This window comes from Nostoc sp. C117 (assembly GCF_043099735.1).
In the GTDB taxonomy this organism is placed as follows: domain Bacteria; phylum Cyanobacteriota; class Cyanobacteriia; order Cyanobacteriales; family Nostocaceae; genus Nostoc.
The window spans coordinates 5,020,930-5,251,615 of sequence record NZ_CP170991.1; the positions used below are offsets into that span (position 1 = coordinate 5,020,930).

The 230,686-nt window shown below is 41.6% G+C and carries 192 protein-coding genes, 4 tRNA genes and 3 pseudogenes (1 of these 199 cut by a window edge); 91 read left to right on the plus strand and 108 right to left on the minus strand.

Annotated elements, in window-relative coordinates; genetic code table 11:
• Nucleotides 1-669: the 3' portion of a M23 family metallopeptidase gene (locus tag ACFG4S_RS21600; protein ID WP_392531058.1), read on the plus strand. 30 nt of this gene lie to the left of the window's left edge; the window shows 669 of its 699 coding nt (coding positions 31-699); the start codon falls outside the window, past its left edge; the stop codon is at nucleotides 667-669.
• A gap of 13 nt (nucleotides 670-682) precedes the next feature.
• Here ACFG4S_RS21600 and ACFG4S_RS21605 read toward each other — a convergent pair whose 3' ends face one another.
• Nucleotides 683-1,453 (minus strand): peptidylprolyl isomerase, encoded by a 771-nt coding sequence (locus ACFG4S_RS21605; RefSeq protein WP_392531059.1) that lies wholly within the window; start codon nucleotides 1,451-1,453, stop codon nucleotides 683-685.
• A 385-nt stretch (nucleotides 1,454-1,838) separates the two neighbouring features.
• Nucleotides 1,839-2,213: a c-type cytochrome gene (locus ACFG4S_RS21610; protein WP_392536048.1), complete on the minus strand. Its 375-nt coding sequence runs from the start codon at nucleotides 2,211-2,213 to the stop codon at nucleotides 1,839-1,841.
• Between the two features lie 209 nt (nucleotides 2,214-2,422).
• Between ACFG4S_RS21610 and petG the strand changes: the two genes are divergently transcribed.
• A complete protein-coding gene (petG, locus tag ACFG4S_RS21615; protein WP_063721252.1) occupies nucleotides 2,423-2,536 on the plus strand; it encodes a cytochrome b6-f complex subunit V in 114 nt (37 codons plus the stop codon).
• 170 nt (nucleotides 2,537-2,706) lie between these two features.
• On the opposite strand, the gene rsmD is transcribed toward petG, so the two are convergent.
• Nucleotides 2,707-3,294 carry a 16S rRNA (guanine(966)-N(2))-methyltransferase RsmD gene (gene rsmD, locus ACFG4S_RS21620; protein WP_392531060.1) on the minus strand — a complete coding sequence of 196 codons (588 nt, stop codon included), beginning with the start codon at nucleotides 3,292-3,294 and terminating at the stop codon, nucleotides 2,707-2,709.
• Nucleotides 3,295-3,361: 67 nt separating this feature from the next.
• Nucleotides 3,362-3,997 carry an imidazole glycerol phosphate synthase subunit HisH gene (hisH, locus tag ACFG4S_RS21625; RefSeq protein ID WP_392531061.1) on the minus strand — a complete coding sequence of 212 codons (636 nt, stop codon included), beginning with the start codon at nucleotides 3,995-3,997 and terminating at the stop codon, nucleotides 3,362-3,364.
• A 76-nt stretch (nucleotides 3,998-4,073) separates the two neighbouring features.
• Between hisH and ACFG4S_RS21630 the strand changes: the two genes are divergently transcribed.
• From ACFG4S_RS21630 to ACFG4S_RS21640, 3 genes are all read left to right on the plus strand, one after another.
• Complete coding sequence (locus tag ACFG4S_RS21630; protein WP_392531062.1) at nucleotides 4,074-4,586, plus strand: peptidase C15; 513 nt, start codon at nucleotides 4,074-4,076, stop codon at nucleotides 4,584-4,586.
• Between the two features lie 40 nt (nucleotides 4,587-4,626).
• Nucleotides 4,627-5,994: a DUF3370 domain-containing protein gene (locus ACFG4S_RS21635; RefSeq protein WP_392536049.1), complete on the plus strand. Its 1,368-nt coding sequence runs from the start codon at nucleotides 4,627-4,629 to the stop codon at nucleotides 5,992-5,994.
• A gap of 240 nt (nucleotides 5,995-6,234) precedes the next feature.
• Nucleotides 6,235-6,585, plus strand: a complete 351-nt coding sequence (locus ACFG4S_RS21640) for a hypothetical protein (protein ID WP_392531063.1) — start codon at nucleotides 6,235-6,237, stop codon at nucleotides 6,583-6,585.
• A gap of 211 nt (nucleotides 6,586-6,796) precedes the next feature.
• Here the strand turns inward: ACFG4S_RS21640 and ACFG4S_RS21645 are convergent, their stop codons facing one another.
• The 8 genes from ACFG4S_RS21645 to ACFG4S_RS21680 all read right to left on the minus strand — a co-directional run bounded on the left by ACFG4S_RS21645 (nucleotide 6,797) and on the right by ACFG4S_RS21680 (nucleotide 17,981).
• Nucleotides 6,797-8,131, minus strand: a complete 1,335-nt coding sequence (locus tag ACFG4S_RS21645; RefSeq protein ID WP_392531064.1) for a hypothetical protein — start codon at nucleotides 8,129-8,131, stop codon at nucleotides 6,797-6,799.
• A 524-nt stretch (nucleotides 8,132-8,655) separates the two neighbouring features.
• On the minus strand, nucleotides 8,656-10,200 hold the full coding sequence (locus ACFG4S_RS21650) for a serine hydrolase (RefSeq protein WP_392531065.1): 1,545 nt from the start codon (nucleotides 10,198-10,200) through the stop codon (nucleotides 8,656-8,658).
• Nucleotides 10,201-10,374: 174 nt separating this feature from the next.
• Nucleotides 10,375-11,115 (minus strand): RNA methyltransferase, encoded by a 741-nt coding sequence (locus tag ACFG4S_RS21655; RefSeq protein ID WP_392531066.1) that lies wholly within the window; start codon nucleotides 11,113-11,115, stop codon nucleotides 10,375-10,377.
• 115 nt (nucleotides 11,116-11,230) lie between these two features.
• On the minus strand, nucleotides 11,231-11,548 hold the full coding sequence (locus tag ACFG4S_RS21660; protein WP_392531067.1) for a XisI protein: 318 nt from the start codon (nucleotides 11,546-11,548) through the stop codon (nucleotides 11,231-11,233).
• Entirely contained in the window at nucleotides 11,536-11,952 is a 417-nt protein-coding gene (locus ACFG4S_RS21665; RefSeq protein WP_392531068.1) for a XisH family protein, read from the minus strand. Before ACFG4S_RS21665 ends, ACFG4S_RS21660 begins: the two co-directional genes overlap by 13 nt.
• Nucleotides 11,953-12,053: 101 nt before the next feature.
• A complete protein-coding gene (locus tag ACFG4S_RS21670) occupies nucleotides 12,054-12,272 on the minus strand; it encodes a bluetail domain-containing putative surface protein (RefSeq protein ID WP_392536050.1) in 219 nt (72 codons plus the stop codon).
• A gap of 515 nt (nucleotides 12,273-12,787) precedes the next feature.
• Nucleotides 12,788-17,686, minus strand: coding sequence for a PAS domain-containing protein (locus ACFG4S_RS21675; RefSeq protein WP_392531069.1), 4,899 nt, complete (start codon nucleotides 17,684-17,686; stop codon nucleotides 12,788-12,790).
• A gap of 88 nt (nucleotides 17,687-17,774) precedes the next feature.
• Nucleotides 17,775-17,981 carry a hypothetical protein gene (locus ACFG4S_RS21680; protein ID WP_392531070.1) on the minus strand — a complete coding sequence of 69 codons (207 nt, stop codon included), beginning with the start codon at nucleotides 17,979-17,981 and terminating at the stop codon, nucleotides 17,775-17,777.
• 182 nt (nucleotides 17,982-18,163) lie between these two features.
• On the opposite strand from ACFG4S_RS21680, the gene ACFG4S_RS21685 reads away from it, so the two are divergent.
• The 3 genes from ACFG4S_RS21685 to ACFG4S_RS21695 all read left to right on the plus strand — a co-directional run bounded on the left by ACFG4S_RS21685 (nucleotide 18,164) and on the right by ACFG4S_RS21695 (nucleotide 21,294).
• Nucleotides 18,164-18,307 (plus strand): penicillin acylase family protein, encoded by a 144-nt coding sequence (locus ACFG4S_RS21685; protein ID WP_392531071.1) that lies wholly within the window; start codon nucleotides 18,164-18,166, stop codon nucleotides 18,305-18,307.
• Nucleotides 18,308-18,589: 282 nt separating this feature from the next.
• On the plus strand, nucleotides 18,590-19,033 hold the full coding sequence (locus tag ACFG4S_RS21690) for a hypothetical protein (RefSeq protein WP_392531072.1): 444 nt from the start codon (nucleotides 18,590-18,592) through the stop codon (nucleotides 19,031-19,033).
• Nucleotides 19,034-19,941: 908 nt separating this feature from the next.
• The gene (locus ACFG4S_RS21695) at nucleotides 19,942-21,294 is read left to right on the plus strand and encodes a cytochrome P450 (protein WP_392531073.1); all 1,353 of its coding nucleotides are present in this window, start codon (nucleotides 19,942-19,944) and stop codon (nucleotides 21,292-21,294) included.
• 346 nt (nucleotides 21,295-21,640) lie between these two features.
• On the opposite strand, the gene ACFG4S_RS21700 is transcribed toward ACFG4S_RS21695, so the two are convergent.
• From ACFG4S_RS21700 to ACFG4S_RS21710, 3 genes are all read right to left on the minus strand, one after another.
• A complete protein-coding gene (locus ACFG4S_RS21700; RefSeq protein WP_392531074.1) occupies nucleotides 21,641-22,150 on the minus strand; it encodes a hypothetical protein in 510 nt (169 codons plus the stop codon).
• 85 nt (nucleotides 22,151-22,235) lie between these two features.
• Entirely contained in the window at nucleotides 22,236-22,712 is a 477-nt protein-coding gene (locus ACFG4S_RS21705; RefSeq protein ID WP_392531075.1) for a hypothetical protein, read from the minus strand.
• 585 nt (nucleotides 22,713-23,297) lie between these two features.
• Nucleotides 23,298-23,765 carry a hypothetical protein gene (locus ACFG4S_RS21710; RefSeq protein ID WP_392531076.1) on the minus strand — a complete coding sequence of 156 codons (468 nt, stop codon included), beginning with the start codon at nucleotides 23,763-23,765 and terminating at the stop codon, nucleotides 23,298-23,300.
• A gap of 562 nt (nucleotides 23,766-24,327) precedes the next feature.
• On the opposite strand from ACFG4S_RS21710, the gene ACFG4S_RS21715 reads away from it, so the two are divergent.
• Together ACFG4S_RS21715 and ACFG4S_RS21720 are read left to right on the plus strand one after the other, a co-directional pair.
• The gene (locus ACFG4S_RS21715) at nucleotides 24,328-25,077 is read left to right on the plus strand and encodes an SDR family oxidoreductase (protein WP_392531077.1); all 750 of its coding nucleotides are present in this window, start codon (nucleotides 24,328-24,330) and stop codon (nucleotides 25,075-25,077) included.
• Nucleotides 25,078-25,199: 122 nt separating this feature from the next.
• Nucleotides 25,200-26,480, plus strand: coding sequence for a condensation domain-containing protein (locus ACFG4S_RS21720; RefSeq protein WP_392531078.1), 1,281 nt, complete (start codon nucleotides 25,200-25,202; stop codon nucleotides 26,478-26,480).
• Between the two features lie 207 nt (nucleotides 26,481-26,687).
• On the opposite strand, the gene ACFG4S_RS21725 is transcribed toward ACFG4S_RS21720, so the two are convergent.
• The 4 genes from ACFG4S_RS21725 to ACFG4S_RS21740 all read right to left on the minus strand — a co-directional run bounded on the left by ACFG4S_RS21725 (nucleotide 26,688) and on the right by ACFG4S_RS21740 (nucleotide 29,441).
• Complete coding sequence (locus tag ACFG4S_RS21725; RefSeq protein ID WP_392531079.1) at nucleotides 26,688-27,371, minus strand: class I SAM-dependent methyltransferase; 684 nt, start codon at nucleotides 27,369-27,371, stop codon at nucleotides 26,688-26,690.
• Complete coding sequence (locus tag ACFG4S_RS21730; RefSeq protein WP_392531080.1) at nucleotides 27,368-27,700, minus strand: low molecular weight protein tyrosine phosphatase family protein; 333 nt, start codon at nucleotides 27,698-27,700, stop codon at nucleotides 27,368-27,370. Before ACFG4S_RS21730 ends, ACFG4S_RS21725 begins: the two co-directional genes overlap by 4 nt.
• Nucleotides 27,701-27,869: 169 nt before the next feature.
• Nucleotides 27,870-28,562, minus strand: a complete 693-nt coding sequence (locus ACFG4S_RS21735) for a DUF3800 domain-containing protein (RefSeq protein ID WP_392531081.1) — start codon at nucleotides 28,560-28,562, stop codon at nucleotides 27,870-27,872.
• 417 nt (nucleotides 28,563-28,979) lie between these two features.
• A complete protein-coding gene (locus ACFG4S_RS21740; RefSeq protein ID WP_392531082.1) occupies nucleotides 28,980-29,441 on the minus strand; it encodes an aspartyl protease family protein in 462 nt (153 codons plus the stop codon).
• A 148-nt stretch (nucleotides 29,442-29,589) separates the two neighbouring features.
• Here ACFG4S_RS21740 and tpiA point away from each other — a divergent pair, with 148 nt between their 5' ends.
• Together tpiA and folP are read left to right on the plus strand one after the other, a co-directional pair.
• On the plus strand, nucleotides 29,590-30,321 hold the full coding sequence (gene tpiA / locus ACFG4S_RS21745; protein WP_392536051.1) for a triose-phosphate isomerase: 732 nt from the start codon (nucleotides 29,590-29,592) through the stop codon (nucleotides 30,319-30,321).
• Between the two features lie 52 nt (nucleotides 30,322-30,373).
• Nucleotides 30,374-31,234 carry a dihydropteroate synthase gene (gene folP / locus ACFG4S_RS21750; protein ID WP_392531083.1) on the plus strand — a complete coding sequence of 287 codons (861 nt, stop codon included), beginning with the start codon at nucleotides 30,374-30,376 and terminating at the stop codon, nucleotides 31,232-31,234.
• Here folP and ACFG4S_RS21755 read toward each other — a convergent pair.
• Entirely contained in the window at nucleotides 31,231-32,073 is an 843-nt protein-coding gene (locus ACFG4S_RS21755) for an SPFH domain-containing protein (RefSeq protein ID WP_392531084.1), read from the minus strand. The two genes, folP and ACFG4S_RS21755, sit on opposite strands and share 4 nt — an antisense overlap.
• Before the next feature lie 553 nt (nucleotides 32,074-32,626).
• Here ACFG4S_RS21755 and ACFG4S_RS21760 point away from each other — a divergent pair.
• On the plus strand, nucleotides 32,627-32,971 hold the full coding sequence (locus tag ACFG4S_RS21760) for a hypothetical protein (protein ID WP_392536052.1): 345 nt from the start codon (nucleotides 32,627-32,629) through the stop codon (nucleotides 32,969-32,971).
• A gap of 363 nt (nucleotides 32,972-33,334) precedes the next feature.
• Entirely contained in the window at nucleotides 33,335-33,514 is a 180-nt protein-coding gene (gene rpsU / locus ACFG4S_RS21765; RefSeq protein WP_017655011.1) for a 30S ribosomal protein S21, read from the plus strand.
• Nucleotides 33,515-33,783: 269 nt separating this feature from the next.
• Here rpsU and pth read toward each other — a convergent pair whose 3' ends face one another.
• The 3 genes from pth to psbH all read right to left on the minus strand — a co-directional run bounded on the left by pth (nucleotide 33,784) and on the right by psbH (nucleotide 35,146).
• Nucleotides 33,784-34,425 (minus strand): aminoacyl-tRNA hydrolase, encoded by a 642-nt coding sequence (pth, locus tag ACFG4S_RS21770; protein ID WP_392531085.1) that lies wholly within the window; start codon nucleotides 34,423-34,425, stop codon nucleotides 33,784-33,786.
• Between the two features lie 32 nt (nucleotides 34,426-34,457).
• Nucleotides 34,458-34,730 (minus strand): TatA/E family twin arginine-targeting protein translocase, encoded by a 273-nt coding sequence (locus tag ACFG4S_RS21775; protein WP_392531086.1) that lies wholly within the window; start codon nucleotides 34,728-34,730, stop codon nucleotides 34,458-34,460.
• Between the two features lie 212 nt (nucleotides 34,731-34,942).
• Nucleotides 34,943-35,146: a photosystem II reaction center phosphoprotein PsbH gene (gene psbH, locus ACFG4S_RS21780; protein ID WP_392531087.1), complete on the minus strand. Its 204-nt coding sequence runs from the start codon at nucleotides 35,144-35,146 to the stop codon at nucleotides 34,943-34,945.
• A gap of 85 nt (nucleotides 35,147-35,231) precedes the next feature.
• Between psbH and psbN the strand changes: the two genes are divergently transcribed.
• Nucleotides 35,232-35,363, plus strand: coding sequence for a photosystem II reaction center protein PsbN (gene psbN, locus ACFG4S_RS21785; RefSeq protein WP_392531088.1), 132 nt, complete (start codon nucleotides 35,232-35,234; stop codon nucleotides 35,361-35,363).
• A gap of 106 nt (nucleotides 35,364-35,469) precedes the next feature.
• Here psbN and ACFG4S_RS21790 read toward each other — a convergent pair whose 3' ends face one another.
• Entirely contained in the window at nucleotides 35,470-38,712 is a 3,243-nt protein-coding gene (locus ACFG4S_RS21790) for an alpha-mannosidase (RefSeq protein ID WP_392531089.1), read from the minus strand.
• Nucleotides 38,713-38,817: 105 nt separating this feature from the next.
• Between ACFG4S_RS21790 and ACFG4S_RS21795 the strand changes: the two genes are divergently transcribed.
• Nucleotides 38,818-40,491, plus strand: a complete 1,674-nt coding sequence (locus ACFG4S_RS21795; RefSeq protein WP_392531090.1) for a hypothetical protein — start codon at nucleotides 38,818-38,820, stop codon at nucleotides 40,489-40,491.
• A gap of 321 nt (nucleotides 40,492-40,812) precedes the next feature.
• The gene (locus ACFG4S_RS21800; protein WP_392531091.1) at nucleotides 40,813-41,109 is read left to right on the plus strand and encodes a hypothetical protein; all 297 of its coding nucleotides are present in this window, start codon (nucleotides 40,813-40,815) and stop codon (nucleotides 41,107-41,109) included.
• Between the two features lie 4 nt (nucleotides 41,110-41,113).
• On the opposite strand, the gene ACFG4S_RS21805 is transcribed toward ACFG4S_RS21800, so the two are convergent.
• A complete protein-coding gene (locus ACFG4S_RS21805) occupies nucleotides 41,114-42,076 on the minus strand; it encodes a lysophospholipid acyltransferase family protein (RefSeq protein WP_392531092.1) in 963 nt (320 codons plus the stop codon).
• 266 nt (nucleotides 42,077-42,342) lie between these two features.
• Here ACFG4S_RS21805 and ACFG4S_RS21810 point away from each other — a divergent pair, with 266 nt between their 5' ends.
• Nucleotides 42,343-43,242, plus strand: a complete 900-nt coding sequence (locus ACFG4S_RS21810) for an alpha/beta hydrolase (RefSeq protein WP_392531093.1) — start codon at nucleotides 42,343-42,345, stop codon at nucleotides 43,240-43,242.
• Nucleotides 43,243-43,250: 8 nt separating this feature from the next.
• On the opposite strand, the gene ACFG4S_RS21815 is transcribed toward ACFG4S_RS21810, so the two are convergent.
• Together ACFG4S_RS21815 and ACFG4S_RS21820 are read right to left on the minus strand one after the other, a co-directional pair.
• Entirely contained in the window at nucleotides 43,251-43,472 is a 222-nt protein-coding gene (locus tag ACFG4S_RS21815; RefSeq protein ID WP_392531094.1) for a hypothetical protein, read from the minus strand.
• A 225-nt stretch (nucleotides 43,473-43,697) separates the two neighbouring features.
• Nucleotides 43,698-43,916, minus strand: a complete 219-nt coding sequence (locus tag ACFG4S_RS21820) for a hypothetical protein (protein ID WP_392531095.1) — start codon at nucleotides 43,914-43,916, stop codon at nucleotides 43,698-43,700.
• Between the two features lie 59 nt (nucleotides 43,917-43,975).
• Here ACFG4S_RS21820 and ACFG4S_RS21825 point away from each other — a divergent pair, with 59 nt between their 5' ends.
• Nucleotides 43,976-45,304, plus strand: a complete 1,329-nt coding sequence (locus ACFG4S_RS21825; protein ID WP_392530294.1) for an IS701 family transposase — start codon at nucleotides 43,976-43,978, stop codon at nucleotides 45,302-45,304.
• A gap of 223 nt (nucleotides 45,305-45,527) precedes the next feature.
• On the opposite strand, the gene ACFG4S_RS21830 is transcribed toward ACFG4S_RS21825, so the two are convergent.
• The 6 genes from ACFG4S_RS21830 to mnmE all read right to left on the minus strand — a co-directional run bounded on the left by ACFG4S_RS21830 (nucleotide 45,528) and on the right by mnmE (nucleotide 49,184).
• Nucleotides 45,528-45,971: a type II toxin-antitoxin system VapC family toxin gene (locus ACFG4S_RS21830; RefSeq protein ID WP_392531096.1), complete on the minus strand. Its 444-nt coding sequence runs from the start codon at nucleotides 45,969-45,971 to the stop codon at nucleotides 45,528-45,530.
• Between the two features lie 2 nt (nucleotides 45,972-45,973).
• Complete coding sequence (locus ACFG4S_RS21835; protein ID WP_392531097.1) at nucleotides 45,974-46,288, minus strand: type II toxin-antitoxin system ParD family antitoxin; 315 nt, start codon at nucleotides 46,286-46,288, stop codon at nucleotides 45,974-45,976.
• A 98-nt stretch (nucleotides 46,289-46,386) separates the two neighbouring features.
• Nucleotides 46,387-46,716: a hypothetical protein gene (locus tag ACFG4S_RS21840; RefSeq protein ID WP_392531098.1), complete on the minus strand. Its 330-nt coding sequence runs from the start codon at nucleotides 46,714-46,716 to the stop codon at nucleotides 46,387-46,389.
• 152 nt (nucleotides 46,717-46,868) lie between these two features.
• Nucleotides 46,869-47,372, minus strand: a complete 504-nt coding sequence (locus ACFG4S_RS21845; RefSeq protein WP_392531099.1) for a GNAT family N-acetyltransferase — start codon at nucleotides 47,370-47,372, stop codon at nucleotides 46,869-46,871.
• 116 nt (nucleotides 47,373-47,488) lie between these two features.
• Entirely contained in the window at nucleotides 47,489-47,710 is a 222-nt protein-coding gene (locus ACFG4S_RS21850; RefSeq protein WP_392531100.1) for a hypothetical protein, read from the minus strand.
• 79 nt (nucleotides 47,711-47,789) lie between these two features.
• Nucleotides 47,790-49,184, minus strand: coding sequence for a tRNA uridine-5-carboxymethylaminomethyl(34) synthesis GTPase MnmE (gene mnmE / locus ACFG4S_RS21855; protein ID WP_392531101.1), 1,395 nt, complete (start codon nucleotides 49,182-49,184; stop codon nucleotides 47,790-47,792).
• 217 nt (nucleotides 49,185-49,401) lie between these two features.
• On the opposite strand from mnmE, the gene ACFG4S_RS21860 reads away from it, so the two are divergent.
• Nucleotides 49,402-49,602 carry a hypothetical protein gene (locus tag ACFG4S_RS21860; RefSeq protein ID WP_392531102.1) on the plus strand — a complete coding sequence of 67 codons (201 nt, stop codon included), beginning with the start codon at nucleotides 49,402-49,404 and terminating at the stop codon, nucleotides 49,600-49,602.
• A gap of 37 nt (nucleotides 49,603-49,639) precedes the next feature.
• On the opposite strand, the gene ACFG4S_RS21865 is transcribed toward ACFG4S_RS21860, so the two are convergent.
• The 10 genes from ACFG4S_RS21865 to ACFG4S_RS21910 all read right to left on the minus strand — a co-directional run bounded on the left by ACFG4S_RS21865 (nucleotide 49,640) and on the right by ACFG4S_RS21910 (nucleotide 59,017).
• Entirely contained in the window at nucleotides 49,640-50,317 is a 678-nt protein-coding gene (locus tag ACFG4S_RS21865; protein WP_392531103.1) for a Uma2 family endonuclease, read from the minus strand.
• 161 nt (nucleotides 50,318-50,478) lie between these two features.
• Nucleotides 50,479-50,808: a hypothetical protein gene (locus ACFG4S_RS21870; protein ID WP_392531104.1), complete on the minus strand. Its 330-nt coding sequence runs from the start codon at nucleotides 50,806-50,808 to the stop codon at nucleotides 50,479-50,481.
• Between the two features lie 401 nt (nucleotides 50,809-51,209).
• The gene (locus ACFG4S_RS21875; RefSeq protein ID WP_392531105.1) at nucleotides 51,210-52,838 is read right to left on the minus strand and encodes a mucoidy inhibitor MuiA family protein; all 1,629 of its coding nucleotides are present in this window, start codon (nucleotides 52,836-52,838) and stop codon (nucleotides 51,210-51,212) included.
• Nucleotides 52,839-53,186: 348 nt separating this feature from the next.
• Nucleotides 53,187-54,128, minus strand: a complete 942-nt coding sequence (locus ACFG4S_RS21880) for a LysR substrate-binding domain-containing protein (protein WP_392531106.1) — start codon at nucleotides 54,126-54,128, stop codon at nucleotides 53,187-53,189.
• 247 nt (nucleotides 54,129-54,375) lie between these two features.
• Nucleotides 54,376-55,170, minus strand: a complete 795-nt coding sequence (locus ACFG4S_RS21885; RefSeq protein ID WP_392531107.1) for a BMC domain-containing protein — start codon at nucleotides 55,168-55,170, stop codon at nucleotides 54,376-54,378.
• Between the two features lie 56 nt (nucleotides 55,171-55,226).
• Nucleotides 55,227-55,994: a transferase gene (locus ACFG4S_RS21890; RefSeq protein ID WP_392531108.1), complete on the minus strand. Its 768-nt coding sequence runs from the start codon at nucleotides 55,992-55,994 to the stop codon at nucleotides 55,227-55,229.
• A gap of 171 nt (nucleotides 55,995-56,165) precedes the next feature.
• A complete protein-coding gene (locus tag ACFG4S_RS21895) occupies nucleotides 56,166-57,833 on the minus strand; it encodes a ribulose bisphosphate carboxylase small subunit (RefSeq protein ID WP_392531109.1) in 1,668 nt (555 codons plus the stop codon).
• 127 nt (nucleotides 57,834-57,960) lie between these two features.
• Nucleotides 57,961-58,263 carry a EutN/CcmL family microcompartment protein gene (locus ACFG4S_RS21900; RefSeq protein WP_094327600.1) on the minus strand — a complete coding sequence of 101 codons (303 nt, stop codon included), beginning with the start codon at nucleotides 58,261-58,263 and terminating at the stop codon, nucleotides 57,961-57,963.
• A 6-nt stretch (nucleotides 58,264-58,269) separates the two neighbouring features.
• Nucleotides 58,270-58,614, minus strand: a complete 345-nt coding sequence (locus tag ACFG4S_RS21905) for a carbon dioxide-concentrating mechanism protein CcmK (RefSeq protein WP_010995041.1) — start codon at nucleotides 58,612-58,614, stop codon at nucleotides 58,270-58,272.
• Between the two features lie 94 nt (nucleotides 58,615-58,708).
• Nucleotides 58,709-59,017 carry a carbon dioxide-concentrating mechanism protein CcmK gene (locus ACFG4S_RS21910; protein WP_012410633.1) on the minus strand — a complete coding sequence of 103 codons (309 nt, stop codon included), beginning with the start codon at nucleotides 59,015-59,017 and terminating at the stop codon, nucleotides 58,709-58,711.
• Nucleotides 59,018-59,676: 659 nt separating this feature from the next.
• On the opposite strand from ACFG4S_RS21910, the gene ACFG4S_RS21915 reads away from it, so the two are divergent.
• The 3 genes from ACFG4S_RS21915 (at nucleotide 59,677) to ACFG4S_RS21925 (ending at nucleotide 64,599) form a co-directional block, all read left to right on the plus strand.
• A complete protein-coding gene (locus ACFG4S_RS21915; protein ID WP_392531110.1) occupies nucleotides 59,677-61,533 on the plus strand; it encodes an NAD(P)H-quinone oxidoreductase subunit F in 1,857 nt (618 codons plus the stop codon).
• A 197-nt stretch (nucleotides 61,534-61,730) separates the two neighbouring features.
• The gene (locus tag ACFG4S_RS21920; RefSeq protein WP_392531111.1) at nucleotides 61,731-63,236 is read left to right on the plus strand and encodes an NADH-quinone oxidoreductase subunit M; all 1,506 of its coding nucleotides are present in this window, start codon (nucleotides 61,731-61,733) and stop codon (nucleotides 63,234-63,236) included.
• 232 nt (nucleotides 63,237-63,468) lie between these two features.
• Entirely contained in the window at nucleotides 63,469-64,599 is a 1,131-nt protein-coding gene (locus tag ACFG4S_RS21925; RefSeq protein ID WP_392531112.1) for a CO2 hydration protein, read from the plus strand.
• 17 nt (nucleotides 64,600-64,616) lie between these two features.
• Here the strand turns inward: ACFG4S_RS21925 and ACFG4S_RS21930 are convergent, their stop codons facing one another.
• Both ACFG4S_RS21930 and ACFG4S_RS21935 read right to left on the minus strand, forming a co-directional pair.
• On the minus strand, nucleotides 64,617-65,318 hold the full coding sequence (locus ACFG4S_RS21930) for a Uma2 family endonuclease (protein WP_392531113.1): 702 nt from the start codon (nucleotides 65,316-65,318) through the stop codon (nucleotides 64,617-64,619).
• A 146-nt stretch (nucleotides 65,319-65,464) separates the two neighbouring features.
• Complete coding sequence (locus ACFG4S_RS21935) at nucleotides 65,465-66,379, minus strand: nucleotidyl transferase AbiEii/AbiGii toxin family protein (protein WP_392531114.1); 915 nt, start codon at nucleotides 66,377-66,379, stop codon at nucleotides 65,465-65,467.
• A gap of 189 nt (nucleotides 66,380-66,568) precedes the next feature.
• Between ACFG4S_RS21935 and ACFG4S_RS21940 the strand changes: the two genes are divergently transcribed.
• The gene (locus tag ACFG4S_RS21940; protein ID WP_392531115.1) at nucleotides 66,569-67,603 is read left to right on the plus strand and encodes a serine/threonine protein kinase; all 1,035 of its coding nucleotides are present in this window, start codon (nucleotides 66,569-66,571) and stop codon (nucleotides 67,601-67,603) included.
• A 420-nt stretch (nucleotides 67,604-68,023) separates the two neighbouring features.
• The gene (locus ACFG4S_RS21945) at nucleotides 68,024-69,733 is read left to right on the plus strand and encodes a serine/threonine protein kinase (protein WP_392531116.1); all 1,710 of its coding nucleotides are present in this window, start codon (nucleotides 68,024-68,026) and stop codon (nucleotides 69,731-69,733) included.
• Nucleotides 69,734-70,120: 387 nt separating this feature from the next.
• Here the strand turns inward: ACFG4S_RS21945 and ACFG4S_RS21950 are convergent, their stop codons facing one another.
• The 4 genes from ACFG4S_RS21950 to ACFG4S_RS21965 form a co-directional block, all read right to left on the minus strand.
• The gene (locus ACFG4S_RS21950) at nucleotides 70,121-70,753 is read right to left on the minus strand and encodes a Uma2 family endonuclease (protein ID WP_392531117.1); all 633 of its coding nucleotides are present in this window, start codon (nucleotides 70,751-70,753) and stop codon (nucleotides 70,121-70,123) included.
• Between the two features lie 338 nt (nucleotides 70,754-71,091).
• On the minus strand, nucleotides 71,092-71,487 hold the full coding sequence (locus tag ACFG4S_RS21955; protein ID WP_392531118.1) for a type II toxin-antitoxin system HigA family antitoxin: 396 nt from the start codon (nucleotides 71,485-71,487) through the stop codon (nucleotides 71,092-71,094).
• The gene (locus ACFG4S_RS21960) at nucleotides 71,471-71,770 is read right to left on the minus strand and encodes a type II toxin-antitoxin system HigB family toxin (RefSeq protein WP_392531119.1); all 300 of its coding nucleotides are present in this window, start codon (nucleotides 71,768-71,770) and stop codon (nucleotides 71,471-71,473) included. Before ACFG4S_RS21960 ends, ACFG4S_RS21955 begins: the two co-directional genes overlap by 17 nt.
• A 172-nt stretch (nucleotides 71,771-71,942) precedes the next feature.
• Nucleotides 71,943-72,305 carry a hypothetical protein gene (locus tag ACFG4S_RS21965; protein ID WP_392531120.1) on the minus strand — a complete coding sequence of 121 codons (363 nt, stop codon included), beginning with the start codon at nucleotides 72,303-72,305 and terminating at the stop codon, nucleotides 71,943-71,945.
• A gap of 163 nt (nucleotides 72,306-72,468) precedes the next feature.
• Between ACFG4S_RS21965 and ACFG4S_RS21970 the strand changes: the two genes are divergently transcribed.
• Nucleotides 72,469-72,708 carry a hypothetical protein gene (locus ACFG4S_RS21970; RefSeq protein ID WP_392531121.1) on the plus strand — a complete coding sequence of 80 codons (240 nt, stop codon included), beginning with the start codon at nucleotides 72,469-72,471 and terminating at the stop codon, nucleotides 72,706-72,708.
• A gap of 263 nt (nucleotides 72,709-72,971) precedes the next feature.
• Here the strand turns inward: ACFG4S_RS21970 and ACFG4S_RS21975 are convergent, their stop codons facing one another.
• From ACFG4S_RS21975 to petH, 7 genes and pseudogenes are all read right to left on the minus strand, one after another.
• The gene (locus tag ACFG4S_RS21975; RefSeq protein ID WP_392531122.1) at nucleotides 72,972-73,247 is read right to left on the minus strand and encodes a hypothetical protein; all 276 of its coding nucleotides are present in this window, start codon (nucleotides 73,245-73,247) and stop codon (nucleotides 72,972-72,974) included.
• A 318-nt stretch (nucleotides 73,248-73,565) separates the two neighbouring features.
• Entirely contained in the window at nucleotides 73,566-73,985 is a 420-nt protein-coding gene (locus ACFG4S_RS21980; RefSeq protein ID WP_392531123.1) for a type II toxin-antitoxin system VapC family toxin, read from the minus strand.
• A complete protein-coding gene (locus tag ACFG4S_RS21985) occupies nucleotides 73,982-74,236 on the minus strand; it encodes an Arc family DNA-binding protein (RefSeq protein WP_392531124.1) in 255 nt (84 codons plus the stop codon). The genes ACFG4S_RS21980 and ACFG4S_RS21985 overlap by 4 nt, the downstream gene beginning before the upstream one ends.
• 108 nt (nucleotides 74,237-74,344) lie before the next feature.
• Nucleotides 74,345-75,109, minus strand: a complete 765-nt coding sequence (locus ACFG4S_RS21990; protein ID WP_392531125.1) for a Uma2 family endonuclease — start codon at nucleotides 75,107-75,109, stop codon at nucleotides 74,345-74,347.
• 73 nt (nucleotides 75,110-75,182) lie between these two features.
• Nucleotides 75,183-75,939, minus strand: a pseudogene (locus ACFG4S_RS21995) (Uma2 family endonuclease).
• Nucleotides 75,940-76,073: 134 nt separating this feature from the next.
• Nucleotides 76,074-77,387 carry a homoserine dehydrogenase gene (locus ACFG4S_RS22000; protein ID WP_392536053.1) on the minus strand — a complete coding sequence of 438 codons (1,314 nt, stop codon included), beginning with the start codon at nucleotides 77,385-77,387 and terminating at the stop codon, nucleotides 76,074-76,076.
• 252 nt (nucleotides 77,388-77,639) lie between these two features.
• On the minus strand, nucleotides 77,640-78,953 hold the full coding sequence (petH, locus tag ACFG4S_RS22005; protein ID WP_392531126.1) for a ferredoxin--NADP reductase: 1,314 nt from the start codon (nucleotides 78,951-78,953) through the stop codon (nucleotides 77,640-77,642).
• Between the two features lie 1,290 nt (nucleotides 78,954-80,243).
• Between petH and ACFG4S_RS22010 the strand changes: the two genes are divergently transcribed.
• Together ACFG4S_RS22010 and metK are read left to right on the plus strand one after the other, a co-directional pair.
• Nucleotides 80,244-81,248 carry a phosphoribulokinase gene (locus ACFG4S_RS22010; protein ID WP_392531127.1) on the plus strand — a complete coding sequence of 335 codons (1,005 nt, stop codon included), beginning with the start codon at nucleotides 80,244-80,246 and terminating at the stop codon, nucleotides 81,246-81,248.
• A gap of 603 nt (nucleotides 81,249-81,851) precedes the next feature.
• Nucleotides 81,852-83,126 carry a methionine adenosyltransferase gene (gene metK / locus ACFG4S_RS22015; protein ID WP_392531128.1) on the plus strand — a complete coding sequence of 425 codons (1,275 nt, stop codon included), beginning with the start codon at nucleotides 81,852-81,854 and terminating at the stop codon, nucleotides 83,124-83,126.
• A gap of 93 nt (nucleotides 83,127-83,219) precedes the next feature.
• Here metK and ACFG4S_RS22020 read toward each other — a convergent pair whose 3' ends face one another.
• From ACFG4S_RS22020 to ACFG4S_RS22030, 3 genes are all read right to left on the minus strand, one after another.
• Nucleotides 83,220-84,623 (minus strand): family 2B encapsulin nanocompartment shell protein, encoded by a 1,404-nt coding sequence (locus ACFG4S_RS22020; protein ID WP_392536054.1) that lies wholly within the window; start codon nucleotides 84,621-84,623, stop codon nucleotides 83,220-83,222.
• Nucleotides 84,624-84,777: 154 nt separating this feature from the next.
• Entirely contained in the window at nucleotides 84,778-86,181 is a 1,404-nt protein-coding gene (locus ACFG4S_RS22025; RefSeq protein ID WP_392531129.1) for a family 2B encapsulin nanocompartment shell protein, read from the minus strand.
• A gap of 118 nt (nucleotides 86,182-86,299) precedes the next feature.
• Entirely contained in the window at nucleotides 86,300-88,531 is a 2,232-nt protein-coding gene (locus tag ACFG4S_RS22030; RefSeq protein WP_392531130.1) for a family 2 encapsulin nanocompartment cargo protein terpene cyclase, read from the minus strand.
• A 46-nt stretch (nucleotides 88,532-88,577) separates the two neighbouring features.
• Here ACFG4S_RS22030 and ACFG4S_RS22035 point away from each other — a divergent pair, with 46 nt between their 5' ends.
• Nucleotides 88,578-88,745 (plus strand): hypothetical protein, encoded by a 168-nt coding sequence (locus tag ACFG4S_RS22035; protein WP_392531131.1) that lies wholly within the window; start codon nucleotides 88,578-88,580, stop codon nucleotides 88,743-88,745.
• Between the two features lie 875 nt (nucleotides 88,746-89,620).
• Here ACFG4S_RS22035 and ACFG4S_RS22040 read toward each other — a convergent pair.
• Both ACFG4S_RS22040 and ACFG4S_RS22045 read right to left on the minus strand, forming a co-directional pair.
• Nucleotides 89,621-90,076, minus strand: coding sequence for a pentapeptide repeat-containing protein (locus ACFG4S_RS22040; RefSeq protein ID WP_392531132.1), 456 nt, complete (start codon nucleotides 90,074-90,076; stop codon nucleotides 89,621-89,623).
• Between the two features lie 313 nt (nucleotides 90,077-90,389).
• Nucleotides 90,390-91,253, minus strand: coding sequence for an alpha/beta fold hydrolase (locus ACFG4S_RS22045; protein WP_392531133.1), 864 nt, complete (start codon nucleotides 91,251-91,253; stop codon nucleotides 90,390-90,392).
• Between the two features lie 327 nt (nucleotides 91,254-91,580).
• Here ACFG4S_RS22045 and ACFG4S_RS22050 point away from each other — a divergent pair.
• Nucleotides 91,581-91,799, plus strand: a pseudogene (locus ACFG4S_RS22050) (family 10 glycosylhydrolase); the annotation flags it as partial.
• A gap of 50 nt (nucleotides 91,800-91,849) precedes the next feature.
• On the opposite strand, the gene ACFG4S_RS22055 reads toward ACFG4S_RS22050, so the two are convergent.
• Both ACFG4S_RS22055 and murG read right to left on the minus strand, forming a co-directional pair.
• A complete protein-coding gene (locus ACFG4S_RS22055; RefSeq protein ID WP_392531134.1) occupies nucleotides 91,850-93,166 on the minus strand; it encodes a hypothetical protein in 1,317 nt (438 codons plus the stop codon).
• Between the two features lie 254 nt (nucleotides 93,167-93,420).
• A complete protein-coding gene (murG, locus tag ACFG4S_RS22060) occupies nucleotides 93,421-94,494 on the minus strand; it encodes an undecaprenyldiphospho-muramoylpentapeptide beta-N-acetylglucosaminyltransferase (protein ID WP_392531135.1) in 1,074 nt (357 codons plus the stop codon).
• Between the two features lie 84 nt (nucleotides 94,495-94,578).
• Between murG and ACFG4S_RS22065 the strand changes: the two genes are divergently transcribed.
• The 5 genes from ACFG4S_RS22065 to ACFG4S_RS22085 all read left to right on the plus strand — a co-directional run bounded on the left by ACFG4S_RS22065 (nucleotide 94,579) and on the right by ACFG4S_RS22085 (nucleotide 102,419).
• The gene (locus ACFG4S_RS22065; RefSeq protein ID WP_392531136.1) at nucleotides 94,579-95,418 is read left to right on the plus strand and encodes a nuclear transport factor 2 family protein; all 840 of its coding nucleotides are present in this window, start codon (nucleotides 94,579-94,581) and stop codon (nucleotides 95,416-95,418) included.
• A gap of 208 nt (nucleotides 95,419-95,626) precedes the next feature.
• Entirely contained in the window at nucleotides 95,627-96,406 is a 780-nt protein-coding gene (locus ACFG4S_RS22070) for an SDR family oxidoreductase (protein WP_392531137.1), read from the plus strand.
• 495 nt (nucleotides 96,407-96,901) lie between these two features.
• Nucleotides 96,902-97,372, plus strand: a complete 471-nt coding sequence (locus tag ACFG4S_RS22075) for an NADAR family protein (protein WP_392531138.1) — start codon at nucleotides 96,902-96,904, stop codon at nucleotides 97,370-97,372.
• A gap of 844 nt (nucleotides 97,373-98,216) precedes the next feature.
• On the plus strand, nucleotides 98,217-101,012 hold the full coding sequence (locus tag ACFG4S_RS22080) for a GAF domain-containing protein (protein ID WP_392531139.1): 2,796 nt from the start codon (nucleotides 98,217-98,219) through the stop codon (nucleotides 101,010-101,012).
• Nucleotides 101,013-101,648: 636 nt separating this feature from the next.
• Nucleotides 101,649-102,419 (plus strand): hypothetical protein, encoded by a 771-nt coding sequence (locus ACFG4S_RS22085; RefSeq protein WP_392531140.1) that lies wholly within the window; start codon nucleotides 101,649-101,651, stop codon nucleotides 102,417-102,419.
• Between the two features lie 76 nt (nucleotides 102,420-102,495).
• Here ACFG4S_RS22085 and ACFG4S_RS22090 read toward each other — a convergent pair whose 3' ends face one another.
• Nucleotides 102,496-103,350, minus strand: coding sequence for a phosphate/phosphite/phosphonate ABC transporter substrate-binding protein (locus ACFG4S_RS22090; RefSeq protein ID WP_392531141.1), 855 nt, complete (start codon nucleotides 103,348-103,350; stop codon nucleotides 102,496-102,498).
• 182 nt (nucleotides 103,351-103,532) lie between these two features.
• Here ACFG4S_RS22090 and ACFG4S_RS22095 point away from each other — a divergent pair, with 182 nt between their 5' ends.
• From ACFG4S_RS22095 to atpC, 5 genes are all read left to right on the plus strand, one after another.
• Entirely contained in the window at nucleotides 103,533-104,441 is a 909-nt protein-coding gene (locus ACFG4S_RS22095) for a DUF3365 domain-containing protein (protein ID WP_392531142.1), read from the plus strand.
• Nucleotides 104,442-104,799: 358 nt separating this feature from the next.
• Nucleotides 104,800-105,186 (plus strand): CVNH domain-containing protein, encoded by a 387-nt coding sequence (locus tag ACFG4S_RS22100; RefSeq protein WP_392531143.1) that lies wholly within the window; start codon nucleotides 104,800-104,802, stop codon nucleotides 105,184-105,186.
• 190 nt (nucleotides 105,187-105,376) lie between these two features.
• Entirely contained in the window at nucleotides 105,377-105,643 is a 267-nt protein-coding gene (locus ACFG4S_RS22105) for a hypothetical protein (protein ID WP_392531144.1), read from the plus strand.
• Nucleotides 105,644-106,460: 817 nt separating this feature from the next.
• Nucleotides 106,461-107,909, plus strand: a complete 1,449-nt coding sequence (gene atpD / locus ACFG4S_RS22110) for a F0F1 ATP synthase subunit beta (RefSeq protein ID WP_392531145.1) — start codon at nucleotides 106,461-106,463, stop codon at nucleotides 107,907-107,909.
• A 139-nt stretch (nucleotides 107,910-108,048) separates the two neighbouring features.
• Nucleotides 108,049-108,462, plus strand: a complete 414-nt coding sequence (atpC, locus tag ACFG4S_RS22115) for an ATP synthase F1 subunit epsilon (RefSeq protein WP_392531146.1) — start codon at nucleotides 108,049-108,051, stop codon at nucleotides 108,460-108,462.
• 144 nt (nucleotides 108,463-108,606) lie between these two features.
• Here atpC and secA read toward each other — a convergent pair whose 3' ends face one another.
• The 8 genes from secA to surE all read right to left on the minus strand — a co-directional run bounded on the left by secA (nucleotide 108,607) and on the right by surE (nucleotide 119,146).
• Nucleotides 108,607-111,399, minus strand: a complete 2,793-nt coding sequence (secA, locus tag ACFG4S_RS22120; RefSeq protein WP_392531147.1) for a preprotein translocase subunit SecA — start codon at nucleotides 111,397-111,399, stop codon at nucleotides 108,607-108,609.
• Between the two features lie 359 nt (nucleotides 111,400-111,758).
• Nucleotides 111,759-112,367 (minus strand): cytochrome C, encoded by a 609-nt coding sequence (locus tag ACFG4S_RS22125; RefSeq protein WP_392531148.1) that lies wholly within the window; start codon nucleotides 112,365-112,367, stop codon nucleotides 111,759-111,761.
• Between the two features lie 315 nt (nucleotides 112,368-112,682).
• Nucleotides 112,683-113,675, minus strand: coding sequence for an NAD-dependent epimerase/dehydratase family protein (locus ACFG4S_RS22130; protein ID WP_392531149.1), 993 nt, complete (start codon nucleotides 113,673-113,675; stop codon nucleotides 112,683-112,685).
• Between the two features lie 92 nt (nucleotides 113,676-113,767).
• Nucleotides 113,768-114,523 carry a hypothetical protein gene (locus ACFG4S_RS22135; RefSeq protein ID WP_392531150.1) on the minus strand — a complete coding sequence of 252 codons (756 nt, stop codon included), beginning with the start codon at nucleotides 114,521-114,523 and terminating at the stop codon, nucleotides 113,768-113,770.
• A gap of 233 nt (nucleotides 114,524-114,756) precedes the next feature.
• Nucleotides 114,757-115,665 carry an AAA family ATPase gene (locus ACFG4S_RS22140; RefSeq protein ID WP_392531151.1) on the minus strand — a complete coding sequence of 303 codons (909 nt, stop codon included), beginning with the start codon at nucleotides 115,663-115,665 and terminating at the stop codon, nucleotides 114,757-114,759.
• 118 nt (nucleotides 115,666-115,783) lie between these two features.
• Nucleotides 115,784-116,854 carry a bifunctional riboflavin kinase/FAD synthetase gene (locus tag ACFG4S_RS22145; RefSeq protein ID WP_392531152.1) on the minus strand — a complete coding sequence of 357 codons (1,071 nt, stop codon included), beginning with the start codon at nucleotides 116,852-116,854 and terminating at the stop codon, nucleotides 115,784-115,786.
• 301 nt (nucleotides 116,855-117,155) lie between these two features.
• On the minus strand, nucleotides 117,156-118,052 hold the full coding sequence (locus tag ACFG4S_RS22150; RefSeq protein ID WP_392531153.1) for an MBL fold metallo-hydrolase: 897 nt from the start codon (nucleotides 118,050-118,052) through the stop codon (nucleotides 117,156-117,158).
• A 296-nt stretch (nucleotides 118,053-118,348) separates the two neighbouring features.
• A complete protein-coding gene (gene surE / locus ACFG4S_RS22155; protein ID WP_392536055.1) occupies nucleotides 118,349-119,146 on the minus strand; it encodes a 5'/3'-nucleotidase SurE in 798 nt (265 codons plus the stop codon).
• A gap of 271 nt (nucleotides 119,147-119,417) precedes the next feature.
• On the opposite strand from surE, the gene pheS reads away from it, so the two are divergent.
• From pheS to ACFG4S_RS22195, 8 genes are all read left to right on the plus strand, one after another.
• Complete coding sequence (pheS, locus tag ACFG4S_RS22160) at nucleotides 119,418-120,410, plus strand: phenylalanine--tRNA ligase subunit alpha (RefSeq protein WP_392531154.1); 993 nt, start codon at nucleotides 119,418-119,420, stop codon at nucleotides 120,408-120,410.
• Nucleotides 120,411-120,455: 45 nt separating this feature from the next.
• A complete protein-coding gene (locus tag ACFG4S_RS22165; protein WP_392531155.1) occupies nucleotides 120,456-120,671 on the plus strand; it encodes a hypothetical protein in 216 nt (71 codons plus the stop codon).
• Nucleotides 120,668-120,814 (plus strand): hypothetical protein, encoded by a 147-nt coding sequence (locus ACFG4S_RS22170; protein WP_392531156.1) that lies wholly within the window; start codon nucleotides 120,668-120,670, stop codon nucleotides 120,812-120,814. Before ACFG4S_RS22165 ends, ACFG4S_RS22170 begins: the two co-directional genes overlap by 4 nt.
• Before the next feature lie 88 nt (nucleotides 120,815-120,902).
• Nucleotides 120,903-121,217: a DUF433 domain-containing protein gene (locus ACFG4S_RS22175; protein ID WP_392531157.1), complete on the plus strand. Its 315-nt coding sequence runs from the start codon at nucleotides 120,903-120,905 to the stop codon at nucleotides 121,215-121,217.
• Nucleotides 121,210-121,545 carry a DUF5615 family PIN-like protein gene (locus ACFG4S_RS22180; protein WP_392531158.1) on the plus strand — a complete coding sequence of 112 codons (336 nt, stop codon included), beginning with the start codon at nucleotides 121,210-121,212 and terminating at the stop codon, nucleotides 121,543-121,545. Before ACFG4S_RS22175 ends, ACFG4S_RS22180 begins: the two co-directional genes overlap by 8 nt.
• 137 nt (nucleotides 121,546-121,682) lie before the next feature.
• Entirely contained in the window at nucleotides 121,683-122,258 is a 576-nt protein-coding gene (locus tag ACFG4S_RS22185) for a Uma2 family endonuclease (RefSeq protein ID WP_392531159.1), read from the plus strand.
• Nucleotides 122,259-122,295: 37 nt separating this feature from the next.
• Nucleotides 122,296-122,688, plus strand: coding sequence for a hypothetical protein (locus ACFG4S_RS22190; RefSeq protein WP_392531160.1), 393 nt, complete (start codon nucleotides 122,296-122,298; stop codon nucleotides 122,686-122,688).
• 122 nt (nucleotides 122,689-122,810) lie between these two features.
• On the plus strand, nucleotides 122,811-123,428 hold the full coding sequence (locus ACFG4S_RS22195) for a hypothetical protein (RefSeq protein ID WP_392531161.1): 618 nt from the start codon (nucleotides 122,811-122,813) through the stop codon (nucleotides 123,426-123,428).
• Nucleotides 123,429-123,567: 139 nt separating this feature from the next.
• Here ACFG4S_RS22195 and ACFG4S_RS22200 read toward each other — a convergent pair whose 3' ends face one another.
• The 5 genes from ACFG4S_RS22200 to ACFG4S_RS22220 all read right to left on the minus strand — a co-directional run bounded on the left by ACFG4S_RS22200 (nucleotide 123,568) and on the right by ACFG4S_RS22220 (nucleotide 127,748).
• Entirely contained in the window at nucleotides 123,568-125,010 is a 1,443-nt protein-coding gene (locus ACFG4S_RS22200; protein ID WP_392531162.1) for a RecQ family ATP-dependent DNA helicase, read from the minus strand.
• A gap of 140 nt (nucleotides 125,011-125,150) precedes the next feature.
• Nucleotides 125,151-125,681, minus strand: coding sequence for a hypothetical protein (locus ACFG4S_RS22205; RefSeq protein WP_392531163.1), 531 nt, complete (start codon nucleotides 125,679-125,681; stop codon nucleotides 125,151-125,153).
• Between the two features lie 84 nt (nucleotides 125,682-125,765).
• Complete coding sequence (locus ACFG4S_RS22210) at nucleotides 125,766-127,013, minus strand: ISL3 family transposase (RefSeq protein WP_392531164.1); 1,248 nt, start codon at nucleotides 127,011-127,013, stop codon at nucleotides 125,766-125,768.
• A gap of 109 nt (nucleotides 127,014-127,122) precedes the next feature.
• On the minus strand, nucleotides 127,123-127,338 hold the full coding sequence (locus ACFG4S_RS22215) for a hypothetical protein (RefSeq protein ID WP_392531165.1): 216 nt from the start codon (nucleotides 127,336-127,338) through the stop codon (nucleotides 127,123-127,125).
• Nucleotides 127,339-127,490: 152 nt separating this feature from the next.
• Nucleotides 127,491-127,748, minus strand: coding sequence for a type II toxin-antitoxin system ParD family antitoxin (locus ACFG4S_RS22220; RefSeq protein ID WP_392531166.1), 258 nt, complete (start codon nucleotides 127,746-127,748; stop codon nucleotides 127,491-127,493).
• Between the two features lie 217 nt (nucleotides 127,749-127,965).
• Between ACFG4S_RS22220 and ACFG4S_RS22225 the strand changes: the two genes are divergently transcribed.
• Nucleotides 127,966-130,422 carry a HEAT repeat domain-containing protein gene (locus ACFG4S_RS22225; protein WP_392531167.1) on the plus strand — a complete coding sequence of 819 codons (2,457 nt, stop codon included), beginning with the start codon at nucleotides 127,966-127,968 and terminating at the stop codon, nucleotides 130,420-130,422.
• Between the two features lie 139 nt (nucleotides 130,423-130,561).
• On the opposite strand, the gene ACFG4S_RS22230 is transcribed toward ACFG4S_RS22225, so the two are convergent.
• From ACFG4S_RS22230 to ACFG4S_RS22240, 3 genes are all read right to left on the minus strand, one after another.
• A complete protein-coding gene (locus ACFG4S_RS22230) occupies nucleotides 130,562-135,307 on the minus strand; it encodes an NB-ARC domain-containing protein (protein ID WP_392531168.1) in 4,746 nt (1,581 codons plus the stop codon).
• A 32-nt stretch (nucleotides 135,308-135,339) separates the two neighbouring features.
• Complete coding sequence (locus tag ACFG4S_RS22235; RefSeq protein ID WP_392531169.1) at nucleotides 135,340-135,789, minus strand: hypothetical protein; 450 nt, start codon at nucleotides 135,787-135,789, stop codon at nucleotides 135,340-135,342.
• Between the two features lie 286 nt (nucleotides 135,790-136,075).
• Nucleotides 136,076-136,471: a hypothetical protein gene (locus ACFG4S_RS22240; RefSeq protein WP_392531170.1), complete on the minus strand. Its 396-nt coding sequence runs from the start codon at nucleotides 136,469-136,471 to the stop codon at nucleotides 136,076-136,078.
• 976 nt (nucleotides 136,472-137,447) lie between these two features.
• Between ACFG4S_RS22240 and ACFG4S_RS22245 the strand changes: the two genes are divergently transcribed.
• Nucleotides 137,448-138,353, plus strand: a complete 906-nt coding sequence (locus tag ACFG4S_RS22245) for an amino acid ABC transporter substrate-binding protein (RefSeq protein ID WP_392531171.1) — start codon at nucleotides 137,448-137,450, stop codon at nucleotides 138,351-138,353.
• A gap of 53 nt (nucleotides 138,354-138,406) precedes the next feature.
• On the plus strand, nucleotides 138,407-139,042 hold the full coding sequence (locus ACFG4S_RS22250) for a type I restriction endonuclease (RefSeq protein ID WP_392531172.1): 636 nt from the start codon (nucleotides 138,407-138,409) through the stop codon (nucleotides 139,040-139,042).
• 297 nt (nucleotides 139,043-139,339) lie between these two features.
• On the opposite strand, the gene ACFG4S_RS22255 is transcribed toward ACFG4S_RS22250, so the two are convergent.
• The 3 genes from ACFG4S_RS22255 to ACFG4S_RS22265 form a co-directional block, all read right to left on the minus strand.
• Complete coding sequence (locus tag ACFG4S_RS22255; RefSeq protein WP_392531173.1) at nucleotides 139,340-140,944, minus strand: 2-isopropylmalate synthase; 1,605 nt, start codon at nucleotides 140,942-140,944, stop codon at nucleotides 139,340-139,342.
• A gap of 95 nt (nucleotides 140,945-141,039) precedes the next feature.
• On the minus strand, nucleotides 141,040-141,561 hold the full coding sequence (locus ACFG4S_RS22260; RefSeq protein WP_041565194.1) for an NYN domain-containing protein: 522 nt from the start codon (nucleotides 141,559-141,561) through the stop codon (nucleotides 141,040-141,042).
• Nucleotides 141,562-142,440: 879 nt separating this feature from the next.
• On the minus strand, nucleotides 142,441-142,590 hold the full coding sequence (locus ACFG4S_RS22265; protein WP_392531174.1) for a hypothetical protein: 150 nt from the start codon (nucleotides 142,588-142,590) through the stop codon (nucleotides 142,441-142,443).
• Nucleotides 142,591-142,674: 84 nt separating this feature from the next.
• Between ACFG4S_RS22265 and ACFG4S_RS22270 the strand changes: the two genes are divergently transcribed.
• Nucleotides 142,675-145,053 carry a CHASE2 domain-containing protein gene (locus ACFG4S_RS22270; RefSeq protein ID WP_392531175.1) on the plus strand — a complete coding sequence of 793 codons (2,379 nt, stop codon included), beginning with the start codon at nucleotides 142,675-142,677 and terminating at the stop codon, nucleotides 145,051-145,053.
• Between the two features lie 436 nt (nucleotides 145,054-145,489).
• Here ACFG4S_RS22270 and gorA read toward each other — a convergent pair whose 3' ends face one another.
• On the minus strand, nucleotides 145,490-146,836 hold the full coding sequence (gene gorA, locus ACFG4S_RS22275; protein ID WP_392531176.1) for a glutathione-disulfide reductase: 1,347 nt from the start codon (nucleotides 146,834-146,836) through the stop codon (nucleotides 145,490-145,492).
• A gap of 703 nt (nucleotides 146,837-147,539) precedes the next feature.
• Between gorA and ACFG4S_RS22280 the strand changes: the two genes are divergently transcribed.
• The 3 genes from ACFG4S_RS22280 (at nucleotide 147,540) to ACFG4S_RS22290 (ending at nucleotide 153,278) form a co-directional block, all read left to right on the plus strand.
• On the plus strand, nucleotides 147,540-149,525 hold the full coding sequence (locus ACFG4S_RS22280; RefSeq protein WP_392531177.1) for a sensor histidine kinase: 1,986 nt from the start codon (nucleotides 147,540-147,542) through the stop codon (nucleotides 149,523-149,525).
• A gap of 13 nt (nucleotides 149,526-149,538) precedes the next feature.
• Nucleotides 149,539-152,526, plus strand: coding sequence for a PAS domain S-box protein (locus ACFG4S_RS22285; RefSeq protein WP_392531178.1), 2,988 nt, complete (start codon nucleotides 149,539-149,541; stop codon nucleotides 152,524-152,526).
• 374 nt (nucleotides 152,527-152,900) lie between these two features.
• Nucleotides 152,901-153,278: a response regulator transcription factor gene (locus ACFG4S_RS22290; RefSeq protein WP_392531179.1), complete on the plus strand. Its 378-nt coding sequence runs from the start codon at nucleotides 152,901-152,903 to the stop codon at nucleotides 153,276-153,278.
• 124 nt (nucleotides 153,279-153,402) lie between these two features.
• Here ACFG4S_RS22290 and ACFG4S_RS22295 read toward each other — a convergent pair whose 3' ends face one another.
• Complete coding sequence (locus tag ACFG4S_RS22295; RefSeq protein WP_392531180.1) at nucleotides 153,403-156,333, minus strand: GAF domain-containing protein; 2,931 nt, start codon at nucleotides 156,331-156,333, stop codon at nucleotides 153,403-153,405.
• 322 nt (nucleotides 156,334-156,655) lie between these two features.
• Here ACFG4S_RS22295 and ACFG4S_RS22300 point away from each other — a divergent pair, with 322 nt between their 5' ends.
• Nucleotides 156,656-157,798, plus strand: a complete 1,143-nt coding sequence (locus tag ACFG4S_RS22300) for a quinone-dependent dihydroorotate dehydrogenase (protein WP_392531181.1) — start codon at nucleotides 156,656-156,658, stop codon at nucleotides 157,796-157,798.
• A gap of 25 nt (nucleotides 157,799-157,823) precedes the next feature.
• Here ACFG4S_RS22300 and ACFG4S_RS22305 read toward each other — a convergent pair whose 3' ends face one another.
• Nucleotides 157,824-158,567, minus strand: a complete 744-nt coding sequence (locus ACFG4S_RS22305) for a hypothetical protein (RefSeq protein ID WP_392531182.1) — start codon at nucleotides 158,565-158,567, stop codon at nucleotides 157,824-157,826.
• Nucleotides 158,568-159,307: 740 nt separating this feature from the next.
• Here ACFG4S_RS22305 and ACFG4S_RS22310 point away from each other — a divergent pair.
• The 6 genes from ACFG4S_RS22310 (at nucleotide 159,308) to ACFG4S_RS22335 (ending at nucleotide 163,560) form a co-directional block, all read left to right on the plus strand.
• A tRNA-OTHER gene (locus ACFG4S_RS22310) sits at nucleotides 159,308-159,437 on the plus strand.
• Nucleotides 159,438-159,473: 36 nt separating this feature from the next.
• A tRNA-OTHER gene (locus ACFG4S_RS22315) sits at nucleotides 159,474-159,598 on the plus strand.
• A 208-nt stretch (nucleotides 159,599-159,806) separates the two neighbouring features.
• A tRNA-OTHER gene (locus ACFG4S_RS22320) sits at nucleotides 159,807-159,933 on the plus strand.
• Between the two features lie 37 nt (nucleotides 159,934-159,970).
• Nucleotides 159,971-161,572, plus strand: a complete 1,602-nt coding sequence (locus ACFG4S_RS22325) for a TROVE domain-containing protein (RefSeq protein ID WP_392531183.1) — start codon at nucleotides 159,971-159,973, stop codon at nucleotides 161,570-161,572.
• Nucleotides 161,573-162,308: 736 nt separating this feature from the next.
• Nucleotides 162,309-162,464: a DUF2256 domain-containing protein gene (locus ACFG4S_RS22330; protein WP_392531184.1), complete on the plus strand. Its 156-nt coding sequence runs from the start codon at nucleotides 162,309-162,311 to the stop codon at nucleotides 162,462-162,464.
• Between the two features lie 142 nt (nucleotides 162,465-162,606).
• Nucleotides 162,607-163,560, plus strand: coding sequence for an isoaspartyl peptidase/L-asparaginase (locus ACFG4S_RS22335; protein ID WP_392531185.1), 954 nt, complete (start codon nucleotides 162,607-162,609; stop codon nucleotides 163,558-163,560).
• A 28-nt stretch (nucleotides 163,561-163,588) separates the two neighbouring features.
• Here ACFG4S_RS22335 and ACFG4S_RS22340 read toward each other — a convergent pair whose 3' ends face one another.
• From ACFG4S_RS22340 to ACFG4S_RS22355, 4 genes are all read right to left on the minus strand, one after another.
• Complete coding sequence (locus tag ACFG4S_RS22340; protein WP_392531186.1) at nucleotides 163,589-163,765, minus strand: hypothetical protein; 177 nt, start codon at nucleotides 163,763-163,765, stop codon at nucleotides 163,589-163,591.
• 101 nt (nucleotides 163,766-163,866) lie between these two features.
• A complete protein-coding gene (glmU, locus tag ACFG4S_RS22345) occupies nucleotides 163,867-165,228 on the minus strand; it encodes a bifunctional UDP-N-acetylglucosamine diphosphorylase/glucosamine-1-phosphate N-acetyltransferase GlmU (RefSeq protein ID WP_392531187.1) in 1,362 nt (453 codons plus the stop codon).
• A gap of 293 nt (nucleotides 165,229-165,521) precedes the next feature.
• Entirely contained in the window at nucleotides 165,522-166,748 is a 1,227-nt protein-coding gene (locus ACFG4S_RS22350) for an HD domain-containing phosphohydrolase (protein WP_392536056.1), read from the minus strand.
• 940 nt (nucleotides 166,749-167,688) lie between these two features.
• Nucleotides 167,689-168,654, minus strand: a complete 966-nt coding sequence (locus tag ACFG4S_RS22355; protein WP_392531188.1) for a tRNA (5-methylaminomethyl-2-thiouridine)(34)-methyltransferase MnmD — start codon at nucleotides 168,652-168,654, stop codon at nucleotides 167,689-167,691.
• A gap of 54 nt (nucleotides 168,655-168,708) precedes the next feature.
• On the opposite strand from ACFG4S_RS22355, the gene ACFG4S_RS22360 reads away from it, so the two are divergent.
• Nucleotides 168,709-169,527: a sulfurtransferase gene (locus ACFG4S_RS22360; protein ID WP_392531189.1), complete on the plus strand. Its 819-nt coding sequence runs from the start codon at nucleotides 168,709-168,711 to the stop codon at nucleotides 169,525-169,527.
• A 116-nt stretch (nucleotides 169,528-169,643) separates the two neighbouring features.
• On the opposite strand, the gene ACFG4S_RS22365 is transcribed toward ACFG4S_RS22360, so the two are convergent.
• The gene (locus ACFG4S_RS22365; RefSeq protein WP_392531190.1) at nucleotides 169,644-171,047 is read right to left on the minus strand and encodes a hypothetical protein; all 1,404 of its coding nucleotides are present in this window, start codon (nucleotides 171,045-171,047) and stop codon (nucleotides 169,644-169,646) included.
• 777 nt (nucleotides 171,048-171,824) lie between these two features.
• On the opposite strand from ACFG4S_RS22365, the gene ACFG4S_RS22370 reads away from it, so the two are divergent.
• The 4 genes from ACFG4S_RS22370 (at nucleotide 171,825) to ACFG4S_RS22385 (ending at nucleotide 176,804) form a co-directional block, all read left to right on the plus strand.
• On the plus strand, nucleotides 171,825-173,249 hold the full coding sequence (locus ACFG4S_RS22370; protein WP_392531191.1) for a FecR domain-containing protein: 1,425 nt from the start codon (nucleotides 171,825-171,827) through the stop codon (nucleotides 173,247-173,249).
• A 220-nt stretch (nucleotides 173,250-173,469) separates the two neighbouring features.
• Nucleotides 173,470-174,846 carry a glutathione-disulfide reductase gene (gene gor / locus ACFG4S_RS22375; RefSeq protein WP_392531192.1) on the plus strand — a complete coding sequence of 459 codons (1,377 nt, stop codon included), beginning with the start codon at nucleotides 173,470-173,472 and terminating at the stop codon, nucleotides 174,844-174,846.
• A gap of 76 nt (nucleotides 174,847-174,922) precedes the next feature.
• Nucleotides 174,923-175,564: a YqiA/YcfP family alpha/beta fold hydrolase gene (locus ACFG4S_RS22380; protein ID WP_392531193.1), complete on the plus strand. Its 642-nt coding sequence runs from the start codon at nucleotides 174,923-174,925 to the stop codon at nucleotides 175,562-175,564.
• Nucleotides 175,565-175,655: 91 nt separating this feature from the next.
• The gene (locus ACFG4S_RS22385) at nucleotides 175,656-176,804 is read left to right on the plus strand and encodes a histidinol-phosphate transaminase (RefSeq protein WP_392531194.1); all 1,149 of its coding nucleotides are present in this window, start codon (nucleotides 175,656-175,658) and stop codon (nucleotides 176,802-176,804) included.
• Nucleotides 176,805-176,812: 8 nt separating this feature from the next.
• Here ACFG4S_RS22385 and ACFG4S_RS22390 read toward each other — a convergent pair whose 3' ends face one another.
• Nucleotides 176,813-177,367 (minus strand): hypothetical protein, encoded by a 555-nt coding sequence (locus ACFG4S_RS22390; RefSeq protein ID WP_392531195.1) that lies wholly within the window; start codon nucleotides 177,365-177,367, stop codon nucleotides 176,813-176,815.
• A gap of 762 nt (nucleotides 177,368-178,129) precedes the next feature.
• Nucleotides 178,130-178,750, minus strand: coding sequence for a GNAT family N-acetyltransferase (locus ACFG4S_RS22395; protein WP_392531196.1), 621 nt, complete (start codon nucleotides 178,748-178,750; stop codon nucleotides 178,130-178,132).
• 1,070 nt (nucleotides 178,751-179,820) lie between these two features.
• Between ACFG4S_RS22395 and ACFG4S_RS22400 the strand changes: the two genes are divergently transcribed.
• The 3 genes from ACFG4S_RS22400 to ACFG4S_RS22410 all read left to right on the plus strand — a co-directional run bounded on the left by ACFG4S_RS22400 (nucleotide 179,821) and on the right by ACFG4S_RS22410 (nucleotide 184,882).
• Nucleotides 179,821-183,543 carry a response regulator gene (locus tag ACFG4S_RS22400; RefSeq protein WP_392531197.1) on the plus strand — a complete coding sequence of 1,241 codons (3,723 nt, stop codon included), beginning with the start codon at nucleotides 179,821-179,823 and terminating at the stop codon, nucleotides 183,541-183,543.
• A 114-nt stretch (nucleotides 183,544-183,657) separates the two neighbouring features.
• On the plus strand, nucleotides 183,658-184,761 hold the full coding sequence (locus ACFG4S_RS22405) for a hypothetical protein (RefSeq protein WP_392531198.1): 1,104 nt from the start codon (nucleotides 183,658-183,660) through the stop codon (nucleotides 184,759-184,761).
• 50 nt (nucleotides 184,762-184,811) lie between these two features.
• Nucleotides 184,812-184,882, plus strand: a tRNA-Gly gene (locus ACFG4S_RS22410).
• Nucleotides 184,883-185,027: 145 nt separating this feature from the next.
• On the opposite strand, the gene ACFG4S_RS22415 is transcribed toward ACFG4S_RS22410, so the two are convergent.
• On the minus strand, nucleotides 185,028-185,231 hold the full coding sequence (locus ACFG4S_RS22415; RefSeq protein WP_392531199.1) for a hypothetical protein: 204 nt from the start codon (nucleotides 185,229-185,231) through the stop codon (nucleotides 185,028-185,030).
• A gap of 168 nt (nucleotides 185,232-185,399) precedes the next feature.
• Between ACFG4S_RS22415 and ACFG4S_RS22420 the strand changes: the two genes are divergently transcribed.
• Entirely contained in the window at nucleotides 185,400-186,728 is a 1,329-nt protein-coding gene (locus ACFG4S_RS22420; RefSeq protein ID WP_392530294.1) for an IS701 family transposase, read from the plus strand.
• Nucleotides 186,729-186,912: 184 nt separating this feature from the next.
• On the opposite strand, the gene pstB is transcribed toward ACFG4S_RS22420, so the two are convergent.
• From pstB to pstS, 4 genes are all read right to left on the minus strand, one after another.
• Entirely contained in the window at nucleotides 186,913-187,719 is an 807-nt protein-coding gene (pstB, locus tag ACFG4S_RS22425) for a phosphate ABC transporter ATP-binding protein PstB (RefSeq protein WP_392531200.1), read from the minus strand.
• Between the two features lie 56 nt (nucleotides 187,720-187,775).
• The gene (pstA, locus tag ACFG4S_RS22430; protein ID WP_392531201.1) at nucleotides 187,776-188,657 is read right to left on the minus strand and encodes a phosphate ABC transporter permease PstA; all 882 of its coding nucleotides are present in this window, start codon (nucleotides 188,655-188,657) and stop codon (nucleotides 187,776-187,778) included.
• 19 nt (nucleotides 188,658-188,676) lie between these two features.
• Nucleotides 188,677-189,627, minus strand: coding sequence for a phosphate ABC transporter permease subunit PstC (pstC, locus tag ACFG4S_RS22435; protein WP_392531202.1), 951 nt, complete (start codon nucleotides 189,625-189,627; stop codon nucleotides 188,677-188,679).
• 165 nt (nucleotides 189,628-189,792) lie between these two features.
• Nucleotides 189,793-190,974: a phosphate ABC transporter substrate-binding protein PstS gene (pstS, locus tag ACFG4S_RS22440; RefSeq protein WP_392531203.1), complete on the minus strand. Its 1,182-nt coding sequence runs from the start codon at nucleotides 190,972-190,974 to the stop codon at nucleotides 189,793-189,795.
• Between the two features lie 1,055 nt (nucleotides 190,975-192,029).
• On the opposite strand from pstS, the gene ACFG4S_RS22445 reads away from it, so the two are divergent.
• Nucleotides 192,030-192,617, plus strand: a complete 588-nt coding sequence (locus ACFG4S_RS22445) for a biotin transporter BioY (RefSeq protein ID WP_392531204.1) — start codon at nucleotides 192,030-192,032, stop codon at nucleotides 192,615-192,617.
• Between the two features lie 92 nt (nucleotides 192,618-192,709).
• Nucleotides 192,710-193,186, plus strand: a complete 477-nt coding sequence (gene lspA, locus ACFG4S_RS22450) for a signal peptidase II (RefSeq protein WP_392531205.1) — start codon at nucleotides 192,710-192,712, stop codon at nucleotides 193,184-193,186.
• A gap of 435 nt (nucleotides 193,187-193,621) precedes the next feature.
• Here the strand turns inward: lspA and ACFG4S_RS22455 are convergent, their stop codons facing one another.
• Entirely contained in the window at nucleotides 193,622-194,302 is a 681-nt protein-coding gene (locus ACFG4S_RS22455; RefSeq protein WP_392531206.1) for a hypothetical protein, read from the minus strand.
• A gap of 428 nt (nucleotides 194,303-194,730) precedes the next feature.
• Here ACFG4S_RS22455 and ACFG4S_RS22460 point away from each other — a divergent pair, with 428 nt between their 5' ends.
• Nucleotides 194,731-196,998: a transglycosylase domain-containing protein gene (locus ACFG4S_RS22460; protein WP_392531207.1), complete on the plus strand. Its 2,268-nt coding sequence runs from the start codon at nucleotides 194,731-194,733 to the stop codon at nucleotides 196,996-196,998.
• A gap of 379 nt (nucleotides 196,999-197,377) precedes the next feature.
• On the opposite strand, the gene ACFG4S_RS22465 is transcribed toward ACFG4S_RS22460, so the two are convergent.
• Both ACFG4S_RS22465 and ACFG4S_RS22470 read right to left on the minus strand, forming a co-directional pair.
• Nucleotides 197,378-198,829 carry a DUF4335 domain-containing protein gene (locus ACFG4S_RS22465; RefSeq protein WP_392531208.1) on the minus strand — a complete coding sequence of 484 codons (1,452 nt, stop codon included), beginning with the start codon at nucleotides 198,827-198,829 and terminating at the stop codon, nucleotides 197,378-197,380.
• Entirely contained in the window at nucleotides 198,826-199,452 is a 627-nt protein-coding gene (locus ACFG4S_RS22470) for a DUF3038 domain-containing protein (RefSeq protein ID WP_392531209.1), read from the minus strand. Before ACFG4S_RS22470 ends, ACFG4S_RS22465 begins: the two co-directional genes overlap by 4 nt.
• A 422-nt stretch (nucleotides 199,453-199,874) precedes the next feature.
• Here ACFG4S_RS22470 and ACFG4S_RS22475 point away from each other — a divergent pair, with 422 nt between their 5' ends.
• From ACFG4S_RS22475 to ACFG4S_RS22485, 3 genes are all read left to right on the plus strand, one after another.
• Nucleotides 199,875-200,393 carry an adenine phosphoribosyltransferase gene (locus tag ACFG4S_RS22475; protein WP_392531210.1) on the plus strand — a complete coding sequence of 173 codons (519 nt, stop codon included), beginning with the start codon at nucleotides 199,875-199,877 and terminating at the stop codon, nucleotides 200,391-200,393.
• A 56-nt stretch (nucleotides 200,394-200,449) separates the two neighbouring features.
• Complete coding sequence (locus tag ACFG4S_RS22480; protein WP_392531211.1) at nucleotides 200,450-201,496, plus strand: ABC transporter permease; 1,047 nt, start codon at nucleotides 200,450-200,452, stop codon at nucleotides 201,494-201,496.
• Nucleotides 201,497-201,593: 97 nt separating this feature from the next.
• Nucleotides 201,594-201,875: a hypothetical protein gene (locus ACFG4S_RS22485; RefSeq protein ID WP_392531212.1), complete on the plus strand. Its 282-nt coding sequence runs from the start codon at nucleotides 201,594-201,596 to the stop codon at nucleotides 201,873-201,875.
• Between the two features lie 60 nt (nucleotides 201,876-201,935).
• Here ACFG4S_RS22485 and ACFG4S_RS22490 read toward each other — a convergent pair whose 3' ends face one another.
• From ACFG4S_RS22490 to purL, 3 genes are all read right to left on the minus strand, one after another.
• Nucleotides 201,936-202,502, minus strand: coding sequence for a Uma2 family endonuclease (locus tag ACFG4S_RS22490; protein WP_392531213.1), 567 nt, complete (start codon nucleotides 202,500-202,502; stop codon nucleotides 201,936-201,938).
• Between the two features lie 162 nt (nucleotides 202,503-202,664).
• Nucleotides 202,665-204,170, minus strand: a complete 1,506-nt coding sequence (gene purF / locus ACFG4S_RS22495) for an amidophosphoribosyltransferase (protein ID WP_392531214.1) — start codon at nucleotides 204,168-204,170, stop codon at nucleotides 202,665-202,667.
• Nucleotides 204,171-204,385: 215 nt separating this feature from the next.
• The gene (purL, locus tag ACFG4S_RS22500; protein ID WP_392531215.1) at nucleotides 204,386-206,824 is read right to left on the minus strand and encodes a phosphoribosylformylglycinamidine synthase subunit PurL; all 2,439 of its coding nucleotides are present in this window, start codon (nucleotides 206,822-206,824) and stop codon (nucleotides 204,386-204,388) included.
• 528 nt (nucleotides 206,825-207,352) lie between these two features.
• Here purL and ACFG4S_RS22505 point away from each other — a divergent pair.
• Nucleotides 207,353-209,755 (plus strand): beta strand repeat-containing protein, encoded by a 2,403-nt coding sequence (locus tag ACFG4S_RS22505; protein ID WP_392531216.1) that lies wholly within the window; start codon nucleotides 207,353-207,355, stop codon nucleotides 209,753-209,755.
• Between the two features lie 187 nt (nucleotides 209,756-209,942).
• On the opposite strand, the gene ACFG4S_RS22510 is transcribed toward ACFG4S_RS22505, so the two are convergent.
• Nucleotides 209,943-210,164, minus strand: coding sequence for a hypothetical protein (locus tag ACFG4S_RS22510; protein ID WP_392531217.1), 222 nt, complete (start codon nucleotides 210,162-210,164; stop codon nucleotides 209,943-209,945).
• Between the two features lie 123 nt (nucleotides 210,165-210,287).
• Nucleotides 210,288-210,773 carry an allophycocyanin gene (locus tag ACFG4S_RS22515; RefSeq protein WP_392531218.1) on the minus strand — a complete coding sequence of 162 codons (486 nt, stop codon included), beginning with the start codon at nucleotides 210,771-210,773 and terminating at the stop codon, nucleotides 210,288-210,290.
• A gap of 176 nt (nucleotides 210,774-210,949) precedes the next feature.
• Between ACFG4S_RS22515 and rlmD the strand changes: the two genes are divergently transcribed.
• Together rlmD and ACFG4S_RS22525 are read left to right on the plus strand one after the other, a co-directional pair.
• Nucleotides 210,950-212,365 carry a 23S rRNA (uracil(1939)-C(5))-methyltransferase RlmD gene (gene rlmD, locus ACFG4S_RS22520; protein ID WP_392531219.1) on the plus strand — a complete coding sequence of 472 codons (1,416 nt, stop codon included), beginning with the start codon at nucleotides 210,950-210,952 and terminating at the stop codon, nucleotides 212,363-212,365.
• A gap of 380 nt (nucleotides 212,366-212,745) precedes the next feature.
• Nucleotides 212,746-213,195: an ATP-binding protein gene (locus ACFG4S_RS22525; protein ID WP_392531220.1), complete on the plus strand. Its 450-nt coding sequence runs from the start codon at nucleotides 212,746-212,748 to the stop codon at nucleotides 213,193-213,195.
• 70 nt (nucleotides 213,196-213,265) lie between these two features.
• Here ACFG4S_RS22525 and ACFG4S_RS22530 read toward each other — a convergent pair whose 3' ends face one another.
• Nucleotides 213,266-213,547 carry a DUF6439 family protein gene (locus ACFG4S_RS22530; RefSeq protein WP_392531221.1) on the minus strand — a complete coding sequence of 94 codons (282 nt, stop codon included), beginning with the start codon at nucleotides 213,545-213,547 and terminating at the stop codon, nucleotides 213,266-213,268.
• A 117-nt stretch (nucleotides 213,548-213,664) separates the two neighbouring features.
• Between ACFG4S_RS22530 and ACFG4S_RS22535 the strand changes: the two genes are divergently transcribed.
• Nucleotides 213,665-214,027 carry a hypothetical protein gene (locus ACFG4S_RS22535; RefSeq protein WP_392531222.1) on the plus strand — a complete coding sequence of 121 codons (363 nt, stop codon included), beginning with the start codon at nucleotides 213,665-213,667 and terminating at the stop codon, nucleotides 214,025-214,027.
• Nucleotides 214,028-214,029: 2 nt separating this feature from the next.
• Nucleotides 214,030-215,421: an asparagine--tRNA ligase gene (gene asnS, locus ACFG4S_RS22540; protein WP_392531223.1), complete on the plus strand. Its 1,392-nt coding sequence runs from the start codon at nucleotides 214,030-214,032 to the stop codon at nucleotides 215,419-215,421.
• A 228-nt stretch (nucleotides 215,422-215,649) separates the two neighbouring features.
• On the opposite strand, the pseudogene ACFG4S_RS22545 reads toward asnS, so the two are convergent.
• Nucleotides 215,650-216,452: pseudogene (locus tag ACFG4S_RS22545) on the minus strand (Rpn family recombination-promoting nuclease/putative transposase).
• Between the two features lie 121 nt (nucleotides 216,453-216,573).
• Here ACFG4S_RS22545 and ACFG4S_RS22550 point away from each other — a divergent pair.
• From ACFG4S_RS22550 to ACFG4S_RS22590, 9 genes are all read left to right on the plus strand, one after another.
• On the plus strand, nucleotides 216,574-217,050 hold the full coding sequence (locus ACFG4S_RS22550) for a chemotaxis protein CheW (RefSeq protein WP_392531224.1): 477 nt from the start codon (nucleotides 216,574-216,576) through the stop codon (nucleotides 217,048-217,050).
• 20 nt (nucleotides 217,051-217,070) lie between these two features.
• Nucleotides 217,071-218,357, plus strand: coding sequence for a CheR family methyltransferase (locus ACFG4S_RS22555; RefSeq protein ID WP_392531225.1), 1,287 nt, complete (start codon nucleotides 217,071-217,073; stop codon nucleotides 218,355-218,357).
• A 629-nt stretch (nucleotides 218,358-218,986) separates the two neighbouring features.
• On the plus strand, nucleotides 218,987-220,636 hold the full coding sequence (locus ACFG4S_RS22560; RefSeq protein ID WP_392531226.1) for a methyl-accepting chemotaxis protein: 1,650 nt from the start codon (nucleotides 218,987-218,989) through the stop codon (nucleotides 220,634-220,636).
• Nucleotides 220,637-220,681: 45 nt separating this feature from the next.
• The gene (locus tag ACFG4S_RS22565) at nucleotides 220,682-222,349 is read left to right on the plus strand and encodes a methyl-accepting chemotaxis protein (protein ID WP_392531227.1); all 1,668 of its coding nucleotides are present in this window, start codon (nucleotides 220,682-220,684) and stop codon (nucleotides 222,347-222,349) included.
• A gap of 182 nt (nucleotides 222,350-222,531) precedes the next feature.
• Entirely contained in the window at nucleotides 222,532-224,304 is a 1,773-nt protein-coding gene (locus ACFG4S_RS22570) for a methyl-accepting chemotaxis protein (protein ID WP_392531228.1), read from the plus strand.
• Between the two features lie 9 nt (nucleotides 224,305-224,313).
• Nucleotides 224,314-225,072: a chemotaxis protein CheW gene (locus ACFG4S_RS22575; protein ID WP_392531229.1), complete on the plus strand. Its 759-nt coding sequence runs from the start codon at nucleotides 224,314-224,316 to the stop codon at nucleotides 225,070-225,072.
• A 328-nt stretch (nucleotides 225,073-225,400) separates the two neighbouring features.
• A complete protein-coding gene (locus tag ACFG4S_RS22580) occupies nucleotides 225,401-227,659 on the plus strand; it encodes a response regulator (RefSeq protein WP_392531230.1) in 2,259 nt (752 codons plus the stop codon).
• 158 nt (nucleotides 227,660-227,817) lie between these two features.
• Nucleotides 227,818-228,801 (plus strand): chemotaxis response regulator protein-glutamate methylesterase, encoded by a 984-nt coding sequence (locus ACFG4S_RS22585; protein WP_392531231.1) that lies wholly within the window; start codon nucleotides 227,818-227,820, stop codon nucleotides 228,799-228,801.
• A 320-nt stretch (nucleotides 228,802-229,121) separates the two neighbouring features.
• Nucleotides 229,122-230,522: an ATP-binding protein gene (locus tag ACFG4S_RS22590; RefSeq protein WP_392531232.1), complete on the plus strand. Its 1,401-nt coding sequence runs from the start codon at nucleotides 229,122-229,124 to the stop codon at nucleotides 230,520-230,522.
• Nucleotides 230,523-230,686: the final 164 nt, after the last annotated feature.

A 230,686-nucleotide genomic window follows, 5' to 3' on the forward strand; every position in this document is an offset into this window, starting at 1 on the left:
GGAGCCACATTATTGATATTAGGATTGGGTATTGTAAGTTTAATTACTCTATTACCTCAGGCAGAAATAGTTAAAGCTAGAGAAATTCAGCCAAAAAAAGTAGCGAGAGCTAATAGTTGGCTAGCAGCTTCTTTTCCTGTAGAAAACTTTCAAGCTTACACATCTGGTTTTGGTTATCGTGTTTCGGCTACTGGCGGTTCTAATTGGGAATTTCATGGAGGCTTAGACATGGCAGCCCCACAAGGTAGTTACATTCGTAATTGGTGGGTAGGTACAGTAGTTAAAGTTGGCGATCGCGACGCTTGCGGCTCCCATATAGTAATTAAATCAGGAGAATGGGAACACACCTATTGCCACATGGAAGGAAACGTAGAAACTGCATCTGGTCGTCGTTATTTCATTGACCGTGCAGGTGGAATTCAAATTTGGGAAGGTGAGCAAATACCAACTGGAGCGAGAATTGGTCGGGTAGGTATGACTGGACGTACCACTGGGCCACATCTCCACTGGGGACTGAAATATGACAATAACTATGTAGACCCTGCACTTGTTTTGCGAGAAATGTTTTCTGAGCAAAAAGTTGCTAGAAAAGCGAATTCAAGAGTACGTCCTCAACAATCAAAAGTTATAATTCAAGAGTCAAAAGTGATTCGTGATTCTGGTGATTAGTCACTTGAACTTCCTATGCCTCTTTTGCAGCTTGTTCTCTTCGTGCAGACATGATTTGTTTTTGCTGTTCTTGTAACCAAGTTTCAAATAATTCATTTAGTAAACGCACTTTCATAAATTCATCCAATTGTGCGGGGATAAATTTTTCTAGACGCAAAATCACAAACCATTCAGCAATGCGTGTAGGGGGCAATATTTGACCTGGCTGACTGCTAGAGAGCATTTGTACCATCACTGGATGTAGTGCATTCAGTTCAACTGGACCTACTAAACCACCAGTTTGGGCTTCTGGTCCAAGTGAATATTCCCGTGCTAAGTCAGCAAAAGAGTTTTCTTTTGCCTGAATCCGAAAGTAAAGTTCTTGGGCAATTCCTACATCCTGAGTTCGTAGTAGAGAATAAATTACTTTGTCAAGTTTCGTCTTGGACTGAAAAAAGTAAGATTCGAGTTTATTACCCCAAGTGGCTTGCTTGAATTTTTCAATTTTCAGTTTTCGAGTGGTGATAGCTTCTAGTTGTTCAGAAGTCAAACCTTGATGTGTCATCCAAGCTTGGATGTCTTCTTCATTTTTGAACTGTTTTTCAGCATAAAACTGCTGTTTAGCTTGGGCTACTTCTTCAGGTGTACACTCTATTGCTACGTTAGAGGAGTGTGAGTTTTGACCGATCGCTTCATCGATGATCAATTCTCGCTGCAATTGTGGCAGCATTTGGTAACTTGCCAGTAAAGAAATCAGTTCACTCGCTGTGATTGTACGATTACCGATTTGGATCGTTTCAGTCATTAGCTTTGGGGCATCTTAAGAATATCTGGTTTGTCAAAGAAGAGATAACGTAGCCGATTCAGTGGGGACTTTTGCCTGAGTTCCACTGAGTTAGGTACGTTAGGCTTACTTTTGGAATAATTAAATAGTAATTTGCTGACACACTTTAAAATATACAATTTATATGAGTTTTTATCAAAGATTCTACGTAAAAACCAGCAGAGATGAAAAACTCTATCCCCTTGTAGGTGGAGTTTTTGGGAATGGGGTATGGGGCAATACGGTTCAGTTAAGGATTTCTTCCTTCTCTTTGCGCCATTATGTGATGAAAGGTCAATAGGTTTAAAACCCTTACCAATGAACAATGACGGACTTTGCTAGTTAACTTTAAATTTCGCCGACTTACTTATAAGGACTCTAAATAGCTCAAAAGGTCTGCCATTTCTTGGGCACTAGGCTGGAACTTTGGCATTGGCGGCGTTTCCCCACTGATGACTTGATGAATCAGTCCATACTGAGACTTGTGCTTTGAGACAGCTTGTAAACTGGGTCCCACTCGCCCATCTGCTTCTAAGCCATGACAACCAGCACAATTAATTTGAAAAATAGCATGTCCTTGAATTGGGTTTCCTGTTAAGGATAAAACACTCTTAACATAGGGATCAGAGGCTTGAACCAAGTGAACACCAAAAAAGCCCAAAGGGACTGCTAGTAGGATGGTCAGCGTCAATAAAACGATGCGCTGAATCAAAATTTCAGTTTTGCTAATCTGGTTATCCAAAAGGTTTGCGATGAAGTCTAGGTGGGCTAAAAAGTTTTCATTTCCTACACATAGCTTAAAAGTTCTTGATTGTGTCTGCAAGCACAGAAGACTATTTTCTTGTAGGCAGTTGTCCTTCAATAATGCTGTAGGGCGCAGGATTCATACCGAATTTGGTAAAATCAAAAACAGGAAACCAATATTTAATAATTGCAAAGAGGAGATTTCCCGTGGTTGAACCCCTGCTGTCAGGTATTGTCCTTGGTCTAGTTTTCGTCACACTCGCGGGACTGTTTTACGCTGCCTACAAGCAATACAAGCGCCCCAACCAGCTTGGAGGGTGAGAGAGTGCTTGGTGAGTGCTGTTAGCGGATAGCTAAGGTTTAGCCCGTGCTGAGTTAGGAGTCAATACGGTTCGGATAAGCATTTTTCACAATCGAGTGTGGTCTGGGGAAAGGATGTATTCAAAATATGAGTCCCTTTAACCTTTCCCCTTTAACCGAACCGTATTGAGTTAGGAGTTAGAATTTTCCTCTGCTCCCTCATCTCCTGCTCTTTGACTCCCAATTCGACAAAAAGTAAGTGATGTATTGCCGTAAACTTTCTTGCGGCAAATTTCCCAATGGGGAACCTCTGGTAATGTCCAACCTTGTGAAGCGTGTTCAACTGCGATTTCGCCACTAGGATCTAAAAGTTGATAGTGAGCGATCGCTTCTACAACTGACTGATATAATCCACTCGCATAAGGTGGATCGAAGTAAATTCTGTCAAATTGGCTGCCTGATAAGGTCTTTAACTGCCCAATTATATCTCCCCGCAATACCCGAAATTCTTGCTCGGTATTACCTACCTGCTGCCAATTTTGCTCAATTGTGGCACAGGCTCGGCTTGATTTTTCAATTCCTACTACTAAGCTGGCTCCTCTACACAAAGCCTCTGCGCCCATTGAACCAGTACCAGCGCATAAATCTAGCCAGTGGCAACCTGCAATTTTTCCTTGCCAAATATTAAAGACTGCCTCCCTTACCCTAGCACTAGTAGGTCTAGTCTCTTTCCCTGGTAAAGTTTTTAGCTGTCGATTCCCGTAAATTCTCAGACTCATTGGTCATTAGTCATTAGTCATTAGTCATTGGTCACTTGTTTTGTTAATTAACAAAGGACAAAAATAATTATGCAGGAATTTTTTCCCGTACTTGGGCAACAAAATTAGACAGGATTTGCAAGCCAATATTAGAAGATTTTTCGGGGTGAAATTGCACTGCCATCAGGTTTTCGTGGGCGATCGCAGCTGTGACAGTTTGAGTACCATGAGTGATGGTTGCTGCACGAATTTCCTCTTCTATTGGGTCAACATAAAAAGAATGGACAAAATACACCCAAGGATTAGAGGGTAAATGCTCCCATAAAAGACTTTTTGGCTGGGTCACTTCCAGCTGATTCCAACCCATGTGAGGAATAGTAATGTCTGGTTCGGGACGAAATCGGCGTACTTTTCCTTTAATAATTCCCAGTCCTGGTTCGATGCCTTCTGCACTTGATTCAAAGAGAATTTGCAATCCCAAACAGATGCCTAAGAAAGGTTTGCCAGAGGCGATCGCTTCTTTAATCGGTTGTTCTAAACCACGCGATCGTAGTTGTTGTACTGCGGGATCAAATGCTCCCACTCCCGGCAAAACTATCGCATCTGCCCGCTCTAATTCCTTTGCGGAATAAGTAACATTCGGAGTTGCCCCAGCTTTTTCTAAGCCTTTGCAGACTGAGTGCAAATTTCCCATCTCGTAATCTACGACCGCAATCACTGGCATTTACCTGCTCCTTGTAAAATTATTATGGAGGGTTTTTCTATTCTAAATAATATTCCTATTCTAAATAATATTTGTTATGAATAAAAGAATTCTATTAACTTCTTTTGCCACTTGGCTGAGCGATCAACAGTCAAATTCTTCTGATGATTTATTAGTACAAGTTACAAAAGTTGAGTTGATACCCCATGATTTAACTTTTTTACGCCAGTTACCGGTAGATGTCCAACTGGCAAGTTCTCAGGTAATTGAAAAAATCAATGCTATCCAACCTGATTACATCATCTGTTGTGGCATGGCTGCAAGTCGCACGAGATTAAGTCTGGAGTTAGCTGCTAGCTCTGGAGAAAGTGTTTTGCAGACAGAAGTTGATTTGGAAAAATTAGTCGCGGGAGCAGCGGCAATTGACATTAGCCATGATTGCGGTAAATTTGTTTGCGAAGGACTTTACTATTCAGTATTGGACTACTTAAGTCAAAGCCAACTTGCGGCGCGTTGTATATTTGTCCACGTTCCCCTTCTGAATGCAGAAAATTTAAGCGGCATTCTGACCGATTTCGTATTAATTATTAACAAACTGGCACTTTCATAAACTTGTTAGTGTCTCTATGTTCAAAGTAATACCTAAGTATATGTTGCCATTTTTACTAAGTTTTCTGATAGCCCAATCTAGTCCCACTACAGCACCGTCTGAAGAAGTGTTGCAATCGCAAGAAGTGCGTCCTTTACCAGGTCAGTTGGATACAGTGCCAACATTTAATAGCAATAGTCCAGAATTAATTTTAAAGGAAGGAATTTTACTCTCGACTTTTCCACCAAATGGAAAAAAAGTACCAACAGCACATCTGAATTTTCCCTTTCGAGGACGATTTGATATTTTTGCTCACCATGTTGCCAAAGCTGAACCACCAGAAAATTTACGTTCTCTTTACTTGGGGATAATTTTGCATAACCCTGGTTCGGAATTGGTGAAAGTAGATATTTGGCAAGCGGCGAGTTATTTGAGTCAACCTGATGCACCATTTATTCAGTTACCATCCTTTAGCCAAAATCCTTTAGGGAAAATTTTTGCCGGGCCTGGCGATCGCGTGATGACTGATATATTAAGAGGACAACGACAAGGAATTTTCCCTGACCAAATTGAAATTCCACCAGGCGAAAGTCGGATGTTACTAAATTTACCAATTCCAGTGCAGGGATTGACACCACTTTTAAATGGTCGGTCTACTTTGATACGTCTGCAAAGTAGTGGCATTGTCTATGCAGCTAGCCTGGCGATGTTTGCGCGGGTGAATCCTGATGGTAGTGAGCGATCGCCTAATCTCCAAGAATGGGAAAATATACTAGATAATGGTGATTTAGCTAGCCCACGGGATAAAACCCCCACTCCCTTAGAAGAAACTGGTAAGCCAAGAATTTATGGACGTGTAGCCGGAGTAGTTCGTGGTTCTCGGTGGAGAGCTTTATTAGTAGATAATCCCAAATCCAGGTATCTAACTATTCCTCAGCCTGGCCAAATGTTTTCCTATGCTCTGAGTACCTTGCATGGTGGTACCTTAGGAACTGGTCAAATTCAAAGTGCTACTATGCTGGTGCGCTATCCTGACACTGCATATCGCGCTCATGGCAACTATGGAATTCAATATAGTTTGAAGTTACCACTATATAACAATACTCAAAGTCCTCAGACTGTTAGTGTATCGATGCAAACACCACTAAAAGAGGATCGGTTAGTTCAACCGGGGTTACGCTTTTTGAACATACCAGCCCGTGAGGTATTTTTTCGAGGGACAGTGCGGGTACGTTACAGAGATGAGCAAAATCAGCCAAAAACAGAGTTTATCCACTTGGTACAGAAGCGAGGTCAAGCAGGAGAACCTTTAGTTTCATTAAACATGAAAGCTGGCGATCGCTCTTTAGTAGAAATAGACTTTCTTTATCCCCCAGATGCGACACCACCGCAAGTATTAACAGTGTCAACTCAGGCGGAAAGTCGGTAATAAATAATAGGTTCTCTAGAGAATATTATGTCTACTCTAACTGAAGCTTTAGACCGGATATTCAATTGTCTACAACAAAACAGCTCTAAAGCTATTTCATATTTACAACCAGGGCTTACCTATACCGAAATCGAAGAACTTGCGAAAAAAAATTCAGTCTTGTTACCAAAATAAGTTTATGAATTATATCAATGGAGAAATGGTTCTAATTCAGATGTACTAACATGTATTTTTGATAACATGGAACTACTACCTCTACAAAAGGCATTAAATGTCTACAAGGTAACAAGACAGAGTGAGCCTTATTTCTTTCCTTTGTTCTTTTCTGAAGGAAACCTCAAATATGGTGAAATAGTTCTTAAAGACAATTTAGAAAGTTGTTCGATAATTTTTAGTGATGCTAAGGAATACGATCTAGTTGAACCAGGATATACTAGTCTCACTATTATGATGCTAACAATAGCAGAATGTTATGAAAATGCTGCTTATGAACTAATTTATGATGATAGTTCAAATGATTTTATTATTGACAAAAAAAAGATTAATCAAATTTATCGTAAATATAATAGCTTTAATACCAATTTTTTATGAAGCTGCATATAATTCGATCCCCCCTAGCCCCCCTTAAGAAGGGGGGAACCAGAAAAACATCTATTAAAGTCCCCCTTTTTAAGGGGGATTTAGGGGGATCAAGATATTGACACCAATAAGGACATGAGCGCCTTTGGCTATGGGCGCTCATCTTGCTCATCCCACAAGATGGAATAATTTATTTGTTGGAAATTCCTTATATATCTATCTGCTAACTTCTTTGAAAACCCTTTGCCGGCTTTTGTTGTCCCTTACTCTTAGGCTTAGATTTGTTCACTTCTCCTAAAGCTTCTTGAAATAAATTGTGCAGATGTATAGGTACACTAGCAATTTCTGGTAACTCTGGCTCAATAGGTTTGTGGAATTCTTGCAAAAGTGCATCTAAGTCACTTTCAACCCGAAATTCTGGACGTTGCAGATATGTTTGTAACACATTTTCTAATTGAGTTGGATACTGTTGGGCTAAGCGATGCCAAACAAAGGCATTAATACTTTTGTCTTCGAGGTAGTAGCGAATTAGTTTTTCAGCACCTTCAACACTTTGCCAATCTGATGCTGATAAAATTGTTTGTATCTTGCTATATGTTGGTAAAAACATTTGCCCCCAACGGGGATGAGAAAGAGCCGTTACCTGTTCTGCTTTTTTGAGTTCAGGAGGTAAATCAACCTTTGGCATCACCATTTTAGTATTGCCACTTTTGTTGTTAAATATCTGAGAAACAGCGTTAGAGTCGGCACCCAATTCTTCTGCTGCGGCTTTGATTTCCTCATCTTTAATTCCAGCTTCTTCTGCCACTTCCGCTAGAGATTTAGAAGGATCAATTCCGGCTGCTGCTAAGGTTTTTTCCGTAATTAATTCTTGGAATTCGCCGATTTTTTTATTTAGCTGGTAACCAGGTAAAGTAATTTCATCAGTACCAAAAAATTCTAGAAACTGTTGATGATATTGTCCTACTGATTGCCAAGCTTCCTCTAGCAATTCTGGAGCATCGCTATAAAGATTACTTTTATAGTTTTCTTTGAAATTCCCAATAGCAACAGCCAGTTTTGGTTTGCCCAAGTTACCCATAACTGTGTAAGGGCCAGAGAACATCCAATAGCTATCGGTAACAGGAGAAATGCGAGTTAGTAAAATTTCTCCAACTCTTAGCCGAGATATTGCCTGCAATGTTTGAGTATTGTTTGGTTTGACAATGTAGTGTTTATCTGTCAACCAGTTGATCAATTCAAAGCCATCAGGTAGGATGTTGCTAATGGCAAATAAGCCAATAAAACTACGATGCCAACTATTGATTAAGTTGCGATCGCCCTCGTCTAAATCTGGATGAGTTTCGATAAATAACTCTAATGGTGAGCGATCGCTAACTTTGCCTTCTGTGAGAAAGCGATCGATAATTAAGTCCTGCTGTGTACTATCCCCACTTCCACGCCGTAACTGTGCAGCTGCATAGGTTTCCAGTGCTTGTGCGAGTTCGCCTTCTGCATCCAGGACAAAATCAACTAAGGCTTGTTTTAATTGGTGCGATCGTTCTAATATGACATCCACAAGTTAATCTCTCGGTGCAACAGATGTAGATTATAGCTTTTAAAAGGATTAGAACATCTAGCAAGAGCTAGATTTTTGAAGATCAAACTTAGCAAATTTAGGCCTAAGAATTCTACAAAATTATTCATTGCCAAATGAATGTATTCAATTGTACAGCTGTATGGCAGAGAGGCATTAGGATTAAAACCGTTACTCTCGATAGGGTGAGGATTGCAGGCAATCAGTTCTAGTTCGCCGCTCATTTTTTATATACTTTTGATATATTCATTTAAAATTCACCATATTTCATACCGTTAGCCTCAATATAACGTCGCATAAATTGTTTCCAATAGTAATTGATAATTCCTAATTATATTTTCAATAAAAATTTAAAACCCACCTGAAACTTGACTATCATCATTAGGTAGAGGAATTTTTAATTACGAATTACGAACTTGTCCTGAGCGTCTTGCCCTGAGTTTCGACTACGCTAAACTACCGCGAAGCCTAAGGGAGCCGAAGTATTACGAATTAGGAATTACGAATTATCTTGGTGGGTAATACTGGGGATTCATAACTGGAGATGAATAACTATTTGTCGGCACAGGACTGATAATCGGAGGCTGATAACCAGTCATAGGTACAGTGCTGGTCGTACCGTTGGGTAAAACAGGACTGATAATCGGGGATTGATAACCGTTAGCAGGTATAGTGCTTGTAGTATTGTTGGGTGTAACCGCATTTTGGCTAAACTCTTGGTAAGCAGCACGAGAAATTGAGCTAATCAGTTTTTCGGCGCGAGGGTCATTATTGGGGCGTTGTACCATCACAGAAGCTATGTAACGCTTGCCAGTTGGAACAATAATTAAACCTGCATCTGCCAACATTGTGCCAATATCACCCGTTTTGTGATATACTCTCGCGCCTGTTCCCAAGCCCGATGGTAGCAGTGAGTCTCTCTGGGTACGGCGCAAAATATCCAGCATGAGATCCCGTGATGGCATACTGACTAAATTTCCCTGACTGACAATTGCCATCAAATTCCCTAGTTCTTTGGGACTAGTGGTGTTTGTCCCTTCCAAATCGGGTAATTTATTGCGAATAGTTGTAGTTGTCAATCCCCAACTACGGAAACGCTGGTTTAAAGCGTCTATCCCTCCCAGTCTGGCAATTAACATATTTGTGGCTGTGTTGTCGCTAATTGTAATCATTTGAGTGACAACTTCTAGAGCCGCGTACTGGGTTCCAGCTGCTTTGTATTGCAGATTTCCCGAACCACCTGCCATCATATCCTGCTGCATAGTCAGCATTTCATCTAAGCGAATTTTCCCAGCGTCTACATCCTGGAAAAAAGCAATCAGAATCGGCACTTTGATGGTGCTAGCCGCTGGAAAACTGGTAGAGGCATTGATATCTACATAATTACCAGTATCCAAATCTACTAAGAAAACTCCCGGCGTTAAATTTGGGTTAGTGGTCGCCAAATTTTGCACCGCATTTTTCAAAGGGAGAATTTCTTGGGATAGGTATAGGTTTGAAGATGTAACTGGGGGAGCTTGGGTAGGTTGCGGCTGCGATCGCCCTACATTAGTATTAGTAGGTTGAAGCGGTGTATTTGTGGTGATACGATTAGCCGGATCTAAGATTGATAGCAAAGTGCCCACAATTGCACCCATACCAACACCGACAATTAACAACCGCAAAACGTACAATATGGTTTTGGCCATTGGCTTTAACCGAGTCTTCCGCGATGAACGTCTGCCGATTTTTGGCTTTTCCATCCGCACTGTTTGAACTGTTCCAGTGCGGCGTTGCAAGGGAGGAATTTTTCCCTTGACAGTGGGTATTGGTTTTACTGCCACTGGCATAACTAACCCCGATTTTACCCTACGTGTACCACCAGGGATTGGGGCAGGACTGATTTGATTTTTTGAGCGTGTTAGCGCTCCTGCTGGTGCATTTGTAGCTTGTTGCTGGCTGTTAACTTTAACTTTCTTCTTGACCACTTTTTGAACTGGTTGTGCCCTCTGGCGGCGATTTAAGGGTTGACGCCGCGAGAAAGCTGTTAGTTCGTCACTTGACTCTGACACAATTACTCCTTGTGACCCACTGGACTGTTTTCTTGCAGACTCCTGACCCAAAACTTAATCTTTAAGCAATATTAATACTCAAATTCCACTTTGCCACTAAGTAGCATTTTTGTGTTTAGTTTAAGCGATATTAAATATTTTGGGGGGATGATTGCGTATATATTAAACGAATAATTACAAGTTTTCACCATCCCTCTGAGTTTTCAGCGCCCATTCTACCTGCTGCAAAATCCCTCGCAGCATGGCTACCTCACCAGTTTTCAGGTGAGCGCGATTATATAGTTGGCGAAATTTTCCCATGCGACTAGCTGCGGTATGCGGATAGATATAACCAATCTTCAGTAATACTGATTCTAATTGCTGGTAGTATCCTTCTACAACATCTAAGGATGCAAGTTCAGTTTGGGGTAATTTCTGAGTAGCAGCTAACTCTATACATTGTGACAATTCATAACAGCAGATTGCCACGGCAGTAGCCAAATTGAGGGCGACATAATCTGGATTTGTGGGAATACCAACAAACCGCTGAGCATAATTTAATTCCTCATTGCTTAATCCCCGGTCTTCTCTACCAAAAATCAATGCTGCGGGTTTTTCTGGTTCCTCCACTAACCAGGGTAGTGCCGTGCGGGGCGTTTCTAAAGGTGTTTCCCAACTGCGAACGCGACCGGTTGTAGCGATCGCTCTGACACATCCATGCAATGCTTCTGGTAAGGTTGGCACTATTACCGCAGATTCTAAAATTTCTTGACCATGAACAGCCATCATCAAAGCTTCCGTCGATAGCGGATCGCATTGGGGGTTGACTAATACTAAATTATCTAGCCCAAAATTTTTCATTACCCTGGCGATCGCCCCAATATTTATCGGCCCAGCTGGCTCTACCAACACAATTCTTAATCCAGCCAAGCTCATTTTTTGCCTCCCGCGATCGTACTTAATATTATTTTAGATTTTAGATTTTAGATTTTAGATTAGCAAAGGGTTACTGGCGATCGCTTTCAAGACTGTATCTGTGGCAATTATTATTTCAATTTTTGGCAGCTAGAAGTTTACGGACGCTCGGAGAACGAAAACCAAGAATAATATCTTTGCGATCAACCCCACGCTGAATTAGTTCTTGATCGATGAAAATTTCAGTGCTGTTGTGTTGAATCCAAATTTTCCCCTCGATAATATCTAGCTGCATCGCACATCCGTAAATGCGGTATTCATTTCGCCATTCGTTGTGCATGACTAAATAGCGATCGCGCACCGGATCAAAAACTAACTGTGCTTGCACATCGTTAGTAGCAAATTCTTCTAAAAAATCACATACAATTCGGCGGTATTCCTCTATTCGATCCATTGTTCTATGACCTCCCGAACAGGATGATAATTAATTAGTCTCACCTTGTATTTTTCAATGACTGTTTTTGCTGGTTCAAAGCGGAGAAAGGTTTGATAAGTATCTGTGGGTACAGCGAGATATAGAATGCGTTCTGGCTCATCGGAAACTTCTAGAGCAGCTTGATAGTTGAGGAACTGACCCAACGCTGTATGAAACTCCGAAATCGTCGATCCACCAGCAAAGCTTTTTACTTCTACTGCTATTTTACGTCCTTCTTTCTCGGCTGCCAACGCAGGTTCTGCGGCTAGATCAATATAGATATCGACAAGACCGTAGCGCAATTGGTAAGGGTCATGGGTGATCGTCCAACCGTCTTTTTGCAGCGCAGTTTTAACGGCGTTGTGAAAAATATCTTTGGCCATACTGAACTATCGCTGCTTGCTAATTGTTGTAGATGACTAAAATAGATGGAACTACCTTTTAGATTATCTCACTCACACCAACCTTCCAACTTCCGCCTCCCTCATAGGGCAAAGTAGTTGTTTGTAGTTAACGAACCAGTCGCTAGTGTGCCAGTCATACCTGTAACGTTAATCAAGAGGTCACTGGTAGCATTAAAGGCAGCAGTACTATTATTGACTGATAGGTAAATTCCTCCATTCCCACCAAAGAATACAGCTTGTTTAGCAGCTAATGGCTGTGTTCCAGCCAGATTAGGATTGACATGTGCATAAGCAGCGATCGCCTACTTGTGCTACTTGTTGAGATAATTCCTCTGATACTTCTACAGTAATTCTCGGCATGATATGCTTTCCCATTGAAAATTGACTATTACTAAATGATATAGCTCGAAACCCTAGCGTTCTCTCCCGCATTTATTGGACTAGCTGGTTCTACCAAAACAACTCTTAATCCAGCCAAGCTTATTTTTATCCTGTTCCCTAGATTAATTTTTGCAGGTCAATGCATCAAAGGTACAGGTCAATGCAACAAAAGTATAGGTCGATACAATAAAGGTGTCGGTCGATGCAACAAAGGTGCAGGTTGATGCAACAAAGGTGCAGGTTGATGCAACAAAGGTGTAGGTCAATGCAACAAAGGTGCAGGTCGATGCAACAAAGGTGCTGATTAAGAGAATTGTGCGTACACCATAGCTTTACTAACTAGAGATACAAAAATATCCCACTGTTCACGGTCAACAGTCAACAGTCAACAGTCAACAACTTCAAGCGCTTGTTTTTATTTCTTGAAGTTCCCTTAAACTGAATCATTTTGGGGTAGTTGAGTATGTGCGAGTTCCACCACAGTTTGAACTAACTCTTCTGGATCGAGGGGCTTGGTAACGTGCCGTTGATAGCCGCTGGTTATGGTTTGCTGGCGATCGCTAACTCTAGCATAGGCAGTTAAAGCGATCGCTGGAATCTCTCCGCCTTTTTCTGGGGGTAAAGCTCGGATCTGTTGAATGAGGGTATAGCCATCGACTTCCGGCATCCCAATATCACTGACTAAGACATCGGGTTGGAAGGACTCCAGGTTTGCCAATACTTCTGCCGCAGAGGTAACAGTTAAGACTTCAGCTCCGTATTCAGTAAGTAATACTGTTAATAGCTCACGGGCATCAGGGTCATCATCAACGGCGAGGACTCGAATTCCCGTCAGTTCGAGTGCTAGTTGTGGCAACTCATTTGTCTGCTCGATTTGGGGTGCAATATTCAGTAGTGGCAACTGGACTGTAAAGGTGGCTCCCAAGCCAACACCTGGACTGTCAGCAGTGATGGTGCCGCCGTGAGCCTCAACCAATTGCCGGACGATCGCTAACCCCAATCCTAATCCCCCATACTTGCGAGTAATTGAGACATCTTCCTGACGGAATGACTCAAAAATATACGGGAGAAACTCATGGTTAATCCCTTTGCCAGTGTCACTGACGATAATCTGGGCTTGATCGTTGACTCGCTCTAGTCGAATTTCTATCCGTCCGCCTTTAGGAGTAAACTTGATGGCGTTAGAAAGTAAGTTCCAAACGATTTGTTGCAGACGGTTAGAATCTCCAGAAACTTGCCCAATATTCGGCAGTAGCGGATGCAACAGAATTGATTTGGAAAGGGCTGCTGTACTTACCGTGTCGATGGCAGATTCAATCACAGATGCCAAATTCACAGGAGCAGCTTCGATGCTGAGTTTGCCGCGCAGAATCTTGGCTATATCGAGCAAGTCATCAATTAGTTGAGTTTGCAGTTTAGCGTTGCGTTCGATGGTGGCTAGGGCTTCAGCCGTTTTGGTTTCATTAAATTTGCGGGTTTGCAGTAGTTTTGTCCAGCCGAGAATGGGGTTCAGAGGCGATCGCAATTCATGGGAAAGAACGGCGAGAAACTCATCTTTGATCCGATTGGCGCGTTCGGCTTCGGCTCTGGCTGCTTGCTCTTGGGCAAGTAGGCGATTGCGTTCGACTTCCAGTTGCTTTTGATTGTGAATATCTGTGCAGGTGCCAAACCATTTCACTACCTGTCCATATTGGTCTTTTAGCGGCAGTCCCAGTACCAAATGCCAACGGTAGCTGCGATCGGAAGCTCTTTTAAAGCGGTATTCGTGGCGATAGCTACTGCGACGATCCACGGCATTATTCCACACAGATTGAGTGGCTTGCATATCGTCTGGGTGAACGGCTGATAACCAACCATGCCCTAAAGTCTCTTCAAAGGTCAATCCCGTATATTCACACAATCGTTGATTCGCGTAATCGCACGAACCACTGGCATCGCAAGTCCAAACAAGTTGCGGAATCGCCTCTGCTAGGTAGCGGTAGCGTTCTTCACTTTGCCGTAACTCCTCTTCTACCTGTTTGCGATCGGTGATATCTTGCACGTTGCCCAGCATCCGTACTGCATTGCCCGCAGCATCATAAAAAACCTTAGCTCTAGCTGCTAACCAGCGAATGCCATCAGGATGTAGAATGCGGTAATCAGTTTCATAGTACTCTTGCTTTTGCTGGATGGTACAACTCACTATTTCATTGGCATAGGTGCGATCGTCTGGGTGTAAGCGGCTTAACCACTCTTCATAGCTGACTTTCTGTGTGCTTGGGTCAAACCCGAATAGATTGCAGTATTCTTCAGAGACATGAGCTATGTTGTGGGTAATGTCCCAATCCCATACTCCCGATCGCGTAGCTTTGTACGCCAGTTTCAACCGGGCTTCGCTTTCTTGCAATAGGAGTTCTGTCTTTTTGCGCTCGGTGATGTCTCGTGAAATCAATAAGATTCGTTCCAGCTGCCCGGAAGCATCCAGAATAGGGCTAACAACTACTTCCCACCATTTGGGAGTGCCTTTTACAGTTGGGCAGTATCCGCGAAAAATTCTGATTTCACCTGTTTTAGCGGCAGCGAGTGCCTCTTGTGCCTGTTGCCGATAGCTGCCTTCCCAGAAGCAGAGCCATTCAGTATTGAGATGGGAATTTAAGTCGTCAATTTCCATTAAGCAAAGCCCGCCTGTATTCATATACAGCAGCCGCCCTTCGAGGCTTAATACTTTGATGCAGTCAGAACTACTATCTAAAATACGGTTCTTAAATTCTTCACTCTGGCGCAGGGCTTCTTCGGTTTGTTGGCGAACGGTGATATCTCGCCAAGTGGCAACAAATCCATCTCCAAATTTAGCTACGCGGATATCAAAGGCTCTAATTAAGCGTTGTTCCCCGTACTTATCTTCATAAACTAAACTGTCTTTAATCAACGGTTGTCCTGTTTCTACTACCTGGCAATATTCATCAAACAATCCACTTTCACGATGCCCTGGTAGTAATTCACACAATCCCCGCCCAATCTGCTGCTCATAAGTCATTTGATTGTTGAGACAAGCCGCATTATTGACATATTCAGTCACAAAATCGACAATCTGCCCCTGCTCATTCCGCACAGTGCGATATACGCCAAAGCAGTCCAGCATATTTTCAACTGAGGTGCGGAAGCGTTCTTCACTGTCTCGCAAAGCAAGCTCTGCCTGTTTGCGATCTGTGACATCATGATGGATGCCTGCCATTCGCAGGGGATTGCCCTGTTGATCGCGCGAAACTACTTTTCCGTGGTTGGCAATCCATTTCCATTCCCCAGACTTGGTTAACATCTGATATTCAAATGTGTAAGACACCGAATCGTCCTGAAGATGGGCATTCAACCGTTCCATCACCCAAACTTTATCGTCAGGATGAATTAGTCGCTCCCAACTGCTAAAATCATCCGGTAACTCTCCTTTTTCATATCCCAGCATTTCCAGCCATCTGGAACTTAAATAATCTTCATTAGTAATAATGTTCCAATCCCATAGACCGCCACCAGAACCTTCCAGTGCCATTTGCAGGCGTTCTTCACTGTCTCGCAGCGTTTGCTCTGCCTGTTTGCGATCGCTGATGTCTTCGGCAATCCCGGCAAACCGATAAATTTCTCCTGTTTCATCTCGCAGGGGAAAGCAGCGATCGTGAACCCAGCGAATACTACCATCGGGTAAAATAATCCGATATTCTTCATTAAATTGACCGGCGACAGCTTTTTCATGAAACGCTCTGTCTGTCGCTTCTCGATCCTCTGGGTGAATACGATCGACCCATGCTTGTTGTCCTTCATACAATTCTTGCGGGTTCAATCCCCACAGGCGTTGATATGCAGAACTGACATAGCTGACTCGATTTTCCAACACTTCTTTGATCCAGAACACCGCGTCAATATTTTCTGCGAGTTGGCGAAAACGTTCCTCACTCTCACGCAGAGTTTCAGCCGATCGTTTGCGTTCGGTGATATCTAGATCGATACCCGCCATCTGCATCGGTTGTCCGTGTTGATCGTAAAATACCTTGCCCTGGCTTAGTGCCCACCGAATCGTACCGTTGGGATATACTACCCGAAATTCAATGTCATAGTCTTCTCCAGTGGCGACAGCACGATCGACGGCTGCCAGCACCCGATCGCGATCGTCAGGGTGGACTCGCGCGGCAAACATCTGAAATGAACCGTCAAATTCTCCTGGTTGTAGTCCAAATAAGGCTTCCAGATTATCCGACCAGGAAATTTTTCCCGTCTGGATGTTCCAGTTCCACGTTCCCATCCGAGAGGCTGACAGTGCCAATCGCAGCCATTTTTCGCTCTCCCGTAATTCTGCTTCTACTCGTCTGCGATCGGTTAGTTCATTCTGTGCCAGCTGATAGAGTTCTGCCTGTCGAATTGCAATGCCAACTTGAATCGCCAGTTCTTTGAGCAAGTCAATTTCTAAGGGTTGCCACCTTCGAGGGGTTGCACAGTTATGAGCAATTAGCAATCCCCAAAATTGGTTATCGGAAATAATCGGCACCACCAGATTAGCTTTTACTTGAAACTGAGCTAACAATTCAACGTGGCAGGGATCAATACTGCTATTGTGAATATCAAATATTGCCGTTACGTAACCCTGACGATAGCGTTGGATATAATTCTCGACAAAGGCGGGATCGTAGTTTATTCCTGGTCGATTCCATGCAAGGTAGTTCTCTGCGAGGCAGGGATCGTACATAGTTTGGGAGAGCAGCGATCGCCAGTGTGCCCCAACTGATTCTGCTATTACTGTGCCATCCCCGTCAGGTTTTAACTGAAAAACCAGGACGCGATCGGTGTGAAGAAACTGCCGTACTTCCGCTACGGTTGTCTGAAGAATTTTATGTAGCTCCAGGGATTGGTAAATTTGTTGGGTAATGTGGGCGACTACGCGCTCTCGTTCAATACGCTGTTGCAGTTGGTTGCGTAACCGGACTGTTTCAATTGCCGTATTTACAGCTATTTGCAGCCCTTCTGGGGTAATTTGCCCTTTGACAAGATAATCTTGTGCGCCCGCTTTGATCGCCTGAACTGCGATCGCCTCATTGCCCTGCCCGGTAATAACAATCACAGGTAAGCACGGCTGAGAGGGTTGCAATTCAGCCAGAAATTCCAGTCCGTCCATATCGGGGAGTCGATAATCAATCAATACAACATCAGGCTGATGTTGCTGCCAAAGTTCTAGCCCTTCCTCTCCCAGACTTGCTTCCAGGATAGTATAGGAATATTCGCGATCGCGCTGCAAATATCGCCGATAGAGTTCTCGATCTTCTGGGGAATCATCGACAATTAGGAGGCTGCGCTGTTGGTGAGACATCGTGAATTAAGCGGATAGAGTTAAAGCCCACATTCCGCAGGTTATCATAGAGAAATAAGTGTTTTTTAAAAAGTGCTGAAATCCTCATCTACATAAAGATTTTACCATAGCCATATTTTATTCCTCTGAGAAATGCGTGAAATGCGATCGCTGTACCGAACACAACGACTATGAACAAAGCGATCTCTACTGTAATATCAACGTGGTAACATCGCGTTATTTCACTCAACAATGCCACGGCAAGCCCAAATAAAAAGCTCTCGGAAACCAGCGTTTCCGAAAATTGTCCAAACAACTTTGATTGCGCTGTTAGTCCTGGGGATATTATTAATGGGACTTGCCACTCACATTGTGCGCCAATCCTTTCCCCAAGAGAGTGGCACAATTCAACTACCTGGATTGAAAGCCGAAGTAACTATCTAGCGGGACAAATGGGGAATTCCCCACATTTGGGCTGCCAATTCCCACGATTTATTTATGGCACAAGGTTACATTCACGCCCAAGACCGTTTTTGGCAAATGGATTTTTGGCGACACATCGGTTCTGGGCAACTTTCAGAAATGTTTGGTTCCTCTCAGGTTGAGGCTGACAAATATCTGCGGACAATGGGTTCAAATTGAATACCACCCCATGCTTTGGGAACAAAAAAATGTTACTACAACATTGAAGTTAATTCCCAAATTGGCAGAGAAAGGGTAAAGCAACTATAACAATTGTATATTTATTTAAGTGAAATTACATACACATTTTCAGAAAAATAATGTATAAAGTAGCAGGGATATAAAAGTCAGAAGCAGAAATAGAGTTTCCTGAGATTGATTCTGAATTCTGACTCCTGAATTCTGTTCAATAAATTTCCTTAGCCCATACTTTGCAAAACATAGTCGGAGATCATAAAATCTATGCAAAGCTTATTGAAACAAAGTTTTATACTTGCAGCAACAACTGCGATCGCCTTATTATTTGCAGGTTGCGGAGAAAGTAAAGTTGCCCAATGTAACAAAATCATCAAGGTTGCCAATGAGGCAGCTACTTTAGGTCAGGAATTCGGTAAAAATCCTAACCCAGCAAAAGGTTCTAAAGCTTTAACAGAACTTGCTGCTAAGATAGATCCACTCGCCAAAGAAATGAAAGCACTAGAAATTAAGGATGAAAAATTGCAAGGTTTCCAGGGACGCTTTCTTACACTTTATGAGAACATCAGCAAGGAATTGAATAATGCAGCAGGAGCTATAGATAAAAAGAATCTACCAGCAGCAAAGAATTTTTTGGCATCTCTGCAAAAAAGTAGCGCCGAAGAAAGTTCAATAGTCAAGGATATTAATAGTTACTGCTCTGGAAAATAATCAACTCTGACCCAAATCATTATAACTAAAGATACCCGTTAAAATAATTCGTAATTTAATTAGTTGGGGTCTATACCCCAACTAATTGAAAATTTAGTTGTTTTTCAAAAAATAGCAACCTTTAAAGATTAGATAATCTTCTGTTAAAATCGATCAAATATCCTAGTACTTAGTTGAGACTAGGAGGTTAAAAAAACGCGTTAAGTGATGTAAAAATAATTGCCTTTAATTAAATGCCGAGATCTAAAGGAAAATAGTAGCTTTATTATGACATTTGACGGCATAAACATACTGAATTACAGTCTTAGCTATGGCGCTAATATTGTGATAATGCCGCGCTTCAACCTAGAGACATTTCTACAAATGGAAGGTTATTTGAATAATCCAGAAGCAACTGCTAACAACCAAGCCAGGACATTACATTTCAACTTTTGCTGTTTTTGAATCACCTAACTATGCAGGAAATTTAGTTACAGAATCGGATCAACTAGTTCAGAGTTAAGGAATAAAACTTGCTTACTCCCAGAGAATTTTGTAAAGTTTTGACTTGGTGATGCTATAGAGTTAATTGAGAATTTACCAGGAGCATGGGATTTTATCTTGCTTGATATATGGAAAAATTCTTGCATTCCTTGCTTTGAGCGTTTTTATGCAAAGTTCGCTCCTAGGGCGATTGTTGTTGCAGATAATATTACTTATCCTCCCTATTTTCGCCTAATTAATTAGGAAGCATTATCAATAATATGTCCGCAGCAAACCAGACTTAAATCAATTCAAATCGATATCGATCAAGGTCGGAAGTTAACGGAAAAAGCAATCTAATTACCTATACTTGCATTAGCTCTTTATGAGCTAATCACATAAAAGCTCTGATACTTCTGGAGAATGTTTAAAATTATATAAAGATTATGAATCAAGATGTATTTAAATTACCTGGTCCAAGAGGAGCATCTGTAGTTGATACCCTGGCTACTTTGAACGAAGAGAAATTAGCCTTTTTAACAAAATGCTCTCGTGAATATGGGGATATTGTGCCGCTACAAATCGGTACACATTCATCTTTATTACTCAATTGTCCCGCCTATATCGACCAAGTATCAAAGGATCGGGCTTTGTTTATTAGAGGCCCTCATGTGCGTACTGCCTTACAAGGTCTACTTGGTGAAGGGATATTTATCAAGGAAGGAGAATCCTGGTTTCATCAACGACGCATTACTCAACCAGTTCTCTATCATAAGCGTATTACCAACTTTGGCGACACTATAGTAACCTATACTCAAGGCTTACTTGATACTTGGCAAGATGTCGAAATTCGCAATCTTCAGCCAGACATGATACACCTCACTTTGAACATTATTTGGAAAGTAATCTTCAATCAGGAGCTAAGGGAGAAAGAGGCTCAAGACATCGCTTACATTTTAGGTGTATCTACAAGATTGTTCGAGAACCCACCCCAAGAAGGAATTACTGAGCTAGAGGAGCAGTCAACAACGAATAACTTACGTTACGACCGTATTCTTCAAGAGATGGATCGATATATTTATTCCCTAATTCAGCGGCGCAGGGAAAGTGGTGAAGATCGAGGCGATCTACTCTCGATGCTGATGCAAGTTCGTGATGAAGATGATAATAGTCAAATGAATGATAAGCAACTTCGAGATGAGGTTGTGTCTTTACTCTTTGCAGGACAAGAAGCGGTAGCTGTGGTTTTATCTTGGGCTTTTCTGCTGATATCGCTACATCCAGAAGTACAAAGCAAGTTACTGACGGAGTTAAACGAGGTATTGGGTGGCCGATATCCTTCAGTTGTAGATTTACCCCATTTATGTTACACCGATTCGATAATTAAGGAGGCAATGCGGCTTTATCCACCGATCGCAGTTATGCCTCGTATAGCTACTCAAGATTACGAAATTGACGGTTACAAAGTACCGACAGGATGCACAGTTTTAATGAGTCCTTGGATAATGCATCGACATCCACGTTACTTTGAAGAGCCAGATATGTTTAATCCCCATCGCTGGGCTAATGGTTTGGAAAAGCAGTTGCCAAAAGGAGCTTATTTTCCATTTGGCAATGGCCCACGTATTTGTATCGGTAAGAATTTAGCACAAATGGAAATGGTATTGATTGTTGCAACTATTATTCAAAAGTACCATTTGAAACTAGTGTCCGATTTTAATATTGTACCGTGGGCAACCCTTACACTGCGCTCAAAACAAGGCGTTCCAATTCAGTTACATTTACGTGAAAGTATTTAAAAGTAAAAAATGCCATAAGGAAATAAATTTATGGCATTTTATTAGCTCGAAAAGCTTTCTCAAATCAATCTTGACTAGGCGTTAATTTGAGTTATTAACGTTATTAACTATACATATAGAAATCCGATTTGATTGGTGAAAAAATCTAAGTACACATCTATTCCCTGTTACCTTTGTCAGTAGCAAAACGTTCTATATCCCCCTAAATCCCCCTTTTTAAAGGGAATTTAGGGGATATAGAACGCACAGAATTCATGAAATGAAATCCTTGCTATTAAAGGATTCTTAAAGTGCTTAAAATCACAGCTAATAACTTTCCTTCAAACGGAAGTTAGAAAACCATGAATCAAAATCTATAACTACCGCTAACTTTTTCCCAGGAACCAGCAAAACTCGCACCAGCGTCTGTTTCTAGATACAAAACTTTTTCACCATGATCGACAATTATACCGAACCATCTGTCGTCTCTTCCAGCACCTGTAAGGAATACATCAACAGTACAATCACTATTTACCTTGTAAGTGCCAGTAAATTCATTTGTATATCGTGTAATTTGTCCGTTAATAGCTAAAACAGATTTAACTGATGCTATGTTGCCATTTCCATCAAATCTGCTTAGACCGAGGAAACTATTAACACTACTTCCATTTGCAAAGTTCACACCAGTAAAATTAGATGCGTAATTGCCTTGTATTGTTCTATTTGTGCAAGAGAATTTTTGCGGTTCATTTTCTGCCTTGACGGAGGTTGCTAGACTTACAGAACTTAAGGCAAAAACCGTTGTAAAAATAGCTGCGGTTACTCTACTTTTCAAAAACATATTTTTTGTCTTCTCTTCTCTATTTTGATAATTCATGAAATCCTTTCTATTAAAGGATTCTTAAAGTGCTTAAAATCACAGCTAATAACTTTCCTTCAAACGGAAGTTAGAAAACCATGAATCAAAATCTATAACTACCGCTAACTTTTTCATAGGAACCAGGAAAACTCGTACCAGAGTTCGTTCCTAGATACAAAACTTTTTCACCATGATTAACAATTATACCGAACCATCTCGTCTCTGGTATTCCACCACCTATATAGAATAGATCAACACTGCAATCACTATTTACCTTGTAAGTGCCAGTAAATTCATTTGTATATCGTGTAATTTGTCCGTTAATATTGAAAACAGCTTTAACTCCTGCTATGTTGCCATTTCCATCAAATCTGTTTAGACCGAGTATACTAACAACAGGATTTCCATTTGCAAAGAGCACACCAGTATACTGAGATGCGTAATTGCCTTCTAGTGTTCTATTTGTGCAAGAGAATTTTTGCGGTTCATTTTCTGCCTTGACGGAGGTTGCTAGACTTACAGAACTTAAGGCAAAAACGGTTGAAAAAATAGCTGCGGTTACTCTACTTTTCAAAAACATATTTTTTGTCTTCTCTTCTCTATTTTGATAGTTTTCGGAAAAAATAACTTGCTGATTACATCTAGATAATTTATAGGACTTCGTTACTCAAATCAATTAATAATAGACTAAATATAGGTTAAATATAGCGGGAGCATGCACTTGGAAAAAAATATTATATAGAACTCTTGTATATACTCTAAACGGCTAAAAAATAGACTTTTTTAAATGTCTAAAAATTGAGATTAAATCAGCTATCTAGCTTTTCTTGCTTTTGAGTCTTTGCAGTGATAATAGTGATAATATAGTTGGAGATTGCTGCTTTAAAATCAGTCAAATTAGCATATTATTTAGAGTATAAACATTCATTTCTAAATAAACTGCCAAAACTAGACAAAAGTCTCAAAGACGACCCCGTACACCAGATGGTAAATTTTGAAACGGATTATGGAGATTCACCATCTCCCTAAATCCCCTTTTTGAAAGGGAATTTAGGGGGATATAGAACGCACAGAATTCATGAAATCCTTTCTATTAAAGGATTCTTAAAGTGCTTAAAATTACAGCTAATAACTTTCCTTCAAACGGAAGTTAGAAAACCATGAATCAAAATCTATAACTACCGCTAACTTTTTCAAAGGAACCAGGAAGACTCGCACCAGCGTCTGTTCCTAGATACAAAACTTTTTCACCATGATTGACAATTATACCGAACCATCTCGATTGTATTCCCGCACCTGTAAAGAATAGATCGACAGTGCAATCACTATTTACCTTGTAAGTGCCAGTAAATTCATTTGTATATCGTGTAATTTGTCCGTTAATAGCTAAAACAGCTTTAACTGATGCTATGTTGCCATGTCCATCAAATCTGTCTAGAGCAAGTAAATTAATAACAGGACTTCCATTTGCAAAGTTCGTACCAGTATAATGAGATGCATAATTGCCTTGTATTGTTCTATTTGTGCAAGACAGTTTTTGCGGTCCATCTTCTGCCTTGACGGAGGTTGCTAGACTTACAGAACTTAAGGCAAAAACGGTTGTAAAAATAGCTGCGGTTACTCTACTTTTCAAAAACATATTTTTTGTCTTCTCTTCTCTATTTTGATAGTTTTCGGCAAAAAGAATTTGCTGATTACATCTACATAATTTACAAGACTTCCTTACTCAAATCAATTAATGATAGACTAAATATAGGTTAAATATAGCGGCAGCATCCCACTTTAGCAAAAATATATATTATTATATATAAATCTTGCATATACTCTAAACGGCTAAAAAATCGACTTTTTTTAAATGCCTAAAAATTGAGATTAAATCAGCTATCTAGATTTTCTTGCTTTTGAGTCTTTACAGTGACAATATAATTAGAGATTGCTGCTTTAAAATCAGTCAAATTAGCATATTATTTAGAGTATAAATATTCATTTCTAATAAACTGCCAAAACCGCTCAATTAAATTTAACTGTGGTCAATAAGAAGATAAATAACATAACTGTATCTCTAACTGTTTTGCATCGTCTTGTAACAGGTGATAGTTCTGGCACTTAGCATTATGTAGTACCAGGACAATGAGAATATTTAGACCAATATTTGCTAATTTAAATAGCAGTTCAGTAATCAAATAGGAGTCTATATGACAGGAAAATTAGTTAATAAAGTAGCAATTATTACAGGTGCATCATCTGGGATCGGTGAAGCAACTGCCATTGCACTAAGCATAGAAGGTGCAAAGGTTGTGATTACAGCTCGACGGAGCGATCGCTTAGAAGCCCTTGCTCAAAGGATTCGAGAAAAAGGTGGACAAGTATTACCCATTGTTGCAGACATTAGTGATGAGGCACAAGTTCAGCAGGTAATTGAGCAAACTCAAGCCCAATGGGGAACTGTAGATATTCTGATTAACAATGCTGGTGTGATGCTTCTGGGGCCAATTGAAGGAGCAGATACAGAAGACTGGCGGCGGATGTTTAACTTGAATGTTTTGGGATTATTATATGGCATTCACCGCGTCTTACCGATTATGAAAGCTCAAGGTAGCGGACATATTATTAATGTGTCCTCTGTTGCAGGACGTGTAATAAAAGGCGGTTTTGCTGTCTACTGTGCTACAAAATGGTCAGTCAATGTCATTTCTGAGGCTTTGCGCCAGGAAGTCTATAAAAACAATATACGTATCACCAGCATTGAACCAGGATTAGTGGAGACTGAACTTACAAACCATATTACAAATGCACAAGTAAAAGAGAACGCAGAGAATTACTATCAATCCATGAAAAATCTTAGTAGTGAAGATATTGCCAATACGATTATCTACGCACTAACACAACCAGCTCACGTTAATGTCAATGAAATTCTAATACGTCCAACAGAGCAAGGAGATTAACGAGTGTGGTCGGGCTTTTAACTCAAGGGTTTTGCTGACTTTTTACGCTAAGTCCTCAAACGTAGAAAGAAACAACTCGATCTTTAGTTTAGTATGATTTTTTGCGACTTTGTAAGTTTGGTATGTATCGACATCTTGGTATTGAAGAATACAAACTTTGGTTATATGACCAAGTAGCACCCATCCATTTTACTTTGACTGCAAGCATCATTGGAGAACTCCATATTGATCAATTACAACAGGCACTCATTAGAGTACAACAACGACATCCGTTACTGAATGTGCGGATTGTTAGCGATCGCTCTGGAAAGCCTTGGTTAGTTAAAGACTCTTCCAGCATTCCCTTGCGCGTGGTAAAACGACAGAGCGAGCAACAGTGGCACCAAGAGGTAGAACGAGAGCTTTCACATCCATTTGACTCGAATCAAGCACCCTTGATTCGAATGGTATTGGTTCATAGTAGGGATATCTCAGAACTAATTATCACTTGCCAGCACTCTGTTGCAGATGGAATGTCAACTGTATACCTAATCAGGGATATTTTACAAATTATTGGTATATCTGATAGTCAGCAACAAGTTCTACCAGAACGTCCACCTTATGAATATTTGACTCCTAATTTCACTCCAAAATTTCAAGCAAGCTCAAAGGAGAATTTAGCCAAATCACAATTAGAATTTGTAAATAACCTGGCATATCAAAAACCTACCTTACCAAAAAATTCTCACCCACGTTTGCTTTCATGGTCACTCTCAGCAGAAGAAACTACGGCACTAATTCATCGTTGCCAGCAAGAGCAAACTACAGTCCATACAGCCATCTGTGCGGCTTTTCTGTTAGCAATATCTCAAGAAAATAAAACTGACAGAAACAATGACTTTAAACAGCACTCCAAACTTAAGTGTTTTTCACCTATTAATATTCGTAGATTTATTACATCTAATATTCAAGAAGACTTTGGCTTATATTTAGCTGCAATTACTACAGAACACGACCTAAAACCCGATTTATATGTTTGGGATTTTGCACGTTCAATTAAATATCAACTTCATCAAAGAATGTTACCTGACCAAATTTTTGCACATCTTCCGCAGATTGAAGATTTTATTTGCACTTTTCCTAGTCCTAGCTCAGTAAAAGATTTATTTTGGAAAGTAAATAGTTACGACATAGGTGTTAGCAATCTTGGGCGCTTAAATATTCCATACCAGTATGGTCAACTTGAGCTTGCAGCTATTTATGGGCCAGCATTAACCACCCACTATACCAATGATCGATTCGTAGGTGTTGCTACCTTAAACAATAAAATGTTTTTTACCCTTGTCTACTCCGTGGCAGAGTTCTTACCAGCACAGATTCAACTGCTACAAAAAAAAGCATTACAACTACTGATGCAAGGTTAAACGCCTTGGAGACCAGCCGGAATATAGCAATAGCCATGATGAGTTACAACGCCAAACCTAAGCTAAATAATGGCTTTTTAACGATCAAAGGTTGACTTTACTCACGTGAATTAACTTTTATCGCGACTCATTAATGCAATTCTTTCTCTACACCCCACACCCTATACCCAGCCTCTATCTGATAACTTTGCGATCTACTGAAATTACTTAAATAATCGGTCGATAACCACCAAAAACAGCAAAGCTAAAATTTTTATACCAGCAATCCACATTTTGAAATCCAGCCGCTTCTAGCCAGTGAAGTTGAATATCAAGGGTTGCCATGCGATCGTATTCCATACGTTTCTGTGCAGCTTTAAAATCCTCCTCTGAGATATTTTTAGCGCGGACAGAATCTACCCAACGTTGACGGTATAGTTGTTCTAAATCAGGGGTTTTACCGATAACTTGGTCAGCGTTGACAAATATTCCTCCAGGTTTTAGGACATCATAAATCCGTTGATAAAGAACTTCTTTGTCAAAATCAGACAGATGATGAATCGATAAGGCAGAGATAACAACATCATAGGAATCGCCTAAATCAGTCCCAATATAGTCGCCAATTAAGATTTTGGGAGATTTACCCATCTTGCTAAATCGAAACTTAGCTTTTTCTAACATCTCAGATGCTAAGTCCAGTAAGGTAAACTCTGCATTGGTAAAGACAGACTGAACCATACCTGAATAAAGTCCAGTACCAGCCCCCAAATCTAGAACCTTCAGCGGTGCAATGCTATCAAATGGTATGATTTCAACAGCTGTTTTGTAAAAGTCATCAAAACAGGGAATTAGGATACGACGTAAGTTATCGTAATCTACAGCGGCAGAATTAAAAGCTTCTTGAATATTCATGTTTTTATTTTTAATAAAGGTAGAACTTTCTGTTTTAATAACTCAATTAAAGCTGGTTCCATATACTCATATTCATCTGGAATATTTAAACATATAATTCTTTTATCTTTAAGGAAGGGTTGGAAGTTTTTTGATAGTTTAGCTTTATGGGATTTCTCCATCACAAAGATAATATCAGCCCAGGCGAGCGCTTCTGTTGAAACTGGTAATTGGGCGTAGCGGTCTAAACCTGCGGAGTCCGTTTCAAATCCTTCATATTCAGAAAACACAGCTTCGGCGGTGGGACTTAGCAATTTATTTTGACTACAAATAAATAAAAGCTTTTTCATTAATTAGTATAATAAGATAGCTGAGTTTTTCTGAGAGCGATCGCCCTGAGATCCGGAATTACAAAACCAAATATTTTCAAGCTAGCTGAGCAAATATTTAAGTAACTGCGATCGCATCTGTTCAGCTTTAGCAAGTTGCTTTGGAGTGTGGTGTTAGCTAAATATAGATTTATTGCTGTATATGTAATCCATGAATAATACCGCCTTCAGAATCAAATCTAGATTGAATGATAGAGAAAAACCTGCTATCTCCCTTTTCAACATGTCTGAAAATTGCGTAAGCGAGTATATCAGCAAGCTGAATTAGTCTAGATGCTTTTGAGTCTAGAAATAAAGGCACTTCAGAGAAGTTTCTAATTACACCCCAACTGTATCCAATAGTTCTAAAGTCAGTCGCTAAAGATTGAATTGTTGTCTCATAAGTAGATTTGTCAAAGATAATAATACCTCTCTGTGTATTATCATTTTTGTGCAGCCCGATCAAATACCTATCAAACCTACTAGCCAGTTGTTCAAATGCAACTTCAACGGGATCTTTTGGTGATACTACTGTCTTTTTGATAATACTTGCGAATAGTCTATTACTTGGGTGTGACTGTAGGAAAACCTGCAAAATATCTTCAATCGCTTTCTCTCTATCGCTCTTAGAATAGCTTCTCCACTTTCCTCGTCCACTCAACATTGGACTACCGTGCAATTCAACTGATATTGGATCAGCAGGGTCAAATCTAGCAGCAATTTGGTCAAGCTGATCGGAAATCCAATATCCTTGGCGCTCGAATACACAAAATCCAGCCAGTACAAAATATTGTTGGTTTGAGTCGTGGGTACTGCCAGATTCATCTGCATACAGCAAATACATGGCTGTTATTTATTCTTAGACAATAAAAATCAGTCAAGGGAAGACCTAGCTTCCGCGATCTGAAAAGGTCAGACCTCTTGACTGCTATTTATATTGTATCAGCTATTTTATGGGCTAGCTTGTCTTTGTCTAGTGATAAAAAAAGTAGGCTAAATTAGTTTACTCGGTTCGACCAACCGATATACCAAGTCCTTGCATCTGGTAGAAACTCTCAGCTGCGATGCTGAGTGCATTTATCAGCTCAATACCGTCAATGACTTCGCTCTGAGGACGTTCGAGGTAAATATTGCCGTTTTTGTCGATGATCTATCTATAATTTGACCATTTTGGTGTGTCACTACTTTCCAATCAACAATTGTGACTATACTTCCATTAGAGTCTGTGATTCTCGCAAACCTAAAATAATGCACCTAAGTCCTAAAAATAAATTTTTACATATCTTCGCTCAGTATTCATCGGCAAAATCCGCAACTTCCGATTTTTCAAGTCTGGTTCTAATCCTAAAACTTCCATTGGCGTTACACCCAAAAGAGCGTAGGGTACTTCTGTAAGTTCCAAACAATCAAAAGTTCCTTGCCTTTCTCCAATACTTAGTTCAACATCTTGAAAAATCCGCCCTTGCTGCACTCCAGCCGCAGTCTCTACCTGAGCTTTTCCACCTTGGACTAAACCTAGTTGACTAATAATGCTAGCAGGTAAGCACAGCAATGTTGCACCTGTATCAACTAAGACATTATCCAGTGCAAACGAATGAACTTCGTTTAGAGAAATGAAACCTCGTTGAGCCAGAACTAGATCGATTCGATTTGTAACAGTCAGGGTAACTATTACTTGCCCTATTTGCTTACCCTGAAGATTTGGCACTACCAGCTTACCCATTTGAGCCAACTCATGGTGAGGATTTTAATTTTATTGTAGTTGAGTAATAACTAGAGCCAGTTTCGAGCCTTAAGAGAAGAGGAGTGTACGAAAAAGTAGTAGAGTGAAAAATGCATCTAGTAGCGTTAGAATCTTGACTAAATTACCTGTGCGAAAAATAGTTATTGCCGGTAACTGGAAAATGTACAAAACCCAGGCAGAATCCGAAGAGTTTTTACAAGGATTTCTGCCCCACTTACAAGAAACGCCTGAAGAGCGTGAAGTACTATTGTGTCCTCCTTTCACTGACCTCAGCGCTTTGTCCAGGAATTTACATGGTAGTCGGATACAATTGGGGGCGCAAAATGTCCATTGGGAAGAATTTGGAGCCTACACAGGTGAAATTTCTGCCCCAATGTTGACAGAAGTTGGTGTGCGCTTTGTGATTGTCGGCCATAGCGAACGACGACAATATTTTGGTGAAACCGACGGTACGGTTAATCTGCGCCTCCGATCTGCTCAAAGGTTTGGTTTAACCCCAATTCTCTGTGTTGGCGAAACTAAACAACAACGAGACGCGGGAGAAGCTGAATCAGTGATTAGTCTCCAACTCGACAAAGGCTTGGTAGATATCGATCAGGAAAATTTGGTGATAGCGTATGAACCAATTTGGGCGATCGGCACCGGTGATACTTGTGAAGTAGCGGAAGCTAATCGAATAATTGGCTTAATTCGTAGCCGATTGAGTAATCCAAATGTATCAATTCAATATGGTGGATCAGTCAAGCCAAATAATATTGATGAAATTATGGCTCAACCAGAAATTGATGGCGTTTTAGTGGGAGGAGCAAGTTTGGAAGCTGAGAGTTTCGCTCGGATTGTGAATTATAAGTCAGTGTGATGTGCCTGTTTTTCGTTCCCATGCTCTGCATGGGAATGTCTCATGTAGATTTATGCCAAGTAACTTGATAATTCGGGGACGCTGTTTCGACTGGGGACAGCGGACTTATTTGATGGGCATTTTGAATGTGACGCCTGATAGCTTTAGTGATGGGGGTGAGTTTAACACCACCACTGGGGCTTTAGTCCAGGCGCAATTACTAGTGGCTGCTGGTGCTGACATTATCGATGTGGGTGGACAATCAACTCGACCTGGAGCAAAGCAAATAACTCTTGAAGAGGAACTTCACCGAGTGTTATCGGTATTAGAGGTACTCAGACCAGAAATTTCAGTACCGATTTCTGTAGATACTACCCGTGCTGCTGTCGCCAGGGCATCTGTAGAAGTTGGAGCAGATATGATTAATGATATTTCTGGCGGCACCTTTGATTCGGAAATGTTGCCAACTGTGGCAAGTTTAGGTGTGCCGATTATTTTAATGCACATTCGGGGAACGCCACAAACGATGCAACAACAGACTGATTATCAGGATTTGATGGCAGAAATTTCTGGTTTTCTACACCAGCAAATTGCAGCGGCAACTGCTGTGGGCATTGACCGAGATAAAGTAATTATTGATCCTGGTGTTGGTTTTGCTAAAAATTATGAGCAAAATTTAGAAATTTTTCAGGGATTGCGATCGCTCACACCACTCAACTGTCCTATTTTGGTAGGAGCATCTCGTAAAAGTTTTATTGGTCGCATTCTCAATCAACCAGATCCCAAAGCACGGGTTTGGGGAACCGCAGCAGCTTGTTGTGCTGCTATTTTTAATGGTGCTGATATCCTCCGAGTTCACGATGTTCAAGAAATGCGCGATGTTTCTCTGGTAGCTGATGCAATATTTAGACAAGCAGCACAGTCTCACTGTTAAGTATTGCCATTTTCAGATTTTTTGCCGTTACCTTCTGTAATTATGGACTCGGCAATTAGCTCCTGAAACATTTCAGTTGAGTTAGCAGGGTCTACAAAGACAATTTTGGCATTATTGCTCTCGCCGAGTTGTTGGCTAGCCTTGACGTAATCTTGAGCCACGAGATACCGCAGAATATCCTTACTTTCTGGATTGGAACGTAAGGCTTTAGAAATGATCTCAACTGAAGTCATAGTTCCTTCTGCTTTGCGAATAGCAGCTTCTTTCTGTCCTTCGGCTTCGGTAATCAGCGCCCGTTTTCTGATTTCAGCAGCTTGCTCATCTTCCCTAGATTTACGTACACTCTCAGGTAAAGTAATTCTCTGAAGGTCTAACCGGAGAATTCGCACTCCCCAATCTGCCGTTATTTCATTCAACTGGTCTAAGATGGCTTTGTCCATTTCTGCTCTCGAAACATTAGTCTGCTCAAGGGTGTTTTGGGCGATGATTTCCCGTAGCGTAGTTGTGGCTAACTGTGTTAATGCTCCTTGAAGATCTTCGATCGCATAAAAGCTTTTCTCAATATCTACGATCCGCCAATATAAAATCGCATCTACTTCTACGTAAATGTTATCTTTGGTGATCACATTCTGAGGTTTAATGTCTATATACTGCTCTCGTGTAGTATCTTCCATCACAATTTGATCGATCAAGGGAACAATAAAGTTCAGCCCTGGCTTAAGTTTCCGATGATACCGTCCCAGACGTTCCACTAAGGCTTCATTACCTTGATTAATCAGTTTTGCCGAACCTAAGGCATAACCTATAAGGGCTAAGACTATAGCAATAATTGGCTCCATATATGCTCCTATTTAGCTTTTTGGGAGAATTTAGTATCAAGGATATGCTACTAGCTTGTCATACCTTTGAGTTAAATGTTTTGAGTCTGTAATTTTATTAACACCAATAGCGATGTTTGATGTCGAGTGGCTGGGCGTCTTATAGGTAGGAAAGTATTGGAGAATGCCATCGCTATTAAAGCACCTCGATCCCACCCTGGCAAGGACTAATTTATGTAATCACCTTTGCTAACACTCGCATCTTTACACAGCATAGACTTTTATTACGTATATTTACTTAATGTAACTTTAAATAATTTAATGTAAAATTTAGTACTAATTTAAAAACTCCACTATAATTCATATTAAAATAATTTTGTATAGTTAGGGATTTATACCCAACCAATTTTATAAGCTGTTACCTATACAACTTTCATTATTAGGGCAGACAAGATGCCCACACTACAATCATATTTAAAAAATATTATTGTAAATTAAAGACGCAATAGGTTAGCACCAATTTAAAAATTTGGTGTTTTTTGAACAATTACGAATTACAACAAATAAAAATACTATGGGCAGATTGCTAATCAAACTTATAGGTTTAATCTTAGTTTTAACAGGTTTATACTTCTTTACTCAAAATATCATATTTGTTAGTAGTTACTATTCAATTTTTTCCCGCAGCTTGCCAGCTACTGTCTCAGTTTTAGCAATTATGGCAGGTGCGTTTACGCTAGTGTTTTTTTATAGAGAAGCTAGTAGTTTGGGATGGATTTTGTTAGGTATTGGCATAGTACTAGTTTTCTTGAGTGGTGGAGTAATTTTTAGATCGACCAGCTTATGGAATTTATTAGTTGCTTTTGCTGCATTAGGAGTTGGATATAAATTATTCAATCAGGGCAGAATCAACTTTTAAAACAATTCGCAATTACGTTTTTTGATGGAGATTTCAACCTCAAAGTTGATTAAAAATAAGATATCTCCATAAATTAAATATGCGTTATCCAGAACTTTTGTAGAGATGTAGCACTACTACATCTCTACAAAAGTTCTGGAAAATTTAATATGATAATTTTCCCATCTTCTTGACTGGCGCAGAGAGTGTATTATGGCACTTGGATTAACTTGTAACTAAGTGTTTATTTTAGATGCCATAAGTACACATAACTCATCTCAACCGAACGAATAGCCTTTGAATCATGGCTTCAGTTTAGGGGGTTTTACTAAGGTTGAGGCTGCTATTACAATGGAAACTATTGATTATGAGGAAAAGGCAAGAATGACCCAGGTGGTTCTAGGAGAGAATGAAGGAATAGACTCAGCTTTACGTCGGTTTAAACGCCAGGTTTCCAAAGCTGGTATATTAGCCGATGTAAAATATCATCGGCACTTTGAAACACCGATAGAAAAACGCAAACGTAAGGCAGTGGCAGCTAGACGGAAAAGACGTTTTAAATAAACCTATTTGCTTTGGTATCGACGTTACTTGAGGTGAGAACCTCAAACAGGTAACGATGCGATGCCATTATTCTTACAAAAATTAAGCCATATCGGCCGTACCCCTTATTAGGGTGTAGATGAGTCAGTTTACCTATGCACAGACTGCGCTAGGAGCTTTATCTTGGTTGGATGGAGCAAGCTAAAATCCCTGCCCATCAACCAAAATAAGCAGCTTCAAACCGGACTAAGCTTCCTTAAGAAAGCTTACAAGAGAGTATTCATCCACCCCTAAGACTCAGAACTATTAATAGTGCGGCTATTACAAAGATTCATCGCTTTTTCTACTCCCTGCTTTAGGCTTAGTTCTACACACTCAACTACAAATTTAAGTACAAGAGACATCAGCTGATTTTCGGTAGCGGAAAATCGCCCCAGCACATGGGAGATAGTATCTGAATCATCGTTATTGGCTGCATCTTTAGGTTTACCAATACCGATTCGCAAACGAGGAAAGTTTTGAGTATTTAGATGTGCGATCGCACTTTTCATCCCGTTATGTCCTCCAGCCGAACCAGACAAGCGCAGACGAGTTTTTCCCAAGGGCAAATCCATATCGTCATAAATTATCAACACTGACTCAGGCGGTAATTTATACCAATTTATTGCCGCTTGGATTGCTTGTCCGGAGCGATTCATGTAAGTCAACGGCTTCAGCAAACGAATTTTGCCTCCACCTGGTGCCATACCCTCGCCATACTCTCCCTGAAACTTGCGATTTTCCGCCAAGGGAATCCGCCAAGAATTAGAGAGAGTTTCCAAAGCCGCAAAGCCAATATTATGGCGTGTTTGATCGTACTTGCTTTCTGGATTCCCCAACCCGACAATTAGCTGGGGAATCACCAAAGCAGGTTGCGTAAGAGCTTCTGTCATTTTGCCTACAGTCAATTGATATCCAGCACCTCTTAGCTAACTTGGGTAGAACTAGCGGTATCCTGCTCTGATTTAGCAGACTCGATTTGCTTAGGTTCCAATTCAGCAGTAGTCTTCACAGCTTGTTCTAACTGTTCGGCTTCTTTTTGAAACTCGGTTTGAAACTCCTTAGAAGCTTCTTGAAAACTGCGAATTGTTTTACCCACACTGCGACCAATTTCTGGTAACTTCTTGGGACCAAAGATTAACAGTGCTACCACCATAATTACAGCCATTTCTGGCAAACCAATACCAAATATATTCATTTTTTGTCTCCGATGAACTCTAAAACCACTAGATAAACTGACATATTATGTAGTCTAGTCAATAGTTAGTGTCCAGTGTTAGGATTCAAAATCGAGAATTTTCATCTCAGAATTCTGAATTTTTGTCAAGTAGTAAATCATAAGTGACAAAAAAACCCGGACTAGCCGGGTATAAGTTCACTTGTTATTCAAACTTGATAGCTTTATATCCATTAGCGTCCTAAAATGCGCCAATCGACATTTACATCTTGAACCAACAGTGTTTTATTGTAAAGTTGCAGAATAATCAGCAAAAACACAAAAAATAACAACATAAAAACAGCCATCACAGGGGTAGTACCCCAACCTGGAGCCACCTTCCCATACTCAGAATTCAGTGGTCTCAGGATATCTCCCAACCTAGTCCTTTGTGCCATAGTTCACCTAAGATTACTTGCCAAAGCTTTTTTTAATCTTCTGTAATATTCTATAAGAATAGCACTCATAATCAATCTTAAAATTATGGAACCCGCAATAGTTCTTAGCATTTCTGTGGCCGCTGTCTTGGTTGCCATTACAACCTATGGAATTTATACTTCCTTTGGTCCTCCGAGCAAGCAATTGGACGATCCTTTTGAAGATCATGAAGATTAGGGGCATGGGGCATTGCGCGTTGCTCAGTGGTCATTTGTCCCTGGTTAGTGGTTATTGATTTGGTCAGTGGAAAAGCACAACTGACCACTGATAAAGATATAGTGGGTTACCCAAGCCTGGAATTAGTCGCTGGCATAACCTTGAAACTAGCGATTTTCCAAGGAGGTATCGTCAAGATTTGTTGCTCAGATGAGAATTCAAGAGAAGTCCTAGAAGAACGCTCTAACAAATCTACCGGATCTCCTAGAGTCAAGCCTAAATCACTTTGCAAAGATAACTCGCCTGTTTCTCCGTGACATTCATAACAGCGCAAAATTAATCGCTGTGGTTCATCTTCTGCTGGCTTCAAAGCCATCAAGATGAAATTTTCAGATGATAAATTCAAAAAACTCATAGTGTGGGGAGTGGGCAGTGGAGAGTAGGGAGTGGGCAGTGGGTTTAGTATGACTTGTAGGGGTCTATTCAATTGATAGCCATGCCGTACTGTATGGGCTGATTCCCAGCTATTAGCATGAGGATACAAAGCATACATAAATTCATGCAAACCTCTATCTGCCTCTGGGTCTGGCCAATTGGGACTTCGTAGCAGTGTTAGGCGTAGTTGATTGGGTTGGCTGTCGTAACCATATTTACAATCATTCAGCAAACTAATACCGTATAAACCCTCCTTTGTCTCTCCAGTTAAATCAGCCCAATGCAAAGCAGGGACTTCCCATTTTGCTTGTTCTGCCGGAGTTTGGGGTTTAGTTGGGCGGCGAATAGCACCGCAGGGAATTTCGTAGGTAGCAAAGTCTGCTTCGATGTTGAGAGGAAAAACAGCTTTCACCAATACTTGATTTTCTTGCCAGTTCACTCTAGAGGAAATTTTCAGGACACGCGAACCAGCTTGGAGAATATAATCTTGGCAGAATTCTGATTGACCCAACTGACGCACTACGCGCACACGACTTTCTACTGCACCTTGTTCTAACCACTCAATAGATTGAAGATTTGTTGGGGGTAAAGGATGCTGGGCATAATTGGGGTCTATATTCCAAGCATCCCAATATTGACCACTGTCTTTAAAAGCTTGTAATTGATTTCCTGCACCATTCAAAACTTCCCGTTGATACGTTTTATCAAAAACACTTGATAAATCTCCGGTGTCAGGGTTGATGAGAACTCGTAGGAATTCATTTTCTAGAACCCATTCAGGGGATGAGGGAGATGAGGGGGATGAGGGGGATGAGGGGGAAAGCCAAAAGAGGCGGTAGCCTACGGGTGGGATGTTGGGGGCGAGAAATAGTAGGGTTGATGGTTGAGAGAATTGGGAGATGAGGAGTTTGCCAGAAGCATCATAAATCTGCCATTGCTGGGTAGCTGTTGCTGGTGTGGGTAAGGAGACGGAAACTACCTCAGAACGCACCCAATTAAGAGAATTAAAGATGAATATCGGTTGGGCTTCAGGATGCGGTAGTTCTGGTAAGGTAATGTGAGAAGCGATCGCTAGCAATGATTCCTGTAATATATTCGTTCCCACTTTTTCGACTTGCTGCCATTCGGGCAACGCATCCACATAAACTTGGGTAATGGAAGAACCAGGTAAAATATCGTGAAACTGTTGAAATAATACCTGCTTCCAAGCTGCTTCTATTTCGGCTTTGGGATATGTCACACCACAGGTAATGTTTGCCAAAGTTGCAAATAGTTCAGCTTCATACAGCAAACCTTCACAACGACGATTCCAGCGTTTTTGATCTGCGTGGGTAGTGTAGCAGCCGCGATGGAATTCTAGGTATAGTTCATCGTTCCAAGTGGGGAACGAAGAGACAGCAGGGGAAGCAGGGGAAGCAGCGGGGGATGAAGGAGAATAACTCTTGCCTTCTGCCTTAATTTGCTGTAAATACTTTTCGGCGGTGGTAAATTCTAAGTCTGGGAAGAAAGGGGATTTTTGCCAGCGTTGGGCGGTTTCTAACATATCGCGGGTGGGACCGCCGCCGTGGTCGCCGACACCGGGAAGCCAGAGTGATTGAGGTAAATTAGTTTGGGTTTGCCACTCTAGAGCGGATGATGCCATTTTAATTGGGTCGATCGCTTCACCGATGGGTGCAGACATAAAACTAAAGACTTCGCTACCATCAGGCGATCGCCACCAAAAAGCCCCATAATCAAATTTAGTAGTATCATTCCAGCGCAACTTTTGAGTGACAAAATATTCAATTCCGGCATTGGTAAAAAACTGCGGTAAAGTTGCACAGAAACCAAATGAATCGGGAACCCACACTACAGTCGAAAGCTTACCAAATTTTTCTTGTGTGTATCGTTGACCGTACAATAGCTGACGCACAAGAGATTCACCAGCAATCAAATTAAGTTCCGGTTCCACCCACATTCCGCCGACAACTTCCCACCATCCAGCAGCTACCGCCTCTTGAATTGCTTGAAATAAATCCGGGCGATGTTCCTCAATCCAAGCATAAAGCGCCGGCGTTGAATGACAGAAAATCAACTCCGAAAAATCTGCTTGCAACTTCAAAACCGATTCAAAAGTGCTTTGCGCCGCATTCCAAGTTTCACTCACAGGCCATAGCCATGCTAAATCTAGATGAGCATGACCCAATAAATAGATTTTAGATTTTAGATCCCCCCAACCCCCGTGCAAAAGGGGGGCTAAGATGTCGGATTCAATTAGGTTTTGGCGGAGAGACAAAAATGACCTTACCAACTCTTCCTTGGCGTCCTTGGCGTCTTGGCGGTTCGTTACCTCTCTCACCACCTTTACCAAAACATCCAACCCCTCTGGTGCAAACTTTTGCAAATAAAGTTGCAAAACAGCCAATTCATCAGCCACAAAACCCGGATCGGGATTATTATCATCAATAGACTCATAGACAAGGAGCGATCGCACTAAAGCACCATCACAATGTCCCGGACTCCTTAACCGCAAAGTTACAATAAATTCTTCCCCTGGCGTCACCCCGCGACTAAGCAGGACTCTGGGCGAACAATCAAATAAATCACCCTCCAGCACTAATTCACCATTGAGATAAATCTCAGCAGAATCAGCCCACCAAACTAACGCTAGTCGCAAAGATAACCCAGCTAAAGGATAACCCTGCAAATCTTGGGGAATCACTAATTTTTGCACTAGCCATAACCCTTTTTTCCTGCCCGTCCAAGCAATGTGTTCTTTTGTATTTAACTCGACAGGTTGCCAATCAGACAAATCAGAAGGCGCAATATCGGTAATCATCTCGTCAGATTCTTGATATAACCAAGTAGACTGAAGATTGACTTGACAAAAAGAGCGAAGTTGCTCAATTGCTTCTGAGATTAAATTGGTCTGGGATTGAGAGACAATTGGAGTCATATTTTCGATAAAATGAGGACACTTACAATAATTAACAGTTTGTGGTTTTTATTGTTTGGCGGGAGTCTCAAAATTCAACAAGACTCGAACTAAAAAATTACTATTATGTCTTCTGGTTCTTCTGGTCGTTATCAAAGCAAACTATTTAATTTTGTCCACCAGCAATCTCGGCGGTTGACAGAACAGTTGGAACACACTTTTCGGCATTTGCAAGTCGCCACTAAATGGGGTGTCGAATTATTACTTTATCCAGTGTATCTACTGTTTCATTCATCTGAATCAGATGGGAAAACGCTACACACCAAAGAACCACAATCCAGGCTCAACTTACCATCAAATGATACCGATTTTCAGCCGACAACTCACTTAAGTGTTGATACTCCCATTGAAAATGTATTAGAGACAGTTTATTATCTGTCATCTGAGGAGGAAATTTCTCCGACGGGCTACGCCTACGCTACTCCTGAAAAAAACTCTCAGACTTCTAATACTAATAGCTTATTGGGAGTTGTTTGGCGCAACCCTGTCTATGATAAATCGAAGAATAACGCTGATATTATTCATTCCTCAAAGGTTACAGAAGACAATCCAGTAGTAAATATCAAACCCTCACAGCGAGAAAATACTCTCAAGCAGTATCTTAGAGTCGTGCGGGGAATTGCTACAAATTTACTAAATCGCAATTTGGTACTTGTCACTGATGATAATGAAATCCTAGATATTTTAACACCCGAACAGCAGACAAAATTAGAAAATCGGATTATTAGTGAAGTTGCTAATTACTGGCAGTCTTGGCGGTTGGCTGAAGCCAAAAAAGAAACAGAATTATTACCACAAATTGACCGCTTACTAGCAAAACTTACTGAAGACAATCCAATAAAGATTCCAGCTTTAGCCAAGGGAATATCACAAGATTTACTAGATTCAAATAGATTGTTAACATTTATAGATGTAGCTATTGCTAAATTAGAATCAAATGCTTTAATACCAGTTAAAGAAAGTAGTCAAGAAATTGTTGAAGTTGCTCAAACTCAGTTAAACATATTTATTTATGGGAAAGAGCAGTTAATTTCTCAGGGGAAAATTGCAGTTTCTAATGATGATTTACAGACTCGCACTCTGAATATTCAGGCTTTAATTGAGGCGGCGATAAATTACTTTTTTGGTGTTAGTGGTAAAAAAACACTTGAGTCAACAACCAGTGACGAATCATCAGGGAAAGTATTATCTCATCACTCTAGAAAAGCTTTATCTAAAAGCCATGAGTTCCAAAACCAGGATTTAACAGACGATCCTTGGTTAACATGGAGTGATTTGTTTGGTGATACTGATACGCTTGCTGACAAGCCAATTACACTTTCGGAAAACACAACTCCTGCACTAGCTTCAAATTTATCAGCAGGGCTTTCTTGGCCACAGAATTGGACTCTACAACAGCCAAAAGGTGAATCTAGCTTAGTACAAAGAAAAAAAACAACCCGTAATCTCACCTTAATTCCTAAAACATCGGCAAAAGTCGCCTCTTTCAAACAAACTGAAGCCAGTATTTCTCAATCTAAAAATGAGAATCGCAAAGGGGAAATTCTCCAACAGCAATTTCGTCAAAGCACTGAAGTTGAAGCACAGCCAAATTGGATAGAAACCAAAGCAACTGCAATAGGCTATGATAAGCACCTTTTAGAGCAACTTTTGGAATGGCTTGATTATGTTATGCTCTGGTTAGAAGAGATATGTGTTAAAGTTTTTCAGTCGTTCCAACGAGTCTGGCAAGGTAAATAATAGTAATTCGTAATTTAACTTTGGAATTTAGAATTTTTTAGTGTTATACCAATTTAACGTGAAGTTGCACATATCTTGATCCCCCTAAATCCCCCTTAAAAAGGGGGACTTTAATAGATGTTTTTCTGGTTCCCCCCTTCTTAAGGGGGGCTAGGGGGGATCGAATTATATGCAGCTTCATAAAAAATTGGTATTAGGTATTTCCAATAAGGAAATTATCCATATCCAATATTGTAATATGGGGATCTTTCTGTCCTTTGACTATGGGCGGGCGAGACACCCACCCCACAAGAAGTAGTGACTTATTAGTGGTTTAATAAAGTGAAAATTATTGTTTACTGTAAATATTTCAATTTCAAGAATCCACTAGATAAACCAAAGATTGAGACGTTTATAGTGGATATATCTCAAATTCCTCAAGTGGGTGAAACAATTGTTGTTGAGAGAATTTCAGCCCAAAAGCAATTCGTAATTATTTTTGAGTACATTGTCACAGCAGTTCAGTTTAATGCTTCTAAAGAATCGGCTGATTCAGCAGATGCTCAAGTAAGCGCATTTCTAAACCATTGTTGGGAGGGAACATCAAATTTCAAAATTACGAACTTTTTAGAGAAATAATTTTTTACCACAACATATGATTCAGGAAATAATGTAACAGTTTTAAGCCTGTAGGTTCCTGATAGTTAGTGGGTAATAGAGCAACGATCGCCTTTTCTAAGGTTACCAAAGCTAGGTCTACTTCTTGTCGCTTTGGTCTGCTTGTTGAGGGAAAGTGTAACGGTTCACCCACCCGTACAGTTAACCTTTTCCTCAAATAGAGGTCATGAGTTCCAATCAGTGCAATTGGAATAATCGGTACTCCTGCACGCAAGGCATAAATTATAGTGCCACGTTTCAAGGGAAGATGCAACTGAGTCTCAGTAGTTCCCAATCGTCCTTCGGGAAAGAGAATCATCCCATCGCCACGAGCTAAAATTGCTAAAACAATGCGATCTATTTGTCGCAATGTGTGTATATCTTCGCCTGTAGCTACTGTCTCTTCAATTGCTGCGGCTAGTTCAACTAAGTCTTCCCTTCCGGCTTTAGCTGCTTTCATCACAGCTACTTCTTCTTTCCACACTCGTTTTAAAGGAATTACACCTCCTGTAAAACCCAAGACGAACCGCTTCCACCACTTATTATAGAGAGTACGAGCATCGCCCAGGATGTAGTAATGCGGTTGGGTGGGGAGTTCGGCTAAAAGAAGTAATGGATCGATATGGTGGAGATGGTTGGCTGCTAAGATTGCTGGTTGCTGAGGTATCCTTTCGAGGTTTTCAACCCGCACTTGGAAAAGAGTATGAATGAGCGATCGCATTACAAACCGACGTACCCCAGGACTCACCCTAGGTTCAGAATGATCCTGATTAATCGTTTCCAGACGATTCAAGGTTTCGTCGATCGTTTGGCGAATAGCGCGATCGCCAGCCGCAGCTACGCCCTCTTTTACCCGCTTAATGGTGGTATCCGTCAGGGGTGGTAAAGTTTCTAATTCTGTACTATCTCCCTGTTGAAGACTGGATTTTGAGTTTTTGTCATTTTTCATTTGTCTTCCTTCTACCTTATGCCCGAATACAGTTCAGTTAAGGGCTAATGGCAAAAATTTTGGGTTTTGGAGACGTAATCAATCGCGGTTTCTACAAGACGCGATAAATCGCCCTCTCTACAAGTGTTTTGGTCCTATGTGAATTGTATTACCCCATATCCTATACCCGATTCCAGTAATTCTTCGCAAGGCTGGAACCGATTTTCTTTACAATGTACCTTGATAGGTTAATAGCTAACTGGGAAAACACGTAATAAATTAATCCGATGATCCACCATCAAGAAGGTACATTTAAAGGTGTTGACAAGCTGGAATTGTATTACCAAAGCTGGCATCCAGAGGGTAGGGTGAGGGGAATATTAGCGATCGTACATGGATTGGGAGCGCATAGCGATCGCTACGGTAATATAATTCAGCATTTAATTCCCAAGCAATATGCTGTCTACAGTTTTGATTTGCGCGGTCACGGACGTTCACCAGGTCAGCAAGGCTACATTAATGCTTGGAGTGAGTTTCGTGAAGACTTGCGAGCCTTTTTAGACCTAATCAAAATCCAACATCCAGTCAGCCCAATTTTTCTTTTAGGTCATAGCTTAGGCTCAGTAATTGTCTTAGATTACGTTCTGCGTTATCCTCAGGACGCATCTACATTAAAAGGTGTAATTACCTTAGGGCTAGCTTTAGGAAAAGTTGGGGTATCAAAAATCCGCTTACTCATTGGAAAGCTGCTCTCCCGCGTTTGGCCGCGTTTTACCTTGAATACTGGGCTTGATTTTTCTGCTGCTTCACGAGATGAGAAAATCTTAGCAGCCTATGCCCAAGATCCCTTACGACATATTAAAGCTAGCGCCCGTTTAGCTACAGAATTCCTGGCTAGTGTTGATTGGGTTAATGCCCACGCTGCTGATTGGCAATTACCATTGTTGATTCTCCACGGTGGAGCAGACCGAGTAACTCTACCTGAAGGAGGAAACATTTTTTTTCAGCGCGTGAGTTGCAAAGATAAACTGAGAATCGAGTATCCGGGTGCTTATCATGAGCTTCAGAACGATCTCAATTATCAAGAGGTGGTGGCTGACTTGGAGAATTGGTTGGAGCGACATTTACCAATTGAGACAGCGCAATTAGGAGGAGAAAACGCTAAGTTGGAGTTTCCTGGTTCTTAGCATCTAGACTACAATCTTCTTTCTATTAAACGTCGAGTCAAATCTTCGATTACATCTATACTCAGTTCAAATCCATTAAAAATTCCAAACAAAGGGCTAACAGCCTGATTAACGTACTGTGCTAATGCGGAGCGAGGTGTTTCAAGCGGTAGATTAACGAATGCCAATATGACACGTTCCCAGTCATTACAACGGGGTTCTGAACTGCTAACAGTATTATTTGAATTCAAACTTCGCACAGAAACAGTATGAGCTTTAATTAGATCCTTATGACCTTGCTCATCCTTTAAGCCAGCCTTTGCTGCTACAGGTATAGTAAATCCTGAAGGAATCTCTAATGCTGGATATTCTTGACCATCTTTTTCAAGATAGTCAATCTTTACTTCAAAAGCCTCACTGCAAAATTTACTAGCAATAGATTGAATAACATCAGGATGAAAACTTTTTTTTGGATGTTAATGCGCTCCTTGAATATCAGGAGAACCATCATTGTTGAAACCAACCAGAAATATACCTCCATCATTATTTCTGAGAGCAATGCAAGCCTTGGCTATCTTTGCTATACCTTCTTTAGATTGAGGATCTATCCATCTTTTAATCTCTACGGACAAACTTTCAGATGGGTTCAACACTAAATTTTTTAAGAAATCTTGATTATATCCCTCTTCTGTCACTTTCCGGTTATTCTAAATAAAAGAATAAAAAAAGAAAACCCTGAAAGGTAAGTAGGGCAATGGATGTAGAATTACAAATTTTGAAACATTTGGCAAGAGATGCTCACCCAACAGTTGCGACCATAGATGAATATTGTGCAGAGTATAAAGACCTGTTTAAAGAAGTAAGAAATTATGAATGCTTCAAATATTTACATCTGGGAATAATGTCACAAATTAAAAGAAAATCATTACCAGAGATAGCGAAAGTCGTAAGTATAAACTCCGCACAGTCATTACATCATTTTTTAGCCAATTCAGACTGGTCAGTAGATAAATTAAAACAACTAAGATTAAATAAACTTAAAAAAGCACTAAATGGAAATGCGATTACAGTAGTAATAGATGAAACCGGAGATAGAAAAAAAGGTAAAAAGACTGATTATGTAGCCAGGCAATATCTAGGAAGTGTAGGAAAAGTCGATAATGGAATAGTTTCAGTCAATGCCTATGGAGTTTATTCTAATATAACGTTTCCATTAACTGTAAAAGTATTCAAACCCAAAGGAACGTTAAAAGAGGAGGATAAATATAAAACTAAAATAGAGTTAGCGTCAGACATCATTACAGAATTAATTGAATCAGGTTTTAACATTAAACTGGTACTGGCAGATAGTTTATATGGTGAAAGTAGCCAATTTATTAGAAAAGTAGCTGAATATAAATTAGATTATGTCGTAGCAATAAGAAGTAATCATGGAGTCTGGTTGCCAGCAGGACAAAGCGTTAGGGCTAATAAGTGGTGTAAATTTGAAAGAACATTTAGCAATCAAAAATCAGAAACCCGATACATTAGGGAAATAATTTATGGTAAAAAAAGAGCCATAACTTACTGGGAAATAACTACTGACCCAGAAACCATGCCAGAAAATTCTACAACATTTGTGATGACAAATCTTCAAGGAAAACTCAAAAAAACTTTAGGCGATTTATATGGATTAAGAACCTGGGTAGAATATGGATTTCGACAGTGTAAACAGGAACTCGGCTGGACAGATTATCGGTTCACAAATTTTCAACATATAGAAAGGTGGTGGGAAATTATTTTTTGTGTGTACACAATGATTAGTTTAAATTCTCCAGCCTTCTTAAGCTTAAATAAATCTCGTCAAATTGAAGCTGAGGTTCAAAAAAATAGTGATGTTGATTTTTCTAATCATCAACAATGGAACCATGAATGCGGATGGAAAAATACTCTAAATAATCTGCGTCTCATTGCCCAACCACTCTTACTATTTTGGTTAATTTATCCCTGGATACATATTTTCCCAAATTCTAAATTATTGCTGGGATTCAATCAATTAATTAGTGCAATGAATCAATTTAAAACCTGTTATGCTTCTGGATAATTTCACTTTGTTACTACTTGCTTATCTCGGAGAGTGACAGAAGAGGGATAGATACTTACCATTTTCACATTTCAAACTACTACTAAGCAAAGCACATTAGCAACAGAGTAACGCACTTTCATTATGTTAAGTATATTTGTACTATAAGTTTTATTACAGAATGGCGTTCGTATTCACTTCTAAATTTCTATCAAAGAAGCGATCGCGCCTTGAAAAATAACAATTACAGTGTTGTTGGATCAACTGCTACAATTCCTTCAGATGCATAGCGAATGAAATCTTTAGTATTGAATGTCAAAATATGAGTCACGCTATTTGCCTTCATATTAGCAATGAGACGAGCATCATGCACCTGGACACCTGACACACGGAATGCAACAACAAGCTTACGCCACTCAGGGTAAATAGTAGGCATATCAGGTAACAATGGAAAGAGGCGCTCAATCAGTCGCAATAGCCGATCTGCATCTGTTGGTGTCAAGCCAAATCCGTTTTTTGTGGCTGGTCTTGTAGCAACATTCCAAAACTCAACACAGTTTTGCGTCGTGATTTGCAGTATATGTCTGTCGCGTCGCAATTTTCCGATCGCAGTTCGTGTTATTGGGTGTAGTGAGTGAGTGCGATCGACAAAACGCAGCAAAACATTAGTATCTATAAGGTACACCATTGCTAAGGATGATCCTCATAAATACTGTCACGAGTCACACCATAATCTGATAACATAGGTAAATTTGAGCCGACGTTTGCAACAAAATCGTCAGCTAATTTATCTGCAACTAATTCAAACTCCTCATCGTTGAGTTGAGTTTGTGTGTGAAGCTTTGCCATCAACTGAGCGTGTTTTCGTTCTTCACCTTTTTGCTGTTGGTCTTGAAGGATTAGTTTTTGAAGATATTCACTGGCTGAATTATAACCGCCTTTAACAACTTCTTCCTCGATAAAAGCTTTCATCGACTCAGGTAAAGAAATTTGAATGTTGGTCATACCTTGAGAGTTCGGGTGAACTAATTTTATCTACTATGTTACCAAGGCTATCGCCTTCACTTCTATAAAAATGGCGATCGCACATTAAAAATATCGAGTCAGTTATTTACATTCTCCGAAAAATATGTTGTTGAGGATTGAGATTTTTTTTCAACCAAGATAGGTTCTCCCTTTACTCCTCCACGGGTAAGAGTACAAATTTTATAAAGGTTTTCACACTCAAAGATTGCCAGAACTAGCTCTTTTCCTGTTTGGTAAGATGATGGTAACGGTTTTCCTATTTCGCACTCCATATCAATTTCGCGATCGCGCCACTGTAATTTCCAAATACGCTTTTCGCTGATTGGTGCTTGGACAGACTGAGCAAGAGCATTATACACCTGCTCCGCTTTCACATCATCCTTGGCTGCTGGGACAAAAAACTTCATAAGCTTATAAATATATTCTCTGACAGTTTTTGTTGGCAATAACTAAAAAAACGCTACTAAAATCAGCAGTTTGGTTTGGTACTTGTAGACTAAATATTGTAGCAGGATAACCTACTCTATCCCAGAGGAAAATTTTCCGCTGTCTATGTTTGTTAACTTCCTTGTGGAGATATTTCATATTCGTAGCGAGAGACAAAATAAGCATCAACTTGTCTATCGCTGTGATGACGAAAACCAAAGCTTTCATATACTGCTCTCAGACGCGGACGCGAAGCATCGCAATCTAAACGTAAGTAAAGTTTACCAAGTGTTTGTGCGCGTTCAACCGCCCAAGCTAGCAGTGCTGAAGAGACTTTCCCGCCAGAATAACGCCGTCGAACTGCAAAGCGATGTAAAAATGCTGAGTCTTCTTGAGAAATGTCCGGCCAGAAAAGTAAATCCTCTAGCTGAAACTTGATTGTACCAGCTGGTTCACCTGCCCATTCAGCAATAAAAAATAAGCCATTAGCAACATCTTCTGAAACACTTTCTGGGGAAACTTCACTATGACGCCATAGAGGTACACCACGGTGCTGGAGCCACAAAGCAGCTTCTAACAAAATATCCGAGACTATCAGGGTATCTTCTATAGTTGCTTGGCGAATTGAGATGTACATTTAGTTATTAATTGTAAGTTGAATTGAACAAAAATTATTATAAGTGTTGGGTTGCACTTTGCTTAACTTAAGCTAACAGATTATAAATTTCCAACCACATTTAATACTGTATGTTATTAGGATGAGTCCTTTAGCAATACCTGTGTAAACTCTCCATTTTGTCTGTTGCAAACTAGTATAAACTCGCTATTTGGCATTCGTAACTCTACCGGAATCATTTCAGTTGGTAACTCCATTGGTAACCCGCCATCTACCATTCCTACACCAGGAAAAGCGATTACTGTAATTATCCCTGGTCTGAGACAACCAAGAACTTGAACTGGAATTTTATCAAGCATTGTATTTCCAGATTAGATAGAATTAACAATTAGACATAAACAATACGCTTTTTACATATTTTTTCTAAAATTTTCGAGTTTATTTACCGATGCAAAACTTACTAAAAATCCTATCTAAAACTGATTCAGTAACTTCTTCTCCAGTAATTTCTCCTAGCGCTTGAATTGCACCTCGTAAGTCAATTGTCCAAAAATCCAGAGGTAACTGATCGACAATTGTTGCTTGTACTTGTTTCAAAGAAATTTGAGCTTGAGTTAAAGCTGCTGCTTGTCTTCGATTAATGGCTAAATCCATATCAGCCGCTTGCACATTTCCCGATTGAACTATCTCTAAAATTGCGGTTTCTAAAGCATAAATTCCTTGATTTTTGGCGGCTGATGTGAGAATTTTAGATTTAGCATTTGGGATTTTTGATTGAAGAGTTTCTCTTTGGTTTTCTTCTACTAAGTCGATTTTGTTAATCACTAAAATTAATGGGCGGTGTTGCACTTGTTGGTAAATTTCTTCATCGCCTTCCGTCCACCCGACTGAAGCATCGATGGTCAAAAGGACTAAATCAGCTGCATTTGCTGCACGGCGCGATCGCTCTACGCCAATTTTTTCTACTTGGTCTGTCGTTTCCCGAATCCCCGCAGTATCTAGCACCTGCACGGGAATTCCCCCCACAACTAACTGAGATTCCACCACATCGCGGGTTGTACCGGGTAACTCTGTGACGATGGCGCGATCGCTCTGGCTCCAAGCATTCAATAAACTCGACTTACCCACATTCGGACGCCCCACAATTGCCACTTTTAAACCACTGCGTAGCAACTCACCTTTATCTTTGGTTGCCAATAACCTAGTTATTTCTGCGGTAATTTTCTCAATTTCTGATATTATTACTTCATTATCCAGCGGAGGAAGGTCTTCCTCAAAATCGATTCGAGCTTCGATTTCTGCCAAAATATCCAAACAATTAGCGCGTAACTGCCGAATTGGCTGAGCTAATTTTCCCTGTAAACCAGCTAGAGCAGTTTGAGCCGCTTGGGGCGATCGCGCTCCGACTAAATCAGCAATGCCTTCAGCTTGAGTTAAATCCAATCGCCCATTCAAAAAGGCACGGAGAGTAAATTCTCCTGGTTGCGCTAACCTTGCACCGCTTTCTAAACACAGTTGCAATACCTGCTGCACTGCCATAATTCCTCCGTGGCAATGAAATTCCACCACATCTTCACAAGTGTAAGAACGGGGTGCTTTCATAATCAGCAACAGAGCTTCATCTACCAGTTGTTGCGTTTGGGGATGGCGGATGTAACCGTAGAGAATCCGATGAGTTTCCCAAAGTTGTCGCCCTGGTGTGTGAAACAGAGTTTGGGCGATCGCCATTGCTTGGTCACCAGACACCCGCACAATCCCAACACTACCCTGTTGGGGGACAACAGCAGTGGCGATCGCGGCTATAGTTCCAGTAGTGGCAAAAAGTTCCGACATGAGCGCCTTTTATGAGAGTTAGGAGTTGGAAGTTAGGAGTAAAAATCATAACTCATAACTCCTAACTCATAACTCCTAATTTTGTAAATGGTAAGTATTTAGACCGTTGGGATGGCAACTGGCAAGGTAAAATTTATCTGGAAGCTAATGTTTGAGAGCAAGAAGTTAGGAGTTGAAACTATAACTCATAACTAACTTTTAAAAAGAGGGATTAACTGTGGAGCAAAAAATTAACTGTGCTGTAGCCTGTGTTAACGGGTGCGTTTTAGGGGATAAATGCCCCAATATTGAGTTTAGAGAAGCAGCTGCCAAATTTGTTGAAGAGACTTCTTTAGACGAAATGTTACAAATGGCTGAAGAACGTCTGCGGAAAAGAATGACGGAACCGCCAAAATGGGTTTTTCCTGAAGATCCATAGTATTGCATTAATGGACACAAGCAAGACAACGCGGAAGTTAAATAGTATCTGGATCTATATTTAATTCTCGCAGTTTTGCTGCAAGGCGATCGCTACGTTGCTTTTCCAGTTCCGCCTGTCGTGCAACTTCTTCTGGTGCTGGAATTAGTTGTCCTTCAGGCGTAAAAAATCGTAATTTTTCTTTATCAATCCCCAAATATAACTCTAATTGCTGACTCCACAACCAACCTAGAGAATTAGGTTCCAACGGTTGATACTTACCAGCTAGCAAAACAAACCCAGCGAATTCTAAATTATTGGGATCAAACCAAAAATATTCGGGTGTCCGAAATATATCTTGGTAAATTTGTTTTTTCAACCCTTTATCAGTTGCTGCCGTGGAATCTGATAGCAGTTCTACAATGAGGTTGGGATACTTGCCATCTTCTTCCCAAACAACCCAGCTTTTACGAGGTTTGCGTTCAGTCCCTTGCACGACAAAAAAATCTGGGCCTCGGAAGTTTTCTGATTTGAGTTGGCGTGGACTGTAGTAGATGGTGAGATTACCCGATGCATAGAAATCGTTGCGATTTCGCCACAACCACTCCAAACATTGAATCAGCAGTGTCATTTGTAGCCGATGTAAGTCAGTTTCCAAAGGCGGTTCGTCACTATATAAATCCCCTGGGGGAAATATAACATCTTCTGGGGTTTCTAAATCTTGGGCAACAGACATAGTAGCAAGTGTCTCAGTGCTATAAGTTTAGCGTAGCAATTAGAAGGATAGACGTTTAGCAACTGATTATTAAATATCTCAGGTATTATAAGGTATTCCTGTAAGGATATAAACTCTACTTTAAAGACAACAATTTCCCCTGTAGATCCCAATTTATATGACTATTGTTCGGTAGACTTTATCAATTTATTTAGTTCCTCTGTTGCGACATAGAAATCTCTGGTGTTAAATCTGTAGCCTGTATCAAACCCATCTTCTTCTCCCACTTCATCAATCCCAAAACCATTTCTAGAAGAGTAATCCATTACAAACAGCTTGTTATGTAGGCGAATGTCAAGCATGACAGAACATGAGGAAAAAATTTCTAGGGTCGTTATTGCTCCGGGAAAAGACAATTCTATTTGTTTAGCAAGGGCAGAAATATTATCGAGCATTGTTGACTCAGTTGCTCGATCTCCTAAATCGTTAAAATATTCTTTTTTGTAAGTCATTGTCTGGCTCCAGGTTTACTGATTTCTGCTCGATTCCTATATAGCTTTTCCTAATCAAATTAGGTACATTATAGCCCCCTCCTCGCTTGTTGCTCTTAGGGGCTTGGGGATGGGGTTATTGTACGTCACTCAGCTGACAACCGCTATAGGTCTAAGAGGATGTTTGAAAAGTATTTCGCTGTGACTTTAGGCACTTTTAGATCCCCCCTAACCCCCCTTAAAAAGGGGGGAGCTAGAGTCAAAGTCCCCCAATTTATCGGGGTATTTAGGGGGATCTAGAACATTTTGCTACCGAGAAGAGGACTTTTCAAACATCCTCTAAGCTGAAATGGCAAATCAACTTTTCAATTAGTCCAGCTAATTTCAAGATTGATAAAGATTAGTTTTAATATGCTGAAAGGCTAAATATCTAATCCAACCACCATTAAATCAGGAGGATGTTCAACGTTAAATTGATAATATATTTCTTTTTTCTCCTGTGATGCAAGAGTTAACTGCCATTCCAAAATCCCCATTTCTCCAAGTTGAATTTGTGGGTTACTGCGAATCAAGCGCACTTTAATTTGCTCGTTACGGCTAACTGGTAATTGTTCAGTGACTTTCAAATTCACTTGTTTTTCGAGCAAGTTAGTAATTATCAACCGATAACTATAAGTAATCCGCCGCTGGTTGCTAATTAATCTTTTATCCACCAAACGTTCAACTAAATCACGCTCAATTTTTAAACCTTCATCAATCCCTAAATTCAGTTTAAATTCTTGCCCTGGTGCAATATTCTCTAACCCAGTAGTGCCGATAAAAACATTATCGCGGAAAATATTCGCTTTACCTGGTAACAAAGTTGCACTATTCGGACTATTTTTCACATTAGCTTGCAGATAAGCAAAACTTACCAAACGCGGCATTGCCACATAATCAAAGTTACAAGGATAATCATCATTAAAAATCGTCGTTTTATGCGGTGCGCCATCACTGGGAATGTTACCGCTACTATTCAATTTAAAGGTAACTACACTCCCTTCTTTAGATACTTCTGCTGTCACTGTTTCCGCTGGGATGAGACTATCTTCTGTGGCTTCGTCTTGTTCTTGCCAATTTTCTTCACCAGCCGGAGCTGCTATGCTAGGCAGCAGTGGCGGCTGTGCAGCAAATCGAGATAATCTTTGTCGGGTCATTTGTGGACGTACAGTATCAATATACCAAGGTTCAAGTTTGGGTGGGAGTGTACCTAACCCGGGTTTAGCGGTAGAAAGAGTGAGATTTGCACCAATCCAATCTTCATCGGTGCTTTGAGTAATTTCTGCCAGGTAGCTCAAATGCACGATATCGCTGCTAGTGCTAAAACGCAAGTCATATAACGGAGTCCAACTGGCGCGATTCACCAAGTATGATACCTCTAATTCAAACTCACCTTCACCTGAGACATCAACTCCGACAACTAAGCTAAAACTTTCTTGAGGATGTAGTGTTTGGATTTTTTGTAATGAGGTGCGGAGTGCTTGGAGTTGTTTGTCTAATTCCTGCTGTTGACTTTTGCATTCTCCAGAGGCGATCGCATATTCACTATACTGACTTCCCAAAAAGTTCAAAAAATCCAAAGTTTCGCTCAAACTGAGATTTTTCCGCGATAAACTCTGGGAAAAAGGTTCTTGTGTTTTTTCACGTAAGCCTTCGATAAAACTTGATTGCAAGGCTAGAGCATCCACCTGAGCTTGCAGATGGCGTTTTTCAGCTTCTAGTTGCTCAATTTGCCTTGTCAAAAGCGCTACTCGTTCTGCTACAGGTTCAGTGGTGTAAAGGCGATCGCTACTTACTCCCATCAACCGCACCCCTACCGTACCCGTACCGCTAACCCTAACAGACTCAGTTTCTAGAGTCATTGGTACTGGGGTAATTACTAATTCCTGTTCAATTCCTGTTAACGAAACTACGCCCCGTCGTGTAACCAGAGCTCTGTCAGCGTAGACTGTAACAGCTACAATCTCGCTTTGTACTGTTTTGCGCCAAGAAGCTATTTCCGGGTTAACCATTGCCAGTTTTCCCCCATTTTGAATGGTTCTGCTGGTTAATTGTTAATGTTTCTTGGTCTAAGAGTCAACCCCTTTAGGTAATTCGTAATTCGTAATACTTCGGCTTTGCGGTAGTTGAATCTCGACTCACTTCGACACCGCTCAGTGCAAGTCGCTCGATTTGAGCGTAGTCGAAACTCAGTACAAGTCCGCTCAGTACAAGTTCGTAATTCGTAATTATGAATTATTTTGACCAACTTTGCTTTGCGGGTTTAAGTCCCCTACTTCTATAAGAAGCGTCTTTTGTGTCGGCATTTAAATCCATGTCAGCAAAAGTGATTGCTTTAGCATAGACCATTGCAAATTATTTTAATCCTGAGTTGGTTCAAAAGTACTATAAACAGTATCAGCGTTTTGCTCTACAAAATTTTTTGCCGCAGCCAGTAGATACTCATAATAGGCACGAGCAACGATAGATAGCTGTTTACCAGATGGGTAAACCATATACCAATTTCGCTGGATGGGGAAGTGTTCTACATCTAAAATGCTGAATTCTGGCGCGTCTAATAGTAAGGTATGACGAGATAAAACAGAAATCCCTAAACCACCAACGATCGCTTGTTTAATCGCTTCATTACTTCCCAGTTCTAACTTCACTTTTACCTCTACGCCATGTTCATCAAATAAGCTTTGGACAGCGCGACGAGTTCCAGAACCTGGTTCCCGCATAATAAAAGGTTCTTCAGACAAGCGTTGTATAGGAATATTTTTTTCTTTCGATAATGGATGATTAATTGGTGCAAAAACTATCAAAGGATTTTCTAAGAATGCTTGGCAAGTTACATCCATATTTTCTGGAACTTGGCTCATAATATATAAATCATCGAGATTATGAGTCATCCGTTCCAAAATTTGTTCGTGATTCGTTACTTGTAACGAAATATCAATCCCTGGATAAAGTTCGCAAAATGGCCCTAATAAACGTGGGATAAAATATTTGGCTGTTGTAATCACTGCCAAACGCAATTGCCCTTGCTTTAGCCCTTTTAAATCTGCCACCTTCATTTCAAACTGGGCAATAGTATCAAAAATCTGCCGACAAGTGGCAAACAATTCTCGTCCTGCTTCCGTCAAGTATAACCGCTTCCCCACCTGCTCAAATAATGGCAACCCCACTGATTTTGTCAGTTGCTTAATCTGCATAGAAACCGTAGGCTGGGTGAGAAACAATTCCTCAGCTGCACGAGTAAAACTACTGTGCCGTGCCGCTGCCTCGAACACTTTTAACTGATGCAGCGTCGCTTGATTCAAGGGTGATTCTCCTGTAAATAGCCATTCATAAATATAAAAATAGTATCACTTAACAATGGTTATGGGAAATGACGAGTTTTATTTATTATAGATAAAACTCTATTATCGCTATTAGACAAAAGATATTTGACTTATGCCTTGAAGAAGCTATTATCAGAAAAATAAGAAAAGCGTAAGATGCCTTCTAGTTTACGATGAATGTTGAATACTCAATGTGAATCTATTACAATTCATAATTTATTATTCATCATTCATCATTCCATAATTCTTCGGTAATTTTTGTCGGTAGCTTAGTTAAATCTGGCAATCTTAATACTTCGATTTCGGCAACTTGAACTTGCTCTTTAATATTCACTGGTAAGTTTAACGGTTCCCGTTCTTCAATCCAGCAATTTGCCAATGGCAATGTTTGCTCCATTTCATCCAACGGTCGAGGAATCACCATCACTGCATTCAACTCCCCAATGCGTTCTGCCTCAAACATCCCTGCTTCCACTGCTACGGCCACATTTGCCACAGAACCACGAATAATCGCTGTACACAAACCCGCACCAATTTTTTCATAGGCTGCCAAATGCACATCAGCAGCTTTGAGCATAGCATCACACGCGCCTACCATCGCTGGAAATCCTCGCGTTTCCACTAACCCAATTGCTTGATTACTCAGGCGGCTGTAATTCCCCTCCTGCATCAATTTATTAAACCGAGCAGTAATGGGAAGCACTATATCTAAGTTGGGATAAGGTCGGGGAATTACCAAACTAGAAACCAACTGACCAAACTGTTCAGCAGTTTGCACCCCTGATTCTACAGCCAGGCGCACGTCAGCAATTCCACCCCTGACGATCGCAGTACAATGGCCGCTACCAGTTTTCTCATACCCAACTAGGTGAACTCCCGCTGACTTCAGCATCATATCCGCTGTGCCAACGATGGCGGGAAAGCTTTTGGTAGATACTAAGCCCAAGGCAGTATCCTTGAAGTTGTCGAAATGACTCGATGAATGGACGCTATTCATAGGACGTTGATTAAATGTTTCCATCTGAACTTTCCAAGATACGGAAAAAGCTGACAACTTACAACTAACACTTACTCGGACTAATCGTCAGAGTTTGGGTCATTTAATGATTGTCTGTGGGGAAACAATGTGGTCAATAGTCTTTGTATGCTGCCTTGTCCATAAATTTGAGTCCCGAAACCGTTAGGGGATTCTGTGGTTGGCTGAGTGTCTGAGTTTTGTGGTGTAGACTCTTGAGGCGCTGAGGGCAAACTAGAGTCAGCATCATTGGTAGTATTCTTCGGTGAAGGAGACTGAGTTTCTGGAGTCGCGGGAGATTTAAAGAAGGAAATCGATCGCCCTTTTAAATCCACAAAAGCCGAAGCGGAGAAGCTAGTTGAGGAAATTACCTTTTCTTCATCGACTTCTGAGCCATTTTTCTCCGGCTTCTGCTGTGCGGGACTTGTAGAAGTTGGGTTATTTGTAGATGGATTAAGTTCTTTTGTTTCCGTAATTTGGCGACTGGTATCCCCCAAAATCGAACCAGCTGGAATTACTTGTCCAGGTTCAACTGAATAATTGAAAACTGTTGTTGCTGAACCAATGCAAGCATTTGCGCCAATTTTGCCCTTCCCAACCATTAAAAAACCGGCTCCCAGATTTGCACCTGTTTCTACCTCTAGGGTTCCTTCATTGACTTGGAGAATTGATCCCATGCCAATACAGACCCCTGGCCCAATGATAATTTTACTGTTTGCAGCTGCTTGGAGTATTACCCCAGGTGCGAGTACCGCGCTTGGATCAACAGTCACCTCACCACTAATGTAAGAATCAAACTTATTGCTGAGGCGCAGTGGCGGCACAGACATGGAAATTTTAACCTCAGGGACTAGGGAGTCAGGAATGGGGATGGTGGGGTCCCCTCTGGGGATAAGGGGTAATGGGAATGGGGAGTGAGTGGGGAATGGTGGATACTAAAATTCTTTACTTCCTACTCCTCCCCTAGTCGCTAGTCGCTAGTGCCCAGTCCCTAATCCCTACTATGGACGTTGAATAATTGTTTCCAACACCCGCCGCTTGGCTTTGGTATCAATACCGATTAAGCGTACATATTCTCCTGGGAATTCGGCGAGGTTTGATTCCACGGCTGCGATCGCTTCTCTTTCTGAGGAGGCTTGAATTTGACCGGTACTAGTCCAAGAACCTGTACGGAAACGTCGTTGGTCTACGTGTTCGATGCTAATTTTATATCCTCCGGCCAATAATTGCCGTAGCTGGTCTACAACTTCAGTACTTAAGCGGGTACTGGTAGCTGTTGCTGTTGCTTTAGCAGAAGACCCACTGCTAGTAAATGATTTCTGAGCGCCAGAAGAGGCTACTTGACCATTGGGACGTTGAATTATGCTTTCTAATACCCGCCGTTTCGCTTTGGTGTCAATGCCAATTAAACGCACGTACTCGCCTTGATGGCTGGCGATACATTCTTCTAACGCGGAGATTACTTGATTTGTGGCAGTTGCGTCAACTGGCTTACAGCTAGTCCATGAACCAGTGCGGAAGCGGCGCTCATCTACGTGCTCCATACCAATTTTGTAACCACCTGCTAACAGTTGGCGGATTTGCTCTACAGTTTCACTGCTAATTCTGCCGCTACTGGAACTGTTACCGTTGTTACCGTTACTATTCCCGTTGCTGCTGCTATAACTATTGCCACGGCTAGCAGGAGCTTTAAAGCTGGTAGCTGGTTTCACATCACCATCTGGACGTTGAATGATGTTTTCCAGTACCCGGCGTCTACCTTTATCAATACCAAACAGCCGGACATACTCGCCGCTGTGGTCTCTGAGACAGCTTTCTAAAGCTGCGATCGCTTCACCGATAGATCTTGTTTCGATTGGCTGGCAACTAGTCCAAGAACCCGTCCGGAACCGTCTTTGGTCTACGTGTTCTGTGCCAATCTTATACCCTTGCTCTAATAAATAGCGCAACTGCTCTATTGTTTCTGCACCCAAACTATTACTCGCCACTTCACTACTCCTTTCTAGCTCTAAAACAGTCAAACCATTACCTGTATAAGATTTAGCGTTCTCATCCCGAATTGGTGCAATACATTTGCTATCCGCAGCACAAAGATAACCAGCCCGCAACGCCTGATTAATCCCAACCACATGATGAGCAAATTCCTTATCTTGGTCTTGCACATCTGGCAAGCGATCGGCTTGCTGCTGGCTGGTAATTATCGCTCCCGAAGGGACATATTTGCCTGGGGGAATTTCTACGTCTTGAATCAAAGCGTGCATCATGACGATGCAACCTGCACCCACTCTGGCATTAAAGACTGTGGAGCGAAAGCCAATGAAGGAATTGTCCCCAACATAAGCTGGTCCGTGAATTAGAGCCATGTGGGTAATGCAAGTGTTTTTACCAATCCATACCGAGTATTTATTTTGGTCATCGCCAATTACTCGGCCTTGCTCCAACCCATGAATGACAACACCATCTTGAATATTAGTGTTTTCACCAAGATAAAAAGGTGTGCCTTCATCCGCTCTAATCGTAGTCCCCGGAGCAACGATTACATTTGCACCTATGCGTACATCCCCAATCAGATTGGAGAATGAATGTACAAAGGCAGTTTGATGGATTTGGGGTTCAGCTAAATTCCTTGACCACGGGGTTGGGGGTGCCGCCGTGCTGCGGACTACCATCGCGAGATTCCTCCTATATTGTCATTTGCCATTGGCCTTTTGTCATTTGTCATTTGTTCTTTGTCATTTGTTCTTTGTCGAGAGCTAATGACCAATGACCAATGACTAATGACTAATGACTAATGACTTATCGATATTGATCTTTTTTGCTGTAAATTAGGCGATCTTCAACGTAAATAGTATCTATGATCGCCACCACTGCTGCATCTAATGGACGCTGTTCATTGCCAACAACTTGACGAGCGGCACTACCACGAGTGATGAGTACCCACTCATCTACTCCTGCTCCCACAATATCTGCTGCTACTTCATACTCTGGTAGGATATTGCCGTTTTCATCTACTAATTGTAACAACAGTAGTTTCACACCCCTGAGAGTTGGATCTTTTTGGGTGCTAACTACTGTGCCGCGAACTTTGGCAATTTGCATTACGAATTACGGTCTTCTACCAAAAGGACGAATTGCATTCACATTTTCCCGGAACTGTTCTACATCTTCGGTATAACGAATTGGTAGGACGTATTCCAAGTTTTCGTGAGGACGAGCAATGATGTGAGTAGACAGCACTTGTCCGCCATTGACTCGCTTAACGGATTCAACTCCTGCAGCCACGGAAGCTTGAACTTCCGACACATCTCCCCGAACAATTACTGTCACTCGACCGCTACCGATTTTTTCGTACCCTACCAGAGTTACGCGAGCTGCTTTTACCATTGCATCAGCAGCTTCCACTACTGCTGGAAAGCCCAGCGTTTCAACCATTCCCACTGCAATTGACATTAGTTTTAATCCCTAATTAAAGTTTTTAGCCTTGGACACAAGTGATGCTCAATAAGGCAAAGAGCGTTAATTACTTTTTTTGTTTAAACGGTTTTTAAGTCCGGAACTGTTCCACAGCTTCTGTGTAACGTATCGGCAATACGTATTCCAGGTTTTCGTGGGGACGAGCAATGATGTGAGTGGATAAAACTTCACCACCAAAGACTCTTTTCGCCGCTTCAACCCCTGCTGCTACGGAAGCTTGGACTTCCGATACATCTCCCCTAACTATGACGGTGACGCGAGCGCTACCAATTTTCTCATATCCTACCAAAGTGACACGCGCGGCTTTCACCATCGCATCAGCAGCTTCCACGACTGCTGGAAAGCCCTTCGTTTCAATCATTCCAACTGCAATTGGCATCGCAGAACTCCTACAAAATTAATCCGAACAGTATTGTTATTTGAAATCTTTGACGGGGAGAGGTTTATCTTAGAGCTAAGAAAACACTTCCAAATTTAAGCATAGGAAAGCTTGGCGTCCCTGGCAATATAAATCACTATAATAGTTTATGATAATAAAGTTTTAAAAAACTTAACAAAAATTCATCTGCGCTTCTGAGCAATTAAAGTTCACTGATTCCTAGAGGAGCCACTTATGCTTTATAATTTCTTTATCACATTTACAAAACGACATTCATAAACAGAGCTAATTCTCTCTAGTAAGGGATACTCAAAGGCTGTATCTTTTGCTATATCTATATTTCCTAGAGTTTTTCTACCTCTACAAAGACTAGGTAAAAAATACATAAGTTTTTCAAATATACTGTATAAACGTATCGACTGAAAGTAGAAAGATAAATGTAAAAACCTAAGTAATATATTAAAACAAGTAAATGCTTTTACATATGTAAAGTTATATTTAATTAAGCTGAATAGGGGAAGATAAGGTAAAAATATTTTCACTAAATTTAATGTAAATAATAGTAAGAAACACAGCTTTTAAGTAAATAATGTTTTTAGAAACATATAATTTTAAAACTTTTATTTTGAATCAAAGGTGAGTCGTCAAGGGAAATTTAAATGAGTGGATTTTTATTTTCAACAAGTTGGTTTGTGCCTTTTTATAGCTTATTGGGCGCAATTTTGACGTTGCCCTGGGGAATTGGAATAATTCAACGAACAGGACCAAGACCTGCGGCATACTTAAACTTGTTAACGACCATTCTGGCTTTTATCCATAGCCTGTTTGTATTTAAAAACATCTGGGATAGAGAACCAGAAACTTTATTGGTTCCCTGGTTCCAAGCTGCGGATTTAGACTTATCCTTTTCCTTGGAAGTCTCATCAGTCAGTATTGGGGCAACAGTTTTAATTACAGGGTTAAGCTTACTGGCACAAGTTTACGCCCTGGGTTACATGGAAAAGGACTGGTCGTTGGCGCGTTTTTTTGCGTTGCTGGGATTTTTTGAAGCAGCGCTGAGTGGTTTAGCAATCAGTGATTCTTTGTTTCTCAGCTATGCCCTTTTGGAAGTGCTGACGCTTTCGACTTACTTGCTAGTGGGGTTCTGGTATGCTCAGCCGTTGGTTGTAACAGCAGCGCGAGATGCGTTTTGGACGAAACGGGTGGGAGACTTGTTGCTGTTGATGGCTGTAGTCACACTTTCCACCTTAGCTGGAAGTTTGAACTTTTCGGATTTATATGAGTGGGCGCAAACAGCTGAATTAAGTCCAATGACATCATCATTGCTGGGGTTAGCGTTAATTGCTGGACCTGCTGGTAAATGTGCCCAATTTCCCCTGCACTTGTGGTTAGATGAGGCGATGGAGGGACCTAACCCCGCCTCGGTCATGCGAAATTCGCTGGTAGTAGCTGGTGGTGCTTATTTACTGTATAGATTTCAACCATTGTTAGCTTTGTCACCAGTTGCTTTGAACGCTTTGGTAGTTATGGGGACGGTAACGGCAATTGGGGCGACATTAGTATCCATAGCTCAAATTGACATTAAGCGATCGCTATCTCATTCTACTAGTGCATACATGGGGTTAGTGTTTTTGGCAGTGGGTTTGCAGCAGGGGGGTGTAGCCTTGATGTTGCTGTTAACTCATGCGATCGCTAAAGCATTATTATTTATGAGTTCCGGTTCGGTAATTTTGACGACCCAAAGCCAAGACTTGACAGAAATGGGTGGTTTGTGGTCACGGATGCCAGCTACCACCACTGCTTTTGTTGTCGGTTCCGCGGGGATGGTAACACTGCTACCCTTGGGAAGCTTCTGGGCAATGTTATCATGGGCTGACGGTTTTGTCAGTATTAGCCCTTGGGTGATTGGAGTTTTAATATTGGTCAATGGCTTGACAGCATTCAACTTGACCAGAGTATTTCGATTAGTCTTCTGGGGTAAACCGCAACAGAAAACCCGGCGTACCCCGGAAGTTGGTTGGCAAATGGCATTACCAATGGTAACTCTCACAGTATTGACTCTGCTTGTACCTCTGATGCTACAGCAATGGTACTTACTACCCGATTGGGAAAGTATTAATTGGTATGTGGCACTAGCATTGTTTAGTTCTACTGTACTGGGAGTAGTTGCAGGGTGTACAGTTTATCTGCACAAAGCCTGGTCAAGATCGAGAATCTTGGGGTGGAGATTTCTGCAAGACTTGTTAGGTTATGATTTTTATATTGACCGAGTTTATCGTGTAACCGTAGTCAGTACAGTTGCATTCCTATCTAAGATTTCTGCTTGGAGCGATCGGTATTTGGTTGACGGTATAGTGAACTTAGTTGGATTTGCCACAATTCTCGGCGGACAAACTTTAAAATACAGCATTTCTGGACAATCTCAGGGCTATATGTTGACCATCCTAGCAGTCGTCAGCGTCCTGGGTTTTTTCATCAGCTGGTCATTGGGTTTATTGGATAAATTGCCTTTTTAAGAGTGCTGAGTTATGAGTGCTGTACATGGATAGCGGGGCGTTTAGCCCGTGCTGAGTTAAGAGTTTTGTTTATCTCCTTGTCTGCTTGTCTGCCTCATCCCCCTCATCTTCTCATTAAAAGTCCCCAGTCTCTAGTCCCAATCCTCAATTCTCCATGCCCAATGCCCAATGCCCCATTCCCCATTCCATAACTGCTTATGCTTAGTGCTTTAATTTTAGTGCCGTTGATTGGCGCAGCTTTAATTGGTTTCTGGCCTTCTGGCATTAGTGGGAAAGTAGCCCGTGGGGTAGCTTTGGCCTTTGCGATTATTGCTTTCTTGTTGACAATCGTACTAGTAATTCAGTTTCATCCAGGAGAAATCAGCCAACAGTTTGCCGAATCTGTTCCTTGGGTAGATGCTTTAGGCTTAAATTATAACCTTGGGATAGATGGTTTATCTTTGCCGTTGCTGGTTTTGAATGGATTGTTAACTTCCATTGCCATTTACAGCAGTGATGAATCTCTACAGCGTCCGAGATTTTATTACTCTTTGATACTGCTGTTAAGCGTTGGCGTAACTGGAGCCTTTCTGGCACAGGATTTACTGCTATTTTTCCTGTTTTACGAGTTGGAACTCATTCCGCTGTATCTGTTAATAGCTATTTGGGGAGGCGCGAAGCGGGGTTACGCTGCTACCAAATTTCTGATATATACAGCCGTTTCGGGAATCTTGATTTTGGCAAGTTTCCTCGGCATGGTTTGGCTGAGTGGTTCCTCTAACTTTGCACTAGCAACCTTGAACCCGACAATCCTACCTCTAGGGACACAACTTTTGCTCCTAACGGGAATTTTGATCGGTTTTGGGATTAAAATTCCCTTAGTTCCCTTTCATACTTGGTTGCCAGATGCTCACGTTGAAGCTTCCACGCCGATTTCTGTGCTGTTGGCTGGGGTGCTGTTGAAGTTAGGGACTTACGGTTTACTACGATTTGGCATGAACTTGTTACCAGAAGCTTGGGCTTATGTGGCTCCTTGGCTAGCAATTTGGGCAGTAGTAAGTGTATTGTATGGTTCATCCTGTGCGATCGCCCAAACCGATATGAAAAAAATGGTGGCGTACAGTTCTATTGGACACATGGGTTACGTGCTTTTAGCCGCGGCGGCTAGTACACCTTTAAGTGTGTTAGGTGCTGTAATGCAAATGATAAGCCACGGCTTGATATCGGCAATGCTATTTTTGCTGGTAGGAGTTGTGTATAAAAAAGCCGGAAGCCGTGATTTAGAAGTCATCCAAGGATTGCTAAACCCAGAACGCGGTATGCCAGTAATCGGTAGCTTAATTATTGTGGGAGTTATGGCCAGCGCTGGTATACCAGGAATGGTAGGGTTTATTTCCGAATTCGTAGTTTATCGGGGCAGTTTTCCAGTTTTTCCACTGCAAACCTTGCTCTGTATGCTTGGTACAGGTTTAACAGCAGTTTACTTTTTAATTCTCGTCAACCGCGCCTTTTTTGGACGCTTGTCTGCACAAGTTACCAACTTGCCGCGTGTCTATTGGAGCGATCGCCTACCAGCTGCAATTTTAGCATTACTAATTGTGATTTTTGGCATCCAACCCGCTTGGTTAGCACGTTGGACTGAACCGACAATTACAGCAATGGTGAATACCCAAAATGTAGTTGTAACGGTGTCTTTGAATAAGAGAATGGGGACTGGGGACTAGGGATTTGGGACTGGGTATTAGGGAATGGGGAATGGGAAGATGGGGAGATGAGGGAGACAAGGGGACAAGGGGACAAGGGGACAAGGAGATAAACAAAACTCTTAACTCTTAACTCCTAACTCAGCACGGGCTAAACGCCCTGCTATCCATGTACAGCACTCACCACTCACTACTCACCACTCCACTCCTAACGCCCAATGCCCCAATCCTGATACTTTTTGGAGAACTAGCAATGGTAACTATTAAAAAGAAAGCTACTCACAATCCTTTAGCTGAGTATATTGAACGTCTGCAAAAAGGAGAAGCATTACTCCCAGATAGTCCAGAAAATGTACTGGAAGTAGTTGGTATTCTCAAAAGCTACGGAGTAGTTTTAGATGCTTATTCAAATAATCTTAACTACATTGCTGAGCATCAATTTTTAGTATTTTTCCCATTTTTTAAATACTTTAATGGAGAGATTGATTTTCAGAAATTACTCCGTCACTGGTGGCACGATCGCATTAATTTTGAATATGCCGAGTATTGCATGAAAGCGATGATGTGGCACGGTGGCGGCGGACTAGATACCTATTTAGATACAAACGAATTTAAAGAAAGAGCGCAAGCTGTAATCGCAGCCAAATTTAAAAATAATCCCCTAGTTTTAGGCACTAACCAACTATTTCCAGAATTTTTAACTGAACACTTGCGCGTCTCTGCTTACTACACTGGTTTAGGTCAATTTTGGCGAGTCATGGCTGATATGTTCCTCAGCTTATCAGACCGCTACGACAAAGGCGAAATTAAATCGATTTCCCAAGTTGTAGATCATATTAAATCAGGATTGGTGGCAAGTGCATCAAAGCCAATTACCTACAGCGTCAAAATTCGCGAAAAACTCTATGAAATCATTCCTGAAGACGTTGGTTTGACCTTTTTAGCAGATACAGCAATACCTTATGTAGAGGCAGTTTTCTTTAGAGGAACACCTTTCCACGGCACAGTTTCATACAACGCCCAAGGATATCAAATACCTCCAGATCAAACTCGATTTCAATATGGTGCATTGTATGCCGATCCTTTGCCCATTGGCGGCGCGGGTATTCCTCCCACCTTGCTAATGCAAGATATGCGTCATTATCTTCCAGAATATTTGCACGATATTTATCGTCGCAGTCTTCGGGGTGAAGATGATTTGCGAGTGCAAATTTGTATGAGTTTCCAAAAATCAATGTTTTGTGTGACGACAGCAACGATTTTAGGACTGATACCTTATCCTTTAGATACTCAAGATCCATCTGAGCAAAAAGCTAATCAAGTTTATTTCGGAAAGTGGATGAGTCGCTTAGAAACTTCCCGGTTACTGGATGTGAATAAATAGTTGATTTTTAGTCAATATTATGGTTCTGGTTCAATGCCTAAAGAAAGCAATTGAGCAGTCAAGCGATCGGCTCTTTCTTCACCAGTTAACAACAAATTACCTTGTAAATCCCACCAGCGTAGCCAAGGTAATTCCATATTGTAATATTGTCCCTGCCATAGACCTAACTCAACTCCTAAAGGATATATAGAATAATGTCCGCGTTCATTTGCTGTTAATAAGTGATATTGTCCACCAATTAATTCATAAACTTCTACACTGGCTTTATTCACTTCATAAATGCCGTAGAAGGGAGGACGAATCACCTGCTCATAAATCCAAAATTTACCCTTCCAAGGAGTTTTATCTCTTTCTTGACTACCATCCCCAGAAACAAATTCTAATACAATTAATGGGGCAATAAACTCTCGCCAGAGTACATAAGACCTGCGCGTTTGTCCATCCAGAGTAGGTGATACATTTCCTACATAAAACCAGTCTGGTGCTTCGGCGTCTTTTTCTGGAGGATCAGTTATCCGCCAGTAGATACCACTATCTTGACCAATACAGTATTGCCCATCAGGATGACGTTTTTGCAATATCGGTTTAATCGAGTCCGTTAGGAGAATGCTTTGGGGATGTTCCTGAAAGTTTTTCACGAATGTACCATCAGACTCAGGAAGCTGTGTATGGTCTGGGAACGGTGTGAGGTCGGTAGATAGATCGGTTGCAGAGGTCATAAGACTACCTTTGCAAGATGTAAGGGTTGTTTTTTAGTTTACCAGTGGAAGAGGAGATGAGGCGATCGCTTTCGGAGACTTTGATTTATATTGCGATGAGACGTATTATGGTTCGATGACTCGCATCAGTGCCGATTTATATTTTTCTAGCTAGAATAATTTTTTGTAAAATCAACAAGAAGTAAATCTATTCCATTCATTATTATTGGAATTTTTTCTTGAGTAATACTTAACTCTTGAAAACATTTTTTTCTGTATTCTACCTTTTCCATAAATTGGTTAATCGCTTTAATTAATGGTGAACGAACTTCATAGGTTGCCTCAGCTTTAGAAATTGCACTCATAGGGACACTATTATTCACCCGGAGAATTGCTAAATCAATTAAATCTCTAGATTGAGTGCTGGCATCATTCCAGCGATCAGCGTTAGCCATTAATTTTGATGTAAATCTATCACTTATACTCAAACAGGGAATATTCGCCCAATGTGGGTAAACAGGAGGATCTAAAACGAAATTTCCATTGGCGACAACTTCTATTTTAATCGTTATTCCGTCGATAGTAACAGGAAATCGAATACCGTACTGATTTACTGTGCTATCACCTAACCTCATATTTGTAGTATTTATAAATAATCCAGAAATTCCGTTATCATAGATTAAATTTCTTAAGTATTTATAGTTTTCAGCCCCATAAGGGAAAAGAAAATCAATATCCTTACTAAGTCTATATTCGCCATATTCTAACGCTAGTAATGTACCACCTGCGAAAAACGCGGAAGCATTTTGTAGTACTTGAGGATTGAAAGCATTAAGGATTTTAAGTATTTTGTTGTGATGGTCGAGAGAGAACATTTCTAAATCTGATAGTATCCAAGAATTATATTTTTTTGCTAAATAATAAACAAATCCTTCTTCTTCATCTTCTAGATTCTTGAAAGTGGATCTGTGATGCCAATTACGTTGATACAATTGAATCATTTGCTTTTCGTTCAATTGATATACGTTTTTCAGATGCCAGCCAATAGATTCTAAGAAGGGTAGCTTTTGTGAATTAAGCATAGCAGTGACAAAATAATTTGGTTCTTCAGTATGTATAGTGTGAAAGCCTATTCTAAACAATTTCAAGGTGTGGTATAAAAAAGCGTAGGCGTAGCCCGTCCTAGATATCGCTCTGTTTCTCAAAGCTAACTTAGCTTGTCAAGATCCAATTGTGTGAAAATTAATACAAATATATTGGGAGTTGCAAAGATGGCTTGGGTAGCTGGCGATCAATTGCAAGGTGGAAAATATACTATTGAAAAAGAATTAGGAAGGGGACGATTTGGTATTACTTATTTGGTAAAAAATAGGAATAGCGATCGCCAAGTTATTAAAATTTTAAATGATGACCTGCTGAAATCCCTTAACCAGTCGGAACGCGCACGCCTGGAGACAATCTTTTTACGGGAGGCGGTAAAACTTGCTCAGTGTAAGCATAAGCATATTGTGGCGGTTGAAGACCCCTTTCAGGAAGGAGAGCATTTATGTTTGGTAATGGAGTATGTAAATGAAGTAAGTTTAGCTGACCTGCGTCCACCAATACTTTCGGAACCACAGGCACTGCGTTACATTCAGCAAATTGGGGAAGCATTGATAGTTGTCCATAAAAATGGACTGATTCATCGGGATGTGCATCCGGGAAATATCTTGTTGCGTCAACGAGAGGGGCAGTTAGAAGCGGTGTTAATCGATTTTGGTCTAACTCTCGATTTTGACCATATCTTAACTACAAGCCGAACCAAGGAAACGTCTGATGGATTTACGCCGCCTGAACTTTACGCTAGAGGTACTATCACTCATGGTTATAGCGATATTTATTCATTGGCGGCTACTCTCTATAAACTTTTGACAGGGAAAACACCTGTGGATGCAGTCAAACGCAAAGTGGACGGTGAGCATTTAGTGTCTCCAAAAGAGTTTAATCCTCAGATTAGCGATCGCACCAACGACGCAATTTTGAAAGGGATGAAACTAGATCCTCAAGAGCGATCGCAGTCAATGCGAGAATGGCTGGATTTATTGGGCTTGAGCGGAGACAACTCGCAGCCTTCAGTAATCGTACCACCTAACACTAACCCAACTTGGGAGCGAAACATCCAGTTTTGGGGATTGGTGATTGCGGCGATCGCTGCCATTGGAACCTTACTATCAGGTATAGTTGGCTGGATTCCTATTTTCCACCCATCTCCATCTTCCAATCAACCGTCACAGTCTCCTAGTTCCTCATCTACCAAAACACCGTAGACATAACTAAAAAGATGTTTGAAAAGTCCTCTTGTCGGTATAAAAAGTTTTAGATCCCCCTAAATCCCCCTTAAAAAGGGGGACTTTGATTCCGGTTCCCCCCTTTTTTAACTACGGTGTACACAACACAAGTTATCGAATCACTACCAGTCCTCAAATTACCCCACCCTAACCCTCCCCGTATGTATTGGGGAGGGAACTAGATTTCCTGTTTTCCCCCTTTCCAAGGGGGGATTAAGGGGGGTAATTCGATTTGTGTATACACGCAAAACACTTTTTAAACATCCTCTAAACTTTCATTGTGTTGTACAAAATTTTGTAAAACTGTATTATTTTTGAAACACAGTTAAGTCAAAAATACTCATGTCCAGCTTTTTTAAAGCGTTTTAATTACGAATTACGAATTATTTAGGGGTTTTCATGCCTTGGACAACTGGACAAAGATTACAAGGTGGCAAATATGTAATTGATGTAGTCTTGGGACAGGGCGGATTCGGGATTACTTATAAGGCATTGCATGTTGAGCTAAACCGGAAAGTTGTCATCAAGACACCAAATGAATATCTCAGCCACGATCCAGAATATGACAAGTATATAGAGCGATTTATCCAAGAAGGGCGGACACTAGCACGCTTGTCTCAAGACCCTCATCCTCACATTGTGGGAGTGATTGACTTGTTTAAAGAAGGTGCTATCCACTGCTTGGTGATGGATTTTGTACCAGGAGAAAATTTGTTTCAGGTAGTGAGACACAGGGGAGCGTTACCAGAAGCAGAGATTGTACCCTGTATTCGCCAGATTGGGGAAGCTTTAGTGGTGGTGCATCAAGCAGGGCTAGTACATCGAGATGCTCACCCTGGAAACATTATGGTGCGAACAAATGGCAAAGCGGTTCTAATTGACTTTGGGATTGCCAAAGAATTCTTGCCTCAAACTTTAAGTTCAAAAGGGAATGTAGGTAATAGTGGGTTTGCACCCTATGAACAGATGACTAGAGGCAGTCGGGAGCCAACGGTCGATGTTTACTGTCTGGCTGCCACACTCTATTATGTAGTGACAGGTAAACCCCCCACAACTTCTCAGGCTCGCAAGCTAGGCGATACTTTCCTGACTCCACCTAAACAAATTAATCCAAGCATCAGCGAGCAATTAAATCAAGCAATTCTCAAAGGTATGGCGCTGGAGGCAAAAGACCGCCCTCAGTCAATGCAAGCATGGTTAGCAATGCTAGAAGTACCAAAAGCAACGCCTCCACCTCTATTTAAACAAGTTGACAAAATAAAAGTTGTTCTACGCAAAGCTAAATCAGAGTTAAAGGCTATTCACAGTAAACTAGTTTCTAAAGCGATTATAAATAAATCTTGGGGCTGGGTGAGTGCTTCTTGGAGAAGGATCTCTTGGGACTGGGTGGCTGTCTCTTTAAGAACTATCCCTTGGGACTGGGTGGCTGTCTCTTTAAGAACTATCCCTTGGAAATGGATGACTGCTTCCTTAGTACTTTATGGATTAATGAGCGGCTGCTTATTTGCAGCATCTGAAGCTTTGTTCTGGACTGCACAGGTGGTCATTATTGCTTGGACTGGAGTTTTGACTTTGCTAAGGTCTGGAACTTTGATGAAGCCGGAGGTAAGACCTGGGAATTTGTTTATAACTATAGCGAGTTTCTTTATGGTTATAACTCTTACCTTGGCTATGGGTGTAACTGTGGGTTGGGCGGCTTTGAATTTTGCCAGAGGTGTGCTTACAGTTAAATCTGGGACTGTGTTTCTCGCTGTGGCTGTGTTGGCGGCCGTAGCTATGGCTGTAATTGTTTTTCTGGCTTGGGCCGAGAGCGCTGGGATTATAGATGATAATTGGAATCCAGTTGTGGCAGTAGCCACAGCAGTAGCCGTAGCTACTGCTGTGGCTACCATTATGGCTTGGGTTGCAGTTGGGGCTAAGTTTGGAGCTTGGGCTTTAATTGGCGCTATGACTTGGACTTTTGTTGTGTCCATTGTTGTAGATAGATCCAGAGTTAAATTACGAGATTACTTCAGTAATTTTCAGACTTTTCTGATTTTGGTTGCCACTTCTAGTTTAGGATTGAGTTTGGGATGGTTAGCACGCCAGGTTTTTAATACAGGCTCATAGTTTGAAAAAGCTCCAAAAGCTAAGTAGCAAAGCATTTTTTAGCGATTTTTAGGTGTAAAAAATGCTCGCACCTTTAACCTACAGTCAAAAAATATTAAGCTTCTGGTTCAATGCCCAGCGATGTATAACGACAAGCCGCAGCATCTCTACGCTATATTTCTTTAAAATTCAAGTGATCGCTAGCTAAATATTCTCCACCCATAAAAGATTAATTGCGTAACTACTGGTTTTAAGAGCGTTGTTATAGAAGATAAGCTAGGTAAATAAACTGATATCTACGTTAAAATAGTCCGCCAACGCTTTTGCTTGAGTTTTACTAATAGTGCGATAATGATTGCGATTGCTAGGCTCCACTTCGTTACGATCGCCATGACATATCGTAGTTAACTATGCTAATTTTTCTCTAACCCAAATACGAAAAGATTTCAACAAAGCAACCTCACCCATGCTTTGACTTTGCTGAATAAATCTACTCATCTCATTCACTGAAATCAGAGGAAAAACGATGCTAAATTTACACTCAACATATTGCCCTGCTTGCAACTGATAAAATTTTAAATTTTGCCCATCATATCGCCAAAGTTCATTTATAGCTAACGCTGCGTAAATATTAAATTTATTAATTGAACTATTAGTAATATCAATCTCAATTGCTAAATCAGGTGGTGGATCTGTTTCTAAATTTAGACTTTTCTTCTCTCTAACTTTTGGTTCATTTTGTATATAATAGCAGTTATCTGGCTCTATCCCTTTTCTTGCTAATTTGCGCTTCAATGTTGTAGAACCAGCACTTTTAATTTCTTTTCCTATTTCTTCAGTCAAAGCAAATATCAAGCGGTCAAATTGAATTTTGGGATTTTCGTGTTCAAAAAGTGGTGTCATGATTTCTAAAGTACCGCCATCATAAGCAAACCGAGAGTCTCTATCCTCGCCTGTGTCTTTTAGTAAGGCTTCAAAGGTTTCCCAGCTAATGTTATGTAGTACTGTTCTTTGTTCTGCCGGTATTGACTGGACTAGCATATTAAAATACTTCTTTCATGACAATATTAGAGGATGTTTGAAAAGTGGTTGATTGTGATTTTAATCACCCCCCTTAATCCCCCCTTGTAAAGGGGGGGGAACCGGAAAATTCAAAACCTCTTAGATAAAATTCCTAAAATCTTACCTATATTATTAAGATAATATTCACTTAAGTCAATTTCCACCACTTGTCTCTTCATCTTCCAAAACTTCCAGTTATAGCAAGGGACTCTTGACTGGGAACCAGGGAAAAAACCTTTTTGTGTCTAGGTTTTATCATCTGTTAATGTCCTAACCATCAAGGCTTGTGCTATAAAAGCGTTGTTATGGAAGATAAGCTAAGTAAATAAATTGATATCTACATTAAAATAGTCCGCCAACGTTTCTGCTTGAGTTTTACTAATGGTGCCACCATTAACAATTTGCAAGACAATTTCCAATGAACCAATTACCTCAGCTAATGCTTCGGTTGTAGTATCGCGTGCGTCCATTAGATGTACTAACATCGAATTGGGTGTACCTTGGAGAATTGGGTAATGGGTTTCTTCAAACTGCTCAATTAAAGTCACCAACAGTTGCAACAGCATTTCTTCTTCTGGTGTACGATTGGGACGATGTTCTAAGGTTAATGCGAGTGCGATCGCTTGTTCGTTTTCTGCATCCGTGGTAATGATTTTTGGCTGATACTCGGCTAGCAATTTACCATAAGATTCTGGATTAAAAGTACGGGTCATTTTTCCATTTATCCTTATCATATTCAGCGTGAGTCAGGACATATTTAATATAGATTCTTTGAGTTTCGTAAACAATATCAGCAATCAAACGGTAATTGTTTCCTTTAATATTAAACACAGTGAAGTTACTAACTGCTTCTGCTTTTGGATAAATAGCCTGAACTTCAAGCAGATTTTTCCATTCAGCTTTAGTTGCTATCTTATACCAATCATAAAGTGCTTCCCTTGCATCTGTATGTGCTTCACAAAATTCTCGTAGAATTCTGCGACTAATAACGTGCATTTAAATTTACTCTGATTACGATTCTTAAATTTTCTCTCAAATCCAGGGTTTTATAAAGCTTAGCGATCGCTATTTATAAATGTTATCTTTTTTCTATTGGTTCGCCACCTAACCAAGAATCTCCCGATTTGAATTCGGGAGAGTGTCAAAAAACCCAAATGTATTGTCTTTATCAAATAACAACTTCTTGCTTAGGCTTCCGTACTGGACGCTTGCGTTCGCTGCGACGAACGCCCCCTGCCATTTTGTACTCATCACTATTTTTGCCATACTTTGCAGCTACGCTGACTAACGCATGTTCCGTTAGTTCCATCAGCGACTTTTCAGCTAATTCTAAAGCTCCCTGAGTTAGATCGACGGTGGAGAGGCTGGAGTTATAAGCTTCCAACTTGTCTTGTGTTTTTTTGATGGCAGTGGCAAAGGTGTCAATAGTAACTCCATTACCTAAATCTAAGGTGGGACTAATCGATTTCAAAGCGGCAATACGACGCTGTGCCCTATCAAGTACTTTAGACCCACGTTTGGGACGTGACATAAATAACTTTCCTTTTTTTAATCATCCACTAGGATATAAACTGACTTCTATCCTTGTCTTTACACCATTAGGATAAACAAAATCGGGGCAATTAACACCCGCAAAATTCAGTATTATTTAAAATAATTAATACAAATTAAATTATATTGTTCCCGTAAATATATTGATATTTAGCCGAATTCAAGAAACAACTGCCCGAATTCAACAAACAACTGCCCGAATTCAACAAACAACTGCCCGAATTCAACAAACAACCGCCCGAATTCAACAAACAATCGCCCGAATTCAAGAAACAACTGCCCGAATTCAACAAACAACCGCCCAAATTCGATATCGCGTTTCTTGTTTAATTGCAATATCGAATTTAATTTTGGCGAAGCTTGGTGCAATACTTCTCGGTTAAGCATTTTTAACTCGGAATCGGGTTTGGGGAAAAGGGTAAAGGGTAAGGGTTAAAGGTTTTTTCTTTCCCTTTTCCCTTTACCCTTTTCCCTTTTCCCTTTACCCTTTTCCCTTTACCCTTTCCCCTTTTCCCCTTAACCGAGAAGTATTGAAGCTTGGTGCGCCTTTATCTGGCTTTGCTCATGAAGATTCCTTGCAATCGCCTTGATTACTCATAGTTTATCTATGTAAAAATATTTAGAAAATATATTTATAAGTATAAAATTATACTATATTATCAGGATAGAAGAAAGGCGATCGCCCTCGCGCAAGAGTCTGCGATCGCCTTCTTTTAACCTCAAAATCGGAGTCACCAAAATCAGAGTCAAATATTATCATTGCACAATCAAAAAAGTTCGCCAAATCACAACCAGCCCAGTTTCTTTGCACACAAAGCGGTGAGATACCTCCTTTCCATTCATCTTTCCAAGACTCATCACCCAGAAGAGAACAGATTAAACATTTATTAATTGGTTGACCCAAAGCTGTTATGGGCACCATTCACTTGTTGCATGTTTTGGGCTATGCAAATGTAGGTGATTGGAGTCCACTACCAATACTTTTCGGGTTTTGGGGGAAAGGGGAAAGGGAAAGGGTTTGAATTTCCCTTTCCCCATTACCCTTTAACCTTTCCCCAGACCAAAAGAGAGATTATTGGGTTTAATTGAAAAGTATTGAGTCCACTACTACCAACAGATAATCCCAATGAAGTCATGAGTATTTTAACCCGTCAGATTTTGACGCAATAATTCATACTGGGGTGCCCTTTGCACCCCTATATAAACCTTGAAATTCCTGTAAAGCTCAGGCGATCGCTATCTAAATATTCTCCACCCAGAGAAGATTACTTGCATAGCTACTGGTTTGAAGAGCATTATAAAGTTTTTCATCTGCTGTCACCATTTGGCATTGTTGGGTAATGGCAAGAGCTAAGTATAAACTGTCATACACTGCGCGATCTATCTGAATGGCAATATCTAAAGCAAGTGGCATCAATGGCTGAGATAAGTATAATTCTAGAGGAACTGTATTCAAATCTGTTAATGTTTGTCTGGCATTTTCAGCAGTGTCTTCACCGCGACGCACTCGTTTCCACAAGACGTTTCCTACTTCTGCAAAGAAAAAATCTGGAACTAAGAAAGTATGGTTACTTCCTATTAAACGCCTAGCTGCATGAGAGTAGACTTCGGGGATGAACCACTTGATGGCAATGCTAGCATCTAAAACATACTGACTCACCGTTCTCTGTCCTCGCGGATAAGTTCAGTACTATCACTGAAAATTTTTCCTGTATATCTCACTTGAGAGCGTGTTACAGCTTCTCTGACTTTTTCTATGTCGCCGCCAGTGTGGTAGTGTGTCGCTTTTTCAGCCGCTTGTTGTAGGATCTGCCTTAATTCCTCTTGCAAAGATCTACCGTGCTGTTTTGCAAGAGTTTCTAGCTTTTCCAGAATCACAGGATCTAAATTTTCAACTAAAATTTGAGCCATATTCTTAGAGTGATTTTTGGCCTTGCTTATATTTGCAATTTTAAGGTAGTTTAGCAAGCGATGTCTGAAGACAAGCGCTACTGATCTGGGGATCTTTCATCCAAAAACTTAGACTTCTGGTTCAACGCCGAGCGATCGCAATTGGGCAATAAGGCGATCGGCTCTTTGTCTTTCCTGTTCAGCTCGTTGGGATTCTCGTTCAGCGCGTTGGGATTCCTGTTCGGCTCTTTCATCGCCACTCAACAACAAATTACCCTGTAAATCCCACCAACGCAACCAGGGCAATTGGGCATTTTGATAAACTCCTTGCCATAAACCTAACTCAACTCCCAAAGGAATAATCGGATAATGTCCGCGTTCATTTGCTGTTAATAATTGATATTTTCCACCAATTAATTCATAAACTTCTATACTGGCTTTATTCACTTCATAAATGCCATAATAAGCCGGATGAATTACTTGCTCATAAATCCAGAATTTCCCCTTCCAAGGGGTTTTATCTCGTTCTTCACTACCATCCCCAGAGACAAATTCCAAGGCAATTAATGGGGCAATAAATTCTCGCCACAGTACATAAGACCTCCGCGTTTGTCCATCGAGTAAAGGTGGTACATTTGGGACATAAAACCAATCTGGTGCTTCTGCGCCTTTCTCTAGGGGGTCTGTCAACCGCCAGTAAATACCTAAATCCTGACCGATACAATATTCACCTTCAGGATGTAATTGTTTGAGAACGGGTGTAATTGAGTCAGTCAGTAAAATGCTTTGGGGATGCTCTTGCCAATTTTTCACGAAAGTACCATCCGACTCTGGTAGCTGTGTATGGTCGGGGAAAGGAGTCAGGGCGGTGGATGGGTCGGTTGCAGAGGTCATAAGACTACCTTTGCAGGAATAAGGGTTGTTTTTTAGTTTAGCTTGCCATGAGGCTAAGGCTGCTAAGACTTTCTCAAGCTTCTGGTTCAATGCCGAGCGATCGCAATTGAGCAGTTAAGCGATCGGCTCTTTGGCTTTCCTGTTCAGCCCTTTGACTTTCTAGTTCTGCCCTTTGACTTTCCTGTTCGGCTCTTTCCTCGCCACTTAACAACAAATTACCTTGCAAATCCCACCAGCGCAACCAGGGTAATTCCGCATTCTGATAAACTCCCTGCCAAATGCCTAACTCAACTCCCAAAGGGGCAATAGTATAATGTCTCCGTTCATTTGCTTAAAAGTTGATATTCTCCTTCAATCAAGTGATAAAGTTCCACACTGGCTTTATTCACTTCATAAATGCCGTAGAAGGGAGGACGAATCACCTGCTCATAAATCCAAAATTTCCCCTGCCAAGGAGTTTTATCTCGCTCCTCACTACCATCTCCAGAGACAAATTCTAATACAATCAACGGAGCAATGTGTTCTTGCCAAAGCACATAAGAGCGGCGCATTTGCCCATTTAGTGTGGGCGGCACATTCGGTACATAAAACCAATCGGGAGCTTCTGCACCTCGTTCTGGTGGATCAGTGATGCGCCAATAGATGCCACTGTCTTGACCTATGCAATATTGCCCATCAGAATGACGTTTTTGCAATACTGGTTTAATGGAATCGGTTAAAAGAATGCTTTGAGGATGTTCTTGGAAGTTTTTGACGAAAGTACCATCAGACTCTGGTAGCTGAGTGTGGTCTGGAAGTGTAATGCTAGTAGCTGGATTAGTTGCAGTCATAGGGCTACCCTCGCGTTTGGCGTGAGGTTTGTTATTTAGTCTACCAAGCGTAGGCAGAAAGAGAAATCTGAAAAAAACTAAGTATTCTAGCCTGTGGGAACATCTGACGCTGAGCGATCGCTAAAGCATTAATTTCAAAGTACACGCAGTAAACTGGGAATGCTTTCGATCGCTTCAAAATCCCGAATCTCTGCCAAAGCTTGCCGAAAGTTGCCTTCTGGCACATCATGGGTAACAACCACAATCTCTGCAAGTTCCCCTTGAAAGCCAGTTTGTACAATTGACTCTAAGCTCACGCCATAGTTACCAAAGCAAGTACCCAATTTACCGATAACTCCAGGTTGGTCATTCGTGAGGAAACGCGTGTAAAACCGAGTTATCAACTCTGACATCGGCGCAATTTGGGAATATTCCTGATGTCCACAAGCTAATAAGGGATTTGCAACTGCTGTATTGCTTTTGATGACAGCAACTAAATTCAAAATATCTGATGTCACAGCGCTGGCGGTTGCACCAGCACCAGCACCAGGACCAAAAAACATTACCTGGCCGATGGGTTCTCCTTCCACAAGAATGGCATTATAAACACCGTTGATGCTAGCCAAAGGGTGGGCTTTCGGTACTAAAGTCGGATGAACTCTCACCGACAGAGGAGACAGGTGAAATGTCCCCGCGTTCTCTTCTGTGGGTGTAATTCTTTTGGCGATCGCTAATAATTTAATCACAAATCCCAATTTTTCGGCGTAGGCAATATCTGTCTTGCTGACTTGCCGAATCCCCTCAGTATAAACATCTTTCAGGTTGATCCGTCCACCGAAGCCCAATGATGCGAGGATGGCAATTTTATCGGCTGCATCTAAGCCATCGACATCAGCTGTGGGGTCAGCCTCAGCATAACCCAGACGTTGGGCATCAGCTAAAACATCGTCGAAGTTGCTGCCTTCAGTTTGCATCCGGGTCAGGATGTAGTTAGTTGTACCGTTAACAATACCAGTTACAGTATGAATGCGGTTAACACTTAAAGACTGTTTTAGGGGTTGAATCACCGGAATTCCACCACCCACAGCAGCTTCTAACATGACGTATACACCCGCTTGATTGGCAGTTGTGAAAATTTCTGCGCTAAAACGGGCGATCGCGGCTTTATTGGCGGTGACTACATGCTTACCATTGCTTAAGGCTGTGAGGATTAGCGATCGCGCCGGCTCCAGTCCACCCATAACTTCGACAACTATATCTACTGCTGGATCGTTGACAATCGACTCTAAATCTGTAGTTAAAACTTCCGTAGATAATTCTACTGCACGGGGTTTATCAAGCGATCGCACTCCCACTCGATATATTTCTATCTCTTGCAGCAATGGGTGACGCCCAGCACTATCTTGCAACAACTGCACCGTACCTGTCCCCACAGTGCCTAATCCCAGTATTCCTAATTTCACACCCACAATTTTTGCACCCAATTTATTTTTAAGTGCTGAGTGCTGAGTGCTGAGTGCTGAGTAGTAAGAAGTACTTAATACTTGACGACTCAGAACTGAGAACTCTTTCCTCAGCTATTTACAATATTCATAACAAAACAATTGTAGGGTAGGCATTGCCTACCCTACTACTTCATAACTTAGAACTAAAAACTCAGCACTCAGGAAGTTTCTACTTCATAACTTAGAACTAAAAACTTAGAACTAAAAACTCAGCACTTAATAAGTTTCTACATGCCAGCGACCAGCTTTCTTGAGTTGCTTCTGGTAATCACTCCAGGTTACACCTTCCTTAGCAGCAGCAGCAGTTAAGGCTGCATCAATACCTTCTTCCATACCTCGCAAACCGCAGATGTAGGTGTGGGTTTTTTCATTTTTAATCAATTGCCACAATTCATCTGCGTGTTCCGCTACCCGGTCTTGGATGTACATTCTACCGCCTTGGGGATTTTTCTGTTCCCGACTTATGGCAGCAGTGAGGCGGAAGTTATCAGGATATTTTTGTTGAATTTCTTCCAGTTCTTCCTTATATAAAAGGTTTGGAGTTGTTGGTACACCAAATATTAGCCAAGAAAATCCTTTAAATTGGTATTCTGGGTTAGCTGCTCTTTCAGCATCTTTAAACTGACGCCACAGATAAGCCCGCATCGGCGCAATACCTGTTCCGGTTGCCATCATAATGACATTAGCATCGGGGTCTTGGGGTAACAACATTTCCTTACCCACTGGCCCGGTAATTTTCACATCTTCCCCAGGCTTGAGGAAACATAAGTGCGTAGAGCAAACACCGTAGACAGTTTCGCCACTTTCTGGATGCTTGTACTCTAACTGGCGGACACACAGTGATACTGTTTTATCATCGACATCATCGCCATGACGAGTTGAAGCAATGGAATATAGTCTGAGTTTTTCGGGTTTACCGTTCTTGTCCAATCCTGGGGGAATAATTCCAATACTTTGACCTTCTATGTACTTCAAATCACTGCCAGATAGGTCAAATTTCAGGTGTTGAACAATCCCAATTCCACCTTCTTTAACTAAGGGTTCATTAGATATTACCTTGCCAATAAACGGAGCATTGGGACGGTAAGTGTTAACAGGAACGTCACCGTGGTCTTTTTTGGCTTTCGCTTGAGTCATGGTGTTGCCTTTCTTGTCTTTGTTCTGTTCTTCAGCACTATGAGCATTTACAGGTGTGGCTTTACCATTCCCTTCACTGTTAGCAGTTTCCCCAGATGTAGCTAACTCGCTGACTTCGCTTGTAGCATTCCCAAATGAGGCTTTACCATTAACTGGCTGTAGCCCAGTTACAGGCTGGATGCTAACAATTGTGCCGCCTAGACGAGTGATACGTCGCATTTCTTGATTCATGCGGTTGTAAGGCACTCTGATGAACACACTGCCACTTTTACGAATTGGGTAGTTCGTTTGATCGGTTTCTTCGCTCTGACGCAGACCTACCACTTCGTAGAGGAAGACGCGGCTACCTAATTCTGTGTTGGCAGCACTCTCAACAGCACCTTGATTGTACATTCGTTCTAGCACTCCGATATTTACTTAACCGTTTTTCAAAAAAACTATTCCCATCCCATGTCAGCTTTAGTTTACCGGATTTTTGTTTCACAAAACTGACAATGAAGGAAAAACGGCATTATGAATTAATGCCTTGCTAAGTACACTCACCGAAGACATGCAGGCATAGTAAAAAACACACCTGTTCACCTTCTAAGGTAAAGGATAAATCTTTTGGAGAATGTTAATAATGAATCAATTTAATCTTTTCTTCGTTAACTAACACCGATACTTTTTTGCTAACTTTCGTCAATCAATTTTGGATTTTAGATTTCCTATTTTAGATTCACCCCGGTCAAAAGAAGACGAGGCTTGCTTGATTGCTAAGCGTTAGAAACTCAGACGCTCGTTCCTCGCTAACGCTCTCTTACTGAGCGTCTTTGGAATTGGTTCTACCCACAAGGGGCGTTATCTTAACAGGATTTTAGTCCGGGATTAACCAAAAAACAATCCAAAATCTAAAATTGCAAATCTAAAAATACATAATGCTGTACTAGACAGCAAAAGAGGTATCAAATTTACCAATCTCCCGAAATATTCTTAGCTATATTTATTACCTGCTCATGTCTAATTACATGACTAGGAAAACTCTAGTTATAAACATAACGCAAGAAAGAACCTCGATTTAAGCAACTATAATCAGTTTTACTTGATGTGAAAAATCTGTCAACCTCTATCACTAGCTTGACATAACACCGACACTCCTATTTGAGCATATCCATAAATTTACACCCAAGAATTTTATTAATGCAAGTTAAGGAGTCATTCCTTGGATAGATTTTCGTCGGAAATATATTGAGGGTGAGGGGTGGTTAAAATTTAGGAACCTGAAAAAGCCTCCTCCAAAGAAATATTATACCATTAAAACTCGAACAATAGAGTTACAAGTAGGAGACTCAGAGCGATGCAACACTTATGGATACTAGCGATCCCTCTTTTAAAATTAACAACTGAATCATGAAAATCATGGGTAAACCAGACGAATTCTTCTTGAGGGCAAATCTTGTATGGGATACCCCATTCTGTTAAAATCAAATATACCACTAGGATTAAATACTTACCGGCACCAAGATTCAGGCTAGTCTGACAAGTCACAACTTATTACTTTTTTAGTTTGTTGTTTACTTGTTTGATGTCTTATAGCTGTGCTGGGTAGCAAGAACGCAGGATAAACCAAAGCGGTAAACTCCTGGCTTCAAAATCTGCTGTGTGAAAAATTATTGACACAACTTTAGTATTTAGAGGAGATTTATGACAACTAAGCCGGAACGCGTGGTATTGATTGGAGTAGCCGGAGACTCTGGTTGCGGTAAATCTACGTTTTTGCGTCGTTTGATAGATTTGTTTGGTGAAGATTTAATGACAGTCATCTGCTTGGATGATTATCATTCCCTGGATCGGAAACAGCGCAAAGAGACGGGGATAACGGCACTAGACCCCAGGGCGAATAATTTTGACCTGATGTATGAGCAAATTAAAGCGCTCAAAAGTGGTCAAGGGATTGATAAGCCGATTTACAACCACGAAACTGGCTTGATCGATCCGCCAGAGCGGGTGGAGCCGAATCATATTATAGTGGTTGAAGGGCTGCATCCTTTATATGATGAGCGGGTGCGATCGCTAATCGACTTCAGTGTTTATTTCGACATTAGCGATGAAGTCAAAATTGCTTGGAAAATCCAGCGAGATATGGCTGAACGCGGTCATCGCTACGAAGACGTTTTAGCGCAAATTAATTCTCGTAAACCTGATTTTGAAAAGTTTATTGAACCACAAAGAGAATTTGCTGATGTGGTTCTCCAGGTATTACCCACAAACTTAATCAAAAACGATACCGAACGCAGAGTCTTAAGGGTACGTATGCTCCAGCGGGAAGGCAAAGAAGGCTTTGATCCAACCTACCTGTTTGACGAGGGGTCAACAATTAATTGGACTCCCTGTGGACGCAAACTGACCTGCTCGTACCCCGGTATGCAACTCTACTACGGTTCAGATGTTTACTACGGCCGCTATGTCTCAGTGCTAGAGGTAGATGGTCAATTTGACAACTTGGAAGAAGTAATTTATATCGAAACTCATCTCAGCAATACATCCACTAAATATCAGGGTGAATTGACTCATTTATTACTCCAGCACCGCGAGTACCCCGGTTCCAATAATGGTACTGGTTTTTTCCAAGTGTTGACCGGTTTAAAAATGCGTGCTGCTTATGAGCTGCTGACAGCGGAGGAAGCAAAGTTAGCAGTTCAGGTTTAAAGCAGCAGTGTTTGTGTCAAAGCTAGCAGGGGCACTTTTCGGAGTGCCTTGCTTTTTTGTATGCTTAAAAACATTAAAAATAGAAAATAATTATCGTAAATTCTAATTGTAGAAGTCAGTAAGTGAGCTACTGTGGTGAATAGTTTCACCGACATTAAGGAGACACTGTGTTGGGCGGGTTTCCCGACTGGGAGCAACAGCTGTCAAGTGGCGAACCCGAAGAGCAGGAAGCAGTTCCTATAAAAAAAACAAGTTTCAAAAGCCTTGGATGATAGAATGACTGGGGACTGGGGACTGGGATTTTTACTAAGCACAGGCTAAACGCCCCGCTATACATGTACAGCAGTCAACACTTTCAAGTCAGAATTCTAGAAGGTAAAAACTACTCAACAAGGTGATTTCACTGGTTGGCAATTTTACGTTTAATAATGCCTATCTACTTATCTTCCTTACATTATAGTTAACTGTAATTAATAGTTTTGATCGATCTTAAGAAGATACTAACGACTCAAGTATAAATATTGTTATCATTTCATAAATTAGGTAGTTGACCTAAATACCTAGATTGAGTCAGCGAAAATACTCTTAAAGGAGGAATTACCTTTGTCTCGTCGATATTTATTTACCTCCGAGTCAGTTACCGAAGGTCATCCAGATAAAATCTGCGATCAGATTTCTGATACAATTCTGGATGCCTTACTGACACAAGACCCTAGCAGCCGTGTTGCTGCTGAAGTAGTAGTTAATACTGGCTTAGTATTAATCACAGGTGAAATTACTACTAAAGCCAATGTAAATTTCGTCAATCTCGCTCGCAAGAAAATTGCCGAAATTGGTTATACCAATGCTGATAACGGCTTTTCTGCTAACAGCACCAGCGTTTTGCTAGCTTTAGACGAACAATCACCTGATATTGCCCAAGGCGTAAACGCCGCCCACGAAACCCGCCAGCAAGATAGTGATGAACTATTTGACAAAATTGGCGCAGGCGACCAAGGTATCATGTTTGGCTTTGCTAGCAACGAAACACCAGAATTGATGCCCTTACCCATCAGTCTGGCTCACCGCATTGCTCGTCGATTGGCAGCAGTTCGCAAAACAGGTGAATTGTCATACCTCCGTCCTGATGGTAAAACCCAAGTAACTGTGGTTTACGAAGATGGACGCCCCGTAGGAATTGATACCATCTTGATTTCCACCCAGCATACAGCCAGTATTGGGGAAATCACAGATGAGGCAGCGGTACAAGCCAAGATTAAACAAGACCTGTGGTCAGCAGTCGTTGAACCTGTTTTTGGCGACATTGACGTTAAGCCTAATGAAGAGACACGCTTCTTAGTCAATCCCACCGGTAAATTTGTCGTTGGTGGTCCTCAAGGAGATTCTGGTCTGACAGGACGGAAAATAATCGTTGATACCTACGGTGGTTATTCTCGACATGGTGGTGGTGCTTTTTCTGGCAAAGACCCCACGAAAGTAGATCGTTCTGCGGCTTATGCGGCTCGTTATGTAGCGAAAAATATTGTTGCTGCTGGCTTAGCAGAAAAAGTTGAAATCCAACTGTCCTACGCTATCGGTGTAGCGCGACCAACCAGCATCTTAGTTGATACCTTTGGTACTGGCAAAGTGGATGAAGAAACCTTACTGGAATTAATCAACAAGCATTTTGAACTACGTCCAGCAGGTATTATCCATACTTTCAACTTACGCAACTTACCAAGTGAACGAGGCGGACGTTTTTATCAGGACGTCGCGGCTTACGGTCATTTTGGACGGGCTGATTTAGACTTGCCTTGGGAACAGACCGATAAAGCCGAATTGTTGAAGCAAGCGGCAAACGAGTCGCTTTCGACAGCAGTTGCTCAGGCGTTAAGTTAAACTGATAGGCTATAACAAAAAATTAGCTTGTTTTTCTGAGGGTATTGTCACAAGTTGGCAATACCCTCATTTATATTATATGTGGTCAAGCTTTTAGCGCCCGATTTCAACATCTTCTAGGACGCCGAGTGCGTCGGGGACGAGGACAGCTGCGGAGTAGTAAGCGGTGACGAGGTAGGAGATAATGGCCTTTTCACTGATGCCCATGAATCGGACGGATAGACTCGGTTGGTATTCGTCCGGGATACCAGTTTGATGTAGGCCAATTACGCCCTGATCTTTCTCACCAGTGCGGAGTACCAGGATAGAACTAGTCTGGTTCTTGGTAATTGGAATCTTGTTACAGGGAAAAATCGGTACATTGCGCCACGTGATTATTTTGCTCCCGTCCATGTCGATGGTGTCTGGATATATACCTCGACGGTTGCATTGGCGGCCGAAGGCTGCAATAGTGCGGGGATGAGCCAGGAAGAACCTCGACTTCCGCCGACGGGTGACTAATTCATCGAGATCATCGGGAGTGGGGGGACCGCTGCGGGTGTAGATGCGCTGTTTCAGGTCGGCGTTGTGCAACAATCCAAATTCGCGGTTGTTAACTAACTCATATTCTTGACGCTCCCGCAATGCCTCAATCGCCAGGCGCAGTTGTTCGTCCGTCTGATTGTACGGTTGATTGTAGAGATCCGCAACGCGAGTACTTACTCGCAACCTAGTCTGAGCAATGCTTAACTGATATTCGCGGGGTGAGAGTTCGTAGTCAACAAATGTTCCTGGTAACGTCGTTTCTCTGCTATGACTGGTTGACAAAGCGATCGCAGCTTCCCCATACTTGTTTTGTGGAAGTTCTGCGCGAGTCCGAAATTGCTCAACTTGAGCCTGCAACGCTTGCGACTGGTTGAGCAGTTCCCGAAATGCCTGTTGTGGTAGCGCTAATACTGTGCATCGGGTCACAGCTTGGACTGTGAACTTCCAATTGCTTTCTGACTCCACTAACAGATCGCCAAAATAATCACCGTCAGCTAGCATATCCAATAGAGGCTGCTCGTCATACTTGCCAATACCAATCTTGTTCGCTTTGCCATGTGCGATCAAAAAAAGCTGATTGGCTGGCTGACCTGACTGGACTATGATATCACCAGGCGCGAACTCCTGCTGAACAAAGCGACTTGCCAATGCCCTTAGCACCTCAATGTCGTCAAACCCTCGCAGCAAGGGCAATTCACCAAGTTCCTGGGGAATCACCTGTACCTCGGCTCCGGTGTTGGAGAAACTTAACCGCCCATCACCGACGGTATAGGTCAACCGACGGTTCAGCCGATAAGTGCCACCCTTCGTCTGCACCCAAGGCAACATCTTCAACAACCACCGCGAGGTAATTTCCTGCGTCTGCGGTGCAGATTTGGTGGTCGTGGACAAATTACGCGCAGCATCTTTACTCAAACTCAGTTGAGGTTGTCCACTCTCAACATTTAAATTTGATTCAATAAAATCTGTCATCACCCCATCCTCTAGTTACTAATAAAAGTGCCATTCAGTGCTGAGTGCTGAGTTCAAAGTGCTGAGTTCAAAGACCGCCCACTTTCTTGCAGGGTATCAACAGTCAGCCCTAATTTTTACTCACTCAGCACTCAGCACTCAGCACTCCTGATATTTAGCGCCCGATTTCGACATCTTCGAGGATGCCAAGTGCGTCAGGAGTGAGGACGGCTGCGGAGTAGTAGGCGGTGACGAGGTAGGAAATGATTGCCTTTTCGCTGATACCCATGAATCGAACAGATAAGCTGGGTTGGTATTCATCGGGAATACCAGTTTGATGTAAGCCGATTACCCCTTGTTTTTCTACACCGGTGCGGAGCAAAAGGATAGAACTGGTGCGGTTATTGCTGATGGGAATTTTGTTGGAAGGAAAGATGGGTACGCCGCGCCAAGATGTAACCTGAACGCCGTTCACATCTACGCTTTGTGGATAAAGACCCAGGCGGTTGGCTTCACGACCAAAGGCAGCGATCGTGCGGGGGTGAGCTAGGAAGAATCCCGGCTCCTTCCATACTGTCGCCAACAGCTCGTCCAAGTCGTCGGGGGTCGGTGCGCCGCTACTGCTGTAGATACGCTGTTTGAGGTCGGCGTTGTGCAGCAACCCGAATTCGCGGTTGTTGAGTAATTCGTGTTCTTGACGTTCTCGTAATGCCTCAATAGTCAGACGCAGTTGTTCTTCTGTCTGGTTGTACGGTTCATTGTACAGATCGGCTACCCGCGTATTTACTCGCAACACTGTTTGGGCAATGCTCAACTCATATTCTCTGGGTGTGAGTTCGTAATCGGCGAAGGTTCCCGGCAACTCAGCCTCTTGGGGATGATCGGCCGCCAGTTCAATGGCAGCTTCACCTTGGGCAGTCTGTGGCTGGTTCAGGCGGGTGCGGAACTGTTCAACATGGGTTCCTAACTCCTCAGACTGAGCGATCGCTCTTTCAAACGCCTCTTGGGGTAGCGACAAAACGATGGTTCTGGTAATCGCCTTGAGGGTGTACTGCCAAGTATCCTCGGACTGCACCACAGTTTCATCGCCGAAATGGTCGCCGTCAGCTAGCACATCGAACACGATCTGCTCCCCATACTTGCCAACACCAATTTTGTTGACCTTACCACGAGCAATCAGAATCACGCGATCGGCAGACTGGCCAAGTTCAACGATGACATCATCTGGAGCATACTCCTGCTGAACAAACTGGTTTGCCAATCCAGTCAACACCTCAACGTTGTTAAATCCTCGCAACAAGGGCAACTCAGTAAGTTCGAGGGGAATAACCTGCACTGTTGCTCCAGTGTTGGTGAAACTTACTCGTCCATCACCTACGGAATAACTCAACCGACGGTTGACTCGATAGGCGCCACCTTTGGTCTGCACCCACGGCAAAAGCTTCAATAACCACCGAGATGTAATTTCCTGGGTCTGCGGTGCAGATTTGGTCGTTGTCGCCAAATTACGCGCCGCTGCTGTACTCAAGGTTAACTGAGGCTGCTGATCTTCCAAATTGGGATCGTTAGAATATGTCACAACTTAATCCTCCACTTTTTAGTTACTAAAAAAACCGATCTGATGCGATCGCATATTGACCTAGAACCAACTCTCTTCACCGACAAAAAAATCTGACTTTATTGACCGAGTAATGAGCTTAAACTCTCCTGACCGATCCAATACGCCGAGCTGAAGTACCCAGCCCTCTAGGACCGCTGAGTAGCCGCCCTGCTAAAGAATTACGCAATTCAAATTCTTTATAGCGATCTACCGTTACATGCCACTTGAGGACGCCGCACATCCACTGCTCTAGTTTCTTGACGTATCCAAGCAGTTTCTCGCGGGTACTTGCATCCAGGTCGAAATCATCGAACAGAACTGGTAGTTCGGTGGCGACGATGAGTTGAAACTGGAGCGCCCTAGATGTCATCAGGTTATTAACAACTTCAACAGCCTGTGGTAAACCGCAGTTGAGGAAATTCTGAACAACCAGCACACAGTTATGGATTTCGCCCTCAAATTCGATTTCTTTCTGATAGGAGAAGATATCGTTAGTTAAACAGGCGTAGTCGGCGGCTGAATTATCTAGCGATCGCATTGTTCGGGTGCGGTAAATCTCCTGGGGGATCTCGTCGCCCTGAGCTAGTCGGGATAGGCTCATGGTCAGATCCGAGCCAAAGGTCTTACGGCGCATCTCCACATAATCTATCGGGTCGGGAATTCGATTTTGAATCTGGTTGGCGAGTTCCCACACCCAGCTGTCAGTCATATCCTGGATTGCACGGCGGAACTCACGTCGGGCATTTGCGGACATCGGGCCAGCTGTGCGAGACCAAATATCTGCCAAGCCCGCTTCCACCGGATTAGTCGGAACCTCGCTGGGGGTAGAATCATCCAGAGGCATAAACGCTGACATTCGGGCATTGAACACTTTCGCACCAGCCATGTTGCGGTTATTCCCGTAGAGCGCGGGGAAGTAATCGTCAGCATAGGTTCCCCAAACAAGCCAGCACGCTGTCAGATTCAGCTCTGGACCAGACCCATTCGGATGAATCAATGCACCGCATAGGGCTACGTCGGCAACATCAAACTTATGGTCATCCCAGATGACGGCATCAGGAATCCCAGGTAGTGACTCTAACATCCCCATTTGGCGCGCCCATTCCTTGGAATGCTTGCGCGCGGCATCCAGATGGGGATTCAAACTTGTAGTGAAGGGCATGTAAAACTTCGGTAGTGTTACTGGTCCCACAGGCTGGTATGGAACGTGAGTAAAACTCTTGAACCTTCCTAACCCCAACGCAGCGTATAACGATCCAATGCGAGCAGCCGAAGTGCCTAGCCCTGTTGGTATCCCTAGTAGGGATGTTGAAGAATTATCTCCTCCCTTGTTCATGTAGCGGCTCGATCGCATGTGCCACTCATGACCACCCGATTGCCAGTCCTGAAGTCCTTTGATGTAAAGGAGAACATTCACACGAGCCACTGGATCTAGTCCGTACTCCTCGAAAAGGGAGGGTAACTCAGTGACAGCAGTGTTATCGAACTGCTGTAACCGCGAGGTCAGCAGTTCGTTGGTGAGGTTGGCTGCCTCCTGGGTACTCACATTCAGGAAACGCTCTAAGACCAACACACAGTTAGCATTCTCGCCTTCATCCTCGACTTCTCTCTGATAGGAGAATAGGTCATTGCGTAGATGCACTCCATCGGCAAATGTATCTTTTAGTACACGCATTGGCCGAGTCGAGGCAATATCAGCCGGAATCTCTATAAACACGGCGTGTTCGACGAGATCTGCTGACCAGGGAGCGCCACCAACCTTGCGGCGCATCTCTATGTATTCAATGGGGTTAGCGACCCGATCCTGGCTGATATTGGAGAGTTCCCACAGAGACTCTTCGAGGAGATTCTTGGTACTCTCGAAGAAGCGAAGCCGCCAGTCTACGGATTTGGTAAATGCAGTGCGAGACCACAGGTCAGCTAAACCGCGCTCCACTGGATTGGTAGGTACTGGGGGTGTCTCGGTCGGATAGATTGGCATAAACGTCGGTAGTCTGGCGAGGTACTCCTTCGCCCCGGCCATATCTTGGGTGCGCTTATAAATTTCCAGAAAGTGATCGTCGAAGAAGAACACCCAAACATACCAGTCGGTCACTAAGTCAAGCTCCGTACCTGGCGCATCTGGATGGGTATAGGAACAAAGCAAGGCGTAGTCGTGGGCATCGAATGTACGCTCGTCCCAGATAAGGGACTTTTCTGCTTCCTCTTCTGACCCAAGTATCCCCATTTGGTAAGCCCACGCTTTGGAATGCACTCGCGCTGCTTCTAGGTTTGGGTTCAGCCGCGCCGGCCAAGGCATGTAAAATTCTGGCAGTTCAAAGGGTTGCATGATCTGCGCGTAACGTCCTCTGAGGTCTTTTTGCTGTCTTTATTTAGTGGCTGAGATTAGCATCGTTGCAGTTGCTGAATATCCTCATCAACCTAGTGGCCTATCAAGGCAACTTTCCGGAGTTTCAAATTCTCCGCGTCCCGGTGTCTCCGCATCTTTGTGTCAGTTTCAACTCGCAAATTTTGGTTTATTTGTGGTGGCTCGTGTCAAGTAATAATACAGGATGCTCCTGAATTAAAATAACGAGCTAAGCTGTTACGCATTTAATTTGTACATTTACCTTCAACAGTCAACAGTCAACAGTCAACTACCATCAAGAGTGTTTATATACTTTAGACGCGCATCAGCTTATGTACGTTTGATTTGAAGTTTCTATATCGAAAGACACGGGATATAAAAGGGACTGTAAATTGGGTAACAAGCTCCAAAATGATGGAAGTGGTTTTGAGAAAGAACATATTTATTTTGCAATTCTCCAGTACCCAGTACAAAAGGAGCATAACAAAGCTAGCTTCAGGAAGTATAGTGAGGAGATACCACTTTGATTTGATGGTAGTCTCTGACATTCATTCTGAGGCTTTGCGATCGCTAATGCTATAGGCTACGAACAGTAAACAAGCTGTTTAAGTCATTATTGATTTCCGATGCTAGCAGATGAATTTTTACGGATTCATTGTGTTCTCATAATCTTTCATAGTTACAAAAAAAAAGCAATCCCTAGACTCAAGCGATTAAGTCAACTGTTGAGTAATTAATTGAAGAATAATAAGACAGTTAAGACAGTTAAACAGTTAAGCAGATAATTAAATCAAAATATTGAAGACAGTTAAGACAGTTAAGACAGTTAAGCAGATTAATAAAAATATTTAAGACACTTATTAAACAATAATTACTAATTGTAAATCTATTTTTCATAAAAAATTCCTCTACCTCGATGGTGATGAAGTCACTACAAGGCAGAGGTTTTATTTCTCTTAATATTTTTTTCAGGGCAGATATAAGGAAAATGCTTGGAAACAACTAGTTTTTTTGATGAAAATCAGCCAAAACTTATGTTGTGTTTATTTCAACCTGCCTACTTAGTTAAGGCTATTTCCAATCGGGAATTTCCGCATCTTCTCCACCAATACCGATTCCAGTGTTAAATATTTGAGCATCAGTGAGATTGAGATCGTTCATTGATGCTTTATACACATTAGAATCGTGGATTGTAGCGCCAGTAAAATTTACTCCGTTGAGATTTGCTTGTTTCATATTTACATTGGTGACATAGGCTGATGTTAAGTTAGCACCTGCCAAGTTAGCACCAGTTAAGTCAGCACCTTCAAGGTTTGCCTCTACAAGGTTGGCTCCTTGAAGTTTCGAGCCTCTTAAATCAGCACCAATTAAATGAGCGCCCCTGAGGTTAGCTCCTGATAAATCGCACTGGATACATTGCCCAGTTGAAAGCAGTTTTTGTAAGTCCTGCGGATTCTCAGCTCTAACTGAGCTAATGAAAAAGAGGGGAGTTGCCAAGGCTGTGGCCACTAATAGCTGAAGTTTCATAAATTTCCCCCTTGATAATCAAGTTTGCGTCCGTTCTTTACCTCACATCTCTATTATCTCACCAAACTTCTTAAGGTTACAGATTGACCTAAGAAGCTTATTGTGATAAAGAGACAAGTAGGGCAGGAATACAAAAAATGCGATTTATTCTAATTTTTGACTATTTTGACGCAATAAACCCAGAAAAATTGTCCCTGTTAAATTAGTATTAAATCTTCTTAAAAGCCTAGTCCACTTGGTAGAGTTTGGCTAAATTAATGAGTATTAATACTTGCAAAATTAACCCTTTAGTTTAGTAACATATATTGTTAGTCTAAGTCCTGAGAAATTCTCTCATATACTGATTCACTAACTTTGGCTGTTCTTGCTGCACCCAATGACCACAATTAGGAATATATTTGATTTGAAAGTCTCTAACATAGGTTGCAGTCTCGTAGGTTAGTTCCTTACCAAGTGCGGTGTCATTTTCTCCCCAAATCATCAGTGTTGGCACTTCGAGAATGCCCCAATTTGAATTTAATATTCTCTGTGGAAAAATATTGCGGTAATAGTTTAACATTGCTGTGAGGGCACCACGTTTTGCCGCAGCATCTTTATAAGCGTCAATATCCGCTTGAGTGAAAGCACTCTTATTAACTGCTGTACCTTGAAAAATTATTGCAATTGCTTGGTAGTCTAAAGATTGTAAAAGTAATTCTGGTATCCACGGTAGTTGAAAAATAAATATGTAATAACTACGCAGCAATTGTTGGGGAGTGCGTAAGCCTTGGGCAAATTTGGCAGGATGAGGCAGATTAAGGATAATTAATCGCTCTACCATTTCCGGGTGAGCGTAGGCAAAATTCCAAGCGATCGCACCTCCCCAATCATGTGCAACTAAAACACATTTTTGGTATCCTAATTCTTTAATCACTCCTGCAACATCTTTGACAAATTCATCTATAACATAAGCTGATTGCTCTGTTGGCTTATCACTATCGTTGTAGCCACGCAAATCAAGAGCAACAACTTTAAAATGTTGGGCGAATTCTGGTATTTGATGCCGCCAAGAGTACCAAAATTCCGGAAACCCATGTAGCATCAACATTAAAGTGCCTTCACCTTGGGTGACGTAGTGTAATTTCACCCCATTGGTAGTTATATATTCGTGTTTAAAAGAAGGTTCTATTGTAGACATAATGAATATATTTTTGGTCTTATGAGACTAAATCATAATACTGTATTTAATCTTATTTGGATGACCCTAACATCTATTGAAAGACAGTAGTTAAAATAGCAATTTTTAGGAAAAATGTTACACAATTTACCTGAAGGCAGATGTAAATTGTGGGTATGGCAATTATGGAAACGCGTGGTATGTAGACAATAGACCTCTTGCAAAAGTCCTTCTTTTTGCGCTCTTATCTGCGCCTCTGCGCGACGCCAGTTGCTTTAAGTCGGTAGAGCCGGCCAACGCACTGGCTCCTCTACGTGAGACAAAAAAATATTTATGCAAGAGGTCTAATGGTTACAATGGCGTGCAGATATTTTGACTAACTTTTTGGCACGTCTCGACAGGAAGGTGAAAGCAGTGAATCCTAATTTATTAGTAGCCGCACCTAATATTTATGATTGGGCATTTCCAGAATATCTGCAAGACTCGACTGTATGCTTAAAGCGGGGAATAGTAATAGTTGATTTGATTCAGCCGCAGATTTATTGCCGAGACTTTAGGAGTTATCAGCTTTGCTTCTCGCCTTTGGGGAGTTTAGTAATTATTTTTTTACTGCTGCATTACTTCTTAATTAAAAAATATGCTGTAGCATAGTCAGGCAATTGGCTGATATGCTGTCCAAGTTCTTTTTGATTCTTAAAAATACCTGCCAAAAAATCGAGTTGATAAAGATTGGGTAAAAATGCTCCGCCTGTATCAGCGATAACTCCCATTTGCAGATGTTTGCGACCACCTTGAATATTTTCAATCACAATTACTCTACCTAAACCGATATTCAAAACATCTCCGGCAAAAGTCACACCTGGCTTGATGGAAATTTTCGCATCTATTTTGTATCCATAACCTTTAATGGCGTCAACTTCTCTAAAGTACCAATAACGCTTTTGTGCTGTTGGTTTTAATCCGCGAATATAAGACATTCCATTATTTCTGTCTACATTAAAAAATGCCTGATAACCATCTGTAAAATTAATCAGGATTGTTCCTTCCATCAGGGCTTCTTCTAACCCTGTTCTAGTCAGATAAGCGAGAGTTTCAACTTTGCCAAATTCTTTACCACCTGGTTCATAAATACCTGATAAAACATCCTGTTTTGTATATTTAGTATAAAATTTATCGTTATTAGAGTTGTCTTTTAGGCTATAAATTGGTGTATTGAAAGTAGAGTTTTTCTTGCGAGAACCAGTGTGAGTAAAGACTGCATATTTGGTAATTCTTAATTGTTTTTGTTGTTTATTTTTCTGGTTGTAGGCAGTCCATTTAATCACTCGAAAATTAGCATTAATAAACTTCGGGTCTTGTAACCGAGTGGCTCGACCGTTAACAATATCCTCGTTTAAGACAACAATCATGAAATCCAAAGTCTTGAGGACATCTTCGACAGTAACTCCTTGAGTAGCCAGCACTCCTGTACGAAGAATATCTGGGTCTTGTGAAGCGTAATCTTGAAAATATTTTTTAGTATTGACAAGAACACTTAATAAATCTGTTTGATTGAAGTTAACTTTACTAACTGGTAGTTGGGCGGAAGTCAAAAATTGGCTACCATCAACGCTAAATTTATATTTTTTAAACTCATCAACAACTGGATATGGTGCAGATGCTGCTAACAAATTATTTTCAGATGAAGGCGAATTTTGCTCCGCAACAAAAGGATTTTTAAATGTTGAAGTTAGTGTATGTGTAGCTTGATTTGAAGTGAAAGAAATATGTGGTTGAATTGTGGCAGAATTTTCTTGTTCGGTAAAGCTCTGATTTCGTTGGGCTAGCTGTTTAGTTTTTGACTGAGTATATAGATAACTACTGGCTAAACTGACAAGCAATAAACCAGCAAGACTTACTGCAATGCGGAATTTTTGGTTAAATAAGATATTCATAACGTGAAGAATTAATTCCTATTTTTTCTTAGTATCTTCACTTCTGTACGAGAGGCTGCACCAACGTGACGCTGCGCGTAGTTTGCTTCCCTGTCAGGGTAAAATTTGGAATTTGAATTTGGCATTTTTAACTCTTTCTATGGGTTTGCATTTCATCGCAACTAAAAACCAGCAAGTTTTGTGGCTCTTTCTCGATCTCTTTGACAAAACTTAATTAAGTTAGCGACTGTGCATAGCGTCATTACGAAATTATTTTAAGTTTCTATCACCTCACGCACTAACTGCGCCAACTTTTCGGCACTATCGGGAACTGCGATCGCTTTTGCTTTTTTCCCCATCTTTACTAATTCTTCGGGTGACTGCAATAAGTTCAACACATTACTTTGCAATGTTTGTGCTGTCAACTCTGATTGCTTGAGCGTTAATGCTGCACCAGCTTTGGTAAAGACCTCTGCATTGTAGGATTGATGGTCTTCTGCGGCAAAGGGATAAGGAATCAAAATCGCTGGTAGACCACACACCGCCAATTCTGTCAAGCTACCTGCACCAGAACGACTAATGGCAATAGAAGCTCGTTGCAACAATGCTGCCATATTGTTGTAAAAAGGTAAGGCTATGTATTGTGGATGTTTGAGACTATCTGCTTGGGTGTCGCGATCGCCAGTTAAATGCACTACATAAGCACCAGCATCAAACCAAGCATTCGCAGATTCGCGCACCAACTGATTGATAGCAACTGCACCTTGGCTACCACCGAAGACGACAATTAACGGAACATCCTCAGGAATGGCTAAATCCAGCGGTGCATTAATTCCGCCATCCAGGAATTCTGCTCTTACCGGAGTGCCAACACAGACATTTCTAGCACGGGGTAAATACTTAGCAGCTACTTCAAATCCCAAGGCGACTACACTACACCAAGGGCCAAAAAAGCGAGTTACTTTACCTGGTAAAGCGTTAGATTCGTGGAAAATCACGGGTAAACCAAGAGAACGCGCCGCAATCACTGCTGGTCCTGCAATATAACCCCCTGTGGTAAACACTCCTTGAAAATTTCCCTGTTTAAGAATTCGCCTGACTTGGAAAATCGAACCCACAAGTCTAGCAAAGATGCGAATCGAAGAAATTCCAAACCCTTGCTGAAACCCTTCAACTGCAATAGTATTCAAAGGATACTGTTTAGGGACAAGTTCAGTTTCTAGCCGATTGGGTACTCCCAGCCATTCTATTTGGTAATCTGGGAGTTTTTGAGCCAGTGCGATCGCTGGAAACAAGTGTCCACCAGTCCCACTGGCAGCTATTAATAATTTTATCGGTGCGTTTGTCATCAAACCTCTACCGTTTAGCGCCTAGCTTAACTAAGATAAAACAATTTCCTTACCTTCTCTAATCAAATCAGTAAACTCTTACCAATGACTAACATTATTGCCGCTTTTGTGACACGTAAACTGAAATTGTCAACCAGCATTGGGCTGATTTCATTCCTGTTAACACTTGGTTTAACAGCTGGTTGGCAACGCACTCAAGCCAGTACATCTCAGCAGTTAGTCCAAGCTACTACAGCCCAAAATGAACCAACTGAACTGAAAAACCTTTTGACACAAATTGATGCAGCCTCAAGCAAAGGCAATGTCAAAGGAGTATTGCAATTTTACGACCCAAATTTCACTAATGGGGATGGCTTAAATCGCCAAACCCTAGAACAGTCTTTGGTTTCATTCTGGCAACGATATCCTAAATTGCGATATATTACCAAACTCCTGTCTTCAAAATCTGAAGGTAATGCCATCATTGCTGAGACACAAACAGAGATAACTGGCTTACCTGCCGGTAACAGTAATAATTTGGCTCTCAATGCCACAATTAAATCCCGTCAGCGCGTCGTTGCTGGAAAAATCGTCCGCCAAGATATTTTGTCAGAACGCACGCAAATTACTTCAGGTAACAAGCCACCGCAAATTGATATTAAATTACCACAGCAGGTAAAAGTCGGACAGAAGTATAATTTTGATGCGATCGTTCAAGAACCACTTGGTGATGATTTTCTACTGGGAACGGCGCTAGAGGAGCCCATCCAACCAGCTAAATTTCTCAACCCGACACCCGTGGATTTAGAATTACTAACATCTGGCGGACTGTTTAAAGTAGGACAAGCACCATCTGTCCCTGGTAGCCAGTGGGTTTCTGCTGTAATCCTGCGGGGTAATGGGATAACGATGGTAACTCAGCGCTTGCAAGTAGTGAATAAGTAGTTAGGGAACTCCAAGAAATAAAAATAACCGCTTGAACTGCTGACTGTTGACTGTAAACAGTGGGATATTTTTTATTTGTCAGTCCCTTGGGAGAGGCAATTAATCCCGTCTGTTAGGAGTAATAGACGACTGATGATAAATTATGAACTATGAAACTTGTGCTAATTCATAGTTCATAACTATTAACTCCTCGCTCCTAACTATTCCAATGACTTCTCTGCAAAATCAAATTATTTTGATCACTGGTGCAAGTAGCGGTATCGGTACTGCTTGTGCCAGAATCTTTGCTGGTGCGGGTGCAAAACTTATTTTAGCGGCTCGACGGTTAGAACGTTTACAGCAGCTCGCAGATACTCTCAGTCAAGATTTTAATACTGAATTTCATTTGTTACAGCTAGATGTGCGCGATCGCTCTGCTGTGGAATCTGCCATCTCTACCCTACCCCCCTCCTGGTCTAAAATCGACATTCTGATTAACAATGCTGGTTTGAGTCGCGGTTTAGACAAGTTATATGAGGGTAGTTTTGAAAATTGGGAAGAAATGATTGATACTAACGTCAAAGGTTTACTTTATCTCTCCCGTTATGTTGTTCCGGGAATGGTAAGTCGCGATCGCGGTCATGTGGTAAATTTAGGTTCCATTGCCGGACATCAAACCTATCCTGGTGGTAATGTCTACTGTGCAACGAAAGCTGCCGTCAGGGCAATTTCTGAAGGTTTAAAACAAGATTTGTTAGGTACGCGGGTGCGTGTAACTTCCGTTGACCCTGGGATGGTAGAAACGGAATTTAGCGAGGTGCGCTTTCACGGCAATACTGAACGTGCTGGTCAAGTTTACCAAGGAGTCACCCCCTTGACAGCAGATGATGTGGCTGATGTGATATTTTTTTGCGTGACGCGATCGCCCCATGTCAATATTAATGAAGTTGTGCTGATGCCTGTTGACCAAGCTAGCGCTACCTTAGTTAACCGACGAACATCAAAATAATTCATTTTAATAAAGATTAAGTTAAGCTAATTTTCTTCTAAATTGCATATTCTCTCGTTAAGACTGTCCTTTGTTGTTTTTAAATACAAATGACTAATGACCAATAACAAATGACACCCAAGAGTGATTACCAATTTAAATGTGTTTTAGCTTCTCGACACACCACAACTGTTGAAAATTAGCCGAGAAAAATTTTCAACAGCTGTGAAATTTTTGGCTCAACTTACTCTACTCAAGGACTGACGTACTCAGCTAGAGTGATTAAAGAGGAAACAGCGAATCGCCAACAGGCAAACAGGGTGTAGTGGAAAGGGAGATTTCGCCGGAAACGCAGAGGGTTGGAGGTTTCTTTTTTAAACCCCATCCAAAACTTGCTACTTGATAGTTGTAGGGTCTCTAGCTAAAACATGGAACACGCGAAAATACTATTAAGAGTTCTCTATTCCCCCAACTCTGTTCCCTTTTTTGATGAATATATAAAAGAGCAATTTTCAAATGACGATTTACTTTTATAAAGTTTGGGAGCCTTATGGCTGTTTTTCTAACTTTTCTTTCCACGGAATCTACATCCAGGGTGCTTACTGGCCAACGGTTGAGCATTATTATCAAGCACAAAAATTTGTCGGTAGCACTGATGCAGTAATTATACCCGTCATCCATGCCGCCGCTACTCCCGAAGAAGCTGCTGCCTTAGGAAGATGTGGTACTCGCCAACTACGTCAAGATTGGGATTTAGTCAAAACTCAAGTTATGCGAGAAGCTGTACTCAAAAAGTTTCTTACTCATGCTGATATTAGAGAAGTTCTTCTGATGACAGGCAATGAGATGTTAGTTGAAAATTCTCCAAACGATTATTTTTGGGGTTGTGGTACTAATCAAACAGGTCAAAACCATCTCGGTAAAATTCTCATAAGTGTACGTGAAGAAATCCGTAAGTTACTATCTTTAACGGCAATTTATGAATAATTTAATTAAAATACTTGCATTCAACATAAAATCAGCAATTAAACGGTAAATTGGCAAATTTTCTCCGCCAAAAATCTTTCACAAGTACCAAATAATTAGTTATTTTCTGGAAAAAATCTTTAGTAATTGTCTCAATGGATAGAAATAGTAAAAAGATGTTGTTAATTCGAGGAAATTATGAGGTAACTAAGTTGAGTAATATCACTGAAATAGTTTAATGATTAAGAATATAAAATTAATAGGTGTCAATGATTAAAATTTTATTAACTTTATAACTGAGACCATATTTGGAGAGTCTTTGTAATACATCAAGCGGTTTTAGATCTGTCTAAATCAACTTTAATTGACTACTGAGATCGACCAAAATATCTGATACTTGTACAAGATTCTATTATAGTATTTCCAAAGTTATTTATAATACATGTACGCAGATTGTTTTTTATGTGATGTTGGAGAGATCAACACAGAACCAAATTTTCTACAGTCTATTTTCAAAGTCAAATATTACTTTCATCTCACTTCAAAAAGGGGGATAATAAACTCTAAAAACAAACTTTTTTAAGGAGTGAGATATCTAAATACTCGATTACTTAACAAAGTTTTAAAACCTCTTTCCCAACAAAAAAGGGAAAGGATTGAAAGCTTATTTTTTGAGATTGCAGAACAACGGAACTTAGGTTTTACAGATAAGGGTGAAAAGTCAACGATACAGCTATACCAAGGCATATGTAGCATAAATTTCATGAAATAGCATAAAAATTAAGGAACTGTAAGTTGAAAATTATCATCAAAGATAGATAACTATAAAAAGTTTTTTATACTTCAGTCATGGTGTATATAAGCAATGAAATTTACCGATAAAACAAAAGCATTGCAGCACAGGTTAAACGAGAAAAATTTACTGCACCGAATGACAAAACAGATTAGGCGATCGCTCGATCTTCAAGAGATATTAGCAACTACCGTTGCCCAAGTACGGTTATTTTTGCATACAGATCGGGTAAAAGTGTATCGCTTTAATGCTGATGGTAGTGGTGAAGTCATTGCTGAATCTATTCGCCAGCAGAGTCTACCATCTCTATTGGGGTTACACTTCCCAGTCCATGATATTCCCCAAGAAGCCAGAGAAATGTTTCTGATAGCGGGGCAACGTTCGATCGTAGATGTCGCTAACGCTAAAATTGGGTTATCACCTCTACACTCACAAGAAACTGGGGAACGCCTAGAAACTAATATTTACTATCGACAGGTAGATTCTTGTCATATTCAATACTTACAGGCAATGGGTGTGCAGTCTTCCTTAGTAGTGCCAATTTTGCGTTACGACCCCAAAGAAGAATCGACAAAGCCACAATTGTGGGGATTGTTAGTATCCCATCACGCTCAAGAACGAAAGATTTTGAAGCGAGAACTGCTATTAGTGCAGCAACTTGCCGATCAGGTAGCGATCGCGATCGCTCAAAGTGAACTATTCACTGAAGCCCTTGCACAGCAACAACGAGAAGCCACTATTAATCGAGTTACCACACTGTTACATAAACTACCAACAATCCAATTGCAGGGAGCAGTAGAAGAAGTTATTACTGCCTTCGGTGGAGTAGGTGGTAGACTTTACATTCAACAAAGCGGAGAACTATACGCTTGGGGCGACCAGCCGAAACTGCCCTATGAGTTAGAAAATAATATCATAGAAGAGCATCCCACCTGGCAAAATTGGATGGCTGAACTCAAACCCGGTAATGTTTGGGCAAGTACCGACCTTTACAAAGAACCGCATTTACGAGTTTTAGCTTTAGCGTTCCGTTCTACTCCCATTCGGGGAATGATGGTGATTCCCCTACATTCCCGCGAACAATTTCTTGGTGTATTAAGTATATTTCGCTCGGAATTTGAAACAGAAATTTTATGGGCAGGACGATGTGACCAAAATCGCCGACAATTGTTACCCCAACTTTCCTTTGAGGTTTGGCGAGAGCAAAAAAAGGGGCAATCCCTTGAATGGAAACCCGAAGAAATTTTATTAGCAGAAGCCCTGTACGATCATTTCTCAATGGCAATTCAGCAGCAGCAAATGTACAAAGAGGTACAAACCCTCAATTCTAATCTAGAACTGCGAGTATACGAGCAAACTGCTGAATTGGAAAAATCATTACTACTGACCAAAGTACTCAAACAAGTCACAGAACAAATTCGCAGTACATTAGACTTGCAGACAACCCTGCAAACTATCGTCCGGGAAGTTCGCCCGATACTAAATTCAGATCGGGTATTGATTTTTCAAATCAGTACTAAATCGGTGATTGTTGAAGAAATAAATGGTGACTGGATGTCTGTTTTAGGAGTGAAAGGGCCACCAGATTGCTTTCCTGAAGACTTTATAAATCTATACTTTCAGGGTAGAGTCAGGGCTATTAACAATGTATCAACGGTTTCTTTAAGTCCTTGTCATCGAGATTTTTTAGAGAGTCTGCAAGTGCAAGCCAACTTAATTGTTCCGATTAACATCGGCATACAAGTGTGGGGATTACTAATTGCTCATCAATGTGACGCTCCCAGAAATTGGCAAGATATAGAAATTGATTTATTGCAACAATTAGGAGATCAGGCTGCGATCGCCATTCAACAAGCACAACTCTACGAACAAACTTTGACTGCGGAAACTGAAGCCAAAAATCAAGCTGCACGGTTAGAGAATACCCTGCATCAACTCCAAGAAACACAAGCAAAATTAATTCACACCGAAAAAATGTCCGCTTTGGGACAGTTGGTAGCGGGTATTGCCCACGAAATTAATAACCCCGTTAATTTTATCTATGGTAACCTTTGCCACGCCAGCGACTACACCGAACAACTACTGGAAATTTTACGACTTTATCAATTACACTATCCTCACCCCCATAGTGAAATTCGCAAAGCGATCGAAGCGATCGATTTTGATTTTTTGGTAGAAGATCTACCAAAAATCATGGAATCAATGCAAGTAGGAAGCGATCGCATCCGTTCAATAGTCCTATCGTTACGCAATTTTTCTCGCTTGGATGAGTCTGAAAACAAGCGCGTTGATTTACATGAAGGCATTGACAACACTTTATTAATTTTGCAACACCGCTTGAAAGCAAGTCCCGATCTTCCAGGTATTGAGATCATCAAAGACTATGGCGAAATACCACGAGTGGAATGCTATGCCGGACAAATGAATCAAGTATTCATGAACATTCTCAGCAATGCTATAGATGCTTTGGCAATGTGGGACGGAGAAGATAGGGTTTCCTCTAGCGATAAGGAGAAATGGCGAATAGAGGACAAGGAGAACGAGGGAACAGAGGAAGAAATAATAACCAATGTCCAATACTCAATGCCTACTATCCACATTTGCACTAAAGTCTCAGCAGACAACTCTCGTATATTGATTCGTATTAGTGACAACGGTCCAGGAATGACTCAAGAGGTGAAAAAGCGAATTTTTGACCCTTTTTACACTACCAAGCCTGTGGGTAAGGGTACAGGATTGGGATTGGCAATCAGCTATCAGATTATTGCAGAAAAACATGGTGGAATAATGGAGTGCATTTCAGAACCCGGTAAAGGTACAGAGTTCTGGATTGAGATTCCCGTCAAACCTCTAGCTAGAATCAGTTAAGCGGATGTAGGTGATGAGGGAAGAAGGGGACAAATCAATTCAAAATTCAAGCATTTTAGAACTCCTGCCTCCCAATTGTTAGTTTCAAAACTTAAAAATTCACTTAGCAATTACTCAATTCATCCCCAAGATTGATGTTAAAATTTTTAACAATAGACTAAAAAAAAGAATTAAAAGCTATTGAGGATATTCTCTATATTGAGTTAGATAAAAAATAGTTCTAAAGTAAAGTTTAGTTGCAAAAAAAATTACTTTTATCCACAAGTGCTAATCTAATAATTGAAGCCGCAAAACAGCTTCCCTGGCAGATACAACAGCTGCATATGGAATGTAGTAAGAGGTAAAAGACGCTGTTTAATTTACATCTGTCTCGTCGAAAAACTACAACACCCAACGCGAAAACTTATATTTCCTCAAATGTGGAAAATTAGGGGGCGCTGTAACTGATTTTCATTACTTGCTTACAGAAGCGATGAGAGTTAGTATATCCCTGGCTATAATCAACAAGGAGAGGAAATATTGAAGGAAGTAGATGGTTGGGTGTTGTTATGTTTAAAAATAAGTCTGAATAATGACTCCTCTAGGTGTAAGCTAAATACGAAGTTGAATAGCGAAAAATAGTTTAAATAGCGCCTTATGTCAATTATTGCGCTCAGAGCATGGTATTTACAGGATTATGAGCCAATTCCAGAATTGGAAAAACGTCCACCAGACATTCGCTTAAGCAAAAAAAGCCTATTGAGATCGGCATTGCGAGCGGACTTTTTGGAAGAAAGTGACGAAGTTAAGAAATCAACTTGGTTTGGGCGTTACCTGGAAGGCGAAGATATTGAATTTTATATTGAAGGTAGTGGTGGCTATCGCGTAGCTAACATTGACTTGATTAGTCATGAAATTTATTTCACGAAGCAAGCGTTGTTGGCTCAGTTAGAGCCAACAATTTTTTTCTCCTGTCAAACGGAGTATGCCCCAGCTAGTGATTTTCTCAGAGAGGAACTGCGAAAAAGTTTGGAAAATTTAAACTTGCGATCGCGCCTTCCCCTAACATTAGTAGAATCCTCTCGCCCCAGCAACGCTACTCTACGGATTAATCGGACTATTATGCGAAAAATCCGTAAGAGTTTGTTATTTATCGCTGACACCACACCCATTGCAAATATTGATGGAAAAGAAACCGCCCAACTAATTCCTAGCCCGAATGTCTGTATTGAAATTGGCTATGCTATCCAAAGTAAGCGATCCGAACAGATTCTCTTAGCACAAATGCAACGCCCAGATTTTGAAGGACAATTTCCTTTCGACTTACCCACACAGCAAATTTTACAATTCCAAGACATCAAAGAACTCAATCAAATCCTGACACCAACGATTCAAAACCAGCTAGCAAGATTCAAATTGTTTTTTTGAATGGGCATTGAATAATTATCATTTGCCATTTATTAATACATTTGCCATTTATTAATAAATGACAAATGAGAAATTATTAAAACAAACGCACAGGTTTTTTTTGCAGATTAGACGTAATCGAACTGACTCGATCGACCACAGAAATCATGTATTTATAATCCGGTACTTGTCCATTAGGTACATACCCGACTTCTTCAGCTAAGCCTGAAGGTGGCTCGCTCATCACTTTGCGGATGAACTCTTGACGGTTGCGTTCTATATTCGGTCCAATCAAGACTACACCTAGTGGTACATAGTGAAGGTCTTTAAAGATTACACGAAATTCGGTCTGACTCAACTGTGAACCGTAAAGACTCAACTCAGCCTCTGAGACCGCACAGGCGATCGCTTTTCCTTGGGCTACTAATTCCAACCCTGCTTTTGGTGTGGGCGCAAACAAGATTTCAGCCAGTGTTGTACCATAAAGATTGTAAAGAGGAAAATAATATCCTGTTGCTGAACCTAACTGACCTAAAGCTACTGTTTGACCTTGTAGCTGTTTCAAGTCGGTTATCGCATTATCTTTGCGAACAACGAAAATTGAACGTAAATTACTAATACCTATTAAAGGAAACAGAGGAATATATTGATGGCGTGCGATCGCAATAGCCGCTAAACCTGGTGGAGCAAATACTAATGACCAAGCACGATCTTTAAGGCGCTGAACCGCTTGATTTTCATTAAAAGCAGGTTCTAGTTGAATATATGAGTTTGTTTTTTCACCTAAATAACTATTGAATTTAGCATATTGTTTAATTATCTGTTCGCCTCCACCATAGTTAAGAACACCAACAGTTAATGTACCTTGAAACTTTCGTGGCGATCCGCAACTAGCGAATGTAAAACCTAACAGATTAAACAGAAAGAAACGACGGGAGAATCGCAAAAACATCACTAATTATGGTTATGTAAATAACTTTGTTTTCAGAACTAATTTAGATAAGCTTCATTGCTACTGATATCGGTGTTATTCCAAACAAAAAATTAATATTTATTAACTCATTGATTAGCGCCTTGATAACAGGTATAAATAGATATTAAACAAGCTCAGATACTACCTTCGTTGCTTAGGTTATGTTAAACAACATTACGTTAAAAAACTTAAAAATAGGCGCTAAATTTAACTTACTTTTAATATTAGTTTTCATAGTCAGTATTTTGGGAAGTGGTATTGCCTTATCCAGTGTACTTCAGGGGAGAGCGCAAAATGAAGTAGCTTCTCAAGCACAGATTTTGATCCAAATGGTGAACGCAGTTAGAGACTATACACAAAATCGTATAGATCCTCTATTAGAACCCAGATTAGACATTAATCCGACATTCATGCCTGAAGTAGTACCAACTTTTTCCTCTAAAGAGGTTTTTGAAAATTTTCGTAAAAAGCCTGAATATAAAAACTTTTTTCATAAGGATGCAACACTTAATCCAACTAATTTAGCGGATAAAGCCGATAATTTTGAAAGTCAACTTGTAGAGCGTTTTCGCAACGACTCTAATAATCGAGAAATTACAGGGTTTCGCAATTTACCAGAAGGCGAAGTATTTTTTATAGCGCGACCACTAAGGATTACACAACAAAAATGCTTGCGATGTCATTCTACACCAGATCAGGCTCCTAAGACTCAGTTGGCAACTTATGGCTCAGAAAATGGTTTTGGCTGGCAACTCAATCAAATTGTTTCTGCTCAAGTAATCTCTGTTCCTTCAGAAGATATTTTTGCTAATGCCAAAAGAACCTGGATATTGATTATGGGACTTTTGATTACTATATTTGCGATTATAATTTTCTTAATTAATTTCTTAATTAAAAAAACTGTGATTCAGAGAATCAGAAGAATAGAAAGAATTGCACAAAAAGTTAGCACTGGTGATATGAGTGCTGATTTTGAGGAGATATCTAATGATGAAATTGGTGGTTTGGCAGAAGCATTTAATCGTATGAAAGCTAGCTTAAAAATAGCTTTGGATATGCTGAACAACTAGAGCTAAAATCATTTTGGGTTTTCGAGACACGATAAATCGTGGTCTCTACAAGTGTTTTGGTCTTATCCGAAATAGATTATAGTGTTTTACGTACCGCTACTTCAATATGACTAATACCAATACTCAGGTATAGGACTACTGTTTGATTTTTGAAAAATATGTATAGTGTGTATTAAAGCACAAGAACATTACGGTTGCTAAGTTAGAAATTTCATCATACAGCACCCTACCGTACTTAATTTTGTTCAAAAATTAAATAGGAATTTTATAGTTAAAAACTATTATCTTTAAGTGTAGAAAAATACAACAGTATAAAATTTTCTCTTGGTTGGTTTAATCCATTTAAAAACAGAGAAATATGCTGAAAATTTGTGTAACTTTTTTGTGTGCCATCTTCCTGAGCTTTAATTTAGCGATCGCTAACGCTTGGGCAACTGGTCAATTTTCTCAAACCTGTGAGAACATTACTGTTGAGGGTTCAACCCTAACGGCTGATTGTGAAAAAGCCGATGGATATACTCTTTCTACAACTTCTATCGACTTAAATCCATATATCGCCAATCTTGATGGAACTTTGAGTTGGGATGGAGATAAGTTTGCTTTGACCTGCAACAATGTTGGCTTAGCTGGTAAAAGCAGACTCCGTGCTGAGTGCGAAAGAGCCGACGGAGAAACATATCTCGGAACATACATCAATCTTGATGAACATGTTGCCAATATTGACGGCAAGCTAAAGTTTGAATAACCTAGAACAGTCACCATCTTCTAATCCCAAATTGGAAAAGGAAGTATTAGGGACTTCCAACAAATAAACGATCTAATCTTGTAGGGTAAGCATCTTATCTGCGTTTTAGAGTGCGTAGACGAAGCGCCAACCCCACAATTAATAATTGGATAATCTCAGGGTGCAATCTACTTAAAAAAGGCCGAATATTATGTCAGATCAATTCACGTTTACCGTTACCAATAATACCGATCTAGCAATTACAGAGTTGTGGGTATCTCTTGATGATGAAGAATGGTCTCAATTTACCCTTTCTGAAGAGGGGATTCCTGTGGGTGAAACAGTAACAATTGCTTGGGCGGAATATACGAATGATTCGCCCTGTGAATGGTATATCTCTGCTGTATATGAAGATGAATCAGAAAGTGATTCAGCCTTATTTAACTTCTGTGAAGAACCAGATCTAGCATTCGGATAAAATTCCCGGCGTTACTACATAATGGGATGATTGGATCTGACATGGAGACACAGTGATTATGTATTGATCCAAATTCTCAAATCCTCCCGCAATTATGCAACGCCAATTTTCCAATACCTGATACTAAAATTTTAGGGGTGGTTATATAACCATCCCTTTATTTTTCTGATATTAGAAATTCATAAGCTATTGTTCGGGGAAATTGTGAGGATAAAGTCAGAGCCGCTTGGCTGTTTCTACTTTTATATTAAGGATATTTAGAAGATTTGAAAATGTAGTTTCTACATAAGTTTCATGCAATCAATCTATCCAAAGGTAAGAAAAGAAATTAATGTCACTCTTTACTGTTGACTAAAATGCCTATTTAATAGGGGAAATTTTGCTGAATCTGCTTTCATAAATGTAAAAATGTATACCATGAAACTATATATTAGTAATTTTAGTAATTTAATGATTTGTTTAATTCCGAAATAGTATGCAGAGCATTTGGATTAATTATTTGAATGAAATGGCATGGCGCTGCTCTTTCTGCGATCGCTAGAGAGGGCAGATTTTTTCTGTAAATTCTGTGTTGGCGATATCTACCAAGGGCTGCGCCTACGCAGATACACCATTTTTTAGTTTGAAAGCACATTATCATAACATTCACCCCAGATCCAACAAAAACTTAGCCTAATCGCAATCCCAAGCTACGAGTCTTAAGAATCAATTTAAGGCGAAGGTGGGGGCGTTCAGTGCTAACCTGAAAGATGACATTGCTTAATCTTATGTCTTCAACGACCTTATCTGAAATATAGCTTCAATCATTAGGCGCAGCATGGTCACAACCGCAGAAAAAACAAACATAGGCTACATTACCCAAATCATTGGTCCAGTTGTAGACGTTAAATTTCCCGGCGGGAAATTGCCCCAAATCTACAACGCTTTAACCATCAAAGGCACTAACGAAGCTGGACAGGAAATCAACCTCACTGTTGAAGTACAGCAACTGCTGGGCGACAACCAAGTGCGGACTGTTGCCATGAGCTCCACCGATGGCTTAGTGCGTGGTCTGGAGGTCGTCGATACAGGCGCTCCCATCAGCGTGCCAGTTGGTAAAGCCACCTTGGGTCGCATTTTCAACGTCCTTGGCGAACCCGTGGACAATAAAGGTCCTGTAAATGCTGAGGCAACTTTACCTATCCACCGCTCTGCTCCCAAATTCACTGACCTGGAAACCAAACCTTCGGTGTTTGAAACTGGGATTAAAGTTGTTGACCTCCTGACACCCTATCGACGCGGCGGTAAGATTGGTCTGTTCGGCGGTGCTGGTGTTGGTAAAACCGTGATCATGATGGAGTTGATTAACAACATCGCGACTCAGCACGGTGGAGTATCTGTTTTTGCAGGTGTGGGCGAACGCACCCGTGAAGGCAATGACCTCTACAACGAAATGATTGAATCTGGAGTAATCAACAAAGACAATCTTAACGAGTCGAAGATTGCTCTAGTTTACGGTCAAATGAATGAGCCACCCGGAGCAAGAATGCGGGTTGGTCTTTCCGGGTTGACGGTGGCAGAATACTTCCGCGATGTCAACAAACAAGACGTACTGCTGTTTATTGACAACATCTTCCGCTTTGTGCAAGCAGGTTCAGAAGTGTCAGCCCTTCTGGGTCGGATGCCTTCAGCGGTAGGATATCAGCCCACATTGGGTACTGACGTGGGTGAACTGCAAGAGCGGATTACCTCTACAACCGAAGGTTCTATTACCTCCATTCAAGCAGTGTACGTACCAGCGGATGACCTCACCGACCCCGCACCTGCTACCACCTTCGCTCACTTGGACGGAACCACAGTACTGTCTCGTGGTTTGGCAGCTAAGGGAATTTACCCCGCAGTTGACCCCCTTGGTTCCACTTCCACCATGCTACAGCCCAATATTGTCGGTGATGAACACTACAATACTGCTCGGGCTGTACAATCAACTCTGCAACGCTATAAAGAACTCCAAGACATTATTGCCATTCTCGGTCTAGATGAATTGTCTGAAGAAGACCGTCTGATCGTGGCACGCGCTCGGAAAGTTGAGCGTTTCTTGTCCCAGCCGTTCTTCGTAGCAGAAGTATTCACTGGTTCTCCTGGTAAATACGTCAAGTTGGAAGACACCATCAAAGGGTTCCAAAAGATTCTGTCTGGTGAGTTGGATGACCTGCCAGAACAGGCTTTCTACTTGGTTGGCGATATTAACGAAGCGATCGCCAAAGCTGAAAAAATCAAGGGTTAGTCATTAGTCATTAGTCACTCGTACTGAGCGTAGTCAAAGTATTGGTCATTAGTCATTAGTCATTAGTTCAACTGCTAATGACTGATGGCAATTGCGAAAGACAAAGGACAAAAGACAACGGACAAAGGACAAAAGACAAATGACATTAACCGTTCGTGTAATTTCCCCAGATAAAACAGTCTGGGATGCCCCAGCTGAAGAAGTAGTTTTGCCTAGCACTACTGGTCAGTTAGGGATTTTAACTGGACACGCACCACTGCTGACCGCTCTGGATACAGGTGTGATGAGAGTTCGTGCAGCTAAAAATCAGAATTGGCAAGCGATCGCTCTTTTGGGTGGCTTTGCCGAAATTGAAGAAAATGAAGTGACAATTCTGGTAAACGGCGCTGAACGTGGCGACAAAATTAACCTTGAAGAAGCCCGTGCTGCTTACAACCAAGCAGAAGCACGTCTAAATCAAGTTACAGCAGACGATCGCCAAGCACAAATCCAAGCAAACCAAGCCTTCAAACGTGCCCGCGCTCGGTTTCAAGCCGCTGGCGGTTCGGTCTAATTTTACAAAGAAGTAGTCAAACTCTAATAAATGCACTACTAGCATACAACAAAGACGCAAAGCCACTATTAGCGCTTCTGCGTCTTTCCTGTATGAAATCTTTTCCCTAGTCTCTGGTGAGTACTCAGCACTCAGCACTCATGATTACACCATCTCCGACGAAGCCTGTACCATTGGCTGAGGCTGGGGCTGGAACATAAATAACGAGTACACTACATCTCGGCGAATATTCACCATCATATCTAAGAACAGTTCATAGCCCTCGCTCTTGTACTCAATGAGTGGATCTTTTTGACCGTAACCACGTAATCCCACCGATTCCCGCAAGGCATCCATTTGTTGCAGGTGTTCTCGCCATAAAGTATCAATGCGTTGCAAAATGAAGAAGCGTTCAGCTTGGCGCATCAGTCCGGGTTGCACTTGGTCAATCTGGGCTTCTTTGAGATCGTAAGCAATTCGCACTTGTTCGTGGAGAAAGGCTTTAATCTCAGTTACAGACATATCTTCTAAGTGACTAGCCTGCATATCAGCTAGGAGATAGACAAATTCTTTGACTTTCTCAACCAACTTTTCTAACTCCCATTCTTCGGAAGGGAGATCTATATTGATGTAGTAGTCAACGATGTCATCCATCGTTTTTTCGGCGTATTTAATCACTTGTTCTTTCAAGTCTTGACCTTCTAATACGCGACGACGTTCGGCGTAAATAGCACGACGTTGATTATTCATCACTTCGTCATACTCAAACACCTGCTTCCGAATGTCATAGTAGTAGGTTTCGACTTTTTTCTGTGCGCCTTCCAAACTGCGGGTAAGCATCCCAGATTCGATAGGCATATCTTCTTCGACGTTGAAGGCCTCCATTAACCCAGCAACGCGATCGCCACCAAAAATCCGCAGTAAGTTATCTTCTAAACTGAGGAAAAATCTTGTGGTTCCAGGGTCGCCTTGTCTACCGGCACGTCCCCGCAACTGGTTGTCAATCCGCCGAGATTCGTGGCGTTCTGTACCAATCACGTGCAAACCACCGATTTCCACTACCTCATTATGCTCTCGGTCGGTGAATTGTTCGTATTCCTGCTTAACACGCTTATATGCTTCCCGCAACTTTTGAATTACAGGGTCCTCGATGGGAGCTTTTTCGGCGGCTACAGCTACCTTTTCTTCAGCTTCTAGTTCCGGTAAACTGCGCTCGCCATACTCGCGCACCGCAATTTCTACTGCATTTTTGAGTAGCTGTTCTGTTTCTTTTGTCAACTGAGTGGGGAAAATTTCCGGTGAAGCCCGCCAAGTTTTGACTTTTTTACCAGGGACAAAACCTTGGCCACCACCATGTCCTGTAGGTAATCCGGCAGGTCTTTGAACGCCAAAGGCATCTTCATCTTCTGGCATCACGATGCGGGGCATAAAGTATTCCCGCAGTTTTAGACGCGCCATGTATTCGGAGTTACCACCGAGAATGATATCTGTACCTCTTCCTGCCATGTTAGTAGCGATAGTCACAGCCCCTTTCCGCCCTGCCTGAGCGACGATTTCCGCCTCCCGTTCCACGTTTTCGGGTCGGGCATTTAGCAATTCATGGGGAATTTCTAGCTCCTTCAACAGTCGGCTGAGATATTCAGATTTTTCTACACTAGTGGTTCCCACTAATACAGGTCTGCCTAGTTGGTGCATTTCGGCACATTCTTTAGCGATCGCACCCCACTTACCTGCTTCTGTCTTAAAGACCATATCAGACAAGTCTTCACGTCTTCTGACTTGGTTAGTGGGAATTACCGTGACTTCTAATTTGTAAATTTTTTCAAATTCCGGTTCTTCTGTTTTTGCCGTTCCCGTCATTCCCCCAAGTTTTGGATACAGCAAGAACAGGTTTTGATAAGTAATTGTCGCAAGAGTTTGAGTTTCTGGCTGAATTTCTACGTGTTCTTTGGCTTCAATTGCCTGGTGTAGTCCATCACTCCAACGCCGTCCGGGTAGCACCCGACCAGTAAATTCATCTACAATCACCACTTCCCCATTCCGGACGATGTAATTTACGTCTTTCAGGAAAAGTTCTTTAGCTTTAATTGCATTGAAAACAAAGTGCGCCCAAGGATCTTCCGGGTCAAATAAATCTGTGACTCCCAAAAGATTTTCGGCTTCTGCAAAGCCTTCATCTGTCAATAGCACGTTACGAGCTTTTTCATCTACATCGTAATGCTCGTCTTTTTTAAGAGTTGATGCTATTTCCGAGGCTTGCAGATATTTTTCTGTCGGTCTTTCCACCTGCCCAGAAATAATCAGCGGTGTCCGCGCTTCATCAACTAAAATCGAGTCTACCTCGTCAATTACGCAGTAATTGAACGGCCTTTGCACCACATCTTTCATATCTGTGGCCATATTGTCCCGCAGGTAGTCGAAACCTACCTCACTGTTGGTAACATAGGTGATATCGCACTCATAATTTTTCTGGCGTTCAGTGGGAGTCATGCTTGACTGGATTAGCCCCACACTCAGCCCTAAAAATCGATGCACCTGTCCCATCCATTCGGCATCCCGACGAGCCAGGTAATCGTTCACAGTGACAACGTGTACACCTTTACCACTAAGTGCATTCAAATAACTTGGCAAGGTGGCTACTAATGTTTTCCCCTCACCCGTTTTCATTTCGGCAATTTGCCCTACATGCAAAATGATACCGCCAAGCAATTGGACATCAAAGTGCCGTAATCCTAACACTCGCCGTCCTGCTTCCCGGACAACAGCGTAAGCTTCTGGTAAGATATCATCCAGAGTTTCGCCTTTGGCGATTCGTTGTTTAAATTCTGCGGTTTTACCTTTTAACTCGTCATCGGAAAGAGCTTTAATTTCTTCCTCTAAAAGGTTAATTTCTAGTTTAGAAGGTTCGTATTTTTTCAGCTTACGAGCGTTGGGATCGCCCAACAATAATTTTAGCATGGCAGGTTATCGAACTGAATCAAGGGGGATGGGGATTAAAGGTTTGGTATTGATTATAAACATTTAACCCACTCAACATTCTTAGTTTTGAATGGGTATGAAATGAGAATTCACTCCAAAACAGGAGAAAAACTAGTCAATCAGTTTCTTAAATGATTGGTTTTAACTCTTATCTTATATTTACTCTTTCTTCATAGTATCATTTTGGACTCAGATGGGCATTGGGCAAAGCAGTTCCGAGTGCTGAGTGCTGTACATGGATAGCGGGGCGTTTAGCCCGTGCTGAGTTCTGAGTGCTGAGTTAGGAGTTAGTATTATCTCCTCTGCCCCTCCGCTCCTCTGCCCCTCCGCCCCTCTGCCTATTCTTGGCTAAGACGGCGGAAGTTGTAGTCATTAGCACTGGGATGACAGCTGATACAGCTACCAATTTGAACGGGACGTGGTAGCTTAACTCCTGGATGCAAAGCTTTGAAATAACGCGAGTTGTTGACGCGATAAGGTGTTTCTTCGTCGTCTAGCTGGACACGGGAGAAAGTCAAAAGATATTTCCACACTAAGATACGGGGCGGATCGACTAAAGGCTTGAGTTGTGCCCCATAGTGCTGGGAGTCTTCTAGAAGATTTTTCCAAGTTTGGGTGGGTAAAACAGCTGGTGGTAAGGCTATGTGACAGGTAGAGCAGTTTTCTAAATACAGTTCTTGCCCCAATTTGTACTGTGCCGGAACTACATCAACTGTGCCAATTTCAGCGGCGGGAGTAGCACCTTGGGCGTTAGTTACTAAGGCTAGAAGCCACCCCATAGCCAGACTCCAGGTGACAATTACCAAAAGTAAACCGAAAAATTGGCGTTTGAATTCACGTTCGGCGCTTTGGTGTAGCGTTTGGCGTTGGCGTAGCCGGTCGTAGGCATCTCTCTCAGGCTGGCGCTTTCTCCCATCACGGGATTTGCCTTTAACAAAAATTGACATTCCTCACATTCCCAGATAATTAGAAATGGCGCTTGTGTTAATCATAGGACTTATGCGGTATTAGAAGTGTTTCAGATTATGCCTAAGTAGTTTTGCCAAGCTGCTCATCCATCTGTGACATGCACAAGAGTAGTATAAATCTCTATTCAGCGCCCCACTGACTATGCAAGGAAAAATTTCCTAAGCTGAAGTGCGTCTAAATTTTTATAATCGTTGATGGTTGTAACTTCGATCGCTTTCATCTGTTATTCACTTCATTTTGTAGGAGATCCTAACACGCCCAATATCTCCTATGGGTGCTGAATTCTGAGGATTTTACTCTAAAAAATAAGTTCCTAACTCTTTTATTCTCTCTACCCAAACTTTCACTTCATCAGCGACTTTATATTTCCATTCAAGTTGGAGTACCTCTCTAGTATGAGAGTCATCAAATATAACTTTATCTTTGTTTTCAAAGACTGGTGCAACGAATTCTACCCGAGCAGCTTCCGCAAACAAAGTTGACATTTGGCTAATACTTAAATTTTCCGGCGCAGCAAGGTAATGTCCTCCTTTGGAGCCTTTTCGGGCTGCAGCAATATAGCAGTCTGCTAAATCTTCAACATGAATCCACGCCGTCATAAAATCTGGTGGAAATGGCTGATAGCCTTGGTGTGGTTTCCCTGTAATGAACTGCTGAATTGCAAAATCCCAGAAACTGCCACGAGTTGGTGCTGAACCATACACTGATGAAGGATAGACAATGGAAGCGTTACCTCCATTGCTGATATATTCTTCTACTAGCGCATCTTTCAACACATTTACACCTACTAGTAAGTCAATACATACTAAATATTCGGGACGTGTATAACCTTTTGGTGGAGGTGTTTCTGTTATTCTTCCTCCATTGGCGGTAATCAAAGAGAAATTACCACTAGTTGTAATTACATGAATATCTGGTGAAACTGCTCTAGCACCGTGTAAAGCTGCTTCTAATGCTATGCGGTCTTTCGCAAATTGAGCTTCTTTAGTTGGCTCTGGAGGTATGTGCCACGCTAGATTAATTACCGTTGTAATATCATGCTTGCGAATTGCTTCTGCAACATCATTGCTGGAAATTTCTATCTTTTGAGAGCGGATTATTTTCTTGCAGAAAGGCTTTATACCCTCAATATCACTACTTCGACGCACAAGTGCGAATACGGCACAATCTTGTGTCTGAGAAAGCTTACGGCACAGTGCCCCGCCAATATAGCCGGTTGCACCTAGAATTAAGATATTTTTCACGGCAGAGCTTTTTTCGGATGAAGATTCTTTGGTCTCTGACATATTTTAAAGTTGTAGCTAATGCAGATTTTAAATACTTACAACATAGTGGTTAAGACAAATATTAAGAAAGATGTAACTAATGCATAGCGATTTCAAAATTCTCTTAAGAGTCTGCCACACCCATAAACTCGATCTTGGATGTCGTTATAGCGTAAGGCATACCACCAGGTTGCTGCATTAATGGCAATTATCGGCTTTCCCAGCCATCGCTCTGCTTCGTCAGCTAGGCGGATCGCGCTCAAATTAGTACCCATCTGCACGATACATTCTATATCATCACCATCGAGTTTCTGAAGATATTTGCGAAGAGCATCTTCAGAAACCTCGGCGATGGAGATTGCAGTGGGGCAACGAAGCCCCTTCAGGCGGACAACCTCCACTCCGATGTCATTGAAAAAACGGGATATTCTTTCGTCGGCCACAGGCTGATAAGGGGTGATGACTGCAATCTTGTTGATTTTGAAAGCTTCGAGAGCTGCTTTACATGCCGAGGCACACGAAGCCACCTCGATACCAGCATAGTCCTCGATCCGTTTCACGAAGGTTCTATTGCCTTCAAACCCTTCCCAAATAGTTTCGGCACTCATTGCCATAATTAGATAGTCTACACCTGCGGTCATCACGCGATCGATGGCGAAGAGAATTTCATCGCCCATTTCCTTCAAAAGACGCACCATCTTTTCGTCACTACTCAAGTCCTGGTTACGAATATGAATTCGGGACATATGAGAGGTAACACCTGGTACAGCCATTGCGTGAAAATCTGGTTCGACAATCGTGTTTGTGCTTGGCGCAAGTACCCCAAATTTCTTGCGCCATCCTAACGCATCCTTGATTGTGGAAGTCATTTTATCCCGTCACTGAGTAACAAACAATCTTCATGATTTCACATTTGGGAAATTTTCCGCTAGTTTTTAGTAGACCAAAAAATTTGGCGATCGCTTAGCGAAATCGGTTCTATAAACCAAAGTTGAGATTGGGTTTTTAACCTTACTCACTAGAAAAATTAGCTAAAATTTCTCGAATTTCACGCACAAATTGAACCAGGATCGGGAATCTAAAGTTCATATGAACTCTTGCATTAAGGAATGGGAAGCGATCGTAATAATCGCTCAACCACAGTTCTCACGTTGCGTCCTCCTCTGGGAATCAGGCGATGGCACATAACATGAGGAACAAGAGATTTGACATCATCCGGAATGGCATAATCACGCCCTAATAAAAAAGCTAAGGCTTGGGCAGCTCGTTGTAATGCTACTGTGCCACGGGGACTGACGCCAAGGGCGATTTCTTCATCTTGGCGTGTTGCCCGCACCAATTCGAGGATGTACTGTTGCAGGGAGGTTGCCACTTTGACTTGAGAACAGAGGTAACGTAATTCTTGTACTTCTGCCAAAGTAATGCAAGGCTGTAAGTCAGCAACTTTTACACCATTTTGCAGATTTTGTAGCATCTGGAGTTCTTCCGTCTCAGAAGGATAGCCCAAGCTCAATGACAACATGAACCGATCCATTTGCGCTTCCGGCAAGGGAAAAGTACCTTGATACTCAATAGGGTTTTGAGTGGCAATCACAAAAAACGGCTGGGGAACTGGACGAGAAACACCATCGACTGTTACCTGATGTTCTTCCATAACTTCCAGCAAAGCTGACTGAGTGCGAGGTGTAGCACGGTTGATTTCGTCAGCTAGTAGCACATTGGCAAAGACTGGCCCAGAAAGAAAACTAAATTCGCCGCTTTTTGGGTTCCAGATGTTAGTCCCAGTGATGTCAGTTGGCAGTAAATCGGGGGTGCATTGCAGACGTTGAAACTTGCCATCCACTGAACGAGCTAAGGATTTAGCAAGCAGGGTTTTGCCTACACCAGGGACATCTTCTAACAGGGCATGACCACCACCTAGTAGAGCTACTAGCACTAAGCGTATTGTCTCAGTTTTGCCAACGATGGTAAGACTCAGATTTTGTGTTAAAGCGTCAATTTTTTCTCTCATGCAGGGTGGGGAGTTAGGAATTGGGAATTGAGCATTGGGCACTGTTGGGAGAGATAAATGAATAACCCATACCCAATGCCCTATCTATTGTTCCCACTCAGCACTCAACACTCAACACTCAACACTCAGCACTCAGCACTCGTTTAGCCGCTATGCAGTCAAGTTGAATTTGTGTTTTCAAGGCTTCTAGAGAAGGAAATTTTTGTTCGGGGCGCAAAAATTTGACTAGTTCCACAGTCAGTTTTTTACCATACAAATCACCAGACCAATCGAACAAATGTACTTCCACAGATGAAGAGACACCATTTACAGTTGGACGGTTACCAATATTCATGACGCCCAAGTTCTGAATAGGATTGGTATCTGGTGTTTCACTGAGAATAAAAACTCGGACAGCATAAACTCCTTGGCGGGGCAAAAACTTTTCTTTTGGTATTTGGAGGTTGGCGGTGGGAAAACCAATGGTTCTACCGAGTTGCTGACCTTGAACGACTACACCAAGAAGAGTGTAGGGGCGTCCTAGTAGTAGATTGGCGTTTTCGATGTCACCGTGTTCAAGGCTTTGGCGAATCAATGAAGTGCTAATGCGGCCATCCTGAGTTGTAGTACTGGTGCAACTGCTGTGGGTAGATGAGTCGCCTGTATAAGTTTGTAAGGGAACAATGGTAACGGGAATATTGAAGTTGGCGGCGAGTAATTGCAAATCTTTAGCAGTGCCACTGCGTTTTTTCCCAAAACAAAAATCTTCGCCGATACTAATTCGCTGGCATTGCAGTTGTTGCACGAGAATTTTTTCTACAAATTCTTCGGGGCTTAAAGCAGATAATTCTTTGTCAAATGGTAGTAATACCAGTTGTTCTACCCCAAGCGATCGCAATTGTTGGACTTTTTCATCCAGTGGCGTTAATAAAGTCCGGGGTTGTCCAGTAAAAAACTCCTGTGGATGGGGGTCAAAGGTGACAACTGTCGAGTAAATGTATTGCTGATTTGTCAGTTGTTGATTTTCATTGGACTGTGTACTACTGACAACTGACAACTGACCACCAGGCTGCAATACTGGTCCAATTACCCTTTGATGACCAAGATGTACACCGTCAAATTTGCCAAGTGCAACAGCAGTCGGCGTTAGCAGCCCTTCTGTGGAAGAAGCAACCCACACAGAACACCCATTTTGAGACAAATTTAGCACGTGGATTCTGAGATTTTAGGTTTATTTTAGCTATCAGCAGGAAGCTACCTTATGGTAAACCGCTTTGAGGAGGACAGTTTTTCTAGTACTAACTTGTCATTTGTCCTTTGTCATTTGTAAATAACCAATGACCAATGACCAATAACCAGTGTGTCCTCATGTTGTCGCCTTTCTTCTGTAGTTGGCACTGCGACAACCTGGGCAGCGCTGTTTTACCATATAGCCAACAGGTAAGCTCTCGCGCTGAAAGCTTCTGATCACCAATCTAATCTAAAATCTATAATTGCTTCGATCGCAACCTTTAGACAGAAAACTTGCTAACAGGAATAGATTCTGATAAGGAAAGTGAGGTAGAAACTTGGAGAACGATTCCCTCCCGTGCCATGATAGCACCGGGGAATTTCGTAGCTGCTTGTTTCCCTACACGATCTAAAAAGTCGTCATTGTGCCCTGGGTCATGATGGTAAATCACCAAAGTTTTGACATTAGCAGCTTGCGCGACTTTTATCGCTTCTTGCCAGGTTGAATGTCCCCAGCCAATTTTCGGGGATGTTGGCGAGTGATATTCCTCGTCAGTGTAGGTGGAATCGTAAATTAGGATGTCGGCATTACGAGCTAGCCAAAGCACATTGTCATCAAGTCGGTCGGGAAAATGTTCAGTATCAGTAATGTACACAGCAGCACCATCACGCCAGTTGACGCGGTAGCCAACGGACTCACCTGGATGATTTAAAGGTGCTGTTTCTACGGTAACCTCATCGATATCTATTGGTTGCCCCGGTCGAATATCGTGAAAAGTTAAATTAGCTTGCATAATCTGCAAGGGTACGGGAAAGTTCGGGTGGAGCATCTGGTCATTGAGGCGCTGTTCTATGGTAGAACCATCAGGAGCGATCGCGCCGTAAATATGAAAGTCATTCCCCTTCACAAATCCTGGAAGAAAGAAGGGAAAACCCTGCATGTGGTCCCAGTGCGAGTGGGTAAAAAATATATGAGCTTCTAAGGGCATTTGGCGCAATAAAGATTGCCCCAAAACATGTAGTCCTGTGCCACCATCGAAAATTAAGCGTTTACCGCCCACTTGCATCTCAACGCAAGGGGTATTACCGCCGTAACGAACGGTGTGTGGTCCTGGACTGGGGATGCTGCCGCGAACCCCCCAAAATTGCACGGTAAATTGGTTCTCTATCCTAGACATGGGTGTTGCTTGCTGGACTGAGCGGGCGATAAATGGAACAATTGTTACTTGTTTTGTTTAAGTTTATGCTGTCTCACCGATTTTGGTAGGGGAGGATTAGAGGGAAGATTTCTTGGTAAAACAGCATACCTTGTTTCTGGCTGATTGTGTAAATTTGGATGACTCACTCTAAACGAGAATTATCAAGTTTTTGGGTGTATGTGTATCCGTTATCTCAAAGGTGCCCCTACGTTATAGCCTACATTTTCATGTGATGCATTTGATTAGCCACAATTTTTTCCTGATAAATCAATGATTTAGGGAAAATTAAATTCCCAATCCGATAATTTATCTAATCCAGTTGCATAAGTAAGATTGTATTGTAAGGGAGTAATACTGATGTAGTTTTTACGTACAACTTCCACATCTGTAGGTACATTTTGCGGTAGATTTAATCCGGTTGGGAGTTCTACATCTTCAATTACTTCTCCTGTTAACCAGTAGTACGTTTTTCCACGAGGATCTACTCGTTTATCAAACACATCAATGTAATGCCGTAGGCCTTGACGAGTGAGAGTAACTCCGGCAATTTCTTCCCATTTGACCGCAGGAATATTGACGTTGAGCAACATTAAATCTGGCAGCGGTTTTTGGGCTAACTGGTCTACGAGAACTGTGGCAAACTTAGCAGCAGCTTGAAAGTCTTTAGATGTGTGACTCATTAGACTCAGCGCTACGCTGGGAATGCCTTCAATTAGACCTTCCATTGCCGCAGAAACAGTGCCAGAATACAAAATTTCAGTTCCTAAATTGGCACCTTGATTAATACCAGAGAGAACCAAATCAGGGGGAGTTTCTAGTAAAGCCCACAGCGCCAATTTGACGCAATCTGAAGGCGTACCATCGCAAGCCCAAGCTTTGATAGCCGGATGAAAAACCGACTCAACAATTTCGGCGCGAATTGGTTGGTGCAAAGTTAATCCGTGTCCAGTTGCCGATCGCTCTCGGTCTGGGCAAACTACACTAACATCATGTCCTGCTTCTGCTAAGTAGTTGGCTAGGGTACGAATACCTAAGGCAGAAATGCCGTCATCATTGCTAATTAGTAATTTCATAGGCATTGGGAATTGGGCATTGGGCATTGGATATTATTTGGTCATTAGTCATTAGTCATGTGTAATTTGTCATTTGTCAATGACATTCGTCACAATGATCGGCCAGGGAAAAAATATACTCACTTGCCCAATGGCATCTAAACTGGGAGAAGAATGCTAATTCTGATTTTTGCCTTTGGTTAATGAATGACATCTTAAGTAGAATTATTTTGTAACTAGTCCATAGCTTTGGACTATAGACTAATGACTATAGATTAATGACTAATAACTAATGACTAGCAATTTAGAAGCTCAACTTTTAGCATTGCGGCAAGAAGGAGAAAAAGCGATCGCTGCCGCTAATACCCTAGAACGTCTCGAAGAACTCAGAGTTAATTATCTGGGGAAAAAAGGGCAGCTAGGGGCACTGTTGCGAAGTATGGGGCAAATGAGTGCAGAGGAACGACCAAAAATTGGAGCGATCGCCAATACAGTCAAAGAATCCCTGCAAACTAGTCTAGACCAGCAACGTGCTGCCCTCGAAGCCGCGCAAATTCAGCTACAGCTAGAGGCGGAAACTCTCGATGTGACGATGCCGGGAATTTACAGTCCCCAAGGTCGCATTCATCCCCTCAACGGCATTATCGACCGGGCGCTGGATATCTTTGTTGGTATGGGCTATACCGTGGCTCAAGGACCAGAAATGGAAACAGATTACTATAATTTCGAGGCTCTTAATACCCCGCCTGACCACCCTGCGCGTGATATGCAGGATACCTTTTATCTGCCAGATGGTAATCTCCTCCGCACTCATACTTCGTCAGTGCAAATTCGCTACATGGAAAGAGAAGAACCACCGATTCGGGTTGTGGCTCCAGGGCGAGTTTATCGGCGAGATAATGTAGATGCCACTCACTCAGCTGTTTTCCATCAAATCGAACTTTTAGCGATCGATGAAGGATTAACTTTTACAGACCTCAAAGGGACAATTAAAGTATTTTTACAAGCAATATTTGGCGATTTACCTATTCGTTTCCGCGCCAGTTATTTCCCCTTTACTGAACCTTCTGCGGAAGTTGATTTGCAGTGGAATGGTCGCTGGCTGGAGGTGATGGGCTGCGGTATGGTCGATCCAAATGTACTTAAATCTGTGGGTTATGACCCAGAAATTTATACTGGGTTTGCTGCCGGTTTCGGCGTAGAACGCTTTGCGATGGTATTACATCAAATCGATGATATTCGTCGTTTGTATGCTAGCGATTTGAGGTTTTTGCAACAATTTTAGGACTTATGTAATAGTTATGTACTGCTAGCAAGGTAACAATAAATAATGACCTCAACTTCCAGGTTAGATCGAGTTCTAGAAAGTATCGAAAACTTATCGGTAGATGAACAAGAAACATTAATTGATCTGATAATTCATCGGTTGGCAGAACGGCGGCGTTCTGAAATTGCTGCTAATATCGCTCAAGCACAAGTAGAATATCAGACGGGTAAAGTGTTCCGTGCAACTCTTACTCAAATCATGGATGAGTTACGCAAGTGATAACTGTAGTTCTGGCATCATCATTTCAACGAGCATTTAAGCGATTAGTACGACGACAGCCAGAACTACAAGAGCGAATTCAAGGGCGGTTAGTAATGCTAACCGCCGCTCCATCTTTCATTTACTTTAGATTGAAAACTTGAATGCGATCGCTCTATTGGTAGCGAGAGTTGCTGTTTTGGTAGAATCATAAAAGTGAATCAAAATTAGATCCTTGGATAAAAGCCAATTATGGAAGTCGCCCTAAATCAGCATATTGAAATTACTCCAGGAGTGCGGAGCGGTAAACCACGCATTGCAGGAACGAGAATTACAATAGCAGATGTGGCTATTATGTATCTCCGAATGGGACAGTCTTTAGAAGAAATTGCTGGTAAATATCAGTTGTCGTTGGCATCGGTTCATGCGGCGATCGCATTTTACTACGACAATCGCCAAGAAATTGACCAGCGCATTGCCCAAGCAGAAGCCTTTGTTGAAGCCGCTCGCCTCAACACTCCTTCGCTATTGAAGGAAAAGCTTGATGCGATGAGAAACTATGCCTGAACGCATTCGGTTTCACCTGGATGAGAATGTTGATCCTGATATTGCTTTAGCACTGAGACGATCTGGTATTGACGTGACCACTTCACAAGAGGCGAATCTATTGGCAGTAAGCGATACGATTCAGTTGGACTTCGCTAGAACAGAGTCCCGCGTACTCGTGACACACGATGATGATTTTCTGATTCTCAACAGTCAAGGAATCGACCACATCGGCATTGTTTACTGTCAAAAGGATGCAAAGCCAATTGGCTACATCATTCGGATGCTCATTCTGCTCTATGAAGTTGCTGCACCTGAAGAATTGAGAAGGAGAGTAGAATACCTGTGAAAGAAGAAAAGTAATAACACAGAAATAGATTTAGCTGAGAACAAATAGCAAAAACTGTGGGTTCCTTAGTTTCAGAAATCAAGGAGACTATACCAGATTCAAGTAAACTATCAATACGCAACTTTGCTTTACGCAGTATGACCGCAATCACTGGGAAACGTTTAACACTTGAGGAATATTTGCAGTATGACGATCGCACCGATAGCCAGTATGAACTGGTGGCAGGTGAGTTAATTGCAATGCCACCCGAAAGTCCAAAAAATGTCCAGATATCTCTATTTTTGCTGGTCAATTTCCTCAAATTTGTCCCGTTTAATCGGTTGAGTAACAAAGCTGAAATTGTTGTTGCTGGTTCTCGCGCAACAACTCGCATTCCTGACTTAGTTGTGCTGACGGATGAACTTGTAACAGCCTTAGAAGGCGCAACACGATCTACAATCACTCTCGATATGCCACCTCCAGCATTAGTTGTCGAAGTTGTTTCTCCTGGCAAAGCTAACGAAGATCGGGACTATCGCTACAAACGTTCTGAGTATGCTGCAAGGGGAATCGCTGAATATTGGATTGTCGATCCACAAAGAAATGCAGTTACTGTACTGATATTAGTTGACGGTTTTTATGAAGAAACCAGATTTGTCGGAAATAGTGCGATCGCTTCTACTATTTTCCCAGAATTACAGCTAACTGTAGAGCAAGTACTCAACGCGGGATAAAGCAATATCTCAAATATAAGGTTATTAGCGAAACCAAATGAAGTATGATGCAAGTATGATAACGGTGATAAATATCCCTCAGTTAGAGCAGCTAGAAGATGGAAAGTGCTGCCGAACATACCTTTATCGCTTTACGAATCCATTACCTGAACAAAACGTTATTGACCAAATGGCAAATAGTTTAGAGAAGAGATTCACCTTTTCAAAGGAATTATATGAGATTCCTGAAGATGTTGAAATTTGTGCATCTATTTTCATGAAGCGTTTACAAGATGACGAAGCCAGAATTTCTGTTTTGACAGATCAACCGGAAGAAGATTGCGTTTATATCTTTGGGATATACACTCTGCCACGCAAAATTGAGGAAAGGTTTGGAATTGTAGAGTCGATTCAGGGCGAACAGCGAGAGATTTGGATTAGAGTTAAATAATGAGCGAGGCTGTTGCAATTACAAGAGTATTTTAATTTTCTCTTACAAAAATAAAAGTCTGAGCATCAGAGTGCTTAAAACTGTAAGTGTGACTGTGGTCAAAACTACGGAAAGTAAGATGTATGGAGCTTGAGTATTACAAACAATATTTACATTGTAAAACACTTGGTTTTCGCACCCAAGCCAGACAACACCTTCAGCAGTTTATTACTTCATTTACTTCATTTACCGAAAAAGAATTGTGGACTCACGAGTTTCTAGAAAATCAACAATGCGAATATGAATATGGAATTCGCTATGAGCTTTATGAACAGGTTGTGTTTCCTGTTCTTCTTAGTGGTTATCAAAAGCGCGATCCTTGGTCAGTTTTGTGGCTTGCTCGTACAGCCAACAATTTTTACAAAGTAAAGCATCTCCACAAGCAGATTGACTTTAAAACCGACTATGGGTTACTCAAGGAGTGTTACTTGCTCGATCCCAGCAATAATGAAGTACAAAAAGACTTACTAAGTGTTCAGATTAGATGGCTTCAGTATTGTATTCATGAATATCCAACTGGAATACTATATGGATCGGTAAATGGGGCAACAATAGACGAATGCGAAGAGATTCTTTCAGAAGTTGAGTTTGCTAGAAAACTTGATGTTGAAAAAAATCAAGAGAAATTCTTCAATGGGGTTCAGTCAAAAGTCCTTGAATACATCGTTAGACCTCGGGCTAATAAATATCAAGATGGTTAGTGACTTTCTCTAACCACCTTTTTATTTTTGAGACTTAATTTTATTTAACTATTCCTGAATGACCGGGAATATTTGCCAAAAGTTCAAATTTACCACCTAAATATTTGGCGAGAAACTCTTGGGCGATCGCAATATCAGTTTAACGGCAATTATCACAATGTCCGCAACGCCAGTTAGCTGCTTCTTTATCAAAACCAAAGGCATTTAACAAAAACTGCCAACGACACTGCTTTGTAGTCAGATATTGATACATTTGTTTGGCGGCGTGTAATTGCGTTGCTGGCTGATTTTTCGCTTTTTCGTCAATTCTGTAATGAAAAGGGTCAAGCCAGTTTAACTGACCGTTGCTGTGAAGTAAAGCTAAGGCTGTAGCACCTTCGGGAAATTGTCGAGTTACTGCATTCACTTCTCCCTGTTTTGGTAATTTTTTCACAAGTTGCTGCGCTATTTGTTGTTGCGATCGCATTTGTTCTTGAAAAAATTGCTGTCTTTGCTTATCCTCTGGATCTAACCACCCTGTAGGTTCACTCACCAGTGTCAATGCTTCTGCCGGTTTTCCATCTCTTCCAGCGCGGCCTATTTCTTGCACATATTCAGATAGCAGATGTGGCGCATGAAAATGTATTACCCAGCGAACATCAGATTTATTAATCCCCATGCCAAACGCACAGGTACACACCACAAATGGTATTTTACCACTTAACCAGCTTGCTTCCACTACCCGGCGTTCTGTTGCACCCAATCCCGCATGATAGCTAGCTGTCGCATAACCCATGTCTGCTAACCATTGGGCTAAATCTTCGCTATCTCGCCTGGTGCGAACATAAACTAATCCCGATTGTTGCGGTCTATTTTGAATAAATTTTAATAATTGTTGTTTTCTACCTCGTGGTGTCCAAGCTATGCGAACGCTGGGATGCAAATTCGGACGGTAGGGATTTAGACGGAAAATCTCTGGTTGGTGTAATTGTAAAACTGTTTGAATAATCTTTTGGGCTAACGGGTCAGCAGTAGCAGTAAAAGCAGCGATACTGATTTTTGTTCCTGGTGGTTTTGACTTTAGTAATGCAGGACGTACCGCCCCTAATCTGCGATAAGCTGGGCGAAAAGTATCACCCCACTGCACCAAACAATGAGCTTCATCTAAAATCAAACCATTAATTTGTAATTCCGGGTGACATAATCTTTCCCACACTGGCGGACTCAATAAAGTTTCTGGTGATAAATACAGTAATCTTAGCTGTTGACGTTCCAAAGATTGCAGAGTTGCACGACGTTGAGATGAAGATAATTCACTATGCAAAAGTGCTGCTTTTTGGTGGCTTTGTCGTAGTTCCTGGACTTGATTTTCCATCAACGCCACTAAAGGCGAAACTACCAAAGTTAATCCTGTTTGAAGAAGTGCGGGAAGTTGAAAACAAATTGACTTTCCGCCACCTGTGGGCATAATAATCAGCGCATCTTTTTGTCTCAATAAACTGCTAACAATTTCTCCCTGTGGTGGACGAAAATCTTCATAACCCCAAATTTGTTTGAAAGCAGCACGAACTTCTTGCCAAGATTTTGTTGTAGGCTGATTCATAATCAGTAACTATATTGCACCCATATCCTTGAATGCTGAATATAGCTTCTGTTATCCAGCAAATGGTTCAGTAATTTCATCATTTTAACTGAACTGTATTGAGGTAGAAAGCGGGTTTCTCCTGCCTACTGAACTATTTATTAAATCTCCAATGATAATCCTGGATTAAAGTAATTATTTGGCTCATCTGGATAACCACGTGGATTACAAATAACGCGAGTCAAACCGATTTGATAATCTAATTGATTGTGAATGTGGCCATGAATCCATAATAATGCTCCAGACTCCTCAACTAAAGTATCAAGATTTGAAGCATAAGCAGCACTTAAAATATCTTCTTGATATTGAAAAGGTATAGACTTTGCACTAGGAGCATGATGACTGATAATTACATTTTTACCAGACAAGCCAGATAATGTATTTTTTAACCAATTAACTGATTTTTTACAAATTAGGGCCGTGTCAATAGTTCTTAACTTTGAGTATTGAGGACTTAATCTAATTTTCTTGTAATCGTTCATGGCTTGACTAGCTTCTACACCTGCCATACGTGGTTCACCAAAGAGTTTAAAATCAGTCCATAAGGTACAACCTAAAAAATTTACACCCTCAATGGTAACTAAATCATTCTCTAGAACATTAACATTAGTTCCTAATGAATAATCTTTCAACTTCTCAACAAGCCTTGGATAAGCACTCCCATAGTATTCATGATTACCTAATACATATGGTTCTTCAGTACATAATATGCTTAACTAATAGGTTAAATGCCAATTTAACAAGCATCTAACTCGGAAATTATCAAAGTTTCTAAATCCATAGCCGGAACGTTTAATTAGCTTAAGTTTGTTATTAATGCCTTCCACAACACCACTAGTTGTCCCATTATCAAAGTAAGCAATAATCTCATCAAACCAACGGATAATAGTATTGTTACTCTTGGGAAAATATTTTTTAGCTTTTGCTAACCACATCCCGAGTTTAAAAACTCCCGGATACCAGTTATCTGTCTTATTGAAAATCTTTCTAATTTTTTCTTTTAATTCATGCATTTCTTTGAGAATAGGAGATAAATTTTTCACTTCATAAAGTTTGTTTATCTGCTCTTCATTTAAGTCTGACTCATTTTTCAATAAAACGTATTTACTATTTTTTAGTCCCGACAATACTTTTTCGTACTTAGATTTTTTTGATAATGATTGCGCTTTTTTAACTAATTCTTCTAGATTCCGCTTCTCTTGTTTTCTTTGTGTATCTAGTTCTTTATTGATTTGTGTCATCACATGAAATCTATCTGCTACTACTTGAGCATTGGGCATTAATTCTGTTACTACATTTTTGTAACCTACCCACAAATCTATACTCACTTCCTCAATTCGTGCTAAAACCTCAGTTCCCCACTCTATAAGGGTTTTCTTTACTACCTCTTGTGTGCGCCCACTTAACAAAGTTATTAATTTAGATGTATCTAAATCTATTAATACTGCACAGTAATTACCCTTGCCTTTAACTAGAGCTATTTCATCAATTCCAAGCCTTTTTATAAAATCAGGTTTGTTATCAGATAATTTTTCTGAGGCATCTTTTAACATTCTTTCTATTTCTTCTGTTGTCACTATCCCTTTATTTGCTACACTATGGATATCATTTTCTACAACATCTTGTATTATCTTGTCTGCTAGCCGTTTTGTATAAGTTCTTTTCTTACTTACAAAATCTAGCTTTTCACTAAACGGTTTTTCACATTTTTCACATTTGAATTGTCTCCTATTTATTTCTAAAAATACTGGCTTTTCTCCAAAAGGTAAGTCTTTAACAACGTATCGATGATTTTGATGTAATCTATGGCTTTTTGTACCACAGCGAGGACAATTACTGTATGATTTTGTTGATTCAGTTTGTAAAATCATTCCTATCCCCTCATGAATCCGATGAGATATAACTTTCACATCTTTTAAATCAAGAAGCGCTGTTAGGATTTTAATATTTTGTTTCCTATTCATGACTGTAAATACACAAAAAAATATTTCTCTTGTAATTACAGCTAACAACAAATATGCTTTATAAGTCAATTAGGTCAAAGTTTTTTCTCAATAGCTGATACGATTATTTTTATTTATTAAGCTTTTTGGCTAACAATTTAGCATAACAAGTGCTGAAGAACCATACATATATTACTGGTTTATTGGGAATGTTTTGAATTGCCCATTTAATTCCTCTTTCTCTTAAATCAATATCTCCAGCTAAAACAACAAGATCCGCATTTATCTCAGGAGTATTAAAGGGTTTAAATTCAAGATGCAAATCACTTAATATGTGAATTTTCATGCTAATTCCATCATTGAAGCATTTGGAAATACTAACTATATGTAGTTAAATTATATTATACTTATATCGTCTTTGTGTTGTACTAAGTTAGTTTTATTCTAGGAATAAAGATTCTAAATCTCGAATTGCTGCATCTGAAAATGAATAATTACTCATTCAGAGGACTCCTCAGCAATTAAACGAATTTTTTCTTGTAATCTGGCAAATACAACTTCGCCGTCAGTTACTTGTCCCTTAGAAATTTGTTCAGTTACTACAGAAATTTTTTGCCTTAATTCTTCAAGTCGCTGCTCTCTTGCTTGTAACAGTTTAAAGGCTTCATTGATGACATTATCTGCATTAGAAAATCTACCACTTGTAAGCTGTGCCTGAATAAATTGCTCTAGTTCTGGTTTAATTTGGATGTACATATTTTCTAGCTTTATAGAATTAATATTTTTATCTAGATTCTAACAGCATTGACAGAACGAGAGAAAATCATGTTAACCAAGCTTGAACAAAGCGGGGCAAACCAGCGCGTAGGCGTAGCCTGTCGTAGACATCGCCAACTGACATTGACAGTTAGATTACAATCTAGGTATAGTTTCTCTGACTGGAGTTATTCATCGGGTGGTTCAATCCGATTCAATGACAAAGCATACCAGACAAGTATTACTGACTGCGCTCAAGGTGGTGGTCTTATGCCTGACACTATTCCTACTATGCACAAGCAATAGTTGGGCGCAAATCACTACTGACAGCAAAATTGCTCCCCTGATTGAGAAGCTAATAGATAACGATGCCCGTATCAGTAGCATTGCAGTCGATGCATTAATTAATATCGGTTCGCCAGCAGTGCCATCTCTGATTGAGGCTTTGAAAAATCAGGATACTAATCTTCGTTGGCACGCCGCTTGGGTTTTAGGAGATTTGGGTGCAGAGGCAGCACCAGCCGTTTCTGCCTTAAGTACGGCATTGCAGGATGAGGATGGACAAGTCCGCCTGTACGCCACCTTAGCTTTAGGAAATATTGGTACAGCAGCTAAAGCAGCAGTTCCTTCGTTGATGGCAGCATTACAAGACAAGGAGGAATATGTTCGGATTTATGTTCCTTCTGCACTACGAAAAATTGGTGTGGAAGCGAAAGTCGCTGTGCCAGTCCTAACTGCTGCCTTAAAAGATCAGAATCCCACAGTACGTTACAATGCTGCTTACGCTTTGAGTGCAATGGGTACTGAAGCAGTATCATCTGTGCCTAATTTAATTGCTCTGTTGAACGATAAGCAATCTTATGTGCGTTTAGGTGCTATCAAAGGTTTGGCAGGAATCGCCGCAGGTTTTCAAGACAAAGCAAATGCTTTACCTACCTCGAAATTGCAGAAAATCATCTCAGATTTTGAGCAGGTATTGAAAACTATCCAAGAATCGAAAGATAAATTCACAGAGACGGACAGTAAGCTGATAAGTCGCCCGCTGAATGCCCTAAAAGCAGAAAAAGAAACTCGTCTCTTTGATACATTTCTGGAATCACTATTTCAGCATAAATTGCTGTTGGGAATTGCCGCATACATTATCTTATTGCCTTCTGTATGGTTAATTCTCTTGCGGGTAGCTCCTTTATGGTTGTTGAAAATTAACAACGCCCTCAAACCCTACACAGACTTTTCCCTACCATTTGTTAGTGTCAATGTACCTCTGCGATATGTGCTATTCGTTGGCTGGTTTCATTACCATCCCAGAGTTTTAGATGCCTGGGTAACTAAATATATCAAAGCAGCCCGCGAACAATTTCCCAAAAAGGATACAGTTAGTAATCGCGCCTGTTACATTCCCATTCCGGTTGTTTTGGATGGTACAACAGTTCCTCAACTGATGAGTGAGAATTTGCGCTCAACTTTCGACAAACAACGTAGTTGTCTAGTGATTGGCGGCGAAGGGGGTATAGGTAAAACCAGTTTAGCGTGTCAAATAGCTGGTTGGGCAATGGCTGAGGCTGAAGAACAAAGACTCTGCAAGCATTTGATGTTACCTGTGCTATTAGAAGAAGAGTTTCGGGTTACTGAAGGTAAGTCGCCGCTTTTAGAAGCCATCAGAGGACAGTTGCAAGCTTTAATTGATGAGCCAGAACCGATTTGTCAAGAGTTACTATTACGTTTGTTAAGAAAGAAACGCATTCTAGTGATTGTAGACCGATTCTCAGAAATGAATGCCACTACACGAGAAGCTATTGAGCCGGAGTCGCCAGAGTTTCCGGTGAATGCGTTGGTGATTACTTCTCGAATTGAGGAAAAGCTGGGGCGGGTTAATAAGACGATAATTAAACCCTTGCGGATTGAGGCGAATAAACTATCGTCCTTTATGGAAGCTTATCTCATGCAGCGAGGTAAACGCGATCGCTTTACCGATCGAGAATTTTTTGACGCTTGTAACCGCCTGTCTCTGATGGTAGGTCAAAATAATATCACTGTTCTGCTAGCGAAACTTTATGCAGAACAGTTAATCGCCAGTAAAGAGGTTGCATCGAATATTTTGGCATTGCCAGAGAATATCCCGAATTTGATGCTGGGTTATATCAATGAACTGAATCGTGATGTTACAGACGAGCAATTTGATGACCGCACCGTTCATCAAATTGCCAAAGCCATCGCCTGGGAATGTTTGCAGCAAAACTATCAACCAGGAACCGCCAAGCGTGCAGATGCTATTGTTGCATTAGCAGATTTGGGTATTGATGACCCAGAAACCGACCTCGATTATTTGGAAAAGCGTCTGCACCTGATTCAAACTATTGGTTCTGCTAAAGATAGAATTCGTTTTTGTCTTGACCCTTTAGCGGAGTATCTTGCAGGTTGGTATTTAATCGAATTGTATGGCAATAACGATGGTAAATGGCGATCGCATTTTTTCAAAAGAGCAGATGATTTAGTCAAAACAGGCTCACAAGATGCCATCAAAGGCTTGTTGTTGGCGGTGCGAGATTGCTATTTATCTGAGGTTCAAGGTAGCAAAGAAACGGACTTTGTACCCCAGAAGTTGGGTAAACTGGCTGGGTTTACACCTTCTGTTAATACATCAGCTACTACTGTGCAAACATTAACACCATGAGCGATCGCATTGATGTAAGCATAGCTAAATTCCTCTTTCTGGGTAGTGATGTATATTCAACTGAAATTTATTGTTTATTCTTTATAGCAATTTTCATTTGAATGGGTACTGGGTAACGGCATTATAAATCCCTATTAAATTACCGCCACCATCGCGCCACATCCACAATTGCACGGGCAACTTCTGCCGTTGCTGCTTCACCACCTAATGCAAAGATAACTGGAAACAACTCTTTGATATTTGGCAGTAAGATAGGGCGAGTGCGAAGGGATAGCTGATGAAGGGTATCTCGCCAGAGGGGGAAAAGTTTCACAGATGGTATTTGTGAAAAACCGGAAGCTAAGGCACTCAGAAAATTCGCGCGATACTGCTCAGACTGAATTGCCCTAGCAGCAGTGAGTGCTTCTGGCAACAATTCTGCTGGTAGATTCTGGGCTAATGCACTCAGGACATCAGCGCGATAAGGCTCAGATTCAATCGCCATAGCAGCGGTGAGTGCTTCTGGTAACAACTCTGGTGGTAGATTCTGGGCTAATTCACTCAGTAAATTGGCGCGAGACATCTCAGACTGAATCGCCTTAGCGGCGGTGAGTGTTTCTGGCAACAACTCTGGTAGATTCTGGGCTAATCCATTCAGAGCATAGGCGCGATACTGCTCATCCTGAATTGCCATAGCGGTGGTGAGTGTTTCTGGCAACAACTCTGGTAATTTCTCGGCTAATCCATTCAGAGCATAGGCGCGATAATACTCCTCCTGAATCGCCCTAGCGGCGGTGAGTGCTTCTGGCAACAACTCTGGTGGTAGATTCTCGGCTAATGCACTCAGGACATCGGCGCGATACTGTTCAAACTGAATCGCGATAGCGGCAGTGAGTGCTTCTGGTAACAACTCTGGTGGTAGTTTTTCGGCTAATGCTCTGAGGGCTTCGGCGCGAGACCTCTCATCGTGAATCGCTATAGCGACGGTGAGTGCTTCTGGTAATAACTCTGGTAGTTGAAGGGCTAATGCTCTCAGGAGTGGGGCGCGAAATGGCTCATACTGAATCGCCCTCGCAGCAAAGAGTGCTTCTGGCAACAACTCTGGTGGTAGATTCTGGGCTAACGCACTCAGGGCATAGGCGCGATACTGCTCATCGTGAATCGCCATAGCAGCAGTGAGTGCTTCTGGTAATAACTCTGGTAGTTGAAGGGCTAATGCACTCAGGGCTTTGGCTCGATATTGCTCATCCTGAATCGCCCTAGCGGCGGTGAGTGCTTCTGGCAACAATTCTGCTGGCAGATTCTGGGCTAATCCACTCAGAGCATCGGCGCGAGAATACTCCTCCTGAATCGCCATAGCGGCGGTGAGTGCTTCTGGCAACAACTCTGGTAGTTTCTTGGCTAATGCACTCAGAGCATCGGCGCGATACTGCTCAGACTGAATGGCCCTAGCGACGGAGAGTGCTTCTGGCAACAACTCTGGTGGTAGATTCTGGATTAATGTACTCAGAAAATTCGCTCGATATAGCTCAGACTGGATGGCCTTCGCAGCAAAGAGTGCTTCTGGCAACAACTCTGGTAGTTTCTCGGCTAATGCACTCAGAGTATCGGCGCGATCGCTCTCATCCTGAATAGCCCTAGCGACGGAGAGTGCTTCTGGCAACAATTCTGCTGGTAGATTCTGGGTTAATGCACTCAGAAAATTGGCGCGATACCGCTCAGACTGAATGGCCTTGGCAGCAAAGAGTGCTTCTGGCAACAACTCTGGTGGCAGTTTCAGAGCTAATGCACTCAGAGCATCGGCGCGAGAATACTCCGCCTGAATTGCCCTAGCGGCAAAGAGTGCTTCTGGTAACAATTCTGGTGGTAGATTCTGGGCTAATGCACTCAGGACATTGGCGCGATACTGCTCAGACTGAATCGCCACAGCGGCGGTGAGTGCTTCTGGCAACAACTCTGGTGGCAGTTTCAGAGCTAATGCACTCAGAGCATCGGCACGATACTGCTCATCTGGAATCGCCATAGCGGCGGTGAGTGCTTCTGGCAACAACTCTGGTAGTTTCTCGGCTAACACATTTAGGACATTGGCGTGATACCACTCATCCTGAATCCTTCTAGCAGCGGTGAGTGCTTCTGGCAACAACTCTGGTGGTAGTTTAAGGGCTAATGCACTGAGGGCTTGGGATCGAGAAAACTCCTCTTGAATCGCTATAGCGGCGGTGAGTGCTTCTGGCAACAACTCTGGTAGTTTTTCGGACAACACATTTAGCACATAGGCGCGAGACTCCTCAGACTGAATTGTCCTAGCGGCGGTGAGTGCTTCTGGTAATAACTCTGGTAGTTTAAGGGCTAATGCACTCAGGGTTTGGGCGCGAGACCCCTCAGACTGAATCGTCTTAGCGGCAAAGAATGCTTCTGATAACAACTCTGGTGGTAGTTGAAGGGCTAATGCTCTGAGGGCATAGGCGCGATTGTCCTCATTCTGAATAGCCCTAGCGACGGTGAGTGCTTCTGGTAACAACTCTGGTAGTTGAAGGGCTAATACTCCAAGGGCTTCGACGCGATCGCTCTCATCCTGAATAGCCCTAACGGCGGTAAGTGCTTCTGGTAATAACTCTGGTAGTTTAAGGGCTAATGCACTCAGGACTTGGGCGCGATACTGCTCATGCTGAATCGCTTTAGCATAGGTGAGTGCTTCTGTCAACAATTCTGGTGGTAGTTTCTCGGCTAATGCTCTGAGAACATTGGCGCGATAATACTCCTCCTGAATGGCCATAGCGGCGGTGAGTACTTCTGGCAACAACTCTGGTGGTAGTTTAAGGGCTAATGCACTCAGGGCATCGGCGCGAGACTTCTCATAGTCAATCGCCTTCGCAGCAAAGAGTGCTTCTGTCAACAATTCTGGTGGTAGTTTAAGGGCTAATGCACTCAGGGCATTAGCGCGATACTCCTCATCCTGAATTGCCCTAGCGGCGGTGAGTGCTTCTGAAAGTGCTAGTTTTTCTAAATTTAGTGGCAAATAGTTGACTAACTCGGCAACAGCTTCTACTTTCTGGCTTGGTTCTGGTTTTTGCAGGGCGTAAGCTAGTCCTTGTTCAGGAGTCCAGATATTGTTTTTGACTAACGCCACCAGCAAAACTGCTGGTAAATTAGCTGCCAAACTATTTAGCGAAGCCGTAATCAAAGCATAGCGACACTGTAAACCTACCACTCGATCCAGTGTTGATTCAGTCCAATTCGCTTCTGCTAATTGCCAAGCACGAGAAATATCTGTGATGTAACCCCCTGTTTGTCCCACTTTCTCCCGCGCTTCATGCCAGCCATTGTTTCCTGTTACCGACTCCTCCCGCAATAAGGAGTGAATTTCTTCTATCCGTTCAGCCTTTTCTAAATGCCAAACTAAATTTTGATGAATGTAACCATCATTAAATAGGGTATGCCAAAGGTTTTTTTCAGTCTTTCCCCGATACCGTTCTAGCAGTTGGCTGTGAGCATCGAGTAAATTAAACCCCATTCCCATAGGCACAGATTTAATTAATCGATCGCGAGCTACATCATGCAATAAATCGTGTATTTTGTAGCCTTTCCACTCAACACCCCCGACAAATACAGGTGAATCAGACTGAAGTAAGGCATCATTCCAAAGTAGCTCTAAACGCTCATCAGCTTCGTCTTGGGATTCCATATCCCATAATGTAACTGCCATTGGTGCGGCTATTGTTACATCTTCTGGCAAAACTCCCAACCAAATAAAATTTTCCCAAGCTTGTTCGTCATAGTCCCGCAAAGCTTTCAGGCTCAAATTAAAAGTTGCTTCTAAAGAGTTTTCTTGACGCGCCCCGTATAAGACTTTTAAGTTTGCAACCTCTTGTTTCAAAGCCGCTTCCAACTTCACCCATGTAATTCCCCATTTAACTCTCGCTGCTACCAAATTCAGTGCAATGGGTAAATATCCCACAGTCTCGGCTACTCTCAAAGCCTCTTGTTTTTCTACTTCTTCTATTTCTCGTTCTAAAGACTTAGAAAGTAATTCCAGAGATTCTGCCGGCGTCATCAAATTCAATTGTTGCAAATAAGCACCAACACTATCAGCCACATCAGCCCGCCGCGAAGTGATTAATAGCTGGGATTGGGAACTTGCTACCAGAAATGATTTAACTTTATCTGGTTCCCAAGCATCATCAACTACCAGTAAAACTGCCTTATCATGTAGTAAACTTCGTAAATGGGCTGAGGTTGCTTCTATATTAATGGCACGGAATTCATAGTCTCCCAATGCTTGCACCCAGCTACTCAGCAGCGCGAGAATATCTGGTTCCTGTCCCAAAGTTGCCCAAAGCACACCACCAGAGAAACGTTTTTGGATATCTTCATCATGGGCAAGGGCAGTAACTAAAGTTGTCTTGCCAATGCCACCTAAACCGTGAATTGCACTGATGAGCAAAGCACCAGTATTAGATGTATTTGCCAGTAGACGAGCTTTAATTTCTATAGTAACTTGGGGGCGATCGACAAAATTGGCAGGTAAACTCGGTGCTTGAAAAGGTCTGTCAATTGGGCGACGATAATTAATAGTGAGGCTACCTTCTACCCGACCTACAATAATATTGTTGTTGCCTTCAACGTTTTGAACAACATTTTCGTTACCTGAAATTGTTTGTTTAAACTGAGATTTAATATGGGGATTTAAACTGGTTACAGAAGTTTCATTATTTTCTCTGTTACCTAAAATTGGTTTTTCAGCCTGAGACGGAATTTGTCTATCTAAATTAGTTTGAGCAACTTCATCTCTAAGTGGATGTCGCCGATGCTTTAATCTCCGACGATTCCCTCTCAAAAAGCCAGCTAACTTAGACAGAAAAAGTCTTATCCGCTTCCATAACTTTCTCAGGCTTCTTTTCTGCACAGTTTTAACTTCCTATTATTCTGGTTTTCTGGTTAATTGATACTTGCACCACCTTCCACTTTTGCAATTACCTTATTACCATCACCCGCAAAGTTCTGCGCTACGTTGTCATTGCCAGATATTGTTTGATTAAAGGTATTCACAACCTTAGAGATTACCTCGGAATCTTCCTGCATCAAACGGGCAATCTCATCAGCCAAATTTTTATCTTCATCGAGAAATTTCTTGAGTTGCTGCTGGAGTGTTTCTTTCGCTTCTAGATCATCAGGAGAGGTAGCCAAATCTTCTGCTGCCCCTTTCGCCGTTTTCTTTGTCTCTACCTTTGCTTGCAGCTTACTCCACAAAGCTTTGGCTTTTTCCCAGGCGTTAGCGCCAAACCCTTCACCAAGTTTCTTACCAGCTTCTTCGGCTGCTTTCTCTCCTGCTTTGAGTAAGTAAGGTAAAAAAGGAGTCAAGAAAGTGGTTAAAGTTATTATATCCATTTGCTTACTCTAATTCTGTATCAACACCTGATAATAAGCTGTCAAATAAGCGCTGAAACTCAGGGTAATCACTTAATGTAATAATTTTTTATGGCGATGCCTGCGGTGGCAAGCTACGCATCGCTTGTGAGAAATGCGGGTACAGCGTATTTCAGGTAAATTAATTACACGGGTAGGGGCACAACATGTTGTGCCCCTATGATTATCTGTACCTTACGCCTGTTGCAATCTGCTGTATATTTATCTGTGGTTAACTATTTTTTTCTGTAGCTTACCCATGCGAGAACTAGGCAGATTTCTTATTTTCATCTGATGTCTGCCGTGCATTACTTTTCAAGCGACTCAACCTGCTTTTGCGTATACGTTCGCTGTCACGAACGCCACCTGCTACTTCATATTCGCTGCTGTCTGTGCCATACTTGAAACCAACTCCCTTCAGCATCTTATCTGAAAGTTTACTTAGCTTTTTTTCCATTTCATCGATTTTAGTTTTAGTGGAGTCAACCACAGCTAAAGCATTGTTATAAGTATCAAGCATAGTGCGAAACTCCTCAATTGATTGAGTCAGATTTTCTAAATCGCAGCTATTACCAAAATCCATGTTTGAATCAATTGCTTTGAATCCAGATGTTCTCAATTCAGCTTTTTCTAGAATCCGCGATGTCCGCTTTGTACGAGGCATAAATGTACTCCTTGAAGAGATTTCTAGAACTAGCTTGCCTCAATTCAGCTGTATTCCATATCAGAAAAGCTCGCAAATCATTATATTTTTTCTAAGAATATTTGTAGGCACTTCGAGTGGTTTTGCTGAAGTCAAGAACTAGATGCTGATTTTTATAGAGATAATATATTTGAACTTCATACAAGCTTCAGTTTCTTCACCATAGCTTTAATGTTAGTGACTAATGTCGTAATGTTGGTGACTAATCTTGTAATGTTGGTGACTAATTTTGTAATGTTAGCGACTAATATCGTAATGTTGGTGACTAATATCGTAATGTTGGTGACTGATGTCGTAATGTTTAGTGACTAATGTCGTAATGTTAGTGACTAATGTCGTAATGTTAGTGACTAATGTCGTAATGTTTGGTAACTAATATCGTAATGTTGGTGACTAATGTCGTAATTTTTTGGCAGTTGGTTGAGTAATAATCATTTGCTTTGGTAATTAATTCCTAATATAGCAATCCTAAATCATTCCTGAAAAGTTAGATTCCCGATTTCTTAAACAAGTCGGGAATCTGGGCACAGATAATTTTCACAAATCACAGAGGATTGCTATATTCTTTAGAGGATGTTTTAAAAGTCTTCTGGTTGGCAGCAAAACGTTTTAGATCCCCCTAAATCCCCCTTAAAAAGGGTGACTTTGATTCCGGTTCCCCCTTTTTTAAGGGAGTTTAGGGAGGATCGACAAGTCCCTAAAATCATAGCTAACTACTTTTCAAACATCCTCGTAGCTTTGTACAAATTCACGATATTCTCATAACTAATTATGCAGACATGATATCATTCCCAAGTGTATCTTTTATTTTATGGAAGTACCTGATGTAAAGAATAGTTACTAGAGAACCTGCTATATACTCAATAGTGGTAACTTCTTGAGTTTGATATATAAATCAGATTTGATTTTTCAAAAAAACTAGCTACTTTTAAAGTTTATGTATAAAAAGATTGCTATTCCTATTTTAAGCCTCATATTTGCAACGCTCATGCCTAATGTGGTAGCTGCTGAGACTGTGATGCAAAAAATAGCCAGAACAGGTGTATTAACAGCCGGTACTAGTAGAGATGCACTACCTTTTGCCTATGTGGATAGTCAACGAAAGTTAAATGGCTATTCTGTAGATATGTTGACTCTGATTAAAGAGCAATTAGAAAAAGATCTAGGGAAAAAAATTAAACTGCAATTAGTTGGCCTTAGCCCCTCTGAACGGATTCCTAAAATAGTTAATCAACAAGTTGATATTGTGTGTGATGCTAGTAGTTTTACTTGGGAACGAGATAAAAAAGTAGACTTTTCTGTTAGCTATGGTGCGACTGGAACCCAATTATTAGTTAAGAAAGGAAGTGATCTAGGTTCGGCTGAATCCCTTATTAGTAAAAAAATTGGTGTACTGGCGGGAACTACAAATGAACAGGCGATCGCTCGCGTACAACCCCAAGCAAAGCTGGTGTATTTTAAAACTAGAGCAGAAGGATACACAGCTTTGCAAAAAGGTACTATTGATGCTTTCTCATCCGATAGCATTATTTTAGAGGGATGGCTACAACAGCAAAAAAATTCAGATGCTTTTGCGATCGTACCCGATCGCCCCTATTCACGAGAAGGTATCGCTTGCATGGTGCCAGAAAATAACTCGAAATTCTTGGATACAGTCAATTATTCGCTGGTCAAATTCATGCAAGGATTCGTCAATGGTAATCAGCGATATGTCGCTATTTTTGACCGTTGGTTTGGATCTCAAGGTGCTGTAGCCCTCAATCGAGATTTACGTGATTTGGTAGTGGAAACTATGCAATTAGTCATAGAATTTCGTGAGGAAATTCCCAAAAGTGAGCTGTAATATCATGCCCGGCTGAATTATCCTGATATTAGGCAAGTAGTGTAAATTTAATAATGACCACAAGCATAGCCATTGCAGAAAAAATTACTACCCTTCGCCAAGTTGAGGAAAAACTGGGGTTAAGACTAAGTGGTGATAGTCAATTTTTTACCGAGTGGATGGCAGATTTACCATCATTAAGTGAAGCAGAACAAATAAGATTAGAGCAAGTTCGACAAAACTATCTGTATCAAATCTCAGATGGAAGTCTTTTAGAAGAAACTATCAAAATGGTCGTGCTGTCTCCAATACTTGAACTTGCGGGTTTTTATCAAGCACCCTACAGATTTAAAACAGAGGTATCTGTTGAGATTGAAGCACAAGGAGATAATGATGAGTTGTTACGTGGAAGAATCGATGTTTTAGTTTTACAAGGTAAATTATGGATTGTCCTAATTGAGTCAAAAAAGACGACTTTTGATTTAGAATTAGCGATTCCCCAGACATTAGCTTATATGGCGATTCATCCCAATCCAGAACAACCTCTGTATGGCATGATAACCAATGGTAGCAGCTATTTGTTTGTCAAAACCTTGGGTAAACAGTATGGTATTTCCGATCTATTTGCAACGCGATCGCAATATCCTAACAATTTATCTGGAGTTTTAAGAATCCTCAAGCATTTAGGTAGAATTATTATAGAATCTTAAGTTACTGACAGCACTGTTACATTCCGTAAAGACTAAACCACGTCTATCTTGAAACCTGTAGTTCAACTCTTTTGAAAAAGATTTGCCCTCATCCCCCAACCCCTTCTCCCCAAGGGAGAAGAGGGGAGCTAGAATTTCAAAGTCCCTCTCCCATATCTGGGAGAGGGATTTAGGGTGAGGGCGAAAACTACGGTTCTCAACTTAGATGAGGTTTAAATATACAAATAAATAAGGTAGCACAGATTTACTACCTTATTTATGCTTGCCAATTAACTGCAAATCAAAACAGAAGTGTTTTTAGACTTTCTGTGCAGATATTTCTTCGGGCTTTTCTTTAGTTTGCAATGCTGCATACAACCTATTCAAGGCATTTACATAAGCTTGCGCTGATGCGACGATAATATCTGTGTTCGCTGCGTGACCAGAAAACACTCTAGATTCATAACGTAAGCGAATTGTCACTTCGCCAATGGCATCAATACCTGCTGTGACTGATTGCACAGAAAACTCAATTAACTGGTTCGGCACATTTACCACTCGGTTGATTGCTTTGTAAACTGCATCCACTGGGCCAGTACCGATCGCTGCATCAGTCAATTCTTCACCTTCTGGGGTGCGGAGAGTAACTGTAGCAGTGGGTTTGGCGTTGCTACCACAGGAAACTTGCACCAACTCTACCCGGAACAAATCGGGTGCTTGTTGGATTTCATCGTTGACGATCGCTTCTAAATCGCGATCGGAGATTTCTTTCTTTTTATCTGCTACTTCTTTGAACCGAACGAATGCTTTATTTAATTCGCTATCTGACAGTTCAAAACCCAATTCTTTCAAACGAGTGCGAAAAGCATTTCTCCCTGAATGTTTGCCCAAAACTATTTGATTGTCTGTCAAGCCAATCAATTGGGCATCCATAATTTCGTAGGTGAGTTTATTTTTTAACACCCCATCTTGGTGAATCCCAGACTCATGAGCAAAGGCATTCGCCCCGACAATCGCTTTATTTGGTTGCACTAGCATTCCTGTCAAATTAGAAACTAGACGTGAGGTTCGATAAATCTCACGAGTGTCGATATTTGTCAGGGATTCTTGAGATTCTTCTGGTCTTCCCATGTACGGGTTAAAATATTGTCGTCGCACATGCAACGCCATGACTAATTCTTCTAATGAAGCATTGCCAGCGCGTTCGCCAATGCCATTAATGGTACATTCTAGTTGGCGTGCGCCATTTTTCACGGCTTCTAAAAAGTTAGCAACTGCCAAGCCTAAATCATTATGACCGTGTACCGAAATAATTGCTTGGTCGATGTTGGGGACATTTTCTTTAATGCCTTTAATCATTGCCCCAAATTCGCTCGGCGTCATGTAACCCACAGTATCGGGAATATTAACTGTTGTTGCACCAGCGGCGATGGTCGCTTCTAACACTTGGTAAAGAAATTCTGGATCGGAACGAGCCGCATCCATTGGCGAAAATTCGACATCTGCCATGAAGGATTTAGCATATGCTACCATTTCTTCGGCGATCGCTAATACTTCCGATCGTGACTTCCGCAACTGATATTCTAAATGTATATCCGAAGTGGAAATAAATGTGTGAATTCTGCCTTTGGCTGCTGGTTTTAATGCTTCGGCGGCGGCTTCAATATCTGCTTTAATTGCTCTTGCCAAACTGCAAATTACCGGGCCATTTTCTGTGCCGACAATTTGGGCAATCTTGCTAACTGCTTCAAAATCTCCAGGACTAGCAATGGCGAACCCTGCTTCAATGATATCCACACCGAGACGCGCTAGTTGCTTAGCAATAACTAACTTTTCATCTATGTTAAGAGTTGCTCCCGGACACTGCTCTCCATCTCGCAGTGTCGTATCAAAAATTAGGATTTTATCCGTTTTGGTTGTCATTTGCAATTTGTTGTTTAGTTTTTACTTTTGGCTCAAAATATCTTCAAACTTAGTTTTACTTTTACTTTGACCTTTGTAAATAATTGTTAAAGATACTAACCTTCAGTTTTTTCTATTTGATCTCTGATATCATTTAAATCTATATATCTATCCGTCGCATTCCTTAGTTCTCTAGCGATCATTCCTTCTGTTGATACTACCGTAATATGTGTATTTTTTGAGCGTAATAGTTCAATTGCTCTTTCAAAATCGCCATCCCCACTAAATAATACTACTCGATCGTATTGGTCTACAGTATTAAACATATCTACAACAATTTCAATATCCAAATTTGCTTTTTGGGAATAACGACCGGAAGTATCATCATAATATTCTTTGAGAATTTTCGTTCTGACTGTATATCCCAGACTAATTAGAGCATCTCTAAAACCTCGTTGATCTTGTGGGTCTTTTAAGCCAGTGTACCAGAATGCATTGATTAATGTTGTTTCAGACTGTTCATGTTTGAAGTATTCTAAGACTCGTCGCGGGTCAAAAAACCACCCATTTTTTTGTTGAGCATAGAACATATTGTTTCCATCTACAAAAATAGACAGACGATTCATTGGAGAACCCATACAAATTTACACCTAATAATATAAATGAATTTAGATGGAACAATAGATTATAGCAATTTTCAAATGCCTTGTTTGCTAATATCTATAAAGTAGCTCTTCATCTATAGCCTTTATGCTACCTCTTTCAAGGCATAAAAACGGCTGCAACATTGGAGTTGAGATAGAGGGTGCTAAACCTTATTCACCTCCGACACTGCAAGAGCCGCCCTACGATCAAAATCTACCAATAAAATTGACCCATTAACAGCATTCATAGTTGTATAACCCTAAAGTTTACTCCTAAAGAGGTATAGCATAGCCTTAGGCTAGGATATAAGTTAATGTCTATCTGTTGGTAAAGCTTTCAGTATCAGGATAGAGTTTCTGGGGAATACCAATAATTGCCCCAGAGAGCGAAGACGGACTTAAGACAGCTTCTGGTAAAGCATCCAGTCAAGAGCATACCTGTTGCTTAGGTTGGGATAAAATCTCGTAATAAACAATTGCAGAGCCAGAGTATATTAGCTCCCATCTGTGGGACAATCACTAGTTGTAACTCACTCAAGAGAAAAAGAATAATTATCAGAATTCAGAATCCAGAATGAAGAATTACAGCAGTTTTCTTTTGTGTTAGGTACAGAGTTATGGGTTTTGAGGCAGGGGGCAAAAGGCAGGTGGTCACTGAATCTCGACTTCATTCTATTTCCGCATAGTCGAAGTGAGGGAGAAGGTAAAAAGTGTTTATGTCTGATTTTAATTCCTATATTTTGTACCTCAGTTACTTGAAAACTGCTTTAATAAGGCTTTGATACCGAAGAAAAGACAACTCATCCAAATAAAGCAGTTATAGAAGGAGTAATTTTCTAACCATTCTTAACGACAGTTGCTACCCAAGTCGGGTTACCCACCTAACGCACTGCCTTCTCCTAGCTCGTAAATTCTGATGAATAATTTAGGCAATACCTCACTAGGAATCTGTTCGGGGCTAGCTTTGCCAAAGGAAGTTTTTTGATGAATAGAAGATACTTTACAAATGTATAAAATTAGCATTTTAAGTCTTATTTTAATGTGCTGGCACTAAGAGGCAATCTGAATAAATAAAAATGTTGGACTTAAATCAATCAGTAACACGATATGGCAGAAGAATCTACATCTACCTTAACCAAAAACTCTGTTTCTGCTGCCAATCGATTGTCAACTAAACCGACAAAAGTCACGTCTACAGCAGCAGCACGCCAATCTAGGTGGATGGTTCGTTTAGGTCATCTACTGGCCGGGAGTTGGGCAATGGGGGCAGCATTGCTGAGTGCTTCTGGTTGTGACTTGGTTCAACTGATGGAAAATCAAGCAGTTTCTCAGTTTTTTCAATTGCGTGGAGCGATCGCACCTCCAGCAGACATTGTAATTTTAGCAATAGACGATCAGTCAATATCAGTCCCCGAACAGTACTATAAAACAGATCCGAAACAGTATGCCTACCTAGAAACACTTAAATCTTTTCCTTATAAACGTGCTGCATACGCCCAGATCATCAAAAAGTTAGTTGAAGCAGGTGCCCGTTCTGTAGCTATAGATCTGGTTTTTGACACGCCGAGTAGCTATGGAGTTGGTGACGATGGCCAACTCCAGTCAGCATTGCAAAAATATGGCAGCAAAGTTACCTTAGCAGCTCTCTATGAAAATTTTGAGACGCACCAAGGGGCGTTTATGCAACTGACAGAGCCAGAACACATCTTTCATACAGGATCGGTGTCTATTGGCTCAGTTAATTTCCCTGTAGAGGTTGATGGTAAAGTTCATCGATTGGCGAATGAGTTTCCTAAATTATTAAGTGAAGAGAATTTCTTTACTAATAAGTTACCTTCCTTTGATGAAGCAGTGCTGAGGGCATCACAAGTAAATTATCCCCAACCAAAAGGCGATCGCATTTATTTTTGGGGACCTCCCGGGACATTTGAGCAAATACCCTTTTGGCACGTACTCGACCCAGAAAACTGGAACACTTATTTGCAGCAGGGAAAAGTTTTTAAAGACAAGATAGTTTTAATTGGCTCAACAGATAAATTAAACAAAGATTATTATCCGGTAGCTGCTAGTAATAGTCCTGAACTCATGTCTGGTGTGGAAATTCATGCCAATGCCATCGCCACTTTAATGACAGGTAAAGCGATCGCCCAAGAATTTGCCATCCGACCATTGCGTGGTTTATTTGTGCTGATTTTAGTTGGCAGTACAGCCTTGATTGTCAGCAGAAGTAAGCGTAATCTCAATCGATTTCTATATAGTCTTGCTTTCTCTAGTATTTGGGTAGGAATTAGCTATGGGTTATTTGTCTATGCTCAATTAATTTTGCCGACTACTGTACCAACGATGGCGATCGCCTTTTGCGGACTGAGCTACCTGGGAACCTCAGTCATCAGAGAAAGCATCAGGAAACGCCAATTAGTCGATATATTTCAGAAATATAAAAGTTCTGCTGTTGTCCAAGAAATTATTAGCCAACAAGACGATCTACAAGACCTAATTCAGCAGCGAGATTTAGCCTTATCAGGTAAAGTATTGGCTCGACGCTACAAAATTATCAAAGTTCTCGGTGCAGGTGGATTCAGCGAAACCTACATTGCAGAAGATACCCAACGTCCCGGTAACCCGCGATGCGTTGTTAAGCAACTAAAGCCAAACAACACTAAATTAGAAGGATTGCAACTTGCCAGACGTTTATTTAACTCAGAGGCACAAACACTAGAAAAATTGGGAAATCATCCTCAAATTCCTCAACTTCTAGCCTATTTTGAAGAAGATGAAGAATTTTATTTAGTTCAAGAACAGATAATAGGTCATCCTCTGAGTCAGGAACTGCCACCAGGTAGAGTGATTGAAGAAAGTGCAGCGATTAAAATTGTCAAAGACTTATTGCAAACATTAACATTTGTCCATGAAAACAATGTGATTCATCGGGATATTAAACCGAGCAATATTATCCGGCGACACTCAGACGGAAAACTAGTGCTGATTGACTTTGGAGCAGTCAAAGAAGTTACTGCTAAACAGCCAGAGCCTCAAGAGCAAACCGCCTTCACCATTGGCATTGGCACTCAAGGTTACGCACCAACCGAGCAATGTATTGGGCGTCCACAATACAGTAGTGATATCTATGCAGTGGGTATGGTTGGAATTAAAGCCCTGACTGGCATAACACCGCGTGAGTTAAATAGAGATGCAGACGGACAGATCGAATGGAGCGATGCCTACGGCGGTAAACTACGCTCCCACGTCAGCCACTCCCTAGCTCAGATTCTCAGTAAAATGGTGCAAGATGACTTTAAACAACGATATCAGTCGGCATCGGATGCTCTTGAAGCTTTTAATGATTTAGTAAATTCCCAAAACACATACCCAATTTCAGAAAATGATTCATCAATCAATACTTTAGAAGAATTAAAACTTCCGCAAATTGTTACCCAGGAGCATCCTCAGAAAGTAGTTGACAAGGACGCCGGGAGTGGGGAATGAGGAGATCCGGGGAAATGGAACATAAGGGACTTCCAACTAAAAAAATATCCCATCGCTTTGGCAAGCAGGGGAGCATACTTCGACTCCCTTCTCTAGGAGAGGCTGCGCCAACGACTACGCTACCTCGGCTACTTCGGCTTTGCGGTAGTTGAATCTCGACTTCTCCTAACGGAGACGCTACGCGAACGCTCGATTTTTGCGTAGTCGAAACTCAGTCCAAGTCCGCTCGGCACAAGTCAAGGCAAGTCGCTCAGTAACCGGGGGCGCAGGGGAAGTATGGGAGGAAAAATCTAACGATCGTCTTTGCTGCAAAATCGAATAATTTAATTTCTGGAAGTCCCTAAAATAAATATTTGATAATTTGCCTACGTGAGAGCGTCTTGCACCTCCGTATCTTCTTCACTCTCCGCGTCCTTACCTCTTTAACTATTTTAATTTAATTTAACGACAGAAATTCTTCTCCTACCGTGGGATGAATGCCTATTGTTTCATCAAGCTCCTGCTTAGTAATACCCTTGCGAATTGCAACACCCAGAATTTGAATGATATCTGCTGCATTTTCACCCACCATATGGGCACCTAAAACTTCCTCAGAATCACCATTTACCACTAACTTGATCGCCGCTTGCTTGTCCTGTTTGCTTAGCTGATGCAATAGTGGTTGGAATTGGGTGTGGTAGCATTTTACAGATTCGCCAAATTTCTCCCGTGCCTTTGCCTCGGTCATCCCTACACTAGCTACTTCTGGACGGCAAAAAACAGCAGAGGGCACATAATCATAATTGAGTTTTTGTGGCTTGTTGCCAAAAATTGTATTGGCAAAGGCAATACCTTCTGCCTGAGCCACTGGAGACAATTGTAGGCGGCTGGTACAATCACCTACAGCAAAGATATTTTCTTGGTTGGTGCGGCTGTATTCATCTACCTTGATTGCACCATGTTCGCCAAGTTCAACACCGGCATTTTCCAAGCCCAGAGTTTTAGTATTTGGGGTGTAACCTGTGGCAACTAGGATGGTATCTGCTGCAACAATTTCTCGGCTCTCACTAGTAATACTCAGCAACAAACACTCTTCTGAGTATTTGATTTTTTTAACGGTGGTGTTAGTCAATAACTTAATTCCTCGCTTGCTCAAAGCCTGTTGCACCGCAGAGCGAATGTCATTATCAAACCCCGATAAAATCATTTCCTCTTTTTCAATTAGCGTCACCTGACAGCCAAAAGCGTGCATCATACTGGAAAATTCTACGCCTATATAGCCCCCGCCAATAATTGCTAAACGTTTCGGCAGATAGGGTAATTGAAACATCGCGCGAGATGTAATGGCATATTCTATACCTGGAATGTTGGGTTTAATGGTTTGTCCGCCTACAGCAATTAAAATTTTGTCTGCTGTAACTTTACGTCCACCGATATTGATAGTATGAGCATCGATGAAAGTAGCGTGTTCAGATATTATTTCAATTCCAGCTTTCTGCAATTGCTGAAAATAGGATTGGTTAATGGTGTCAATATATTGGTATACAGATTTAATAAATAATGTCCAGTCAAAGTAAGTTTGACACTCACTCCACCCATAACTGCGCGCGATTTTATTTTGCAGGGCGAAGTCAGCAGCGTAGACAATGAGTTTTTTGGGAACACAGCCGCGATTTACACAGGTTCCACCGATACCTTCTTTGTCAGCAATAGCGACACGGATACCATAGCTAGCTGCTTGTTTAGCTGCTGCCAATCCCCCAGGTCCAGCACCAATGACAAACAAATCGTAATCAAATGTCATAAAAATCTGTTCCTTTTTAACTTTTTGGAAAGCAGAGCTATTTCATCCCTGATAGTTATTCAGACAAAACTCGATCTACTGTCTTTGGGTGGACAAATTTGTATGAAAACATGCTGATAAGTAGCAGATTAGCGCTCAAGTAGCAATTACATACAAAAATAACAGCGATCGCCCAATTATTGCTAAGTTAAATTACATTTTGTTAGGGAACAGACAAAATACTTATACTACAACTGGTAAATATTTGCTATAGCTTCGGGCAGAGCGTAACCCATCGCTGAGTTTGGATGAGTATGCGATCGCCAAATAGCAAGCGAGTTACACCCATGAAGGGCATCTTTAGTTCTGTGTTATGCCAGCAATCTTTCTGGGAAAACTAGTCTTATTAGCAAATTATTATATTCCTAAATTTTTATGGGAATTCCTAAAACGTCTGCTTTGGGAAACTTTGTAGTAGGAGTAGCACTTAAAGAGGGAACTCTTAACGGGAAACTCTTGACAGGGTGTAATGGAAAAGGGAATTTAGACCCGAAGCAAAACTTGCTACTAGATAGTTGTAGGGGTTTCTGGCTCCCAACGCGAACAAGAAATAGAAAAAACTATTCCCCTAACCCTAGTCCCTGTTCCCTTTTTTTTGATGAAATTAATTACTCAGTTGTTTTGATTGCCAAAAATGTGCAAGCGACTTTAGATGAGGTGTTTCATGTCGGCAGTTAGCCTGAGAAAGATTCTGAACAAACAAGAGTTGCCATCTCTCCTTCAGGACTTAATATGCCAACTCAACATCGCCATTGATGTTGAACTGCTAGACGGCACGAAACTAATTAGTATTGGGGAGCAAACATCAGAAAACCGATATCCAATAGAGGCTTCAGGAGAAATCGTTGGTTGGGTTGTTGGAGAAGAACAGACAATTTTAGTCGCAAGTTTACTCTCGTTTTTGGCGAAACAGGAGGCTGAGAAGAAAATACTTGCCAAAGAATTGCTAGAAAGATACCAGGAAATTGATTTATTTGAAGATATCTCGACTCAACTAACGACAAGTTTGGATCGGCGACAGATTGCTCAACTTGTGCTTCAGGAAATGAGTCAATTGGTTGAATCGTCTGCGGGGATGATTTTGTTGCTAAGTCCCGATGCAACTGAGTTTGAAATCATTGCCGAATTTGGAGTGTTTTTTGAGCAAAATCAGCCAGAACCAGGTAAGGGAATTATTGGCGACATTGTGCAATCAGGTCGAGCAGAACTCGTGAATGACGTGCAAGCTGATTGTAGATTGTGGGGACAGAAAAAGATTAATGCTTTGATTTGTGTACCACTCAGAGCCAAGGAGCGGGTACTAGGAGCGATCGCCATTGGCACAGAAAAAACTGACTTCTACAAGGCTGAACACCTGAAACTTGTGAGTCTGTTTGCCTCTCAAACCGCGATCGCCATCGAAAAAGCTCTGCTGTACGAGGAAAGCACTCAAGCTGCCATCCAGGCAAAAGCCCAAACACAAAAGCTTCAACAAGCTCTCCAAGACTTGCAACTAGCCCAAACTCAGTTAATTCAAAGCGAAAAAATGTCTTCTTTGGGGCAACTGATTGCTGGAGTTGCCCACGAAATTAACAATCCGGTGAACTTTATTTGCGGCAATTTGAGATACGTTGCAGAGTACGCCCAAGACTTATTACACCTGCTGCAAGACTATCAGAAATTCTTACCTGTAGCTCCCCCAGACTTGCAATCAGAGCTAGACAATATCGATTTGGAATTTATCATGGAGGATCTCCCCAAGATGCTCGATTCGATGAAACTGGGGAGCGATCGCATTGTGGAAATCGTGCAATCCCTAAAAAATTTCTCTCGCCATGACGAAACCCAAATCAAAGCTGTCAACATCCACGATGGTATCGACGGGACACTGATGATTCTTCGCCATCGGCTGAAAGCCTCTGCTCACCGTCCAGCTATTGAAATCGTTAAAGACTATGCCAAACTTCCTCCAATTGAATGCTACCCAGGACAGTTAAATCAGGTATTTATGAACATCTTGGCAAATGCCATTGATGCGCTAGAGGAGTCATTAGTCATTAGTCATTGCTCATTGGCATCAAACGAATCACAAATGACAGTCCCTGTCATTACTATTCGCACTCAAATTCTAGATCGAGAGTGGGTTGTAATTCGCATTGCTGACAACGGCCCTGGTATGAATGAAAAGGTTATCCAACGTATTTACGATCCCTTCTTCACTACCAAAGAAATCGGCAAGGGAACTGGTTTAGGTATGGCAATCAGCCACCAAATTATTGTGGATAGACACGGGGGAATTCTCAAGTGTCGTTCTGAATTGGGTGAAGGTACAGAATTCTGGATTCAGATCCCAGTGAATTATTCAGTGGTAGACACTACCGAAGCGGACAGTTATGCAATTTCCCTACCATCAACTCCGACAACGGAATCATCTGCTACTGCCGATGCAGAGGGCTTTATTAGATCAACAATACCAACACTCAAACCAGTAGATCTGCTGATTCGCCATACTCAACTGATCCAGCGACTTTCGGAGCAGAGTCCAGACCTTGGCACAGCATCAGCCGATCAAATTTACCACATCTTTCAACGCCACCCAATTTCTTTAAAGCTTTACGCCACCTTGTTGTCCTGGTTCTCTTGTCCTAACCCCACTGAAATAAACCACTGAGGAAACCTCAATCATGTCTTGCCAACTTGATGAATACTATCGTCAGCTATTTGTACAATGTCCAGTTGGTCTGGTACTTTGCCAAATGGATGGAACGCTGATTGATATCAACCCTGCTTATGCTGAGATTTTGGGGCGCACCGTCCCGGAAACCCTGAATCTTAACTACTGGGAGATGACAGCAGAAAAGTATGCCGTCAAGCCAGCTATGCTAGAGAGTTTAGAACAGACTGGCCGTTATGAAGCTTGTGAAAAAGATTACATCCACAAAGATGGCTATCTGGTTCCAGTCAGGCTTTCTGGAGTCATAATTGAGAAGAATGGCGATCGCCTAATTTACTCAACTGTAGAAGAAATTAGCGACCTCAAGCGCGTCCAAAAGGAACGCCAAGAAGCCGAAAAAATCTTGAAACAGAGTGAAGCTCGGTATCGCTCTCTGATAACAGCTAACACCCAAATAGTTTGGGTAAGCACACCAGAAGGAATTTGCTTTGAACTGGCAAGCTGGATCGCTTATACAGGTCAAAGTCTGGCGGAAGCTGAGAATGGGGGCTGGATTAATGCCGTTCATCCCGACGATCGCGATCCGACTGCTGAAGTTTGGGGTGCGGCTGTGGCGAACCGCAGTATGTATCAAATTGAATACCGAATTCGTGGCAAAGATGGCACTTATCGCTACTTTTGGGTCTGGGGTGCCCCCGTTATCGAAGAAAACGGGAACGTTCGGGAGTGGATTGGCACATGTACTGATATTCACGATCGCAAGCTGGCAGAAGCGGAAAATCAACGCCTGATGGATATGTTAAATCATTCCAGCGATGCGATCATCGTCCGCGACATGACCGACAAAATCTTGTACTGGAATCAAGGTGCAGAGAGACTCTACGGCTGGACGCGTGAGGAAGTAAAAGGCGAATACATTCACACATTTCTCAAAAAAATCTTTCCCAAACCAAAACAAGAAATTATCGCAGAATTATTACAGCAAGGTAATTGGGAAGGAGAAGTACAACACCTCACCCGCAATGGTAAAGCGATCGCGGTTCAGAGCAGATGGACTCTGCAACGCAACATCGACCGTCAGTCTTGTGCTGTTCTGGAAATCAATACTGATATTAGTGCCCGCAAAGAAGCAGAAATCGCTCTGCGGCAACTGAATCAAGAACTCGAAGCGAGAGTGTTAGAGAGGACGGCAGCCTTAGAAAATACCCTAGCAGAAGCCCAGGGTTTAAATGCCATTTTGGACAACTTCGCTGACGGTTTGTTAGTGGCAGATACCACCGGACAAATCACTCACTTCAATCCTGCCTTTTTAACCATGTATGGATTGACAGCCAACATTGTCAAAGGTTGTTATCGGGAACTACCGATACTCGGTTTAGCAGATTTAATTGACCGAAGTCAATCCCATCCCAGTGAAGTGTTTGCTGCCGAAGTTCCCTTAGGGAAGGAACGCATTGGTCAAGCAGTGGCGACTGCCATTTTCAAAAAGGCGATAGCCAACGAACCAGCTGCTTGCTTTGGTTCGGCGCTGCTAATTCGAGATGTGACTGCGGAAAAGGAAATCGACAAAATGAAGACCGACTTTATCTCCACGGTTTCCCACGAATTGCGGACACCACTAACTTCTGTTCTTGGTTTTGCATCCATTATTAAAGAAAAACTGGAAACCGATGTCTTCCCAATACTTTCTACCGAAGACCGCAAGCTTCAGAAAACAATTAGCCGCGTAGCTGGCAATCTTAGCATTATTGTCTCGGAAGCAGAACGCCTGACATCTTTAATTAACGATGTCTTAGACATTGCCAAGATGGAAGCAGGTAAAGTGGAGTGGCAAATGCAGCCCATCGATCCAACTGAGTTACTGGATTGGGCAACTACTTCTACAGCAGCATTGTTTGAAAACAATGGCTTACAGCTAATAAGCGACATTGAACCGGGATTACCTCAAGTAGTAGGCGATCGCAATCGTCTACTCCAAGTCTTGATCAACTTGATTTCCAATGCAATTAAGTTTACCGAATTCGGTTCTATAACTTGCCGTATCAAACAACAGAATGACGCTATTTGCATTAGCATTATCGATACAGGTGTTGGCATTATGCTTGAAGACCAGCCTAAAGTTTTCGAGAAATTTCGCCAAGTTGGCGACACCCTCACCGACAAGCCCAAAGGCACAGGCTTAGGGCTGCCCATCTGCAAACAAATCGTTGAACATCACGGCGGTAGAATCTGGGTAGAAAGTCAGCCAGGTAAAGGTAGTACATTTTCGTTCATCATTCCGATTTACACCAGCAATCATAAAACCAGCGCCAAGCTAAATCTAGATGCCCTGGTGAAACAACTTAAAGAACATGTCATCACCACAAACACTGTTTTGAACGAAAACCGGAAAACTATTTTGGTGGTAGATGATGATGCCAACATTCGGGAACTGTTGCGTCAACAACTGGAAAACGAGGGTTACAATGTTCGGGAAGCAAAAGACGGGGTAGATGCAATTCATCAAATCAAAACAGCCCGTCCCGATCTGATTCTTTTGGATGTGATGATGCCTCAAATCAACGGCTTCGATGTTGCAGCTGTCCTAAAAAACGATCCTCAGACAGCAGATATTCCCATCATCATTTTGTCAATTATTGAAAACAAAGAACGGGGATATCATATTGGCATCGATCGCTATCTTACCAAGCCCATCAACACAGAAAAACTCCTGGGTGAAATTGGCTCGCTACTTTCTCAAGGGACTTCCAGTAAGAAGGTATTGGTAGTTGATAAAAATGCTTCAACCTTAAAAATCATCTCAGATGTGCTACAAACTCAGGGATACAATGTGATTGAAGCTTCCAATCCCCAAGAATGCATTCATAAAGCTTTATTAGCCAAACCTGACATGATCATTCTTGATTCTATCTTCTCTCAAGAAGCCGATTTGGTGAAAACCCTACGCTTTGAGAAAGAGTTGGAAAATGTATTCTTCATTATGTTGTCCGATCGCTAATATGGGAATTAGGGAATGGGGCAAATCAATTCAAAATTCAAAATTCAAAATTAAATAACTCCTAACTCAGCACTGTTTTGCCCAATCCCCAATACTTCTCTACGAGAGGCTGCGCCAACGGCTACGCGGTAGTTCAGCGTAGTCCAAACTCAGTACAAGTCCCATTATCCCCAATACTGCTCGGGTAAAGCATTTTTAACTCGGCATTGGGTTTGGGGAAAAGGTTAAAGGTTTTTTCTTTGCCCTTTCCCCCGCCCCTTATCCCCTTCTTAGGACCCCACCTTCCCCATTTCTCCAAAACCCGACAAGTATTGCCATTATCCCTTATCCCCAGAGGGGACCCCACCTTCCCCAATCCCCCAATTTCCAATCCCATGACCCAAAAAATTCTAATTGTTGACGATGAACCTAATATCTTGATTTTGATGGAACAAGCCCTAGAAGATTTAGAAGATGAGGGCGTTGAACTTTTAACTGCAAGAAATGGCGAAGAAGCTCTTGAAATTATTAAAACTGCAAAGCCAAACCTGGTTTTTCTTGATGTGATGATGCCTAAAATGAATGGTCTAAAAGTCTGCCAGATTGTGAAACACGAACTGCAAATGACTGACATTTACATCATCATTTTGACAGCCAAGGGACAGGAATTTGATAAGCAAAAAGGAATTGAGGTTGGTGCAGATTTATATCTAACTAAACCATTTCGTCCGAAAGAAGTACTTGAGAAATCAATAGAAATATTGAGAATTTGAGTAATTCTTGATAAAAAAGCAGTTTTAAGCATTTGATTAAAAATTTCGATAGCAGCCATAAATAATTTTTGGGAAAATATTTATGACAAATAACAACTCTTAGAACTTAGAATATATTACTGTCTTAAGAATCATTACTAGCTAACGGTAAAAGCAAACGGCTGACTACTCTATTATCCGGTAATTGATAGAAATTCAACTGTCCTCCTAATTCCTGTATCAGCTTTTGACAAATTAGCAAATGTAAACCTGGTGGTTGGTCGAGGTTGGAAGAAGCAAGGATATCTTTGGGTTTATTTTCATGTAACTCTGTTAGTAACAGTGGTTCCATTGCGCCGTTGTGTGTAATCGATAGTTCTACTGATGTCTGGTGACCATCTCCTAGTTTTGCAGAAGAATCTTGGCTAAGCTGCGATAGATTTCTCTTTGTATCTGTGGGTTTTTGCTCAGTTAAACGCCGACACCAAATGTCAATTCTGCCGCCGCTTGCAGAACGGTTACAGGCATTAATTAACAATTCATGGATCACTAATTCAATTTTCATGATGTCACCTGCGATCGCCATTACAGATTGAGCGCTGGGTAATGGACAACTTTTTGGTGAATCTCCATCCTCAATTGGTTGTCCTAAACCATGCACACCAATCCACAGCTTTTGTTGTTTGACTAAATTTTCGATGCGTTCGAGCGATCGCTTTAATAAACTAGTTATGGGCATAGTTTCCCAACTTATATGTAGCTGCCATTGCTCTAGTTTTAGCAATCCACTCATGGAGTTGGCTGTATGGTCTAATTGCCGCAGCAATAGCTGATAGCGCATTTGAGTCAGTTCATTTGCTGGAATACCCAAATCATGTATTTGACTCAAAGACACCGCAGTTATTCTTTGAATTTCCTCTAGACGACGATGTTTATACCAGTTAAGCTGTCGTAATTCCTCGGTTGTAGACTCTAAAAGTCGGTTAATTTTCTTTTGACGACGCCACCAGGCTAATTGAGAAATTAGAATTGCTGTGCTATTGAGACTTTGTTCTGACCAAGGACGCTCTTGAGTGTCTGCTAACAAAACTACGCCTGTGGGTTTATGATCAGTATTAGTACGTAATGCCATCACTAAAATTTGACCCTTATCGGGCGTATTTAACCATTTCCGCGTTTCCGGGATTAGATGATCCACTTTCAGGGTCAAGTAACTTTCTGTATTTAGTGCCCACTGAATTAGTGCCTCGGTCTCAATGGAAATCGATGCATCTTCAAAAATCCCAAATTGGCTACTAGTAGTTACTCCAGGTATAATTTCTGCCGAACTATCACCAGGCGACCAGGACAATAATACCGCTAGAGGACAACCGAGAATTGCTGCTATTTTTTCCAGTGCAGTGCGTTCTAGGTGTTTTTTTTCTGCTTCGATTTTGTTGTTCTCGGGTTGTGCCAGAATCCATAGACATTGCTCAAATATCTGGGAAATTTTTTGTTGGTGCTGGGTGCGGGTGTGTAACTGCCACTGACGAACAATGACACCAATTTGTTGACTAACAGCCCATAATAATTCTTTTTCTAGAGTTGTCCAAGAACGATGGGTTTCGTGAGCAATGACCAAAAGTGCTGGTGGTATTTGACCGTGAAGGCATTTACCAATAAGTAGCGATCGCATCCCATTCTCTAATAACAAGGGACGCCAATTGAAAAAGCGTAAATCTTCATCTAAGTTCTCAATTTCCACCGCTTGAGTTGAATTTTGTAAAAGTTGCCCATCTAATTCTTTGAGAGTATCGAGGGCAAATTTCAACGGACGGCGATTATGGGGCTGACTTTGATAAATAAATTGATAATTATTCTGCTGAGGGTCATACTGCAACAACAAAAAGCGGGTAGCGGTGAATCGAGCTAAAACTTTCTTCGCAAAAATTTCTAAAGTTTCCTGAAGTTCATATTCGCTATAAATACCTTGGGCAATCTGGCTAGTCAGTTGGGCATCTTCTTGAATCTGTTTGATACTACTTTCGGTGGTTTCGTTGGGAGCAACTAGAGAAATTAAGCCGGCAGCACCTTGAACAAAATTTTTGTCTGTATCTGTCCAGATGCGAGGTTCATTACTTTCCACCGCCAGAAAACCGAGCAAGTTTTTTTGCCAGATAATCGGAGCGGCTAAGAGCGATCGCACTTTCAGCCGTTGCAACAGTTTTGCCGTAAAATGACTCTTTAAGGAACTGCGGGCATCACCAATAGAAACAATTTGGTTTACTGTCAAAGCATAATAAAAATCGCTCAACTCCTGCACTGTCATTCCCGCTGGTTGCTGAGTGCTAAAATTGCGATCGCTTTTCAGCAGCTGATTGCTCATCCGACACCAAAAATAGCGCCCTTCTCGGTCAAACCAGTAGACATTTGTTCGGTTAGGAGAGACAAATTTATGGGTTGCTTGTATTGCCGCTTCTAGTCTTTGATTCAAATTACCGAGGCTGCGTAAATTTTCTAGCAATTCTAATAATGGCTCGTCGATTCGCCTGGTTTGCTTTTGCTGCAAATGCATCTCATGTTGATAAAGCACCGCACCTAGTTCGCCTAAAACCATCAACAAACTTGCTTTTGCTTCCCCTGTCAGTAAGTAGCCCCAGCGTTCTGAACCTAGTAACACTAAACCTAAACAGCGGTCTTTATACCGAATTGGTACGATAATCGCTCCTTGGATGTTTAATTTTTGGGCAATTTTTCGCCATTCAGCGGCGCGGATTTCACCTCGCAAATCAGCGACCCCCAAGGGATGCTGTTCAATTACCACTTGCTCTAATAAATCCCCAGGGCTCAGAACCAGCCTTTGGTGTAAAAAGCTGGTGTCTTTGTCAGGTGTGATTCCACCTTTGCCAAATAATATGTGATTTAGGCGATCGTAAAGAGCAATCCAAATCAGTTTGTAGTCAAACTGTTCTTGGAGATAAGAAATAATAATTTCAATCAGAACATCAACATCATCTTCTTCCCTGAGGCTCTGAAGGACGCGCCCCAATGAAAGGATCTGCTGTTCAGCGGCTATAGGTTTTTGCGGCTGCCCCATCTGATTTATTGTTTTACATAACTTGTAATATATAAGATGCCCAGAAAAGCACTATGAATAATATCACCACAAGTATTAACCTATTTAACAGTAGTCACCAAACAGTTATTAACAGTTCAGTAGTGCTGAGTGCTGAGTACAAGCCCATAGTTAAAACTAGGGGATTGAAACAAGGACGTATTTTTTCTTGCACTACATATCTCGAAAAAAATAAAATATTTTTTTCATAGGGATTACCAAGAAATAAATTATCCAATCTTGCCATTGGTGGAAACGTAGGTGGGTTGAGCATAAGCTTTAACTAACAAATTGATAAAAGGTAATGGATATTTATAAATTTGTAATTAGTCCACTGTTGTTCAATTTGGTAAAAACAGACCCGGAGTGGTTACACCAGCAGACAATTCGCAGTTTTCACTGGCTATCACAAACAAGTACTAATCCCTCTACTGGTTGGGTAAATCGCCGCCTAGAAAAATCGTTGTGCTTGTACGATTCACGCCTAGAACAAAATTTGTTTGGGCTAAAGTTCCCAAATCCTGTAGGGTTGGCAGCTGGGTTCGACAAGGATGGCGTTGCTGCTAACATTTGGCCTAGCCTCGGTTTTGGCTTTGCGGAATTGGGAACTGTAACTTTTCATCCACAGCCAGGTAATCCCCGTCCTCGTTTGTTTCGGTTGCCATTGGATAAAGCTGCTCTCAACCGGATGGGCTTTAATAATAATGGTGCTGCGGTAATGGCGGCAAGATTGGCACAAGAAAAGCAGGAGTTAATTCGATTAATACCCATAGGGATAAATTTGGGTAAATCTAAGGTAACTTCCCTAGAAGCAGCCGCACAGGATTATCTTGATAGCTTTCGCCTACTCAAGGATTTGGGAGATTATTTTGTTGTTAATGTCTCCTCGCCCAATACGCCAGGGTTACGATCGCTCCAAGATGCTGCCATGCTCAGTACCATCTTAGATTTCTTACAACAAGAAAACATTCCACGAAAACCAATTTTTGTCAAGATAGCCCCTGATTTAGAATGGGAAGCGATCGCTGACATTATTGCTTTAGCTAAAACCTACCAATTGGCGGGAATTATCGCCACTAACACCACGATCGGCCGTGATGGACTCAAAACCGAAATAATTGAGCAAACTGGCAAATCACCTCAGGATGAAGCTGGCGGAATTAGCGGTGAACCATTACGCGATCGCTCCACTGAGGTAATTCGTTTTATTTGCCAGCAAACTCAGGGAAAAATCCCAATAATTGGCGTTGGCGGCATCTTTTCTGCTGAAGATGCTTGGGAAAAAATTACTGCTGGCGCTAGCTTGATTCAGGTTTATACAGGCTGGATTTACGAAGGGCCACTGATGGTAAGCCGAATTCTTACAGGTTTGCTATCCCAGTTAGAACAAAACGGATTAAATTCCATCAGCGAAGCTGTGGGTTTAGAAGTAAAAAGTAAAAAGTAAAAAGTAAAGTTTTTTCTTTTGCCTTTTAAGTTTTGCCTTGTTCTTCTTCCTCCAGTGGGAAAAATTCCTTCGTTTTTTCGGAGTATGACCAGGCGATACCATCAGGGTCTCTGCTGCGACTCCACTCAGGAAATTCTGGGTCATTTCGCCGTTTATAAACCGTGCTGGAATAGACATTTAGCCGTTTGGCAAGTTCAGATTGAATGAGCGAGCCAAAAACTAATTGTTTTTCTAGCGATCGCGTCACCTCGTTATGGGTTGGTTGTGGAAGTAATTCAGTTTCTAGTTCTTCCTCCTGTGGGGTTGCTGGGGGTGGTGGAGCTAAAAGCGATCGCGCAGCTTTAGTAACTGGTTGAGCCGGAAATTCTTTAACAGGGTCACTACTGTCAAGAATATTGCCGAGAATGCTGGCAGTTATGAAGTAATAAGACTGACCTTCGTCTTCAGAATTTAGAATACTAGCACCAAATTCTGAGGCTTTACTATCTAAGTAGCGTTTTGCCGTGGTTCCAGGAAAATTGCCCCTGATTGCCAAATCCATTGGTGTCAGTCTGCCCTGATTTTCCCGAACCAATTGATGAAAAATTGGGTTAACTCGCACAGTCCACTGTTGCCATTGATATTCCTGCCAAAGCTTGAAGGCAATTACCAGTACGATTAGTGCTAGTAAAATTCTCCAGGTGGCAACCAGGAAAATAATCAAAAACGAGAGGGGCAAAAGTAGAAGGAGAAAAGCCTTACCGTCACCTTCTATGGGTTTCTCACTCATGCCGATTTTTGCCAAGTGAATTTTTAAAAATAATATTATTATCTTGGCAAAAATTTGGACATTTTTTTGTATCGTTTGGCAAAGTTATGGCAAAATTGCCGGCAAAACCTTTTTTTGGTAGGTGTTATAGGCTTATTACCTTTCTCTTTTAAGGGACTGACAAATAAAAAAATATCCCACTGCTCACATTCAACAGTCAACAGTCAGCAACTTTAAGCGGTTGTTTTTATTTCTTGGAGTTCTCTAAAATATTGGTCTGCGATCGCACAGAAGTTTTTCCCAGAGAAAATTAAGAGGGTTTTGACGAGAGCGATCGGAACCTAATTGTCATTCATTCCAGAATGATTCTCTTGTAGTAAGGGCTTGAGCCCTCCTTTTATGCAACTTAAATGCCGATTGGCTTAATACAGAGAAGAAAATATCCCCCCAAAATTCTCAGCCGCAGTTCTTTATACTGCTCATACTTTTCTTTCCAAAGCAATAATTCTAAATTAGCTTGCCAGACACTTGACAACAGATAATACATGTACTACATTAATAATACAAGTCAACTTTCACTAGGAAGTTAGCTTTCATCGGTAGCGGATAGCTCAAATGGCAGAGCGCCCACCTTGCCCGCAATGGCCGACATATCGAGGGTTATCGTATGTAACTTAAACACCCTCGATCAAACTTCTGGAGGTGTAGGTAAAAATCCTACTTTGCTACAGCAAATTGAGTGCTGAAATTTGAATTTTCATGTGGTGGGTAGCTCAGTGGATAGAGCGCCTAAATGTCCTTATTCACCCCTTGCCTGAAAAGGCCGACGAATTGAGGGTTATCGCCTGCCAAGCGGGAGGTCGCGGGTTCGATTCCCGCTCCACTACACCAAATCTAGTGCTGAATTTTGAAATTTGAATTTTCATGTGGTGGGTAGCTCAGAGGTAGAGCGCTAAACATCCTTGTTCACCCCTTGCCTGTAAAGGCCGACGAATTAGGGTTATCGATTAGGGTTCGAGAGGTCGCAGGTTCAAATCCTGCTCCGCCACCCAAAACTTAATTTTGAATTGTCATATGGCAGATAGCTCAATCTGGTAGAGCAATGAACGAGTTAATTCCCATAGTCCTTAGTTTACAAACTTGTCTGCAAAGGCCGACGAATCGAGGGTTATTGTTAATTCATCGGTTGCAGTTATCCTAGGGGAAGCAAGCTACAAATCCTGTTCCACCAGAGTAAATTTTGTGTTTTTTATTTTCATGTGGCAGGTAGCTCAGTTTGGTAGAGCGCCGAAAAACATCCTTGTTTACCCCTTGCCTGAAAAGGCCGACGAATGAGGGTTATCGCATTTTAAGCCGGATGTCGCAAGTTCAAATCTTGCCCTGCCACCTTTCATTTTTGCCTGCAAGGGCCGGGAGATGAAGCGATGAATTACAATTTTTTCACTAAAAAGAAAACAACTACACCCCAAAATCAACCGATCCCCGGACGAGAAGCAGAAATGGTTCAGGGACGTTCCGGCGGTTGGATGTTTAATGCTGGTATTTGGAAAATGCTGCGCCGTTGTCTTTTGGTAGGTACAGCAAAAAGCACTTACTATGCTGGCAAACAGGAATTAACTGAGGATTTTGTGGCAGTTGTCAGACAAGGCGTTGCCGAAAATCCCGGACGTGTGGCAGAAGAAATTCTCTATGCTAGCGATGGACGCGCCATCAATAACAGTTCGCCTATCTTGGCTTTGGTGCTGCTCTCGATGGGTGAAGCACCAGAAGCAAAACGAGCTTTTGGTGAAATTTTCCCGCAAGTTGTCCGCACAGGTAGCCACTTCTACGAATGGCTGAACTACACCAAATCTCTGCGGGGATTTGGCAAAGTAGTACGGGAAGTAGGTAAAACTTGGCTCTCACGGGAAGATGTTAAAGGTTTAGCTTATCAATTGTTGAAATATCAACAGCGTCAAGGTTTTTCCCACCGAGATGCATTACGGTTGTTCCATGTCAGACCGCCTACAGAAAATCACCGTCAACTATTTGAGTGGGTAGTTAAAGGTTGGGAAGAATTGCCAGCAGACATCCCCTCAGAGGCATTGGCGCAGATTTGGTGGTATGAGTGGCTCAAGCGGAATCCTACCCAAACCCATGAAGCTATTTCCCAAGGTCGCCTAACTCATGAAATGGCTGCACCTGTGGGCAAAATGGATAAGCTTGCTTGGCAACTGCTATTTCAGGAAATGCCAATAGGTGCAATGCTGCGTAACTTGGGTTCTTTAACTGAACTCGGTGTGTTGCAATCTGACGAAAGCGCCAATTTGCTGCGAGTGGAAGCAGTTCTCAACAACAAAGAACATCTGCGTAAAGGTCGCATCCATCCGATTGATGTTTTGAAAGCACTCAAAACTTATAAATCTGGTGGAACATTAGGACGCAGTAAGAAAACTTGGAACACAGTTCCTCGGATTGTAGACATTTTAGAAAAGGCGGTTGAACTGTCTTTTGATGTTGTGCAACCCACAGGTAAAGTGTTCATGCACGCCGTGGACATTTCTGGCTCTATGGGTAGCATGGTTGCAGATATGGGGCTGACTTGTTGTGAAATTGCCACCACAATGGCACTAGTAACAGCAAAAGCAGAGAAAAACTATATGATTCGGGGCTTTGCTACGGAATTTCGGGAATTGAATATCACCGCTAAAGATAGTTTTTCTTCTGCGGTTCGTAAAGCTAGCAACCAAAACTTCGGCGGAACAGATGCATCTGTGGCTTACCACTGGATGATCAAAAACAAGTTCAAGGCGGATGTTGTTTGCTTTTGGACTGACTCGGAAAGCTGGGCTGGGTATAAGCATCCAAGTCAAGCGCTAAAGGAATACCGCAAAAAGGTGAATCCCAACGTCAAGGCGGTGTATGTCACCTTGACACCTTACCAAATTACCTTAGTAGATCCTGAAGATTCCCTGTCTTGGGATTTGGCAGGGTTTGATCCAGCTACGCCTCGCATTATCCAAATGCTGGCTACTGATGAGTTATAGGCATTGCTGAAGGGTAAAGAATAGACTTCTTGCAGAAGTCGGAAAAAGGGGAAGGTGGGGTCCCAAGAAGGGGATAAGGGGCGGGGGGAAAGGTTTTGGTTTTGTATTTTCCCCCGCCCCTTATCCCCGCAGGGGACCCCACCTTCCCCTTTAACCTTTTCCCTTTTCCCACCTCTTGCAAAAAGCACTTTTGCAAGAGGTCTAATGAAAAACTTTATCCTTCATTATTTCATGGCGGGTTACCCTTGTTCGCAACTTGCCTTTCGAGGACGGAGAATTTAGGGTTATCGGTTACATCTCCACCATTTTGGGGATTAGCGGGTTCAATCCCCGCACCCGCCTTTATTTTTTAATTTCTGCAAGCCGCACAGTCGTGACTTAATATTTGCCTACGGTATTACATCACAATACACTTGGGTTAAGGGCTATTGGCAAAAATTTTGGGTTTTCGAGACGCGATAAGTTGCCGTCTCTACAACTGTTTTGATCTTATCTGAACTGTATTGTGTTATGTCATGTCCGGTTGAAGACTTATCATTAAGACTGACACAGGGATGTAGAGATTTTTTTTGATAAGTGATTAAGCAGATATGATATTACACAAGCATAAAATCAATCTATGAGGGGATTGACAAAACATTTGTTAACCAAAAGTATCCCCGTCCTCGTAGGAAACTGGTTATAATTATTTTCCATCTCTATCACGAATCAAATTCTCATCTACAAAAGTATTCATATGGGACGTGTTCGTTCTAAATTTGACTTACCTACAAAAATCTGTCCGGTATGTCAACGTCCTTTCACATGGCGCAAAAAGTGGCAAGATTGCTGGGACGATGTGAAATACTGTTCAGAACGTTGTCGTCGACGCCGTTCTGAGGCGGAAACTTAAAGGAGTGGAGAATGGGGAGACAAGGGGACAAGGGGACAAACAAAACTCCTACTTCTAACTCTTAACTCAGCACTCCTAACGCCCAATTCCCAATCTCTAGTGAAATCAACTGCAATACAGACGCAAATAGGGCAAATTATAAATGAAGTCACAGGTGCAACCTAAATTAATTATTCACGGCGGGGCTGGTAGTTCTCTCCACAGTAAAGGAGGATTGGAAGCAGTGCGTCGATCGCTCCATATAGTAGTAGAACAAGTCTATTCTTTGCTATTATCCGGAGCAACTGCAACTGAAGCAGTTGTACATGGTTGCCAAATGTTGGAAGATAACCCCCGCTTTAATGCTGGTACTGGTTCAGTACTACAATCTGATGGGCAAATCCGCATGAGTGCTTCGTTGATGGATGGCGCATTGCGGCGATTTAGTGGTGTAATTAATATCTCGCGGGTGAAAAATCCGATTGAATTGGCACAATTCTTACAAAACTCCCCAGATCGAGTGCTGTCGGATTTCGGATCGGCTGAGTTGGCGCGGGAAATGCAAATTCCTAGCTATAACGCTTTAACTGATTTGCGGTTGCAAGAGTGGATACAAGAACGCCAGGATAATTTTAAAAGCACGATGGCTAATGTGGTAGCAGAACCGGAACTGTTAGAAACTAGTAATGCCGGACGCGGTACCATCGGTGTGGTAGCTTTAGATGCTAATGGTAAATTAGCTGCTGGCACTTCTACTGGTGGTAAGGGCTTTGAACGGATTGGGCGGGTAAGTGATTCTGCTATGCCAGCCGGTAATTATGCTACTAATAATGCTGGAGTAAGTTGTACTGGTATTGGAGAAGATATAATAGATGAGTGTTTAGCACCAAGGATTGTGGTGCGCGTGACTGATGGTATGTCCCTAAAGGATGCCATAGAGCGATCTTTTGGAGAAGCACACCAAAACAAGCGGGATTTGGGAGCGATCGCCTTAGATACTAGTGGGGCGATCGCTTGGGGTAAAACCTGCGAAGTCTTACTCGCCGCCTACCACGACGGCGAAAAAATTGGTGACACGTTGGAATGGAGTGGTAACGAACTGACAGGCTATTGCTAAATCAATTTCAGCGCCTGAGTTAAAATTTTTAGGCTAATTCTTGGGCTTCATAACGCCCTTTTCTGCAGAACACTGGGCGAACAAAAGCTTTTAGCGCCGCTTTTTTCAGTGCTACTTGATATCTTTGTTGGAGAATAAGCTGATGCGCGTCTAAAGTATATAAACACTCTGGATGGTCGTTAACTGTTGACGGGTTTTCAGTCATCAGTCATCAGTCATCAGCTAAATGTACTAGTTTGATGCGTAACAGCTTATCCATTTATTCTGCTGGATTCAAGTACACACCACCGAATTGGCGGCGCTTGTTTATCCTTGATCTCGATCCTTTCGACGCCAACCTAGTTTAACCACCTGACGACTACGAGCGATCGCTAGAGAATTATCGGGAACATCTTCTGTGATCGTTGAGCCAGCAGCCACATAAACATCATTACCTAAAGTTACTGGAGCTACTAAAACGCTATTGGCACCAGTTTTAGTGCGATCGCCGATGTTAGTCTGGTGTTTCTTGACGCCATCATAATTGGCAGTAATTGTACCAGCTCCAATATTCACTTGATTGCCAACAACGCTATCACCTATATAAGACAAATGTGCTGCATTCGTGCGATCGCCTAACTGCGTATTTTTCAATTCCACAAAGTTCCCCACACGACAACTAGCACCTACTTGTACGTGACCACGCAAATGGGCATAGGGACCAATTCGGCTGCCCGCTTGGACAGTGCTATCTGTCACCACTGAATACTGCACGGTAATATTTTCAGCCAAATGACTATTTTCAATTAAACTCCCAGGACCAATACGACTTCCTGTTTGAATTACCGTATTTCCCCGTAGATGAGTTTGAGGCTCAATAATTACATCCGGTTCTAATTCTACTGTTTCATCAATAGTGATGCTTGTGGGATCAATGAGGGTGACACCTGCTAGCATCCATTTTTCCTTAACTCGCCTTTGCAAAATCTCGTCGGCTGTTGCTAATTGCAAGCGATCGTTAATGCCAAGAATTTCTTGATAATCTTCTACATCTACAGCCATCACTTGTCCGACTTGAGTCACAGCATCAGTGAGATAATATTCTTTTTGGGCATTGTTTGCCTGGAGGTCAGGAAGTACCTTTGCCAAGTTTTCCCAGCGAAAGCAATAAACTCCAGCATTAATCCGGTGATTTTGTCTTTCAGCAGTCGTACAATCTTTGTGTTCGACCATTTGCTGGACAATATTTTCATCGTTACAAAAAACCCGCCCGTAGCCAGTGGGATCGGATAGGTGTGACGTGAGAATAGTTGCGGCATTCTGATTTTGGGCGTGAGTTTGTAACATCTGCTGAAGAGTTTGACTACGTATCAACGGTAAATCACCGTTAAGTACCAGCAAATCTCCAGTGTAATCTTCCAAGTAAGGAAGTAATTGCTGGATAGCATGACCTGTTCCCAATTGCACAGTCTGTTCCACAAACTCCAATGCGGGGATTGAATGCATGGCAGCTTTCACTTCCTCGGATTGATACCCTACAATGACGATTCGCCGTGAAGGTGAAAGAGGTTCTACACTTTCGAGAACTCTTTCTACTAGCGATCGCCCACCCAAAGAATGTAAAACCTTGGGTAAACGTGATTTCATTCGTGTGCCGCGTCCGGCTGCTAAAATTGCTACAACTACCATAATTAGCTATCAGCGATCAGAAAAATTGTGATTAATGCTGTTGGTACTTTAAGATGTAGGTTCAAATCATACCAGCTAATCATATAGGACTAAAATTGTGACATACTACCCGCGCCGCCACTTCGTGGACTACGGGTGCTTCTCAGTGACTGCTTATAATCAGTAGTAGGGGCAATGTACATTTACCCGATCGCGGTTGACGGTTGACGGTTGACTGATGACTGAAAACCCGTCAACAGTCAACAATTCTAAAGAGTGTTTATATAATTTAGACGCATATCAGCTTAATCCCTTTATTTTTCCTGACAGGAGCGAATAAATTCAGCAAACTTCCGCACTAGTTTAGGATTGCGCCAACCGGAATCAGCTTCTTGTAACATTACTGAAAGTGCTTTTTGGGTGGTCAAAGCTTCTTTGTAAGGTCGTTCGCTCGTTAGGGCATCGTAAATATCAATTAATTGAAATATTTGGGCGATAAATGGAATATCGTCCTCCTTCAGTTTATCGGGATAACCTGAGCCATCCCAGCGTTCGTGATGATGGCGAATAATGGGAATTACACCCCTCATACTACGTAGTGGCTTGCAGATTTTTTCGCCAATTAAAACATGTTGCTGCATAATTTGCCAATCTTCAGGGGTGAGTTGGCCTTTTTTCAGCAGCACCGCATCGGGAATACCCACTTTGCCGATATCGTGGAGATAACCACCCCACATCAAATCTCGAATTTGGTAGCGTGAGAGATTAAGGTATTCACCAAAAGCTTGTCCCAGGTTTACTAAGCGTTCACAATGGTCACCTGTATTGGGATCGCGACTTTCAATGGACATGGCAATGGAAAACAGTACTTGTTCGGCATGGTCTAAGTCTTCGTTCAGACGTTTTTGCCGCACTAAGGACTTTACACGCGCCGCTAGTTCTACGCGATCGAAGGGTTTAGTAAGAAAATCATCTCCGCCAACTTCGATTCCTCGAATGCGCGATCGCCTATCGTTTAAAGCTGTAATAAAAATCACTGGAATTAGCCTAGTTTGCTCATCCTGCTTGAGCAATTGACAGACTTCAAATCCATCCATTCCTGGCATCATTACATCCAGCAAAATCAAATCTGGTTGTTTTTCGGTGACCAATCTTACAACAATGGAACCACTGTCTGCCTCAATCACGTCGTATCCTTCCATCCCCAAAAGGGCAACAGCAGTCATCCGACTGGCAGCATGATCGTCAACTACTAAAACCTTTGGTGGATCTAAATCAAACCCATTCACTTTAGAACCTTTGGCTTGTAGTGTTTTAGAGACCAATGAATCATAATTACAATTAACATCAGTTTTAATCCAAGAAGATACCGCTTGGCTATCTTCAAGCATAAAGTCTTCTTGAGATAAGCCTAAAGAATAACCCTCTATATTTTGCGATCCTACAGCATGATTTGAACCGATACTCTTCACTTTGCTTAGGGGGTTTGACCCATTAACAATTTGTTCTGTACAGCCTCTATGGTTGGATTTCCATTGAATGACAAAGGCACTCCAATTTTTTGCACAAGTTAACAGTGTCAGATTTCAAAAACAAATTTAGTATTCGACTGTATTTGAGCCAGAGTTTCCATAGAGATTATCCATGATGTAAAGCTGTAAATCTTAAGTTTTTCACTGTATGTATTTTTTATGTTACGAACAAGGTGTATATTGTGGTCAAATTTTTTGCTTCTATTTCCAGTATCATAAATTACTACAAATGTTAAATCCGGTTTTTCACTGAGATTTTTTCACCAAATAGCGCCATAAAATCTTTTACTCACCTACTTTCTATCAAATTAGACGGTTTTGAGTTGGAAGTTATGATTGTAATCATTAGGTATACACGTTTTTACTTACTCAGTTATAGCAATATTTAACTACTGAAAACAAGTATGTCATATTTGTTACTTATTATATTTTGAGTTATTTGGCTCGTAAAAACTCGTTACCTAAGTATTAGAAAACGAAATCTGATTTAGTTCTAGGCTTAAAACCCAGTTTAAAAAGAATTGTATCAAGACGAAAGTGCCAGCCCTTAGAAAGTAGCTAAAGTCTAAGTTACATCAACTTATGGGTAGGTTACTCATACCTCTTAAGCTAACGCGCTTATATACTTCACTATTGGAGGTGAAGAGTGTCATTAGTCGTTATAAACACAAATGACAGATATCACTAGTACAGCACGGCGTAAATAAACCACCCATTTAAAATCAACGAAAAGCTTAAGCTGCATTCATTTTGAATTCACGGCGGAAGTAGTGTTCTGTCGCAAAAGTTTTGATGGGTTATAAAAGTTTGTAGTAAGCACTTCAGCGCTTCAAATTGAGCGATTTATCGCTCACGACAAACCCATCAGAATTAATGCGATAGACCACTAGTCACAGTGCAATTTATATTTGGCTAATAGCTTAACTTTTAAAATTTAATTATGTCTATCTTAATTAGTTCCGAAAAAATCCCTGCCTTGTGTTGCCAATAGCCACCTTTTTCGCCAACGGGAGGTAGGTTCGAGCGAAGAGGCTTGTTGTTCTTGTTGTCGCCGAATGACTATAACTTCGGTTGGATCGCTCAATTTTGGATCGCGGTAAGGAGTGGCAGCACGGGTTAGCAAGTGTTCTTTCTCTGCTTGGGAAAGGGACAGGGAGTCAGAAGGGCAGGGGGGCAGAAAGACAGGGGGAACACTTCGATTCTGATTCTCTTTTGTTTGCGATCCTTGTATATGATGTGCTGCTACAGTACCAGGCGATCGCCTGCCTACAGGTGGGGTAGAACCGATCGCTAACCCAGCACACAAAAGTGCTGTGCGTACAGCAGCAGCACAAGAATAAGTAGCTAATAAGCCATCTGGATGTAAACACAATGACAGTTGTTGAATAAATTCAACAGTCCATAATTGAGGACACTGTGGTGGTGAAAACGCATCGAGGAAAATTGCATCTGCCGAGAAATCTGATTGACGTACTAGGGCGATCGTATTTCTCGCATCGCCAATTAAGAGCTTCGCTTTTAGGTAAGCCGTTTCTACTTGATGCTCAAAAGCCAGCTCTTTCAAAATTTCAGTGAAGTTGCAGTTCCAGTTGTCGAACAATTGATGAGCGATCGCAGCTTGTGGTACTCCTGGATTCAGTTCTAAACCGATTAGTTCAACATTACAACTGGGATTAACTGCCCAAATTGTTTGCAAAGCAGCTGCTGTGTTATACCCCAAACCATAACAAATATCCAACAACCGCAAGGCTGGTTTTTGGGCAACTGTCGCCAGTTGAGTCGGTTCGACAAACTTGAAAAAACTTTCCTCCTTAGCACCATAATGGCTATGAAACGATTCACCAAACTCTTGAGAGACAAAGGTGAAGGAACCATCTGCTGTGAGCTTAGGTGTAAAATTTTCTAAGTTTGACATTTTGCAAATAAATTTGTCATTTGTCATTTGTGAACAACTAATGCTCAATCCCCCATGTCCAATACTCAATTTGTTGTTTCGTCAGCTTGGCTGTTTGAACATCTAGAAGATCCAGAAGTTGTCATTGTGGATTGTCGCTTTTCTCTGGCCGATCCACAACTAGGACAACAACAGTACCAAACAAGTCATATTAAGGGATCGTATTACCTAGATTTAAATCAGGATCTTTCCAGTCCAGTGGGCGAGCATGGCGGGAGACATCCTTTACCTAACTCTAATGATATAGCTCAAAAATTTGCAGCGATTGGGGTAAATTACCAAAAAACTCTAGTTGTAGCTTATGATGATTCGCGCTTTGCCTTTGCAGCTCGTTTGTGGTGGTTGTTGCGCTATCTCGGACATGAACAAGTAGCTGTACTGGATGGAGGTTTTACTGGATGGCAAAAAGCTGGGTATCCTGTTACGGATATTATTTCTCACCCACCCATCGGTACGTTTGTAGCTCAAGTAGAAACAGAAAAAGTTGTAGATATAACAGCGGTGAAAAACCGCAAAGATAGACCAGAGGTAGTATTAGTAGATTCTAGAGAGAGCGATCGCTATCGAGGTGAACGAGAGCCAATTGATAAAATTGCCGGACATATTCCTGGTGCAGTTAACTATCCTTGGCAAGAAGTTACAGACTCAAATGGCTACCTACTCCCTCAAGAGGAACAACGTCGTCGGTGGAAAAATCTAGAAACAGCCCAAGAAATCTTGGTTTATTGCGGTTCCGGTGTTACTGCTTGTGTGAATTTACTTTCTCTAGAACTAGCTGGCATTACCAAAGGTAAACTTTATGCTGGTAGTTGGAGTGATTGGATTAGTTATTAGTCATTGGTCATTAGTCACTTGTACTAAGCGTACCCATAGGGAGAAGCAAGCTACGCGTTGCGTCTCGTAAGAGAAGTATTGGTCATTGGTTTTTGACAAATGACAAATAACTAATTTTAAAACTGACCTAATTGGAAATCGTAGTTAATACTGAAGAACCAGCCATCAAAATCAATATTTTGGGCAGTTGAACTACCTAAAGTAACCCCAGCCTGTAGATTCATACTGCTGGAATCAGACACTCGATAATTTAAATGCCCGAATAACCGATGAAATTGATCTTCTCGATCGCGCTGTGTAAAGTCTGAGAAGTTCACCTGGTAGTCAATCCCAACTTGCAGAGGCTTTTGCAAGTAGTAGTTGAGAGATAACCAAAAGGAATTGATAATCCGATTCCGACTTAGGGGGTCAGCAAAATTTACACTCAATTCGTAGAAGCTATCTAGTATTAATCTTGGGGTTAAGGGATCTCGCCGTCCCAAGGAAAGTTCTATGGAATTTTCGTTTAAAAAGCGATCGCCTGCTTTGAAGCTATCAGAGCGATCGCTGTTGTTGGCATAAAATAACTGCTGATTACTGAAACTGAGTTCTCCGTACATTCGCCGCGATAGCTGCTGGTAAAGACTGACATTAAATCTCAGCTGATTGTAATGGTATTGTGACTGATCTAAATAACGAATGATATTGCCATCAATTGAGCCGTTTAAATAAGTTTTAGCTCCTAAAGGAAAGTATGCAGAGGCTAGTGTCAGTCCAGAAATAATTAAACCATCTTCTATTGGATTATTATCTGACGAAAAAATATTTGTAGTCTGAAAGTAACCTACACGACCCTGTAAATATCCGATGGGTTTAAACTTAGCCACAGGTTGCGGCGGGAGTGGCTGTTGTTCTAGGGGTCGTAAACGCACTCGCAATCCTAGTTCGCGATCGGTATCCGACGCAGCCGGCTGTTTTGGCTTTTGTAGCAGATGCATTAGCTTCTCTAGCCTTTGAGAGCGATTTATCTCAACTGGATTCAACAGTTGCTCCCTTGAGTCTGGAGGAGATGTAGGTAAATTATTTGGTTGCGATTCTAGTTGTGGTGGAGTATTCGGTAGCGGAGTATTCGGTGGTGGAGTATTCGGTGGCGGAGTATTCGGTGGCGGAGTATTCGGTGGCGGAGTATTCGGTGGTGGAGTATTCGGTGGTGGAGTATTCTGTTTTAGAGTACCCCCAGGTTCTTCCGTTGGTGATGGTTGGGTTTGAGTATTTTCTGGTATTTTCTGTGCCAAATATAACTGCGTTTGCAAGTCCAAACTCTGTAACTGACTGGACTGCTTACACAAATAACTAATTGCCTCTTGCTCTAACTCCTGACATGGCTGATAATTTATCTGTGTATTTGCGACAGATGTGATTTTTGATGCAAAATTTTCATTTGCAGATTCTGCTGCATCTACTCTGATACAACACCAGCTCCCACAACTGGACACTAACACAATCCAAAACAACAAATTTTTCCAGTTATTGAGGCGCATCTGTTAGCTCGCGTTCAGTGCGTTTGGCGAATGTAAACCCACAAGCTGCATCATTAAGTTCCCATCCAGAAAATACAATTGAGTGTATCTAGTTCAGCTTTATTAGGTATATACTGAGAACTACAAACTGAAATTGTTTTTTTTCGCATTATTTCCGAGATTTTTTGCAATAATCACCTTCTATTATCCAAGGTTCCATTTATATATTAAATAAATAGGTGGAAATAAACCTAACTAGATTACAAAATGTAAAGATATCGGAAACTCTTGGCAATGAAAAATAACAAATCATAACTATTCCAAATCAACTTTATTGTTGACTGAGGTACTTCTAAAGAATCATATGTCAAGGATTCTTGATTTAAGAGTTGATGTTCGATATCAACTCTTAAATCGACTCTAGATTTGATCGTAATTCCCAATGACGCTCTATAGGAGAAGTTGCACGCAGCTTTTAGCTTGCTATTTCTCCATAGAGCTAAGAGGACTCAGTAAGGTAATTGAATATGGGTTTATACCCTTGCTTCTATAAACTGCTTGTTTTGTGAAGGCATTTAACCCATTACAAAATATACAAATTGTTTAATGCGTAGAATGTCGTTCTCTGAATAAAAACTTAAACAAACTAAACACTAGTTGATTCGTTGTTTATTTTATCTGTTAAATGTAGACTAAAGTGCAGATAAATTTATCTCAATAAACTCGTTACAAAAATTAGCGGCGGCTTAAGTTTTAGCGTTTTTAGTATTATTTGAAGTTCACAATTTATCAAAATTTATGTTTAATAAATCTTTTTCACTTTTAGTAATTAGTTTATTGGGAATCATGGTGCTGCCTTTGCCAGATCGGGTAAGTGCCCTAACTCCTCTAACACGAGCAGAGATTCAGAACCTCCGGAATTTGGTACAACTAATACCCAAAAATAAACTAAAGAAGCGTCCTGCACAAAAATCAGATGCAATGATTCCAGGGGATGGGTTGTCAACTGGTCGAGCTTCCCTAGCAGACTTGCGGTTTAACGACGGCTCTTTGGCAAGAGTTGGGGAACAGGCTATATTTCAGTTTTTACCGAAGACTCGCAGCTTTAGACTGTCAAATGGAACAGCATTGCTGCTCATTCCACCTGGAAGAGGACAAACACGCATACAAACGCCAAGTGCAGCAGCTGCAATTCGTGGTTCAGCATTATTTGTACGCTACGACCAACAAACAGATACAACAATTGTGGGTGCGCTGACAAATAGTGGTATTGAAGTTTCTAATAAGGAAGCTTCTCAAACCCAAGTGCTGCAAGCAGGACAGCTGATGGTTATAGTTAAAGGTAAATTTCAGGGTTTATACGATTTTGATCTGAGAAATTTTTATGAAACGAGCGATTTAGTTCGAGGACTTGATTTAAATAGGCAAAATATTACACCTAGTGCCGATCCCGCGATCGCCAGCGTTCAAGCGGAAACTGCTGCGGCTTTACAAGCACAGCCACCAATAACAGGTGAGGGAGTAGTTGAAAACCCATCTTTCTTACAGTTAACTACTACTAATCCTTCCAATTCGACTAGCAACGAGATTGTAACAAATGATTTGTCAATAGACCCAATCAAAAATGATTCGTCAGTAAACTCGTTTGAGGAAACAGGACAAATATTGTCAAACACTGAACAGCGATCTCGGAACAACAGTAACGCAAGTACTCAAAATAACAATCCTGGTTTTAATCGTAGTATAACCCCAATAATACCTCAAAGTTCCTCAGTTCAACCAACACCAACTGTTCCAGTAATTACCACTCCACAAACACCAACTGTTCCAGTAATTACCACTCCACAAACACCAACTGTTCCAGTAATTACCACTCCACAAACACCAACTGTTCCAGTAATTACCACTCCACAAACACCAACTGTTCCAGTAATTACTACTCCAGAAACACCAACTGTTCCAGTAATTACTACTCCAGAAACACCAGGTGGGTCGGGTACACCTACTACTCCAACAACACCAGGTGGGTCGGGTACACCCACTACTCCAACAACACCAGGTGGGTCAGGAACACCCACTACTCCAACAACACCAGGTGGGTCAGGAACACCCACTACTCCAACAACACCAGGTGGGTCAGGAACACCTACTACTCCAACAACACCAGGTGGGTCAGGAACACCTACTACTCCAGAAAAACCAACACCACCGGAGACAACCTGAGTATACTTTCTTGGTTAAGACTTTCAGAGTTCAGGAATATTTTGTAGTCCTCACTAAAGCAAAAAGTGATATTCCCTACGATCGCAGAACATCTGCTAACGCTAGATTAAAACTAGGACAGGACTTACACAGGATTTACCGGATATCCTTATATAGTTCAATCATGTTTTCTGTGTAAGTTCTCAGGAACGAACTTCTTGCTAGAGAGATATAAAAATTTATGACTTTTGATTACGACCTGTTTGTAATTGGTGCGGGTTCTGGGGGTTTGGCTGCTTCCAAACGGGCGGCTAGCTTCGGGGCAAAAGTAGCGATCGCTGAATATGATTTAGTTGGCGGGACTTGTGTAATTCGCGGTTGTGTTCCGAAAAAACTTATGGTCTATGGCTCCCACTTTCCTGCACTCTTTAGTGACGCCGCAGGGTATGGCTGGAAAGTAAGTAATACGGAATTTGACTGGGAACATTTTATTACATCTATAGATAATGAAGTTCGGCGGCTGTCACAAGTACATATAAGCCTTTTAGCAAAAGCAGGAGTGGAACTAATTTCTGGTCGCGCTACATTGCTAGATCCTCACACAGTAGAAGTTGATGGACGCAAAATTACAGCAGACAAAATTTTAATTGCTGTTGGTGGGCGTCCCGTCAAACCAGATTTATCAGGGATGGAATATGGTATTACCTCTAACGAAATCTTTCATCTCAAACAACAACCAAAACACATCGCCATTCTCGGCGCTGGTTATATTGGTACAGAATTTGCCTGTGTGATGCGCGGTTTGGGTTCTGAGGTGACGCAAATTACTAGAGGTGACAATATTTTGAACGGGTTTGATGAGGACATCCCGAAAGAAATTGAAGAAGGGATGACAAACCACGGAATTAGGCTGATTAAAAATAATGTGGTGAAAGCAGTTGAACCCGTGGCGGAAGGGTTTAAACTGACTTTATCAGGTGAAGACCAAGAACCAATAATTGCCGATGTGTTTTTAGTAGCAACTGGTCGCGCTCCCAATCTAGATGGACTGGGTTTAGAAAAGGCTGGGGTTAATATTGTCTCTAACTCTGTAGAAAGACCGGGATACTATACCACAGGTGCGATCGCTGTCAATGAATATAGTCAAACTAGTCAACCGAATATCTTTGCTGTTGGTGATGTCACCGACCGAATTAATTTAACTCCCGTAGCAATTGGCGAAGGTCGCGCCTTTGCTGATAGCGAATTTGGCAATAATCGCCGAGCGTTCAATTACCAAAATGTACCGACCGCTATATTTTCCACCCCGGAAGCCTCAACAGTAGGTTTGACAGAAGCCGAAGCACGAGAGAAAATCGGTGATGCCGTAAAAATTTATCGCGCTCGCTTCCGCTCCATGTATCATAGTTTGACTGGGAAGCAAGAGAAAACAATGATGAAATTGGTGGTTGATAGCAATACTGACAAAGTGCTAGGCGCTCACATGGTAGGTGAACATGCTGCTGAGATCATTCAAGGTGTGGCGATCGCTGTGAACATGGGCGCAACCAAAAAAGACTTTGACACCACTGTTGCTATCCATCCCTCGGTAGCTGAAGAATTTGTCACAATGCGTTAAATAGGTTCTTTGTCCTTAGTCATTCGTCCTTTGTCTAAAACTAATGACTAAGGACGACCCTAACGGGAAAACTTTTATGTCTACTCAGTATATCTACTTGCATGGATTTGCTTCCAGCCCAAAATCTGCCAAAGCGCAAGATATAGGCGATCGCTTTGCCCAAATTCACACAGAACTGAAAATTCCCGATCTTAATGCTGGCGATTTTTCTCACTTAACAATCAGCCGTCAGATCGATCGAGTTGCGGCAGAATTTAGTGATGATTCTACACCAGTAATACTCATTGGCTCAAGTTTAGGTGGTTTGACAGCTGCCCACATAGCACAGCAACATTCACAAGTGCAACGTTTAGTCTTACTAGCACCAGCTTTTGGGTTCTTATCTCATTGGTTACCCAAACTAGGAGATGAGCAGGTGCAGCGTTGGCAACAAGAAAAATATCTCATGGTTTACCACTATGGGGAAGGGCGATCGCTTCCCTTAAGTTACGATTTCGTTACAAATGCAACTCAGTACCAAGAGGAAGTTTTACAACGTCCCCTTCCCACCCTGATTTTGCATGGAAAAAAAGATGAAGTCATCCCCATTGAAGCTAGTCGTGACTTTGGACGTTCGCGTTCTTGGGTGGAGTTAATCGAACTTGACAGCGATCACGCTTTAGGTAATGTGATGGAAGAAATTTGGCAAGCAATTCGCCTCTTTTGCCAGTTACCTTAAAGCTGTAAAATATTAAACTCTCATATAACTAATATCATTTGTGATTTGTGATTTGTTAGAAACCAATGACTAATGACTAAATAATAAAATTATGCTTCCTTTCATCCGACCAGATTTAGCACAATTTACCGCCTACAAACCTCACCCCAGCAGCGATACAGGTGCATCAGTCCCGACGCAGTTTGATCGCCTGGATACAAATGAAAGCCCCTATGATTTACCGCCTCAGTTAAAAGAAAAGTTAGCCTGGACATATCAGCAAGTAATTGAAACAAATCGTTATCCTGATGGTGGACATGAAATACTTAAGGATGCGATCGCCGAGTACGTTAATGAGTCAGTCGGTCTCTCGTCACCCTTGTTTACTGCTGCCAATATTTCTGTAGGCAACGGTTCAGATGAACTCATCCGTTCTTTATTAATTGCCACTTGTCTAGGAGGAGAAGGTTCAATTCTCGTCGCCAATCCCACTTTTTCGATGTATGGGATTTTGGGACAAACTTTGGGCATTCCTGTAGTGACGGTGGGTAGAAATGCAACAAATTTTGAAATTGACTTAAAAGCTGCACAATGCGCCATCGAACAAACCCAAAATCCTCCCATTCGGGTAGTTTTCGTAGTGCATCCCAATTCGCCGACTGCCAATAGCTTAACTGCGGCAGAGTTGGCGTGGTTAAAAAGTTTGCCAGACCATATTTTGGTAGTGATTGATGAAGCTTACTTTGAATTCAGCCAAACTAGTCTAGTCGGTGAATTACCAGAGCATCCTAACTGGGTGATTTTACGTACTTTTTCTAAAGCTTTTCGATTGGCATCTCTTCGCGTGGGCTATTGTGTTGCTCATCCAGAAGCGATCGCTATCTTAGAAAAAATCCGCTTACCCTATAATCTTCCCAGCTTTTCTATCGCCGCAGCATTAATTGCTTTACAAAACCGCACACTCTTACTCGAGTCTATTCCCCAAATCTTAACTGAACGAACCAAACTTATTGAAGCTTTATCCCAGCAACCAAAACTGCAAATTACAGCAAGTTCTGCCAACTTTATTTACCTGCGTCTCAAACCAAATGGTTCACACTCACAAGACGCTACTTTAAAAAGTTTGCACCACAAACTCAGGACACTCGGCACTCTTGTGCGACATATTAGCGGCGGATTGCGAATTACTGTAGGGACAATGGAAGAAAATGCCCGCACTGTTAATCGACTACAAGCTGCTTTAATAAATTTGGAATCTTAACAATTTAATCAATAATTAAACCTGCTGTCCATTTCACTGCCCAAACGGCGTACTATTCCTACTGTTTGTGGCAGCACACCTACTAAAAGAGCAAAGGCTATATCTGGGAGAAGAGCCACTATTTCCGGTGGAAAGTATTGTTCAAATTGATCCAGAATTTTCTGGACTCGCTGTCCAGGCACCGGATTTTCTGTAATTTGTTTGATCAATCGAATCCACTGTCGTCTAATCAAGTAAGCTTTCTGACGCTCTTCATTAGATTCGGGAGTTAATAAAGACAGATTACCTATGGGCAGTGCCCTTTGACAATCAAAATCGTAATCCCCACCCACAGCAGCCCCAGGCCCAGCAAACTCTGCATGGTAGCGTTTAAAGAGTATTAATCCATTTCGCCTACGACTATTGACGATGAAAACTTCTCCACTGTGCAAACGTGTCAGGATATCCGAACCTTGCGATTGCTCAGTTCCATCTGGCATGACAAGATAGTCAAGGAAACTAGTTTCAGGGTAATAGGTTGATAACATAGAATTCTGATAGCGCCGATGCTGTTCGCTATCCATGTTTTTTAAATTTTCAACGAATTTGGTAGTAGTATGCACTTCAATACGGAGCTAACTGTAATATGTCAAATCAAATTTTTGAATTTTTTTATTATCAACAGTCTTGTGGTCAATTTCACTAAAATACAAATAAATAGGCATTGTTCAGTAATTGAGTGATCATATTTTATGAGATACAAGTAGATTTGTCTTCAAAATTTAATAGTCTTTTCTTAAAGTTTTTATAAAGATAGATATCTTAATTACAAAGTTATTATGAGGGATTGATAATTATTTTCAGTTTAAGTCTTCCGAATCTCTTCAATTATAATCTATTAGAAATATTCTAAAACATTTATTCATCGATAATAAATTTAATTAAAAATCTAACTTGTAAATTTTTATAACCTGAATATACTTTGCCAAAAGTTTAGTTTTCTTAAAATCATGAAGAATCATATCTATGAAGGGTCTAAAAAATATTGTTAAAATATCCAAACCTGTATATTAGCTTCAGTAAGTCAGATATAAATTCATATTTTTTCATTTTATCTAGTACAGCACGGTGTAAATAAACCACCTATTCCAAATCAACGAAACCCTTACACTGCATTCATTTTTAATTTTTAATTCACGGCGGTACTAGCTATTTATCTGGATTCATCCATTTTTGATTTTAGTTAATTTATCTGTAGATAACCGCTCTTGGGGGAAAAGTTTCTCCGGAGCGATCGCCATATTAAAATTTACAATTACTAAAATCAAATTTCGATATTGATTGGGTTAAATACTCAGATGCTTGTGCAATAACATCTGCCTTGAGCGTCTGAGGAAAAAGGTATTCCAATTAGATTCGACTTTATGCACTCGATATCCCAGCTTAAAATAAAGTTGTCTTGCTTGATGATTATTTTCCAAAACGTGAAGATATAAGTCTTGAAATCCCCATTCTTGAGATATTTTTTCACAGCTAATCAGTAAAGCTGAAGCCACACCATACCTACGGTATTTTGGATGAACCGCTAAATTAGATAAGTAAGGAAAACCCAAGCCAACCTGACTCCACAAATCGGTATAACGTACACCAAGTTCCACAGTTCCCACTAAGTTATTAACAGTATCAGTAGTATAATCAAGAGCAACTAGACAAATATGACGAGGCACAGGTGACACCATACGATGTCTTAAGTCTTCATAAATACCTAGACGTAGCAATGGAAAAGCCCATCCCCACATACCTTTTTGAGAGTGAAAGCTTTCAGCAATAATTTGGGCAACACCGACTAAATCAGGAGGTGTTGCCATACGAATTTGGAAAGGGTAGGAAGCTGGATCGATTGGTTGTTGGTGGTAAGGGTAAAAAAACCGATATTTCAAGGCTACTTCAGTATTGATTTTATTCAAGGAAAGTTTTCTCAAAAATCCTAAAACACCGTTTAAACTCAATAAAAACTTAAGAGCTTACCAAGAAATTGAACAAACTTGAGATTGCTAATTCGTTTTTGGTTGTGGTTCAAACAAAGTTTTACACTTTGTTTAGGCTTTATAACCTGTATTTTTGTAACAGTTTTAGGAGGTGAAGTTTTGTAAATTCAATCTTAAGTTTAATTAGGACTGGGAATTAGAGACTAGGGTATGTTTGAAAACCAACAATTACACTTAATTTTACCCTGGGTAGCGAGAGCGAGTCTTGGGGTTTCCCACATGAGCAACTACCGTTTAGTTTCCAAACTTGTATTACTCTGGAGAACTTAGACTTGTCAGGTTACTACGGTTTAACTTTGAAAACTTAGTAACCAGTAATCAATAAATACCAATATTTATACATAGGTATAAGTAATCAACATTATACTTTTAAATTAGGTACTTACGGGACAAAACCATGGTTAAGCATGAAAATCTCTATTTCTTAGCCCTTTGCTCCCCCTGGTTGTTTTCAAATTCCTAATTCTTAAATTATCAACCATTACCACTTGTCTTAATGATAGTTCTGATTGCTAAATTGGAAATAGGCATTTGTCTAATAGTATACTTTCGCTTTAAATCTTATTGTTTTAATTTTAATATTGTTGACTCTACCATGACTACCATAAATAAAATTTACCTGCAAGTGTTAGTACAACTGCTGCGGGGGGAAAACTTAATATGCAGCTTCATCTGGATTTTTGAGCTAGTCATGAGTGCTGTATGTAGTATTAGAGATTACTCACTGGAGGTAAAAGTAGATTTGGCAAGCAATTATGGACTCTGTAAGACTAAAACTGACTATGAAATCAATTACTCTGTATCAGAGCAAACGGTAATCGGCATAAGCCATTGAGATGAACCACTGTGAGTAAACGCTCCCACACTCAGCAGTCATGTAGCCAAACAGCCTTATTGGTCGAAATGCTCTGCTCTTACCTGACTCAGAAAAATCCTTACCTGATCAGATTATTCTTTATCCGACTGCCGTTGCAGCAGGAAAGCGGTGCATGAAATCCCAAGCAAACAGTAAGCCTAAAATTTTGGTTGTCGATGATGAACCAGACAACCTTGACTTGCTCTACCGCACTTTCTATCGAGACTATAAGGTGCTAAGGGCAACCTCTGGTCCTGCGGCACTCGATTTGCTGGCTCAAGAGGGAGAGGTCTCTGTGATTATCTCCGACCAGCGGATGCCAATGATGAGCGGTACAGAATTTTTGAGCCTGACGGCAACTCAATATCCAGATATTATCCGGATTATTTTAACTGGCTACACCGATGTCGAAGACCTGGTGGAAGCAATCAATGCTGGAAAGGTATTCAAATATGTCACCAAACCCTGGGAAGCAGAGGAACTTAAAGGAGTGGTACGCCAAGCTTTGGATACCCACAATGTCCTCAAAGCCCGTACCCGTGAACTTACCCGCACACTCCGACGAGAATCGCTGCTCAATAGTGTCACCAATACGATTCGCAGTGCGTTAGACTATCGGCAAATTTTACAGGCGATTGTAGATACAGTGGGTCAAATGTTGGAAGTGGATGTTTGTCTGTTGCGTCCTTTCCAAGATGAGCAGTTGGTGGATAACGGATTTATCTATCAGAAAGTTCTCGAAGAAAAAGGACACATAGAGAAGTCCGATCGCCAACTTTCGCTGAACGGAACTTCTCCTACAGGAGAGGTACAAGACACGGAGAGAAGTCGGAGCAATGACTTCCGGCTATCTGAACTTCCAAAGACACAGCGAGAAGTCGGAGGAGCTATTTCCGGCGAAGGTAACTTCGGTGAACCCGAAGATCGGCAAATCAATTCTCCTCCTGTCTCCCCATTTCCCCCACTTCCTATCCCTCCCTCCTCTCTACTGGCTCATACGGTGTGGGAAACCCGCGAAGTCCAGGTGATTCATGAGGTGACAGATGATGAACGGATTCAGGGTAATACTCCCGAACTGCGCCAACGTGGGGAAGCTTTTGCTGCCGCTAACATTTGCTCTAGTTTGGTTGTGCCATTGATCTGTCAACAAGAACTGATGGCAGTTCTAGCACTGCACCAGTGTTCTCTGCCCCGATTTTGGGGAGATGATGAAGTGCAGCTAGTGTTGATGGTAGCGGATCAGGCGGCTTTAGCTTTATCTCAAGCTTATGCTTATGAACAAGTACGTGCCCTTGCCAAGCGAGAGAGCTTGATTAATACGATTACTAGTGCAATTCGCTCTAGCTTAGACCCTCAAGATATTTTTGCGGCTATTACCCAGCAACTGGGACAAGCTTTACAAGTTGATGGCTGTGTGCTGTCTCTGTGGACAGAGGAAGATGAGTTTGTCCAGTGTGTAGGCTTGTATGATAGTTTTCAACGTCATGAAAATTTACGTAGGCACAGCCCAACCCAGGCATCACCAAGCCAAGACCACAATAAAAATAACAATCACAATCTATTAACTCAAGAATTACCCTATTATTCTCAAACCTCCATACACCAAAATCCAATTCTACAAGAGATTTTACAGACACATGAACCAGTAATAATCGGTAATGTGAGTCATTCTCTTCCAGAAATACATCGTTTTGATTTGTCTTTAAAAATGCCAGCCCGATCGCTAATGGTCGTCCCATTATTGGCTGATGGAAAAACTATTGGTAGTATTACGCTATCTGCAAGTAGTAAAATACGTCAATGGATGTCATCTGATATCGATCTAGCTAAAGCAGTAGCAGCTCAAGCAGCGATCGCTGTACAGCAGTCACGTCTATTTGAAAAAACTCGCCAACAAGCCGAACGCTTGCTGGAATTAGACAAACAAAAAACTGAATTTTTTCAAAATATCTCCCACGAGTTTCGTACTCCCATCACCTTGATTCAAGGGCCTTTAGAGTCGGCGGTGGCGGCTGGTGAGGGATTATCTTACTCCCAAAGTGCGATCGCTCTACGTAACTCTCGTCGGCTACTGCGATTAGTAAATCAACTACTCGATTTACAACGTCTAGATGCGGGAAGAATGCAGCCTAGTTTCCGTCCCTGCGATTTAGTCGAATTTGTCAACCAAATTGTTGAGTCTTTTCGCCCCTATTGTGAGAAAAAGAGGCTGCATCTCACCACCGAGTTAGATGAATGTTCTACCGTATATTTGGATATGGAAAAATTTGACAAGGTAGTCTACAACCTCTTGTCAAATGCCATGAAGTTTACTCCTGAAGGTGGCACAATCAGCGTCAGATTAAAATCTGAAAATGACCGTTGTATTTTGGAAGTACAAGACACTGGAATTGGTATTGTTAAAGAACAAATTCCCCATCTATTTGAGCGCTTCCGTCAAGCTGAAGGTTCAGCAAACCGTTCTTATGAAGGTAGTGGTTTGGGTTTGTCTTTAGTTAAAGAATTGGTAGAATTACATGGTGGTCAAGTTAGTGTGGAATCAGTTTATGGTGAAGGTACTATTTTTAGATTATGGCTGATTACTGGTACTGCTCACTTACCCACACAGCAAGTCCTCGAAACTCCTGTTGAACTAAACACAAGCCGCGCTAGCGTAGAATTAGCAGATTTAGAACTGCTAGATCAAACAACAGACAATATTGAAGATATTACAAAAAACTTATCACCCACTTCTGACATTCAGCAGGAGCTAAATGCCCCGCTAGCGGTTACTGGTCACTCTATTTTGGTTGTAGACGACAATCCAGATCTGCGAACTTATGTATCTGATATACTCCGTCGCAGTGGCTATCAAGTACAGACATCTCGTAATGGCTATGAAGGGTATCGCATAGCTAAGGAAATTACACCTAGCTTGATTATTACTGACTTAATGATGCCATTGGTCAGCGGACTTGAGATGATTCAGATGATTCGCAGTGAGGAGAAGTTGAAAGGAATACCAATTATTTTGCTAACAGCAAAAGTTGACGAAGAAACCCGCATCGAAGGTACAGAACATGGCGCTGATGCTTATTTGGCAAAACCATTCAACGATCGAGAACTTTTAGCGGAAGTTCGCAATCTTTTAGCGTTAAAACAAAATGAAAGACGAATATTAGAGCTAAATACTTATCTCACAGAATCGGTACTAAAGCGCTTTCTGCCAGCTGTGTTGGTGCAAAAAGCGGCTGCGGGAGATTTGGCGTTAGATTTACGGCCAGAACCACGCTTAATTACAGTTTTGTTTAGTGACATTGTGGGTTTTACACAACTAGCAAATACTCTTAGATCTCGCCGAGTAGCAGAGTTGCTGAATGAATATTTAGAAGCTATGACCAAGGCTGTATTTGGTAATGGTGGCACTGTAGATAAATTTATGGGAGATGCTATTTTAGCTTTATACGGAGCGCCAGAAGAACTAACTCCCAATGAACAGGTACGTCGTGCCATAAATACAGCCAGAGCAATGCACCGCTCTCTAGATCAGTTGAACCAGCGTTGGCGAGAACAAGGTGTATTTGATGGCGACAAACAAACTGGCGTTCAGTTTCGCTGTGGTATTCACCAAGGTACGGCAGTTGTGGGGATGTTCGGCAGTGCTGAACGTGCTGATTATACTGCTATTGGTCCGAGTGTGAATATTGCTGCTAGGTTGCAATCTGCCGCTGTTCCCGGTACTATCTTGGTTTCCGCTGCGGTAGCAGATTATTTACAAGAACAAGAAATTACTAAAGGTAGTTCCTTAGAACTTAAAGGAGTAGATGAGACGGTTCTGACCTTTGTAGTTACATCAGAGGTAATGGTTAATCGCTAAAATTTAGACTGGATTTTAAATCACTCAATAGTTAACAGTAACCAGTGAAAACTGATAACTGGTTAATTAACAATGAGTAAAAGTGCCTAATTATATCCAGTTTTAAATATAATTATGAAGCCATCAGTTGCAGATAAAACTCCAATTCCAGCCAAAATCTGGAGGCGACACACCGATCCACCTCATTTGTGGATTTATTTGGCGATCGCTTCAGTCTCTCTGCACTTGTTAGTATTTTGGCTGATGCGCTCATCAAGTGCCTTTAATTTGTGGTTTCCTCAGCAAAGTCAATCTGCTATTCCCATTGAATTGATAGACATTGCTCCTCAAACAAAATCAACTACCAAATCACAATTAACAGCTAAGACAGTTTCACCAAAGCGACTATCCTCAATTCAAAAGTCTATACCAACACGAACTACACCAAAAAATCAAGATTTTGGTGCAATAAATTCCACCGATCGTCTCCAAATCAAGAGGAAAACTGAAGCCTCTCAAACTAATAAGCAACGCTTTGGGCAAAAGACGATTCCCAAGCCGATACCTAAACCTAAACCTATAGTTTCTCAAACTAATAAGCAACGCTTTCGGCAAAAGACAGTTCCTAAGCCGATACCTACAGCCATGCCTACACCTAAATCTACAGTTCCAGTCGGTAATCTACCTTGGAACCCGCGTCCAAAAATCCCACTGGGAAAGGAAACGCCACTACCAACAGGTATTCCATCAAAACAACCAGTGAAGGAGACTCCACCTACTCCGACTAGGGAAACTCCACCTACTCCTACTGGAAAAACTTCACCAATTTCAACTCAGGGAACATCGGTAGCAACAGTAACTACTATGTCGAGAGATGAAGTGAATAGCTTAATAAAAGCAGGAAGGTTGCGACAAGATGCTCCACCAGATAAGATTGCTGCATATCAGGGTAGCAAGACAAAACAACTAGACCCAAGTTTTCTGCCTCAGGATTTTGGTCTTAAGCCAGCAAAACTCTTGGCGAGCTTAGTAATCGATCGTAATGGCAAATTTCAACAGGCTTTTGTTCTAGAAATAGAACCAGCAACATTGCAAAGTGAAAAAAGCACCTATGAGCAAGTTCTCAACGAGATTTTCAAAACAGAAAACTTTTTGGCTGCTGAGAATAACGATGGCACTAAACCACCATTGAGCAATTTGGATGTCTGGATCAAAGTTGAACCTGCCAATTCCAAATAAATGCTTGAGTTTTCACTAAAGATGTGTTATCTTTATAAAGTTGGAGATTTGCGGGCGTAGTTTAGTGGTAAAACTATAGCCTTCCAAGCTATTAATGCGGGTTCGATTCCCGCCGCCCGCTTAGAATAAACCTTGAAAAACTTTATTTTCCAAAGGATAGTTAATTTATTAGTGCATAAGTTCTAGGTTATTGACTTTAATTGGAAAGTTCGTTTTATAGAAAAATTTATTTCAATGCCTACATTATTTTATATTGGGCGAAGCTTTTAGGCAAAATTCAACCAACTAAATATATCTGAAACTGTCAGTTGCCAACTTCCCAGAACAGGTAAAACAGGTAAGATGTCCGGTTTTTCTTTTACCTCTGGTAATTGATTCGGTTGAAAAACGGTAATTAATTGATCCTCGGTGTCAATAAAATAACCTAATTTCGCACCATTCTTAATGCAAAATGTAATTTTACGAATCACTTTATTTGGAGATTGTTCTCAAAGCCTCTCTCCTGAAAGGAGAGAGGCTTTGAGAGAGGTGAAAATGTATTGCATCCAAACGAGAAGCGCTATATCCCTCTTCTGTCACTTTCCGGTTATTCTAAATAAAAGAATAAAAAAAGAAAACCCTGAAAGGTAAGTAGGGCAATGGATGTAGAATTACAAATTTTGAAACATTTGGCAAGAGATGCTCACCCAACAGTTGCGACCATAGATGAATATTGTGCAGAGTATAAAGACCTGTTTAAAGAAGTAAGAAATTATGAATGCTTCAAATATTTACATCTGGGAATAATGTCACAAATTAAAAGAAAATCATTACCAGAGATAGCGAAAGTCGTAAGTATAAACTCCGCACAGTCATTACATCATTTTTTAGCTAATTCAGACTGGTCAGTAGATAAATTAAAACAACTAAGATTAAATAAACTTAAAAAAGCACTAAATGGAAATGCGATTACAGTAGTAATAGATGAAACCGGAGATAGAAAAAAAGGTAAAAAGACTGATTATGTAGCCAGGCAATATCTAGGAAGTGTAGGAAAAGTCGATAATGGAATAGTTTCAGTCAATGCCTATGGAGTTTATTCTAATATAACGTTTCCATTAACTGTAAAAGTATTCAAACCCAAAGGAACGTTAAAAGAGGAGGATAAATATAAAACTAAAATAGAGTTAGCGTCAGACATCATTACAGAATTAATTGAATCAGGTTTTAACATTAAACTGGTACTGGCAGATAGTTTATATGGTGAAAGTAGCCAATTTATTAGAAAAGTAGCTGAATATAAATTAGATTATGTCGTAGCAATAAGAAGTAATCATGGAGTCTGGTTGCCAGCAGGACAAAGCGTTAGGGCTAATAAGTGGTGTAAATTTGAAAGAACATTTAGCAATCAAAAATCAGAAACCCGATACATTAGGGAAATAATTTATGGTAAAAAAAGAGCCATAACTTACTGGGAAATAACTACTGACCCAGAAACCATGCCAGAAAATTCTACAACATTTGTGATGACAAATCTTCAAGGAAAACTCAAAAAAACTTTAGGCGATTTATATGGATTAAGAACCTGGGTAGAATATGGATTTCGACAGTGTAAACAGGAACTCGGCTGGACAGATTATCGGTTCACAAATTTTCAACATATAGAAAGGTGGTGGGAAATTATTTTTTGTGTGTACACAATGATTAGTTTAAATTCTCCAGCCTTCTTAAGCTTAAATAAATCTCGTCAAATTGAAGCTGAGGTTCAAAAAAATAGTGATGTTGATTTTTCTAATCATCAACAATGGAACCATGAATGCGGATGGAAAAATACTCTAAATAATCTGCGTCTCATTGCCCAACCACTCTTACTATTTTGGTTAATTTATCCCTGGATACATATTTTCCCAAATTCTAAATTATTGCTGGGATTCAATCAATTAATTAGTGCAATGAATCAATTTAAAACCTGTTATGCTTCTGGATAATTTCACTTTGTTACTACTTGCTTATCTCGGAGAGTGACAGAAGAGGGATATGGTGTGGTTAAAAGTTTAATGCCTAGGATTATTGACCCCTCCCGCGCTGTCGCACACTCTCACCTGAAAAAGGGAGCTTTGGGAGGGGTTAACATCACACTTATTTAGAAATCCTATAAGCAATGTCGAATATTTATCCAAATCTGCCGCTAACGTAATCTCTGGTGTCTTCTTGCTTAGGATTATTGAAGATTACTTCTGTGGAGTCGTACTCTACCATATAGCCGTTACGACTTCCTCCCTCAGTAGTCTTAACATTAAAGAAGGCTGTTTTATCAGAAACCCGCGCAGCTTGCTGCATGTTATGAGTGACGATAACAATCGTATATTGCTCTTTTAGTTCGTGAATGAGTTCTTCAACTCGTAAGGTAGAGATGGGGTCAAGAGCAGAGCAAGGTTCATCCATCAATATAACTTCTGGTTGGACTGCGATCGCTCTGGCAATACATAATCGCTGCTGTTGTCCACCCGATAAGGATGAGCCACTTTGTCTGAGTTTATCTTTGACTTCATCCCACAAGGCTGCTTGCCGCAGACTTCTTTCGACTAATTCATCCATGTTACCTTTGTAGCCGTTGATTTTAGCTCCAAAAGCAATATTGTCATAAATTGATTTAGGAAATGGGTTTGGTCTTTGAAACACCATTCCAATTCTCCGACGCACTTCTACAGGGTCAATGTCGGAAGCATACAAATTTTTATCATAAAATAATATCTTACCTTCTGCCCGAAATGACTCAATCAGGTCATTAAGGCGGTTATAGCATCGCAACAATGTACTTTTACCGCAACCAGAAGGACCGATAAAAGCTGTCACCTTATTTTTCGGTATCTCTAGCCAGATATTTTGCAAGGCTAAAAACTTGCCGTAATAAATATTGAGATTTTCTGTGCGTAAAACCGTTTCAGTGTTGTTCGCTGTGCTAATATTACTAGCCATAAATTCAGTGTGGTATTTGTTTTAGGGATGAAAATCCGCTCTGTAAATGCTAAAAACTAAGCTTTTTTGCGAGTTGCCCAGCGAGCGATGATACTTGTGATCAAAACCATCAATACCAGAATCAAAGATGCTGCCCAAGCTAGTGATTGCCAATTTTTAAACGGAGAAATGGCGTACTTGTAAACTAAAACAGCTAGGGAAGCTGTCGGTTGGAATAAACCATCAGGCCAAAAGTTGGAAAACAGAGCGGTAAATAGTAAAGGTGCAGTTTCTCCAGCTGCTCTGGCGATCGCTAGGGTTGCTCCAGTTACAATTGCTGGTAAGGCTGCGGGCAAAACTACTTGTGTTACCGTTTGAAAGTTAGTCGCTCCTAACCCTACAGATGCTTGTCGCAAATCTTGGGATACTAACTGTAAGGCTTCATCAGTAGTTCGCACAATAATTGGCAACATTAAAATTGCCAGCGCCACCCCTCCACCAATAGCTGAATATGAGCCTAAGTTCAGCTTGACTAGTGTCAAAACTACAATTCCATAGGCAAATACCCCAGCAATAATCGAGGGAACACCACTGAGGACGTTAGCTGCAAAACGTACCCATCGAGCTACTTGAGCTGAACTAAATTCTGTGATGTAAATTGCTGCTAGAACACCAAATGGAATACTAATCAGGGCAGCAATTCCCACCATTATTAGTGTGCCCAAAATTGCATTACCAAAACCTCCTCCTTGTTGTAGAGCTTTGGGTGGCAGTTCAAAAAATAGGCTGGGACTCAAACTGCCAAAACCTCGAATAATGACGTAGGAAAGCACTGCTAGCAAAGGCACAAGTGCCAATATTCCGCAGATAAATGCGACTACAGTCATTACTGTATTAAACAGTGTCCTTTGAGACATGGGAGCGCGAGTTAAACTGCGCTCTGGAAAATTAGAAGTCATAATTTAACCCAAAACCACGCTAGATTCGTTTAACTCGAATAACAATCAACTCTGCCAGGATATTGACTACTAGCGTCAAAAAGAATAGAACTAAAGCAGCGTACATTAAAGCTGCAACCTGCAAACCACTGGCTTCGGAAAATTGATTTGCCAGTAGAGAAGAAATCGTATTGGCTGGTGCTAGCAGAGAGATACTAATATTGTTAGAATTACCAATCAACATGGTTACAGCCATTGTTTCTCCCATTGACCGGCCGAGTCCTAACATCACAGCACTAACTATGCCCGAAAATGCTGCTGGAATGAGAATTTGCAAAATAGTTTCCCAGCGAGTTGCTCCTAGTCCTATAGAAGCTTGGCGCAAACTAGGGGGTACAGAAATCAAAGCATCACGGGATAAGGCTGTGATGATGGGCAAAGTCATAATTGCTAAAATGACTCCTGCCGGCAACATTCCTGGTCCTGTGGGAGAGGTGCTAAAAAATGGCACCCACCCAAAGTAAGTATTGAGCCATTTTCCTAAGTTCGTTAAAATGGGCACTAAAACAAAAATACCCCAGACGCCATAGACAACACTAGGAATAGCTGCCAGTAGTTCTACTGCGAAAACTAGTACCAACTTCACCTTTGCAGGTAAAAAATCCTCGCTCAGTAGAACAGCAGTACCAACCCCAATTGGTACTGCTATTAGCAGACCAATAAATGAACTCAAGAGAGTTCCATAAACTTGAGGTAATACCCCGTAGCTATCATTAACCGGGTTCCAAGTTGTACTGGCTAAAAAGGTAGCTCCATACTTTTGGATGGCAGGCCAAGCCCCTATTGCAACCTGGGAGCCGATCCATAATAAAGTAGCAGCAACCCCAAAGGCGAAAATTTTAGTCAGCCAAATAAAACTCCGATCCAGAGATTTTTCTACATCAGAGCGATTTTTGATCGCGGATGACAGATTTGGAGAATTTGTAGTCATGAATACCGACTATCACGATTAAATCAGAGAAAAATGTGGGAGGCAACCAGATTGGTAAATTTGTCGCCTCATAATTTTTTGAAATTAAGAAATTAGTAACTCAGAATCTCCAAGTTACAAATGCTATACAAAGTACAAGTCTGTTTACCTTTGACTTGTTTGTAGCTATTTGGTAGCACTAGCACCACTGCCAACAGAGATTTTATACTCTGGACTAATTTCATCGGCAGCAGCAGCAACCTTTGTAATGACGTTTTGGGGTAAAGGAATATACCCTAGTGCAGTAGCCTGTTTCTGACCATCAGTTAAAGCGTATTCGATCGCAGCTTCCACAGCCTTGGCTTTTGCCGCATCAGGATATTTCTTATAAGCCAAAATCCAGGTGTAAGTAACGATGGGATAGGAATCAGCTCCTTCTGGGTCGGAAATAAAAGCCCGGAGGTCTGCTGGTAGAGTTACTGATTCTAGAGTTTTGGAGGCTGATTCTTCACTAGGTACAATAAATTTACCGCCTTTGTTTTCTAGGGCAGCAAACTTGAGACTGTTTTGTTTGGCATAGCCGTACTCGACATAACCAATAGAACCTTGAGTTTGTTGAATTTGGGCAGTAACACCCTCATTTCCCTTAGCACCAACTCCGGTAGGCCAATTAACAGTTTTACCATCGCCAACCTTGGTCTTCCATTCGGGGCTGATAGCACTAAGGTGTTTTGTGAACACACCTGTGGTTCCGCTACCATCAGAACGATAAACAACTGTGATTGGCTGTTTAGGAAGCTTTGCGCCTGGGTTAGCCTTGGCAATTTGGGCGTCATCCCAAGACTTGATTTTGCCTAATAAAATGTCAGCATAAACTGCCCGTGGCAGCTTTAGTTCTGCAACATCTGGCAAATTATAAGCCAGTACGATGCTACCAGCAGTCACGGGTAGTAAAACAACACCCTTCTCCGCTGGAACCTTTTTAATTTCTTCATCCTTCATGGCAACATCGCTGGCACCAAAATCTACAGTGCCTTTGATAAATTGCTCAACTCCAGCACCGCTACCAACTGACGCATAGTCAACTTGCAGATTTGGATATTTTTTGTTCAAATCTGTGAACCATGTATCATAAAGTGGTGCAGGGAAAGTCGCACCAGCACCGCTTAACTTGACATTTCCACCAAGATCTAGTTTGGCTGGGCTAGAAGCAGTAGTATCTGTAGCTGTACCAGAAGGAGTTTCCTTAGTGGTTGTATTATCTGAGGTTTGCTGTCCGCCACAAGCAGATAGGCTGATTGTCAGTGCTAACACTGAAATTAAACCTGTGATGCGATAAGTTTTTGTTACACCAATACGTGAAAGCATTGCTATTAATTTTTAGGAACTTTCCAGGTGAGCGATTCTAACATACTTCTAAAAGGACAAGGTTTAGGTAAACAATAGGTTAACAAAGTGAAAAATATATGTTTTTTTTCGATAAAGAGTAAATGCTTGTTTCTCATTATCCTTGATAAATTTGATACATCTATTCCTTTTTGTCTTACTAGATAAGACTATTTTTTTTAATTTTATACATTTAGAAAACTTGATTACTAGGATAGCTTGTTGAAGAAACCATGAAAAAAATATAAATAAATCAAGATATATGGTATAGTAGGAAGCTTGTAAATTTATTTAGGCGAGATGTTTGCACATCCTAGCCCGAGCAAACCTAAAGGTAATGAATTAAATAAATTCAGTGACATGAGAAAACAGAGTCAGATAAACAATAGATTCCATATCTATGGAAAATTAGGTGGAGCGATCGCTAAACAAAACTGATTCATTAAATTATCTCAAATACTTGAAATCTGACTGAAAGAGACGGACGAGGAAACAGTATAAATACTAAATTGACTGATAGTAATTTTACCAGCTGCCAGATAAAAATCCAGAATCAGACCACACATTGTTCAAGTAAATCAGACAGATAGATACGTAAGCTAATTTGGAGAACTAAAAAATTACATCCCAAAAAGGCAAAAGAAAATATGCTAGTTCTGAAAGTGTCAGCAGAGATTTAATTTCAATATTAATGAATAGACTTCTTGCAGAAGTCGGGAAAAGGGGAAGGTGGGGTCCCAAGAAGGGGATAAGGGGCGGGGGAAAGGGGGAAAGGTTTTGTATTTTCCCCTTCCCCTTTCAATACTTTTCGGGTTTTGGGGGAAAGGGGAAAGGGAAAGGGTTTGAATTTCCCTTTCCCCATTACCCTTTAACCTTTCCCCAGACCAAAAGAGAGATTATTGGGTTTAACCGAAAAGTATTGCTTCCCCTTTAACCTTTTCCCCAAACCCACCTCTTGCAAAAAGCACTTTTGCAAGAGGTCTAATATACTGGTTGCTATTGGTTTTCTCTTTTGCCTTTCCCTGGTTAGCTGATAAATGTTTGCTGCTTCCAATCAATTACTATGGTCTATGATTGGCTTACTCCTGACAATGGGTGGCACCTTCTTAGAAGCTTATGGCATCACCTCACCTTGGAGTTGGAGTCAGCACGGAATTCAGACTTTTTCTTTAGGTGTCACTTTTCAAATTGGCGCAGTATTGCTGGTGGGTTGTTTAGGGGGCAAAAATGCTGGTGCGCTCTCACAAATTGCTTACTTGGTTATGGGTTTAACCTTATTACCAGTATTTGCCGATGGCGGCGGTATTGGTTATGTGAAGTTATCTCAGTTTGGCTATCTATTAGGCTTTATTCCTGGAGCTTGGATTTGTGGATTTTTCGCCTTTAAAGCTAGACCTCGACTAGAAACTTTAGGCTTTAGTTGCGTCTGTGGCTTGTTAACTCTCCACATATGCGGTATTACTTATTTGATTATTAGCTATCTTTTTCAGTGGAAAGGTTTAGAAAATCTACCTTTGATGCAAGCAATTCTTAGATACTCGTGGTTTGCACTACCAGGGCAGCTAGCTGTAGTCTGTGCCGTGACTGTAATAGCATATGTATTGCGTCACTTAATGTTTTATTAGCATTGTCATTTGTCCTTTGTCATTCGTCAAAAACTAATGACTAATGACCAATGACTACTGACCAATGACCAATGACCAATGACTAATTCGCCATGCGTTTAAAAAATCGCCTTTTCTGGATTGGTGGCTTCATAGCTTTTTTCCTAGACCAAATAACAAAATACTGGGTGGTACAAACCTTCAGGTTGGATCAAACACTACCGCTATTACCTGGGGTATTTCACCTCACCTATGTTACTAACACGGGTGCGGCTTTTAGTTTATTAAGTGGGAAAGTAGAGTGGTTGCGTTGGTTATCTCTAGGAGTAAGTTTAGTTTTGATAGCACTGGCGTTGTTTGGCCCAATGTTAAATCTGTGGGATCAGCTAGGCTATGGCTTTATTTTAGGTGGAGCTATGGGCAATGGTATCGATCGCTTTGTTTTAGGCTATGTCGTTGATTTTCTAGATTTTCGTCTGATTAATTTTGCTGTATTTAATGTGGCAGATTCATTTATTAGTATCGGTATTGTTTGTCTGGTAATTGCCTCTTTCCAAAAAACACCCAGTTCTACTGGTAGGCCGCAGTGAAAAAGGCATAGGGTATTGGGCATTTGTTATTAGACTTCTTGCAGAAGTCGGGAAAAGGGGAAGGGGAAAGGGGGAAAGGTTTTGTATTTTCCCCCGCCCCTTATCCCCTTCTTGGGACCCCACCTTCCCCTTTAACCTTTTCCCCAAACCCACCTCTTGCAAAAAGCACTTTTGCAAGAGGTCTATTCTCTGTGCCCCCTTCCCCAATCCCCAGCGTAGCCTCTTAAGGACTTAAAAACTATTAAGCCTGGGATGATGAATCCCAGGCTATTAATTACTCAAACAGTTTCTCAGTCACATATGCCAAGACTCGATCTATTGTGTTTGAGTCATTTAGATTTTTATCCTACATCACTATCATAAATGGTGTAGGATGTCAAGATACACGGCGATCGCTGAACAAAATGGTATTGAAATTATACCTCAGCTTTGAATTTAATTACCAGTACTAGGAGTAGTTGGTGAAGCAGAGCCAGGAGTTGAACTAGGAGAACTAGGAGTTGGTTCAGTAGTACTGCCAGGAGTGCCAGACTCAGGTGGGGTAACACTTCCTGGTGCTGGAGTTATATTACTAGGAGCGCCTGGTTCAGGTGGGGTAACGCTTCCTGGTGCAGTAGGACTGCCAGGAGTGCCAGATTCAGGTGGGGTAACGCTTCCTGGTGCTGGAGTTATATTACTAGGAGCGCCAGATCCGGGAGGAGTCATGGTTCCTGGTGCTGGAGTTATATTGCTAGGAGCGCCAGATCCGGGAGGAGTCATGGTTCCTGGTGCTGGAGTTATATTGCTAGGAGTGCCAGATTCAGGTGGGGTGACGCTTGGTGTGGTTGTGCTATCAGGAGTCGTGGTACTCGATGGCGTGGTTTCTGCTGGAACTGTAGTGCCACCAGGAGCGCCAGGATTGGCTGCTGTACCACCAGGACAGCGTGAGTTAAGGGGGAAATACTCGCACAGAATTTTCATTCCTTCTGGCGACATCTTGATTTCCGTTGGTGAACTAGTGGATGAGTCGCTACTGGATTGCGCTATGGGGGATTTACTGGATTCGGCTACAGCAATATTAGTGGTAAGTGCCAAAGATAGAGCTGTACCAATCAGGGTCAGAGATTTTCCCATCATTCTGAAATTAACCTCAACGGAACACTCGCACTATTAAAACAGACAATAGAATTTAGAAAATCTTCCTAAATGAAGATATTTAGGTTTGTTTCAAAATATATGGATATGTAAAAGCGGTAAAAAATAAATCTCTTGTTTATGGAGTAGTAGTGTTGAATAATACAACTAAAAAATACTGTTTCTAGTTATTGCAATAGTAAAAGTAGATAAAATAAGCATCTGAAGGAATGGATAAAAAATTATGTTTTTGTAAAAGAGCGATAAAAATCACAACTTACTTCTAGTCATCAAATATATTTAAGTATAAGATGAATCCAAAAAATCATATAGCCAATTTATCCTTTGGCTTATGAGTAAAATGATGAAAGATTAGCACCTAATTGTAATTCACCTGAATTCTTCACTCAAAAGTGTGATGTGAATAGCCGATGAGTTCTCCCCAACCCCCTCACAAGCCACAAACGTTACTAGGTCAACTGACTCAAGCAGTACATACGATTCAAGCTAGGGTCGATTTCTCAAAATTGGCGCTCAAGCCTAATGCCAAGGTACCGGAACTCTGGGTGCAAGATGCGGGGGCGGATAAAGCAGAGGTCTATCCACTGTTGGGCGATCGCTATATGCTAGGTCGTAGCTCCAAATCCTGCGATATCGTCATCCGTAACCCTGTTGTCAGCCAAATTCATCTGTCGTTATCGCGGAATTCGACTCAACGCACACCAGTTTTCATCATCAAAGACGAAAACTCCACCAATGGCATTTATCGTGGCAAGCGTCGTGTCAATTCCCTAGAACTACGTCACGGTGATATTTTCACCTTGGGACCACCAGAACTTGCTGCTTCTGTGCGATTGCAATACGTTGACCCACCACCGTGGTATGTGAAAGCCGCAACTTGGACAGGTTATGGTATCGGCGGTGTCACTGGTTTGTTAGCGTTAGTAATTGGTGTCGAATGGCTAAAATTTTCCGTCAGACCCCTACCTACAGCTACACGCGCTCCAGTTGTGGTTTACGCGCGTGATGGAAGCACTCCCCTGAGAGAGCCTCGGACTACCTCGCACGTGGATATGAAGCGATTAGACGAATTTGGCCCTTATTTACCTGCGGCCGTGGTAGCTTCAGAAGATAGCCGTTATTATTGGCACTTTGGGGTTGACCCATTAGGAATTTTGCGAGCCGTGTTGATCAATAGCCGCAGTGGAGATGTGCAACAAGGAGCCAGCACTGTTACCCAGCAAGTTGCCCGTAGTTTGTTCCGTGAGTATGTAGGTAGACAAGATAGTCTGGGACGTAAATTACGTGAGGCAATTGTTGCCCTGAAGCTAGAAACCTTTTACAGCAAAGATGAAATTTTGCTGATGTATTTAAATCGGGTGTTTTTGGGCGGGGACACCTCTGGCTTTGAGGATGCAGCGAAGTATTACTTTGAAAAGCCAGCTAAAGATTTAAGTTTGGCAGAAGCTGCAACATTGGTGGGAATTTTACCAGCCCCCAACGCTTTCGATTTTTGTGGGAATGGACCAAATAAGCTCGAAGCCGCTGAATACCGCAATCGCGTAATTAAACGGTTGCTGGAGATGGGCAAAATCAAAGCAGAAGATGCGAATCGAGCCAGACGTTCCACCGTCCAAATTAGTCCAAAAGTTTGCGAACAGCAAGCCAAAACCATTGCTCCTTATTTTTACAATTATGTTTTCTCTGAGTTGGAATCAATTTTAGGGGAGGGAGCAGCAAGAGAAGGGAACTATATCATTGAAACCCAGCTCGATCCAACCTTTCAAAGCCAAGCAGAAGCAGCATTGCGTAATTCGGTCAATAATAGTGGTGGATCTTTTAACTTTTCTCAAGGCGGAGTAGTCACCCTTGACTCTAGTACTGGTAGTATCCTGGCAATGGTAGGCGGGACTGATTACAAAAAAAGTCAGTTCAATCGTGTAACTCAAGCTAAAAGACAACCAGGTTCCACGTTCAAAATCTTCACTTACACTGCCGCAATCCAACAAGGGATTTCACCATCTAAAAATTATTCCTGCGCTCCTTTAACTTGGCAAGGCTTCACCTACAAACCTTGTCGTTCGAGTGCCGGCAGTTTAGATATTGCTACAGGGCTAGCTCTTTCAGAAAACCCTATTGCCTTGGGAGTTGCCAAAGAAATTGGGCTAGATAAAGTAGTGGCCATGGCCCAGCGTTTGGGGGTAAAGTCCCCCCTCGATCCAGTTCCTGGCTTGGTACTGGGTCAAAGTGTGGTAAATGTTTTGGAAATGACTGGTGCTTTTGGCGCTCTTAGCAATCGTGGGGTGTGGAATCCTCCCCATGCCATTAGTCGTATTTTAGACAGTGGCGATTGCCGCGATCGCAACGATCTAAAAACTTGCCGTGTAATTTACTCCTTCGACCAAGATCCAGACGCCAACAAACGAGTTTTATCAAATGGTGTCGCTGATGAAATGACAAGTTTAATGCGCGGTGTCATCACCAGAGGTACTGGTCGAAGTGCTGCCTTGGGACTAGGGGAAGCGGGTAAAACAGGCACGACTGATAAAAACGTTGACTTATGGTTTATCGGTTTTATACCCAGTCGGCGACTTGTAACTGGTGTTTGGCTGGGAAACGATAACAATTCCCCCACATCTGGTAGCAGCGCTCAAGCCGCTCAGTTATGGGGAAATTATATGCGGCGGGTTACAAGGTGAATTTGGGAGTGGGGAGTGGGGAGTGGGGACTATATGATTAGAGGTAGAAGATGACTAGCAAAGAATTATTAATCCAAGAAATAGAAACTTTACCACCAGAATTGTTAACAGAAGCACTTAAGGTTATCAGGAGAATCTTTATCTAAATAAGGCTTTTAGCTTAACTCGGTTTTCTCTTCCGATTATACTCATACCCCGGAATAAGGAATAGAGAATTGGGAATAGCAGCAACTTAATTCTCTTCTCCATGCCCCTCAGGAGTGGTGAGTGCTGAGTTAGGAGTTAGGAGTTAGGAGTTTTGTTTATCCCCCTCATCTCCCTCATCCTCCTCATCTCCCCATACTTCGAATTCACTCAGTACAAGTTCCCCAGTCCCCAATTACTGATATCCCTGCCAAGGAGTGACTTCTAATTTGCCATTAGGCTGGAATATTAGTTGAAAATGGGCAAGAGGTTCTTTGTTACTGGGGGCTGCTACATTAGAACCGTGGATAGCATTGAATATATTGGGAAGTGGTGTTTCCCGGAAATAATCAAAGGCGACTTGGTTGAGTGGTTCATAGTCAGCAATCACACCATCTTTGTTGACTGCTACCCGATATTTCAAATCTCGCGTAAAGGTGGGGGTGCCACTCCAAGCTTGACGAACTGTATTATAAAGTTTTTGATTTAAACCTTTGACTATCTTAGAGTCAGTAATTTTTGTACCTAATACCTCTGGCGTTCTCGCATATCCGCGCCAAGGACTAACTTGTAGTACGCCTTGTGTAGTAAATACGACTCGAAATTGCGCGATGGGTTCATTGGAAATAGGAGCGCGGTTAGCTGGATTGTAAAGTAAGTTAGGCAGAGGAGTTTGCCCTACTCCTTGATTAGCTTCTTTATTGACTGCCTTATAACCAACGATCGCTCCATCCGCAGCTACACCTAGACGATAGATCAAATCCTGCTCTAATCCTGAGCGCTTATTCCAAGCTGGATGAATTTGGTTATAAACTTGGCGATTTAATGAACGCAGTTGCGATGGATCGGTAATTTCCGGAACTGTATTTAAAAGTGTTTCTAAATCTTTAACTGCTGGCTTGGCATTAGTTGTAGGCGTCGATGTAGGAGTTTCAGCAACTATGGGCGTTGCAGCCGATGTGGAAGTTGGAGCCGCTGATGCTGAAGGAGTGAGGCTCTTTGTTGTCGAGCTACTTTGCTCCTCTGGCTTGGGCTGCGGTGGATGGATTTGGGGAGGTGGAATAAAGTTAAAAGCGATCGCTGCAACTGCTAAACTTGATACTCCCACAGCAGCCGGAACTGACTGCCTGATTAAAGCCTGACTAGCACCGCCATAACGTCTGGTAACTGGTTGTAGTTCTAAGGAAAGTTCTGGTAAAGTTTGGCTATCAGCAAAAAACTGATCTACGGCTTCCACCAAATCAAACAACTGCACCGTATTTAAATCTATTTCAATTGGCGGACGTTTGGAATTCTTAGAGTGAGACTCGAAACCCTCTGGCGCACCTTCTGAATGTATGATTAGCCTGTGTCGGTTGCTATCAATTTTCTGAAATTCTACTAGCTCCGATTCCTGGTTGTGTGCTTGGGGATTGGGTACACTACTTAAAAACTCTTGGGCATAGCCACTAACGGCCCTCACCAAACTTTCAAAAAACTCCCGCCCTCCCGTTAAGGGTTGATTATATCCAGATAAATAGCATTCTGCATTTACCAATATAGATAATTCTGGGCGCAGTTCTTGGAACTGTGCAACCTTAGTAACATCACTTAACCCTTCTAAAAGAAGTGTACAATTAGGTAGACTGTACTTACGTTGAATATTCATTCTACTTCACCGTCAAAAAGACTAATCCAGAATCGCTGCATTCCAGCTGTACCAGTACAAAATAGTAATTGTCCTAACAAATTTATCGCTAGTTCATCTAATTTTTGATCGGAAGTTAATGCAAGTACACCAGAACGTCGGGAATTCATCCGGCTCTTAAAATGCACTCTAAATCGCTCTAGGTAATTAGATAGCCGCAAATTCTGTTCTAGTGGGATCTGTTTTTCTTCCATTTGTTGACAGATCATTAATAACTGACGGATCACAACAGTTAAACGACGGGCTATGTAACAAGCAATAACTACCAAAGCTTTTGCTTCCATAATAGTTAGAGGACGGCGCATGTGCGCTCTTCGTAGTGGATTAGAGCTACGCATCCGCCATAAATTCACCCTATCTTTAACAATCCCTTTAAGATCCAACTCTTGGGCAAAAGACAAGATTGCTTCAGAACCACCAAGCTCTAAAGCTTCAATTGCGAGTAAAATTAGGTCAATTTGCAACCTGGTTCTTCGTGGGCATGTTTGTCCGGCGATCGCAGGATCTGGTAAAGTGTCCAGAATCATTGGCAGTGAGTCTTGAGTTGGGCTTTTGAACGGCGTTAAACTTGCAGAGACATTCATTCTATAAAATACCTTGTGCGCTGACGACAGACTAGGTAAAACAAATTTAAGATAGGTAGCCAAGACTTGAACATTAGGCTTGTGGCAATAGTATGACTACCTGATATATACATTATTTAGCTCTTTCTACTCAAAGGATTCCCTATATTGAATTCAAAGTTTTAAAACATAACCTAATTCACCTCATTTATTTACTGCAATACCTTTTCTAGCTTGATTTAAATTCTAATTATCGTCAATCAAAGGTTAACCCTCAGCCTCTCTGCCCAGCGTATGACATTATAGTGTACGATTTTTCAGGTATCTTGAATTGGGGACTGGGGACTAGGATAGCCAGGAATTTAAATTCATAACTCCTCACTTTCGACTCCTAAGTTTTCCTAATCCCCAATCCCCAATCCCCAATCCCCAATTCCCATCTTATGGATTTGAAGTCTCTCGTTCGTGACATCCCAGATTTTCCCAAGCCCGGAATTTTATTTCGGGATATTACTACGCTCCTGCGCGATCCAGAAGGACTGCGCTATACTATTGACTTTTTAACACAAAAATGTAGTCAAGCTGAAATTACCGTAGATTATGTCATCGGTATAGAGTCGAGAGGATTCATTTTTGGCTCACCTCTGGCTTATAAACTAGGAGCTGGTTTTATTCCCGTTCGCAAAAAAGGTAAGTTACCAGCAGCAGTTCACTCAATTGAGTATGAACTAGAGTATGGTACAGACTGCCTAGAAGTCCATCAAGACGGTTTACACCAAGATAGCCGAATTTTAATTGTGGACGATTTGATTGCCACTGGTGGTACTGCAAGTGCAACAGCAAAGTTAGTGCAGAAAATTGGCTGCGAATTAGTGGGGTTTGGGTTTATTATCGAGCTACGGGATTTAGAAGGACGTAAACATCTACCGGATGTGCCAATTATCTCCCTAATTGAATATTAGTCATTAGTCATTGCTCATTAGTCATTAGCAAATGAAAAAGGACAAACAAAAAACAAATGACATCCACGAGAATTTCTTTGGAAACAAGTTGGGATTGGCTAATCAGGCTAGTTACAAGCGAAACTTTTGTTTATGTGGTCAAGCGGCTATTGCAAGCACTGCTGACTTTGTTTTTAGCATCAGCGTTGTCGTTTTTTATTATTCAACTTGCTCCCGGTGATTATGTAGATACACTACGGCAAAACCCGAAAATATCTGGAGACAGAATTAAGGAAATCACACAGCAGTTTGGCTTGGATAAGTCTTGGCCAGAGCAATTTAGACTATGGCTGTGGCGAATCTTGACAAAGGGGGATTTTGGGACGAGTTTTCCTTATCAACGCTCAGTAGTATCACTATTGTGGGAAAGAGTTCCAGCGACTTTGCTATTAGCGATCGCGTCTTTAATTGCCACATGGGCGATCGCTATTCCTTTAGGTATACTTGCTGCTGTCCAGCAAAATAAGCTAACTGACCGGATTTTACAAGTAGTTAGCTATGCTGGACAAGGGTTTCCCAGTTTCATCACCTCCCTAGCGCTGCTAGTTTTAGCCCAAATCACTTCACCATTTTTCCCAGTGGGTAGTATGACTGGCATAAATAACTCGGAACTGACTTGGTTTGGCAAAATCCTTGATATTGGCTGGCACATGATTTTACCCACCATCGCACTATCAATTACTAGTTTTGCTGGTTTACAACGCATCACTCGCGGCGAATTACTCGATGTTCTCCGTCAAGATTACATTCAAACAGCCCGCGCCAAAGGATTACCAGAAAACCGCGTCATCTACGTTCACGCTCTCCGCAATGCTATAAATCCCTTAATTACCTTATTGGGTTTTGAATTAGCTGGTTTATTAAACGGTGCATTCATCGCCGAATTTTACTTCAACTGGCCTGGTTTAGGCAGATTAACCTTACAAGCTTTACAATCTCAAGATTTATATTTATTAATGGCAAGCTTAGTAATGGGCGCCGTCCTATTAATAATTGGTAATTTAATCGCCGACTTAATGCTTAAAGCAGCCGATCCACGCATTCGTTTAGAAAATCTCAATTAGTCATTAGTCATTAGTCATTAGGTATGGGGAATAGGTAAAGAATTTAATTTTTAATCTTCTGCCCCTCCGCTCCTTTGCCCCTCCACCCCTCATCTCCATGCTGTCCGAAGTCTATTACTTGGTGCGCTCAAAAACTGATGGTAATTATCTCATAGCCCGCCCTGACGCCGAAACATCAGGTTATTTATTGCTATTCCAGGAAAACTTTGATGCCCTTAGCTATCTCAACACTCACGCAGGAGACCTAGCAAATCGCTTTGCTGTGGAATCTATTGCGCGTACACAGTTGGGAAGCTTGCTCAAACGTTGGGGTTTTAGTGGTGTGGGTATTGTAACTGACCCCTTATTGCCCAAAATCGAGTTTTTACAACATAATTAAAAATCAGTTTTGCATCCTTCTTTTGGCGCTCTTCTCTGCGCCTCTGCCTGAGACAATTTCTTAACTAAATAAAGGTGCGATGGCGCAACTAAAATTAGGCAATATAGGTGAACTCAATTCATCACCATTGAACAACGTAGCAACTAACTTTAAACTCCCGTGTTCGCGTCGATATACTTCCACTTGTTGCTTACGCCAATCGACAATCCAATATTCTCTAACACCTCTTGCTGAGTAAAGCTTTAGTTTAAGTTCCCTATCCCGTTTTTCGTTCTCACTCCCAGCAGATAGCACCTCTATCACTAGTTCCGGCGCACCAGTCAAATGCCCCGCTTCATCTAAAAGTAGGGGCAATCTCTCATTGCTAGCCCAGACGACATCAGGAATCACATTATCATTATCGCCAAAAATGATTCCTGGAGCAGGTACTACCTGTCCCAATGAAGTAGCTTGTGACCAAGTATCCAACGGAGTAATAATTCTGACACAAGTTTTTTGATGATTCCAGTGAGGCGCTCTGGTCACAAACAACTCTCCGTCAATAATCTCATAGCGGTTTCCGTTATCTGGAAACAATTCTAAGTCGGCGGTAGTCCAGCGCACTCTCTCAGATGTCGGCTGGTTCATAAATTACTTTTGTTAAGGTATTTACCTATTTTAAACCCGGTGAGCAATGGGCATTGGGCATGGGGTGTTAGGAGTGCTGAGTTAGGAGTTAAGAGTTAGGAGTTTTGTTTATCTCCTTGTCTCCCTTGTCCCCTTGTCTCCCCACTCCCCACTCCCCACTCCCTACACGACTACCTTTTCTTTTTCTAAGATCAACTTAGAACGCTTCACCTGTTCAGGAATCGCCACGGGATAATCTCCAGTGAAGCAAGCAGAACAAAAACTATTGGTGTCTTCTTGTGTCGCATCTAGCATTCCCTTCCAACTGAGATAAGCCAGGCTATCTACTTCCAACTGTTTAGCAATTTCTTCTACTGATTTAGTTGCTGCAATTAACTGATCTTGAGAATCAGTATCGATGCCATAGAAGCAAGGGTGAGTCACTGGTGGAGAAGAAATTCGCATATGTACTTCTACTGCACCTGCATCACGCAAAGTTTTAACTAGTTTCCGACTGGTAGTACCCCGCACAATTGAGTCGTCTACGATAATCACTCTTTTTCCAACCAGTACATCTTTGAGGGGGTTAAGTTTCATACGAAGACCGGCTTCACGCATGGTTTGAGTTGGTTGAATAAAGGTTCGCCCGACGTAACGATTTTTAATCAGCCCTTCCATGTAGGCAACACCAGAAGCTTGAGAAAATCCAATGGCCGCAGGTATACCTGAATCAGGAACACCAAAAACAATATCGGCATCTACAGCAGATTCTTTAGCTAGTTGTCGCCCTAACCGCAGTCGATAGCTATACAAACTCTCGTTGTGCATAACGCTATCAGGACGGGCAAAGTAAATCATTTCAAAGATACACAATTTCCGCTGGGGTTGTTGACTCCAGTGATAGGAAGCCATACCTTCTTCAGTAATCCAAACCAATTCACCTGGTTCTACGTCCCGCAGGTATTCGGCTCCAATAATGTCTAAACCACAAGTTTCTGAAGCCAAAACGTAACGGACTGGATTCCCAGCCAAAGTCCCAATTACCAGAGGGCGAATGCCATTGGTGTCGCGGACACCCATAACGCCATTAGGAGTGCCAATAACTAAACTAAAGGCTCCTTGACAGCGATGAAAGGCCTGAATCGCACCTTCTAGCCAATCTGCACCAGCGTTGACTGCTTCTGCGATCGCAAACGCAATCATTTCTGAGTCTGTTGTTGTGACTAAGTTGCATTTATTCTCCAGCAACTCTTGCCGTAATTGGACTGTATTGACTAAATTACCATTATGTGCAAGAGCTAATGAACCTAACCGAGTTTCAATGACAGCGGGTTGGGCGTTAACTTTACGGCTAGAACCTGTAGTGGAATAACGAGTGTGACCAACAGCAAGGCTACCTGGTAACTGTTCTAAGATGGATTCATTAAAGACTTGAGATACTAAGCCCATATCTTTGTGGAGGTGGACTTTTGTACCCTCAAAGGTAGCAATACCAGCTGATTCTTGACCCCGATGCTGGAGGGCATACAATCCAAAGTAGCTTAGTTTCGCAACGTTTTCTCCTGGTGCGTAGATGCCAAAAACACCGCAAGCTTCTTCTGGCTTGTCGGGATGATTTTCATAACTATTCATTGGGTTGTTTGTCTGGTTGGGGTATTCATCCGAAGTGACAGAATCAATGGAAATCATGCTAGCTTTGCTCCTGGTGGGGGGTCGAGTCACTGGGATTATGCAGATAGATAGTCACAGAACTCTTAATAAATCTTTAACCATCCATTAAAACAGTACCGTAGTTATGCTCAGAGAGGTTAATAGTTCTGAGCAATAAGTGCTGGGTTCTGAGTGAAGTCTAAATACTCAGGATTTAGCAGACGCTAGACGCCCCGCTACCGCTAACAGGCTCATTATTCAGAAGTCTTGGTATGGATGGCGAGACGTCGGGCGATCGCCTGGGAATAGCGATCATTCATTTCTTCAATATTAACTTTTATTAAGGTTTGGTTGTCAGTGGTTAAAATACCCAAACCTGTCTCGAAATTACCGACTATACCCAGTTTTTGCCAGTATTGACCAAGATGTTCCAGTAAGTAAGATTCCCAAATTTCTTGTTGTTGTGGTGGTATAGAAACTAAAATTCTGGCACCACCTTCGGCAAAAAGTAGCTCATCTAGGCGTTGTGAATGGGTTATTGGTATTTCTAAATTGATTTGGGCACCAAGGTTGCTAGCAATGCAACATTCTGCTATTGCGATCGCTATTCCCCCCTCAGCAGAATCGTGAGCTGAACGCACCCAACCATTACGAATTCCGTCACGGCAAACTTTCTGTACCCGACGTTCCAAGTCAAAATCTACCCGTGGCGGTTTTCCGGCAACAGTACTGTGGATGGTGGCTAAATATTCAGATGCACCCAGACTGAGTTCGGATGTTAAGGGTAATCCGAGAAGATAAATCACATCGCCTGTTGTTTGCCAACCTTGACCACAAATTTTGCTTAAATCAGGAATCAAACCTACCATCCCGACAACAGGCGTGGGATAGATTGGTTGAGGAATACCTTGGGAATCCAGGGTTTCGTTGTACAAAGAAACGTTTCCGCCTGTAACTGGTGTCGCCAGTTCTCGACAACCTTCCGCTAAACCGCGACAAGCTTCGGCTAATTGCCAGTAACCAATAGGTTTTTCTGGAGAGCCAAAATTTAGGTTATCTGTCACCGCTAGAGGTTCTGCACCCACACAACTAAGATTGCGTGCCGCTTCTGCCACTACTGCCTTAGCTCCCTCATAGGGATCGAGATAAACGTAACGAGAATTGCAATCAACTGTAGCCGCAACAGCACTTTTGGCATTGGGAATTTCCTTGTCTCCTTGTCCCCCTTGTCCCCCTTGTCCCCCTTGTCCTCCTTGTCCCCCTTGTCCCCCTTGTCCCCTTGTCCCCTTGTCCCCTTCCAGTGGACGCAAACGGATAACGGCGGCATCTGCACCACCTGGTAAAATCACTGTATTGTTTTGTACTTGATGGTCGTACTGACGATATACCCAGTTTTTAGAAGCGATCGTTGGCGTATCGAGCAAAGTTAAGAGAATATTATTCCAACTTTGTACGCTTCCTTGAAGTTCTATTCCAGCAGTTGTGCAATTAGGCAAGGAGTCAGCAGTCCATTCCCAAGCTTGACGGGCATATTCTGGTGGTTCCGCCAATAACTCCCGATGATAAAGCGGCGTATTCTCAGCCAAAGCCTCAGCAGGAATTTCTGCTGCTACCTTACCCTCAAAGAAAATCCGCACAATAGGTTCAGCAATCACTGTACCGGCGACAACGGCTTGAAGTCCCCAGCGATGGAAAATGTCGATTAACTCCTGTTCGCGACCCTTGTGGGCAACAAACAGCATTCGTTCTTGAGATTCTGAAAGCAAGTATTCATAAGGAACCATCTCTAGCTCCCGCACGGGAATTTTATCTAAATCCAGTTCAATTCCTACAGCACCTTTTGCCGCCATCTCTGAGGTAGAACAGGTGATTCCGGCTGCTCCCATATCCTGTGCGGCGACAACAGCACCTGTTTTAAAAGCCTCCAAACAAGCTTCAATTAACGACTTTTCCAAAAATGGATCGCCTACTTGGACAGCAGGGCGATCGTCCATTGACTTATCGCTCAATTCTGCACTAGCAAAACTTGCACCTCCCATACCATCGCGCCCGGTGGTAGAACCAACATACAACACAGGGTTACCTAAACCAGATGCTCCAGATTTAACAATTTCTGGCGTTTCCATCAACCCCAGCGCCATCACATTCACTAGGGGATTACCAGAGTAAGCAGAATCAAAGTAAACTTCGCCACCAACTGTAGGTACCCCAACGCAGTTGCCATAATGGGAAATTCCGGCGACTACGCCTTGGAACAGCCTTTGAGTTTTGGCATCTTCTAGGGAACCAAAGCGCAACGAGTTTAAGAGTGCAATGGGACGCGCACCCATTGTAAAAATATCCCTGAGAATACCTCCTACTCCCGTTGCCGCTCCCTGAAACGGTTCAACTGCTGAGGGGTGGTTATGGGATTCAATCTTAAAGGCTAGTTGCAGTCCCTCACCCAAATCTACAACACCAGCATTTTCACCAGGTCCTACGAGGATGCGTGTCCCTTCCGTAGGAAACTGTTTGAGCAAAGGTCGAGAATTTTTGTAACAGCAATGCTCTGACCACATTACCCCAAACATACCCAGTTCAGCTTTGTTGGGATGACGCCCTAAGCGACGGACAATTTCTGCGTATTCTTCTGGCTTTATACCTTCAGCAGCAATTTCTTGGGGGGAAAAGGGAGTAGGAGATGTGGCGGTCATGGAAATAATGCAGCAATTGTACAGAGCATTATTCTATCGATTTACTTGCCCTGTAGGTGCAGTTCTAAAATGGTTCATCGCTAAATGCTAAAGATGAACTGAATAAATAAATTTACTTAAAAAATATTTGTAATACATCCAAAGATAGATTGTATTAAATCTTAAAATACTGGTAATTGTACTGATAGTAATAAAGTAATAAAATTTTCTTTACTTGTAAAGTGCATAGGTGATTTCCAGACTATGTAAATGGCTATCAGCCTGTCATACAAGCCATTAGTTGAAGGCAGAAAAAATTCATAGAATGCGATGCCTGCGGCGGGCTACGCCTACGCATCTGCTAAACGTCGGTTTAAAACCCTGGAATCCGATTAATTCGTTGGAATTTCATTCTGCTTAATCGACTTCTACAACAGCATATTCAATCACCGAATGGCTATTGGAGCTACAATTCCGGGAATTTTTTGAAAGACTACTCATCCAAATGAGTAAATCGACCTTACTAACCTAATTGAGAGGATTTTAATCGTGCCTAGACTTACCTTTCCACCCAATTTCATCGGCACTCCTGGTTCCGACAGTTTAATCGGGGAACAATTAAATGCATCTCCAGCAATAGGTATCGATATTTTAACTGGCGGTTTCATTTGTACGCGATCGGGTAATGACACCATTGAGGGCACTGGTACTGGCGGCAACGGTCTCAGCAGCAATATTCCTGACGAAGGCAAAGTTGGGATCGGTATCAGCAACAGTGGCAATCTGAATACTGGGAACGGAAATGACACGATCGCCGCCAACGGTACTGGTGGCACTGGCAGTAACAGCAATTTTACTGACGGTGGCAACGGCGGAACTGGGACAGGTATCAGCAACGGTAGAAATATTAATGCAGGGAACGGAAATGACACGATCGCTGGCACTGGCACTGGTGGCAACGGTGGCAATGGCAACTTTATCACCGGCGGCGGGGGCGACGGTGGATCTGGAATCGGCATCAGCAACAGTGGCACTCTAAATACAGGGAACGGAAATGACACGATCGCTGGCACTGGCACTGGTGGCAACGGCGGCAAAAACCCTATCTACTTCGCCACCGGTAGCATAGGTGGTGCTGGAACCGGCATCAGCAACAGTGGCACTCTAAATACAGGGGACGGAAACGATACGATCGTCGGTAAAGGTACTGGCGGCATACCTTTTCCTTTAAGCGGCAACCAGGGCGGTGAGGGCGGATTTGGGGCAGGTATCAGCAACAGTGGCGAACTGGATGCTGGAGACGGAGAAGATAGTATTACAGGCATCGGTATCGGTCGCATCGGCGGCGATGGCGTCTTCGGTGGCAACGGCGGTGCTGGGACTGGTATTGCTAACAGTGGCACTCTAAATACAGGAGACGGAAAAGATACGATCGCTGGTACTGGTAGTGGTGGCAACGGCGGCGGCGGCGACGGCGGCCTCGGCGGCGGCAACGGCGGTGCTGGAACCGGCATTGCTAACAGTAGCGAACTGTACACTAGGGATGGAAAAGACACAATTATCGGCACTGGCAGTGGCGGCAATGGCGATTTCGGCTCCGGTGGCCCCGGCGAGGGTGGTACTGGAATCGGTATTGTTAACAATGGCAGTCTGAATGCAGGGAATGGGCAGGACACGCTCATCGGCAATGGTACTGGCGGCGTTGGCGGCACCGGCGTTTTCGACGGCAGCCTCGGCGGTGCTGGAACCGGTATTGTTAACAGTGGCAGTCTGGATACAGGTGAAGGAAAAGACACCATCAACGGCACTGGTATCGGCGGCGTCGGCGGCAATACTGACTTCGTACCCAGTCCCGGCGGCATTGGTGGAACTGGGATTGGCATCAGCAATAGTGGTGAACTAAATACTGGAGACGGAGAAGACGCGATCGCTGGCACTAGTACTGGCGGCAACGGCGGTAACAACAATAACGACGACATTAATGATACTGGGGGCATCGGCGGCGTTGGCGGAACTGCGATCGGCATCAGCAACAGCGGGGAACTGGATACCGGAGACGGGGAAGACGCGATCGCTGGCACTGGTACTGGCGGCAACGGAGGCAATGGCACTAACGCCGACGGAGGCAACGGCGGAACTGGGACTGGCATTGCTAACAACCGTGGCGCTCTCAATACAGGGCGTGGAAAAGACACAATTATCGGCACTGGTACTGGCGGCAACGGCGGCAGTGGTCTCGACGGCGGTAACGGCGGGGATGGCATAGGCATCGCTAACAGCGGCAATCTGAATGCAGGGGACGGAAACGATACGATCGCAGCCACTGGCACTGGCGGCAACGGCAGCGTCGGTTCTTCCGCTGACGGCGACGCTGGTGCTGGAATCGGCATCCAGAACACTAAAGACGGCATCATCACTACAGGGTTAGGTAAGGACACGATTACCGGCTCTGGGAACAGTTCTGGAACAAAGTCCACCGCCTATGGCATCTTGAACGATGGAGTTATTGATACTGGGAATGGTTCTGATAAGCTTACTGGACAAGCTACAGCAGCAATTGGTGGCACTGCATACGGCATCTATGGACAAGGAATCATCAAGACTGGCAATGGCAATGACGAAATTATCGCCACCAGTATCCTAGATGGAGTTCAACAGAAAGTTACTATTGGTGGCGGCATCAATATTGCTCTCGGCACAGGAAATGACTACTTCAAAGGCTTTGGCGCTGGAACTGTTGATGGCGGGGACGGTTTTGACACCCTCGATCTGAGAGCTTTTAATCGCTCTGAACTCATCGTATCTGGTGTTACTTCTGGCAATACTCTTAACCCCGCCAACATCAGTTTCAACAACAATGGAAACTCCATTAGCTTATCTACCACTGGCTTTGAGAAATTTATTTTTGCAGATAGCTCTTTCTGCTACAGTACTTTGGCAAGTTGTGCATGAGTTTGTTAATTCGTCAATCTCATGTTTTTGCCGCTACTTGACTAACGAGTATTGTTGGATCTAAATCTGAAAAATGATCTACCAGCGTACATACTCTTAGGCACAAACTTGCATAGATTTACTGTAATTCAGTGATTACTTGGGCATATGCAGTTTACCTGTAACAATCAAGTGACGAGAATCACACTTATACATGATTAGGATCGTCACCCTGCGATCGCCATGTAGGCATAATTAGGGATAACTGAACTCTAGCCGAGTCATTAATAGGGAACACACTAATTACCGATAGCCTTAATATAAGGACTGTCGGTTTTTTGTTTGTATAATACCTAATACCCAATACCCAATGCCCATATCCATAAAATTTCCCCACAACTGGTTGGTAACTTGACAGAGATTTAGCCATAGCCACTACCAAATGTGGGGAAGATACGATCAAATTGGGGATCTTATGCCTGTTGAGTGGTAAAGTATCATACTCATTTTAGTAGACTGGAAGTATACTCCCAGAACTACCACATGCTTTGTATTAAGACATCGCTTGAATGATGTAATCAAAGTATGGTGCAGCTTCAGGAGCATCTTCGGCGCTCAATAATGCAAGGGATGCTGTTTTGAGTGAATTGATTGCTTCTACCATTCCAGGGACGGGAACGCCCAATGAATTGTACATTTCCCGAACACCAATCAAACCAATTTTTTCAATTGGCTCTTTGTCGCCAGCAAGTACACCATAAGTAATTAGGCGTAAGTACCAGCCAAAATCACGGATACATAGAGACCGTTGGCGTTCCCCGTAAGCATTACCACCAGGGGAGATAAAGTCAGGACGCTTTTGCCAAAGTTGCTTGGTTGCTTCCTGAACTATCTTTTTTTCGTTTTCAGCTAAAGTAGCAGCAATCCGTGTCCGTTGTACACCGGTTTGCAAAAAGTCTTTGATATTTTTCAGTTCGCCACTGCTGGGATAACGCAGTTCGTCGTCGGCTTTGAGAATAACTTGGCTAATTACAGTCATGATGATTGAAATCACCTGAAATATTATTTGCTAGTTTAGCGAGTTGGAGGTACACAAGTGAAGGGATCGGAGCTACTTATGTATTGAATTTACACGTTTGGGTAGAGGAGAGGCGCAGGGGCAGAGGGACAAAGGGGTAGAGGGGCAGGGAGAAAATGACAAATGACAAATGACAAATGACAAAAATAATTTGGCAACAAGGTGAATTAATTGAAGTGACGATCGCCGATCTGACTGATACAGGCGATGGTGTGGGACGCAGTAATGAACGTGTAGTGTTTGTCCCTGATACTGTACCAGGCGATCGTGCCATTGTCCGCTTAATACACGTTAAACCCAAATACGCCCACGCTAAGCTCCAGCAGCTATTGCAACCATCCCTCTATCGTATTCGCCCTGGCTGTATTGTGGCGGATAAGTGTGGTGGTTGCCAGTGGCAGCATATTAGTTATGATTACCAACTAGCAGCCAAGCAAAATCAAGTTATCCAAGCAATGGAACGCATTGGCGGTTTTATTCAGCCACCAGTAGATCCCGTACTTGCCGCCCCTTCTGCTTTCGGCTACCGTAATAAATCTACATATCCTCTAGGCACATCGGCAACAGGACAGGTACAAGCTGGTTACTATCAAAAAAGTAGTCACCAATTAATTAACTTAAATCAATGTCCAGTCCAAGATGCGCGATTAAATCCTTTACTTGCCGAAGTTAAGCAGGATATTCAACAGCAAGGTTGGCAAATTTACGACGAAGAGCGCCACCTTGGAAAAATTCGTCATCTCGGTTTACGCATTGGCCGACACACAGGCGAAATGCTGCTGACTTTGGTGGTGAAGGACTGGAATTTATCAGGAATTGAAACCCAAGCCACAGCATGGTTAAAGCGCTATCCCCAGCTAGTGGGAGTATGCCTCAATCGCAATGGCGATCGCACAAATGCTATCTTTGGATCGGAAACCCGTTGCATCGCTGGAGTACCCCACCTGCGTGAAAAATTTGCTGGACTGGAATTTCAAGTGCGCCCAGATACATTTTTCCAAGTGTATACAGAAACAGCAGAGGCACTATTGCAGGTCATTCAATCAGAACTCAATCTTCAAGGGCATGAGTTCCTAGTTGATGCCTACTGTGGTATTGGGACTTTAACTTTGCCCCTTGCTAAACAAGTACGTATTGCTAGAGGTTTAGAAGTGCAACCAGCAGCCGTGGAACAAGCTATTTTGAACGCCCACCGCAACGGAATTGATAATGTGACATTCCAAGTGGGGGCAGTAGAGAAATTGCTTCCCAAAATGGGCACAATACCAGAAGTAGTAATACTCGATCCTCCACGTAAAGGGTGCGATCGCGCTGTCATAGAGACTTTACGGCAATTGAAACCATCTCGGATTGTTTACGTCAGCTGTAAAGTAGCCACCCTTGCCCGCGACCTGAAATTACTCTGCGAAGATGGGCAATATAATATCACACGGGTACAACCGGCTGATTTTTTTCCCCAAACTGCTCATGTGGAAGCTGCTGCCTTTCTTGTGCTATCACATTTGGATAAAGATGCTGACTCCTTTAAAAAAAGTGAAATTTCAAATTTGTAGTCTAGTGCATACTAACAATGCTAAAATCGAATTAAGCTAAAAATAGAAATTCATTTTTTTTAAAGAAATTCAAGTTGTATCGGCTCTTAAAAGCATGAATGGGATTGTGTAAACTGCAAATCGCCAATCGATTTAGAGTATGGCAATACTCCATAAAACTCATAGCATCTTTCTAAAGTTGCTAAACATTATCAAGTTTATTTTGGCATTTATATATCCGAGCAATCCCAACTCATTTATAGAACCAATGCTCCCCAGCATTTTCAATATTTAGTTTTAAAGACGCAAGTTTGAAGGCAGCATGACCACCTCAATTTTTATCAGGGTGCCTGTGACACCAAACTGATGTCTAGCTAACTGAAAGCTATGGGGTTTCTCTTGTGATTACTATCTCCCTCCGTCCAGTTGGACGTTATTGGGGCACTATTAGTTTTGCCTCAACTCTCTATCTTTGTCCAATACTAGATTTATTGCTGGCAGAAATTCCAGCAAAATTACAATCGGAACTGCGTTTAGGACTTCAAGAAGCCCTAGTAAACGCAGCCAAACATGGCAATAATCTCGATCCGAGTAAAAGAGTTGTAGTCCGTTTTTCCTTAATAGATAATCAATATTGGTGGATCATCTCAGACCAGGGTAGTGGCTTTACTCCCTCATCTCTGAGTGATGAAGAACCAACAGACTATTTACCACCAGATGAAGCAGAAAGTGGCCGTGGTCTATGCCTTCTCCATCAAATTTTCGATCAGGTACAGTGGAACCGCAAAGGCACAGAATTGAGACTATGTAAACAAATGCAAACTCGCTGGGGACTATCTCTGCGACGTTGACAAGAAGACACGCTGAGGCTAAAGAATGGGAGACGCGGAGAATATATTCAGGAAACTCCCCGCGTCCTCTTCATTTCTTGTCACCATGACTTGGACAGGGAGGCGCAGAAATAGAGCGATCTAACCAACCAACTGCTTGTTGTAATCTAACTTGAGCTTCTTCTGGCTGATTTTTTAAAAGATATACAATTGCTGCTGCTAGTTGTTCATTAGCGCGGGAATTGCGGTTAGACTTGAGGCGATGCCATTCGTCAGGAGAGATGCTCAGCCTTTCCATGAGGACTTGAGCTATTTCCAAAGTGCTAAGGTCATTGAGTTGACTAGTTTGGGGCAGCTGGGTAAATTGAGACATAAATCAAGTCCTTTGTCTTTTGTCCTTTGTCCTCTGTCCTTCGTCCTTTGAGAAATTACCAATGACTAATGACTTATGACAATTGGTTCACATTCAATCTTAGTTTACTACTTGTAAATGAAGTCGCCTAATCAATCACAACCGCCAGGAGAAAATCCGGAACCAGATTTTGAACAAGAATTAGAGGAAGTAGAGCGATCGCTCTTATCCTTAAAAGAACGTTACGATCAAGTGCAACGGGATCGCCAACAACAGGCACAATGGCAACAGCGCCGCGATCAACTAAAGCATAATAAATCTCAGACACCAGAAATCAAAGCAGAGTTGCGGCAAATTCAACGACAGTTGGAAATGCTAGAACTAAACTTAGAAAGTCAGTTATTTTCTTGGCGTAGCCTCAAAAAACCTTTCTGGCAAGTCGTCCGCTTTGGTGGAATGGGCGTTATCATAGGCTGGATATTAAAGTCTTATGCTGGGTAAATATGGTAAATCGACGGATTGCAGAAATATTGCGAAGTGGTCAACCTGATGAGTCTCTCCTAGTGCAAGGCTGGGTGCGGACGAAGCGTGAATCCAAAGGGTTTGCTTTTATTGAAGTCAATGACGGCTCATCACTAGCTAATTTGCAAGTCGTCATTAATCAGGATTTGCCAGATTATGAAGCTATATTAAAAAAATTGAATACAGGTGCGGCTTTAGAAGTCACAGGAGTACTGGTAGCTTCTCTGGGTAAGGGACAGCGCATTGAGTTGAAATCAGAATCAGTGAAAGTCCACGGAGAAGCTGATCCCGATACATATCCGCTGCAAAAGAAACGTCATTCCTTTGAGTTTCTGCGAACCATTGGACATTTGCGATCGCGTACCAATTCCTTTGGTGCAGTTTTCCGCGTCAGAAATGCTTGTTCGACAGCAATTCACCAATTTTTCCACGAAAGAGGCTTTTTGTGGGTACACACACCCATCATCACTGCTAGCGATTGCGAAGGCGCAGGTGAACTGTTTAGCGTTACCAGTTTAGATTTAAAGAATATTCCCCGCACAGAAAACCAAGCAGTAGATTACAGCCAAGACTTTTTTGCTAAACCCACATATTTAACAGTTAGCGGCCAGTTGGAAGCGGAAGTGATGGCGATGGCGTTTTCTAACGTCTACACATTCGGCCCTACCTTCCGTGCAGAAAATTCTAATACTTCTCGCCACCTAGCAGAATTTTGGATGGTTGAGCCAGAAATGGCTTTTTGTGACTTAGAAGGCGATATGGATTTGGCTGAAGCGTTTCTCAAACACATTTTTAAATATGTGTTGGAAACTTGCCCAGAAGATATGGAATTTTTCAATGAACGCATTGATAAATCTGTGTTGTCAACAGCCGAAAATATTGTTAACAATCAGTTTGAACGGTTAACTTATACAGAAGCCATCAAACTTTTAGAAAAAGCTGATGTTAAATTTGAATATCCTGTGAGTTGGGGTTTAGATTTACAATCGGAACACGAACGCTACCTAGCTGAACAACAGTTTAAAAAGCCAGTAATTGTTACAGATTATCCAGCGCAAATCAAAGCTTTTTATATGCGCTTGAACGACGATGAAAAAACTGTTAGGGCAATGGACATTCTCGCACCCAAAATAGGCGAAATTGTCGGCGGTTCCCAGCGCGAAGAGCGCTTGGAAGTATTAGAACGCCGTGTATTAGCGCAAGGATTAAACCCAGAAGACTTGTGGTGGTATCTGGATTTGCGTCGTTATGGTACTGTTCCACATGCTGGTTTTGGGTTGGGTTTTGAACGACTCGTGCAATTTATGACTGGTATGGGAAATATTCGTGATGTGATTCCCTTTCCCCGTACACCACAAAGTGCTGAGTTTTAGTTTGATAATACGGTTCGATTAAGCCAAGAGACGCGATAAATCTTTTGTCTTGACGAAGGATTGATTATTGTAGAGACGCCGATTTATCGCGTCTTTGTGATTTAGAATTTTAATCAAAAAGCCCTAACCGAACCGTATTGCGTCTGTGCTGACTCATAAAAACTCCAAAACCTGCATTCGCGGGTTTTGCTTGTATAGGCACGTATTTTCTAAAGCGATTAATTAAAATTAAGAATTTTGAATCTCCTGTTGTAAAACTTGAACTTGCTCAATAGATAATTCAGTAACTTGAGCAATTTGTTCTAAACTCATACCAATTCGCAACAAATTTAAAGCCAATTTTCTTGTTGTTTCTGCTTTGCCTTTGGCTTCACCTTTGGCTTCGCCTTCTTCTAGGATTTCTTGATAAATGACTGATTCGCGCATAATCTCACTCCTGAAAATCTTCTTAATTACATCCTTCTTTAATACCAGACCTGCTAGAATGCCACTGGCAGCAGCTATATTTCTTTGTAGCTGGCGATGCCTGCGGCGGGCTACGCCTACGCTAATTGCTTCAACTGCTTTGGCTACTTGGGTTAATACTATGGATAGTTTGTCTGACTTAGCACGGCAAAGGGTAATAATCCTGGAATACTCAAAAACCTTTCTGTCGGCTGTTCCCACAGGCGTATTACCTCAAACTGATGGTAAGTGTTGTTTAATCTAAAACTGTTTTCCCTTACTAATTCTGAACTTGTCTTTCTCAAATAGATTACTATTTGACGCATTTCTTTGTTAGGAAAGCGGCGATAAACCCTAACCCGATAATCTAACATCCGAAAGGGAATATCTTCATCAGGGTCGGTTTGAAATTCGGTATGTAGAACTAAATCATCAGATTGCAATAAGATTAATGAATCGGCGCGAATTAGTTCGCTTGATAATTCAGTCGGGCTAAGTTCTGTTAATTTAATCGGTGAACCTAGCAACCAAGTTGCCAAGTCATCTTTGAAGTTTTCGGCAATGAATTTACAGATGTTGTCATACATGGCAGCTTGAAAAAATGGGTATCATGTATTGCTGATAAAAATTAAATTTGTTAGTGTTGGGTTTCCTTGCATAGCCTACAAGGAATACCAAAACTAGCACTGGAGATGTAAATTAGTGTTAATGCTACTTCTCAATATTGGGAATGAGCGATATGCCATAGAAAGCCGACAGGTTGTAGAAGTAATACCACTTGTTATGCTCAAAACTTTGCCCCACCAGCCTGAGTATATCACTGGTGTTTTTAATTATCGGGGACGCATTATACCAGTAATCGATTTATGTCAGTTGATGCGTGGTAAACCCTCCAGTGAGTACCTGAGTACTAGGATTATACTAGTCAACTATTGGGGAAGTAATAATACAGAACTTAAGGCTCCCTATATTTTGGGTTTGATGACAGAACAAGTTGTAGAAACGTTACATAAATCTGAGTCTAAATTTGCTGATTCCAATATCCAGATAGATACAGCGCCATATTTGGGCAAGATGATTGTAGACGATCGAGGGATGATTCAGTGTCTTCGCATTGAGTACTTATTGTCAGAAGCACAGCAAATCAATCTCTTGCCAGAAAGTCATCACAATACTAGATTTTAGATTGGTCTGAAGACTGAATAATGGCACAATCTGTTATTGAAGCTTTACTAAAAAGCAAGATTGGTTTAGATGCAAATTCAATTGGTGCTGATGCGATCGCAAGTGTGATTTATCAACGCATGGCAGATTGCGGTATAACGGATATTGCTAACTACTTGGGAAAGTTACAGGCATCTAGCCAAGAATGGGAAGCACTGATTGACAGCGTAATTGTTCCAGAAACTTGGTTTTTTCGAGAACCAGATTCCTTCGCATTTCTGAAGCATTACGTATTATCTGAGTGGTTGCCAAGAAATCCACAGGGTATATTACGGGTTTTGAGTGTACCGTGTGCAACCGGTGAAGAACCATATTCCATTGCGATCGCTCTTTTGGAAGCAGGATTGAACCCTGCAAACATTCACATTGATGCTGTTGATATTAGCAACAAGTGCCTGGTAAAAGCGCAACGAGCAATCTACCATCAATATTCATTTCGTAGCAATAGCCGATCCTTTCAAGAAGGCTATTTTCAGCCAAGTGAGGCAGGATATCAACTATGCGAAAAGGTAAAATGTATGGTGAATTTTCTGCACGGTAACTTAGTAGACAATGATTTTCTGCTAGGTACGCCGTCCTATGATATTGTCTTTTGCCGTAATCTGCTGATTTACTTTGATAGTGCCACCAAGGTACATACTATTAGAATTCTAGAAAGGTTGGTAAACCCGCAAGGTTTGCTATTTGTTGGACATGCTGAAGCTTGGTTACTATTTAAAACTGAATTTGTTTCAGTTCGTCAAGATTCAATAGTTGCTCATCGAAAGTGCCCAACGTGCGAAAATGTTCGCAAAAATCATCATCCAAATCCCCAGAAACAAGACTTTACAAGCAAAAATATAGATGTTATCAACAAGCGACAGTTACCGAACAAAAACCATTCCAAGTTTGCCGCACAAGGGAGATTGAATCTTCCTCCTCAAGACCCCATATTACCAAAAGACCTGAAGGAAAATTTGTTAGAAACAGCCAGAAACTTTGCCAATCAAGGTCAGTTGAATGAGGCGGCTAAATTATGCAACGACTATCTGAACCAAAATCAAGTCAGTATTGAAGCGTATCTTCTACTTGGTCAGGTACAGCAAGCAATGGCACAAAATGAGCAAGCGGAACAATCTTTTCAAAAAGCAATCTACCTGCAACCTACTCACGAAGAAGCACTTATTCATTTGGCATTACTCAGAGAACATCAAGGAAATACTGATAGCGCAAATATCCTTTGGCAACGAATTCACCGATTAAAGAAACGTGAGTTCGATGGAACCTAACCCCAACCCCTTCCCTACAAGGGAAGGGGCAAAAAATCCTAACTTTGATACGAAAGAATAGGCTTTTTAAGCCTCTAAGAGCGTCGGGGAGAGGAATGGAAGTGGGGTTCTTAGAAATCTGTCGAACTCACGTTAAAGAAGAAGTGAAATCAGGATAGTGCTTCATAATTAATTTGTTTCAAAATTGAATATGCAAACTGTTAGTCTCATTCATCATTTGGGAACTCTAGGAATTGCAAGTGTTTCAAAAGAATTTTAACATCATGTTCAAAAATCTTTACAACAAATGAATCAGTCATAAAGGCATATATCTATATGAGCCTACCCATATAACCCAATCCGGTTCAGTTAAGGGTTACTGGCAACAATTTTGGGTTTTAGAGACGCGATAAATCGCCGTCTCTACAAGTGTTTTGGACTTATCTCAACTGTATTGCCATATAACCTTCATCTGCCTCTGGCAAAATTTACTTTTGCAAAAAATCTAATTGGCGAATTGGTTAAAAATATGGTTCTCAAAATAGATGTGGTTTAGTATAGCGTGGTGGAAATAACTATCCAATTTAAAAAGCTGGTTTCTGCATTTTCCCTAATACACCTATTTGGAAAAAGTCAACCCTCAAAAATATATGCAACAAGGAATTAGAATTAATCAATTTGTCATAGGTGGATTTGGAATCATTGTTATCTTAACAGGTATTGCTAGTTTTGTGGCTAAATCAGCAAACGATTCTCTAGCTAATTCTGCTACTTTAGTAACGCATAGCTATTCAATTAAATTAGATTTAAAAGAAATTGAAAAACTTTTAGTTGATGCTGAAACTGGACAAAGAGGATTTGTTATTACAAAAAAACAAGAATATTTAGATCCTTATGAAATTGCTAGAAATAACCTGAAGGATAAATTTAAATATTTAAGAGAAAAGATTTCAGACAATGAAAAGCAAGTCCAGAGTTTAGATAAATTTGAGGAATTATCCCAAGAAAAGATGAGCGAGTTAGAAACAACGATTGCTCTCAAAAAAGCTGGTAAAGAACAAGAATTACTAGCTCTGATTCTTTCAGATAAAGGTAAAAATATTATGGATGCAATCAGACAAAATCTTAGTGAGATGCTGCAAACAGAAGAGCAACTTTTAGAAGATAGGCAAAAGCAAGCAAGTCAATTTCAGGCATTTGCAAATTCCGTTAATTTCGCTACTTTCTTCTGTATTATGATTGTTGCATTCATTGTGTCACTGGTTATTGTCCGCATTCTCAGTCTTTCCTTGAGTCGCTCTTTGCAGTCAGCATTTAGTCTAGCAGAGCAGGTTTCTGCCGGTGATTTGACAACCCAGGTTGAAGTTACCTCAGATGATGAAATTGGCAAGTTAATGGCTGCACTGAAAAACATGATTTCTAAGCTAAATACCCTCGTGCGTCAGGTGCAAAATTCAGGTATTCAGGTAACTACTTCGGCTACTCAAATTGCCGCTTCTGGTAAACAATTAGAAGCGACAATTTCCGAACAAGTAGCTTCTACGAATCAGGTAACTGCTACTGCTAAAGAAATCGCTGCAACTTCCAGGGAACTGGTAAATACTATGGAACAAGTTGCGACTACCTCACAAATCACTACGACGGCTGCTAGCACTAGCCAAAAGGATTTGGTTCGTATGGAAGCCACTATGCAGCAATTGGTAGAAGCCACCAATGCCATTGCTGCTCGACTGGGAGTAATTAGCGAAAAGGCGAATAACATTAACAACATTGTTGTCACAATTACGAAAGTGGCAGATCAGACAAATCTACTGTCGTTAAATGCTGCTATTGAAGCTGAGAAAGCTGGAGAATATGGTTTGGGTTTTGCGGTTGTTGCTAGAGAAATCCGCCGACTGGCAGATCAAACTGCTGTTGCTACTCTCGACATTGAACAGATGGTAAAACAGATGCAATCGTCAGTCTCTACAGGTGTGATGGAGATGGACAAATTTGCTGCTGAAGTTGGACGAAGTGTAGAAGATGTTGCCAGCATTAGTTCTCAAGTTGGGCAAATTATCCAACAAGTGCAAGACATGGCCCCTCACTTTGAGTCTGTGAACCAAGGTATGGAAACCCAGTCAGTGGGAGCGCAACAAATTAGTGAGGCGATGGTGCAGTTGAGTAGTACTTCAGTGCAAACAGCCGATTCACTACGGGAAATTAATAGTGCGATCGCTCAACTCAATCAAGTTGCTCAAGGATTACGTCAGGAAATTGCCCGCTTCCAGGTGAAGGCAGAATATTCCACTTCTGTCTAAGTAGACTTCAGCAATAAATCTAATCACAAATTAAAGAAATATAAAATGCTTACCAATTGGAAAATCAAAGATTTGACTTTAGTTGGTTTTTCTATTCCAACAGTTTTAATGATTGGTTTTAGTGTCATGGTGTATACAACTTCCAATCAAATATCACTAACGTTTAGACAAGTAGGTATTTCACAAACTGCTCTCACTGGGAAAAGTCGGATGTATATCGATCTGATCAATATGGATCGCAGAATTCGCAGATATGCACTGGACTCTCAAATAAATAAGGATGCTTTAGAACTATATAACAAAGATGAACGTGACTTTCAAGAGGCATTCGAGTTAGTCAATAAAACTATAGAGAACCTCAAACAAAAAGAAAGACTAAAAAATATGTACCAAGTTTATATTGTTTACAATAATTTCAAGGACGACTTCGTTAACAATCCCCTAGCCACAACAGATAAAAATAATGACATTCAAGAAGCTTTTTTACAAAAGTCTAAGACGATTGTCGAGGAATTTGAAAAAATAAGTAATGAATTTGAAGTGAATGAGAATCAAATTATGGAGCAAAGTATAAACTCGACTAAATATGCTTTGTTTTTTCTGAGTTCATTAACTGTAATTGCATCAGTATTATCATTATTAATTGCGTTTGCTGCGACTTTTTTCATTGCCCAAGTTTTGGCTAAAAAAATTGGTAAAGCTGTGGAAGTAGCAGACAAGATTTCCGTTGGTGATTTGACACAAACTGTTGTTGAAGATACAACTAACACTAAAGATGAGGTTGGTCAACTTCTCACAGCCTTTCAAAATATGATCCAGAGCCTGAACAAACTTATCCGTCAAGTACAACACTCTGGTATACAAGTGACTTCTTCAGCAACTCAAATAGCAGCATCAGGCAAACAATTGGAAGCTACAATTACTGAGCAATTAGCTTCTACTAACGAAGTTACAGCAGCTGCCAAGGAAATTTTTGTGACTTCTAAAGAACTGGTGAAAACGATGGAAGAAGTGGCAGGAATGTCACAAGCCACAACTAGAGCAGCTAGTGATAGTCAAAAAGATTTACTACGGATGGAAGCTACCATGCGCCAACTAGTAGAAGCCACTAATTCCATAGCTGCTAGACTTGGGGTAATTAGTGAAAAAGCTAACAATATTAACAATATTGTTGTCACAATTACGAAAGTGGCAGACCAAACTAATTTGTTGTCTTTAAATGCTGCGATTGAAGCCGAAAAAGCTGGAGAATATGGCTTGGGTTTTGCCGTAGTAGCTAGAGAAATTCGCCGACTAGCAGACCAAACTGCCGTCGCTACCTTAGATATTGAGCAGATGGTGAAGCAGATGCAATCCTCCGTTTCTACAGGCGTGATGGAAATGGACAAGTTTGCTGCGGAAGTGGGGCGGAGTGTAGAAGACGTTGCCAATATTAGTACTCAGGTGGGGCAAATTATCGACCAAGTACAATATTTAGCACCACGTTTTGAAGCAGTAAATCAAGGTACAGAAATACAGTCTCAAGGAGCGCAACAAATTAGTGATGCGATGGTGCAGTTGAGTAGTAATTCAGTGCAAACAGCCGATTCGCTACGGGAAATTAATAGTGCGATCGCTCAACTCAATCAAGTTGCTCAAGGATTACGTCAAGAGATTGCCCGCTTTCAGGTGAAAACAGAATATTCTCGTTTAACTCCTCAGCAACCAATCTAATCAACAATTGAGGAAATATCTCAAGACTTTTACATCATCAGTAAAATCTAGTCTCTGAACTAAGCTACCTACTTAATAATTTGTTTAAAAATAAAAATACAAACTGTTCATCTTGTTTGTGATTTGGGAATTTTAAGAGATGAACGCGTTTTACAGCAACAAAGGAATAGTAGGATATCCAAATGTTCAAGAACATGACGTTGCAAACACGGTTGATCGCTTCATTTTTATTCATAGGACTGCTTGTATTTACAATGGCCTTGCTGGGATGGTTCGTTACCAATGAGTTAAATCATTCAATTAACGAACTAACTTTGAATAACATCCCCAGCTCGTCCGGGGTATGGAAGATTAAGGAAGGTCAGACACAAATTCAATCGGCAGAACGATTATTATTTAATCCTGAAATTAATGTTAGTGAAAGAGAGAGTATAATCACTGAAATCCAGGACGCTTGGAAACAGATTAACGAAGGTATTGCACAGTACGATGCAACTCCATCCGGACCAGAAGAATTAAAAGAGTATAACTTACTTAAAGAAAAGTTGGAAACTTGGAAAAAAGTTCATGAGCAACTGTTAAACATTGAGCAACAGCTAAATCAAAATGGAATTAAAAATCCTTGGAAAAAAGAACTTGAATTAATCAGAGACAAACAAGAAAGATCGCCTGAATTTATTAATATTAAAAGGACATTTGAATTACGCAATCAAGTAGATCGTGAGGTAAAAAATAATGAAGAGCCGTTATTTAAAATAAGTAGGGATCAAGTAAAAAAACTTTTGAATATTAATGAAGCTTTGATATCAAATACACAAAAAGAAGTCGAACAGAATGTGACTCGTAGCATTTTCTGGATTTCTGTGGGAATTGCCATTGGCCCGATAACTGCGATTATTCTTGGGTTTGTAATCGCAAGGCAAATTGCATCTCAGATTTTTGGTGTTATTAGGGTTGCAGAGCAAATTTCTCTGGGAAACTTAACAACTCAAATCGCGGCTGACTCCAACAGCAAAGATGAAATGAATAGACTCTTAACTGCTTTCCAAACCATGACTCAGAATCTCAACACTCTGATTCGTAAGGTACAGCATTCAGGCATACAGGTTACTTCTTCAGCGACTCAAATAGCAGCTTCAGGTAAACAATTAGAAGGGACGCTTATTGAGCAAGTAGCTTCTACGAATGAGGTATCTGCCGCTACTAAAGAAATTTCCGCTACCTCTAGAGAATTAGTCAGTGCAATGGAACAAGTTGCAACCATTTCCCAAATTACAACGACAGCAGCCAATGATAGTCAAAAAGATATACTGCGGATGGAAATTACCATGCGCCAGTTAGCAGAAGCCACTAATGCGATCGCAGCTCGATTGGGAGTAATTAGCGAAAAGGCAAATAGTATTAATAGTATCGTTGTCACAATTACCAAGGTGGCAGACCAAACGAATCTGCTATCGTTAAATGCGGCGATCGAAGCCGAAAAAGCTGGCGAGTATGGCTTGGGCTTTGCTGTAGTTGCTAGAGAAATTCGCCGACTAGCAGATCAAACTGCCGTTGCTACCCTCGATATTGAGCAGATGGTGAAGCAGATGCAATCGTCAGTCTCTACAGGTGTGATGGAGATGGACAAGTTTGCCGCAGAAGTAGGGCGGAGTATAGAAGATGTTGCCAGCATCAGCATACAGGTTGGGCAAATTATCCAGCAAGTGCAAGACCTGAATCCGCGATTTGAGTTTGTTAACCAGGGTATGGAAACCCAATCTGTGGGAGCGCAACAAATTAGTGAGACGATGGCGCAGTTGAGCAGTACCTCAGTGCAAACTACAGATTCCCTTCGAGAGATCAATCATGCCATAACCCAACTTAACCAAGTTTCCCAAGGATTGCGTCAAGAGATTGCCCGTTTTCAGGTGAAAACAGAAGACGCAATACCTCTAATTCACCAATTCTCTTGAGCAACCTTTATGAACTCGATCGCTACGCCATTAAATATTGAACGTTGTTGGAATTTTATCGGCATTGAGGGCGATCGCTCCTGTCCCCAATTAGCCACCTATACCCATTGCCGCAATTGTCCTGTTTATTCCACTGCTGGACGCAATTTACTAGAGCGCTCCATCCCGGAAAATTATCGCCATGAGTGGACTCAGTTACTAGCTAAATCTAGAACTGATGAAAATTCCCAGATATCCCATACTTTACCCACAACTCAAACTCTGACAGTTGTGATTTTTCGTTTGCAACGGGAATGGCTAGCGCTTTCTGCCCAAATCTTCAAGGAAATGGCGCTTCCGAGTGTGATTCATACTCTGCCACATCGCAGCAACGAAATTTTGCGGGGATTGGTAAGTATCCGAGGCGAATTACTATTGTGTATATCTTTGAGCCATTTGCTGAATCTAGAAGTTGTCGATACAGCAGTAGAAACACTAAATCCAGTGGTATATCCGCGGATGGTGGTGTTAGAAAAGGCAGGTAACACTTGGGTATTTGCTGTAGATGAACTTTATGGAATACACCGATTTCATCGAGATGAATTACAAGATGCACCTAAAAGTCTGACTCAAGGAACTCAAACCTATACGAAAGGATTATTTCACTGGCAACCTGCGGTATCACAAATCGAGCGATCTGCCTTTGGCGGCAGCGCTTCGCTAACGCACAGTGTCAGCTATTTGGATGATGAATTGTTATTCACCACCTTGGCTAGGAAGGTGCAGTAATCAAAAACCTAACCCCACAACCCCTCTTCCCTACTAGCGTTGCAGGGTGGTTTCATGCGGAAAAAGAAAAATACATAAGTCTTGATTTTTCATGTATAACCATAGATTTTGACCCCTCTCCAAACCTCTCTCCGCTTCGGGGAGAGGCTTTGAAACCCAGTTTTAGTTTTTTTCTCTCGTTGTATGAAACCACCCTGCTCTTCCCTACTAGCGTTGGGGGAGCTAAACTCCCCTCTCCGCACTTCGTGCCGCTACGCGAACGTAGGAGAGGGGTTGGGGGAGAGGTTCTTCCAGGATTAATGAATTGGCGTTCTAGGAAGGTGCAGTAATGTTAGAAGAATTTGATGTCAGCAATCTTTCCTTGCTGGATTTATTCAACATGGAAGTCAAAGCCCAAGTTGTGGTAATGAATGATTGTCTGTTGGCACTGGAGACGAAACCCGATCCCCAACAAGAACTTGCAGCCTTAATGCGGGCAGCCCATTGCATCAAAGGCGCTGCTCGAATTGTCCAAATCGATCCGGTTGTCAACCTTGCCCACGTCATGGAAGACTGCTTTGTGGCGGCTCAAGAGGGAAAAGTTACCTTAACTGCCGATCGCATTGATGTATTGCTGCAAGGGGTAGATATGCTCCTGAATATCGCTGAAGTATTTACAGCCAACCCAAATTTGCAGTTGTTAGAAGATGTTGGTATTCAATCGTTAGTGAGTGCGATCGCTAATATCCTAACTCCAGAGGCAACCTCTACAGAAATTCATCCCCTAATAACAACAGCGCAGTTAGAAGACAACCAACAGACAAACCTTATTTCCCCATCCCCATTAGAAGAACTGGGCATCACCCAAAATCGGGCGGTGCGAATGAGTACTGATAATTTAAATCGCTTGATGGGTTTAGCAGGAGAGTCTTTAGTTGAGGCGAATTTATTAGAACCATTTGCTAACTCTTTGCTGAAACTGAGAAAGAATCAGGGGGAATTGTCCAACCTGCTGGAGAAGTTACAGGAATTATTGAGCAACTATCATCTGGATCGGCAAATTAAGGAAACCTTGAGTGCAACTCATCAAAAAGCTAACGAATGTTACCAAATGATGAGCGATGGCCAAAACCAACTAGAAAAATTTTCTCAGCGTTCTGCTAACCTTGCCCATCGCTTATATCAAGAAGTTATTGCTACCCGAATGTGTTCCTTTGCTGATGGCGGACAGGGATTTCCGCGAATGGTGCGCGACTTAGCAAGACAATTAGGTAAACGGGTAAAACTGGAAATCTTTGGTAAATCTACTTTGGTAGATCGAGATATTCTAGAACGCCTAGAAGCTCCATTGACTCATATCTTGCGGAATGCGATCGATCATGGTATTGAAACGCCCCAGGAGCGTCTAGCAGCCGGAAAGCCAGAAGAAGGAATTATTCGCATTGAAGTTGCCCATCGCGCCGGAATGCTGTTTATCACCGTTGCAGATGATGGGCGGGGAATCGATATCGAGTTTTTGCGCCAAGTTGTCATCAGCAAACAATTGACAAACCCGGAAATGGCTACTCAACTTACCGAAGTTGAGTTGATGGAATTCCTGTTTTTGCCTGGTTTCTCCACAACCCAGACTGTCACCGAAATTTCGGGTAGAGGTGTCGGATTGGATATAGCCCATAGTACAGTGCGAGAAGTTGGCGGAACGCTGCGGGCGGTTTCTGTCTTGGGAGGGGGCATGATCTTTTACTTGCAGTTACCCCTGACGCTATCTGTGATTCGCACCCTGTTAGTGGAAATTGCTGGCGAACCCTATGCCTTTGGGCTAACACGCATTGAACAGGTGTTGATATTATCCAAATCTAAGATTGCTGTATCGGAAAATCGCCCATTTATCGTGATGAATAATCAACCTGTGGAGTTGATTATGGCAAGTCAAGTTTTAGAGTTACCATCACCTGCGGTAAATATAGAATCGTTATCAGTGATTGTAATTAGCGATCGCCTTAATCGTTACGGATTAGTTGTAGATCGGTTTCTCGGTGAGTGCAATTTGGTTGTCCGACCCTTAGATCCCCGTCTTGGTAAAGTCCCTAACATTAGCGCCGCCGCCCTCATGAATGATGGTTCGCCAGTGTTGATTGTCGATGTCGAAGATTTGGTACGTTCCATTGCCAAGGTTTTTTCTAGCGGACAACTTTCTCAGGTAAATCAGTCTGCTCATCAGGCAGTTACCAAAACCTACAAGCGAGTGTTAGTAGTAGATGATTCGATTACTGTGCGCGAAATGGAGCGCAAACTGTTAGAAAACAATGGTTATAAAGCTGAAGTGGCGGTTAATGGTATTGATGGTTGGAATGCAATCCGCAGCGGCGATTATGACTTAGTGGTGACAGATATTGATATGCCCCGGATGAACGGCTTTGAACTCACCAGCCAGATCAAAACTCATGCCAAGTTGAAGCAAACACCCGTGATTATCGTTTCTTACAAAGACCGAGAAGAAGACCGATTGCAAGGCTTAGAAGCAGGTGCAGACTACTACTTGACTAAGAGTAGTTTTCATGATGACACTCTGTTAAAGGCGGTGATTGATTTAATTGGAGAGGCATAAACCAATTTTAGATTTTGGAATAAATCTTTTGTAGAGACGGCGATTTATCGCGTCTCTTGATTTATCGCGTCTCTTGCCTTAACCGAACTTATTTATTGTGTCAACTTTAAATTTAGAAATAAACCTTTGACAATCCAAAATCCAAAATGGTATAGCCTGTGAGAATTGCGATCGCTAACGATATGTTCATGGCTGTAGAGTCACTACGGCGGGTTCTGGTAAAAGTGCCACACTACAAGTTGGCGTGGGTTGCTTACGATGGTGCGGAAGCTGTGAGCAAATGTGCAGCTGATACTCCCGACTTGATTTTGATGGATGTACTAATGCCCAGCATGGATGGAGTAGAAGCTACACGGTGCATCATGAGCCAATCTCCCTGCGCTATTGTGATGGTGACAGCTAGCGTTAATCGCTATGCAGCCAAAGTTTTTGAAGCAATGGGCTATGGAGCCTTGGATGCCATCAATACGCCAGCCTTGGGTGATGATGGGCTACTAAATAAAATTGCCGCGATCGCTCAATTAATTGGCAAATCTTCACATCGGCGATCGCTGCCTATCCATCGCCCAGAATCACTTCCACCGCTAATTGTTATTGGGGCTTCCACTGGTGGCCCCCAAGCATTGAAAACTATTCTCTCGCAATTTCCCCAAGATTTTCCGGCGGCTGTAATTGTTGTTCAGCATGTAGATGCTCAATTTGTCCAAGGTTTTGCCGCCTGGTTGAATGAGCAAATTCCTCTGCCTGTGCAATTAGCGATCGCAGGAAATCCACCACAGCCCGGTAAAGTTCTGATTGCCGGCACAAATCTTCATTTGGTAATGCGTCCCGACCTCACCCTTGGCTATGACAAAGAACCACTAAATTATTTCTACCATCCATCAATTGACGTTTTCTTCAGGAGTGTAGCTAAAAATTGGACTGGAAAGGGCGTTGGCGCGTTGCTGACGGGTATGGGTCGAGATGGCGCTCAAGGCTTAAAACGATTGCGCGAATCAGGTTGGCACACTATTGCCCAAGACCCTAAAACTTGCGTCGTCTATGGAATGCCGAAAGTAGCAGTGGAATTAAAAGCTGCGGTGGAGGTTTTACCTGTTGAAGCGATCGCTTCAACCTGCATCAAATTTACTGCAAAACACTGAATCAACAAAAATCGGCGGGAATCCCATCCCAACAACAGGGGTGTCCGGGATAGCCACCCGGCGATTTAGTCATTAGTCATTGGTACTAATGACTTCGATTTCCCCCCGGCTTGAAGCCGAGGGATAAGTTAAATAGTGATTTATTATACTTTTTCTCTTAAAAATATATGTCTTAAAGCAGATACTTAAAACACCTTTACAAAGTATTGCAAAACACCAACACACTCAAATACTGAGATATAATTGCGACAATTACAGACTAGTAGATTTAACTGACTAGTTTGTAGTATTGAAAACAAAGACCTATTTAGAGGTGCTAAATGAATCTGCAAGAAACAGCACTCTTAGAAATATCTCCAAAGACAGCAAGATTATCACCAAACTGGAGTCAACCACAAACTCCACAAGCTGCGCCGTTTATTCTGGATGCTAAAATATCCACAGTGAGGCTTTTGCTAATTGACGATCAGGTAATTATCAGCGAAGCCTTCCGTCGGATCGTTGCGACAGAAACAGATATTTCCCTTCACTACACAAGTAATCCAGCTAAAGCTATTCAAGATGCGATCGCCATAGAACCAACGGTGATCTTTTTGGATATGATCATGCCAGATATCGATGGATTAATGTTACTGCGTTGGTTTCGCTCTCATCCAGTAACTCGTGATATTCCCATCGTTATGCTATCCAGCAAAGAAGAAGCAAAGCTTAAAGCCGATGCCTTTACTGAGGGTGCAAATGATTATCTCATCAAGTTACCTGATGCAGTTGAGTTAATTGCCCGTATTCGTTATCATTCGAAGGCATACAATAACCTCAAAGCACTCACTACTGCAACTGCAACTGCCCAACTTCAAGCACAACAATTAGAAAATACCTTACGTGAATTAAAAACTACCCAAGTTCAATTAATCCAGACAGAGAAAATGTCTAGCTTGGGTCGAATGGTCGGAGGTTTAGCCCATGAAATTAATAATCCTGTGAATTTTATTTATGGCAATTTGAACCACTTGAATAACCATGTTAACTGTCTTTTAAATTTAATTGAACTATATCAAAAAAAACATCCTGAATCACATTTTTCATTGCAAGATGAGTTTGGTGATTTTAACCTTGATTTTATCGTTGATGATTTACCAAAAATTCTTTCATCCATGAAGATAGGTACCGATCGGATTCGTGAGATTGTTCTCTCCTTAAGAAATTTTTCTCGACTCGATCAGTCAGAGAAAAAAGCTGTTAATCTTCATGAAGGTATTGAAAGTACTTTATTCCTTTTAAACCATCGGCTTAAACAAAAAATTGAAATTATTAAAAAATATGGGAATCTTCCACTAGTTCAATGTTATCCAGCACAACTGAATCAAGTATTCATGAACATTATTGGTAATGGCATTGATGCTTTACTAGATCTAGATGAACAGATCCAAAAGCAAATTGTGATTAAAACTGAGGTAACTGAATTGTCAACAGTTTTAATTAGATTTATAGATAATGGTTATGGAATTGATTCCGAAATCCAAAGTAAGATATTTGATCCTTTTTTTACAACTAAACCTGTTAACAAAGGAACTGGACTAGGTTTAGCAATTAGCTATCAAATTATTGAAAAACATCGGGGAAATATCCAGCTAAAATCTGAACTTGGCTATGGAACAGAATTTGCCATTGAAATTCCCATAGCATTACCAGTTAATGATTTCAGTACGATTCCTGCATAAGAAGTCAGAATGGAAGACGCTCGCGGACTCGCTCTAAGCGAAGCCATGCCGTTCGCGTTAGCGTCTCTGAAAGAGAAGGCTTTACGCTGCGCTATCAGTGGGTAATTTAGCGGAAAATTTTTAACGGAGGTTTCCGACTATCAAAACTTTCCAAGAGAGGCCCA

Bases quoted from the DNA above. Each gene is read 5' to 3' on its own strand.
- ACFG4S_RS22420 (WP_392530294.1), top strand. From the start codon at position 185,400: ATGGATGTAGAATTACAAATTTTGAAACATTTGGCAAGAGATGCTCAC.
- hisH (WP_392531061.1), bottom strand. From the start codon at position 3,997: ATGCCAGTGATTGCGGTCGTAGATTACGAGATGGGAAATTTGCACTCA.
- ACFG4S_RS22280 (WP_392531177.1), top strand. From the start codon at position 147,540: ATGTCGGCAGTTAGCCTGAGAAAGATTCTGAACAAACAAGAGTTGCCA.
- ACFG4S_RS22200 (WP_392531162.1), bottom strand. From the start codon at position 125,010: ATGAATCAGCCTACAACAAAATCTTGGCAAGAAGTTCGTGCTGCTTTC.
- folP (WP_392531083.1), top strand. From the start codon at position 30,374: ATGCCAAGTAACTTGATAATTCGGGGACGCTGTTTCGACTGGGGACAG.
- ACFG4S_RS22330 (WP_392531184.1), top strand. From the start codon at position 162,309: ATGGGACGTGTTCGTTCTAAATTTGACTTACCTACAAAAATCTGTCCG.
- ACFG4S_RS22010 (WP_392531127.1), top strand. From the start codon at position 80,244: ATGACAACTAAGCCGGAACGCGTGGTATTGATTGGAGTAGCCGGAGAC.
- ACFG4S_RS21895 (WP_392531109.1), bottom strand. From the start codon at position 57,833: ATGGTAGTCCGCAGCACGGCGGCACCCCCAACCCCGTGGTCAAGGAAT.
- ACFG4S_RS21885 (WP_392531107.1), bottom strand. From the start codon at position 55,170: ATGGAAACATTTAATCAACGTCCTATGAATAGCGTCCATTCATCGAGT.
- ACFG4S_RS21825 (WP_392530294.1), top strand. From the start codon at position 43,976: ATGGATGTAGAATTACAAATTTTGAAACATTTGGCAAGAGATGCTCAC.
- ACFG4S_RS21715 (WP_392531077.1), top strand. From the start codon at position 24,328: ATGACAGGAAAATTAGTTAATAAAGTAGCAATTATTACAGGTGCATCA.
- murG (WP_392531135.1), bottom strand. From the start codon at position 94,494: ATGACAAACGCACCGATAAAATTATTAATAGCTGCCAGTGGGACTGGT.
- ACFG4S_RS22485 (WP_392531212.1), top strand. From the start codon at position 201,594: ATGCTGTCCGAAGTCTATTACTTGGTGCGCTCAAAAACTGATGGTAAT.
- gorA (WP_392531176.1), bottom strand. From the start codon at position 146,836: ATGACATTTGATTACGATTTGTTTGTCATTGGTGCTGGACCTGGGGGA.
- ACFG4S_RS21640 (WP_392531063.1), top strand. From the start codon at position 6,235: ATGGAACTACTACCTCTACAAAAGGCATTAAATGTCTACAAGGTAACA.
- ACFG4S_RS22560 (WP_392531226.1), top strand. From the start codon at position 218,987: ATGCAACAAGGAATTAGAATTAATCAATTTGTCATAGGTGGATTTGGA.
- ACFG4S_RS21630 (WP_392531062.1), top strand. From the start codon at position 4,074: ATGAATAAAAGAATTCTATTAACTTCTTTTGCCACTTGGCTGAGCGAT.
- ACFG4S_RS22490 (WP_392531213.1), bottom strand. From the start codon at position 202,502: ATGAACCAGCCGACATCTGAGAGAGTGCGCTGGACTACCGCCGACTTA.
- ACFG4S_RS22300 (WP_392531181.1), top strand. From the start codon at position 156,656: ATGGATATTTATAAATTTGTAATTAGTCCACTGTTGTTCAATTTGGTA.
- ACFG4S_RS22475 (WP_392531210.1), top strand. From the start codon at position 199,875: ATGGATTTGAAGTCTCTCGTTCGTGACATCCCAGATTTTCCCAAGCCC.
- ACFG4S_RS22360 (WP_392531189.1), top strand. From the start codon at position 168,709: ATGTCCAATACTCAATTTGTTGTTTCGTCAGCTTGGCTGTTTGAACAT.
- ACFG4S_RS22510 (WP_392531217.1), bottom strand. From the start codon at position 210,164: ATGGCTAAATCTCTGTCAAGTTACCAACCAGTTGTGGGGAAATTTTAT.
- ACFG4S_RS22565 (WP_392531227.1), top strand. From the start codon at position 220,682: ATGCTTACCAATTGGAAAATCAAAGATTTGACTTTAGTTGGTTTTTCT.
- ACFG4S_RS22370 (WP_392531191.1), top strand. From the start codon at position 171,825: ATGTTTAATAAATCTTTTTCACTTTTAGTAATTAGTTTATTGGGAATC.
- ACFG4S_RS21945 (WP_392531116.1), top strand. From the start codon at position 68,024: ATGCCTTGGACAACTGGACAAAGATTACAAGGTGGCAAATATGTAATT.
- ACFG4S_RS22245 (WP_392531171.1), top strand. From the start codon at position 137,448: ATGTATAAAAAGATTGCTATTCCTATTTTAAGCCTCATATTTGCAACG.
- ACFG4S_RS22150 (WP_392531153.1), bottom strand. From the start codon at position 118,052: ATGTCTAGGATAGAGAACCAATTTACCGTGCAATTTTGGGGGGTTCGC.
- ACFG4S_RS21830 (WP_392531096.1), bottom strand. From the start codon at position 45,971: ATGGTGTACCTTATAGATACTAATGTTTTGCTGCGTTTTGTCGATCGC.
- pstC (WP_392531202.1), bottom strand. From the start codon at position 189,627: ATGACTACAAATTCTCCAAATCTGTCATCCGCGATCAAAAATCGCTCT.
- rpsU (WP_017655011.1), top strand. From the start codon at position 33,335: ATGACCCAGGTGGTTCTAGGAGAGAATGAAGGAATAGACTCAGCTTTA.
- ACFG4S_RS22135 (WP_392531150.1), bottom strand. From the start codon at position 114,523: ATGACTTCCACAATCAAGGATGCGTTAGGATGGCGCAAGAAATTTGGG.
- ACFG4S_RS21915 (WP_392531110.1), top strand. From the start codon at position 59,677: ATGAGTGGATTTTTATTTTCAACAAGTTGGTTTGTGCCTTTTTATAGC.
- ACFG4S_RS21690 (WP_392531072.1), top strand. From the start codon at position 18,590: ATGCAAAGCTTATTGAAACAAAGTTTTATACTTGCAGCAACAACTGCG.
- ACFG4S_RS22240 (WP_392531170.1), bottom strand. From the start codon at position 136,471: ATGCCTCGTACAAAGCGGACATCGCGGATTCTAGAAAAAGCTGAATTG.
- ACFG4S_RS21730 (WP_392531080.1), bottom strand. From the start codon at position 27,700: ATGAAAAAGCTTTTATTTATTTGTAGTCAAAATAAATTGCTAAGTCCC.
- pstB (WP_392531200.1), bottom strand. From the start codon at position 187,719: ATGGCTAGTAATATTAGCACAGCGAACAACACTGAAACGGTTTTACGC.
- ACFG4S_RS22385 (WP_392531194.1), top strand. From the start codon at position 175,656: ATGCTTCCTTTCATCCGACCAGATTTAGCACAATTTACCGCCTACAAA.
- ACFG4S_RS22515 (WP_392531218.1), bottom strand. From the start codon at position 210,773: ATGACTGTAATTAGCCAAGTTATTCTCAAAGCCGACGACGAACTGCGT.
- ACFG4S_RS21845 (WP_392531099.1), bottom strand. From the start codon at position 47,372: ATGTACATCTCAATTCGCCAAGCAACTATAGAAGATACCCTGATAGTC.
- ACFG4S_RS22445 (WP_392531204.1), top strand. From the start codon at position 192,030: ATGTTTGCTGCTTCCAATCAATTACTATGGTCTATGATTGGCTTACTC.
- ACFG4S_RS22100 (WP_392531143.1), top strand. From the start codon at position 104,800: ATGCTGAAAATTTGTGTAACTTTTTTGTGTGCCATCTTCCTGAGCTTT.
- ACFG4S_RS22040 (WP_392531132.1), bottom strand. From the start codon at position 90,076: ATGAAACTTCAGCTATTAGTGGCCACAGCCTTGGCAACTCCCCTCTTT.
- ACFG4S_RS22265 (WP_392531174.1), bottom strand. From the start codon at position 142,590: ATGCTAATTTTATACATTTGTAAAGTATCTTCTATTCATCAAAAAACT.
- ACFG4S_RS21725 (WP_392531079.1), bottom strand. From the start codon at position 27,371: ATGAATATTCAAGAAGCTTTTAATTCTGCCGCTGTAGATTACGATAAC.
- ACFG4S_RS21935 (WP_392531114.1), bottom strand. From the start codon at position 66,379: ATGCTTAATTCACAAAAGCTACCCTTCTTAGAATCTATTGGCTGGCAT.
- lspA (WP_392531205.1), top strand. From the start codon at position 192,710: ATGCGTTTAAAAAATCGCCTTTTCTGGATTGGTGGCTTCATAGCTTTT.
- ACFG4S_RS22130 (WP_392531149.1), bottom strand. From the start codon at position 113,675: ATGTCAGAGACCAAAGAATCTTCATCCGAAAAAAGCTCTGCCGTGAAA.
- petH (WP_392531126.1), bottom strand. From the start codon at position 78,953: ATGTACAATCAAGGTGCTGTTGAGAGTGCTGCCAACACAGAATTAGGT.
- ACFG4S_RS21755 (WP_392531084.1), bottom strand. From the start codon at position 32,073: ATGGAGCCAATTATTGCTATAGTCTTAGCCCTTATAGGTTATGCCTTA.
- ACFG4S_RS21805 (WP_392531092.1), bottom strand. From the start codon at position 42,076: ATGAAAAATGACAAAAACTCAAAATCCAGTCTTCAACAGGGAGATAGT.
- ACFG4S_RS22400 (WP_392531197.1), top strand. From the start codon at position 179,821: ATGAAATCCCAAGCAAACAGTAAGCCTAAAATTTTGGTTGTCGATGAT.
- ACFG4S_RS22405 (WP_392531198.1), top strand. From the start codon at position 183,658: ATGAAGCCATCAGTTGCAGATAAAACTCCAATTCCAGCCAAAATCTGG.
- ACFG4S_RS22020 (WP_392536054.1), bottom strand. From the start codon at position 84,623: ATGACAGATTTTATTGAATCAAATTTAAATGTTGAGAGTGGACAACCT.
- ACFG4S_RS22380 (WP_392531193.1), top strand. From the start codon at position 174,923: ATGTCTACTCAGTATATCTACTTGCATGGATTTGCTTCCAGCCCAAAA.
- ACFG4S_RS21920 (WP_392531111.1), top strand. From the start codon at position 61,731: ATGCTTAGTGCTTTAATTTTAGTGCCGTTGATTGGCGCAGCTTTAATT.
- purF (WP_392531214.1), bottom strand. From the start codon at position 204,170: ATGATTTCCATTGATTCTGTCACTTCGGATGAATACCCCAACCAGACA.
- ACFG4S_RS22220 (WP_392531166.1), bottom strand. From the start codon at position 127,748: ATGTACATCCAAATTAAACCAGAACTAGAGCAATTTATTCAGGCACAG.
- ACFG4S_RS22180 (WP_392531158.1), top strand. From the start codon at position 121,210: ATGCCTGAACGCATTCGGTTTCACCTGGATGAGAATGTTGATCCTGAT.
- ACFG4S_RS21635 (WP_392536049.1), top strand. From the start codon at position 4,627: ATGTTGCCATTTTTACTAAGTTTTCTGATAGCCCAATCTAGTCCCACT.
- ACFG4S_RS21850 (WP_392531100.1), bottom strand. From the start codon at position 47,710: ATGCTTGATAAAATTCCAGTTCAAGTTCTTGGTTGTCTCAGACCAGGG.
- purL (WP_392531215.1), bottom strand. From the start codon at position 206,824: ATGACCGCCACATCTCCTACTCCCTTTTCCCCCCAAGAAATTGCTGCT.
- ACFG4S_RS21605 (WP_392531059.1), bottom strand. From the start codon at position 1,453: ATGACTGAAACGATCCAAATCGGTAATCGTACAATCACAGCGAGTGAA.
- psbH (WP_392531087.1), bottom strand. From the start codon at position 35,146: ATGGCACAAAGGACTAGGTTGGGAGATATCCTGAGACCACTGAATTCT.
- ACFG4S_RS22390 (WP_392531195.1), bottom strand. From the start codon at position 177,367: ATGGATAGCGAACAGCATCGGCGCTATCAGAATTCTATGTTATCAACC.
- ACFG4S_RS22210 (WP_392531164.1), bottom strand. From the start codon at position 127,013: ATGAATAGGAAACAAAATATTAAAATCCTAACAGCGCTTCTTGATTTA.
- ACFG4S_RS22225 (WP_392531167.1), top strand. From the start codon at position 127,966: ATGACAAAGCATACCAGACAAGTATTACTGACTGCGCTCAAGGTGGTG.
- ACFG4S_RS22255 (WP_392531173.1), bottom strand. From the start codon at position 140,944: ATGACAACCAAAACGGATAAAATCCTAATTTTTGATACGACACTGCGA.
- ACFG4S_RS21665 (WP_392531068.1), bottom strand. From the start codon at position 11,952: ATGGCCAAAGATATTTTTCACAACGCCGTTAAAACTGCGCTGCAAAAA.
- ACFG4S_RS21940 (WP_392531115.1), top strand. From the start codon at position 66,569: ATGGCTTGGGTAGCTGGCGATCAATTGCAAGGTGGAAAATATACTATT.
- ACFG4S_RS22295 (WP_392531180.1), bottom strand. From the start codon at position 156,333: ATGGGGCAGCCGCAAAAACCTATAGCCGCTGAACAGCAGATCCTTTCA.
- ACFG4S_RS22070 (WP_392531137.1), top strand. From the start codon at position 95,627: ATGACTTCTCTGCAAAATCAAATTATTTTGATCACTGGTGCAAGTAGC.
- ACFG4S_RS22570 (WP_392531228.1), top strand. From the start codon at position 222,532: ATGTTCAAGAACATGACGTTGCAAACACGGTTGATCGCTTCATTTTTA.
- ACFG4S_RS21720 (WP_392531078.1), top strand. From the start codon at position 25,200: ATGTATCGACATCTTGGTATTGAAGAATACAAACTTTGGTTATATGAC.
- ACFG4S_RS22190 (WP_392531160.1), top strand. From the start codon at position 122,296: ATGAAGTATGATGCAAGTATGATAACGGTGATAAATATCCCTCAGTTA.
- ACFG4S_RS22165 (WP_392531155.1), top strand. From the start codon at position 120,456: ATGACCTCAACTTCCAGGTTAGATCGAGTTCTAGAAAGTATCGAAAAC.
- ACFG4S_RS21975 (WP_392531122.1), bottom strand. From the start codon at position 73,247: ATGGTGCCCATAACAGCTTTGGGTCAACCAATTAATAAATGTTTAATC.
- rlmD (WP_392531219.1), top strand. From the start codon at position 210,950: ATGACAAAAATAATTTGGCAACAAGGTGAATTAATTGAAGTGACGATC.
- ACFG4S_RS21930 (WP_392531113.1), bottom strand. From the start codon at position 65,318: ATGACCTCTGCAACCGATCTATCTACCGACCTCACACCGTTCCCAGAC.
- atpD (WP_392531145.1), top strand. From the start codon at position 106,461: ATGGTCACAACCGCAGAAAAAACAAACATAGGCTACATTACCCAAATC.
- ACFG4S_RS22065 (WP_392531136.1), top strand. From the start codon at position 94,579: ATGACTAACATTATTGCCGCTTTTGTGACACGTAAACTGAAATTGTCA.
- ACFG4S_RS22175 (WP_392531157.1), top strand. From the start codon at position 120,903: ATGGAAGTCGCCCTAAATCAGCATATTGAAATTACTCCAGGAGTGCGG.
- ACFG4S_RS22075 (WP_392531138.1), top strand. From the start codon at position 96,902: ATGACGATTTACTTTTATAAAGTTTGGGAGCCTTATGGCTGTTTTTCT.
- ACFG4S_RS21810 (WP_392531093.1), top strand. From the start codon at position 42,343: ATGATCCACCATCAAGAAGGTACATTTAAAGGTGTTGACAAGCTGGAA.
- ACFG4S_RS22270 (WP_392531175.1), top strand. From the start codon at position 142,675: ATGGCAGAAGAATCTACATCTACCTTAACCAAAAACTCTGTTTCTGCT.
- ACFG4S_RS22195 (WP_392531161.1), top strand. From the start codon at position 122,811: ATGGAGCTTGAGTATTACAAACAATATTTACATTGTAAAACACTTGGT.
- ACFG4S_RS21700 (WP_392531074.1), bottom strand. From the start codon at position 22,150: ATGAATTATCAAAATAGAGAAGAGAAGACAAAAAATATGTTTTTGAAA.
- mnmE (WP_392531101.1), bottom strand. From the start codon at position 49,184: ATGTCGGAACTTTTTGCCACTACTGGAACTATAGCCGCGATCGCCACT.
- ACFG4S_RS21925 (WP_392531112.1), top strand. From the start codon at position 63,469: ATGGTAACTATTAAAAAGAAAGCTACTCACAATCCTTTAGCTGAGTAT.
- ACFG4S_RS22470 (WP_392531209.1), bottom strand. From the start codon at position 199,452: ATGAATGTCTCTGCAAGTTTAACGCCGTTCAAAAGCCCAACTCAAGAC.
- ACFG4S_RS22480 (WP_392531211.1), top strand. From the start codon at position 200,450: ATGACATCCACGAGAATTTCTTTGGAAACAAGTTGGGATTGGCTAATC.
- ACFG4S_RS21740 (WP_392531082.1), bottom strand. From the start codon at position 29,441: ATGGGTAAGCTGGTAGTGCCAAATCTTCAGGGTAAGCAAATAGGGCAA.
- ACFG4S_RS22045 (WP_392531133.1), bottom strand. From the start codon at position 91,253: ATGTCTACAATAGAACCTTCTTTTAAACACGAATATATAACTACCAAT.
- ACFG4S_RS22235 (WP_392531169.1), bottom strand. From the start codon at position 135,789: ATGGATATAATAACTTTAACCACTTTCTTGACTCCTTTTTTACCTTAC.
- ACFG4S_RS21910 (WP_012410633.1), bottom strand. From the start codon at position 59,017: ATGCCAATTGCAGTTGGAATGATTGAAACGAAGGGCTTTCCAGCAGTC.
- ACFG4S_RS22590 (WP_392531232.1), top strand. From the start codon at position 229,122: ATGAATCTGCAAGAAACAGCACTCTTAGAAATATCTCCAAAGACAGCA.
- ACFG4S_RS22055 (WP_392531134.1), bottom strand. From the start codon at position 93,166: ATGAATATCTTATTTAACCAAAAATTCCGCATTGCAGTAAGTCTTGCT.
- ACFG4S_RS21960 (WP_392531119.1), bottom strand. From the start codon at position 71,770: ATGCACGTTATTAGTCGCAGAATTCTACGAGAATTTTGTGAAGCACAT.
- atpC (WP_392531146.1), top strand. From the start codon at position 108,049: ATGACATTAACCGTTCGTGTAATTTCCCCAGATAAAACAGTCTGGGAT.
- ACFG4S_RS21875 (WP_392531105.1), bottom strand. From the start codon at position 52,838: ATGGTTAACCCGGAAATAGCTTCTTGGCGCAAAACAGTACAAAGCGAG.
- glmU (WP_392531187.1), bottom strand. From the start codon at position 165,228: ATGGTAGTTGTAGCAATTTTAGCAGCCGGACGCGGCACACGAATGAAA.
- ACFG4S_RS22290 (WP_392531179.1), top strand. From the start codon at position 152,901: ATGACCCAAAAAATTCTAATTGTTGACGATGAACCTAATATCTTGATT.
- ACFG4S_RS21870 (WP_392531104.1), bottom strand. From the start codon at position 50,808: ATGACTTACAAAAAAGAATATTTTAACGATTTAGGAGATCGAGCAACT.
- ACFG4S_RS22250 (WP_392531172.1), top strand. From the start codon at position 138,407: ATGACCACAAGCATAGCCATTGCAGAAAAAATTACTACCCTTCGCCAA.
- ACFG4S_RS22140 (WP_392531151.1), bottom strand. From the start codon at position 115,665: ATGAGAGAAAAAATTGACGCTTTAACACAAAATCTGAGTCTTACCATC.
- ACFG4S_RS21760 (WP_392536052.1), top strand. From the start codon at position 32,627: ATGGGCAGATTGCTAATCAAACTTATAGGTTTAATCTTAGTTTTAACA.
- ACFG4S_RS21985 (WP_392531124.1), bottom strand. From the start codon at position 74,236: ATGGCTCAAATTTTAGTTGAAAATTTAGATCCTGTGATTCTGGAAAAG.
- ACFG4S_RS22355 (WP_392531188.1), bottom strand. From the start codon at position 168,654: ATGTCAAACTTAGAAAATTTTACACCTAAGCTCACAGCAGATGGTTCC.
- ACFG4S_RS22530 (WP_392531221.1), bottom strand. From the start codon at position 213,547: ATGTCTCAATTTACCCAGCTGCCCCAAACTAGTCAACTCAATGACCTT.
- ACFG4S_RS22340 (WP_392531186.1), bottom strand. From the start codon at position 163,765: ATGACTGAAAACCCGTCAACAGTTAACGACCATCCAGAGTGTTTATAT.
- ACFG4S_RS22365 (WP_392531190.1), bottom strand. From the start codon at position 171,047: ATGCGCCTCAATAACTGGAAAAATTTGTTGTTTTGGATTGTGTTAGTG.
- psbN (WP_392531088.1), top strand. From the start codon at position 35,232: ATGGAACCCGCAATAGTTCTTAGCATTTCTGTGGCCGCTGTCTTGGTT.
- pstA (WP_392531201.1), bottom strand. From the start codon at position 188,657: ATGACTTCTAATTTTCCAGAGCGCAGTTTAACTCGCGCTCCCATGTCT.
- pstS (WP_392531203.1), bottom strand. From the start codon at position 190,974: ATGCTTTCACGTATTGGTGTAACAAAAACTTATCGCATCACAGGTTTA.
- ACFG4S_RS22535 (WP_392531222.1), top strand. From the start codon at position 213,665: ATGAAGTCGCCTAATCAATCACAACCGCCAGGAGAAAATCCGGAACCA.
- surE (WP_392536055.1), bottom strand. From the start codon at position 119,146: ATGAAATTACTAATTAGCAATGATGACGGCATTTCTGCCTTAGGTATT.
- ACFG4S_RS21685 (WP_392531071.1), top strand. From the start codon at position 18,164: ATGGCACAAGGTTACATTCACGCCCAAGACCGTTTTTGGCAAATGGAT.
- ACFG4S_RS22030 (WP_392531130.1), bottom strand. From the start codon at position 88,531: ATGCAACCCTTTGAACTGCCAGAATTTTACATGCCTTGGCCGGCGCGG.
- ACFG4S_RS22325 (WP_392531183.1), top strand. From the start codon at position 159,971: ATGAATTACAATTTTTTCACTAAAAAGAAAACAACTACACCCCAAAAT.
- ACFG4S_RS22575 (WP_392531229.1), top strand. From the start codon at position 224,314: ATGAACTCGATCGCTACGCCATTAAATATTGAACGTTGTTGGAATTTT.
- ACFG4S_RS22550 (WP_392531224.1), top strand. From the start codon at position 216,574: ATGCTACTTCTCAATATTGGGAATGAGCGATATGCCATAGAAAGCCGA.
- pth (WP_392531085.1), bottom strand. From the start codon at position 34,425: ATGACAGAAGCTCTTACGCAACCTGCTTTGGTGATTCCCCAGCTAATT.
- pheS (WP_392531154.1), top strand. From the start codon at position 119,418: ATGACTAGCAATTTAGAAGCTCAACTTTTAGCATTGCGGCAAGAAGGA.
- ACFG4S_RS22580 (WP_392531230.1), top strand. From the start codon at position 225,401: ATGTTAGAAGAATTTGATGTCAGCAATCTTTCCTTGCTGGATTTATTC.
- ACFG4S_RS21890 (WP_392531108.1), bottom strand. From the start codon at position 55,994: ATGTCTGTGCCGCCACTGCGCCTCAGCAATAAGTTTGATTCTTACATT.
- ACFG4S_RS22465 (WP_392531208.1), bottom strand. From the start codon at position 198,829: ATGAATATTCAACGTAAGTACAGTCTACCTAATTGTACACTTCTTTTA.
- ACFG4S_RS22105 (WP_392531144.1), top strand. From the start codon at position 105,377: ATGTCAGATCAATTCACGTTTACCGTTACCAATAATACCGATCTAGCA.
- ACFG4S_RS22455 (WP_392531206.1), bottom strand. From the start codon at position 194,302: ATGATGGGAAAATCTCTGACCCTGATTGGTACAGCTCTATCTTTGGCA.
- ACFG4S_RS21660 (WP_392531067.1), bottom strand. From the start codon at position 11,548: ATGGATCGAATAGAGGAATACCGCCGAATTGTATGTGATTTTTTAGAA.
- ACFG4S_RS21735 (WP_392531081.1), bottom strand. From the start codon at position 28,562: ATGTATTTGCTGTATGCAGATGAATCTGGCAGTACCCACGACTCAAAC.
- ACFG4S_RS21950 (WP_392531117.1), bottom strand. From the start codon at position 70,753: ATGCTAGTCCAGTCAATACCGGCAGAACAAAGAACAGTACTACATAAC.
- ACFG4S_RS22080 (WP_392531139.1), top strand. From the start codon at position 98,217: ATGAAATTTACCGATAAAACAAAAGCATTGCAGCACAGGTTAAACGAG.
- ACFG4S_RS22085 (WP_392531140.1), top strand. From the start codon at position 101,649: ATGTCAATTATTGCGCTCAGAGCATGGTATTTACAGGATTATGAGCCA.
- ACFG4S_RS21655 (WP_392531066.1), bottom strand. From the start codon at position 11,115: ATGAGCTTGGCTGGATTAAGAATTGTGTTGGTAGAGCCAGCTGGGCCG.
- ACFG4S_RS21905 (WP_010995041.1), bottom strand. From the start codon at position 58,614: ATGTCAATTGCAGTGGGAATGGTTGAAACGCTGGGCTTTCCAGCAGTA.
- ACFG4S_RS21900 (WP_094327600.1), bottom strand. From the start codon at position 58,263: ATGCAAATTGCCAAAGTTCGCGGCACAGTAGTTAGCACCCAAAAAGAT.
- ACFG4S_RS21775 (WP_392531086.1), bottom strand. From the start codon at position 34,730: ATGAATATATTTGGTATTGGTTTGCCAGAAATGGCTGTAATTATGGTG.
- ACFG4S_RS21990 (WP_392531125.1), bottom strand. From the start codon at position 75,109: ATGACCTCTGCAACCGACCCATCCACCGCCCTGACTCCTTTCCCCGAC.
- ACFG4S_RS21795 (WP_392531090.1), top strand. From the start codon at position 38,818: ATGTCTTCTGGTTCTTCTGGTCGTTATCAAAGCAAACTATTTAATTTT.
- ACFG4S_RS22125 (WP_392531148.1), bottom strand. From the start codon at position 112,367: ATGTCAATTTTTGTTAAAGGCAAATCCCGTGATGGGAGAAAGCGCCAG.
- ACFG4S_RS22555 (WP_392531225.1), top strand. From the start codon at position 217,071: ATGGCACAATCTGTTATTGAAGCTTTACTAAAAAGCAAGATTGGTTTA.
- ACFG4S_RS21835 (WP_392531097.1), bottom strand. From the start codon at position 46,288: ATGACCAACATTCAAATTTCTTTACCTGAGTCGATGAAAGCTTTTATC.
- secA (WP_392531147.1), bottom strand. From the start codon at position 111,399: ATGCTAAAATTATTGTTGGGCGATCCCAACGCTCGTAAGCTGAAAAAA.
- ACFG4S_RS21705 (WP_392531075.1), bottom strand. From the start codon at position 22,712: ATGTTTTTGAAAAGTAGAGTAACCGCAGCTATTTTTTCAACCGTTTTT.
- ACFG4S_RS22090 (WP_392531141.1), bottom strand. From the start codon at position 103,350: ATGTTTTTGCGATTCTCCCGTCGTTTCTTTCTGTTTAATCTGTTAGGT.
- ACFG4S_RS21675 (WP_392531069.1), bottom strand. From the start codon at position 17,686: ATGTCTCACCAACAGCGCAGCCTCCTAATTGTCGATGATTCCCCAGAA.
- ACFG4S_RS22095 (WP_392531142.1), top strand. From the start codon at position 103,533: ATGTTAAACAACATTACGTTAAAAAACTTAAAAATAGGCGCTAAATTT.
- ACFG4S_RS21790 (WP_392531089.1), bottom strand. From the start codon at position 38,712: ATGACTCCAATTGTCTCTCAATCCCAGACCAATTTAATCTCAGAAGCA.
- ACFG4S_RS21965 (WP_392531120.1), bottom strand. From the start codon at position 72,305: ATGTCACGTCCCAAACGTGGGTCTAAAGTACTTGATAGGGCACAGCGT.
- ACFG4S_RS21955 (WP_392531118.1), bottom strand. From the start codon at position 71,487: ATGACCCGTACTTTTAATCCAGAATCTTATGGTAAATTGCTAGCCGAG.
- rsmD (WP_392531060.1), bottom strand. From the start codon at position 3,294: ATGAGTCTGAGAATTTACGGGAATCGACAGCTAAAAACTTTACCAGGG.
- ACFG4S_RS21695 (WP_392531073.1), top strand. From the start codon at position 19,942: ATGAATCAAGATGTATTTAAATTACCTGGTCCAAGAGGAGCATCTGTA.
- ACFG4S_RS22185 (WP_392531159.1), top strand. From the start codon at position 121,683: ATGACCGCAATCACTGGGAAACGTTTAACACTTGAGGAATATTTGCAG.
- ACFG4S_RS22335 (WP_392531185.1), top strand. From the start codon at position 162,607: ATGAAGTCACAGGTGCAACCTAAATTAATTATTCACGGCGGGGCTGGT.
- ACFG4S_RS21840 (WP_392531098.1), bottom strand. From the start codon at position 46,716: ATGAAGTTTTTTGTCCCAGCAGCCAAGGATGATGTGAAAGCGGAGCAG.
- ACFG4S_RS22285 (WP_392531178.1), top strand. From the start codon at position 149,539: ATGTCTTGCCAACTTGATGAATACTATCGTCAGCTATTTGTACAATGT.
- gor (WP_392531192.1), top strand. From the start codon at position 173,470: ATGACTTTTGATTACGACCTGTTTGTAATTGGTGCGGGTTCTGGGGGT.
- asnS (WP_392531223.1), top strand. From the start codon at position 214,030: ATGGTAAATCGACGGATTGCAGAAATATTGCGAAGTGGTCAACCTGAT.
- ACFG4S_RS21865 (WP_392531103.1), bottom strand. From the start codon at position 50,317: ATGTCTGTTGCCCAAGATTTAGAAACCCCAGAAGATGTTATATTTCCC.
- ACFG4S_RS22260 (WP_041565194.1), bottom strand. From the start codon at position 141,561: ATGGGTTCTCCAATGAATCGTCTGTCTATTTTTGTAGATGGAAACAAT.
- ACFG4S_RS22215 (WP_392531165.1), bottom strand. From the start codon at position 127,338: ATGAAAATTCACATATTAAGTGATTTGCATCTTGAATTTAAACCCTTT.
- ACFG4S_RS22305 (WP_392531182.1), bottom strand. From the start codon at position 158,567: ATGAGTGAGAAACCCATAGAAGGTGACGGTAAGGCTTTTCTCCTTCTA.
- ACFG4S_RS22460 (WP_392531207.1), top strand. From the start codon at position 194,731: ATGAGTTCTCCCCAACCCCCTCACAAGCCACAAACGTTACTAGGTCAA.